206 protein-coding genes, 1 tRNA gene and 1 riboswitch are annotated in these 217,834 nt (G+C 71.9%); of the genes, 112 read left to right on the forward strand and 95 right to left on the reverse strand.

Annotated features, from left to right (window positions below; translation table 11 throughout):
* The coding region (locus AC07F3_RS32510; RefSeq protein ID WP_479118078.1) for a transposase at window positions 1-338 on the forward strand (338 nt) is incomplete at its 5' end.
* A gap of 19 nt (window positions 339-357) precedes the next feature.
* On the opposite strand, the gene AC07F3_RS32515 is transcribed toward AC07F3_RS32510, so the two are convergent.
* The 3 genes from AC07F3_RS32515 to AC07F3_RS32525 all read right to left on the reverse strand — a co-directional run bounded on the left by AC07F3_RS32515 (window position 358) and on the right by AC07F3_RS32525 (window position 3,712).
* Window positions 358-1,053, reverse strand: a complete 696-nt coding sequence (locus tag AC07F3_RS32515) for an RloB family protein (RefSeq protein ID WP_479118079.1) — start codon at window positions 1,051-1,053, stop codon at window positions 358-360.
* Window positions 1,054-1,121: 68 nt separating this feature from the next.
* The gene (locus AC07F3_RS32520) at window positions 1,122-2,381 is read right to left on the reverse strand and encodes an AAA family ATPase (protein ID WP_479118080.1); all 1,260 of its coding nucleotides are present in this window, start codon (window positions 2,379-2,381) and stop codon (window positions 1,122-1,124) included.
* Between the two features lie 68 nt (window positions 2,382-2,449).
* Window positions 2,450-3,712, reverse strand: a complete 1,263-nt coding sequence (locus tag AC07F3_RS32525) for an MDR family MFS transporter (protein WP_479118081.1) — start codon at window positions 3,710-3,712, stop codon at window positions 2,450-2,452.
* Window positions 3,713-3,885: 173 nt separating this feature from the next.
* Here AC07F3_RS32525 and AC07F3_RS32530 point away from each other — a divergent pair, with 173 nt between their 5' ends.
* Together AC07F3_RS32530 and AC07F3_RS32535 are read left to right on the forward strand one after the other, a co-directional pair.
* Window positions 3,886-4,647 carry a phosphoglyceromutase gene (locus AC07F3_RS32530; protein ID WP_114039046.1) on the forward strand — a complete coding sequence of 254 codons (762 nt, stop codon included), beginning with the start codon at window positions 3,886-3,888 and terminating at the stop codon, window positions 4,645-4,647.
* A gap of 230 nt (window positions 4,648-4,877) precedes the next feature.
* Window positions 4,878-5,297 (forward strand): hypothetical protein, encoded by a 420-nt coding sequence (locus AC07F3_RS32535; protein ID WP_479118083.1) that lies wholly within the window; start codon window positions 4,878-4,880, stop codon window positions 5,295-5,297.
* A gap of 89 nt (window positions 5,298-5,386) precedes the next feature.
* Here the strand turns inward: AC07F3_RS32535 and AC07F3_RS32540 are convergent, their stop codons facing one another.
* Together AC07F3_RS32540 and phoU are read right to left on the reverse strand one after the other, a co-directional pair.
* Entirely contained in the window at window positions 5,387-5,536 is a 150-nt protein-coding gene (locus AC07F3_RS32540) for a hypothetical protein (protein ID WP_479118085.1), read from the reverse strand.
* A 155-nt stretch (window positions 5,537-5,691) separates the two neighbouring features.
* Complete coding sequence (gene phoU / locus AC07F3_RS32545; protein ID WP_479118087.1) at window positions 5,692-6,369, reverse strand: phosphate signaling complex protein PhoU; 678 nt, start codon at window positions 6,367-6,369, stop codon at window positions 5,692-5,694.
* A 198-nt stretch (window positions 6,370-6,567) separates the two neighbouring features.
* Between phoU and phoR the strand changes: the two genes are divergently transcribed.
* Together phoR and phoP are read left to right on the forward strand one after the other, a co-directional pair.
* The gene (gene phoR, locus AC07F3_RS32550; RefSeq protein ID WP_469498318.1) at window positions 6,568-7,848 is read left to right on the forward strand and encodes a two-component system sensor histidine kinase PhoR; all 1,281 of its coding nucleotides are present in this window, start codon (window positions 6,568-6,570) and stop codon (window positions 7,846-7,848) included.
* 5 nt (window positions 7,849-7,853) lie between these two features.
* Entirely contained in the window at window positions 7,854-8,525 is a 672-nt protein-coding gene (gene phoP, locus AC07F3_RS32555) for a two-component system response regulator PhoP (RefSeq protein ID WP_465270246.1), read from the forward strand.
* A 132-nt stretch (window positions 8,526-8,657) separates the two neighbouring features.
* Here the strand turns inward: phoP and AC07F3_RS32560 are convergent, their stop codons facing one another.
* On the reverse strand, window positions 8,658-9,311 hold the full coding sequence (locus AC07F3_RS32560) for a copper chaperone PCu(A)C domain-containing protein (protein ID WP_479118089.1): 654 nt from the start codon (window positions 9,309-9,311) through the stop codon (window positions 8,658-8,660).
* Between the two features lie 612 nt (window positions 9,312-9,923).
* Between AC07F3_RS32560 and AC07F3_RS32565 the strand changes: the two genes are divergently transcribed.
* The 7 genes from AC07F3_RS32565 (at window position 9,924) to AC07F3_RS32595 (ending at window position 16,515) form a co-directional block, all read left to right on the forward strand.
* The gene (locus AC07F3_RS32565) at window positions 9,924-10,406 is read left to right on the forward strand and encodes a CarD family transcriptional regulator (RefSeq protein WP_003953493.1); all 483 of its coding nucleotides are present in this window, start codon (window positions 9,924-9,926) and stop codon (window positions 10,404-10,406) included.
* A gap of 289 nt (window positions 10,407-10,695) precedes the next feature.
* Complete coding sequence (ispD, locus tag AC07F3_RS32570; protein WP_479118091.1) at window positions 10,696-11,433, forward strand: 2-C-methyl-D-erythritol 4-phosphate cytidylyltransferase; 738 nt, start codon at window positions 10,696-10,698, stop codon at window positions 11,431-11,433.
* The gene (ispF, locus tag AC07F3_RS32575) at window positions 11,423-11,950 is read left to right on the forward strand and encodes a 2-C-methyl-D-erythritol 2,4-cyclodiphosphate synthase (protein ID WP_479118092.1); all 528 of its coding nucleotides are present in this window, start codon (window positions 11,423-11,425) and stop codon (window positions 11,948-11,950) included. The genes ispD and ispF overlap by 11 nt, the downstream gene beginning before the upstream one ends.
* A gap of 62 nt (window positions 11,951-12,012) precedes the next feature.
* The gene (locus AC07F3_RS32580; protein WP_479118094.1) at window positions 12,013-12,417 is read left to right on the forward strand and encodes a PPOX class F420-dependent oxidoreductase; all 405 of its coding nucleotides are present in this window, start codon (window positions 12,013-12,015) and stop codon (window positions 12,415-12,417) included.
* 80 nt (window positions 12,418-12,497) lie between these two features.
* Window positions 12,498-13,895 (forward strand): cysteine--tRNA ligase, encoded by a 1,398-nt coding sequence (gene cysS, locus AC07F3_RS32585; protein WP_479118095.1) that lies wholly within the window; start codon window positions 12,498-12,500, stop codon window positions 13,893-13,895.
* A gap of 109 nt (window positions 13,896-14,004) precedes the next feature.
* Entirely contained in the window at window positions 14,005-14,961 is a 957-nt protein-coding gene (gene rlmB / locus AC07F3_RS32590; protein ID WP_479118097.1) for a 23S rRNA (guanosine(2251)-2'-O)-methyltransferase RlmB, read from the forward strand.
* Window positions 14,962-15,036: 75 nt separating this feature from the next.
* A complete protein-coding gene (locus AC07F3_RS32595; protein WP_479118098.1) occupies window positions 15,037-16,515 on the forward strand; it encodes a DoxX family protein in 1,479 nt (492 codons plus the stop codon).
* Between the two features lie 75 nt (window positions 16,516-16,590).
* Here the strand turns inward: AC07F3_RS32595 and AC07F3_RS32600 are convergent, their stop codons facing one another.
* The 3 genes from AC07F3_RS32600 to AC07F3_RS32610 form a co-directional block, all read right to left on the reverse strand.
* Entirely contained in the window at window positions 16,591-17,322 is a 732-nt protein-coding gene (locus AC07F3_RS32600; RefSeq protein WP_479118099.1) for a nucleotidyltransferase family protein, read from the reverse strand.
* Between the two features lie 33 nt (window positions 17,323-17,355).
* On the reverse strand, window positions 17,356-17,766 hold the full coding sequence (locus AC07F3_RS32605) for a hypothetical protein (RefSeq protein WP_114039058.1): 411 nt from the start codon (window positions 17,764-17,766) through the stop codon (window positions 17,356-17,358).
* 210 nt (window positions 17,767-17,976) lie between these two features.
* Window positions 17,977-19,113, reverse strand: a complete 1,137-nt coding sequence (locus tag AC07F3_RS32610; protein ID WP_114039059.1) for an ABC transporter ATP-binding protein — start codon at window positions 19,111-19,113, stop codon at window positions 17,977-17,979.
* Between the two features lie 218 nt (window positions 19,114-19,331).
* Here AC07F3_RS32610 and AC07F3_RS32615 point away from each other — a divergent pair.
* Window positions 19,332-19,405 (forward strand) — tRNA-Thr (locus AC07F3_RS32615).
* A 170-nt stretch (window positions 19,406-19,575) separates the two neighbouring features.
* Window positions 19,576-21,696: a restriction endonuclease gene (locus tag AC07F3_RS32620; protein WP_479118100.1), complete on the forward strand. Its 2,121-nt coding sequence runs from the start codon at window positions 19,576-19,578 to the stop codon at window positions 21,694-21,696.
* Between the two features lie 321 nt (window positions 21,697-22,017).
* Here AC07F3_RS32620 and AC07F3_RS32625 read toward each other — a convergent pair whose 3' ends face one another.
* Window positions 22,018-23,406 (reverse strand): NAD(P)/FAD-dependent oxidoreductase, encoded by a 1,389-nt coding sequence (locus tag AC07F3_RS32625; RefSeq protein WP_479118101.1) that lies wholly within the window; start codon window positions 23,404-23,406, stop codon window positions 22,018-22,020.
* A 192-nt stretch (window positions 23,407-23,598) separates the two neighbouring features.
* Between AC07F3_RS32625 and AC07F3_RS32630 the strand changes: the two genes are divergently transcribed.
* Window positions 23,599-24,324 carry a DsbA family protein gene (locus AC07F3_RS32630; RefSeq protein ID WP_479118103.1) on the forward strand — a complete coding sequence of 242 codons (726 nt, stop codon included), beginning with the start codon at window positions 23,599-23,601 and terminating at the stop codon, window positions 24,322-24,324.
* On the opposite strand, the gene AC07F3_RS32635 is transcribed toward AC07F3_RS32630, so the two are convergent.
* A complete protein-coding gene (locus tag AC07F3_RS32635; protein ID WP_479118105.1) occupies window positions 24,321-25,064 on the reverse strand; it encodes a rhomboid-like protein in 744 nt (247 codons plus the stop codon). The genes AC07F3_RS32630 and AC07F3_RS32635 overlap by 4 nt on opposite strands.
* 584 nt (window positions 25,065-25,648) lie before the next feature.
* Here AC07F3_RS32635 and AC07F3_RS32640 point away from each other — a divergent pair.
* Window positions 25,649-26,128 (forward strand): N-acetyltransferase family protein, encoded by a 480-nt coding sequence (locus AC07F3_RS32640; RefSeq protein WP_479118107.1) that lies wholly within the window; start codon window positions 25,649-25,651, stop codon window positions 26,126-26,128.
* Between the two features lie 14 nt (window positions 26,129-26,142).
* On the opposite strand, the gene AC07F3_RS32645 is transcribed toward AC07F3_RS32640, so the two are convergent.
* The gene (locus AC07F3_RS32645) at window positions 26,143-27,363 is read right to left on the reverse strand and encodes an NAD(P)-binding protein (RefSeq protein ID WP_479118109.1); all 1,221 of its coding nucleotides are present in this window, start codon (window positions 27,361-27,363) and stop codon (window positions 26,143-26,145) included.
* 177 nt (window positions 27,364-27,540) lie between these two features.
* Between AC07F3_RS32645 and AC07F3_RS32650 the strand changes: the two genes are divergently transcribed.
* Entirely contained in the window at window positions 27,541-28,224 is a 684-nt protein-coding gene (locus tag AC07F3_RS32650; RefSeq protein WP_479118110.1) for a pentapeptide repeat-containing protein, read from the forward strand.
* Window positions 28,225-28,249: 25 nt separating this feature from the next.
* On the opposite strand, the gene AC07F3_RS32655 is transcribed toward AC07F3_RS32650, so the two are convergent.
* From AC07F3_RS32655 to AC07F3_RS32665, 3 genes are all read right to left on the reverse strand, one after another.
* Window positions 28,250-28,750: a hypothetical protein gene (locus AC07F3_RS32655; RefSeq protein ID WP_469841300.1), complete on the reverse strand. Its 501-nt coding sequence runs from the start codon at window positions 28,748-28,750 to the stop codon at window positions 28,250-28,252.
* Window positions 28,751-29,227: 477 nt separating this feature from the next.
* The gene (locus AC07F3_RS32660; RefSeq protein ID WP_479118111.1) at window positions 29,228-29,854 is read right to left on the reverse strand and encodes a response regulator; all 627 of its coding nucleotides are present in this window, start codon (window positions 29,852-29,854) and stop codon (window positions 29,228-29,230) included.
* Window positions 29,851-31,257, reverse strand: a complete 1,407-nt coding sequence (locus tag AC07F3_RS32665; RefSeq protein ID WP_479118113.1) for a sensor histidine kinase — start codon at window positions 31,255-31,257, stop codon at window positions 29,851-29,853. The genes AC07F3_RS32660 and AC07F3_RS32665 overlap by 4 nt, the downstream gene beginning before the upstream one ends.
* A gap of 166 nt (window positions 31,258-31,423) precedes the next feature.
* Here AC07F3_RS32665 and AC07F3_RS32670 point away from each other — a divergent pair, with 166 nt between their 5' ends.
* Both AC07F3_RS32670 and AC07F3_RS32675 read left to right on the forward strand, forming a co-directional pair.
* Window positions 31,424-32,032: a GlcG/HbpS family heme-binding protein gene (locus AC07F3_RS32670; RefSeq protein ID WP_479118115.1), complete on the forward strand. Its 609-nt coding sequence runs from the start codon at window positions 31,424-31,426 to the stop codon at window positions 32,030-32,032.
* A 95-nt stretch (window positions 32,033-32,127) separates the two neighbouring features.
* Window positions 32,128-33,570, forward strand: coding sequence for a M1 family metallopeptidase (locus AC07F3_RS32675; RefSeq protein ID WP_479118117.1), 1,443 nt, complete (start codon window positions 32,128-32,130; stop codon window positions 33,568-33,570).
* A 51-nt stretch (window positions 33,571-33,621) separates the two neighbouring features.
* On the opposite strand, the gene AC07F3_RS32680 is transcribed toward AC07F3_RS32675, so the two are convergent.
* Together AC07F3_RS32680 and AC07F3_RS32685 are read right to left on the reverse strand one after the other, a co-directional pair.
* A complete protein-coding gene (locus AC07F3_RS32680) occupies window positions 33,622-35,124 on the reverse strand; it encodes a M4 family metallopeptidase (protein ID WP_479118305.1) in 1,503 nt (500 codons plus the stop codon).
* 275 nt (window positions 35,125-35,399) lie between these two features.
* Entirely contained in the window at window positions 35,400-35,975 is a 576-nt protein-coding gene (locus AC07F3_RS32685) for a TerD family protein (protein WP_479118119.1), read from the reverse strand.
* A gap of 189 nt (window positions 35,976-36,164) precedes the next feature.
* Between AC07F3_RS32685 and arfB the strand changes: the two genes are divergently transcribed.
* Entirely contained in the window at window positions 36,165-36,599 is a 435-nt protein-coding gene (arfB, locus tag AC07F3_RS32690; RefSeq protein WP_479118121.1) for an alternative ribosome rescue aminoacyl-tRNA hydrolase ArfB, read from the forward strand.
* Window positions 36,600-36,696: 97 nt separating this feature from the next.
* Here the strand turns inward: arfB and AC07F3_RS32695 are convergent, their stop codons facing one another.
* Both AC07F3_RS32695 and AC07F3_RS32700 read right to left on the reverse strand, forming a co-directional pair.
* Window positions 36,697-38,358 carry an FG-GAP repeat domain-containing protein gene (locus tag AC07F3_RS32695; RefSeq protein ID WP_479118122.1) on the reverse strand — a complete coding sequence of 554 codons (1,662 nt, stop codon included), beginning with the start codon at window positions 38,356-38,358 and terminating at the stop codon, window positions 36,697-36,699.
* Window positions 38,359-38,683: 325 nt separating this feature from the next.
* Window positions 38,684-39,157: a flavin reductase family protein gene (locus AC07F3_RS32700; protein ID WP_479118306.1), complete on the reverse strand. Its 474-nt coding sequence runs from the start codon at window positions 39,155-39,157 to the stop codon at window positions 38,684-38,686.
* A gap of 423 nt (window positions 39,158-39,580) precedes the next feature.
* Here AC07F3_RS32700 and cdgB point away from each other — a divergent pair, with 423 nt between their 5' ends.
* On the forward strand, window positions 39,581-41,254 hold the full coding sequence (gene cdgB / locus AC07F3_RS32705; RefSeq protein WP_479118123.1) for a diguanylate cyclase CdgB: 1,674 nt from the start codon (window positions 39,581-39,583) through the stop codon (window positions 41,252-41,254).
* Between the two features lie 110 nt (window positions 41,255-41,364).
* Window positions 41,365-42,354, forward strand: a complete 990-nt coding sequence (locus AC07F3_RS32710) for a CBM35 domain-containing protein (protein ID WP_479118125.1) — start codon at window positions 41,365-41,367, stop codon at window positions 42,352-42,354.
* A gap of 10 nt (window positions 42,355-42,364) precedes the next feature.
* Here AC07F3_RS32710 and AC07F3_RS32715 read toward each other — a convergent pair whose 3' ends face one another.
* The 3 genes from AC07F3_RS32715 to AC07F3_RS32725 all read right to left on the reverse strand — a co-directional run bounded on the left by AC07F3_RS32715 (window position 42,365) and on the right by AC07F3_RS32725 (window position 45,546).
* Entirely contained in the window at window positions 42,365-43,285 is a 921-nt protein-coding gene (locus AC07F3_RS32715; protein WP_479118126.1) for a 1-phosphofructokinase family hexose kinase, read from the reverse strand.
* Between the two features lie 90 nt (window positions 43,286-43,375).
* Window positions 43,376-44,521, reverse strand: a complete 1,146-nt coding sequence (gene nagA / locus AC07F3_RS32720) for an N-acetylglucosamine-6-phosphate deacetylase (RefSeq protein ID WP_479118127.1) — start codon at window positions 44,519-44,521, stop codon at window positions 43,376-43,378.
* Window positions 44,521-45,546 carry an ROK family protein gene (locus AC07F3_RS32725; protein ID WP_479118128.1) on the reverse strand — a complete coding sequence of 342 codons (1,026 nt, stop codon included), beginning with the start codon at window positions 45,544-45,546 and terminating at the stop codon, window positions 44,521-44,523. Before AC07F3_RS32725 ends, nagA begins: the two co-directional genes overlap by 1 nt.
* A gap of 282 nt (window positions 45,547-45,828) precedes the next feature.
* On the opposite strand from AC07F3_RS32725, the gene AC07F3_RS32730 reads away from it, so the two are divergent.
* The 3 genes from AC07F3_RS32730 to otsB all read left to right on the forward strand — a co-directional run bounded on the left by AC07F3_RS32730 (window position 45,829) and on the right by otsB (window position 48,847).
* Complete coding sequence (locus tag AC07F3_RS32730) at window positions 45,829-47,046, forward strand: extracellular solute-binding protein (RefSeq protein ID WP_479118129.1); 1,218 nt, start codon at window positions 45,829-45,831, stop codon at window positions 47,044-47,046.
* A gap of 644 nt (window positions 47,047-47,690) precedes the next feature.
* Window positions 47,691-47,921, forward strand: a complete 231-nt coding sequence (locus AC07F3_RS32735; protein WP_114039194.1) for a DUF3263 domain-containing protein — start codon at window positions 47,691-47,693, stop codon at window positions 47,919-47,921.
* 68 nt (window positions 47,922-47,989) lie between these two features.
* A complete protein-coding gene (otsB, locus tag AC07F3_RS32740; protein ID WP_479118130.1) occupies window positions 47,990-48,847 on the forward strand; it encodes a trehalose-phosphatase in 858 nt (285 codons plus the stop codon).
* A gap of 287 nt (window positions 48,848-49,134) precedes the next feature.
* Here the strand turns inward: otsB and AC07F3_RS32745 are convergent, their stop codons facing one another.
* On the reverse strand, window positions 49,135-50,613 hold the full coding sequence (locus AC07F3_RS32745; protein ID WP_479118132.1) for an alpha,alpha-trehalose-phosphate synthase (UDP-forming): 1,479 nt from the start codon (window positions 50,611-50,613) through the stop codon (window positions 49,135-49,137).
* Window positions 50,614-50,696: 83 nt separating this feature from the next.
* Complete coding sequence (locus tag AC07F3_RS32750) at window positions 50,697-51,644, reverse strand: glucosyl-3-phosphoglycerate synthase (RefSeq protein ID WP_479118134.1); 948 nt, start codon at window positions 51,642-51,644, stop codon at window positions 50,697-50,699.
* A 136-nt stretch (window positions 51,645-51,780) separates the two neighbouring features.
* A riboswitch (SAM riboswitch) is annotated at window positions 51,781-51,926 on the forward strand.
* A 17-nt stretch (window positions 51,927-51,943) separates the two neighbouring features.
* Between AC07F3_RS32750 and thrC the strand changes: the two genes are divergently transcribed.
* The 5 genes from thrC (at window position 51,944) to AC07F3_RS32775 (ending at window position 57,928) form a co-directional block, all read left to right on the forward strand.
* Entirely contained in the window at window positions 51,944-53,251 is a 1,308-nt protein-coding gene (thrC, locus tag AC07F3_RS32755) for a threonine synthase (protein WP_479118135.1), read from the forward strand.
* Window positions 53,252-53,282: 31 nt separating this feature from the next.
* A complete protein-coding gene (locus AC07F3_RS32760) occupies window positions 53,283-53,558 on the forward strand; it encodes a MoaD/ThiS family protein (RefSeq protein ID WP_479118136.1) in 276 nt (91 codons plus the stop codon).
* 412 nt (window positions 53,559-53,970) lie between these two features.
* Window positions 53,971-54,174, forward strand: coding sequence for a cold-shock protein (locus AC07F3_RS32765; protein WP_005315736.1), 204 nt, complete (start codon window positions 53,971-53,973; stop codon window positions 54,172-54,174).
* Between the two features lie 1,152 nt (window positions 54,175-55,326).
* Window positions 55,327-56,949, forward strand: coding sequence for a chaperonin GroEL (groL, locus tag AC07F3_RS32770; RefSeq protein WP_114039081.1), 1,623 nt, complete (start codon window positions 55,327-55,329; stop codon window positions 56,947-56,949).
* 232 nt (window positions 56,950-57,181) lie between these two features.
* Window positions 57,182-57,928: a DUF4097 family beta strand repeat-containing protein gene (locus AC07F3_RS32775; RefSeq protein WP_479118138.1), complete on the forward strand. Its 747-nt coding sequence runs from the start codon at window positions 57,182-57,184 to the stop codon at window positions 57,926-57,928.
* 53 nt (window positions 57,929-57,981) lie between these two features.
* Here the strand turns inward: AC07F3_RS32775 and AC07F3_RS32780 are convergent, their stop codons facing one another.
* Together AC07F3_RS32780 and AC07F3_RS32785 are read right to left on the reverse strand one after the other, a co-directional pair.
* Window positions 57,982-58,299: a DUF397 domain-containing protein gene (locus AC07F3_RS32780; RefSeq protein WP_479118139.1), complete on the reverse strand. Its 318-nt coding sequence runs from the start codon at window positions 58,297-58,299 to the stop codon at window positions 57,982-57,984.
* Window positions 58,283-59,122, reverse strand: a complete 840-nt coding sequence (locus AC07F3_RS32785; protein ID WP_479118141.1) for a helix-turn-helix domain-containing protein — start codon at window positions 59,120-59,122, stop codon at window positions 58,283-58,285. The genes AC07F3_RS32780 and AC07F3_RS32785 overlap by 17 nt, the downstream gene beginning before the upstream one ends.
* A gap of 115 nt (window positions 59,123-59,237) precedes the next feature.
* On the opposite strand from AC07F3_RS32785, the gene AC07F3_RS32790 reads away from it, so the two are divergent.
* Window positions 59,238-59,510, forward strand: coding sequence for a hypothetical protein (locus tag AC07F3_RS32790; protein ID WP_479118142.1), 273 nt, complete (start codon window positions 59,238-59,240; stop codon window positions 59,508-59,510).
* Window positions 59,511-59,531: 21 nt separating this feature from the next.
* Here the strand turns inward: AC07F3_RS32790 and AC07F3_RS32795 are convergent, their stop codons facing one another.
* A complete protein-coding gene (locus AC07F3_RS32795) occupies window positions 59,532-61,817 on the reverse strand; it encodes an LPXTG cell wall anchor domain-containing protein (protein ID WP_479118143.1) in 2,286 nt (761 codons plus the stop codon).
* Between the two features lie 202 nt (window positions 61,818-62,019).
* Between AC07F3_RS32795 and AC07F3_RS32800 the strand changes: the two genes are divergently transcribed.
* Complete coding sequence (locus AC07F3_RS32800; RefSeq protein WP_479118144.1) at window positions 62,020-62,505, forward strand: hypothetical protein; 486 nt, start codon at window positions 62,020-62,022, stop codon at window positions 62,503-62,505.
* Window positions 62,506-62,552: 47 nt separating this feature from the next.
* On the opposite strand, the gene AC07F3_RS32805 is transcribed toward AC07F3_RS32800, so the two are convergent.
* From AC07F3_RS32805 to AC07F3_RS32830, 6 genes are all read right to left on the reverse strand, one after another.
* Window positions 62,553-63,167, reverse strand: coding sequence for a hypothetical protein (locus AC07F3_RS32805; protein ID WP_479118145.1), 615 nt, complete (start codon window positions 63,165-63,167; stop codon window positions 62,553-62,555).
* Window positions 63,164-65,029: an alpha/beta hydrolase gene (locus AC07F3_RS32810; RefSeq protein ID WP_479118147.1), complete on the reverse strand. Its 1,866-nt coding sequence runs from the start codon at window positions 65,027-65,029 to the stop codon at window positions 63,164-63,166. The genes AC07F3_RS32805 and AC07F3_RS32810 overlap by 4 nt, the downstream gene beginning before the upstream one ends.
* Window position 65,030: 1 nt before the next feature.
* Complete coding sequence (locus AC07F3_RS32815; RefSeq protein WP_479118148.1) at window positions 65,031-65,459, reverse strand: hypothetical protein; 429 nt, start codon at window positions 65,457-65,459, stop codon at window positions 65,031-65,033.
* A 248-nt stretch (window positions 65,460-65,707) separates the two neighbouring features.
* Window positions 65,708-67,171, reverse strand: coding sequence for a PTS transporter subunit EIIC (locus AC07F3_RS32820; RefSeq protein WP_479118149.1), 1,464 nt, complete (start codon window positions 67,169-67,171; stop codon window positions 65,708-65,710).
* Between the two features lie 36 nt (window positions 67,172-67,207).
* A complete protein-coding gene (murQ, locus tag AC07F3_RS32825) occupies window positions 67,208-68,137 on the reverse strand; it encodes an N-acetylmuramic acid 6-phosphate etherase (protein ID WP_479118150.1) in 930 nt (309 codons plus the stop codon).
* A gap of 45 nt (window positions 68,138-68,182) precedes the next feature.
* Window positions 68,183-69,100 carry a MurR/RpiR family transcriptional regulator gene (locus tag AC07F3_RS32830; RefSeq protein ID WP_479118151.1) on the reverse strand — a complete coding sequence of 306 codons (918 nt, stop codon included), beginning with the start codon at window positions 69,098-69,100 and terminating at the stop codon, window positions 68,183-68,185.
* 116 nt (window positions 69,101-69,216) lie between these two features.
* Here AC07F3_RS32830 and AC07F3_RS32835 point away from each other — a divergent pair, with 116 nt between their 5' ends.
* The 3 genes from AC07F3_RS32835 (at window position 69,217) to AC07F3_RS32845 (ending at window position 70,369) form a co-directional block, all read left to right on the forward strand.
* Window positions 69,217-69,585 carry a hypothetical protein gene (locus AC07F3_RS32835; RefSeq protein ID WP_189389905.1) on the forward strand — a complete coding sequence of 123 codons (369 nt, stop codon included), beginning with the start codon at window positions 69,217-69,219 and terminating at the stop codon, window positions 69,583-69,585.
* The gene (locus tag AC07F3_RS32840) at window positions 69,582-69,848 is read left to right on the forward strand and encodes a DUF4031 domain-containing protein (RefSeq protein ID WP_114039094.1); all 267 of its coding nucleotides are present in this window, start codon (window positions 69,582-69,584) and stop codon (window positions 69,846-69,848) included. The genes AC07F3_RS32835 and AC07F3_RS32840 overlap by 4 nt, the downstream gene beginning before the upstream one ends.
* Window positions 69,849-70,165: 317 nt before the next feature.
* Entirely contained in the window at window positions 70,166-70,369 is a 204-nt protein-coding gene (locus AC07F3_RS32845) for a cold-shock protein (protein WP_053724154.1), read from the forward strand.
* Window positions 70,370-70,434: 65 nt separating this feature from the next.
* Here the strand turns inward: AC07F3_RS32845 and AC07F3_RS32850 are convergent, their stop codons facing one another.
* The 3 genes from AC07F3_RS32850 to AC07F3_RS32860 form a co-directional block, all read right to left on the reverse strand.
* On the reverse strand, window positions 70,435-71,640 hold the full coding sequence (locus AC07F3_RS32850; RefSeq protein WP_479118307.1) for a Cmx/CmrA family chloramphenicol efflux MFS transporter: 1,206 nt from the start codon (window positions 71,638-71,640) through the stop codon (window positions 70,435-70,437).
* Window positions 71,641-71,888: 248 nt separating this feature from the next.
* Window positions 71,889-72,404 (reverse strand): GNAT family N-acetyltransferase, encoded by a 516-nt coding sequence (locus AC07F3_RS32855; protein WP_479118153.1) that lies wholly within the window; start codon window positions 72,402-72,404, stop codon window positions 71,889-71,891.
* 54 nt (window positions 72,405-72,458) lie between these two features.
* Window positions 72,459-73,106: an HD domain-containing protein gene (locus tag AC07F3_RS32860; RefSeq protein WP_479118154.1), complete on the reverse strand. Its 648-nt coding sequence runs from the start codon at window positions 73,104-73,106 to the stop codon at window positions 72,459-72,461.
* Between the two features lie 158 nt (window positions 73,107-73,264).
* Between AC07F3_RS32860 and AC07F3_RS32865 the strand changes: the two genes are divergently transcribed.
* A complete protein-coding gene (locus tag AC07F3_RS32865; protein ID WP_479118155.1) occupies window positions 73,265-74,143 on the forward strand; it encodes a sigma-70 family RNA polymerase sigma factor in 879 nt (292 codons plus the stop codon).
* A 46-nt stretch (window positions 74,144-74,189) separates the two neighbouring features.
* On the opposite strand, the gene AC07F3_RS32870 is transcribed toward AC07F3_RS32865, so the two are convergent.
* Entirely contained in the window at window positions 74,190-76,436 is a 2,247-nt protein-coding gene (locus AC07F3_RS32870) for a heavy metal translocating P-type ATPase (protein ID WP_479118156.1), read from the reverse strand.
* A gap of 71 nt (window positions 76,437-76,507) precedes the next feature.
* Complete coding sequence (locus AC07F3_RS32875; protein ID WP_479118158.1) at window positions 76,508-76,735, reverse strand: cation transporter; 228 nt, start codon at window positions 76,733-76,735, stop codon at window positions 76,508-76,510.
* 238 nt (window positions 76,736-76,973) lie between these two features.
* Here AC07F3_RS32875 and AC07F3_RS32880 point away from each other — a divergent pair, with 238 nt between their 5' ends.
* Window positions 76,974-77,885: a hypothetical protein gene (locus AC07F3_RS32880; RefSeq protein ID WP_479118159.1), complete on the forward strand. Its 912-nt coding sequence runs from the start codon at window positions 76,974-76,976 to the stop codon at window positions 77,883-77,885.
* Between the two features lie 64 nt (window positions 77,886-77,949).
* On the forward strand, window positions 77,950-78,639 hold the full coding sequence (locus AC07F3_RS32885) for a copper homeostasis protein CutC (RefSeq protein WP_479118160.1): 690 nt from the start codon (window positions 77,950-77,952) through the stop codon (window positions 78,637-78,639).
* Between the two features lie 61 nt (window positions 78,640-78,700).
* Here the strand turns inward: AC07F3_RS32885 and AC07F3_RS32890 are convergent, their stop codons facing one another.
* Together AC07F3_RS32890 and AC07F3_RS32895 are read right to left on the reverse strand one after the other, a co-directional pair.
* Window positions 78,701-80,671, reverse strand: a complete 1,971-nt coding sequence (locus AC07F3_RS32890) for a HelD family protein (RefSeq protein ID WP_479118308.1) — start codon at window positions 80,669-80,671, stop codon at window positions 78,701-78,703.
* A 443-nt stretch (window positions 80,672-81,114) separates the two neighbouring features.
* Window positions 81,115-82,014, reverse strand: a complete 900-nt coding sequence (locus AC07F3_RS32895; RefSeq protein WP_479118161.1) for a sigma-70 family RNA polymerase sigma factor — start codon at window positions 82,012-82,014, stop codon at window positions 81,115-81,117.
* A 193-nt stretch (window positions 82,015-82,207) separates the two neighbouring features.
* Here AC07F3_RS32895 and AC07F3_RS32900 point away from each other — a divergent pair, with 193 nt between their 5' ends.
* Both AC07F3_RS32900 and AC07F3_RS32905 read left to right on the forward strand, forming a co-directional pair.
* Entirely contained in the window at window positions 82,208-82,411 is a 204-nt protein-coding gene (locus AC07F3_RS32900) for a hypothetical protein (protein ID WP_479118163.1), read from the forward strand.
* Window positions 82,412-82,487: 76 nt separating this feature from the next.
* Window positions 82,488-83,648, forward strand: coding sequence for a glycosyltransferase 87 family protein (locus AC07F3_RS32905; protein WP_479118165.1), 1,161 nt, complete (start codon window positions 82,488-82,490; stop codon window positions 83,646-83,648).
* On the opposite strand, the gene AC07F3_RS32910 is transcribed toward AC07F3_RS32905, so the two are convergent.
* Window positions 83,606-85,249, reverse strand: coding sequence for a DNA repair helicase XPB (locus AC07F3_RS32910; RefSeq protein WP_114039198.1), 1,644 nt, complete (start codon window positions 85,247-85,249; stop codon window positions 83,606-83,608). The two genes, AC07F3_RS32905 and AC07F3_RS32910, sit on opposite strands and share 43 nt — an antisense overlap.
* 313 nt (window positions 85,250-85,562) lie before the next feature.
* On the opposite strand from AC07F3_RS32910, the gene AC07F3_RS32915 reads away from it, so the two are divergent.
* Together AC07F3_RS32915 and AC07F3_RS32920 are read left to right on the forward strand one after the other, a co-directional pair.
* Entirely contained in the window at window positions 85,563-85,814 is a 252-nt protein-coding gene (locus AC07F3_RS32915) for a hypothetical protein (protein WP_479118167.1), read from the forward strand.
* A gap of 36 nt (window positions 85,815-85,850) precedes the next feature.
* Window positions 85,851-87,041, forward strand: a complete 1,191-nt coding sequence (locus AC07F3_RS32920) for a flotillin family protein (protein ID WP_469841249.1) — start codon at window positions 85,851-85,853, stop codon at window positions 87,039-87,041.
* Between the two features lie 209 nt (window positions 87,042-87,250).
* Here the strand turns inward: AC07F3_RS32920 and AC07F3_RS32925 are convergent, their stop codons facing one another.
* A complete protein-coding gene (locus AC07F3_RS32925) occupies window positions 87,251-89,764 on the reverse strand; it encodes a helicase-associated domain-containing protein (RefSeq protein ID WP_479118168.1) in 2,514 nt (837 codons plus the stop codon).
* A gap of 113 nt (window positions 89,765-89,877) precedes the next feature.
* On the opposite strand from AC07F3_RS32925, the gene AC07F3_RS32930 reads away from it, so the two are divergent.
* On the forward strand, window positions 89,878-90,879 hold the full coding sequence (locus tag AC07F3_RS32930) for a hypothetical protein (protein WP_479118170.1): 1,002 nt from the start codon (window positions 89,878-89,880) through the stop codon (window positions 90,877-90,879).
* A gap of 355 nt (window positions 90,880-91,234) precedes the next feature.
* Here the strand turns inward: AC07F3_RS32930 and AC07F3_RS32935 are convergent, their stop codons facing one another.
* The 4 genes from AC07F3_RS32935 to AC07F3_RS32950 are packed head-to-tail and all read right to left on the reverse strand — an operon-like array spanning window position 91,235 to window position 95,084.
* The gene (locus AC07F3_RS32935; protein ID WP_479118172.1) at window positions 91,235-92,194 is read right to left on the reverse strand and encodes an ABC transporter substrate-binding protein; all 960 of its coding nucleotides are present in this window, start codon (window positions 92,192-92,194) and stop codon (window positions 91,235-91,237) included.
* Entirely contained in the window at window positions 92,191-93,003 is an 813-nt protein-coding gene (locus tag AC07F3_RS32940) for an ABC transporter ATP-binding protein (protein WP_479118174.1), read from the reverse strand. The genes AC07F3_RS32935 and AC07F3_RS32940 overlap by 4 nt, the downstream gene beginning before the upstream one ends.
* The gene (locus tag AC07F3_RS32945) at window positions 93,004-94,080 is read right to left on the reverse strand and encodes a FecCD family ABC transporter permease (protein WP_479118176.1); all 1,077 of its coding nucleotides are present in this window, start codon (window positions 94,078-94,080) and stop codon (window positions 93,004-93,006) included. It lies immediately after the preceding gene.
* Window positions 94,077-95,084: a FecCD family ABC transporter permease gene (locus tag AC07F3_RS32950; protein WP_479118177.1), complete on the reverse strand. Its 1,008-nt coding sequence runs from the start codon at window positions 95,082-95,084 to the stop codon at window positions 94,077-94,079. The genes AC07F3_RS32945 and AC07F3_RS32950 overlap by 4 nt, the downstream gene beginning before the upstream one ends.
* An 88-nt stretch (window positions 95,085-95,172) precedes the next feature.
* On the opposite strand from AC07F3_RS32950, the gene AC07F3_RS32955 reads away from it, so the two are divergent.
* On the forward strand, window positions 95,173-95,805 hold the full coding sequence (locus AC07F3_RS32955; RefSeq protein ID WP_479118179.1) for an HAD family hydrolase: 633 nt from the start codon (window positions 95,173-95,175) through the stop codon (window positions 95,803-95,805).
* A gap of 57 nt (window positions 95,806-95,862) precedes the next feature.
* Here AC07F3_RS32955 and AC07F3_RS32960 read toward each other — a convergent pair whose 3' ends face one another.
* Window positions 95,863-96,117 carry a hypothetical protein gene (locus AC07F3_RS32960; RefSeq protein WP_479118181.1) on the reverse strand — a complete coding sequence of 85 codons (255 nt, stop codon included), beginning with the start codon at window positions 96,115-96,117 and terminating at the stop codon, window positions 95,863-95,865.
* A 169-nt stretch (window positions 96,118-96,286) separates the two neighbouring features.
* On the opposite strand from AC07F3_RS32960, the gene AC07F3_RS32965 reads away from it, so the two are divergent.
* Window positions 96,287-96,670: a cold-shock protein gene (locus AC07F3_RS32965; RefSeq protein ID WP_114039113.1), complete on the forward strand. Its 384-nt coding sequence runs from the start codon at window positions 96,287-96,289 to the stop codon at window positions 96,668-96,670.
* Between the two features lie 112 nt (window positions 96,671-96,782).
* Here AC07F3_RS32965 and AC07F3_RS32970 read toward each other — a convergent pair whose 3' ends face one another.
* From AC07F3_RS32970 to AC07F3_RS32985, 4 genes are all read right to left on the reverse strand, one after another.
* Window positions 96,783-97,751, reverse strand: coding sequence for a 1,4-dihydroxy-6-naphthoate synthase (locus AC07F3_RS32970; protein ID WP_479118182.1), 969 nt, complete (start codon window positions 97,749-97,751; stop codon window positions 96,783-96,785).
* The gene (locus tag AC07F3_RS32975) at window positions 97,738-98,436 is read right to left on the reverse strand and encodes a futalosine hydrolase (protein WP_479118183.1); all 699 of its coding nucleotides are present in this window, start codon (window positions 98,434-98,436) and stop codon (window positions 97,738-97,740) included. Before AC07F3_RS32975 ends, AC07F3_RS32970 begins: the two co-directional genes overlap by 14 nt.
* 17 nt (window positions 98,437-98,453) lie before the next feature.
* Window positions 98,454-98,951, reverse strand: coding sequence for a DUF2771 domain-containing protein (locus AC07F3_RS32980; protein WP_479118185.1), 498 nt, complete (start codon window positions 98,949-98,951; stop codon window positions 98,454-98,456).
* A gap of 68 nt (window positions 98,952-99,019) precedes the next feature.
* Complete coding sequence (locus AC07F3_RS32985) at window positions 99,020-100,375, reverse strand: MFS transporter (protein ID WP_479118186.1); 1,356 nt, start codon at window positions 100,373-100,375, stop codon at window positions 99,020-99,022.
* A 337-nt stretch (window positions 100,376-100,712) separates the two neighbouring features.
* On the opposite strand from AC07F3_RS32985, the gene AC07F3_RS32990 reads away from it, so the two are divergent.
* Together AC07F3_RS32990 and AC07F3_RS32995 are read left to right on the forward strand one after the other, a co-directional pair.
* Window positions 100,713-101,624 carry a DUF3027 domain-containing protein gene (locus tag AC07F3_RS32990; protein ID WP_479118188.1) on the forward strand — a complete coding sequence of 304 codons (912 nt, stop codon included), beginning with the start codon at window positions 100,713-100,715 and terminating at the stop codon, window positions 101,622-101,624.
* 504 nt (window positions 101,625-102,128) lie between these two features.
* Window positions 102,129-105,227: a sacsin N-terminal ATP-binding-like domain-containing protein gene (locus AC07F3_RS32995; protein ID WP_479118309.1), complete on the forward strand. Its 3,099-nt coding sequence runs from the start codon at window positions 102,129-102,131 to the stop codon at window positions 105,225-105,227.
* Window positions 105,228-105,533: 306 nt separating this feature from the next.
* Here AC07F3_RS32995 and AC07F3_RS33000 read toward each other — a convergent pair whose 3' ends face one another.
* Together AC07F3_RS33000 and AC07F3_RS33005 are read right to left on the reverse strand one after the other, a co-directional pair.
* On the reverse strand, window positions 105,534-107,951 hold the full coding sequence (locus AC07F3_RS33000; protein WP_479118189.1) for a cation-translocating P-type ATPase: 2,418 nt from the start codon (window positions 107,949-107,951) through the stop codon (window positions 105,534-105,536).
* Between the two features lie 106 nt (window positions 107,952-108,057).
* Complete coding sequence (locus tag AC07F3_RS33005) at window positions 108,058-108,354, reverse strand: DUF2530 domain-containing protein (RefSeq protein ID WP_479118191.1); 297 nt, start codon at window positions 108,352-108,354, stop codon at window positions 108,058-108,060.
* A gap of 203 nt (window positions 108,355-108,557) precedes the next feature.
* Here AC07F3_RS33005 and AC07F3_RS33010 point away from each other — a divergent pair, with 203 nt between their 5' ends.
* On the forward strand, window positions 108,558-110,012 hold the full coding sequence (locus tag AC07F3_RS33010; RefSeq protein WP_479118192.1) for an NCS2 family permease: 1,455 nt from the start codon (window positions 108,558-108,560) through the stop codon (window positions 110,010-110,012).
* Window positions 110,013-110,069: 57 nt separating this feature from the next.
* Here AC07F3_RS33010 and AC07F3_RS33015 read toward each other — a convergent pair whose 3' ends face one another.
* The gene (locus AC07F3_RS33015; protein ID WP_114039201.1) at window positions 110,070-110,252 is read right to left on the reverse strand and encodes a ribbon-helix-helix protein, CopG family; all 183 of its coding nucleotides are present in this window, start codon (window positions 110,250-110,252) and stop codon (window positions 110,070-110,072) included.
* 157 nt (window positions 110,253-110,409) lie between these two features.
* Between AC07F3_RS33015 and AC07F3_RS33020 the strand changes: the two genes are divergently transcribed.
* Together AC07F3_RS33020 and AC07F3_RS33025 are read left to right on the forward strand one after the other, a co-directional pair.
* On the forward strand, window positions 110,410-110,853 hold the full coding sequence (locus AC07F3_RS33020) for a MarR family winged helix-turn-helix transcriptional regulator (protein WP_114039122.1): 444 nt from the start codon (window positions 110,410-110,412) through the stop codon (window positions 110,851-110,853).
* Between the two features lie 27 nt (window positions 110,854-110,880).
* Window positions 110,881-112,218, forward strand: coding sequence for an MFS transporter (locus tag AC07F3_RS33025; RefSeq protein WP_479118193.1), 1,338 nt, complete (start codon window positions 110,881-110,883; stop codon window positions 112,216-112,218).
* A 75-nt stretch (window positions 112,219-112,293) separates the two neighbouring features.
* Here the strand turns inward: AC07F3_RS33025 and AC07F3_RS33030 are convergent, their stop codons facing one another.
* A complete protein-coding gene (locus AC07F3_RS33030) occupies window positions 112,294-113,496 on the reverse strand; it encodes an FG-GAP repeat domain-containing protein (protein ID WP_479118195.1) in 1,203 nt (400 codons plus the stop codon).
* Between the two features lie 117 nt (window positions 113,497-113,613).
* Between AC07F3_RS33030 and thpR the strand changes: the two genes are divergently transcribed.
* On the forward strand, window positions 113,614-114,183 hold the full coding sequence (gene thpR, locus AC07F3_RS33035; RefSeq protein WP_479118196.1) for an RNA 2',3'-cyclic phosphodiesterase: 570 nt from the start codon (window positions 113,614-113,616) through the stop codon (window positions 114,181-114,183).
* A 156-nt stretch (window positions 114,184-114,339) separates the two neighbouring features.
* On the opposite strand, the gene AC07F3_RS33040 is transcribed toward thpR, so the two are convergent.
* From AC07F3_RS33040 to AC07F3_RS33050, 3 genes are all read right to left on the reverse strand, one after another.
* Window positions 114,340-115,332 carry an aldo/keto reductase gene (locus AC07F3_RS33040; RefSeq protein WP_479118197.1) on the reverse strand — a complete coding sequence of 331 codons (993 nt, stop codon included), beginning with the start codon at window positions 115,330-115,332 and terminating at the stop codon, window positions 114,340-114,342.
* 82 nt (window positions 115,333-115,414) lie between these two features.
* Window positions 115,415-116,422 (reverse strand): aldo/keto reductase, encoded by a 1,008-nt coding sequence (locus AC07F3_RS33045; protein ID WP_479118199.1) that lies wholly within the window; start codon window positions 116,420-116,422, stop codon window positions 115,415-115,417.
* Between the two features lie 46 nt (window positions 116,423-116,468).
* Window positions 116,469-116,963, reverse strand: coding sequence for a MarR family winged helix-turn-helix transcriptional regulator (locus AC07F3_RS33050; protein WP_479118310.1), 495 nt, complete (start codon window positions 116,961-116,963; stop codon window positions 116,469-116,471).
* 173 nt (window positions 116,964-117,136) lie between these two features.
* Between AC07F3_RS33050 and AC07F3_RS33055 the strand changes: the two genes are divergently transcribed.
* Window positions 117,137-117,646 carry a carboxymuconolactone decarboxylase family protein gene (locus tag AC07F3_RS33055; RefSeq protein WP_479118200.1) on the forward strand — a complete coding sequence of 170 codons (510 nt, stop codon included), beginning with the start codon at window positions 117,137-117,139 and terminating at the stop codon, window positions 117,644-117,646.
* Between the two features lie 25 nt (window positions 117,647-117,671).
* On the opposite strand, the gene AC07F3_RS33060 is transcribed toward AC07F3_RS33055, so the two are convergent.
* A complete protein-coding gene (locus AC07F3_RS33060; RefSeq protein ID WP_479118201.1) occupies window positions 117,672-118,337 on the reverse strand; it encodes a DUF4232 domain-containing protein in 666 nt (221 codons plus the stop codon).
* 295 nt (window positions 118,338-118,632) lie between these two features.
* Between AC07F3_RS33060 and AC07F3_RS33065 the strand changes: the two genes are divergently transcribed.
* Both AC07F3_RS33065 and AC07F3_RS33070 read left to right on the forward strand, forming a co-directional pair.
* Window positions 118,633-119,805 carry a DUF2786 domain-containing protein gene (locus AC07F3_RS33065; RefSeq protein ID WP_479118202.1) on the forward strand — a complete coding sequence of 391 codons (1,173 nt, stop codon included), beginning with the start codon at window positions 118,633-118,635 and terminating at the stop codon, window positions 119,803-119,805.
* 496 nt (window positions 119,806-120,301) lie between these two features.
* A complete protein-coding gene (locus tag AC07F3_RS33070) occupies window positions 120,302-122,362 on the forward strand; it encodes an FUSC family protein (RefSeq protein WP_479118203.1) in 2,061 nt (686 codons plus the stop codon).
* Window positions 122,363-122,376: 14 nt separating this feature from the next.
* Here the strand turns inward: AC07F3_RS33070 and AC07F3_RS33075 are convergent, their stop codons facing one another.
* From AC07F3_RS33075 to rpmB, 3 genes are all read right to left on the reverse strand, one after another.
* Window positions 122,377-122,850: a hypothetical protein gene (locus tag AC07F3_RS33075; protein WP_479118204.1), complete on the reverse strand. Its 474-nt coding sequence runs from the start codon at window positions 122,848-122,850 to the stop codon at window positions 122,377-122,379.
* A gap of 67 nt (window positions 122,851-122,917) precedes the next feature.
* Window positions 122,918-123,223, reverse strand: coding sequence for a 30S ribosomal protein S14 (gene rpsN / locus AC07F3_RS33080; protein ID WP_479118206.1), 306 nt, complete (start codon window positions 123,221-123,223; stop codon window positions 122,918-122,920).
* Window positions 123,223-123,459, reverse strand: coding sequence for a 50S ribosomal protein L28 (rpmB, locus tag AC07F3_RS33085; protein ID WP_469841215.1), 237 nt, complete (start codon window positions 123,457-123,459; stop codon window positions 123,223-123,225). The genes rpsN and rpmB overlap by 1 nt, the downstream gene beginning before the upstream one ends.
* A gap of 81 nt (window positions 123,460-123,540) precedes the next feature.
* On the opposite strand from rpmB, the gene rpmG reads away from it, so the two are divergent.
* From rpmG to AC07F3_RS33120, 7 genes are all read left to right on the forward strand, one after another.
* A complete protein-coding gene (rpmG, locus tag AC07F3_RS33090) occupies window positions 123,541-123,705 on the forward strand; it encodes a 50S ribosomal protein L33 (RefSeq protein WP_479118207.1) in 165 nt (54 codons plus the stop codon).
* A 5-nt stretch (window positions 123,706-123,710) separates the two neighbouring features.
* Entirely contained in the window at window positions 123,711-123,962 is a 252-nt protein-coding gene (locus tag AC07F3_RS33095) for a type B 50S ribosomal protein L31 (protein ID WP_479118208.1), read from the forward strand.
* Entirely contained in the window at window positions 123,959-125,101 is a 1,143-nt protein-coding gene (locus AC07F3_RS33100; RefSeq protein ID WP_479118210.1) for a CobW family GTP-binding protein, read from the forward strand. Before AC07F3_RS33095 ends, AC07F3_RS33100 begins: the two co-directional genes overlap by 4 nt.
* Before the next feature lie 118 nt (window positions 125,102-125,219).
* Window positions 125,220-125,594 (forward strand): VOC family protein, encoded by a 375-nt coding sequence (locus AC07F3_RS33105; protein ID WP_479118211.1) that lies wholly within the window; start codon window positions 125,220-125,222, stop codon window positions 125,592-125,594.
* Window positions 125,594-125,944: an ArsR/SmtB family transcription factor gene (locus AC07F3_RS33110; protein ID WP_479118213.1), complete on the forward strand. Its 351-nt coding sequence runs from the start codon at window positions 125,594-125,596 to the stop codon at window positions 125,942-125,944. Before AC07F3_RS33105 ends, AC07F3_RS33110 begins: the two co-directional genes overlap by 1 nt.
* Window positions 125,941-126,438 carry an SRPBCC family protein gene (locus tag AC07F3_RS33115; RefSeq protein WP_479118215.1) on the forward strand — a complete coding sequence of 166 codons (498 nt, stop codon included), beginning with the start codon at window positions 125,941-125,943 and terminating at the stop codon, window positions 126,436-126,438. The genes AC07F3_RS33110 and AC07F3_RS33115 overlap by 4 nt, the downstream gene beginning before the upstream one ends.
* Window positions 126,439-126,554: 116 nt before the next feature.
* Window positions 126,555-126,794 (forward strand): DUF397 domain-containing protein, encoded by a 240-nt coding sequence (locus AC07F3_RS33120; protein WP_114039138.1) that lies wholly within the window; start codon window positions 126,555-126,557, stop codon window positions 126,792-126,794.
* Between the two features lie 227 nt (window positions 126,795-127,021).
* Here AC07F3_RS33120 and AC07F3_RS33125 read toward each other — a convergent pair whose 3' ends face one another.
* Window positions 127,022-127,522, reverse strand: coding sequence for an ATP-binding protein (locus tag AC07F3_RS33125; protein WP_479118217.1), 501 nt, complete (start codon window positions 127,520-127,522; stop codon window positions 127,022-127,024).
* 291 nt (window positions 127,523-127,813) lie between these two features.
* On the opposite strand from AC07F3_RS33125, the gene AC07F3_RS33130 reads away from it, so the two are divergent.
* From AC07F3_RS33130 to AC07F3_RS33155, 6 genes are all read left to right on the forward strand, one after another.
* Window positions 127,814-128,713 (forward strand): helix-turn-helix domain-containing protein, encoded by a 900-nt coding sequence (locus AC07F3_RS33130; RefSeq protein WP_479118311.1) that lies wholly within the window; start codon window positions 127,814-127,816, stop codon window positions 128,711-128,713.
* Window positions 128,714-128,794: 81 nt separating this feature from the next.
* Window positions 128,795-130,252, forward strand: coding sequence for an aldehyde dehydrogenase family protein (locus AC07F3_RS33135; RefSeq protein ID WP_479118219.1), 1,458 nt, complete (start codon window positions 128,795-128,797; stop codon window positions 130,250-130,252).
* 314 nt (window positions 130,253-130,566) lie between these two features.
* Window positions 130,567-131,103 (forward strand): DinB family protein, encoded by a 537-nt coding sequence (locus AC07F3_RS33140; RefSeq protein WP_479118220.1) that lies wholly within the window; start codon window positions 130,567-130,569, stop codon window positions 131,101-131,103.
* Window positions 131,104-131,121: 18 nt separating this feature from the next.
* Entirely contained in the window at window positions 131,122-131,763 is a 642-nt protein-coding gene (locus AC07F3_RS33145; RefSeq protein WP_479118221.1) for a PadR family transcriptional regulator, read from the forward strand.
* Between the two features lie 143 nt (window positions 131,764-131,906).
* A complete protein-coding gene (locus tag AC07F3_RS33150; protein WP_479118223.1) occupies window positions 131,907-132,875 on the forward strand; it encodes an ATP-binding cassette domain-containing protein in 969 nt (322 codons plus the stop codon).
* The gene (locus AC07F3_RS33155; protein ID WP_479118225.1) at window positions 132,872-133,651 is read left to right on the forward strand and encodes an ABC transporter permease; all 780 of its coding nucleotides are present in this window, start codon (window positions 132,872-132,874) and stop codon (window positions 133,649-133,651) included. The genes AC07F3_RS33150 and AC07F3_RS33155 overlap by 4 nt, the downstream gene beginning before the upstream one ends.
* Window positions 133,652-134,038: 387 nt before the next feature.
* Here the strand turns inward: AC07F3_RS33155 and gad are convergent, their stop codons facing one another.
* The gene (gad, locus tag AC07F3_RS33160; RefSeq protein WP_479118226.1) at window positions 134,039-135,469 is read right to left on the reverse strand and encodes a glutamate decarboxylase; all 1,431 of its coding nucleotides are present in this window, start codon (window positions 135,467-135,469) and stop codon (window positions 134,039-134,041) included.
* Between the two features lie 76 nt (window positions 135,470-135,545).
* A complete protein-coding gene (locus AC07F3_RS33165) occupies window positions 135,546-135,911 on the reverse strand; it encodes a YbjQ family protein (protein WP_114039147.1) in 366 nt (121 codons plus the stop codon).
* Window positions 135,912-136,048: 137 nt separating this feature from the next.
* Between AC07F3_RS33165 and AC07F3_RS33170 the strand changes: the two genes are divergently transcribed.
* Window positions 136,049-136,747, forward strand: coding sequence for a DedA family protein (locus AC07F3_RS33170; protein ID WP_479118228.1), 699 nt, complete (start codon window positions 136,049-136,051; stop codon window positions 136,745-136,747).
* An 85-nt stretch (window positions 136,748-136,832) separates the two neighbouring features.
* On the opposite strand, the gene AC07F3_RS33175 is transcribed toward AC07F3_RS33170, so the two are convergent.
* On the reverse strand, window positions 136,833-138,485 hold the full coding sequence (locus AC07F3_RS33175) for a threonine/serine exporter family protein (RefSeq protein ID WP_479118312.1): 1,653 nt from the start codon (window positions 138,483-138,485) through the stop codon (window positions 136,833-136,835).
* A 124-nt stretch (window positions 138,486-138,609) separates the two neighbouring features.
* Window positions 138,610-139,104, reverse strand: coding sequence for an inorganic diphosphatase (locus tag AC07F3_RS33180; protein ID WP_053731216.1), 495 nt, complete (start codon window positions 139,102-139,104; stop codon window positions 138,610-138,612).
* A 133-nt stretch (window positions 139,105-139,237) separates the two neighbouring features.
* Here AC07F3_RS33180 and dacB point away from each other — a divergent pair, with 133 nt between their 5' ends.
* The 6 genes from dacB (at window position 139,238) to folE (ending at window position 146,693) form a co-directional block, all read left to right on the forward strand.
* Window positions 139,238-140,638: a D-alanyl-D-alanine carboxypeptidase/D-alanyl-D-alanine endopeptidase gene (dacB, locus tag AC07F3_RS33185; protein ID WP_479118229.1), complete on the forward strand. Its 1,401-nt coding sequence runs from the start codon at window positions 139,238-139,240 to the stop codon at window positions 140,636-140,638.
* Window positions 140,639-140,687: 49 nt separating this feature from the next.
* Window positions 140,688-141,827, forward strand: coding sequence for a zinc-dependent metalloprotease (locus AC07F3_RS33190; RefSeq protein ID WP_479118231.1), 1,140 nt, complete (start codon window positions 140,688-140,690; stop codon window positions 141,825-141,827).
* A 233-nt stretch (window positions 141,828-142,060) separates the two neighbouring features.
* The gene (gene tilS, locus AC07F3_RS33195) at window positions 142,061-143,131 is read left to right on the forward strand and encodes a tRNA lysidine(34) synthetase TilS (protein WP_479118232.1); all 1,071 of its coding nucleotides are present in this window, start codon (window positions 142,061-142,063) and stop codon (window positions 143,129-143,131) included.
* Between the two features lie 75 nt (window positions 143,132-143,206).
* Window positions 143,207-143,746: a hypoxanthine phosphoribosyltransferase gene (gene hpt, locus AC07F3_RS33200; RefSeq protein ID WP_053731222.1), complete on the forward strand. Its 540-nt coding sequence runs from the start codon at window positions 143,207-143,209 to the stop codon at window positions 143,744-143,746.
* Between the two features lie 202 nt (window positions 143,747-143,948).
* On the forward strand, window positions 143,949-145,973 hold the full coding sequence (gene ftsH / locus AC07F3_RS33205; RefSeq protein WP_114039153.1) for an ATP-dependent zinc metalloprotease FtsH: 2,025 nt from the start codon (window positions 143,949-143,951) through the stop codon (window positions 145,971-145,973).
* Window positions 145,974-146,087: 114 nt separating this feature from the next.
* Window positions 146,088-146,693: a GTP cyclohydrolase I FolE gene (folE, locus tag AC07F3_RS33210; RefSeq protein WP_479118234.1), complete on the forward strand. Its 606-nt coding sequence runs from the start codon at window positions 146,088-146,090 to the stop codon at window positions 146,691-146,693.
* A gap of 118 nt (window positions 146,694-146,811) precedes the next feature.
* Here folE and AC07F3_RS33215 read toward each other — a convergent pair whose 3' ends face one another.
* The 6 genes from AC07F3_RS33215 to AC07F3_RS33240 form a co-directional block, all read right to left on the reverse strand.
* Window positions 146,812-147,291: a DUF3180 domain-containing protein gene (locus AC07F3_RS33215; protein WP_479118236.1), complete on the reverse strand. Its 480-nt coding sequence runs from the start codon at window positions 147,289-147,291 to the stop codon at window positions 146,812-146,814.
* A 94-nt stretch (window positions 147,292-147,385) separates the two neighbouring features.
* Window positions 147,386-147,997, reverse strand: a complete 612-nt coding sequence (folK, locus tag AC07F3_RS33220; protein ID WP_479118238.1) for a 2-amino-4-hydroxy-6-hydroxymethyldihydropteridine diphosphokinase — start codon at window positions 147,995-147,997, stop codon at window positions 147,386-147,388.
* Window positions 147,994-148,353, reverse strand: a complete 360-nt coding sequence (gene folB / locus AC07F3_RS33225; RefSeq protein WP_114039157.1) for a dihydroneopterin aldolase — start codon at window positions 148,351-148,353, stop codon at window positions 147,994-147,996. The genes folK and folB overlap by 4 nt, the downstream gene beginning before the upstream one ends.
* 230 nt (window positions 148,354-148,583) lie before the next feature.
* Window positions 148,584-149,045 (reverse strand): nuclear transport factor 2 family protein, encoded by a 462-nt coding sequence (locus tag AC07F3_RS33230; RefSeq protein WP_479118240.1) that lies wholly within the window; start codon window positions 149,043-149,045, stop codon window positions 148,584-148,586.
* Entirely contained in the window at window positions 149,042-149,902 is an 861-nt protein-coding gene (gene folP / locus AC07F3_RS33235; RefSeq protein WP_469841190.1) for a dihydropteroate synthase, read from the reverse strand. The genes AC07F3_RS33230 and folP overlap by 4 nt, the downstream gene beginning before the upstream one ends.
* Before the next feature lie 16 nt (window positions 149,903-149,918).
* Window positions 149,919-150,380: a MarR family winged helix-turn-helix transcriptional regulator gene (locus tag AC07F3_RS33240; protein ID WP_479118242.1), complete on the reverse strand. Its 462-nt coding sequence runs from the start codon at window positions 150,378-150,380 to the stop codon at window positions 149,919-149,921.
* A 139-nt stretch (window positions 150,381-150,519) separates the two neighbouring features.
* Here AC07F3_RS33240 and AC07F3_RS33245 point away from each other — a divergent pair, with 139 nt between their 5' ends.
* Window positions 150,520-151,995: an MFS transporter gene (locus tag AC07F3_RS33245; RefSeq protein ID WP_479118244.1), complete on the forward strand. Its 1,476-nt coding sequence runs from the start codon at window positions 150,520-150,522 to the stop codon at window positions 151,993-151,995.
* Between the two features lie 711 nt (window positions 151,996-152,706).
* Here AC07F3_RS33245 and AC07F3_RS33250 read toward each other — a convergent pair.
* Window positions 152,707-154,548 (reverse strand): phosphatidylglycerol lysyltransferase domain-containing protein, encoded by a 1,842-nt coding sequence (locus AC07F3_RS33250; RefSeq protein WP_479118245.1) that lies wholly within the window; start codon window positions 154,546-154,548, stop codon window positions 152,707-152,709.
* 150 nt (window positions 154,549-154,698) lie between these two features.
* On the opposite strand from AC07F3_RS33250, the gene AC07F3_RS33255 reads away from it, so the two are divergent.
* Entirely contained in the window at window positions 154,699-155,811 is a 1,113-nt protein-coding gene (locus AC07F3_RS33255) for an alpha/beta hydrolase (protein ID WP_479118247.1), read from the forward strand.
* Here AC07F3_RS33255 and AC07F3_RS33260 read toward each other — a convergent pair.
* Window positions 155,798-156,943, reverse strand: coding sequence for an ABC transporter ATP-binding protein (locus AC07F3_RS33260; RefSeq protein ID WP_479118249.1), 1,146 nt, complete (start codon window positions 156,941-156,943; stop codon window positions 155,798-155,800). The genes AC07F3_RS33255 and AC07F3_RS33260 overlap by 14 nt on opposite strands.
* Before the next feature lie 135 nt (window positions 156,944-157,078).
* Here AC07F3_RS33260 and AC07F3_RS33265 point away from each other — a divergent pair, with 135 nt between their 5' ends.
* The 5 genes from AC07F3_RS33265 to AC07F3_RS33285 all read left to right on the forward strand — a co-directional run bounded on the left by AC07F3_RS33265 (window position 157,079) and on the right by AC07F3_RS33285 (window position 162,362).
* Window positions 157,079-157,759, forward strand: a complete 681-nt coding sequence (locus AC07F3_RS33265) for an ABC transporter permease (RefSeq protein ID WP_479118250.1) — start codon at window positions 157,079-157,081, stop codon at window positions 157,757-157,759.
* Between the two features lie 3 nt (window positions 157,760-157,762).
* Window positions 157,763-158,431, forward strand: a complete 669-nt coding sequence (locus AC07F3_RS33270) for an ABC transporter permease (protein ID WP_479118251.1) — start codon at window positions 157,763-157,765, stop codon at window positions 158,429-158,431.
* A 55-nt stretch (window positions 158,432-158,486) separates the two neighbouring features.
* Window positions 158,487-159,476 (forward strand): ABC transporter substrate-binding protein, encoded by a 990-nt coding sequence (locus tag AC07F3_RS33275; RefSeq protein ID WP_479118252.1) that lies wholly within the window; start codon window positions 158,487-158,489, stop codon window positions 159,474-159,476.
* Window positions 159,477-159,562: 86 nt separating this feature from the next.
* On the forward strand, window positions 159,563-160,582 hold the full coding sequence (locus tag AC07F3_RS33280; RefSeq protein ID WP_479118253.1) for a hypothetical protein: 1,020 nt from the start codon (window positions 159,563-159,565) through the stop codon (window positions 160,580-160,582).
* Between the two features lie 760 nt (window positions 160,583-161,342).
* Window positions 161,343-162,362 carry a PhlD gene (locus AC07F3_RS33285; protein ID WP_479118254.1) on the forward strand — a complete coding sequence of 340 codons (1,020 nt, stop codon included), beginning with the start codon at window positions 161,343-161,345 and terminating at the stop codon, window positions 162,360-162,362.
* 13 nt (window positions 162,363-162,375) lie between these two features.
* On the opposite strand, the gene AC07F3_RS33290 is transcribed toward AC07F3_RS33285, so the two are convergent.
* Window positions 162,376-163,518, reverse strand: coding sequence for an NADH-quinone oxidoreductase subunit D (locus tag AC07F3_RS33290; protein ID WP_479118255.1), 1,143 nt, complete (start codon window positions 163,516-163,518; stop codon window positions 162,376-162,378).
* 418 nt (window positions 163,519-163,936) lie between these two features.
* On the reverse strand, window positions 163,937-165,058 hold the full coding sequence (locus AC07F3_RS33295; RefSeq protein ID WP_479118314.1) for an SAM-dependent methyltransferase: 1,122 nt from the start codon (window positions 165,056-165,058) through the stop codon (window positions 163,937-163,939).
* Between the two features lie 261 nt (window positions 165,059-165,319).
* Here AC07F3_RS33295 and AC07F3_RS33300 point away from each other — a divergent pair, with 261 nt between their 5' ends.
* The 3 genes from AC07F3_RS33300 (at window position 165,320) to AC07F3_RS33310 (ending at window position 168,541) form a co-directional block, all read left to right on the forward strand.
* Window positions 165,320-166,528: a sensor histidine kinase gene (locus AC07F3_RS33300; protein WP_479118256.1), complete on the forward strand. Its 1,209-nt coding sequence runs from the start codon at window positions 165,320-165,322 to the stop codon at window positions 166,526-166,528.
* A gap of 142 nt (window positions 166,529-166,670) precedes the next feature.
* Window positions 166,671-167,345, forward strand: a complete 675-nt coding sequence (locus AC07F3_RS33305) for a response regulator (RefSeq protein WP_479118257.1) — start codon at window positions 166,671-166,673, stop codon at window positions 167,343-167,345.
* Window positions 167,346-167,566: 221 nt separating this feature from the next.
* Window positions 167,567-168,541 carry a quinone oxidoreductase family protein gene (locus tag AC07F3_RS33310; protein ID WP_479118259.1) on the forward strand — a complete coding sequence of 325 codons (975 nt, stop codon included), beginning with the start codon at window positions 167,567-167,569 and terminating at the stop codon, window positions 168,539-168,541.
* A gap of 12 nt (window positions 168,542-168,553) precedes the next feature.
* On the opposite strand, the gene AC07F3_RS33315 is transcribed toward AC07F3_RS33310, so the two are convergent.
* Complete coding sequence (locus tag AC07F3_RS33315; protein ID WP_479118315.1) at window positions 168,554-169,666, reverse strand: DUF5937 family protein; 1,113 nt, start codon at window positions 169,664-169,666, stop codon at window positions 168,554-168,556.
* Window positions 169,667-169,812: 146 nt separating this feature from the next.
* On the opposite strand from AC07F3_RS33315, the gene AC07F3_RS33320 reads away from it, so the two are divergent.
* On the forward strand, window positions 169,813-170,043 hold the full coding sequence (locus tag AC07F3_RS33320; protein WP_479118260.1) for a hypothetical protein: 231 nt from the start codon (window positions 169,813-169,815) through the stop codon (window positions 170,041-170,043).
* Between the two features lie 13 nt (window positions 170,044-170,056).
* On the opposite strand, the gene AC07F3_RS33325 is transcribed toward AC07F3_RS33320, so the two are convergent.
* Window positions 170,057-171,259 (reverse strand): threonine aldolase family protein, encoded by a 1,203-nt coding sequence (locus AC07F3_RS33325; RefSeq protein WP_479118261.1) that lies wholly within the window; start codon window positions 171,257-171,259, stop codon window positions 170,057-170,059.
* A gap of 131 nt (window positions 171,260-171,390) precedes the next feature.
* Here AC07F3_RS33325 and AC07F3_RS33330 point away from each other — a divergent pair, with 131 nt between their 5' ends.
* The 10 genes from AC07F3_RS33330 to AC07F3_RS33375 all read left to right on the forward strand — a co-directional run bounded on the left by AC07F3_RS33330 (window position 171,391) and on the right by AC07F3_RS33375 (window position 179,349).
* On the forward strand, window positions 171,391-172,314 hold the full coding sequence (locus AC07F3_RS33330; protein ID WP_479118262.1) for a Rossmann-like and DUF2520 domain-containing protein: 924 nt from the start codon (window positions 171,391-171,393) through the stop codon (window positions 172,312-172,314).
* Complete coding sequence (gene panC / locus AC07F3_RS33335) at window positions 172,311-173,306, forward strand: pantoate--beta-alanine ligase (RefSeq protein ID WP_479118264.1); 996 nt, start codon at window positions 172,311-172,313, stop codon at window positions 173,304-173,306. The genes AC07F3_RS33330 and panC overlap by 4 nt, the downstream gene beginning before the upstream one ends.
* Entirely contained in the window at window positions 173,303-175,003 is a 1,701-nt protein-coding gene (locus AC07F3_RS33340; RefSeq protein WP_479118265.1) for an L-aspartate oxidase, read from the forward strand. Before panC ends, AC07F3_RS33340 begins: the two co-directional genes overlap by 4 nt.
* A gap of 2 nt (window positions 175,004-175,005) precedes the next feature.
* Complete coding sequence (nadC, locus tag AC07F3_RS33345; RefSeq protein WP_479118266.1) at window positions 175,006-176,031, forward strand: carboxylating nicotinate-nucleotide diphosphorylase; 1,026 nt, start codon at window positions 175,006-175,008, stop codon at window positions 176,029-176,031.
* Window positions 176,031-176,837, forward strand: a complete 807-nt coding sequence (locus AC07F3_RS33350) for a type III pantothenate kinase (protein WP_469841165.1) — start codon at window positions 176,031-176,033, stop codon at window positions 176,835-176,837. Before nadC ends, AC07F3_RS33350 begins: the two co-directional genes overlap by 1 nt.
* Window positions 176,838-176,960: 123 nt before the next feature.
* Complete coding sequence (locus tag AC07F3_RS33355; RefSeq protein ID WP_479118316.1) at window positions 176,961-177,557, forward strand: hypothetical protein; 597 nt, start codon at window positions 176,961-176,963, stop codon at window positions 177,555-177,557.
* 14 nt (window positions 177,558-177,571) lie between these two features.
* Complete coding sequence (locus AC07F3_RS33360; protein ID WP_479118267.1) at window positions 177,572-177,745, forward strand: hypothetical protein; 174 nt, start codon at window positions 177,572-177,574, stop codon at window positions 177,743-177,745.
* A gap of 125 nt (window positions 177,746-177,870) precedes the next feature.
* Window positions 177,871-178,314, forward strand: coding sequence for a BlaI/MecI/CopY family transcriptional regulator (locus AC07F3_RS33365; RefSeq protein WP_479118268.1), 444 nt, complete (start codon window positions 177,871-177,873; stop codon window positions 178,312-178,314).
* Between the two features lie 9 nt (window positions 178,315-178,323).
* A complete protein-coding gene (locus tag AC07F3_RS33370; protein ID WP_479118269.1) occupies window positions 178,324-178,854 on the forward strand; it encodes an amino-acid N-acetyltransferase in 531 nt (176 codons plus the stop codon).
* Between the two features lie 153 nt (window positions 178,855-179,007).
* On the forward strand, window positions 179,008-179,349 hold the full coding sequence (locus tag AC07F3_RS33375) for a histone-like nucleoid-structuring protein Lsr2 (RefSeq protein WP_479118271.1): 342 nt from the start codon (window positions 179,008-179,010) through the stop codon (window positions 179,347-179,349).
* On the opposite strand, the gene AC07F3_RS33380 is transcribed toward AC07F3_RS33375, so the two are convergent.
* Window positions 179,328-179,960: an SCO3374 family protein gene (locus tag AC07F3_RS33380; protein ID WP_479118272.1), complete on the reverse strand. Its 633-nt coding sequence runs from the start codon at window positions 179,958-179,960 to the stop codon at window positions 179,328-179,330. The two genes, AC07F3_RS33375 and AC07F3_RS33380, sit on opposite strands and share 22 nt — an antisense overlap.
* 430 nt (window positions 179,961-180,390) lie before the next feature.
* On the opposite strand from AC07F3_RS33380, the gene AC07F3_RS33385 reads away from it, so the two are divergent.
* On the forward strand, window positions 180,391-182,916 hold the full coding sequence (locus AC07F3_RS33385) for an ATP-dependent Clp protease ATP-binding subunit (RefSeq protein WP_386000083.1): 2,526 nt from the start codon (window positions 180,391-180,393) through the stop codon (window positions 182,914-182,916).
* Window positions 182,917-183,024: 108 nt separating this feature from the next.
* On the opposite strand, the gene AC07F3_RS33390 is transcribed toward AC07F3_RS33385, so the two are convergent.
* Window positions 183,025-186,258, reverse strand: a complete 3,234-nt coding sequence (locus tag AC07F3_RS33390; RefSeq protein WP_479118273.1) for an NACHT domain-containing protein — start codon at window positions 186,256-186,258, stop codon at window positions 183,025-183,027.
* Window positions 186,255-186,596 carry a trypco2 family protein gene (locus AC07F3_RS33395; RefSeq protein ID WP_479118274.1) on the reverse strand — a complete coding sequence of 114 codons (342 nt, stop codon included), beginning with the start codon at window positions 186,594-186,596 and terminating at the stop codon, window positions 186,255-186,257. Before AC07F3_RS33395 ends, AC07F3_RS33390 begins: the two co-directional genes overlap by 4 nt.
* 177 nt (window positions 186,597-186,773) lie before the next feature.
* On the opposite strand from AC07F3_RS33395, the gene AC07F3_RS33400 reads away from it, so the two are divergent.
* Window positions 186,774-187,277, forward strand: coding sequence for an FBP domain-containing protein (locus AC07F3_RS33400; RefSeq protein WP_479118275.1), 504 nt, complete (start codon window positions 186,774-186,776; stop codon window positions 187,275-187,277).
* A gap of 317 nt (window positions 187,278-187,594) precedes the next feature.
* Window positions 187,595-188,260, forward strand: a complete 666-nt coding sequence (locus AC07F3_RS33405) for a M23 family metallopeptidase (RefSeq protein WP_479118276.1) — start codon at window positions 187,595-187,597, stop codon at window positions 188,258-188,260.
* 19 nt (window positions 188,261-188,279) lie between these two features.
* Here the strand turns inward: AC07F3_RS33405 and AC07F3_RS33410 are convergent, their stop codons facing one another.
* Complete coding sequence (locus AC07F3_RS33410) at window positions 188,280-188,846, reverse strand: TetR/AcrR family transcriptional regulator (RefSeq protein ID WP_479118277.1); 567 nt, start codon at window positions 188,844-188,846, stop codon at window positions 188,280-188,282.
* 171 nt (window positions 188,847-189,017) lie between these two features.
* Between AC07F3_RS33410 and AC07F3_RS33415 the strand changes: the two genes are divergently transcribed.
* A complete protein-coding gene (locus tag AC07F3_RS33415) occupies window positions 189,018-190,616 on the forward strand; it encodes an MDR family MFS transporter (RefSeq protein ID WP_479118278.1) in 1,599 nt (532 codons plus the stop codon).
* Between the two features lie 144 nt (window positions 190,617-190,760).
* On the opposite strand, the gene AC07F3_RS33420 is transcribed toward AC07F3_RS33415, so the two are convergent.
* The 7 genes from AC07F3_RS33420 to AC07F3_RS33450 form a co-directional block, all read right to left on the reverse strand.
* The gene (locus AC07F3_RS33420; RefSeq protein WP_479118280.1) at window positions 190,761-191,972 is read right to left on the reverse strand and encodes a low temperature requirement protein A; all 1,212 of its coding nucleotides are present in this window, start codon (window positions 191,970-191,972) and stop codon (window positions 190,761-190,763) included.
* Between the two features lie 57 nt (window positions 191,973-192,029).
* Window positions 192,030-193,361 (reverse strand): two-component system sensor histidine kinase CseC, encoded by a 1,332-nt coding sequence (gene cseC / locus AC07F3_RS33425; protein ID WP_479118281.1) that lies wholly within the window; start codon window positions 193,359-193,361, stop codon window positions 192,030-192,032.
* A 4-nt stretch (window positions 193,362-193,365) separates the two neighbouring features.
* Window positions 193,366-194,070 carry a two-component system response regulator CseB gene (gene cseB, locus AC07F3_RS33430; protein WP_438292416.1) on the reverse strand — a complete coding sequence of 235 codons (705 nt, stop codon included), beginning with the start codon at window positions 194,068-194,070 and terminating at the stop codon, window positions 193,366-193,368.
* A 122-nt stretch (window positions 194,071-194,192) separates the two neighbouring features.
* The gene (locus AC07F3_RS33435) at window positions 194,193-194,855 is read right to left on the reverse strand and encodes a hypothetical protein (protein WP_479118282.1); all 663 of its coding nucleotides are present in this window, start codon (window positions 194,853-194,855) and stop codon (window positions 194,193-194,195) included.
* Complete coding sequence (locus AC07F3_RS33440; protein WP_329463728.1) at window positions 194,843-195,400, reverse strand: SigE family RNA polymerase sigma factor; 558 nt, start codon at window positions 195,398-195,400, stop codon at window positions 194,843-194,845. Before AC07F3_RS33440 ends, AC07F3_RS33435 begins: the two co-directional genes overlap by 13 nt.
* Before the next feature lie 228 nt (window positions 195,401-195,628).
* Complete coding sequence (locus AC07F3_RS33445; protein WP_479118317.1) at window positions 195,629-196,555, reverse strand: HhH-GPD family protein; 927 nt, start codon at window positions 196,553-196,555, stop codon at window positions 195,629-195,631.
* Between the two features lie 94 nt (window positions 196,556-196,649).
* The gene (locus tag AC07F3_RS33450; protein ID WP_479118284.1) at window positions 196,650-197,276 is read right to left on the reverse strand and encodes a phosphatase PAP2 family protein; all 627 of its coding nucleotides are present in this window, start codon (window positions 197,274-197,276) and stop codon (window positions 196,650-196,652) included.
* A 185-nt stretch (window positions 197,277-197,461) separates the two neighbouring features.
* On the opposite strand from AC07F3_RS33450, the gene AC07F3_RS33455 reads away from it, so the two are divergent.
* The gene (locus AC07F3_RS33455) at window positions 197,462-198,295 is read left to right on the forward strand and encodes a hypothetical protein (RefSeq protein ID WP_479118286.1); all 834 of its coding nucleotides are present in this window, start codon (window positions 197,462-197,464) and stop codon (window positions 198,293-198,295) included.
* A gap of 205 nt (window positions 198,296-198,500) precedes the next feature.
* Here the strand turns inward: AC07F3_RS33455 and disA are convergent, their stop codons facing one another.
* Window positions 198,501-199,625 (reverse strand): DNA integrity scanning diadenylate cyclase DisA, encoded by a 1,125-nt coding sequence (gene disA, locus AC07F3_RS33460; RefSeq protein WP_114041367.1) that lies wholly within the window; start codon window positions 199,623-199,625, stop codon window positions 198,501-198,503.
* Between the two features lie 90 nt (window positions 199,626-199,715).
* Window positions 199,716-201,113, reverse strand: coding sequence for a DNA repair protein RadA (radA, locus tag AC07F3_RS33465; protein ID WP_114041366.1), 1,398 nt, complete (start codon window positions 201,111-201,113; stop codon window positions 199,716-199,718).
* A gap of 325 nt (window positions 201,114-201,438) precedes the next feature.
* Between radA and AC07F3_RS33470 the strand changes: the two genes are divergently transcribed.
* Entirely contained in the window at window positions 201,439-203,097 is a 1,659-nt protein-coding gene (locus AC07F3_RS33470) for a BACON domain-containing protein (RefSeq protein ID WP_479118288.1), read from the forward strand.
* 24 nt (window positions 203,098-203,121) lie between these two features.
* On the opposite strand, the gene AC07F3_RS33475 is transcribed toward AC07F3_RS33470, so the two are convergent.
* A complete protein-coding gene (locus AC07F3_RS33475) occupies window positions 203,122-203,958 on the reverse strand; it encodes a DUF3109 family protein (protein WP_479118290.1) in 837 nt (278 codons plus the stop codon).
* A gap of 52 nt (window positions 203,959-204,010) precedes the next feature.
* On the opposite strand from AC07F3_RS33475, the gene AC07F3_RS33480 reads away from it, so the two are divergent.
* The 4 genes from AC07F3_RS33480 (at window position 204,011) to ilvD (ending at window position 208,771) form a co-directional block, all read left to right on the forward strand.
* Complete coding sequence (locus AC07F3_RS33480) at window positions 204,011-204,943, forward strand: Ppx/GppA family phosphatase (RefSeq protein WP_479118291.1); 933 nt, start codon at window positions 204,011-204,013, stop codon at window positions 204,941-204,943.
* Between the two features lie 92 nt (window positions 204,944-205,035).
* Complete coding sequence (locus tag AC07F3_RS33485; protein WP_261714238.1) at window positions 205,036-205,857, forward strand: sugar phosphate isomerase/epimerase family protein; 822 nt, start codon at window positions 205,036-205,038, stop codon at window positions 205,855-205,857.
* Complete coding sequence (locus tag AC07F3_RS33490) at window positions 205,854-206,465, forward strand: TetR/AcrR family transcriptional regulator (protein WP_479118292.1); 612 nt, start codon at window positions 205,854-205,856, stop codon at window positions 206,463-206,465. Before AC07F3_RS33485 ends, AC07F3_RS33490 begins: the two co-directional genes overlap by 4 nt.
* Window positions 206,466-206,920: 455 nt before the next feature.
* Complete coding sequence (ilvD, locus tag AC07F3_RS33495) at window positions 206,921-208,771, forward strand: dihydroxy-acid dehydratase (RefSeq protein ID WP_479118293.1); 1,851 nt, start codon at window positions 206,921-206,923, stop codon at window positions 208,769-208,771.
* A 198-nt stretch (window positions 208,772-208,969) separates the two neighbouring features.
* Here the strand turns inward: ilvD and AC07F3_RS33500 are convergent, their stop codons facing one another.
* Complete coding sequence (locus tag AC07F3_RS33500; protein ID WP_479118294.1) at window positions 208,970-211,210, reverse strand: protein kinase domain-containing protein; 2,241 nt, start codon at window positions 211,208-211,210, stop codon at window positions 208,970-208,972.
* 126 nt (window positions 211,211-211,336) lie between these two features.
* Here AC07F3_RS33500 and AC07F3_RS33505 point away from each other — a divergent pair, with 126 nt between their 5' ends.
* The 7 genes from AC07F3_RS33505 (at window position 211,337) to proC (ending at window position 216,798) form a co-directional block, all read left to right on the forward strand.
* A complete protein-coding gene (locus AC07F3_RS33505; RefSeq protein ID WP_479118295.1) occupies window positions 211,337-211,618 on the forward strand; it encodes a peptidase in 282 nt (93 codons plus the stop codon).
* Window positions 211,619-211,652: 34 nt separating this feature from the next.
* Window positions 211,653-212,222 (forward strand): TetR/AcrR family transcriptional regulator, encoded by a 570-nt coding sequence (locus tag AC07F3_RS33510; RefSeq protein ID WP_479118297.1) that lies wholly within the window; start codon window positions 211,653-211,655, stop codon window positions 212,220-212,222.
* Between the two features lie 33 nt (window positions 212,223-212,255).
* The gene (locus tag AC07F3_RS33515) at window positions 212,256-212,786 is read left to right on the forward strand and encodes a hypothetical protein (RefSeq protein WP_479118299.1); all 531 of its coding nucleotides are present in this window, start codon (window positions 212,256-212,258) and stop codon (window positions 212,784-212,786) included.
* Between the two features lie 136 nt (window positions 212,787-212,922).
* Window positions 212,923-213,720: a class I SAM-dependent methyltransferase gene (locus AC07F3_RS33520; protein ID WP_479118300.1), complete on the forward strand. Its 798-nt coding sequence runs from the start codon at window positions 212,923-212,925 to the stop codon at window positions 213,718-213,720.
* A gap of 306 nt (window positions 213,721-214,026) precedes the next feature.
* Entirely contained in the window at window positions 214,027-214,839 is an 813-nt protein-coding gene (locus AC07F3_RS33525) for an ABC transporter ATP-binding protein (RefSeq protein ID WP_479118301.1), read from the forward strand.
* A gap of 313 nt (window positions 214,840-215,152) precedes the next feature.
* Window positions 215,153-215,890, forward strand: coding sequence for an ABC transporter permease (locus AC07F3_RS33530; RefSeq protein ID WP_479118302.1), 738 nt, complete (start codon window positions 215,153-215,155; stop codon window positions 215,888-215,890).
* 98 nt (window positions 215,891-215,988) lie between these two features.
* On the forward strand, window positions 215,989-216,798 hold the full coding sequence (gene proC, locus AC07F3_RS33535) for a pyrroline-5-carboxylate reductase (RefSeq protein ID WP_479118303.1): 810 nt from the start codon (window positions 215,989-215,991) through the stop codon (window positions 216,796-216,798).
* Between the two features lie 4 nt (window positions 216,799-216,802).
* On the opposite strand, the gene AC07F3_RS33540 is transcribed toward proC, so the two are convergent.
* Complete coding sequence (locus AC07F3_RS33540; RefSeq protein WP_479118304.1) at window positions 216,803-217,297, reverse strand: hypothetical protein; 495 nt, start codon at window positions 217,295-217,297, stop codon at window positions 216,803-216,805.
* Between the last annotated feature and the right edge of the window lie 537 nt (window positions 217,298-217,834).

The following is a 217,834-nucleotide window of genomic DNA, read 5'->3' on the forward strand; positions in this document are numbered from 1 at the left end:
GCCCCCGCACAAAGCCCGGCGCGGTCGCCGGGGACAAGGCCTACTCCTCCCGCGGCAACCGCGCCTACCTGCGCAAACGCGGAATCAAGGCCGTCATCCCGGAGAAGAGGGACCAGGCCGCCAACCGCAGGAAGGAGGGCGCACGAGGCGGGCGGCCCATCAGCCTCGACGCCGACCTCTACAAGGAACGGAACACCGTCGAGCGTCTGATCAACAAGCTGAAAGCCTGGCGAGGCATCGCCACCCGCTACGACAAAACCCCGGACAGCTACCTCGCCGGCCTCCACTTCCATGCCGCCACGATCTGGATCGACGACCTCGTGAAAACCGCCGACTGATCACGACATCACACACGCCCTAGTAGTCGGTGACCTGTAGGCCCTCTTCGACGAAACGCCAGACATCCGTGTACGGGTCCCGCTTGCTGTACAGGTGGTGCTCACCGTACTGCGCGTTGATCTTTTTGGCGCGCGCCTTGGCCTTCGCGAAGCCGTCGGAGCCGTCGGTGCGGCCGGGGCCGCTGCGCTTGAGAACCTGCTCAGGCAGTACGACCTTCGCTTCTTCCTTGGACGTACGCGCGGTGACGAACGGCAGCTTCTTCGTCGCCTCGTCGCAGACACCGCCGAAGGTGCTCGTGTAGTCCTGGTGGTGCAGGAGGCGCCACAGCTCGAAGCACGGGTGGGAATACGCGATGCGCAGCCCCTCGCCGTCCTTCTCCATCTTCTTCGCCACACGCGCGACGTCGTCCACGCCTTCGTGCTGATCACGGTCGAAGAGACACCACACGGTCGTCCAGCGGTCGACGCCCTTGGGGGGGTTCCCCCACTTCTCCCGCCTGGCTTTGCGGTTCTCCTCGCGGAGCTTGGCGAGGGCCTGGTCGAGGAGGTCGAGCGGCTTTCGTGCGTGGGTGGGCCGCTGTGGTCCCTTGGTGCCACCGTTCGTGCGCTCGTCATTGGCGATGTGGACGGCGAGCCGGATGCCCGGGGCGCGCAGGTCCTTGACGATGTCGATGTACTGGGGCTCGGTGAGCGCCCCTTCAGTGAAGATCCACACCGATGGGACCGCCTTCGAGGGGCGCGAAGCCCTGTCCGTCGAGTCCTTCCCCCGCTTCACGCTCCCCATCAGTCCCGCTCCGCCTCCGCTTCCCTGGTACGTGCGGCCAGTATCCGGCGCGCGATCTGCCCCTCCGTGAAGTCAGGCACGGCCCCGAACTTTCCGGCCAGATACGAGGCGCTCAAGTCCTCCCGCTCGCCGGGCTCCGCCGCCGTCAAGGGGTACACCTCGGTCCGTCCCGCCTTGTCCTTCTCCGTCAGCCAGACCTGGCCCGGGTCGAGGAGCCGCCAGCCGCTGGGCGTACTCAGCAAGGACGGATCGTGAGAGGTGAACACCAGTTGTGCACCACGGGTGTTGACCAGCGGGTTATGGAAGATGCGTACCACTTCGGCCGCGAAGCGCGGGTGGAGGCTCGAGTCGAGTTCGTCGACGAGCAGGACCGCGCCCTCGTCGAGGGCGAGCAGCATCGGACCGAGCAGGGCGAACCAGGAACGGGTACCGAACGATTCCTTGTCCCAGTCGAACGCGGCGGCCCTGTCGCTGCCGGCGTGCAGGAGCCGGATGGTCGGCGCCTCGCCGGGATGCCTGCTGACCTCGGTTCCGCCGATTCCCAGATCTGCCACCCGCAGCAGCTCTTCGATGCGGCGCCGTACACCTGGATCCTCCTGAAGGCGGCGGATCGTATACGCCTCGCGTTCCCGCCGCTCGTGTTCCGGAGTGATCAGCCACAGGTTCCGCTCGAACCACTGGTAGATCGGGGTGAGTTGAGGGTGGTTGTCGGTGGCTGCGCGGGAGAGGAAGAGTGCGTTGGGGCGTGTCGTGCGGGCGAGCCGGGCCCGGTCCTGGATCCGGTCTCCGGGGAAGTCGTACTCCTCGTCACGAGAGGCGTCCCTGTCAAGCCACACCTGGCGGCGCCCGCGCGGGTACGCGTGCAGCCACTCGGCCTCCACACGGGTCGCACCGAGCTCGTACCCGTACGTCCAGCGCACCGCGTCGTCCGCGACGAAGTCGACCTCGAAGAAGGAGCTCTCACCGGCGGCCTTTTCGTCCAGGGCGAATTCCTCGCGTGGGACGCCCCTGTACGAGGTCCATTCCGCGTAGGAGCTCAGTACCGCGTCACGCATGTGACTCAAGGCGGTGAGCACGTTGGACTTGCCCGAGGCGTTGGCCCCGAAGATGCCGAGGAGAGGGTAGACGTCTACGTCCTTGCCGCCCGCCAGTTCCACGTGGTGAGCGGGGCCTGGTTCGTGCCCTGGGGGAACCGTGAAGGACAGCTCTTGCTCCTCGTGCAGCGACCGTACGTTCGCCACACGGAATCTCAGCAGCATGCTCATCCTCCTCTCGTCGCGCACAGAGTAGTGCCGTGATCGTGTTGCCGCCTATTGGCTGACCCAGATCAGGCCTCGTGGTCGACCTTGACGGGAGTTTTCCTCACACTCAGCGGGGCTACTGGCGCCTCTACCGGCAACCCCCGCATCAGCAGCCAGTACCCGAGGGCCGCCGCCGTGCCCAGGACCGCGCACGCCGCCCACAGCCACTGAGCGCCGAAGTGGTCGATCACGTACCCCGACATCAGCGGGGCGACCAGCGCCGCCACCGACCACGACATCGTGTAGACGCCCTGGTAGCGGCCCCGGCCGTGGACCGGCGAGAGACGGACCACCAGGCCCGTCTGGGTGGGGGCGTTGACGATCTCGGCCAGGGTCCAGACGCAGATCGTCAGGGCGTACACCGCGACCGAACCCGCGAACGCCGTCAGGCCGAAGCCGTAGCCCGCGAGCAGCGCCGAGACGATCAGCAGGCGGCGCGGGTCGCGGTGCTGGATGTAGCGGGTGATGGGGATCTGCACCGCCACGATGAGGATGCCGTTCACCGCGATCGCCAGGCCGAAGTCGGCGCTGGAGAAGCCGTCCGTGCCCATGGCGACCGGCAGTCCCACGTAACCCTGCTGGAAGATCAGGGAGATGAGGAAGGACAGGCCGATCACGCCCATGAACCGGCCGTCCCTCAGCACCGTACCGATGCCGATCCGCGGTTCGGCCGCCGTCTCCACGGCGGTCCGCTCGGGGCGGGACTCCGGCAGCTTGAGGAACACCACGATCGCGCAGACCAGGGTGAGCGTCGCCTCGCCGAGGAAGCCCGCCAGGTAGCTGTACTGCGCGATGAAGCCGGCCGTCATCGACGAGACGGCGAAACCGAGGTTGATCGCCCAGTAGTTGAGGGAGAACGCGCGCACGCGGTCCTCGGGCCGCACGATGTCCGCCATCATCGCCTGCACCGCGGGCCGCGAGGCGTTGCTCGCCATGCCGACGAGGAAGGCGACCCCCGCGATCGCCACCGGGTCCGTCATGAAGCCGAGCAGCGCGACCGAGAAGGCCGTCGAGGTCTGGGCGATGACGAGGGTGGGGCGGCGGCCGAGCCGGTCGGTCATGATGCCGCCGCCGATCGACGAGACGACCCCGCCGAGCCCGTGCAGGGAGGCCACAAGTCCCGCGTACGAGGCCGAATAGCCCCGGTCCAGGGTGAGGTAGAGCGCCATGAACGTGGCGACGAAGGCCCCGAGCCGGTTGATCAGGGTGCTGGTCCACAGCCACCAGAACTCCCGGGGCAGCCCCGAGACGGATTCTCGTGCGGCGCGCCTCAGACGGTCGACGGACATGCGGTTTCCCCCGGAACTGTGTCACTCGCGTAAGTGGTGCTACTGATGTCCGCACGTTACAAGTGGCCCGCTCCGGGGGGCTACTGAATTGACGGCGTCCGTCAATCGAGACGGGTCGGGACCTGTGTCCCCGGGCGCGCGAGGGCCGCGGAACGTCGATTAGGCTCGGACGCATGGCCGACGCACCGTACAAGCTGATCCTCCTCCGCCACGGCGAGAGCGAGTGGAACGAGAAGAACCTGTTCACCGGGTGGGTGGACGTCAACCTCACCCCGAAGGGCGAGAAGGAGGCGGCGCGCGGCGGTGAGCTGCTCAAGGACGCCGGCCTGCTCCCCGACGTGCTGCACACCTCCCTCCAGAAGCGCGCCATCCGCACCGCCCAGCTCGCGCTGGAGTCCGCGGACCGCCACTGGATCCCGGTCCACCGCAGCTGGCGCCTGAACGAGCGCCACTACGGCGCCCTCCAGGGCAAGGACAAGGCGCAGACGCTCGCCGAGTTCGGCGAGGAGCAGTTCATGCTGTGGCGCCGCTCGTACGACACCCCGCCGCCCGCCCTGGAGGACGGCACGGAGTTCTCGCAGAGCGACGACGCCCGTTACGCGACGATCCCGCCGGAGCTGCGCCCGCGGACCGAGTGCCTCAAGGACGTCGTCACGCGCATGCTGCCGTACTGGTACGACGGCATCGTCCCGGACCTGCTCGACGGCAAGACCGTCCTGATCGCCGCCCACGGCAACTCGCTGCGCGCGCTGGTCAAGCACCTCGACGGCATCTCGGACGCCGACATCGCGGGCCTGAACATCCCGACCGGCATCCCGCTCGTGTACGAGCTCGACGCCGACTTCAAGCCGGTCAAGCCGGGCGGCACCTACCTGGACCCCGACGCGGCCGCCGCCGCGATCGAGGCCGTGAAGAACCAGGGCAAGAAGAAGTAGCGCCCCGGTACGCTCCGTCGTACCCCACGCCCCCCGCCTGCGGATTTCCGCGGTGCGGGGGGTTTTGCGTTACGCGCCGTAGTCGGCCGCACCCTCTCCGGTCGCCGTCTGCGCGCACCGTGGATAGCCTCGAAAGGCGCATTTCGCCCCGCCGTGAGCACCAACCCCTTCCGGCTCCGGGCGGCGAACCGCGCATCACCTGGGGGAGTCCGCCAAGACAGGAGACCAACGTGAAAGCCACCCTGCGCAGCCGTTGTGCCCGGACGTTCGTGGCCGGTGCGCTGTCCGCCGCCCTGCTGACCGCCGGTGCGGCCGGCACCGTCGCCTCGGCCGCCACCAGCGCCAAGCCGAGCCCGTCCGCTTCCGCTTCCAAGTCGACCGCCTCGATCACCGTGAAGGCGACGCCGACGTCGGTGAAGGCCGGCGACAAGGTGACGTTCACCGGCCGCACCAAGGGCATGCCCATAGGCAGCAAGCTGGTGCTCCAGCACAAGAAGGGCAACAAGTGGACGACCCTGCAGGCCAGCACCACGGTCAAGCAGGGCAGCAGCTACTCGCTCGACGCCAAGCTCAACGACAAGGGCAAGCAGGAGCTGCGGATCAAGTACGACGAGGTCACCTCGCCGACGGTCACCGTCACGGTGAAGTGACCCGGTCGAGGCCCTGAGGCCTTGAGGCCATGAGTAAGGGCCCCGCCCATGGCCGGGCGGGGCCCCTCCTCATGCTGGGAACAGCGGGTTCAGCCGCCGCACTGGCAGGGCGCGCCCGACTGGCAGCCGCAGCCGCAGCCCGAGCCGCAGCCGCACGCGCCGATCAGGGGCAGCCGGACCACTTCGACAGGGGTGACGGGTGCTTCCTGCCGCGGTTCGGTCGTGGGCGTATCGGCCATGGGTCCCTCCCGGGGGTAGGCAGACGCAAGGAGCCTTCGCTCATTGCATGCCCACCGAAGCGGGCGCGTCAACGGCGCATCCGCGCAAGCCTGTTGGAGCTCCCGGACGGCCGGGGCGGGCGGGCGCGTTCGGCCGGGCCCGCCGCCCCCCGGGGTCAGGCCCCCTCGACCTGCGAGGTCGCCTGGAGCTCGTCGGCGTGTTCGCCGGTGACCAGGTAGACCACGCGCTTGGCCACGGACACCGCGTGGTCCGCGAAGCGCTCGTAGTAGCGGCCGAGCAGGGTCACGTCCACCGCGGTCTCGATGCCGTGCTTCCAGCGGTCGTCCATCAGGTGCTGGAAGAGGGTGCGGTGCAGCAGGTCCATCTCGTCGTCGTCCTGCTCCAGTTGGAGGGCCAGGTCGACGTCCTTGGTGATGATGACCTCGGCGGCCTTCGCCATCAGGCGCTGGGCGAGCTGGCCCATCTCCAGGATGGTGGCGTGCAGGTCGTGCGGCACGGCGCGCTCCGGATAGCGCAGCCGGGTCAGCTTGGCCACGTGCTGGGCGAGGTCGCCCGAGCGCTCCAGGTCGGCGCTCATGCGCAGGGAGGTCACCACGATGCGGAGATCGGTGGCGACCGGCTGCTGGCGGGCCAGCAGGGCTATGGCCCGGGCCTCCAGGTCGTGCTGGAGATCGTCGACCTTCTGGTCGGCCGCGATCACGCTCTCGGCGAGCTTCAGATCGGCGTCGAGCATGGCCGTGGTGGCGCGCCCGATCGCCGACCCGACAAGGCGGGCCATTTCGACCAGGCCCTCGCCGATCGAGTCAAGTTCCTCGTGGTACGCGTCCCGCATGGGTGTCCCTCTCTACAACGTCTCCGGGGGCCGGGGGTGCCTGTGAACCCCACGCTCCCACGTTCCGTCCGTTACGCGTCCGATTCGGCCATAGGAAGTGAACCGTCCCTATCACCTCGGTGAACTCTGGGCGACGAACGTTCGAGCGGCCACCCATTTGGCTGGGAGAGTGTCGGCGCGGCCGCATAACCTGGGTGCATGGACGTGAACGCGGCGGTCGCCGCATTGGCAGCGATCGCCGGGGTGTGCACCGGCGTGATCGCCATGCTGGCGTTCCGCTGGAGCGAGCGCGACCAGGCGCGGCCCACCCGGACGTCCCTGCACACCGACGCCGTACTGCCCCCGGGCGTGGACACGGTCCTTTCCGTACTGCGCTCCTCCGCGGTCGTCCTCGACGAGAGCGACTCGGTGGTCAAGGCCAGCTCCGCGGCGTACGCGCTCGGCCTGGTGCGGGGCGGCAAGCTGGCCGTCGAGCCCATGCTGCACATGGCCCGCGACACCCGGCGCGACGGAGAGATACGCCAGGTCGAGCTCGACCTGCCCCGGCGCGGTACGGGCCGGGGCGAGGCCCTCGCGGTCTCGGCCCGGGTCGCCCCGCTCGGCTCCCGCCTCGTCCTGCTCCTCGTGGAGGACCTCACCGAGGCCCGCCGCATCGAGGCCGTCCGGCGCGACTTCGTGGCCAACGTCAGCCACGAGCTCAAGACCCCGACCGGGGCGCTCTCGCTGCTCTCCGAGGCCGTCATGGACGCGTCGGACGACCCCGAGGCGGTCACCCGCTTCGCGGGCCGCATGCAGATCGAGGCCACCCGGCTCACCAACCTGGTCCAAGAGCTCATCGACCTCTCCCGGGTCCAGAACGACGACCCGCTGGAGGACGCCGAGCCGGTCCGCGTCGACGAACTCGTCGCCGAGGCCATCGACCGCTCCCGGCACACCGCGTCCACCAAGCAGATCACGATGGCCGCGGGCGGCACCGCCGACCTGTACGTCTGGGGCAACCGCGGCCAGCTCGCCGCCGCGCTCGGCAACCTCGTCGAGAACGCCGTGAACTACTCGCCGGCCAGGACCCGGGTCGGCATCGCCGGGCGCCGCATCGCCGCGCCGGGCGGGGACCTGATCGAGATCGCGGTGACCGACCAGGGCATCGGCATCTCCGAGAAGGACCGCGAGCGCATCTTCGAGCGCTTCTACCGGGTGGACCCGGCCCGCTCCCGTGCCACCGGCGGCACCGGCCTGGGCCTGGCCATCGTCAAGCACGTGGCCGCCTCGCACGGCGGGGAGGTCACGGTGTGGAGCTCCGAGGGACAGGGCTCCACGTTCACCCTGCGGCTGCCGGAAGCCGGCGCCGTCCGCGACCGCGCCTCCGCGGGGCGCGGCCCGGTCACGGTCGATGAGGACGACGACGTCCCGTACGAGACCTTCAGTTCCGCTGTGCCCGAATCACACGCCATAGTTCCTGCCCCGGAGGTCCTTCCGTGACCCGAGTGCTCGTCGTCGAGGATGAGGAATCCTTCAGCGACGCCCTGTCCTACATGCTCCGCAAGGAGGGCTTCGAGGTCGCGGTGGCGGCCACCGGACCCGACGGCCTGGACGAGTTCGAGCGCAACGGCGCCGACCTGGTCCTGCTCGACCTGATGCTGCCCGGCCTGCCCGGCACCGAGGTCTGCCGTCAGCTGCGCGGCCGCTCCAACGTCCCGGTCATCATGGTGACCGCCAAGGACAGCGAGATCGACAAGGTCGTGGGCCTGGAAATAGGAGCCGACGACTACGTCACCAAGCCGTTCTCCTCGCGCGAGCTGGTGGCCCGCATCCGTGCCGTGCTGCGCCGCCGCGGCGAGCCGGAGGAGGTCACCCCGGCCGCCCTGGAGGCGGGCCCGGTCCGCATGGACGTCGACCGGCACGTGGTCACCGTCTCGGGCGGAAAGGTCGACCTCCCGCTGAAGGAGTTCGACCTCCTGGAGATGCTCCTGCGCAACGCGGGCCGCGTGCTGACCCGCATGCAGCTCATCGACCGGGTGTGGGGCGCGGACTACGTGGGCGACACCAAGACCCTCGACGTCCACGTCAAGCGCCTGCGCGCCAAGATCGAGCCGGACCCGGGCGCGCCGCGCTACCTGGTGACGGTCCGCGGCCTGGGCTACAAGTTCGAGCCGTAGACCCGACGGGCCCTGAGGCAGGGGCCCCGATGCACGGGCCGTACGGAGACGGCCGTACGGAATCGGTCGTACCGAAACGACAGGAGGGCGGCCCCGGATCCGGTCCGGGGCCGCCCTCCTCGCGTCCTGGTGTCAGTGACCCGTCGCGCTGTGCGACGCCGAGCCGGAGGCCGCGGGCTTGCCGCTGCTGCCCGGCGTGTTCGGCTTCGTCGAGCTGGACGCCGAGCCCGACGGGGTGCCCGACGGCTCGCCCGCGGGGGTCTCCTTGGGCTTGGGGAGCTCGCTGGGGCCGACGCCCTGGAAGTAGCTGGTGGCCGGGACCACGAAGGCCGACAGGCTCACAGCGCCGGCCTTGCTGAACTGGAAGGTGACCTTCTGCGCGTCGCCGTTCTTGGCGGCCTCGCGGCCGTTGTCGATGACGGCGGAGGCGTTGTCCTTGCCGCCGAGCACGACGGAGCCGTGCGCCGGAACGGTGATCGGACCCGCGCCCTTGGCCGGGGTGAGCTTGACGGCGGCGCTGCCGACCTGGACGGCGTCCAGGGTCTGCGGGTCGGCGCCGTTGTTGAACAGCGTGGCCGCGACGACGGCCGGGCCCTCGGCGTCGGGCTTCGGCTGGGTGACGACCGTCGCGTTCTGGACCTTGATGTCGCCGACGGTGACGTAGGCGTTGTCCGCCTTGACCCCGAGCGTCTGGGCCCCGTTACCGGCGGCGCAGGCGGAGAGGGAAGCGAGCGAGAACGCGATGGCAGAAGCGGCGAGGGCGCCGCGTCGAAGGCTGCGGCTCACGGCGGCGGCAACTCCTTGGACGTACGAGACGGACTGCTTCGGACGGGCTACGGGTCAGCCGGCCGCGTACCTAAGGGCCAGCTAAGGGTGTGTCAGCGGGCCTAGATTACCGAGCCGTCCGACACGCCCCGCACCCGACCCGCCCCTACGGCCGACGGGTCCGCCGAACTCGGGCGGATCACGTGCTGATCTTGGTCTTTCGCGCGCCGTTCACATATGCCGGGTGATCAATTTCCCCGGCCGCCACACATTCCTTACGGAAAATCCCCCGCGGCGGCCCGGCCGGACCGTTCGTTGATCAATTCCGGAAAGAATCCCGACCGGCCGAACGGGTGAACGAGCGCCGAACGGAGTAGAGGAAGTTCACCGTCCGGAACCCGGCAAACCGGGACGTTCGGCCTCTCGGGGCACCGATCGGGGGTGGGTGGCGTACGCGTTTCGCACCCCCTTCGCAGCTGCTCCGACCTGCGAATACCGCCTTCCGGAAGCCCTCCGCAGCACGTTCCTGTTGCTGTTGTCAAGCCCCGAGATATGCCCTGACCTGCGAAAACGCCATTCAGAAGAAGCCGTATCCGTGTTACCCTGGATAGCCACGGAAGGGGTACCTGTCACATGACGTTCAAGGTTGGCGACACCGTGGTCTATCCCCATCACGGGGCCGCGCTGATCGAGGCCATCGAAACTCGCCAGATCAAAGGCGTGGACAAGACCTACTTGGTGCTCAAGGTCGCCCAGGGCGACCTGACTGTGCGCGTGCCCGCGGACAATGCGGAGTTCGTCGGCGTTCGCGATGTAGTGGGTCAGGACGGGCTGGACCGGGTCTTCGAGGTGCTGCGCGCGCCGTACGCGGAGGAGCCCACGAACTGGTCCCGTCGCTACAAGGCAAATCTCGAGAAGCTCGCCTCCGGCGATGTCATCAAGGTCGCCGAAGTAGTGCGTGACCTGTGGCGTCGCGAGCGCGAGCGCGGACTGTCCGCGGGTGAGAAGCGCATGCTCGCCAAGGCACGGCAGATCCTGGTGAGCGAGCTCGCCCTCGCGGAGAACACCAACGAAGACAAGGCCGAGGCCCTTCTCGACGAGGTTCTCGCGTCCTGACGCCGTAGGGCCTGTCCGGACAGGCCCTCTGTTCCGGGGCGCGCTCCGGAATGCCCGGCATTGCCGCGGTGCCCGCTGACCAGCAGTGAACATTGCTGTGTCGCCGGGCGCTGCGGCATGTTCGTATCCCCTCGCCGTCAGCACCCGCACTGTGTGTGCCGGGCCCGGGCGGCTCGCCTGACCGGTCGTCACGGAAGGGCCGGTCAGGGCGTCGCGCCCGGCACTCCCCCAGGCTCCAGGAGCAGGGGGTTCCCCCAGGCCATACCCACGTCGTTTGAGGACACAAACCTTGTCAGACGAATCGCGCCCTTTCCGCACCGCCGCGGTGATTCCAGCGGCCGGACGCGGCGTGCGGCTCGGCCCGGGCGCCCCCAAGGCACTCCGCGCGCTGAACGGCACCCCCATGCTCATCCACGCTGTCCGGGCGATGGCCGCGTCCCGCGCGGTCTCGCTCGTCGTCGTGGTGGCTCCGCCGGACGGCGCCACGGAGGTCCAGAACCTCCTCGTCGAGCACGCCCTGCCGGACCGCACCGACTTCCTGGTGGTGCCCGGCGGCGAGAGCCGCCAGGAGTCCGTGAAGCTCGGCCTGGACGCCCTGCCGCCCGGCTTCGACGCCGTCCTGGTCCATGACGCGGCCCGCCCGCTGGTCCCCGTCGACACCGTGGACGCGGTCATCGAGGCGGTGCGCGACGGGGCGCCCGCCGTCGTGCCCGCGCTCCCGCTCGCCGACACCGTCAAGCAGGTCGAGCCGCGCGCAGACGGCTCGCCCGAGCCGGTCGTGGCCACCCCCGAGCGGGCCCGGCTGCGCGCGGTGCAGACCCCGCAGGGCTTCGACCACGACACGCTCGTACGCGCCCACGAGACGGTCACCGACGACGTCACGGACGACGCCGGCATGATCGAGCGGCTCGGCCTCGACGTCGTGGTGGTGCCCGGCCACGAAGAGGCGTTCAAGGTGACCCGCCCCCTCGACCTCGTACTCGCCGAGGCCGTACTCGCCCGACGGAGGGCCAACGATGGCTTCTGAGGCATCCGGTTCCACGACGGCGGCCGGTGACCGGCCGCTGATCCCGCTGGTCGGCATCGGCACCGACGTCCACGCCTTCGAGCGCGGGCGCGAGCTGTGGTGCGCCGGGCTGCTGTGGGAGGACGGCGACGGATACGGCCTCGCCGGGCACTCCGACGGCGACGTCGCCGCCCACGCCGCCTGCGACGCGATCTTCTCGGCGGCCGGCGTCGGCGACCTCGGCGCCCACTTCGGCACCGACCGCCCCGAGTGGTCCGGCGCCTCCGGCGTCACCCTGCTCGCCGAGGCCGCCCGGATCGTGCGGGCCGAGGGCTACGAGATCGGCAACATCGCGGTGCAGGTCATCGGCGTACGGCCGAAGATCGGCAAGCGGCGTGACGAGGCGCAGAAGGTGCTGTCGGCCGCGGCCGGGGCGCCCGTCTCGGTGTCCGGCACCACCACGGACGGGCTCGGCCTGACCGGCCGTGCCGAGGGGCTCGCGGCCATCGCCACGGCGATGGTGTACCGGTTGCCGTAGAAACGTGGCGGGTTGGGGTAGTAGAGGAGGCGACCATTCCACCTCGCCCGGAAGGACCCGCCGTGTCTGCTGAGCTCAGCGACAAGCTGAAGGAAATGCTCGACGCCCCCAACTTCGTCAACATCGCCACCATCCAGCCCGACGGCAGCCCCCAGGTGTCGCCGGTCTGGGTGAAGCGCGACGGGAACGACGTGCTGGTCTCGACGACCGTGGGGCGGCGCAAGGAGAAGAACATGCGCCGCGACCCGCGCGTCAGCGTGCTCCTCCAGCTCTTCGACTCCCCGTACGAGTACGCCGAGATCCGGGGCACCGCCGACCTCACCACCGAGGGCGGCCAGGAGCTGATCGACGAGCTCTCGATGAAGTACAGCGGCAAGAAGTACCGCGAATTCAATCCGGATTCGGTCAACGACGCCCCCCGGGTGGTCGTCCGGATCACTCCGCGGAAGATCGTCGGGATGCTCTGAGTCCCAACAGACGCCAAATTGTGTGCCCCGAGGCCCGGAAGGGTCGCGGGGCACTGGTATGAGGCCACTACCCTGGTGGGGTGACCATTCGCCTGTACGACACCAGCGCCCGGCAGATCCGTGACTTCGTCCCGCTCGTGCGGGGCTGTGTCTCGATCTACCTGTGTGGTGCCACGGTGCAGGCGGCTCCGCACATCGGGCACATCCGGTCGGGGTTGAACTTCGACATCATGCGGCGGTGGTTCGACTACCGGGGCTATGAGGTGACGTTCATCCGCAATGTCACCGACATCGACGACAAGATCATCAGGAAGGCGGGCGAGCAGGGCCGTCCGTGGTGGTCGATCGGGTACGAGAACGAGCGGGCGTTCAACGACGGTTACCGGGCGCTGGGCTGCCTGCCGCCGACCTATGAGCCGCGGGCGACCGGGCACGTCACCGAGATGGTCGAGATGATGCGGGGTCTCATCGAGCGCGGTCACGCGTATGAGGCGGACGGCAGTGTCTACTTCGACGTGCGGTCCTTCCCGGGTTATCTGGCGCTGTCGAACCAGGACATCGATGATCTGCGTCAGCCCGACGAGGGTGTCTCGGGCAAGCGTGATCCGCGGGACTTCGCGATGTGGAAGGCGTCCAGGCCGGGTGAGCCGGACTGGGAGACGCCGTGGGGGCGGGGCCGTCCGGGCTGGCATCTGGAGTGCTCGGCGATGGCCCACAAGTATCTGGGTGCCGCGTTCGACATCCATGGCGGCGGCCTCGATCTGATCTTCCCGCACCATGAGAACGAGATTGCCCAGGCCAGGGCGTTCGGTGACGCGTTCGCGTCGTACTGGGTGCACAACGCGTGGGTGACGATGTCCGGCGAGAAGATGTCGAAGTCGCTGGGCAACAGTGTGCTGGTGTCGGAGATGGTCAAGCGGTGGCGGCCGATCGTGCTGCGCTACTACCTGGGGACCCCGCACTACCGGTCGATGATCGAGTACAGCCAGGAGGCGCTGCGCGAGGCCGAGTCGGCGTTCGCGCGGATCGAGGGCTTCATCCAGCGGGTGGTGGAGAAGGCGGGCGGTGTCGTGGAGCCCGCGGCCCAGGTGCCGCTCGCGTTCGCCGAGGCGATGGACGACGATCTGGGGGTGCCGCAGGCCCTCGCGGTCATCCACACCACGGTCCGTCAGGGCAACAGTGCGCTGGCCGCCGACGACAAGGAAGCCGCCACCGCCCGTCTGGCCGAGGTCCGTGCCATGCTGGGTGTGCTGGGTCTGGACCCGCTGGACGCGCACTGGGCCGAGGAGAGCGACCGCGGCGAGGACCTCCACGGGGCCGTCGACACGCTCGTGCGTCTGGTCCTGGAACAGCGTGAAGCGGCCCGGGCCCGCAAGGACTGGGCCACCGCGGACGCCATCCGCGACCAGCTCACCCAGTCCGGCCTCGTCATCGAGGACAGCCCCCAAGGCCCCCGCTGGACCCTCGGCCCCCGCTGAACAGCCCCTGATGTGCCGCCCGGGCGATCGGGCGGCACACTTCATATACGTACGTACACGATCTGCATCCGCATGTGGATCGCCGATTCACTGAGGAAACAGGTAGGTCATGGCCGGGAACAGCCAGCGCAGGAACCGCCGCACGTCCAACAAGAAGGGCGCTACGGTCGGCAGCGGTGGCCAGCGGCGCAAGGGCCTGGAAGGCAGGGGCCCCACGCCCAAGGCCGAGGACCGCAAGAAGCACAAGAAGAACCGCATCGCGACCGCCAAGGCCCGGCAGGCGGCGACCCGCCGCCCCGCCCCCCGGCGCGGCGGCGTCAAGGGCACGTCCGAGATGGTCGTGGGCCGCAACCCGGTCTTCGAGGCGCTGCGCGACGGCGTCCCGGCGACCACGCTCTATGTCCAGCAGTACATCGACAACGACGAGCGGGTCCGCGAGGCCCTTCAGCTCGCCGGTGAGCGCGGCAACATCAACCTGATGGAGGCCCCGCGCGTCGAGCTGGACCGGATGACGAACGGCCTCAACCACCAGGGCCTGGTCCTCCAGGTCCCGCCGTACGAGTACGCCGACCCGCAGGACCTCACGGCCTTCGCGTACGACAACGGCGAGGACCCGCTGATCGTCGCGCTCGACGGCGTGACCGACCCGCGCAACCTCGGCGCGATCGTCCGCTCCACCTCCGCCTTCGGCGGCCACGGCGTGGTCGTGCCCGAGCGGCGCGCGGCCGGCATGACGGCGGGCGCCTGGAAGTCGTCGGCGGGCACCGCGGCGCGCACGCCGGTCTCCCGGGTCACCAACCTGACCCGCGCTCTGGAGGCGTACAAGAAGGAAGGCCTCACGATCGTCGGCCTCGCCGCCGACGGCGAGCACACGGTCGAGGAGCTGGAGCAGATCGGCGGCCCCGTCGTCATCGTGATCGGCAGCGAGGGCAAGGGACTTGGCCGGCTCGTCGGCGAGACCTGCGACTACCGCGTGCGGATCTCGATGCCGGGCGGCGCCGAGTCCCTCAACGCCGGTGTGGCGGCGGGCATCGTGCTCTACGAGGCGGCCCGCCGACGCGCCTGACCTGGGTGATCTTGACGGGTCTCGGACAGATTCGGACCCGTCAAGCAGTGTCCTAACCACTCGTCACTCGGTTAGATGAGTGTGGACACAAGAACGCCCCGGCCCGGGTTCGACGACCAGCCTGCCCTGAGCATGGCCAAGGTGGACTGCGACCCCGCGCAGGTCATCGTCAACCACGCGAGTTTCCGGGTGCAGCTTGCGCCCAAGTCGCTGCCGAAGCCCCTGATTTCGGGAACCGCGGTGCGCCGCAGGGCGCCCGTGGTGTGGAGCGGGAAGTCGGCGCCGGGGGCGAGCGGACTCCTCCAGGCGGTCCGCGCCACCTCCGTCGGCGGCGGTGGTGAGGGCTACGACACCGGCGCGACCCAGACCATCCCGCGCGTCTCCGTCGACGACACGATGCCGACGCCGCTGATCCCCGGGCCCGGCGCCGGACCGGAGACCGCGCTGCTCCCGCAGATGCGCACCCCGTACGGCCAACAGCCGTACGGGCGCGACGAGTTCGAGAACGTCGACGAGATCGACGAGTTCGACGGCGAACCGGACGACGGCTCGCCCGCCAAGCGGCGCGGCGCCGACCCCGTCCGGCACGCCTACTACCCGGGCCGCCGGATGAACCTCGGCGTCGTGCTGCTCCCGCTGCGCGTCTTCCTCGGCTTCATCTCGGTGTACGCGGGCATGGGCAAGCTGTGCGACCCCGTGTACTTCGACGGCGGCGAACGCGGCTCGATGGTCAAGTGGCTGAATTCGCTGCACCCTTGGGCGCTCGCCGAGCCCCTGCGCGACTTCGCGCTCCAGCACCCCGTGGGCGCCGGCCTGACCGTCGCCTTCCTCCAGGTCGTCGTCGGCGTACTGACGATGCTCGGCCTGTGGCAGCGGGTGGCGGCCGTGTTCGGCGCGATGCTGTCGGCGGCCCTGCTGGTGACGGTGAGCTGGCAGACCGTACGCGCCTACGACGCCCCGGACATCATCTACCTCGCCGCCTGGTCCCCGCTGATCATCGCCGGAGCCCCGGTCTACTCGCTCGACGCCCGGCTCGCGGGCGAGGCCTGGCGCAAGCTCGGGCCGCGTTCCGAACTCTGGGAGCTGCGGCGCCGGGTGCTGCGGCGCGGCCTGGTCATGACGACCATCGTGATCGGCCTGACCCTGACGGTCGGCGCGCTGCTCGGCGGCGCGGTCCGCTCCACCACCGTGGTGACCGTCCCGGGCCCCAACGACGACCCGACCAACTACCTGCCCGGCACCCCGCTGCCGAGCGAGACCGGGCCCGCGCTCGCGCCCCGTACGGCGCCCAGCAGCGCCAAGCCGTCGGCGGTCCGGGGCAAGACCTCGGCGAGCCCGTCCGCGAAGGCGTCCAAGAAGCCCAGGGTCCACCAGAGCGCCTCGGCGGGCACCACCGGCCAGCCGAGCCACTCGGCGGGCACCGGCGGCCAGGCCCCGTCCCACCACCGCACCGCCCCGCAGGCCCCGCCGTCCACGAGCGCGGGCCCGACGTCCTCGGGCGGCACGGGATCGAGCAGCGGCAACCGCAACCCCATCGGAGGCCTGCTCGGCTGACACGGGCGACCGCATGACGAAGGGGGCCGGAATCTTCCGGCCCCCTTCGTCATGCGGCGAGCGTCCCCGCGGCAGTCAACTCCCGTGCCGGGCAAGCTCCTTGGCGGCCTCGGTGAGGTCCTTGGCGGTGTCGATGGCGCGCCAGTACGCCCCGTGGGGCAGCGGGAACCCGGCGAGGCGGCGCTCGCGGGCGAGCCGGGGGAAGGTGGTGCGCTCGTGGTCGCCGACGTCCGGCAGCATCGCGGTGAAGGCCGCGGAGAAGACGTACACGCCCGCGTTGATGAGGTACGGCGAGGGCGGCGACTCGATGAAGTCGGTGATGTGGCCGAAGGCGTCGGTCTCGACGGCGCCCCACGGGATGCGGGGGCGGGCCAGGGCCAGGGTGGCGATCGCGTCACGCTCACCGTGGAAGGAGGCCATCTCGCGGAGCGAGAAGCGCGTCCAGATGTCGCCGTTGGTGGCGTACCAGGGCTGGTCGGGGTGGGGCAGCGAGGCCGCCGCGTACTTGAGGCCGCCGCCCCGGCCCAGCGGCTCGTCCTCGACGACCGTGGTCACGCGCAGCGGCAGATCGGCCTTGGCCAGCCAGTCCTTGAGGACGTCGGCGAGGTGGCCGCAGGAGATGACGGCGTCAGTGACGCCCTCGGCGGCCAGCCAGGCGAGCTGATGGCCGATGATCGGGACCCCGGTGCCCGGGATCTCGACCATCGGCTTGGGTCGGTCGTCGGTGTACGGCCTCAGCCGTGAGCCCTGGCCGCCCGCCAGGACCACGGCCTGCGTCGGAAAGGTCGCAGTTGTGCTCGCAGTCATGCGGTGAACGATAGGCGTCCCCGCAGCGGGGCGTCACCGCTCCTGGGCCACGCCGGAGGCGAAGGAGGTGTCGCAGACGGGGCGGGAGTACGACTGGGCCTTCGCGGGGCCGTAGTGCTCCACGGCGGCCCTGCCGAGCGCGCGGGCGATCGACATGCAGTGCTGGGCGAGCGAGGGCCGGTGCTCCACCTCGCGCTGGAGGTGGGTCAGCGCGGTGCCGGGGTCCTTCTCCTGGAGTTCGGTCAGGAGGGCGTCGCGCAGCACGTCCTGCGGGGCGCGGGACTTGGCGCGTACGGAGACGTTCTCGGAAGAGGCGGTCAGGATCTGCGATTCGTTGCTGCCTGCCCAGTTGACCCGGGTGACCGCGAGCGTCCCGGAGAGCACGAGGACGACGGGCAGGACAAGGGCGAGGGTTCGGCCGATTCGGCGGGCTGTGTGCGTCACGGAGGCGAGCGTAGCGGGGGGTGATGATTTGGCGACATTTAGTCACCCTGTCGGGGGATGGTTCGACGTCGCTTTTCGAATCACCGGTTGACGAACAGGATTCGAAATGGGCGCTGTGCCGGGGTATTTGTCGACAACCGGCTGCGGCCCCGCGCTCGCGCTCGGGGCCGCCCCAACCGTAGACCCCCTGGTGGCGGCCGCGTACCGGTCTCAGTCCGTGAGGCGCTCGCCCGTGGAGGTGGAGAACACGTGGGTCTCACCCGGACGCGGGACGACGTGGAGCTGAGTGCCCTTGTCCGGGACCGCGCGGCCGTTGACGCGGACCACGAGGTCCTTCACTTCGCCGCCGACCTCGGCGGAACCGTACACATAGCCGTCGGCGCCGAGCTCCTCGACGACGTTGACGGTGACGGCGAGACCGGCCGGGGCGTCCGCGGACTCCTTGGTGAGGGTCTTCGCGGCGCCGCCGTTCTGCTCGACGATGTCGAAGTGCTCGGGGCGGACGCCGACCGTGACGGTGCGGTCGCCCTTGTCGGCGGCCGCGGCCAGCGCCTCGCGGCTGACCGGCACCACGCTGTTGCCGAACTTCACGCCGCCGTCGGTGATCGGGACCTCGACCAGGTTCATGGCGGGCGAGCCGATGAAGCCGGCGACGAACAGGTTGGCCGGGCGGTCGTACATGTTGCGCGGCGAGTCGATCTGCTGGAGCAGACCGTCCTTGAGGACGGCCACGCGGTCGCCCATCGTCATGGCCTCGACCTGGTCGTGCGTGACGTACACGGTGGTGATGCCGAGCCGGCGCTGGAGCGAGGCGATCTGCGTACGGGTGGAGACGCGGAGCTTGGCGTCCAGGTTGGACAGCGGCTCGTCCATGAGGAAGACCTGCGGCTCGCGCACGATGGCACGGCCCATGGCGACGCGCTGGCGCTGGCCGCCGGAGAGGGCCTTGGGCTTGCGGTCGAGGTACTCGGTCAGGTCGAGGATCTTCGCCGCCTCCTCGACCTTCTTGCGGATCTCCGCCTTGTTCACGCCGGCGATCTTGAGGGCGAAGCCCATGTTGTCGGCGACGGTCATGTGCGGGTACAGCGCGTAGTTCTGGAACACCATCGCGATGTCCCGGTCCTTGGGCGGCAGGTGCGTGACGTCACGCTCGCCGATGCGGATCGCTCCGCCGTTGACGTCCTCCAGGCCCGCGAGCATGCGCAGGGAGGTGGACTTTCCGCAGCCGGAGGGTCCGACGAGGACGAGGAACTCGCCGTCCTCGATCTCGATCTCGAGCCCGTCGACCGCGGGCTTGGTGGAGCCCGGGTAGATCCGGGTCGCCTTGTCGAACGTGACAGTGGCCATGACTGATGTGTCCCTTCACCGGCAGGAACGTGCCGGACGATCCGAGTAGAGGGAGAAGTGGTGTAGTCCACCTGGGCGGACTGGGTCAGGACGCTACCCGGGGACGTCCGTCTTGTCAGCAGCCCGGCGAAGGGAAGTTCCCGGAAGCGCCCGCTCCCGCCGGGCCCCACGAAATTTGCGGCCGCGCCCGGGCGAGCGTTGGTTACACTTCACGAGTTGCCTCCTTAGCTCAGCTGGCCAGAGCACCGCTCTTGTAAAGCGGGGGTCGTCGGTTCGAACCCGACAGGGGGCTCTTGGGGAAGGCTCCCGGCCGATCGTGGCCGGGAGCTTTTTCGCGTTCGGGGGTGGGGGCGGGGGTCTGGGTGGGGCTCTTGTGATCATGGTTGCCGTGCCGCCGTGGAGGTGCCGCCGGCCAATGCGATCCTTGACGGGCAGGGGTGAATCGGGGAGGGGTGCGCGAGGATGAGTCGTCGTTCCGGTGGGCTGGTCGGCGTCTGGGCGGAGGCGCAGCGGCAGCAGCAGCGTCAGCGGGAGGCGCAGCAGCGGGCGGTGGTCCAGCAGCAGCGGCAGCAGCGGGCGTACGAGCGTGATCTCGCGCGGGCGCAGCGGGAGCAGCAGGCCGCTTACCGGCAGGCGCGGGACGCGGACGCGCGGCAGCGCACCCAGGAGCTTGAGGACCAAGTCGCGGCGCTGGCCGGGCTGTTGGCGGCCGGATGCGGGGCGGCGCCCTTCCGGGTGGCTTCGCTGACCCGGGAGCAGCGGGTCGCGCCGTTCGAGCCGGGGCAGCTCGGACAGCCGGTGGTGATGCCCGACCCGGCGCACTACCAGGCGCAGGGCGGCTGGTCGGCCGGGCGGCGGGCGCAGGCCCAGCAGGAGGCGCAGGCCAGGTACGAGCACGACTGGCGGGCCGCGCAGGCCGCCGAGGCGCACCGCGTCCAGCAGCTCGCGGCGTACCGGGCGCAGTACGACGCGTGGGCGGCGGAGCAGCTCGCCGAGGTGCGCGCGCACAACGCGGGCCTCGCCCAGCTGGTGGACGCGCTGCGGGCCGGGGACCCGGGCGCCGCGGTCGACTACTTCTCGGCCGCCCTGTACTCCTCCGGCGCCTGGCCCGAGGGCTTCCCCCGCCAGGTGGCGGCCGCGTTCGACCGGGGCGCCCGCCAGCTCGTGCTCGACTGGGAGCTGCCCGGGATCGACATCGTCCCCGAGGCCAAGTCCGTTCGCTACGTGGCCAGTTCGGACCAGGACAAGGAGACGGCCCGGCCGGTCACCCAGCGCCGGGCGCTGTACCGGGACGCGCTCGCGCAGTGCGTACTGCTCGTTCTGCGCGAGGTGTTCGCGGCGGACGAGTTCGGGGTGCTGGAGTCCGTCGTCCTGAACGGCTTCGTCGACGACGTGGACCCCGCCACCGGACGCCGGGCCGAGATCTTCCTGGCGAGCGTGAGCGTGCCGCGCGCCTCCTTCGAGCAGCTGAACCTCGGCCAGGTCAGCGCGGTCGACTGCCTGGTGGACGCGCTGCGCGGGCAGTTGTCCGCCCGCCCCGACCAGCGCACCGCGGTACGCCCCGGGCGGCGGCCCGCCGACGTCGGTACGGGCGTGGTGTCGCACGGGGGCGGCGAGGAGCCCGACCTCTTCACCATGGACCCGATCGAGTTCGAGGGCCTGGTCGCCGAGCTGTTCCGGGCCCGCGGGATGCAGGCGCTCACCACCCAGCGCTCCAACGACGGCGGCGTGGACGTCGAGGCCCTCGATCCCGACCCGATCAGCGGCGGCCGGATCATCGTCCAGGTCAAGCGGTACCGCAACACGGTTCCGCCGACGGCGGTGCGCGATCTGTACGGCACGGTCCAGGGGGCCGGGGCCAACAAGGGCGTCCTGGTGACGACTTCGGGCTTCGGGCCCGGATCGTACGGATTCGCCGAGGGCAAGCCGCTGACCCTGGTCTCGGGGACCGAACTGGTGGACCTGTTGCATCAGCACGGGCTGCGGGGGCGGTTGGGCTCTGTGGGTTCTTCGGCTTCCGCGGGTTCTTCGGGTTCCGCTGAGGGGGGCGCGCCCGTCGTGCCGGCCCAGCGGTCGGCGTCCGAGTCCGAGGAGGCCGAGGACTTCAGCCTGCTGGGCATGACGTGGGCCGGGGCGGTCGCGCTCGACGTGTGCGCGCTGGTGTGCCGGGGGTCGCGGGTGCTGGCCGAGGACCACTTCGTGTTCTTCAACAACCCTGCGAACCCCGGGGGTTCGGTACGGATGGTGCCGGGCACCGGCGGTGACCGGGCGGCGGTGCGGGTCGTCTTCGACGCGCTGCCCGAGGGGGCCGACCGGCTGGTGCTGGTCGCCGCCGTCGACCCCGAGGCCGATCCGGGGGGCGACCTCGCGGGGTTCACCGAGGCGGCGGTGTGCCTGCGGGACCCCGCGGGGCGCGAACTCGACCGGCTTCCCGTGGCGGACGGGCGGGCCGGGGAGACGGCGCTGGTTCTCGGGTCGTTCCGGCGGCGTGGGGGTGGGGACTGGGATTTCGTGGCGGGGGGCAAGGGGTATCGGGGTGGGTTGGGGGAGCTGGTCCGCGAATACGGCATCGCGGTGGCCTGAGCGACCCTGGCCCGCGGGGTGGGGCTCGGCCCCGGGATTCCCCCCACCCCGCCCCTTCCCGAGACCCTCCGGGGGTGAGGAGGGCTGAGGGCGACTCCTGGGGGCTCCGCCCCCAGACCCCCGTTCGCGCCTGAACGGCGCTCGTCCTCAAACGCCGGACGGGCTGAGGTTGCCCATGCGGGCCAGCACCGCACTGCTAAGGGGCGCGGGGAACTGCGCGACGAGCCACGCACGGTGGGCGGATGAAAGGGGGTTTTGGGGGCGCGGGGAACTGCGCAAAGGTTGGGCCGCCCTGGCGAGGGCGGGGTGGGCCGGGGCGGGTCAGCGGGAGGTGATTCGGTTGGCCAGGGTCGCCAGGCGGGACGTCGCGGGGCCGTGGCCGGACAGCTCCCGACGGTCCGCCACGCGATACGCCGCGTACATCCCCCGCACCCCCACCCACCGCAACGGCTCCGGCTCCCACATCCGCACCTTGTGGTTGACCCACGGCAGCGTCGTCAGCTCGGTGGCCCCCGCCTGGCCGGAGTCCTCCTGGATCAGGTCCCGCAGCGTACGCGCCGCGAGGTTCGCCGTGGCCACGCCCGAGCCGACGTAACCGCCCGCCCAGCCGAGCCCCGTCGTGCGGTCCAGGGTGACCGAGGCGCACCAGTCGCGCGGCACGCCGAGCACGCCCGACCAGGCGTGGCTGACGCGGACCCCGGCCAGCTGGGGGAAGAAGCGGACGAGGATCTCCCGCAGCGCCTCGACCGTCGCGGGCTGGGTGCGGCCGTCGTTGTCGGTGCGCGAGCCGAAGCGGTACGGCACGCCCCGCCCGCCCAGCGCGATGCGGTCGTCGGCGGTGCGCTGCGCGTACATGTACGCGTGCGCCATGTCGCCCAGCGTCTCGCGGTCCGCCCAGCCGATCGCCTCCCACACCTCGGGACCGAGCGGCTCCGTGGCGATCATGGACGAGTTCATGGGCAGCCAGGCCCGCCGCTGCCCCTTGACCGAGGCGGTGAACCCCTCGGTGCACCGCAGGACGTACGGCGCGCGGACCGTCCCGTACGGCGTGACCGCGTGCCGGGGGCGGATCTCGGTGACCGGCGTCGACTCGTACACGGTGACGCCCAGCGCCTCGACCGCGCTCGCCAGCCCCTTGAGCAGTTTCACCGGGTGGACGCGCGCGCCGTGCGGGGTCCAGGTCGAGCCGACCGCCCCGCTGACCCGGACCCGCCCGGCGGTCTCGCGCGCCCCGAGCAGCTCGCGGTCCTTCTCGCCGAAGGCGACCTCCGCCGCGTGGAAGGCCTTGAGCCTCCCCAACTGAGCTGGGGTGTAAGCGACTTCGAGCACCCCGCCCTGGTGGATGTCCGCGTCGATCGACTCCTGACCGGCGACCCGCACCACCTCGCCCACGGTGTCGTTCATCGCCCGCTGGAGGCGTACCGCGCTGTCCTGGCCGTGCAGCTTCGCGTACCGGTCACGGCCCGCGATGCCGTTGTACAGCCAGCCGCCGTTGCGGCCGGACGCGCCGTAGCCGCAGAACCGGGACTCCAGGACGGTGATGTTGAGGAAGGGGGCCGCCTTCTTCAGGTAGTACGCCGTCCACAGGCCGGTGTATCCGCCGCCGACGATCACCACGTCGGCGGTGGCGTCGCCGGACAGCGGTTCGCGGGGCACGGGTATGCCGTCGGTCGCGTACCAGAAGGAGATTCCGCCGTTGATCGCGCTCATGGGGCTTGTTCGTACACCCGCTCCGGCGGCCTGTCCAGCTGTGGAATCCGCAGGTGGGCGGGGCCGTTGCGGAATCCGAAGGACCAATGGCGGCGTGGGGCGGGACCTTTGGCGGCCGGGACGGTGCGGCGGGGTGTTTAGTGTCGAAGGTCAGGTTTTTTGCGCGGTTTTGTGCCGGAGGGTTGGTTGTTCATGGGCGTACGCACTTTCCGTCGTGCCGCCGTCGCGGCGGTGGCGGCCACGGCCCTCGGCCTCTCGGCGGCCGCCTGCTCCTCGGGCTCCGGTTCGGGCGCGTCCTCGCAGGCGGAGCTCGTCGCGAAGACCTCGCCGGACGCCGCCACGCTCGCCAAGCTGCCCGCGAAGGTCGAGGGTGCGGAAATCGTCGTGGGCGATCCGGCCGCGCCCCATACCGTGACGGTGTACGAGGACCCGCGCTGCCCCTTCTGCAAGCACTTCGAGGAGGGCGGCGCGACGGCGGTCGCCAAGCTCGCCGCCGAGGGCAAGGTCAAGGTCCGCTACACCATCGCCTCGTTCCTGGACGCCAACTTCGGCGGCGACAGCTCCAAGCGGGCCGTGAACGCGATGCGCGCCTCGGTCGACCGGGGCAAGTTCGCCGAGTTCCACGCGGCCGTGTTCGCCAGCCAGCCCGCGAAGGAGACGGACGACGCCTTCACCGCCGACAACCTCCTCAAGATCGCCGATAAGGTGCCGGGCCTGCGCGGGGCCGCCTTCGACAAGGCGGTGCGCGAGAACACGTACAAGGACTTCGTGAAGGCGGCGGAGGGGGCGTTCGAGGACTCGGGCGTCAACGGCAGCCCCGTGGTCCTGATCGACGGGAAGAAGCCGGCCGGGGACGGGCGGGCGATCTTCGACGCCGACGCGTTCCAGAAGGTGCTGGCCCAGGCGGGCATCTCCTAGCCGGGCCCCTCGCCCGCCGTCCGGGGCGCCCTCGGCCGCCGGAGGGCCGTACGCAGCGTGTCGACCGGGTTCCAGGGCGGGCCGCCCCGGCCACGGGTCAGCGGGTAGCAGGCGAGGCCGATGAGTACGGACGCGAAGTGGCCGAGGTCGGTGAACGTACGGCCGTCGAGGAGCGGGGCCGTGTAGAGGACGAGGACCACGGCGAGGTACAGGTAGCGGTAGGGGCGGGCGATCCGGTACGTGAGCACCGCGACCACCCCGGCCAGCGCGTAACTGACGCCCACGTCAAGGGTGTTGACCGCCGTGTGGGGCGCGTAGTCGTGCCGGATCGCCCACAGCAGCGCGCCCTCGCTGATGAACGTGGCCGCCACGTGCGTACCGAAGGCGACCACCAGCCAGCGCAGGGTGCCGAGCCAGCGCTCGGCCTGGGCGTGGAAGACGCTGTAGAGCACGGCGTACGGGAGCCAGCCTCCGCCGTCGATCCAGAAGGCGCTCGCGATCAGCACCCGGCGGGGGTTGATCGACAGCGCATGGATGTTGGTGGACCGCTGCCGCAGGAAGTCCGCCTCGAACTCCGGGGACATGTGGTGCAGGGCGATCGTCGTGACGAACAGGGCGGTCAGCCAGATGTAGGTGCCGGGGGAGCGGCGGATGTACCGCCGCACTCGGAGGGCCAGGCGGGTGGCGCGCGGCGCGCGTGGCGCGCGTGGCCGGGTGCCCGGTCGCATGCCTGGCCGCATGCCGGGGTGCGTCTCCGTGCGCGTCTCCGTGCGCGGGTCGGTGTGGGCGCCGGGTTGCCCTCCTCGCGCCTCCTCCGGCCGCGCGCCGGGGCCCTCTTCGGGTCCGCCGCCGGGTCGCCCTTCGGGTGGGAATCGCCTCATGGATCGATTCACGCATGGGGGTGGGGTGGGTGGGGGGAGCGACATTCGGACCGGCGGGGGAGAGGGGTCGGGGGTGGGCCGCCCCCTCACCCTTGGCCCCCGGGGCCGTCGTCGGTGTGCGGGCCGTCCGTGGCTGGTCGCGCAGTTCCCCGCGCCCCTGAAACCCGATGTTGGCCTCGTGCCGTCCGTGGCTGGTCGCGCAGTTCCCCGCGCCCCTTCACCCGCCTTCGGCCGCCTGTTGTGCGTGGCTGGTCGCGCAGTTCCTCGCGCCCCTTTACCCGCTTTCGTCCGCCTGTTGTGCGTGGCTGGTCGCGCAGTTCCTCGCGCCCCTTCACCCGCTTTCGTCCGCCCGCTGTGCGTGGCTGGTCGCGCGGTTCCTCGCGCCCCTCAGGGGGTTCCCCTCAGGGGGGTTGGGGGGTGGGGGCGGGATTTAGGCTTTCGGCATGATCCGTAATGCCACAGCTGATGACATCCCCGTGATCCACCAGATGGTTCGCGAGCTCGCCGAGTACGAGAAGTGCCTTGACGAGGCCCGCGCCACCGAGGAGCAGCTTCGTGAGGCGCTCTTCGGTGAGCGCCCGGCCGCCTTCGCGCACATCGCGGAGGACGGGGCGGGCGAACCGGTGGGCTTCTCGATCTGGTTCCTGAACTTCTCCACGTGGCGCGGGGTGCACGGCATCTACCTGGAGGACCTGTACGTACGCCCCGAGGCCCGGGGCGGCGGCCACGGCCGGGCTCTCCTGGCCGAGCTGGCCCGCATCTGCGTGGCCCGGGGGTACGAGCGGCTCGAATGGTCGGTGCTGAACTGGAACACCCCGTCGATCACCTTCTATGAGTCGCTGGGGGCGCGGCCGCAGGACGAGTGGACCGCCTACCGGCTCACGGACGAGGCGCTGGTGGCGCTCGGAGGTGCGAGGGATTAACCGCGTACCGCTCCTCAACCGCCTTGCGCGCTGGCCTCGTTGGCGCGGGACAGCCGCAGGGAACGCAGGGCCAGGGACGCCGCCTCCATCGCGCTGTTGAACGCCACCTCCGAGAGGATGCCGGGGGCCGCCACCTGGTCGCCCGCCAGGTACACGCCGTGGCCCCGGTCGATCGCGGGGCGGTCGCGCCAGGTGGTGCCGGGCGGGTCGACCGCGCCGGTGCGGCCCGTCGCCAGGGCCTCGCGGCGCCAGGTGGTGCGCTCGCGCCACGCCGGGAACCCGGCGTCCAGGAGGCGCTCGGCGTGCGTGATGCCGTCGGCCTTCGACTCGTGCGGGGCGATGGGGAAGTGGCCCTGGAAGAGCTGCTCGCCGGCCGGGGCGAGAGCGGGGTCGTGGCCGGTGAAGCGTTCCAGCCAGCCGGGCCCGTCGAGGTCGGCGACGACGAACGGGTCGCCCCGGCGCGCGGCGAGGGCCAGGTCGAGCAAGGTGGTGCGGCCGCTGGGCCAGCTGAGGGTGGGGTCGCGCAGGAGGCGGCGGGCCGCGTCCAGGGAGGTCGCCACCAGCACCGGGCCTTCGGCGGTGGGGAGTTCGCCGACGCGTGCGTCCGTCTCGATGCGTACGCCGAGGTCCCAGGCGCGCGATGCCATCCGCTCGATGAGCGCGCCCCAGCCGCCGACCGGGTAGTGCGCCTCGGGCGGCAGGGCCGCCGCACGGTGCAGGCGCTCCTGCACGAAGCGGGCGGAGAGGGAGCCGGGATCGTGGTGGAAGAGCGCGACGGCGATGTAGTGCGCGGCCGCGCGGGCACCCCGCGCGCCGATCTGCTGGGTGGCCCAGGTGGCGAAGTCGGCGTCCACCGGGGCGAGTTCGGGTGCCTTGCGGGCCAGGCGCAGCAGGGCGAGCGGCGGGGTGCGGTGCAGGGTTCCGCGCCGGTGGAAGCGGAACCGCAGGGCCTCCGCCGGCCGCACCGCCGAGACCGGGCCGAGCAGTCCGCGCTGTTTGAGCCAGGCCCAGTGCGGGCCGCCGTTGTAGAGGGCGTGCGGTCCCTCGTTGGTCCGGTAGGGGGCGGCGGCGGTGCGGGCCCGCCCGCCGAGGTCGGCGTGCGCCTCGTACAGCGTGACAGCGGCGCCGGACTCCGCGGCGGTGATCGCGGCGGTCAGCCCGGCGAAGCCGCCGCCCACGACCGTGATCCGGCCCGCATGGCGCGGCCCCCTCGTAGTCCCTGTGCCTGTCCCCATCCCCATCCTCATCCCTGTTTCTCCCTTCGCGCGGTGCGGCGGGCGTGCCGTGGTCACGGAAACAGGACGGAGCGGGGCCCGCGAATGTGACATGTACTGAGCGCGAATTTACGGAGTGGGGGCTTCCCAGGCTTCCGAGCAGGGGTGATTGTCAGTGCCATGGTCCAGCATGGGGACATGGCAGCGGCACGGAGTGCGAAGAAGACGGCGGCTACGGCGGGTGCCCGCAGGACGGAGGTGCGACTGCCACCACTGGCGCCGTTCGGCGCGGGTGAGCTGGAGCCGGAGGGTGACTATGACGGGCTTGAGTTCAGGGACCTCGACCTGGCGGGACAGCAGGCGCACAGCGCGCGCTTCCTCGACTGCGGGATCTACGGCTGCGGCCTGGACGATACGCGGCTGACGGGCGCCCGCTTCATCGACTCGGTCCTGTCCGGGGTGCGCGGTGTGGGTACGGACCTGGCGCGGGCGAACCTGCGGGACGTGGAGGTGCGCGACGTCCGGATGGGCGGGGTGCAGCTGCACGGGGCGATGCTGGAGCGGGTGCTGATCAAGGGCGGGAAGATCGACTACCTGAACCTGCGGGAGGCCGAGCTGCGTGACGTCGTCTTCGAGGGGTGTGTGCTGGCCGAGCCCGACTTCGGCGGGGCCACGCTGACGCGGGTCGAGTTCCGGGGCTGCGAGCTGCGCCGGGCCGACTTCGCGGGGGCCCGGATGAAGGACGTCGACCTGCGCGGGGCCACCCTGCTCGACATCGCGCGCGGGGTGGAACGGCTCGCGGGTGCGGTCATCAGCCCGTCCCAACTCCTCGACCTGGCACCGGCGTTCGCCGCGCAGGTGGGGGTGCGCGTGGAGGCGTGAGCCTCTGCCGCCGGTGGGGGGACGGTCAGGGGAGCCGGGGGAACCGGGCCTGGAGGTCCCAGACGATCGGGTTGTCGCCGAGGTCCTCGTGCAGGTCGGTCAGGTCGGCGATCAGGTCGTGCAGGAAGTCCCTTGTCTCGCGGCGGAGTTCGGCGTGCGAGAAGGTGAGGGGCGGCTCGTCGGCGGGCATCCAGTCGGCCTCCACGTCCACCCAGCCGAAGCGGCGCTCGAAGAGCATGCGGTCGCTGGACTCGGTGAAGTCGATCTCGGCGTACTGGGGCCGGGCGGCGCGCGAGCCGAGGGGGTCCTCGTCGAGGCGCTCGACGGTGTCGCACAGGGCCCAGGCGAAGTCGAGCACCGGCACCCATCCCCAGGCTGTGGACACCTCGCGGTCCGCCTTGGTGTCGGCGAGGTAGACGTCTCCGCAGAACAGGTCGTGGCGGAGGGTGTAGACGTCTGCGCGGCTGTAGTCGATCCGGGTGGGGTCGGGGAAGCGGCGGGATAGGGAGTAGCCGATGTCGAGCACGGCTCGATGGTGTCACGCCCGGAGCACTCCCCCCTCCCGGGGCTCCGCCCCGGGCCCCTTGGCGCGGGTGCCCCTGCGGGGCGGGGCCTGTGGGTTCCTTGCGGGCGGGGCCTGCGTGCCGGTTCCTTTGCGGGGGCCTGTCCGTGCTGGTCCCCTGTGAGGTGAGGTCTGTCCGGGGCTGCGCCCCGGGCGGCTTGCGGGTCTGGTGTCTCGTGCGGGCCGTACGTGGCTGGTCGCGCAGTTCCCCGCGCCCCTAGGTGGCCTTCGGTCTGCGGGCCGTGCTTGCTTCTCGCGCAGTTCCCCGCGCCCCTTGGCAGTACGGTGCTGGCCTGCATGGGCATCTTCAGCCCGTCCGGCGTTTGAGGACGAGCGCCCTTTAGGCGCGAACGGGGTCTGGGGCGGAGCCCCAGGAACGCCCTTCACCCCCGGAGGGTCTCGGGAAGGGGCGGGGTGGGGGAATCCAGGGCCCGGCCACCCTCACGCCAGTAGCCGCCGCTCCTTGGCCACGGCCACCGCCCCGGCCCGCGTGTCAACGCCCAGCTTGTCGTAGATACGCCCCAGATGCGTCTTCACCGTGGCCTCGCTGATGAACAGCGCCCGCGCGATGTCCCGGTTGCCGAGCCCGTTGGCCAGCTGAGCCAGGATGTCGAGTTCGCGGGGCGTCAGGGCGGGGCGGGAGGCGCCGCGCAGCTGGTTCATCACACGGCTGGCCACCGGCGCGGACAGCGTGGTGCGGCCCTCGGCGGCCGCCCGGATCGCGGCGAAGAGCTCCTCGGGGCGTTCGGCCTTGAGGAGGTAGCCCGTCGCGCCGGCAGCGATGGCCCGGGTGATGTCGGCATCGGTGTCGTACGTGGTGAGCACGAGGACGTGCACCCCGGTCGCGGAGATGCGGCGGGTGGCCTCGACGCCGTCGATGCCGGGCCCCAGCTGGAGGTCCATGAGCACGACGTCCGGCTTCAGCTTGGCCGCCGCGGCCACGGCCTCCTCGCCGCTGCCCGCCTCCCCGGCCACCTCGATGTCCGGCTCGCTGCCGAGGAGGGCGAGCAGCCCGGCCCGCACCACGGCGTGGTCGTCGCAGAGCAGAATCCGTACGGGGTCGGTCATGGCCGGGGCTCCAGGGGGATCGCGGCGGACAGGACGGTGCCTTCGCCGGGTGCCGACTCGACGGTGAGGCTCCCGCCGAGCTGCCGCACCCGCGCATACATCGCAGGCAGCCCATGCCCCCGCACCCTGGCTGCCTGTGCAGAAGCAGGGTCGGGGCGGGCAGCGCTCCCGGCCCCCTGCGCGGAAGCAGGGCCAGGGTGGGGAGCACTCCCGACCTCCTGTGCGGAAGCAGGGACGGGGTGGGAAGCGCTCCCGGCCCCCTGCGCGGAAGCAGGGCCCGTATGAGCAGCACTCCCAGGCCGCCGCACAGGCGCGGGCCCGCGCCGGGAGGCACCTTCCCCAGGGACGAACCCCCGGCCGTCGTCCGCGATGTCCAGGACCACCTGGTCGCCCAGGTAGGTGAGGGTGAGGGCCGCTGTCGTCGCGGAGGCGTGTTCGCGGACGTTCGCCAGGGCGCCCTGGGCGATGCGCAGCAGGGCGGAGCCCACGCGGTCGGGCAGGGGGGTGGTCGGGGCGCCGTCGATGTGGCAGCGCACCTCGAACGACCCGGACTCCGCCGACTCGCGCGCGGCCAGCGCGCGCAGGGCCGCGTCCAGGCCGCCGCCCTCCGCGAGCTCCGCGGGGGCCAGGTCGTGCACGAACCGGCGGGCCTCGGCGAGGCTGCGTTCGGCGATGGACTCGGCGGTACGGACGTGGCGGCGCGCCGCGTCGGGGTCGGCGGCCCACACCCGGTCCGCCGCCTGGAGCAGCATCTGCTGGCTGGACAGGCCCTGGGCCAGGGTGTCGTGGATCTCCATGGAGAGCCGCTGCCGTTCGGCGAGCGTGCCCTCGCGGCGTTCGGTGGCGGCGAGTTCGCGCCGGGTGCGCAGCAGGTCGTCGATCAACTCCCGCTGCTGGTCGGCCAGTTCGCGCTGGCGGTCGGACTGGCGCTGCATCTGGACGAAGACGGCCGTCGCGATGGCCGCCACGGCGGGCGGGGCGAGGACGAGGTTCGGGTCGAAGCCGTCGTTCGACAGCTCGACCTGGGCCGTCACCACGAACGCGGTCAGCACCCCGACGAGCACCAGCGCCGCGCGAGGACGCAGGGTGCGCAGCCCGGTGTAGAACAGCGGCACCGCGCACCACGCGAAGCTCGGCGCGAGCACGACGAGGACCATCCAGGTGGCCACGACCCCGGCGAGCCAGCCGAGCCGGCGCGGGGTCGGCCGCGAGCCCAGCGCGGGGCCCAGCACGTAGAGCAGGGCCAGCGTGGCCGACAGCGCGATGATCCAGGGGGTGCGGGCCTCCCCGGGGTGGCGGATCAGGAACCGCGCGAGCGAGGCCCCGAGCAGCAGGAAGAACGCCGCGTGCATCACCACGGGCAGCCATCGCTCGGTGCCCGGCGGGTCTGCGCCGTCCTTCATCCGCGTCCTCCCTCAACCCTCTCACCTGCGCGTACGTACTCATCGTGACCCGATGCGGCCACCCCCGCATCAACCGATCGGCTGACGGGAGGGTCGGCCGTACCGCGCGCCGTGAGCAGCCGGTACGCCGACCGGATCGGGGCGCGTCCGCCCGGAGGATCGAAGCATGAACCTCACCACGAAGAACCCGGACCTCGCCACGGACGCCGCGAAGGGCGCGCAGCGCACGAGGAACAGGAAGCTCGCCCTCTCCCTCACCGGCCTCGCGGTCGCCGCCGCCGGAACCTTCGGCGTCGTCTCCGCCAACGCCGCCACCCCGGCCGCCCCCGCCACCCCGGCCGCGAGCGGCGCCGCCGTCGGCGACCGCGACCTGACCACCTCCACCCACCTCACCGTCGGTGCCGCCACCAAGGCCGCCCAGGCGGCGCTCGACGCCGCCGCGAAGGAGAACCAGAAGGTGTCCGTCGCCGTCGTCGACCGCGACGGCAACACCCTCGTCACGCTGCGCGGCGACGGCGCCGGGCCGCAGTCCCCCGAGTCGGCCGTGCGCAAGGCGTACACCGCCGTCTCCTGGAACGCGCCCACCTCGGAGCTGGCCAAGCGCCTCGCCCAGACCCCGAACCTCAAGGACATCCCCGGCACCCTGTTCCTGGCGGGCGGCGCCCCCGTCACGGCGAAGGGCGCCCCGGTCGCGGGAGTCGGCGTGGCCGGTGCCCCGAGCGGCGACCTCGACGAGAAGTTCGCCCGGGCGGGCCTCGCCGCCCTCAACAAGTAGCCCGCGCACCAGCGGTCACGGGGCCCGGCCGTGAAGCGTCGCGAAGAGTGCGGACACAGGTAGCGGGCCCCCGCGCCGCCCGTAGGATCACAAGGGTGGACTCACGAACGGAGAGGCGGGCGGCGCCGCAGGGGCGCGGGGCGCACCGTGCCCGTCTCGTCTCCGTCGCGCTGCTCACCGCCCTCGCCGTCACCTCCTGCGGCGGAGGCGTGACGGGCACCCCGGGCTCCTCCGGCGCGCGCGACCAGCTCTTCCCCAAGCTCGGCAACGACGGCTACGACGTCCAGCACTACAGCCTGGACCTCGACTACGACCCGGCGACCGGGAACCTGGTGGGCGCGGCCACGATCGTGGCGCGGGCGACCAAGGATCTCAGCGCCTTCGACCTCGACTTCGCCGGGATGGACGTGCGGGACGCGACCGTCGACGGCCGTCCCGCCGCCGTCAACCGGGCCGGGGACGAGCTGACCCTGCGCCCCCGTGAGGACCTCGGCAAGGGCGACACGTTCACGGCGCTCGTGCGCTACTCGGGCAGCCCGAAGACCATCACGGACCCCGACGGCTCCCAGGAGGGCTGGCTGAGATCACCCGGCGGGGGCGTGCTCGCGCTGGGGGAGCCGACGGGTTCGATGGCGTGGTTCCCGTCCAACAACCACCCGAGCGACAAGGCCACGTACGACATCAAGGTGACCGTGCCCGACGGTCTCCAGGCGGTCTCCAACGGCGAGTTGGCGTCCAAGGTGAGCAACGGCGGCCGCACCTCGTTCAGTTGGCGGGTCAAGGAGCCGATGGCCACCTATCTCGCGACCGTGGCGATCGGGCCGTACGAGATCGACGACAAGGGGACGACCAAGTCCGGCATCCCGGTCTACAGCGCCGTCGACCCCGGCGTGCGGAAGCAGACCGCGGGCGTCGTGGCGCAGATCCCGGACATCCTGGCGTGGGAGGAGCAGCGGTTCGGGCCGTATCCGTTCTCCTCGGCGGGCGTGATCGTGGCGCCGGAGAAGGCCTCGGGCTACGCCCTGGAGACGCAGAACCGGCCGGTGATGCCGCTGGACCACTTCGACACCAGCACCCTCGTGCACGAGCTGGCCCACCAGTGGTTCGGCGATTCCGTCACCCCGGCGGCGTGGCGCGACATGTGGCTGAACGAGGGGTTCGCGCAGTACTCGGAGTGGCTGTGGAGCGAGGACCACGGCGGCGCGACGGCGCAGCGGCACTTCGACGAGGAGTACGCCAAGGACGAGGGCGACGAGATCTGGGCGTTTCCGCCGGCCGCGCCGCCGACGGCCGCCGACGTGTCGGCCCGGCCGGTGTACGTGCGCGGCGCCATGGTCGTCCACAAGATCCGCGAGACCCTCGGCGACGCGAAGTTCTACGCGCTGCTCCAGGCCTGGACGCGCGCCCACCGGCACGCCAACGCCTCCACCACGGACTTCACCCGCTTCGCCGAGCAGCAGGCCGGCGAAGCGGGTGGGAAGCTCTCGGCGGTGTGGGCCACCTGGCTCTACGGGGACGGGAAGCCCGACTCCCCGTAGAACCAGGCGGGTTGGCCCGCCGGTCGCTCGATCACGTGGCGACGGCGCCGGTCACTTCACGTTGATGGCGGTCCACGCGGCCGCCACCGTCTTGTACTCGGTGCTGGTCGCGCCGTACAGGTCGGCCGCCGCCTTCAGGGTCGTGGTGCGCGCGCCCTTGTAGTTGGTGGTCGAGGTCATGTAGGTGGAGAGCGCCTTGTACCAGATCTTGTACGCCTTGACCCGGCCGATCCCGGTGACCTTGGAGCCGTCGTACGTCGGGGAGTTGTAGTTCACCCCGTTGATCGTCTTCGCGCCGCTGCCCTCGGACAGCAGGTAGAAGAAGTGGTTGGCGGGGCCGGACGAGTAGTGCACGTCCTTGTTGCCGACCGTGCTCGACCAGTAGTCGGCGGAGTTGCCGTCCTTGCTCGGCTTGTCCATGTAGCGCAGCGGCGTGCCGTTGCCGTTGATGTCGATCTTCTCGCCGATGAGGTAGTCGCCCTTGTCGGAGGCGTTGTTGGCGAAGAACTCGACCGACGTGCCGAACATGTCGCTGGTCGCCTCGTTGAGGCCGCCGGACTCCCCGCTGTAGTTCAGCTTGGCGGTGGCGGCGGTCAGGCCGTGGCTCATCTCGTGCCCGGCCACGTCGAGCGCGGTGAGCGGCTTCTTGTTGCCCGCGCCGTCGCCGTACGTCATGCAGAAGCAGCTGTCGTCCCAGAACGCGTTGACGTACGCGTTGCCGTAGTGGACCCGCGAGTAGGCGGCCTTGCCGTTGCCCGCGATGCCGTTGCGGCCGAGCTCGGTCTTGTAGAAGTCCCACGTCTCGGCCGCGCCGTAGTGGGCGTCGACGGCGGCGGTCTCGCGGTTGGACGGCAGGCCGTTGCCCCACGTGTCGGTGGACTTAGTGAAGAGCGTGCCGGTGCCGGAGCTGCCGCCCTTCAGGTCGTACGTCTTGTGACCGCCGCGCGCGGCGTCGGTGAGGCTGTAGGTCGAGCCGCTCTTGGTGGTGCCGAGGGTGACCTGGCCGGAGTACTCGCTGGTGCCGATGCCGGTCTCGATCTCCTCGTGGGAGTAGAGCTCGGCGCCGGTGGCGGCGTCCGTGACGATGTCGCGGCGGCTCGGGGTGCCGTCCGGCTGGGTGCCGGTGACGGTGCGCTCGTAGGCGAGGACGGGCTTGCCGGAGGCGGCCCAGACGACCTTGTGGGAGCCGGTGGGGGCGGCCTTGAGCGAGGTCGTGGTGGCGACGGCTATCTTCGCGTCGGTCGCCTTGTCGACGCCCTTGAGGGTGCCGTTCTTCGCGGTGTGCACGACGAGGTCGCCACCGAGGACGGGCAGGCCGTCGAGGGTGCGCTCGTAGCGGGTGTGGACCGTGCCGTCGGCGTCCTTGATCACATCGCGGACGACGAGCTGTTCGCCGGAGCCGAGCCCGATCTGGCGGGCGGTGGCGGGCGCGGCGGTCTGGGCCGCGCTCAGGGCGGCGGCGCGCTGGGGGGTGCTGAGGTCAAGCGCGGTGGCACCGGCGGCGCGGTCGGTGGCGCCGGCGGTGGAGCCGGCCTGAACGCCGACGACGACCATGGCGGCGGATGCAGCAAGAGCGGCGGCACGCAGAGTGGTTCGCACTCGGTGGTCTCCTTCACTCGTTCTGTGGGGGCGAGTTGGAGACTGCCAGCAGATGACCACTTCTTGACAGTGACCCGACAAATATTTGGCTTGATCGTGTCCGAAACGGGGTCTCTGGTGTCCGCTGACCGACTAATTCAAGCCGCGCGTGGGGGAGTTGATGCCTCGGATACGACTGAGGTGCCCCCGGTGTTCACACCGGGGGCACCTCGACCGCGTCAGCGTCGGCGTCAGACGTTGACGCCGAAGTCCTGCGCGATGCCGACCAGGCCCGAGGCGTACCCCTGGCCCACGGCGCGGAACTTCCACTCGGCGCCGTTGCGGTACAGCTCGCCGAAGACCATCGCGGTCTCGGTCGCGGCGTCCTCGCTCAGGTCGTAGCGGGCGATCTCGGCGCCGCCGGCCTGGTTGACGATGCGGATGTAGGCGTTCCGCACCTGGCCGAAGTTCTGCGAGCGGGCCTCGGCGTCGTAGATGGAGACCGGGAAGACGATCTTGTCGACGTCGGCGGGCAGGCCCGAGAGGTTGACGTTGATCGCCTCGTCGTCGCCCTCGCCCTGGCCGGTGGTGTTGTCACCGGTGTGGACGATGGTCTGGTCCGGCGTCGACTTGTTGTTGAAGAAGACGAAGTGGCCGTCGGAGTACACCTTGCCCGTCGCGTTCACCGCGATGGCCGAGGCGTCGAGGTCGAAGTCGGTGCCGGTGGTGGTGCGGACGTCCCAGCCGAGGCCGACCGTGACGGCGGTCAGGCCCGGGGCCTCCTTGGTGAGCGATACGTTGCCGCCCTTGGACAGGCTTACAGCCATGGGATGTCCCCTTCATCGTGGTGTGCGGGCTCCGAGCCGTCCCGAAGCTGCCGTCACCCCCCATAACGTCGGCGGGGGACCGCGAGGTTCCAATCCGCTTTGCTTTCTTTGCCAAGGGGCCGACAAGAGATCGGCGCGGGCGAAGGTGAGGGGGAAAAGCGGGTGACGCCGTGCCGCGCACCCGTCACCATGGATGTCATGTCCGGGCCCTACCTCATCCGCGGCTCCGTCTCCCTCCCGGAGGCCGAGCTGATCTGGCGTTTCTCCAGGTCGTCAGGGCCCGGCGGCCAGCACGTCAACACCAGCGACTCGCAGGTGGAGCTCCGCTTCGACCTCGCGCGGACCGAGGCGCTGCCGGAGGTCTGGAAGGCCCGCGCCCTGGAGCGGCTCGCGAGCCGGCTGGTGGGCGGCGTCGTCTCCGTACGCGCCTCGGAGCACCGCTCGCAGTGGCGCAACCGCGAGACCGCGGCGGTGCGGCTCGCGTCCCTGCTGGCCGAGGCCACCGCCCCGCCGCCCAAGCCGCGCCGCGCCACGAAGATCCCGCGCGGCATCAACGAGCGGCGCCTGCGCGAGAAGAAGCAGCGCGCCCAGACGAAGAAGGGCCGCTCCGGCCGCGACTGGTGACGTCGCGGCGGGCGCGGCCCGTGTTCCTTCGGGTGCCCGGCCCGGCCGCCCCGGGCAACTCCCGTGGCGGCCGGACCGATTGGAGCCGGGGTGCGGCTCAGAACAGGTCGGTGTAGGCGTTCCAGCCGCCGCCGAGGGAGGCGGCCGGCTTGAACTTGCCGCCGTAGACGCCCTGTCCGTCGTACCGCGAGGCCTGGCCGGACGCGTCGATCGCGATCAGGTCGGTGGTGCCGTTGCCCGTGGCGTCGGCGACGGCCGCGAGCTTGGTGAAGGCGTTCCAGCCGCCGCCGAGGTCCTGACGCGCGCCGAACGGGGCCCGGGGGTCGCCGGTGCCCGGGAAGAGGAAGAGGTGGCCGTTCTTGGCGCGGGCCACCACGTCGGCCTTGCCGTCCCCGTTGATGTCGCCCGAGCCGACGACCTTGTCGAAGACCTCCCAGCCGGAGTCGACCTGGATCCGCTCGGCGAACTTGGTGCCGGAGCCGTCGCCGAGGTACTCCCACAGCACGCCGGTCTTGTCGAGGGCGAGCAGGTCGCCGTGCCCGTCACCGTTCAGGTCGCCGGGGCCGATCAGGGTGGTGTAGGCGTCCCAGCCCTTGCCGAGGCTGGCCGGCTGCTGGCCGGGGCCGTCGATCCAGAGCCGGCCGTCGGCGACCTGGAGCCGGGAGGGCTCGCCCGAGTCGTTCAGCGCGTTGGCGAGGCCCACCGTGAACTGGTCGTTGTTGACCCCGGCCGGCCACGGCGTGGGGATGCCGAACTGTCCGTTGTTCTTCACTTCGCGGTACTCGTTGACCGAGTCGGCGCCCTTCGTGAGGAACTTGTCCTTTCCGACGGCCGCCCGGCCCCCCGCGTTGCCGAGGACGTCGGCGGCCTGCCAGCCCGACCCGGTCCTGACCGGGTCGGCGAAGCGGCCGTTGCCGAGTGCCTTGTAGAGGTAGAGGTCGCCGCTCTCGGTGCGGGCCAGCAGGTCGGAGAGGCCGTCCCCGTCCTGGTCGTCGGCGCTCAGGAGCTGGTTGTAGGAGTGCCAGCCGGCGCCGAGGGCGACGGGCGCCTTGAACGGCTTGGCGGCGTCGCCGGTGCCGCCGATGAAGAGGAGGTCGTCGGTGACGGTACGGACGTAGAGGTCGCCGATGCCGTCGCCGTCCGCGTCGGCCACGCCCACGATCTGGTCGTAGTCGCCCCAGCCGGAGGCGACCTTGACCGCCGGAGCGAAGGGCGCGTTCAGGTTGCCGGTGCCAGCGAACAGGTACGCGTCGCCGGTGCGGGTGACCCCGATGAGGTCGTTCTTGCCGTCGCCGGTCAGGTCACCGACCGACACGACCTTGTCGTACATGTTCCAACCGGAGCTGAGCCGGGTGACGGTCGGCTTGGCCGCGCTGCCCGCGTTCGTCAGGGCGAAGAGGTTGCCCGCCGGGTCCGTCCACAGCACGTCGGGCTTGCCGTCGCCGTCCAGGTCGCCCGGGGTGATCAGGCGGTTGATCTCCGCGTGCGGCTGGTCGGTGAGCAGCGGGGTCGCGACGTAGTTCCCGTTGTCGTTGCGGTAGGTCACGATCCCGGCATCGGTGCGGGCGACGATGTCGCCCTTGCCGTCGCCGTCGAGGTCGAAGCGGGGCTTGGCCTTGGCGGCGGTGGCCGCCTTCGGCGCCGTCGGCCCCTTGGTGTCGGCCAGGGCCGGCGTGGCGAACAGGGCGCCCGCCGCGATGGCGATGGCGGTGCAGGCCGCGATGTTGCGGGCGCGGCCTGACATACGGGTGTTACGCATGGTCCCCCCCCCCAGGACATGGGCGTACGCGGGTGGCGTACGGAATGTGTCCGGGCGGCGAAGTGTGTGTGCCCGGCATGTAAAGGAGCTTATGCAGGGGGAGTCGAGGGAGGAAAGGGGCCTGTGTGACAGCTGTGTCACAGACCGGAACGGATCGGTTCAGTCCGGAAAAGCCGTACTCCGGACCGCTTTTGGCGCAACCGGGCGGCGCCGGCCATCCCGGTTCCGGACGACATCCGGCGACACCGGCCGCCGGTGGCCCCCGTTCCGGGCCGGTGCGGGGGATGCCGGACGCCATCGGCCCGGCGGTACCGGCCGCCGTCGGTCAGCCCAACTGCCGGTACCGGCCCCGGAAGTACGTCAGCGGGCCGCCTTCCGCGCTCGGCAGGTTCGCCGTCAGGACGCGGCCGATGGCCAGCGTGTGGTCACCCGCCTCCACGCGCTGCTCGGTGCGGCACTCCAGCGTGGCCAGCGCGCCGCCGACCAGCGGCGCGCCACTGGCCTCGCCCCTGCTGTACGGGATGTCCTCGAACAGGAGGCGGTCGCTGATCCGGCCCTTCATCGCGAACCGGCCCGCGATGTGCCGCTGGCTCTCGGACAGCACCGAGACCGCCCACAGCGGCTGCTCCGCGAGCAGGTCGTCCATCCGCGAGCCGTTGCGCAGCGAGACCAGGACGAGGGGCGGGTCGAGGGAGACCGACAGGAAGGCCGTCGCGGTCATGCCCACGTCCTCGCCGCGGGGGCCGGCGTCGCTGTCGTGCGCGGTCACCAGGACCACGCCCGCGGCCAGCCGGGACATCGCGGCGCGGAACTCGTCATTGCTCACCCCCACAGGATGAGGGGTTCCGGGGGAGAGTGCGGAAAGGGCGGCGGTAAGGGGTGTCTGCAACACAAACGGAACGCTAGTCTCCTGCCACCGCGGACCGCATCGGGCCCGGGGACCAGCCGGGACCTAGGTCTCGCGGCCCACGCCTGACGGGGCGCCGCGGAACCCCCGTCGTTCCCAGCCCGTTCTCAGTTTGCGTTCAGGAAAGGTAGGGGGCAAAGACGGAAAGAACGGCCAACCCCCCATCATCTGCTGTGACTTGAGTCACAGAAGGCACTATTTGTTGACCCTGTGTACCGGCTAGACAGCTCGCTGTGATTCAGTGGCGGGGACCGTGCAAAAGGAAGGCCGATCTGAAGCCAGGAGTTGCTGTCGAGGTCTCGGGGAGAGCGAGCAATGGAGACCGAGTCGGAGCCCTACGTCCGTCTTGCGACCCTGCGGCAGCTGCACCAGGTGGTCGGGGAACTCAACACCGCCCGCAGCCTCGCGGACACGTTGCAGACCGTCGCGGACGGTGTCATCGCCGGACTCGGCTACGAGCTGGCCTGCGTCAATCTCGTACGCCCCGACGGTGACCTGGTCGTCGCCGCCTTCGCCGGCAACGCCGCGGCCGAAGCCCTGATCACCGGCCGGGTCGGATCCCGCGGCTCCTGGGAGCGCCGCCTCGCGATGGGCGAGGACTGGGACGGGCTGCGCTTCATCCCGCACACCGAGGGCTGGGTGCTCCTGGAGGACGACGTGCCCCAGTGGTACACGGAGGGCCCCGATCCCCGGTTCGAGGACGAGTGGCACCCGCAGGACCGCCTCTACGCCCCGATGTACTCCTCGGGCGGCACCCAGGAACTCCTGGGCGTCATCTCCGTCGACAAGCCCCGCAACGGCCGCAAGCCCGGCGCCTGGGGGCGCGAAGCGCTCCAGATGTATGCATCGCAGGCCGCGATTGCGATCAGCAACGCCCGGCTCCGCGCAAACATGCAGCGCGCACTGGTCCGCCTGGAGCGCGAGCAGCAGGCGCTGCGCGCCAGCGAGGAGAGCTTCCGCCAGGCCTTCGAGTACGCGCCCTCCGGCATGGCCATCGCCGAGATGGGCGGCGACCAGCACGGGCGGCTGCTGCGCACGAACGACGCCCTGTGCCGGCTGCTCGGCCGCCCCGCCTCCGTCATGCGGCGCTACTCCTTCGCGGACCTCGTGCACCCCGAGGACATAGGGACACTCCTGCGGACCTCCGCCGAGGGCGGCCGGGCGGAGCTGCGGCTCGGGCGGCGCGACGGCACCTACGTCTGGGTGTCGCTGCGCAACTCCGTGGTCGCCGACACCGCCGACGGGCCCCGCTTCCTGCTCACCCACGTCGAGGACATCGAGGACCGCAAGCGGCACGAGCTCCAGCTCGCCCACCGTGCCTCCCACGACGCCCTCACGGGCCTGCCCAACAGCGCCGAGCTGCGCGCGAGGCTGTCGGCGCGGCTCTGTCCCCGGCCGCACTCGGTCGGCCCGGCGAGTGCGGTCGAGACCCTCGACGCGGCGTACGGCCGCCCCCCGGGCACGGGGGAGTCCGAGGCGCACGGGCACGCCTTCCGCGCCGACGGCTTCGACTTCGACGCGGTGCCCGGCGGCGGACCGTACGACCACCACGTCCACACCGTGGCCCCCGACAGTGAGATCGACGACGGTACGAAGGGGCTCGCGGTGCTCTTCTGCGACCTCGACGGCTTCAAGTCGATCAACGACAGGTTCGGCCACCACACCGGCGACGCGGTCCTCATCGAGGTCGCGCGCAGGCTCACCACGGGCGTGCGCGACGGCGACACCGTGGCCCGGCTCGGCGGTGACGAGTTCGTCGTCCTCGCGGACGGGCTCGGCGCCGCGGACGCCGCCGACCTGGCGGTTCGGCTGCGCAACGCGATCATTCCGCCGATCCGGGTGGACGGCCGGGCGGTCCGCGTCGGAGCCAGTTTCGGCATCGGCTGGGCCAGCTGCGGGATGTCCGTCGAAGAGGTCCTGCGCTCCGCCGACCAGCGGATGTACATCGAGAAGCGGTCGCGCTCCAAGGTCCACCGCCGCGCGGGCTGAGCGAACCCGGGTCCGGATCACGTGTGGTCAAGGCCAGACCGGGCAGTGGTCCGTTCGGGGTAGGCTCGGCCGGTCGGCGACGGCTGGCGGACAGTGAGGAGTGACCCCGGATGACGACGCCCGGCAACAACGGCGCGAACACCCCCGAGGACGACGATCCGTTCGGCTACCTGTACGAGGACGGGCAGGCGTCAGGCGCCACGCCGCCCCGCACCGGTGGCGGCTACGGCTACCCGGGTCCGACGGTGGGGCACCAGCAGCCCGGAGTCCCCAGGACGTCGTACAACCAGGTGCGCACGGTCGGTGAGCGCAAGTACGGACAGATCCCGCAGCAGCAGTACCAGGGGCCTCCCCAGCAGCAGTACCAGGGCCCCCCGCAGCAGCAGTACGGGCAGCCGACCGCCCAGTACGCGGCGCCCGAGACCTACCCCGGCGGCGCCCCGCCCCGGCAGGGACCGCCCCCGCAGCAGACCGGCGGCGGGGGCCGCGGCCCCAACACCAAGGGGCTCCTGATCGGCGCGGTCGCGGTGGTCGCGGCCGTCGTCATCGGCATCGCCGTGGCGCTGGCCAGCAACAGCGGTGACAAGGACAAGAAGGACGACACCGCGACGCCGGGCAAGACCACGTCCGGCCAGCCCGCGCAGCCGAGCACCGATCCGTCGGCGTCGGCCTCCGCCCCGGCGAGCCTGCCCAAGGACGACGCGGCGACGCTCACGCTCGGCGGCTCCGCGCAGGTCGGCACCAACGTGCCGGGCGCGCAGGGCACCGGCGGCGCGTTCGTCGGCAACTTCAACAGCGTGGGCGCCTCGGTCACCTGGAAGCCGAACGTCCCCAAGGCCGGCTCGTACAAGCTGAACCTGCGCTTCGGCATCCCGGGCACGGACGCGAACGCGACGATAACGGTCAACGGCAAGCCCGAGAGCCGGCCCATGAACATGAAGAACTTCGCCCACTCCCCGGCGGGCGACTGGGCCAAGGGCTGGCAGAGCACCTACTCCCTGGTGCAGCTCGACAAGGGCGTCAACGAGATCAAGCTGTCCTGCGAGCAGGGCAACCAGTGCAACGCCAATCTCGACCAGGTCTGGCTGACCCCCGCCTAGGCCGCCCGGCTCAGTGCGCGTGCTCCGTCACGCGCACCGAGCCGAGCATGTCCTCGTACGCCTTGGGGTCGAACTCGCCCGCCGCGGGCGCCAGTACGGTCGCCGCGGACAGGGCCACCGCGCGCGTCAGGCGCCCAGGCCAGTCGAGCCCCTCGACGAGCCCCGACAGCAGACCGGCCACCGCCGAGTCGCCCGCGCCCGTCGGATTGCCGCGCACCGCGGCCGGCGGGGCCGCCTGCCACAGACCCTCGGGGGCGGCGGCGAGCAGGCCGTCCGCGCCCAGCGAGGCGACCACCGTGTGAGCCCCGCGCCGACGCGCGTCGCGGGTCGCCCGCAGCGGCTCGCGCGCACCCGTCAGCTGGGCCAGCTCGTCGGCGTTGGGCTTGACCAGGTCGGGCCGGGCCGCGATGCCGCGCCGCAGCGCCTCGCCGCTGGTGTCCAGGAGCACGGGCACCTTCGCGCCTCGGGCCTGGCGCACCAGCTGCGCGTACGCCCCGACGGGCAGCCCGGGCGGCAGACTCCCGCACAGCGCCACCGCGTCGGCGCCGTCCAACAGCCGCCCGTACGCGGCCAGGAAGGCGTCCCACTCGGCGGGCGAGACGAGCGGGCCCGGCTCGTTGAGCTGGGTGGTGTCGCCGGTGGCCGCGTCCACGACGGCGATCGTGCGGCGGGTGGCGCCCGCGACGGGGACGAGTTCGTCGACGGGCGCGAGTTCCGCGAGCAGCGCGCGCAGCACCTCGCCGCTCGGGCCGCCCGCGAACCCCGTCACCACGGCCTCGTGCCCGAGCGCCGCAAGCACCCGCGCGACGTTGAGCCCCTTGCCGCCGGGGCGCTCCGTGACCTCTTCGACGCGATGGCTCGCGTGCGGTACGAGGGCGGGGACGCGGTAGGTGATGTCGAGCGCGGTGTTCAGCGTGACGGTCAGAATCACGGGGTGATCATGTCAAACGGACGGCGGCAGGCCCAGACCTCGGACCGGCCACCGTCCGGACAGCGCGACCCGGTGTGCGCGGAGCGGGCTTCAGCCGAGCTTCGGCTCGATGACCCAACTGCCCTTGCGCAGCACGCCCTTGACAGTGAATTCGGCGTCCAGGACCACCAGGTCGGCGTCCTTGCCCGGTTCGAGCGAGCCCACCCGGTCGTCGACGCCGAGCAGGCGCGCCGGATTGGCCGAAAGCGCCCGTACGGTGTCCTCCACCGAGATGCCGTCGATCGTCACCGAGCGCTTGAACGCGCGGTCCAGGGTGAGCGTGGAGCCCGCGATGGAGCCGCCCTCCACGAGCCGCGCCACCCCCTCCTTGACCTCGACCTCCAGCGGGCCCAGGTGGTAGAGCCCGTCGCCGAACCCGGCCGCGTCCATGGCGTCGGTGATGAACGCGACCCGGTCGGCGCCCTTGTGCCGGAAGGCGAGTTCGAGGGCCGCGGGGTGCAGGTGCGTCCCGTCGTTGATGAGCTCGACGGTGACCCGGTCGTCCTCCAGGAGGGCCGCGATCGGGCCCGGCTCGCGGTGCCCGAGCGGGGGCATCGCGTTGAAGAGGTGGGTGGCCACGGTGGCGCCCGCGTCGATCGCCTCCACGGTCTGCTCGTACGAGGCGTCGGTGTGGCCGATCGCCGCGATCACGCCGTGCTCGGCGAGCAGACGCACGGAGTCGAGGCCGCCGGGCAGCTCGGTGGCGAGCGTGAACATCTTCGCGGTGCCGCGCGCGGCGTCCATCAGCTTGCGGACCTCGGCCGGGTCCGGGTGGCGCAGCAGGCCCTCGCTGTGCGCGCCCTTGCGGCACGGCGAGATGAACGGGCCCTCGAAGTGGATGCCGGCCAGGTCGCCCTGCTCGACCAGTTCGGAGAGCAGCCCGGCGCGCTGGGCGAGGGCGTCCATCTCGCCGGTCACCGTGGAGGCGACCAGGGTGGTGGTGCCGTGCAGCCGGTGGGTGTGGACGCCCTTGAGGACGTCCTCGACCGTGCCGTTGGTGAAGGAGGCGCCGCCGCCGCCGTGGTTGTGCAGGTCGACGAAGCCCGGGACGACCCAGTGGCCCGTGAGGTCGAGGGAGGGCGCGTCGGCCGGGGCGGCCCCGGCGATGGCGGTGCCGTCGACGATCACGCGTCCGTTCTCGACGACCCCGGTCGGGAGGACGACGCGGGCGCCGGAGAGAACAAGCGATGCGGCCATCAGGCGGTTACCTCACTGGAGTCGGGGTCGGCGTCGGCACGGAAGTGGTCAGCGGTCTCGGAGGTCCCGGCGTTCTCGGCGACGAGGTCCCACGCGAGCAGGCCCGCCCCGAGGCAGCCGGCGGTGTCGCCGAGGGCCGCGGGGACGATCTCGGGCAGCTTCTGGAACGTCACGCGCTCCTCGACGGCGGCCCGGAGCGGCACGAACAAGGTTTCCCCGGCTTCGGCGAGTCCGCCACCGATGATCAGCGTGCGGGGGTCGAGCAGGGTGAGCGCGGTGACCAGTCCGTCGGCGAGCGCCTCGACCGCGTCGCGCCACACGGCGAGCGCCCGGGGGTCGCCGGACTCGACGGCCTTGGCGCAGTCGGCGGCGTCCGCGTCGGGGTCCCCGCTCGCCTTGGCCCAGGCCAGCGTCACCGCGGAGGCCGAGGCCAGCCGCTCCAGACAGCCCCGCTGACCGCAGGGGCAGGGGATGCCTCCGGGGCGTACGACGATGTGGCCGATCTCCCCGGCGAAGCCGTGCGCGCCCGGCTCGACCCGGCCGTCGATGCCGATGGCGCCCGCGATGCCGGTGCCGAGCGGCACGAACAGGAAGCGGTCGGCGCCCTTGCCCGCGCCGATCCGGCCCTCGGCGAGGCCGCCGGTGCGTACGTCGTGGCCGAGCGCGACCGGCACGCCGTGCAGCCGCTCGCTGAGCAGCCGCCGCAGGGGGACGTCGCGCCAGCCCAGGTTGGCCGCGTAGGCGGCGATGCCGTTCTCGGCGTCCACGATGCCGGGCACGGCGACGCCCGCCGCGACCGCGCTCTCGCCCAGGTGCTCCTCTCCGTACGCCCGCAGGTCCGCGGCGAAGGCGAGGATCGACTCGACGACGGCGTCGGGCCCGCGCTCTCGGCCGGTGGGCCTGCGCGCCTCGTGGAGGAGCGTGGGCGGGCCGGGGGGATTCCCTCCGGACAGCACGGTTCCCGCCCCGACCAGGGCGGCCTTCATCCCGGTGCCGCCCACATCCAGGGCGATGACGTGTCTCACGGGGGACAGTCTCGCGCCAACACCCACTAAAGGTCTAGTCCACTCGCCGGAAGAGGGAGAAAGCGCTTTCCGCGCTGAAAATTCCCCAATGTACTCTTGCACCGGGCGTTGCGGAAGCGATATGCGACTGGTGTAGACCTCATACCCCCGTATGAGGGAAAATCGCAGCTCATTACAGGACGTCACGGGGGACCGACTGGATCCGCCAGGATCACGACGAGGGTGGGATAGCGCGTGCAGCGGCGCTTCTTGGGCTTGACCGCGGCGGTGGCCGCATTCGGCATGACGGCAGTGCTCTCGGGATGCGGCGGGCAGAGCGGCTCCGGCGACGTCACCCTCAAGCTGGTGGCCGCGGACTATGACATATCCGGCGGCGGCAGCACGAAGACGTACTGGCACAACGTTGTCGCGGACTTCGAGAAGAAGAACCCCGGCATCAAGGTCGACGTCCAGATCTTCTCCTGGGACGTCGTCGACGCCAAGGTCGCCGAGATGGTGAAGGCGGGCAACGCCCCCGACATCGCGCAGATCGGCGCGTACTCCGACTACGCGGCGACCGGCAAGCTCTACAGCGTCGACCAGCTGCTCTCCATCCCCGTCGAGGCCAACTTCCTGTCGCCGCTGGCGGACGCGGGCAACGTCAAGCGCGTCCAGTACGGCATGCCGTTCGTGGCCTCCACACGCCTGCTCTTCTACAACCAGACGCTGTTCGACCAGGCCCACATCAAGCCGCCGACCACCTGGAGCGAGCTCGCCTCCGACGCCAAGGCGCTCAAGGCCAAGGGGGTCAAGACCCCCTTCGCGCTGCCGCTCGGCAGTGAGGAGGCGCAGGCCGAGACCATGATGTGGATGCTCAGCGGCAACGGCGGCTACACCAACACCGTCGACGGCTACGACATCGACTCGCCCGAGAACATCCAGACCTTCGACTGGCTGAAGACCAACCTGGTCGAGCCCGAGCTGACCGGCCCGGTCGCGCCCGGCAAGCTCAACCGCCAGGACGCCTTCGACTCGTTCGCCAAGGGCGAGGTCGGCATGCTCAACGGCCACCCCTCGCTGATGGAGCAGGCCAAGAAGAAGGGCATCAAGTTCGGCATGGTCCCGCTGCCCGGACCGAACGGCCCGGCCAAGGCGGCGATGGGCGTCGCCGACTGGATCATGGGCTTCAAGCAGGGCGGGCACCGGGCGCAGATCGGCAAGTTCCTGGACTTCACGTTCTCCGACCAGAACGTGCTGAACTTCGCGGACCAGTACGACCTGCTGCCGTCCACGGTGTCGGCCTCCTCGGCGATGGCCGTGGACGCCAAGCACAAGGACCTCAAGCCCTTCCTGAGCGCCCTGCCCACCTCCGAGCTGCCCCCGGTCGGCAAGACGTCGTGGCCGAAGGTGAGCGAGACGGTGAAGAAGAAGATCGGCTCCGCGGTGACCCCGGGGGGCTCCCCGAAGGCGGTCCTCCAGGACATCGCGAAGGTGGCGACGGACGCGGAGAACGCGGAGTAACCCACGGGGGCGGGCCCCCGCAGGGCCTCGCCCCCCGACCCCGCCTGCGCCCGTCCCGGCCCGGGACCCCGGTGTTGCCGGGGGCTCGTCCCCCTGACCCCGGTTCTTTCCGGGGCGAGCCCCGGACCCCGTATTTCGTCCGCGGACCGTGGACGGCTGGTCGCGCAGTTCCCCGCGCCCCTTAGCGGCATGGTGCTGGTCGGCATCAGCATCTTCAGCCCGTCCGGCGTTTGAGGACGAGCGCCCTTTAGGCGCGATGCGGGGTTTGGGGCGGAGCCCCGGGGGGCTTCTGCGGACCGTGCGTGGCTGGTCGCGCAGTTCCCCGCGCCCCTTAGCAGCATGGTGCTGGGCTGCATGGGCATCTTTAGCCCGTCCGGCGTTTGAGGACGAGCGCCGTTCAGGCGCGATGCGGGGTTTGGGGCGGAGCCCCGGGGGGCTTCTGCGGATCGTGCGTGGCTGGTCGCGCAGTTCCTCGCGCCCCTTAGCGGCATGGTGCTGGTCGGCATGGGCATCTTCAGCCCGTCCGGCGTTTGAGGACGAGCGCTGTTCAGGCGCGATGCGGGGTTTGGGGCGGAGCCCCGGGAACGCCCTTTGCCCCCGGAGGGTCTCGGGGAGGGGCGGGGTGGGGAGGCTACCGTGGGGCCATGACAGAGGAGCTGGACGACCGCGCGAAGGCCGTGCTACGCATGGAGGGGCGATCCTGGCCCGCCCCGGGGGCCAAGGAGCGAGCCGTCCGGGAGGAGCTCGGAATGTCCCCCACGCGCTACTACCAACTCCTCAACGCCCTCCTCGACGACACCCGCGCCCTCGCCCACGACCCCGTCACGGTCAACCGCCTGCGCCGGGTCAGGGACGAACAGCGTGACCGCCGCTGAGGGACGCGCGCCGTTGCGCCATACGTGCACCCGCCCCGCCGGGCCCGCTCCCCGATAAGGTCGACCGCATGGGCAGCCAACCGCACCCCTTGCCGACCCCCGTCACCCAGCTCGGCCGTGAGGGACTCGCCGCGATCCTGGAACGGCCGGAGCGCACCGTCGTGGCGATCGACTTCGACGGCACGCTCGCCGAGATCGTCCCGGACCCCGAACAGGCCCGGGCCCACCCCGACGCCGTACCCGCGCTGGCCGCACTCGCCCCGTACGTGGCCTCCGTCGCCGTGATCACCGGCCGCCCGGCGGGCGTCGCGGTCCGCTACGGGGGCTTCGCGGGCGTACCGGGCCTGGAGCACCTCGTGGTGCTCGGCCATTACGGTGCCGAGCGCTGGGACGCGGTGACGGGCACGGTCAGCACCCCCGAACCCCACCCCGGCGTGGCCGCGGCCCGGGCGGACCTGCCCGGGTTCCTCGAAGCGCATGGCGCCTGGCGCGGTACGTGGGTGGAGGAGAAGGGGCAGGCCGTGGCGGTGCACACGCGCCGGGCCCGGGACCCGCAGGCCGCGTTCGAGGCCCTGCGCGGCCCCCTCGCGGAGCTGGCCACGCAGCACGGCCTGGTACTCGAACCGGGCCGCCTGGTACTGGAGTTGAGGCCCCCCGGCATGGACAAGGGGGTGGCGCTTGCGGCGTACATACGCGAGGTGGGCGCGGAGTCGGTCCTGTACGCGGGCGACGACCTGGGCGACCTCCCCGCGTTCGCGGCGGTGGAGAAACTCCGCTCGGACGGGATGCCGGGGCTGCTGGTGGCGGCGGACACGGTGATCCCGGAGCTGGCGGAGAGGGCGGACCTGCGGATGTCCGGCCCGGAGTCGACGGCCCACTTCCTGACCACCCTGGCCACGCACCTGGAACGAACCCGCGCGAAGTAGCCCCGCCGGGCCGTGCGCGGCCCCGCGCCCCTTGGCAGGGACGCCTTTGCCAGGGTGCCCATGCGGGCCCGGCCCCTCGTCGGCCCGCGGACCGTGCGCGGCCGTTCGCGCAGTTCCCCGCGCCCCTAACAGCACGGGTGCTGGTCGGCACGAGCATCTTCAGCCCGTCCGGCGATTGAGGACGAGCGCCCTTTAGGCGCGAACGGGGTCTGGGGCGGAGCCCCAGGAGTCGCCCTCAGCCCTCCTCACCCCCGGAGGGTCTCGGGAAGGGGCGGGGTGGGGAAAGGTCACCCACCCAGCGCCTCAAGCTGGCCCAAGAACCACCGCCGGGGCGAAAGCGCCGTCCCCGCGGCAGCGAGCCGCTTCGTCCGCTCCCCCCGCTCCTCCACCCCCATGGCCAGCCCCGCGTGCAACGCGTCAGCCGTCCCCGTCACGTCGTACGGGTTCACGACGAGCGCGTCCTCCCCGAGCTCCTCGTACGCCCCCGCCTCCCGCGACAGCACGAGCACGCACCCCGCGTCGGACACCACGGGCACCTCCTTGGCGACGAGGTTCATGCCGTCCCGCACGGGGTTGACGAGGGCGACGTCCGCGAGGCGGTAGGCGGCGAGGGAGCGGGCGAAGTCGTCCTGGACGTGGAGCACGACCGGGGTCCAACCATCCGTCCCGTACGCCGAGTTGATGTCGGCGGCGATGCGCGCGACCTCCGCCGTGTAGTCCCGGTACACCGCGAGGTCCTGCCGCGAGGGGTACGCGAAGGCGACGTGCACGACCCGTTCGCGCCACTCGGGGCGCGTGTCGAGCAGGTGCCGGTAGGCGAGCAGGCCGCGCACGATGTTCTTCGACAGCTCGGTGCGGTCGACCCGCACGATCGTCTTGCGGCCGGCCCCGATCTGCTCGCGCAGGGAGACCATCCGCTCCTCGACGTCGGCCTCGTGCGCACGCCGGCGCAGGAAGTCGCCGTCCGCGCCGAGCGGATGGACGGCGATGTCCGTCTCGCGCGAGGGTGCCCCCGCCGAGCCGCGCCCGTGGCGGAAGAACCGTCGCCCGTCGCTCCCGGCGCCGGGACGGGACAGCTCGCCCTCGTCCGGCCCCAGCACGCCCGCGACGGAGTCCATGAACGCCGAGGCCCACCGTGAGGTGAGGAACCCGAGCCGGTCCGCCCCGAGCATCCCCCGCAGCAGCTGCCGCGCGATGTCGTCGGGCAGCATCCGGAAGTAGTCGACCGGCGCCCAAGGCGTGTGCGAGAAGTGGCCGATCCGCAGGTCGGGGCGGAGCTCGCGGAGCAGGCCCGGCACCAGCGCGAGGTGGTAGTCCTGCACCAGCACGCGCGCCCCGTCCGCCGCCTCGGCCGCGAGCGCCTCCGCGAAGGCCCGGTTGTACGCCTCGTACGAGGCCCACTGCCGCCGGAACTCCGCGTCGAAGACCGGCTCCAGCGGCGTCTGGTACAGCATGTGCTGGACGAACCACAGCACCGAGTTCGCGATGCCGTTGTACGCGTCGGCGAAGACGGACGCCTCGATGTCCAGCATCCGGACACCCGTCTCGCCCACGCCGCGCCGCACCGCCTCGCGGTCCCCGTCGCCGAGGGCCGCGCACACCCACAGCGACTCCACGTCGGAGCCGATCGCGCTGAGCCCGGACACGAGCCCGCCCCCGCCCCGCTTGGGTTCGAGCGAGCCGTCCTCCTTCAGGGCGTAGGAGACGGGGCCGCGGTTGGACGCGACGAGTACCTGGGCTCGGGGGGCTGCGTGCGCGGTGACCATGTGGCGAACCTAGCCCGCCCCGGGGACCCTCAAACACGCGTGCGCCCGCCCCCGGGGACCGGATCCGGCCACCCGCCGCCCGGCTATGCCGCCCGGTGGACCTGGTACTCCTCGACGTCCCGCATGGGCGGCCGCTCCTCGGTGTCCACGGCGTACGTACGTGGCACGAAGCCGTGCTCGCCGCGCTCGAACTGGGTCAGCTCCGGGCGTACGAGATGGCCCCGGGACAGCCGCAGCTGCGCGGTGCGGTAGATCGCGGCGGCCATCCGGCCGAGCGCCTGCCCGTCCTGGTGGCGGTGCTTGCGCACGCCCACGTCGACCTGTGCGAGCGCGTCCAGGCCCACCGTGTGCAGCGCGTCGACGAGGAGCGCGATCTCCACTCCGTACCCGACGGGGAAGGGCAGCCGCTCGAGGAGTGAGCGCCGGGCCGCGTACTCGCCGCCCAACGGCTGTACCACACCGGCCAGTTGGGGCCAGTGCAGGTTGAGCAGCGGGCGCGCCACCAGCTCGGTGACCCGGCCGCCCTGGCCCGCGGTCGCGCCGAAGGGGCGGTCGTACATCGCCTTGACGAAGTCGACGTCCGGGTCGGTCAGGAGCGGCCCGACGATCCCGGAGACGAACCCCGCGTCGAAGTCCTTGAGGTCGGCGTCGATGAAGCACACGACGTCGCCGCCGGTCACCAGGAGCGAGCGCCACAGCACCTCACCCTTGCCGGGCAGCGCGGGGACGCGCGGCAGGATCGCGTCCCGGTGCACGACCCGCGCGCCCGCCTTCTCGGCGACCTCGGCCGTACGGTCGGTGGAGCCGGAGTCGACGACCACGAGCTCGTCGACCAGGGGCACGGAAGCGGTCATCAGCTCGCGCCGGATCGCGGCCACGATGTCACCGACCGTGGCCTCCTCGTCGAGCGCGGGCAACACGACGCTCACCGTCGTGCCCGTCCGCTGTTTCGCGGCCAGGATCGTGTCGATCGGCCGCTGGGCCGCGGACCAGGAACGCCTGCTCAGCCAGCGTTCCACCTCTTCCAGCACGTTTCCCGGCCTCCTCGTGTGATCCATCTCGCGGTTCGGACGACTATCTCAACCGTCCAGTGCTTCGGTTACAGTCTTGAACAACGCGGATGACCGTCGCATGTCGGGGGTCGTCGTCACGCTGACAATCGAATACCGCTCATCCAGAGGGGCAGAGGGAAACGGCCCGTTGAAGCCCCGGCAACCCTCCAGTCGGTTCTCGTCGATCAAGACACGGGGCCACCGGCTAGGGAAGGTGCCAAATCCGTCTCATGGCGAAGTTCGCCCTGAGGAAGATGAGGAGAAAGGGCCTCCCCTCCATGTCTGCACAGACTGTTGACACCGCCTCTGTCGAGACCGCTTCCGGCACCCCCGTCGATCTCGGTCCCGCGTCCGGGCTTTCCTGCCGCGAGTGCGGCCAGCGTTTCGAACTCGGCCCGATCTTCGCCTGCGAACTGTGTTTCGGACCGCTCGAAGTGGCTTATGACCTGCCGCTCGGCGACCCCGAGGCGCTGCGCAAGCGGATCGAGGCGGGCCCCGAGAACATCTGGCGGTACGCGCCGCTGCTGCCCGTCCCCGCCGACGTGGCCGACAAGCCGAACCTGAACCCGGGCTTCACCAAGCTCGTCAAGGCCGAGAACCTGGCGCGCGAGCTGGGCGTCGAGCCCGGCAAGCTGTTCGTCAAGGACGACTCCGGCAACCCGACGCACTCCTTCAAGGACCGCGTCGTCGCCCAGGCCCTGGAGGCCGCCCGCGCCTTCGGCTTCACCACGCTCTCCTGCTCCTCCACCGGAAACCTCGCGGGCGCGGTCGGCGCCGCCGCCGCGCGGGCCGGCTTCCGCTCCTGCGTGTTCATCCCGCACGACCTGGAGCAGGGCAAGGTCGTCATGGCCGCGGTGTACGGCGGCGAGCTCGTCGGCATCGAGGGCAACTACGACGACGTGAACCGCTTCTGCTCCGAGCTCATCGGCGACCCGCTCGGCGAGGGCTGGGGCTTCGTCAACGTCAACCTGCGGCCGTACTACGGCGAGGGTTCCAAGACGCTGGCGTACGAGATCTGCGAGCAGCTCGGCTGGCGGCTGCCCGACCAGCTGGTCATCCCGATCGCCTCGGGCTCCCAGCTCACCAAGATCGACAAGGGGCTCCAGGAGCTGATCAAGCTCGGCCTGGTCGAGGACAGGCCGTACAAGATCTTCGGCGCGCAGGCCGAGGGCTGCTCCCCGGTCTCCACCGCCTTCAAGGCCGGGCACGATGTCGTACGCCCGCAGAAGCCGGACACCATCGCCAAGTCGCTGGCCATCGGCAACCCGGCGGACGGGCCGTACGTCCTGGACATCGCGCGCCGCACGGGCGGCGCGGTGGAGGACGTCGACGACGAGCAGATCGTCGACGCCATCAAGCTGCTCGCCCGGACCGAGGGCATCTTCGCGGAGACCGCGGGCGGCGTGACGGTGGGCGTCACCAAGAAGCTCATCGAGGCCGGTCTCCTCGACCCGTCGCTCACCACGGTCGTGCTCAACACCGGTGACGGGCTCAAGACCCTGGACGCGGTGGCCGCCACGTCCCAGGCGACCGCGACCATCCGCCCGAGCCTGGACGCCTTCCGCGACGCGGGCCTCGCCCACTGAGCCTCTGCTGATCGACTAGGAGTACCGAACCATGAGCGTGAACGTCCGCATCCCCACCATCCTGCGCACCTACACCGGCGGCCTGGCCGAGGTCGCCGCCGAGGGCGCGACGCTGGCCGAGGTCATCGCCGACCTGGAGAAGAACCACGCCGGGATCGCCGCGCGCGTCCTGGACGACCAGGGCAAGCTGCGCCGCTTCGTCAACGTGTACGTCAACGACGACGACGTGCGCTTCGAGCAGGGCCTCCAGACGGCCACGCCCGAGGGCGCCGGCGTCTCGATCATTCCGGCGGTCGCGGGCGGCTGAACCGCCGCGCCGTTTAACGCCGTCTGTACGCAGAGTTGCCCCCTCCGCACGAGAAGCGGAGGGGGCAATTCAGCATGGTTGAGCGGGGTACAGTTGGGGAAGCGCCTTCGCTTCCCGTGCCAAGTGCATATGAGAACGCGACAACATGAGGTCAAAGTGTGTGTGTCCTTTGTGCCTTAAGTGCGCTTTGCCCGGCCCGACTTGCCCCGGAATGCTGAATTCATGGCATTCCGTTCACTGCGTGTGCCCGGAATTCTCGTCCGATTGACCTGTTGCAGAGGGCAGTTGGGCAGATACATTCAGCCGCGGTCGACGCGTTCCGGCGCACACCCTCTCCTGTCGGAGGGTGGAGGTCTGACCCGGGTCCGCGAAGTGTGGTCCCGTGCAAGGGCCAGTAATAGGGGAGTTAGGCATGGCTCAGGGCACCGTCAAGTGGTTCAACGCGGAGAAGGGGTACGGCTTCATCGCGGTCGACGGTGGTGCGGATGTTTTCGTCCACTACAGCGCGATCCAGATGGACGGTTACCGCACCCTTGAAGAAGGTCAGCGAGTCGAGTTCGAGATCTCGCAGGGCCAGAAGGGTCCGCAGGCGGACATGGTCAAGCTCGCCGTCTGATCTCGGCGCGATCGGCCACCGACGCACGCACGCATGAAGGGGGCCACCCCAAGGGTGGCCCCCTTCACGCACCCCTGGGGCTCCGCCCAGGCCCGGGGGGCTTGCCCTGTGCGGGGTTGGATGGTTCCGCACCCTGGGGCTGCGCCCCAAACCCCGGGGGCGCTTGCCCACCCGCCCGCCCGTTGCGCAGGGGTTGGATGTGCTGAGCCCTGGGGCTGCGCCCCAGACCCCCTTGAGGGGCTCCGCCCCTCGACCCCCGGCGGGGGCTCCGCCCCCACACCCCCGCTCGCGCCTGAACGGCGCTCGTCCTCAAACGCCGGACAGGCTAAAGATGCCAGCACCGGCCCGCCCCCCAGTACCGCCAGGGGCGCGAGGAACTGCGCGAGAAGCGACCACGGTCCGCAGGCGAAGGGGGTTGAGGGGCGCGGGGAACTGCGCGAGTCACCATGCACGACGCGAGGCCGAGATCGGGTCAAGGGGCGCGGGGAACGGCGCGAGAAGCGGGCACGGTCCGCAGATCGAAGGGGGTTCAAGGGGCGCGGGGAACTGCGCGAACAACCACGCACGACGCGAGGCCGACATCGGGTTAAGGGGCGCGGGGAACTGCGCGAGCAACCACGCACGGTGGTCAGGCGCGGGACGGCCTGATAGGGGCGCGGGGAACTGCGCGAGCAACCGCGCACGGTGGTCAGGCGCGGGACGGCCTGATAGGGGCGCGGGGAACTGCGCGAGCAACCGCGCATGGTGGTCAGGCGCGGGACGGCCTGATAGGGGCGCGGGGAACGGCGCGAGCAGCCACGCACGGTGGTCGGGCGAAGAACGGCCTGAAAGGGGCGCGAGCAACGCCGCGCGGCCCGCCGACGAAAGACCGGCTTCGTCAGGAGCCGGGGCGCGGGGGCGGAGCCCCCGCCGACACCGGGCGGCACCGCCAAGCCAAAGCCCCCCGGTTCAAGAGACTCGCTTGCACTCGCAGGTGCCGAGTGCTAATCATTGGGCTTAGCACTCTCCGAGTGAGAGTGACAGAACTTGGATCGGGTCAGTGAGGCCCGCAGACCGGGTGGGGCAAGGAACCACAAGGGCTGCAGGCCGTCCGTCGCGGGCACCGGCGCGATCCACGAAGAACGCCACCCCTGTCCGGGAGGACCACTTCACATGGCCAAGATCATCGCGTTCGACGAGGAGGCACGGCGCGGTCTCGAGCGCGGGATGAACCAGCTCGCCGACGCCGTCAAGGTCACCCTCGGCCCCAAGGGCCGCAACGTCGTCCTCGAGAAGAAGTGGGGCGCCCCCACGATCACCAACGATGGTGTTTCCATCGCCAAGGAGATCGAGCTCGAGGACCCGTACGAGAAGATCGGCGCCGAGCTGGTCAAGGAAGTCGCCAAGAAGACGGACGACGTCGCCGGTGACGGTACGACCACCGCGACCGTTCTCGCCCAGGCCCTGGTGCGCGAGGGTCTGCGCAACGTCGCCGCCGGCGCCAACCCGATGGCCCTGAAGCGCGGCATCGAGAAGGCCGTCGAGGCCGTCTCCGCCGCCCTCCTGGAGCAGGCCAAGGACGTGGAGACCAAGGAGCAGATCGCTTCGACGGCCTCCATCTCCGCCGCCGACACCCAGATCGGCGAGCTCATCGCCGAGGCGATGGACAAGGTCGGCAAGGAAGGCGTCATCACCGTCGAGGAGTCGCAGACCTTCGGGCTCGAGCTTGAGCTCACCGAGGGCATGCGCTTCGACAAGGGCTACATCTCGGCGTACTTCGCCACCGACATGGAGCGTATGGAGGCGTCGCTCGACGACCCGTACATCCTGATCGTCAACTCGAAGATCAGCTCGGTCAAGGACCTGCTGCCGCTCCTCGAGAAGGTCATGCAGTCCGGCAAGCCGCTGCTGATCATCGCCGAGGACGTCGAGGGCGAGGCCCTGTCGACCCTGGTCGTCAACAAGATCCGTGGCACCTTCAAGTCCGTCGCCGTCAAGGCCCCGGGCTTCGGTGACCGCCGCAAGGCCATGCTCGGTGACATCGCCATCCTCACGGGCGGCACGGTCATCTCCGAGGAGGTCGGCCTCAAGCTGGAGAACGCCGGTCTCGACCTGCTCGGTCGCGCCCGCAAGGTCGTCATCACCAAGGACGAGACGACGATCGTCGACGGTGCCGGTGACAGCGACCAGGTCCAGGGTCGCGTCAACCAGATCCGCGCCGAGATCGAGAACAGCGACTCGGACTACGACCGCGAGAAGCTCCAGGAGCGCCTCGCCAAGCTCGCCGGCGGCGTGGCCGTCATCAAGGCGGGCGCGGCCACCGAGGTCGAGCTCAAGGAGCGCAAGCACCGCATCGAGGACGCCGTTCGCAACGCGAAGGCGGCCGTCGAGGAGGGCATCGTCGCCGGTGGTGGCGTGGCCCTGCTCCAGGCCTCCGCGGTGTTCGAGAAGCTTGAGCTCGACGGTGACGAGGCGACCGGCGCCAACGCCGTGAAGCTCGCCCTGGAGGCCCCGCTCAAGCAGATCGCCGTCAACGGTGGTCTCGAGGGTGGCGTCGTCGTGGAGAAGGTGCGCAACCTGGCCGTCGGCCACGGTCTGAACGCCGCCACGGGTGAGTACGTCGACATGATCGCCGAGGGCATCATCGACCCGGCGAAGGTCACCCGCTCCGCGCTGCAGAACGCCGCCTCCATCGCGGCGCTCTTCCTCACCACCGAGGCCGTCATCGCCGACAAGCCGGAGAAGGCCGCCGCGGCCGCTCCGGGCGGCATGCCGGGCGGTGACATGGACTTCTGAGCCCCGGCTCGGTAGATCCTGGTTGTACGCCGAGGGCGGCACCCCCATTGCGGGGGTGCCGCCCTCGGGCGTTTCCGGGGCCCGGAACTTCGGGGTTCCGAACCGTGGGGTACGGAAACGCGAAGGTCGATACGGGTGCTGGCTCCATGGTGCGAGGCCTGGTGGCGGGGCTAATTTGGTGTCCGGAGGGGGGCGAGAGCGGCCCCAACTGGCACACCTTCGGGGGACTTTCATGAGCACCACACGACTGCGGACCCGCACCCTCGCGGCCGTGACCCTGACCGCGCTGGCGGTCGGCGCCCTGGGCGCGTGCGGCCCGCTGGACGACAAGACGTTCAAGGACGACGCCACGGTCAAGGAAAAGATCACCGCGGTGCGCCTCGACGGAAAATCGGACGGCTTCCGGGTGCGCGGCAAGAAGGGCCTCGACAAGGTGTCGGTGCACCGCGAGGTCAACTACCGGGAAAAGACGAAGCCGGAGGGCACGACGTACCACGTCGAGAACGGCGTGCTGGTGCTCGAAGGCTGCTCGGGCCACTGCTCGGTGGACTACACGGTCGACGTCCCGGCCGGAATCCCGGTGACCGGGTCGAGCACCGAGGGCACGTTGAGCCTGTCCTCGGTCGGTGAGGTCAAGGTCTCCACGAAGGACGGCGACGTGAAGGTGTCCGGGGCGACGGGCCCGGTCGACATAGGCACCACCAACGGCTCGATCAGCGGCACCGGCCTGAAGGGCACGGGCGTCACGGCCCGCACGTCGAACGGCTCGATCTCCCTGACACCCGACACCGTGCAGGACGTCACGGCGCAGACCTCCAACGGCAGCATCACCGTGACCGCGCCGTCCGCCCCGTACCACGTCACGGCCCGGACCAGCAGCGGCAGCACGAAGCTCGCGATACCCGACGCCCCGACCGCCACCCACCAGCTGAACCTGGCCACCAGCAACGGCGACATAACCGTGAAGGCGTCCAAGTAGCGGGCAGGGCCCGGGACTTGAGTGCCTCGGGCCCCGCCGCTACACCGGTTGACTCAGGCGCGTACGTCGTCGATGAACGCGGACCAGGCGGCGGCCGGGAACACGAGGACGGGCCCGTCGGGGTTCTTCGAGTCGCGAACAGGCACGAACTCGCTGTGCCCGTCGGCCACTTCAAGGCAGTTGCCGCCGCTGGCATCGCTGTACGTGGACTTGCGCCAGTGGCCGACCTCAAGGCAGTTGCCGCCCTCGCCGCCGCTGTAGCTGGACTTCTGCCAGCGGGCGACCTCAAGGCAGTCGCCCCCGCTTGCACCGCTGTAACTCGACTTGTGCCAAGTGGCCTTGCTCAGGTCGTACTCAGGGCTGATCCTCATGGGCGTAATCCTCCGCCACCGATTCGATCAGGGCCAGGGATTGTTGTGGTGAGAGTGCGCTGGCCCCAACCAAATCGTAGGTCAGTTCGTAATGGGTGACCCTGGCTGGGTCGTCCAGCAGCTGGCCGGTTCCCAGGCCTTCGATGTATGCCAGGGGAGGTGCGTCCATGAAGGCCATGAGCTTGAGGCCGCCTCCCAAGGCCATGTGAGCACCCGCGGCGAACGGCAGAACCTGGAGGATGACGCGGTGACGGGCTCCCAGTGCGGCCACATGTGCCAACGCCTCCGCCATCACGGCCGACCCGCCTACCTTCCTCCGCAGCACGGCCTCGTCAAGCACGGCCCACATCAGGGGCTTTGTTGGATCGGTCAGAAGCTCGGCGCGTGCCAATCGAGCGGCCACGAGCTCGTCGATGAACTCCTCAGGCGCTGTGAGATGACCCGCGCGGAACATAGCCCGCGCGTAGGCCTCCGTTTGAAGCAAGCCCGGAATCAGTGATGGCGCGTACTCGCGAATGGTGGTGGCGATGGCCTCCGCCTCGGCCGCTTCGGCGAAGTGATCGGGGTACTTGGACTTGGCGGCGGCGACGCAGTTGCGGGTGAAGAAGCCGTTGGTGCCGAGGATCTTGTCGATCTGGCGGGCGTATTCGAGGTGCATGCGGCGGGTGCCCGCTTCGAGCTGGCCAATGAAGGAGCCGGAGACGAAGAGGGGCTGACCGAGTTCGTCCTGGGTGAGCCCGGCCTTCTCGCGGGCGAAGCGGAGTTCGGCGCCGAGGAGGGCGCGAGGAGAGGAGGAGGGGTCGAGGTTCTTCGGTCCTGGCATGCGCAACTCCCTGGACACGCGGGGTTGTTGGATCGCCGACAGTAGTCAGGCTAGCCCGCATCGGACACGCTGGGTGAGGTAATCGACACACTCGGTGGAGCGGAAGGCAAGGGACATGGCGCTGACGGCGGAGGAGAGGGTGCGGGCGACGGAGGACGCCGTCGAGCAGTTGCGGGAGGTGCTGACGCGGTCCGGGGTGGTGCTGCCGTCCCTCAGGATCGACCCGCTGACGTGTGCGGGCCACGTGCTGTATCCGCTGGTGGACCTGGGTCGCTGCAACCTGGACATGGCGCTGCGGCTGGTGTCCGTACTGGCGGGCACGTACAGCGCGGAAGGGGCACCGCCGGTGGGCGGCACCCCTTCCGTGAGGTCGACGACAGGGCACTGACGGGACGTCAGCTGCCGGGTGCTATCCCAGGCTGTTCCTGCGGCGTCGCAGCCAGACGAGTCCGGCTCCGGCGGCTAGGAGGGCGAGGGCGGCGGCCGCGATCGTGGCGATCTGGGTGCCGGTGTTGGCGAGACCGCCGCCGGCGTGCGGGTCGCCCGGCTGGTTCCGCCCGCCCTGGCCGGTGGGCCCGGGGTTGGGGCTGGGGGAGGCCGGGGGAGTGGAGGGCTGACCGGAGTGGGTCGGCGTGGGCGTGGGCGTCGGGGTGGGCCCGCCGCCGGTGCCGGTGTGGGCGGCGGTGTTGCCGCCGAGGGCGAGGAGGGCCTTGTTCTCCGCGTCGTCGGTCATCGCCTTGACGGAGATGTCGGTCGTGCGGGGGAGGTTCTTGTGCTCGGCGGTGAACTTGGCCTGGGTGACGTTCTGCTTGGGCGACTTGGAGAAGTCGACGCCGCCCATGACGCAGGTGCCGGGTTGGCCCGCCTTCTCGCAGGGGTAGCTGTAGTCGCCCTGGGTGAAGGACTTCACGTAGTCCCGGTAGGTCTGCTCCGGCGTCCAGGAGGCGTTCTGGCCGCGCAGCGGCCAGTCGGCGACCCGGTTGCTGTTGATGACGGCGTGGTAGTCCGTGGGGGACTGGGTGTCCTGCTGGCGGATCCACTCGGCGGCGACGCGGGCGTTGTAGACGGCGCGCAGGTCGGCGTACCGGGGGTCGGTGTTCACCTTCTTCTCGATGTCCGGCACGATCAGCGCGTCCATGAGCTCGGTGACGCGCTGGTGCTGGGCGTCGGTGAGGTCGCACTTGCCGTTGGGGCTGGGGGTCTTGACCTCCTGGGGTACGGAGTTGACCTTGAGCGGGGCGTCGAGGATGTAGAGGCCGCCGTTCTGCTCGCGGACCTCGGCGGGCTTGGGGACGATCCAGTTGCGCACGCCGTGGGTGCAGGGGATGTGCTCGGCGCTGAGCTTGTCCCAGAGCTGCTTGCCGACGCCGGTGCGGGGGTCCATGTCCTTGGCGTAGTCGTGCTTCATCTCCAGGTCGGCCTGGAGCAGGACGCGTCCGGCGTCGGTCTTGCCGAACGTCGGGTCCATGATCTTGTCGGGCTGGTCCGGGTTGAGGTTGACCCAGAACTTTTCGGGGGTCAGGGCGAGCCAGGTGAAGAAGGAGTCGGAGATGAGCTCGGCCTTCTGCTGCCCGCCGTAGCCGAGGCCGGAGGACTCGTCGACCTTGTTGGCGGAGAAGGAGTAGTTCAGGCCCTGGCCCTTGACGGGCTTGCCGACGTAGCGGAGCTCCAGGGTGGAGAAGTCGACGCCGCCGGGCCCGCGCACCCGCATGCCCTCGGGGTCGGCGGCGCGGATGCGGTCCATCTGCCGCTTCATGTCGGCCGGGGTCGCGGGCGACTGCCGGATGACGTCGGAGCCGCGCCCGATGCTGTTCCTGGTGTCCTGGGCGGTGTACTTGCCGGGCTGGAACTCCGTCTCCGGGGTGGAGACGTGCTCGTACGTGGTGACCCGGCCCTGGCCGCCGAGCTGCTTGAGCCCGTTGGTGTACTTGAGGGTGTCCTCGGACTGCGGCTGCCCGAAGGTGTACCGCAGCTTGTAGTCCTTGTACTTGGGGTCCTTCAGGAAGGCGCGGTCCTTCGGTGCCTGCGAACTGTCGTGGTTTCCACCGGACTTGACCTCAAGCACCTCCTTGGTCTTGTGATTGACCGCGTCGAAGCGCCGCTGGTAGGTCTTGCCGGTGTCCGGGTCGGTGACCGAGACGGTCTCCTCGCAGATCCAGTCCGGCCCGAGCAGCCCGAGGTCCTTGACGACCTTGCCGTGGAAGGCCTCGCCGCGCGGGTTGCGTCCGTAGACCTCGATGTAGGCCTCGTTGAGCCAGTTGCCGAAGCCGCCGTACTTGGTGTCGGCGTTGCCGTTGCGCGAGAGGTAGTCCTTGTACGTCGCGTAGACGCGCTCGGGGGTGCCTTCCGCATACTTCTTGTAGGGCAGGGTGAGCTTGTCGAGGATCTTGTCCCGCTCGACGGGGTCGTCGGGCAGGGTGAGGCCGTCCATGGCCTGGCGCTGGTTGGGGAATCCGTAGGAGTCCCAGTCGGTCTCGGGCCGGACCGCGTCGCCCTTGGCCCACGGAAGGCTGCCCGGATCGGTGGGCTTCCCCTTGAGCTTGAACATCTGCTCGCAGGGCATTGCCTTGGTCGCCGCGTCGGCCGTGCCCTGGAGCTGTGGCAGGCCGCCGGCGGAGAGGATGCCGACGGTGGCGAGAGCGACCGCGGCGCGCGCCCACAGGTGGTGCCGGCGCGTGGATATCGGATGGTTCACGCGAACGTGTCTTTCCCCGGGAGCCCAAAGAAGTGGGCGTGGAGCGTGCCGCGACACCAGGGGCCCCCGTGCTCAATGGCGTCGCGCAGCACCACACGCTAGCCCTCCCGAGCCACAGGCGCCCCACAGTTTTCCCGCTCCCCAAACTCCCAACTCGCCATCTCCACAAGCCCCTTACACCCCTCCCGTACGCTCGCTGCTCATGAGCGAACAGGAGTGGACGAGCCATCCCCGGCTGACGGCGTGGCTGGCGGAGCAGGAGGCGGCGTTCGGGGAGTGGGCCGCGTCGCACCCGGGGAGCTGGGACTTCTCGGCGGAGTCGGTCGACGCGCTGGAGCGGGCGGTGCGGGAGGACTTCGCGGCGTCGCGGTGGGAGGACGTGAGGGCCGCCCAGCACACCCCGAGACTGACCGCCCCCGCGTGGTACCTCGGCGAGGTCTGCGTCCGCGCGGGCGCGGTGTGGAAACTGAACCCGGCGGCCCCCATCGACCCCGCGACGTGGGAGGGCCCCTTCGTGGGCGTCCCCGGCGACCCGATGGAGAACCCCGACCACGAGGACCTGTACGAGGACGACGACTACTACCCCGCAGCGGTCCCGGTCGCCGAACTGCGCGGCATGTTCCTGAAGCCCCCACCGTGGCGCCTGCGGAACGTGGTGGAGGAGTTCGAGGAGTGGGAACGCCCGTGAACCCGCCCGCACGGGCCTGACGCGGGTCGCCGCCCGCGCGCGGGGAGCTAGGAGGCGGGCGTGGTGGCGGACCAGAAGTCGTCGTGGAGGTACGGGCGGGGAAGCGGCTTGCCGCCCTCGTACGCGGGGGTATTGGTGTCGACGTTGGACGGCGTGGTGGGGTTCCCCACCGGGGACTTGGGTGCGCAGGGGCTGGTGACGCCGAAGCGGAACTGGCCTTCGCCCCCTACCGCCGCCTCCAAGCGGAAGCCATCCGGAGTCGACGCGAAAATCGCGGGGAACTCGGCGTCCGCCCGCACGTTCGTCACGGTGAAACCGCGACCCTTCCAGCCGCGCTCGACCATGCCGAGGAGGCTGCCGCGGCGTGCGGGGGAGACGACCGTCATCACCATGAGGCCACGGCTGACGTAGCCGCCCCCGGCGTCGGCGTTCTTCCAGTCCGTGCAGGTGTTCTGGCCGGGCGCCTCATGCACCCAGCGCAACGCCGGAGTGACCCCGGCGACGGTTTCCTGAAGAAGGGCGTCGGCCTTGTCGGCGGCCTGCTGCATGTTCATGTTCGTCGACTCTCCTTTCTGCTCGCTGGTGGAAGCGGATGGGATGAGGCCACACCCGGCGACGGCCAGCATCACGAGCAGGCCGCACGCGCGGCGGAATTGCTTCATCGGGGCTCCTGAGAGGTGACCAGGCGGGGCCGCCCCGCGACGATGGCGGCGATGTTGGCCGCCGACACCGGATCATCGTCGAAGTAGTTCGAGTGAGCGGGCACGGGTCCCTCACCGTCGATGAACGGTCGAGGACCGTCCCCGACCTGGAATCGGTGGGCGCCGAAGGTGTGGTTCGCGGGGTCCGTGCCGAAGTAGATCTGACTGGGATCGGTGGCTGCGTTCCCGACGGCGTAGCCGTCCAGAGCGCCCGCCGCAGCACCCAGGAGAGCCCCTCCGGGGACGGGAGAGACGAACCCCTCGAAGGCCCCGACGGCCCCTCCGCCCACGATGCCCAGCGCTTCCCTCTTGTTCGGCAGCATCGTCACTGGATCGTTCTCGGCAGCGCCCACATAGACATGATCGCGGCCCACCCCGAGGGCGTCGGCGGTTTTCGCCCCTGTTCCCGGGCTGCCGACGAGGATGATGTCGTCGGCGCCGGGAATGCCGCCCGGCTGCTGGGCGGCCAGGCCGACGGTGAGCGAACCGTAGGAATGGCCGATGGCGGTGATGTGCGGGTCGGTGTTCTGGTTCGTCACGCGGATGCCGTCCATGAAGTGGTTGTACGACGTCGCGCCCACCTCCGCGTCGTGGGTCCCCATGACGGCCACGTCGTCGACGACTTGATCAGCTGGAAGCTGAGGAGCGTCGTAGCCGAGCCAGACGATGGAGGCGCTGGAGTGGTCCAGGAAGGCTGCGGATTTGGCGGTCGAGCGGGCGCGCTCGATGTCGTTCGTCGCGAAGTGCTCGCTGAGTTTGGTGGCGAGCCCCGGGACGTATGCGGACACGTTGTGCGCGGTGTCGGGGTCGCCGAAGGAGACGATCGCACGGCCGTTGCCCTGATCGCCGATGCCGAGAAGGTACATCGAGGGCACCCCGGGTTCCGGGGCGGCCCGCAGCTGCTTGTCGATGGACAGCAGTCCGGCCAGCTGCGTCTGCGAGCGCTCGTCAGTCGCTCCCGCCAACTTTCCGATCAACACCTGCAGGTTGTCGCGGTTGGCCTCGTCACGGACCGCGCTCGGGATGCCGTCCAGGTTTCCGATGATGTCCGGGTACGCCGCGAGGTACTCCTCGCGTTCCTTCTCCGTGAGGTAGGACCACCAGGCCTTGCGTTCGGCCGGAGACTTGTCCGTGGGGATGTCGTTCTTCAGATAGTGGTCGGCGACCTCCCGTACCGCGGCTGCGTCGGCGGCCATGTCCTCCCAGGTCGCGGTGGCCACGCTCAGGCCGGGTTCGGCCTTGAGCCTGGTGAGGGTCGTGCTGAAGCGCTCGTCGATGCGGCGGGCTTCCTGGAGCGCGTCGTGGATCCGGTCCGCGATGGCCTGGGCCTTCGCGTGGTTCGGGTTGGTGTCGGTGAAGCCCGGCGGGGTCTGGGCGAGCGAGGGCGGGCGGGAGAAGAGGGGAGAGCCCCCGGTCACGCTGCCGCCGGGAAGCGGCTGCTTCGACATCAGGTTCTCACCGCCGGGGGGATAGCTCACGGAGCCGTCCCCGGCCACGGTGAACTTCAACGCCGCCGCGTCGTCCAGTGCGTCCCTCAACTTGCGTTGCGGACCGGCCAGTTCGTAGGCAAGCGAGTCTAGGGAGGTGCGGACAAGACCGCATTCGATGTGGACGTAGTCGTAGTTGCGGTCCAGGCCCCTCAACCGGACCGCCGCGTTGTCGGCGGCGTTGCTGGTCTGGGACTTCTCGATCGCGCCCAGCATCTCGTTGCTGAGCCGGTCCCGGGCCGCGTCGGCGTGGCGGCTGACGGTGCCCCAGCCGTCGGCCGCGCTCTGGAGGCCGGTCAGTTTGAGGTCGCGAAGTTGCTGCCAGGTGAGCACCACGTCACCGGCCCTTCGGGCCGGCCGGGGCCGGGTCGGCGTATCCGGTGATGGAGGACTTCACGCCGTGGTCGGTGCTGCCCATCGTGCGGGCGACCTCACGCAACTTGGGTTCCAGGGCGGCGCATTCGTCGCGCACCGCGGCGAGCCGTTCCTCCCAGGACGTCAGCACGGTCTTGAGCGCGGCGACACTCAACAGCCCTTCGGTTCCCGTGTCGATGCCCGCGTGGGCGCTGGTGAGGGCGCCCTTCGCCGTGTCGGTGTCGGTGAGTAGTGAGTGGGCCGCTCCGGCGGCGTCGTTCCATGGCTTGGGGGTGTGGTGCAGGTCGCCGGACCCGGCGGGGGTGGCCGATGCCAGTGTCATGGCGGGGCTGGGCGGCCCGGCCAGGTCGAGCATCCGCTGCCAGCTCTCCGGATGTGCCGCAGTACTCATGTCCCCCGCGCCCCTTGCTCCCCGTGCGGCCCCTCCGCCGCCCCGTATGACGTTAGGCCGACGGAGGTGGGGCTGTGCAAGCGCGAACAGGGCGTTGGCCGAAAAAAGTGCGGCGTCGCGTAGCAGGCCCTGAGCCGTCCGCGCAAGAGTGATCCGCCTCAGGCCGTGCGGAGGCGGTCACCCAGATGCGGAGCCGTGCCGGTTCTGTGAGGCGCGTGGGCGCGAACTCCGCCCGGACGCCCGCGTGGTCAGGCCTGGGCGGGTTCACGGGGTTGGGCGGGGGCCGGTTCGGCCGGGGGTGTGTTCAGGCCGGTCAGGGATTGGCGGGTGAAGCCGAAGTAGTACGTGGCCAGGAAGCCCACCGCGTAGCCGGTCAGCAGGCCGCCCGCGTAGATCGCGATCGTCGTGCCGAGGCCGTGGTTGCCCTGGAGCAGGGGGAACAGGGCCCAGCCCGAGGGGCCGATCGCGGTCGAGCCCACCTTGTCGCCCAGCATGGAGAACAGGCCGACGAACGCGCCGCCCGCGGCCCCGCCCGCGCACGCCGTGACGAACGGGCGGCCGAGGGGGAGCGAGACTCCGTAGATCAGCGGTTCGCCGACGCCCAGGAAGCCCGCCGGGAGCGCGGACTTGATGGTGGCGCGCAGGGAGTCGTTCCGCTTCGCGCGCAGGTAGACCGCCACCGCGCAGCCCACCTGGCCCGCGCCCGCCATCGCTAGGATCGGCAGCAGGACGGTGTAGCCCTGCTGCTCGATCAGGGTGGTGTGGATCGGGATCAGCGCCTGGTGCAGGCCCAGCATGACCAGCGGGAGGAACAGGCCGCCCAGGACCAGGCCCGCGAAGGCGCCGGTGTGGTCCAGGAGCCAGTTCGCCCCGTGGCCGATGCCCGTCGAGACCTCGCCCGCCAGGAACATCAGGCCGTACAGCGTGACCAGGCCGGAGATCAGCACCGTCAGGGTCGGCGTCACCAGGACGTCCAGGGCCTCCGGCACCCAGCGCCTGCACCACCGCTCGACGTACACCGCGAGCAGCGCCGCTCCCAGTGCGCCGAGCACCCCGCCCTGGCCCGGGGCCAGGGTCTGGCCGAAGACCGTGATCTTCGCGACGCCCGCGAAGACGATGATGGAGGCCACCGCGCCGCCGAGGACGGGCGTCCCCCCGAACTCCTTCGCCGTGTTGAAGCCGACGAACACCGCGATCAGCGCCATGAAGCCGGAGGCGATGGCGGCGAGGGCGGGGGTCACGCCGGAGAGCCAACCCAGGTTCACCAGAAGGCCGTTGAGGCCCGCGATGATGCCGCAGCCGATCAGGGCCGGGATCAGGGGAACGAAGATGTTCGCGATCCTGCGGAGGAAGAGTTTGAACGGCGTCGCGTTCTTCGCCTTGCGGGCCGCCTTCAGCTCCTCGCCCCTGCTCGCCAACTCCTCTGCGGTGACTGGCTGTTGCGCGTCCTTCCCCGCCGACACCAGGGCCTCGAACTCCGGGGCCACCCGCGCCACCGTGCCCGGGCCGAGCACGATCTGGTACGTGTCGTCCTCGACCACGCCCATGACCGCGGGCAGCGCCTTCAGCGCGTCGTCCTGGACCAGCGCGCGGTCCTTCAGGCCGAGCCGGAGGCGGGTCATGCAGTGGGCGACGGAGTCGATGTTCCGGGCACCGCCGACGAGCGGGAGGATCGCGGCGGCGGTGGCGCGGTTCTTGTTCTCTGGTGCCATGGTGCTGGTGCCTTGCTGTGCGGGGCCGGGAGGGGGTCAGGGGGCGGCGTGCAGCGCCGCGCGCAGGTGGCCCCGGCTCTCGGTCAGGAGGCGGGCCGCCGTGGGGCCCTCCACGCCGCCGAGGATGACGAGGATGGCGTTCTTCACCTCGCCGTCGGTCGCGGCGAGCGCGGCCTCGATCTCGGCGTCGTCCGCGCCGGTCGCCAGCGCCACGATGCGGCGCGAGCGGGCGCGCAGCTTCTCGTTGGAGGCGCGCACGTCGACCATGAGGTTCCCGTACGTCTTGCCGAGCCGGATCATGGTGATCGTCGAGATCATGTTGAGGACCAGCTTCTGGGCCGTGCCCGACTTCAACCGCGTGGAGCCCGTGAGCAGTTCGGGCCCGACCACCACCTCGATGCCGTGCTCGGCGGCCGCCGCGAGCGCGCTGCCCGCGTTGCAGGACAGGCCGATGGTGAGCGCGCCCACGCGGCGGGCGTGCTCGACCGCGCCGATGGCGTACGGGGTGCGGCCCGAGGCCGAGATGCCGACGACCGTGTCCCGGTCGGTCAGGCGCAGCCCGTCGAGGTCCTCGGCCGCCAGCTGCTTGGAGTCCTCGGCCCCTTCGACCGCCTTGACCATCGCGGAGGGGCCGCCCGCGATCAGTCCGATGACCTCGGACGGATCGGTGTTGAACGTCGGCGGGCACTCGCTGGCGTCCAGGACGCCGAGCCGCCCGGCCGTGCCGGCGCCCGCGTAGACCAGCCGCCCGCCCTCGGCCATCCGCGCGGCCGTGGCGTCGATCGCGGCCGCGATGTCCGGGAGCCGCTCGGCCACGGCGGCGGGGACGGTGGCGTCCTCGCTGTTCATGATCCGCGCGATCTCGGCGGTCGGCAGCCGGTCGATCTCCGCGAGGTCGGGCCGGAACGCCTCGGTGGTGAGGGTGGCCAGCTGGGCGCGGAGCTCGGCGTAGTCCTGGGTGGTCATGTGACGGCTGCTCTTTCTCTGCGTACGGCTCTGGCGGGCGCGGGACTAGCGGGTGCGTGGGGTGTGGCGGTGGGCGAGCGCCTCGTACGAGGCGGACAGGGCCGGGGCCGCCGTCTCGTAGGTGCGCTGGGCGATGCCGACGAACAGGCAGTCCACGACGAGGAGTTGGCTCGTGCGGGACGACATGGCGGCCGGGCGCAGCTCGCTCTCGCGGGCCGTGGAGGTGGTGAGGACGTGGTCGGCGTACTGCGAGATCGGGCCGTCGGGGCGGCCGGTGATCGCGATGGTGGTGGCGCCGTGGTCGAAGGCGACCCGCAGCGGCTCGATGACGTCGCCGGTGGAGCCGGAGTGGGTGATCGCCACCGCCGCGTCGCCGGAGCGCAGCTGCACGGCGTTGGTGACCGCCAGGTGCGGGTCGGTGTGGGCGTGCGCGATGAGCCCGATGCGCAGCAGTTTCTGCGCGAGGTCCTGGCCGACCAGCGAGGAGGCGCCGGCGCCGTAGATGTCGATCCGCCGGGCGCCCGCCAACGCGCCGACGGCGGCGCCGAGTTGGACGGTGTCGAGGGCGGCCGCGGTGTCGGCGAGGGTCTGCTGCTCGTCGTAGGCGAGCTTGGCGACGACGTCCGCGATCGGGTCGTCGACGGCTATGTCGGCGGTGACGGCGGGGGCGCGGCCGGACTGCTGCTGGGCGGCGAGCCCGGCCAGCGCGAGGCGCAGGTCGCGGTAGCCGGGGTAGCCGAGGAGGCGGGCGGTGCGCACCACGGTCGCCTCGCTGGTGCCGGTGAGCTCGGCGAGGCCGGTGACCGTGAGGGCCGCGCAGCCGGCCGGGTCGCTGGCGACGGCCTCGGCGACCCGCTGCATGGAGCGGGTCATGGACGGTGCGAGCGTGCGCACCTTGGCCGCGAGGGCGGCCGGTGCGGGCGGGGCGCCGCCGCTGAAACTTTCCTTCAGGTCATTGGTCACTCTTGAAAGATATTTTCGGCGCTGTCCGCGGTCAACCCCCTTTGGTCCCGTCGCGGCCCGGGCCCTTGGTCCCGCGCCCCGGGGGCCGTGGTGCGGGTGGGGTGACAATGGAGGACATGGACGACGCACAGCCCATCCGGCCGCTGGAACAAGCACTGCACGCCGCCCGCGCCCTGGTCCTGGCCGACCTCGCGGCGCGCGACGTGGCGCACGCGGACGTCGTCTCGCTGGTCGAGGACGCGGTCACCCACCGGCGCTGGTGGGTGGAGCAGTGGCCCGAGGGCACGGAGTACGTCGCGGGCCTCGTCGCCCAGGACGTACAGGACGCGCTCCTTGAGCGGTACGGCCGCTGGCCGCTGTGCCCGGTGTGCGACGCGGGCGATCCGCACGCGCTGGACGTGGAGCCCGAGCTCGGCCCCGACCCGCACTGGGTGTGCGCCAAGGCGGGCGTCGTGGTGGCCCGGGTCGGCGGGCTCGGCGGATGACCCTGTACATCGACCCGCCCACCTGGCCGGGCCACGGCCGCATGTGGTCGCACCTGGTCAGCGACGTCTCGTACGAGGAACTGCACGCGTTCGCCGCGTCCATCGGCTGCCCGCCGCGAGCCTTCGAACGTGATCACTACGACGTGCCCTCGCACCGGTACGACGACGCGGTGCGGGCGGGCGCGGTGGAGATCGGCTCGAAGGAGCTCGTACGCCGTCTCACGGAGGCGGGACTGCGCCGTCCCAAGGGGCGTCCGGCCTGAGGCGCCGCGGCCGGGGGCCCGGGTTCAGGGCCCGTCGGACCGCCGGTCCGGCCGCCGGGAAGGGCCGCCTGAGCCGCCCCCGACCCGCCCCCGAGCCGCCCGCACGGCCGGAACTTGTCGCCGGTTCGGCTGCGGCCCGTAGCCAGACGACTGCGGATCGGCTAACTTCCTTGCCAGTAGTCGTGGTTCCGAAGTCTCAACGCCCGCGGTTTACGCCGTGGGCGTTTGCTGTGCAGCAATGTCCGAGGACCAGGGCGATCACCTCACCCAGGGGTACTGACAAGCCAGTACCCCGCGATCCTCGACAGGGGAAACACATGGCAACCGGCACCGTGAAGTGGTTCAACGCCGAAAAGGGCTTCGGTTTCATCGCGCAGGACGGCGGCGGCCCGGACGTCTTCGTCCACTACTCCGCGATCAACTCCACCGGCTTCCGTGAGCTGCAGGAGAACCAGCAGGTCAACTTCGACGTGACCCAGGGCCCGAAGGGCCCGCAGGCGGAGAACGTCACCCCCGCCTAAGCGCCGTACCGAAGCGCCCCGCACCCGTGCACCGGGTGCGGGGCGCTTCGCCGTTTCGGGGCGGGTCAGACGCGGGCGCGCGCCGGGGCGGGGGCCGCCTGTGCCGAGCGGGCCACCACGCGGGAGCGCGACCGGTGCAGGCGCAGCGAGGCCGTGACGAGCGCCAGGGCGAGGACGGTCATCGCGGCGCCCGCCCAGGCGGTGGCCGCGAAGCCCAGGTTCGCGCTGATCACGACGCCGCCGAGCCAGGGGCCCGCGGTGTTGCCCAGGTTGAACGAGGACGTCGTCGTCGCGCCGGCCAGCGTGGGGGCGGCGCCGCCCACGTTGAACATGCGGGCGTTGAGCGCCGGGGCCGTGTAGAACGCCGACAGGCCGATCAGGAACGACAGGGTGATCGCGACCGCGGGCGTCGAGGCGAACAGCGCCAGCGCGACCAGGAACGCCGTCGAGGCGGTGATGCCGCTGAGCAGCACGCCGAAGAGGTGCGCGTCGGCGACCCGGCCGCCGATCGTCGTGCCGATCAGCGCGCCCACCCCGAACAGGCCGAGGACGGCCGGGACCCAGCCCGCGTCCACGTGCGCGACATCGGTGAGCAGCGGCTTGAGGTAGCTGAACGCGCAGAACACGCCGCCCGCGGCGAGCGCGGTGATCGCGACCGACAGGAGCACCTGCGGGTCGCGGTAGATCCGCAGCTCGCGGCTGAGCCGGGGCTTCTCCTCGGGGAGCGGGATGCGGGGGATGCGGGTCACGATGCCGACGAGCGCGATCGCGGAGGCCGCGCCGACCGCCCAGAACGCCGCGCGCCAGCCCAGATTGTCGCCGAGCAGCGCGCCGAGCGGCACGCCCAGGACGTTCGCGATCGACAGGGCGCCGATCATGACGGCCATCGCGCGGGCCCTCGCGTTGACCGGGACCATCGCGATGGCGACCGCCGCGCCGACCGCCCAGAACCCGGCGCAGGCCAGTGCGGAGACGATCCGCGAGGCGAACAGCAGCGCGTAGTTCGGGGCCAGCGCGCCCGCGACCTGCCCCAGGCCGAACGTCGTGATCAGCGCGATCAGGGTGGTGCGGCGCGGCAGGCGCAGCGTCGCCACCGCGAGCAGGGGCGCGCCCACCACCATGCCGATCGCGAAGGCCGAGATCAGCAGGCCCGCCTGCGGAATGGACACGCTCATGTCGTCGGCGATGGCCGGGAGCAGCCCGGTGAGCATGAACTCACTGGTCCCGAGCGCGAAGACGGACAGGCCCAGGATGTAGACGGCGAGCGGCATGCGGTCGCCGGAAGGCGCGGCGGATCCGGCGGGAGAAGCGGGGGTGGGTGCGGGCACGGGCGTGGGTATGGGCTCGGCGGGCATATCGGGTGCCAACACCGGATGGCCGGATCCGTATTCCCGGACCCGGTCCCCCGGCCAGTCCCGAACGCGATCCCCGGCCCCCCGGCGGCCTCGCTCGAAGCGGCCGCCGCCGTGCTCGGAGAGGCTCGCCGTCGGTCCCGAGCCCCCGCTCGAAGGGCCCGCCGTCAGTTCCTGGTCTGCTCGAAGAGGTGCTGGGCCGTTCTGCCGCCGATGGGGCGCGGAGTGTCGCCGATGCGGCGGAAGCCCGCGCGTTCCAGGACGCGCTGCGAGGCGGTGTTGTCCTCGTCCGTCGTGGCGTACACCGTCTCGACGTCGGACTGGGCCAGCGCCCACGCGGTCAGCGCCCTGAGGGACTCGGTGGCGTATCCCCGGCCGCGTACGGATTCGGCCAGGTCGTAGCCGATCTCGACGCGGCCGTCCTCGGGCGGGCCGTGGAAGCCGATGCCGCCGATGGCCCGGCCGTCCTCGGTGCGGACGATGACGTACGCGCCCCAGCCCGTGCGGTGCCGGCCCGTCTCCATGCCCGCCAGCATCTTCGCGGCGGCGAAACGGCTGCCCTCGTGCGGGCCGCCGGGGGCCCACCGCCAGCCGCCGGAGCCGCCTTCCTGGAGCTCGGCGGCCGACGCGCGGGTCAGCTCGTGGAGGGCGATGCGTTCGGCCTGGACCGTCACGGGGAGCACGCCGGGACACCTGCTTTCCGTCAGGGAGCGGAGCGAGCCGTGGGCTCAGGCCGATTATGTGGTGAGCAGGGTCAGTTCCGCCTCCAGGTTCTCGCGGGCCGCCGCCTCCCACTCGCGGGCGCCGTACGGGGTGCGGAACAGCCGTGGCAGCCCGAGCAGTTGGGTCAGCACCTCGGCGCGGCCCGCCCGGAACGCCTCGGCGGGTACGAAGGCGTACTCCTCGCGTACGGCCGCGGCGTAGGCGGCGTACGCCTCCGGGGCGGCGGCCAGGATCGCGAGGTCGGCGTCGCACAGGACCTCGCCGTCGGTGTCGCCGTCCTCGGGCGCGTGGGTCACGGTCAGGCGCACCAGACGGGCCACCTCGGCGGTGTCCTCGGCCCTCAACCCGGCCTCGGCCAGCGCGCGTTCGGCGAGCCGGGCCGAACGCTCCTCGTTCTCCGAGCGGTCGGGGAGGTACACGGCGTCGTGGAACCAGGCGGCGAGGCGTACGAGGTCGGGGTGGTCGGCGTACCGCTCCAGTACGTCGATGTGGTCCAGGACCGCGGTGAGGTGGGCGGTGCCGTGGTAGCGGCGGTGGGGTTCCGCCCAGCGGGCCAGCAGGGCGTCGCCGTACGGCGCGGGGTCGACGGCGTCGTCCTGGGCGGGGCGCACCGCCGTGAGCGCGGCCCGCCAGCGGGCGCGGAGGGGGTCGTTGTCCGGCATGCGGCCGAGCGTAGCGGGCCCGGTTCTCGCGCCCGCCCCTGTTCCGCCGCTGGACCCCGGCCTCCCGCCCCCGGCCGCCGGGCGCGCTGTCACATTCGGCCGGGCCCGTGCGTCATCGCGGTGACGGTCCTGGTGGCGATGGTGAGGAGAGGTGGGCCATGGGCGGGCACGAGTACCTGGCGGAGCGGTTCGAGGGGCACCGGGGGCAGCTGCGGGCGGTGGCCTACCGGATGCTCGGGTCGCTGCACGAGGCCGACGACGCCGTGCAGGAGGCCTGGCTGCGGCTCAGCCGCTCCGACACCGGCGCGGTGGAGAACCTCGGGGGCTGGCTGACCACGGTCGTCGGGCGGGTCTGCCTCGACATGCTGCGCGCCCGGGTCTCCCGCCGTGAGGAGCCGCTCGGGCCGCGCGTGCCGGACCCGATCATCAGCGGCGCGAACGGCACCGGGCCGGAGGACGACGTGCTGCTCGCCGACTCGGTGGGGCTGGCCCTGCTCGTGGTCCTGGAGACGCTGAGTCCGGCGGAGCGGCTCGCCTTCGTGCTGCACGACCTGTTCGCCGTGCCGTTCGACGAGATCGCCCCCGTGATCGGCCGCACCCCGGCCGCCGCCCGCCAGCTCGCCTCCCGGGCCCGCCGCCGGGTCCAGGGCGGCGCCCCGGCCGCGGACACGGACCTCGCGGGCCGTCGCAGGGTGGTCGAGGCGTTCATGGCGGCGGCCCGCGGCGGCGACTTCGAGGCTCTGGTCGAGGTGCTCGACCCGGACGTGGTGGCCCGGTCCGACGGCGGCGAGCTGCGGCCCGGCGGCGTTCTGCGCGGCGCCGAGGCGGTGGCGGGCGGGGCGGTGTTCGGGGCGCGGCTCGCCGAGTTCACCGTCCTCGTACTGGTCAACGGCAGCCCGGGGCTCGTCTCGCTGAGCGAGGGGCGGCCGCTGTCGGTGATGGCGTTCACGATGACCGGCGGTCGGATCGCCACCATCGACATCCTGGCCGACCCCGAGCGCCTCGGCAGGCTCGACCTCACGGTCCTGACAGCCTGAACTCCCCTTCGGTGAAGGGGAGTTCATGGTCCGGTGCGACGCCGGTTCAGGAGGCCTTGAAGCTCCGCAGGCGCAGGGAGTTGCCCACCACGAAGACCGACGAGAAGGCCATGGAGGCGCCCGCGATCATCGGGTTCAGCAGGCCCGCCGCCGCGAGCGGCAGGGCGGCCACGTTGTAGGCGAAGGCCCAGAACAGGTTGGACTTGATGGTGCCGAGCGTCTTGCGGGAGAGCCGGATCGCGTCCGCCGCGGCCCGCAGGTCGCCGCGGACCAGGGTCAGGTCGCCGGCCTCGATGGCGGCGTCCGTGCCCGTGCCCATCGCGAGGCCGAGGTCGGCCTGGGCGAGCGCGGCCGCGTCGTTGACGCCGTCGCCGACCATGGCGACCGAACGCCCTTCTGTCTGGAGGGACTTGACGACGTCGACCTTGTCCTGGGGCATGACCTCCGCGTACACCTTCTCGATGCCGACCTCGGCGGCGACCGCCTCCGCGACCGCCCGGTTGTCGCCGGTCAGCAGGATCGGGGTGAGGCCGAGGGCGCGCAGCCGCCGGATCGCCTCGGGGCTGGTCTCCTTGATCGCGTCGGCGACCTCGATGACCGCGCGGGCCTCGCCGTCCCAGGCGACCGCGATGGCGGTGCGCCCGGCCGCCTCGGCCGTCTCCTTGGCCGCCTTCAGGCTGGGGGTGAGCTCCATCGCCCACTCCGCGAGCAGCTGCTCGCGGCCGACCAGGACCGCGTGTCCCTCGACGACGCCCTGGACGCCGAGACCCGCGATGGTGGCGAAGTCCTCGGGGGTGGGCAGGGTGCCGGTGCGGGCGGTGGCGCCGTCGGCGACCGCGCGGGCGATGGGGTGCTCGGAGGAGTGCTCCAAGGCGCCCGCGAGCCGCAGGACTTCGGCCTCGGTGGTGGTGTCGGCGACGTGCACGGCGAGCAGGGTCATGCGGCCGGTGGTCACGGTGCCGGTCTTGTCCAGGACGATCGTGTCGACCTTGCGGGTGGTCTCCAGGACCTCCGGGCCCTTGATCAGGATGCCGAGCTGGGCGCCCCGGCCGGTGCCGACCATGAGCGCGGTCGGCGTGGCCAGGCCCAGGGCGCAGGGGCAGGCGATGATCAGTACGGCCACGGCGGCCGTGAACGCGGCGGTCAGGCCGGAGCCGTTGCCGAGCCAGAAGCCGAGGGTGGCGAGCGCGAGGCCGATGACGACCGGCACGAAGACCGCCGAGATCCGGTCGGCGAGGCGCTGGGCGGCGGCCTTGCCGTTCTGGGCGTCCTCGACGAGCCGGGCCATGCGCGCCAGCTGGGTGTCCGCGCCGACCCGGGACGCCTCGACAACGAGGCGGCCGCCCGCGTTGAGGGTGGCGCCCGTGACGGTGTCGCCGGGGGCGACCTCGACCGGTACGGACTCGCCGGTGAGCATGGACGCGTCCACGGCGGAGGAGCCCTCGACGACCGTGCCGTCGGTGGCGATCTTCTCGCCGGGGCGGACCAGGAAGCGGTCGCCGACCTTCAACTCGGCGGTGGGAACGGTCTGTTCGGTGCCGTCGGCGCGCAGCACGGTCACGTCCTTGGCGCCGAGTTCGAGCAGCGCCTTCAGGGCGGCGCCCGCCTTGCGCTTGGAGCGGGCCTCGAAGTAGCGCCCGGCGAGGATGAAGGCGGTGACTCCGGCGGCTGCTTCCAGGTAGATGTTGCCCGCGCCGTCCGAGCGGCCGATCGTCAGCTCGAAGGGGTGGGTCATGCCCGGGGTTCCGGCCGTGCCGAAGAACAGGGCCCACAGGGACCAGAGGAACGCGGCCGAGGTGCCGACCGAGATCAGCGTGTCCATGGTCGCCGCGCCGTGCCGCGCGTTGGTCCAGGCGGCGCGGTGGAAGGGCCAGGCGGCGTACGTCACGACGGGCGCGGTCAGGGTGAGGGAGAGCCACTGCCAGTAGTCGAACTGGAGGGCCGGGACCATCGACATCGCGATGACCGGGAGCGCGAGGGCGACCGCGGTGAACAGCCGCTGGCGCAGCGGCCGCAGTGCGTCGTCCGGCTCCGGGCCGCCGTCCTGGTCCTCGGTCCGCGCCGGCGCGGGCTCCTCGGCGGTGTAGCCGGTGGCCTCGACGGTGGCGATGAGGTCGGCGACGGAGACGTCCTCGCGGAAGGTGACCTTGGCCTTCTCGGTGGCGTAGTTGACGGTGGCCTCGACCCCGTCCATGCGGTTGAGCTTCTTCTCGATGCGGGCCGCGCACGAGGCGCAGGTCATGCCGCCGATGGCGAGTTCGACGTCGGCGGCGCCGGGTGTGGTGGTGGTCATGGCTGCGGCTCCTCGTACGTGGGGCGGTGCGGGCGGAGACGGGATCGGGTCCCCGTCCGGTCCGGGGTCGGTCAGGCGCGGCCGGTGAAGGTGTAGCCCGCGTCGTCGACGGTGTCGGCGATCAGCTGGTCGTCGGGGGCGCCGGTGGTCGTGACCGTCGTGCGGCCGGTGCCGATCTCGACGTCGACGGCGATCACGTGGTCGAGCTCGCCGATGGCCCGGGCGACGATGCTCTGGCAGTGCGCGCTGCCCACGCCCTCGACCGTGTAGGTGGCGGTGGTGGTGGCTGCGTTCTGCATGACGTCCTCCGTGTGATGCGCGGGTCCCGCGGCCCTTGCGGCTCCACGGTACCCCCTGGGGGTATTGCGATGGGGTCATGTATACCCCCCGGGTGTATCGATCCGCAAGGGGTTCCCGGGGCTTGACTTGATACCCCCTGGGGGTATGTTGGGGGCGTCGGTCACCGGAACGGGTGGCTGGTCGGCGGGGTTCTGCCGGAGCGCAAGGGAACGTGGGGAGTTCGTCATGAAGGTCGTCATGAACACAGGGCTGAAGATCACCGCCTTCGCCGCCGCGCTGGCCGCGACGTTCGGAACGGCGTACGGCGTGGGCAAGGCGGTCGACCCGGTGGTGGCGAAGCAGGCGCCGCACGCCGGGCACGGGGAGGGTTCGGGCGAGAGCGCCGGATCGGGGCATGCGGGGCACGCGGGGCACGGGGAGGGCGCTTCGGTGCCGGGCGGGCTCCAGATCGCCGACGGCGGCTACCGCCTCGACCTCAAGACGCCGCGGGTCGCGGCGGGCGGAGCCGCCGAGATCCGCTTCGCGGTGACCGGGCACGACGGGCGACCGGTCACCGCCTTCCGGAGCGAGCACGGCAAGGAACTGCACCTCATCGTCGCGTCGACCGACCTCGGCGTGTACCGCCACCTGCACCCCGTGCGGGCCGCCGACGGCACCTGGTCGGTCGCCGCCCAGCTCCCCGACGCCGGGGGCTACCGGGTCCTCGCCGACTTCACGCCCGCCGACGTGAAGGACGCCAAGGGGCTCGTCCTGGGCGCCGACCTCGCGGTCTCCGGGGCGTACGCACCGAAGGAACTGCCCGCTCCGGCGGCCACGGCGCAGGCCGGTGACGGGTACGAGGTCGCCCTGGAGGGCTCGCTGCTCCCCGGCCAAACGACCGAGCTGAAGCTCTCGGTGTCCAAGGACGGCAAGCCCGTGACCGACCTGGAGCCCTACCTCGGGGCGTACGGACACCTCGTCGCGCTGCGCTCCGGTGACCTCGCCTATCTGCACGTCCACCCGAACGAGGGCGGCCCCGGGCCGGTCGTCTCCTTCGGCGCGACCCCGCCCAGCGCCGGTGCGTACCGGCTCTTCCTGGACTTCCAGCACGGCGGAAAGGTCCGTACGGCCGCGTTTACCGTCCACGTGGGTGGGCATTTCGCGGCGTAGGCTAGTCAATGGACTAGACCTATTTGGGCCGAGCCGGGCCCGGGTTACGGAGGAATGGGGTCAGATGAGCAACCGTGCACTGCTTGAGGTGATCGCGCTCGACGCGGAGGACGCCGTCGCGGCCCAGGCCGGCGGGGCGGACCGCCTGGAGCTGGTCACCGACATGGCGGCCGACGGGCTGACCCCGCCCCTGGAGACCTTCGCGGCGATCCGCGCCGCCGTCGACATCCCGCTGCGCGTGATGCTGCGCTCGGCCGACGGGTTCGCGGCGGGCGACGTCGACGCGCTCGTACGCGATGCCCAGGCGCTGCGGGCCGAGGGCGCGGACGAGTTCGTGCTCGGCTTCCTCGACGAGACCGGAGCCCCCGACATGGCGGCCGTGCGCGCCCTCGCAGCCACCCTGACCGGGTGCCGGTGGACCTTCCACCGGGCCATCGACCGGGCCGCCTCCCGCGACGCCCTGCGCAAGGAGCTCTCCGACCTGCCGGGACTCGACACGTACCTCACCGCCGGGTCCTCGCTGGGCGTCGACGACGGCCTGCCGGTGCTCCTCGCGGAGGCCGCGCGGTCCGGCGAGCCGGGCTACGAACCCCGCATCCTGGTCGGCGGCGGGCTGCGCCTCTCCCATCTGCCGGTGCTGCGGGCCGCGGGCATCGACGCGGTCCACATCGGCGGCGCGTCCCGGCCCGGCGGCTGGTCCGCCCCGGTCTCCGCGGCCGCGGTCGCCGAGTGGCGCTCGGCGCTGGACGCGTAGGGGGCGCGGCCGGGCCCCGGATCGCCGTCGCGTACGCCGATCCGCCCCGGCCCCGGTCGGATCAGGCGAGCTGGGCCGGGAGCGGGGCCGTGTGCACGACCGTGAGGCCGGAGACCGCACGGGTCAGCGCCACGTACAGGCGGCGCAGGCCGGTGCGCTCGTCGGGCTCGCCGCTTACCACCGCGGCGGGCTCGTCCAGGACCACGTAGTCGTACTCCAGGCCCTTGGCGAGCGAGGCCGGGACCAGCGTGAGGCGGGACTCGGCCGTCGTCTCCTCGCCCGGCGCCAGATGGGCGAGGCCCGCGGCCTCAAGTGCCGCCGCCAGTACGGGAATGCGGGCATCGGCGGCGATCAGCCCGATCGAGCCCTCGTGCGCGAGGGACTCCCGGCAGGCCGCGACCACGTCCGCGTCCAGCTCCGCCGACGCGCGCACGTCCAGCGAGCCCGGCGTCTCACGCACCGACTCCACCGCCGCCAGGCCGGGGGAGATCGACGGCAGCAGCTTCGAGGCGTACGCGATGACCTCGCGCGGCACGCGGAAACCGGCCGTCAACTCCTCGACCACCGCGTCCCCCTTGCCCAGATGGCGCAGCGCCTCCGCCCAACTCGCCGTCGCCCAGGGCGTGGTGCCCTGCGCCAGGTCGCCGAGCACCGTCGCCGAACCCGTCGTGCAGCGCCGCCCCACCGCGCGGTACTGCATGGGGGAGAGGTCCTGCGCCTCGTCGAGCACCACATGGCCGAGCGAGTGGGTGCGGGCCACCAGGTCGTTCGCCTCGTCGATGAGGACGGCGTCCGCGGCCGTCCACCGCGCCGACTTCACGCTGCGGGCGGGTTTGGGCGCGAGGACCGCCTTCTGCTCCTCGTCGGTGAGGACGCCCTCGGCGTGCTCGGCCAGGAAGTCCGGGTCGTTGAGCAGCCGCAGCACCAGCTTCGCCGGGTCGACCGGGGGCCAGATCTCCTTGACGGCCGCCTTCACCGCCGCGTTGCGGGCCACCGCGTCCTGCACCCGGTCGTCGGGGGCCTCGCCCGCCTGCTCCATCCGCACCAGCACCGTGTGCGCGATGCGCTGCGGCAGCGCCTCGCGCGCGGCCCCGTAACGGATGTCCCGGTCCCTCAACTCCTCGACGATCTCCGCCAGTTCGTACGCGGGGACCCGCCAGCGGCGCGAACCGCGCACCACCACGAGCGGCTCGGCGGGAGGGGTGACGTGCGACCACACCGCGCGGCGCAGCACCTCGGCCATGCGGGCGTCGCCCTTGACGACGGCCGACTCGGCGGGGTCGGTGGCGCGCACCTCGATGCCCCGCGCGACGAGGTCGTCCACGGTCGCCTGCTGCACCTCCAGCTCGCCGAGCGCGGGCAGGACCTGCTCGATGTAGTGCAGGAAGGACCGGTTCGGCCCGATGACCAGGGTGCCGGTACGGGCCAGGCGCTCGCGGTGGGCGTACAGGAGGTACGCCACCCGGTGCAGGCCGACGGCGGTCTTTCCGGTGCCGGGGCCTCCCTGCACACACACGCTGCCGTTGAGGCCGGACCGTACGATCTCGTCCTGCTCGGGCTGGATCGTCGCGACGATGTCGCGCATCGGGCCCACGCGGGGGCGCTCGATCTCCGCCTGGAGCAGCTTGCTGGTCCGCGCGCTCTCCGTGGGGTCCGTGAGGTGCTCGTCCTCGTACGCCGTGAGGTCGCCGCCCGTGTAGCCGAAGCGGCGGCGCAGCCCGATGTCCATCGGGTCCTTCTTCGAGGCGCGGTAGAACGGCTGCGAGACCGGGGCGCGCCAGTCGATGACCATCGGGTCGCCGTCCGCGTCGTGGACGTGCCGGCGGCCGATGTAGAACCGCTCCCCCTCGGCTCCCTCGGCGAGGGCCGCGCCGGGGGCGTGCAGGTAGTCGAGGCGGCCGAAGAAGAGGGGGGTGTGGGAGAGGTCCGCGAGGGCCTTGATGCGGTCGTCGATCTGGCGCTGGAGGACGGCGGCGTTGACCCAGTTCGCGGTGACGTCCTTGATGTCGAGGGCCTCGACGTCCTCGCGCATGGCGCGCAGGGCCGCGCGGGAGTGGGCGAGGTGGGTGCGTTCGCGGAGCAGGGGGTCGAGGGCTTCGGGGTCGTGCCTCTGCACGGGGTGCCTCCGGCGGTTTGGGGGAGGGGGGATTTTAGGCGCGCCCGGGCTCGGGGGGCCAATGCTTTTCCCCCACCCCGCCCCTTCCCGAGACCCTCCGGGGGTTGAAGGACCCTGGGGCTCCGCCCCAGACCCCGTTCGCGCCTGAACGGCGCTCGTCCTCAAACGCCGGACTGGCTAAAGATGCCCATGCCGACCAGCACCGTACTGCTGAGGGGCGCGGGGAACTGCGCGAGAAGCGAGCACGGCCCGCAGATGGAAGAGGGTTTGAGGGGCGCGGGGAACTGCGCGACCGGCCGTGCACGGTCCGCGGGTGGAAGGGGGTTGAAGGGGCGCGGGGAACTGCGTGGTGCGTGGGGTCAGGCGGGGAGGAAGGTGATGTCCAGGGTGGGCAGTCGCCGCGGGTCCGCCAGGATGTTGAGCTCGGTGATCCGCCCGTCCACCCCCAGCGTGAAGGCCAGCACCGAGAACACCCGCCCGTCGGCCGCCGCCACGATGCCCGGCATGCCGTTGACCAGGACCAGCCGGTTGAACGCCGCCAACTTGCGGAAGGAGTAGGCCTGTTCGGCCACCACCCGCGCACCCCGCACCAGCTTCGTCGCCGGCAGACCCCCCGCGTCCGCGCGCAGCACGACGTCCGGGTCGAGCAGGGCGAGCAGCGCCTCGAAGTCGCCCCCGCGCGCGGCCGAGATGAACGCGTCGACCACCTCGCGCTGCCGCGCCCGGTCGGCCGACGACGAGGGCGCCCGGCCCTGCACCCGCCTGCGCGCCCGGCTCGCCAGCTGCCGCGTCGCCGCGGGCGTCTTGTCGACGATCGGCGCGATGTCCTCGAACGGCACCGCGAACATGTCGTGCAGGACGAAGGACAGCCGCTCCGCGGGGGCCAGGGTCTCCAGGACCACCATCAGGGCCAGGCCCACCGAGTCGGCGAGCAGCACCTCCTGCTCGGGGTCCACCGCGTCCACCGGCCCGAGCACCGGATCCGGCACATGGACGTACTCGTACTCCTCGACGTCGAGGGCCGCCTCGCGCCGGGTCCCGCGCGCACGCAGCATGTTGAGGCAGATCCGCGCGACGATCGTGGTCAGCCAGCCGCCCATGTTGTCCACCGCGCCGCTGTCCGCGCGGCTGGCCCGCAGCCAGCCCTCCTGGACGGCGTCCTCGGCCTCGCTGAGCGAGCCGAGCATCCGGTACGCCACCGCGCGCAGGTGACCGCGGTGCTCCTCGAAGCGCTGCGCGAGGTGTTCCTCGGCGTCCATCTCTGGTGTTCCTCCGTCGCGTTGCGTGGTGGCACTGCTCTGACACGGGAAAGGCGGCCGATGTGACAGGGGCGTAGGGGGCGATCGCTCCTACCCGTAGGGGACGGCGTGGGACCAGAGGACTACGTGGCGGGCGATGAGGTTCAGCCCGGGGAGCGATGTGACGGGGATGTCCGAAATCCATCATGGATACATGAGTGCAGCGACCTTCACCCCAGTCCCCTCCGCCCGCCCCGGCGCCCCCAAGGGCGCCACCGCCTCGGGCGCCGCCCCTCACCGTACCCACAAGATCGGCAACGCGGTCCGGGCCGCGCGGGTTCTCGCCGGTGCCGCGTTCAGCGTCGTCGTCATGGGCGAGTTCGCCGAGGAGGCCGGGGTCCGCCGCCGTCAGCACTGACCGGCCGGACGACTTCCGCGTGCACGCGGGCGCGCGGCCCCGCCGCTGATCACCCGCGCCGCTAGGGTCACTTCGTGTGACCGAACGCTCACCGCACGCCGTCGCCCGGGGCCTTCTCGGGCTCTCGCTCGCCGCGCTCACCGCGCTCTGCCTCGCCCTGCGGATCCCCATGGCGGACGCCCTGGTCTACCGGGCGGAGGGAGCGGCCGTCGCGCACGGCACCTCCCTGTACGGGTTCACCGTCACCGCCTGGCAGCTGCCCGCCACCTACCCGCCGTTCGCCGCCCTGCTCTTCGTGCCGGCCGCCTACGTGCCCCTCGCCGTGCTCAAGGCGGCCTTCTGCGTCGGCAACGTCCTGCTGTGCGCGCTGCTGGTCCACCTCTCCTGCCGGTTCGCGGGACTCGCGCCGGGCCGCGCCCTCGTGCTGGGCGCCACCGCCCTCGGCCTGTGGCTGGAGCCCGTCTTCCAGACCCTGCTCTTCGGACAGGTCAACCTCGCGCTCGCCTGCCTCGTGCTCTGGGACCTCTCCCGGCCCGCGGGCGCCCCGGGCAAGGGGTTCGCGGTCGGCGTCGCCGCCGGAATCAAGATCACGCCGCTGCTCTTCGTGCCGCACCTGCTGGTGCGCGGACGCCACCGCGAGGCCCTCACCGCGCTCGCCGGGTTCGGCTCGACCGTGCTGCTCGGGGCGCTCGTACTCCCCGACGCCACCGTCGAGTTCTTCACCCGGCGGCTGTTCGAGACCGGGAGGGTCGGCAAGGCGTGGATCGTCGACAACCAGTCCTTGCAGGGGCTGCTCGCGCGCCTGCTGCACACCTCCGCCCCCGGCCCGGTGTGGGCCTTCGCGGCGGCCGCCGTCGGCGCCGTGGGGCTGTGGGCCGCCCGCCGCGCCGACGAGCGCCGGGCCCTGCTCGCGACCGCCTTCACCGCGCTGCTGATCTCCCCCATCAGCTGGTCGCACCACTGGGTGTGGTGCGTCCCGCTGATCGCCGTGCTGGTCGCCGAGGGCCATCCGCGTACGGCCGCCGCGACCGCCGTCGTCTTCACCGCCCGCAGCCTCTGGCTCGTACCGCACGCGGGCGACCTCGACCTCCGGCTTCCGCTCTGGCAGCAGCCGCTGGCCGCGCCCTATCCGCTGGTCGGGCTCGCCGTGGTGGGGTGGGCGGCGTGGCGGGCCCGCCCGGTCGGGGTCAACTCTCAGCTGTCCGCGAGCAGTTCGTCCGCGTCCATGATCCGGTAGGCGTAGCCCTGTTCGGCCAGGAAGCGCTGGCGGTGGGCCGCGAAGTCCTGGTCGATGGTGTCGCGGGCGACCACCGAGTAGAAGTGCGCCTGGTGGCCGTCCGCCTTCGGACGCAGGACGCGGCCGAGGCGCTGGGCCTCCTCCTGGCGGGAGCCGAACGTGCCGGACACCTGGATCGCGACGGTCGCCTCCGGCAGGTCGATCGAGAAGTTCGCCACCTTGGACACCACCAGGACGCTGATCTCACCCTCCCGGAACGCGCCGAACAGCTTCTCGCGCTGCGCGTTGCTCGTCTCGCCCTTGATGACCGGCGCGTCCAAGTGCTCGCCCAGCTCGTCGAGTTGGTCGATGTACTGGCCGATGACGAGGATCTGCTGGCCCTTGAACTTCCGTACCAGCGCCTCCGTGACCTTCCGCTTGGTCGCGGTCGTGGCACAGAAGCGGTACTTCTCCTCGGTCTCCGCGGTCGCGTACGCGAGGCGCTCGGAGTCGGTCAGATTGACCCGGACCTCCACGCAGTCGGCGGGCGCGATGTAGCCCTGCGCCTCGATCTCCTTCCACGGGGCGTCGAACCGCTTGGGCCCGATGAGCGAGAACACGTCCGACTCGCGGCCGTCCTCGCGCACCAGCGTCGCGGTCAGGCCCAGGCGGCGGCGGGCCTGGAGGTCGGCGGTGAACTTGAAGACCGGCGCGGGCAGCAGGTGCACCTCGTCGTAGACGATCAGCCCCCAGTCGCGCGAGTCGAACAGCTCCAGGTGCGCGTAGACGCCCTTGCGGCGGGTGGTGAGCACCTGGTACGTGGCGATGGTGACCGGGCGGATCTCCTTCTTCGTGCCGCTGTACTCGCCGATCTCGTCCTCGGTCAGACTCGTCCGCTTCACCAGCTCGTGCTTCCACTGGCGGGCCGAGACGGTGTTGGTGACCAGGATGAGCGTGGTCGCCTTCGCCTCGGCCATCGCCCCGGCCCCGACCAGCGTCTTGCCCGCGCCGCAGGGCAGCACGACGACACCGCTGCCGCCGTGCCAGAACCCCTCGACGGCCTGCTTCTGGTACGGGCGCAGCGCCCAGCCGTCCTCGGCGAGCTCGATGGGGTGCGCCTCGCCGTCGACGTACCCGGCGAGGTCCTCGGCCGGCCAGCCCAGCTTCAGCAACGTCTGCTTGATCTGGCCGCGCTCGGAGGGGTGCACGGCGACCGTGTCCGCGTCGATGCGGGCGCCCACCAGCGGGGTGACCTTCTTCGAGCGCAGGATCTCCTCCAAGACCGGCCGGTCGGTGGAGGTGAGCACCAGGCCGTGGACGGGGTGCTTGCTCAGGGTGAGGCGGCCGTAGCGGGCCATCGTCTCGGCGACGTCGACGAGCAGGGCGTGCGGCACGGGGTAGCGCGAGTACTCGACCAGCGCGTCGACGACCTGCTCCGCGTCGTGCCCGGCGGCCCGCGCGTTCCACAGGCCCAGCGGGGTCACCCGGTAGGTGTGGATGTGCTCGGGGGCCCGCTCCAGCTCCGCGAAGGGCGCGATGGCGCGACGGCAGGCGTCGGCCTGCTCGTGGTCGACCTCCAGGAGCAGGGTCTTGTCGCTCTGGACGATGAGTGGTCCGGTCACCTGGGGCATGTCCCTTCCGACGGATGGCCCACCGGGCGGGGCGGGCAAACTTCCAGTCTGCCGCATCGGAGGCCCTGGTGGGGCGGCGAGGCGTACGGGTGTGGACGGACCGGGGCTTTGGCGAGGGGGCGAGGCGTGCGGACCTGGGCGGCGCGATGGGCGCCGGGGCTCCCGGACGGGACCGGCCGAGCATGCGGGCGGTGGTGGGGTGGCGGGCCCGGGGACAACACAGGGTGGCCCGAGGATAGGCGGCTGATCCCGGCAGGTCTAAGGTCTGGAATCCAGGACCAGAACGATGGGGGGCGCCAGGCTCGTGGATCAGGACGATGACGTCGTCGGCCGCCCCGGAGTGCTGCTCGTCGCCACCCGTGGAGCCGCCGGACCGGGCGAGGTCCTGGTGAGCGTCAGAGGCGGCACGGAGGCCTTCCTCGCCTGGTCGGAGGAGCCTCTGCCCAGGGGGACGACCGTGCTCGTGATCGGGTCCCGTGGCACGCGCCAGGTGGACGTCATCGAGTGGGCCGATCCGCTGGACGCGTTGGGCGGTTTCCCCGCCGACGCCGGCTGAGACGCCGTTTCCACCCCGTTCCTAAGGAGACAAAGGATGTTCGGTTACCGGGTGCCCGCCCCCGACGAGGCGATGCTGATCTCGGGTGGCAGGCGCGGTCTCGGGGGCGCCCCGTTCCGCGTAGTGACCGGCCACGGCAAGTTCGTCCTGCCGATTTTCCGCAAGACCCGCTTCCTCACCCTGTCGATGTGCGAGGCCGAGGTCACCGAGACCTGTGTGACCAAGCAGGGCATCGCGCTGCACGTGCGCGCGGTGATCGCGTTCAAGGTCGGCAACGACACCGAGTCCATCGTGAACGCGGGCCAGCGCTTCCTGTCCGACCAGGACCAGATGTCGGTCCTGACCGGCCGGATCTTCGCCGGTCACCTGCGGTCCATCATCGGCTCGATGACCGTCGAGGAGATCGTCACCGAGCGGCAGAAGCTCGCCGCGGAGGTCCTGGAGACCTCGAAGACCGAGATGGCGAAGATCGGTCTCATCGTGGACTCGCTCCAGATCCAGTCGATCGACGACGGCGACACGGGCTACATCGACGCGATGTCCGCGCCGCACAAGGCCGCCATCCAGCGGGCCGCGCAGATCGCCCAGGCGCAGGCCACCCAGGCCTCCGTCGAGGCCGAGCAGGTGGCGGCGCGCAACCAGGCCGAGTACGCCCGGCAGACCGCGGTCGTCAAGGCCGAGTACTCCGCGGAGGTCGACCGGGCCCAGGCGCACGCCGCCCAGGCCGGTCCGCTGGCCCAGGCGCACGCCCAGCAGGAGGTGCTCGCCGCGCAGACCGAGCTGGCCCAGCGGGCCGCCGAGCTCCGCCAGCAGCAGCTGGTCGCCGAGATCGTCAAGCCCGCGCAGGCCGAGGCCGAGCGGATCAAGGTCCTCGCGATCGCCGAGGCCGAGCGGATGAAGATCCAGGCCGAGGCGGCGGCGTCGTACGACCGGGTCGCGCTCGACCGGATGCTGATCGACCAGCTGCCGCAGATCGTGAAGGAGGCGGCGGGCGGGCTCGCGGGGGCGAACGTGAACGTGCTGAACGGCGCGGACGGGCTTGGCGAGATCGCGGCCGGTCTGGTGGGCCAGGGTCTGACGATCCTGGACTCGGTCCGGCAGAACCTCAGCGGTTCGGGCGAGCGTCCGGACAGCAAGAGCGGGGCTCAGCTCTCCCTGCCGGGGCTGCTCTCCGGCAAGCCGGAGTCCCGCGAGGGCAAGGGCGACGGGCCGGTCGACCTCGACTAGGCGGTGCCCTGAGCGAGGTTCTTTCCGCGGCTCCCCCACGTGGCCTCCGGGGGACGACGATGCGGCTGCGGACCGTGCCCGCTTCTCGCGCAGTTCCCCGCGCCCCTAACAGCACCGTGCTGGCCAGCATGGGCATCCTTAACGGGGTCTGGGGGCGGAGCCCCCAGGGTCCTTCAACCCCAGCGGGTTTAGGGAAGGGGCGGGGTGGGTCAGGCCGGGTCTTCGGCCAGTTCCGCGACGCCTGTGATGCGGTGGAGGGGGTACGTGCGGACCTCGTCCGCCGTGTGGTCGTACGCGGTGACGAACCCGCCCTCCACCCGCACCGGCGCGATGACCCGCTGACTGGCCGTGCCCTCCGCGTTGACGTAGCCGATCCACAGCGCGGACCCGGTCATGGCCGCCGCCTGCACCGTGGCCAGCGTCTCCGCGGACGAGGTGCGCGGCAGCGAGCCGTCCGCGCGGGCGGCCTCCGGCTCCTTGCGCACGACGGTGGCCGCCGTGTCGCCCGCGCGGATCGCCCGCACCGCCGCGTCGAGCAGCGTCTCGTCGGGCAGCGGCGGTCCGTCCGGGACCGGGACCGGCGCCGTGCGGCGCGGGGTGCGGCGGGAGTCGGCGCGCGTGATGAGGACGTCGCCCTCGGCGGACTCGGCGGCCGGGGCGTACCCCATCGACCTCAACCCGTCGAGCAGCGCGGCCGGTTCGGCCGTGGTCGCGAGCACCGTGGGGGCGAGCCGGCGCAGCCGCAGCGGCTGGCTGCGCCTGTCGGCGAGGATCTCGCCCAGCATCGCCTCGTCGTCGCAGCGTACGTACGCCGAAGCGGCGCCCACCCTGAGGTGGCCGTGTCTGCGGGCCACGTCGTCGATCAGATAGCTGAGCGGCTGCGGCACCGGCGTACGGCTGTGGTCGGTCAGGAAGGCCTGGAGGTCGGCGGCGGTCTGCCCGGCGTCGAGCGCGCGGCGCACGGAGCCCGCCGTGAAGCGGTAGACGGTGGCGCCGCCCTTGGACTCGATGTCGGCCAGCACCCCGAGCATCGCCGCGAGCGGCCGCCGCAGCGGGCCGGGCGCGACCGCCGTGAGGTCCGCCTGGAGCAGTACGTGGTCGACGGGCTCGGGCAGGTGCGGGGCCAGCGCGGTGGCGGCGCGCAGCCCGAGCAACTCGCGTTCGGCGGCGCCGGAGGCCGGGTCGAGCAGGGCGCGGCCATGGGTGGTCAGCGCGCCCCGGCCGGTGACCCCCAGCAACTCGGCCTCGGACAGCGTCCATTGGGCGAGCCGGGAGCGCAGGTCTTCGGGGCCGCTGCGGGCCGGGCGCTCCCAGCGGAGCCGGGCGAGCAGCGACTCGGGCTCCGGGGAGGCGGCCTCGGGCAGGGTGGTGAGCAGGGTCAGGACGCGGTGGCGGACCTCGGGCGCGGGGGAGCGGTCGAGGTCGGGGCCGAGCGCCGCGAGGGTGCGGCCCTTGGCGTCCTGCTCGCCGACGAGACCGGCGGTGCGGGTGGCGCTCAGCCAGGCCACGGCGAGCCGGGCCCACCGTTCGGCGGGCGGCAGCTCCAGCCAGTCGTCGTACTCGGGGGTCGGCGCGTAGCGCTCGTCCGCCTCGCCGTCCGACGCCAACAACCCTGCCGCGTAAGCGAGTTCGAGCCAGAGCGCGGCGACCTGCTCGGTGGTGTCGAGGGCGGTCGCGGTGCGCTTGAGGTCGCGTACGGAGAGGCCGCCCGCGCGCAGCACGGCGGGGCCGCCCTCGTTCCACTCGGCGAGCAGGTCCTCGACGGTGGTCAGCGCGGTGAACGCCTGGCCCGCGGCGGTCGCGTCCACCACCTGGGGACGGTACTCGCGCAGCGGCGCGACGGCGGGCGGCACCGGCTCGGTGGTGCGGTGCGCGCGCCCGGCGCGCAGATGCAGGGCGACCTCGCGCGGCAGCACCAGGGTGCGCGCGGACGCCGGGAGCAGCAGGCCGTGGTCGCGCAGCCAGCGCACCGGCGGCGGCGGATCGGCCGACACCTCGCCGTACGGCGGGCCCCACACCAGCCGGTCGAGGACCGTCAACGCCTCGGTCGGGGCCGTGTCGAGGAGCTCGGCCATGCGCGCGCGGTCGGTGAACAGGGCGGTCAGCGCCGCGACCGCGGACACCGGGTCGTGGGTGGCCGGGAGCCCGGCGGCCTGGAGGATCTCCTGGACGCGGCCGGGCGACATGCCCGCGGTCGCCTCGGCGACGGTGGGGCCGAGACCGGTCGGCGAGGGGTGGGTGGGGGAGGGCGCGAGCAGTTCGCGGGCGGTGCGCACCAGGCGGAGCCGGTCATCGCCGCCCCAGACGAGGGCTTGCTCGCGCAAGGTGGCGAGCGCGCCGGGCAGCGCGTCCACCACGGCCGCGTCGCCGTCGTCCCCGGCGAGCAGAGCGCGTACGGCGTCGTACGGTGCCGGGTCCGGCGCCACGGCCAGGGCCTGGGCGGTCTGCAGGGCGAACCTGTCCAGCCGCTCCAGGGCCCGTACGACCGAGGCCCGGGTGCCGGCCCGGGTGGCCAGCTGGGTCAGGTCGCCGGGCACGGGGCTGAGCAGATCGGGGCGGGCCCGCAGCAGCGCGGCGAGGGACTCGTCGGGGCGGGTGCGCAGGGCCTCGGCGAGGGTACGGGGTGCCGAGGCCGCGGCGCGGGGCGCCGCGGCAGCCCCGCTCGTCTCGCCGGTCGTTCCTTCGGGCACGTGCGCCTCCTGATTGCGCTCGCCGGTCCCCATCCGCCCCACGGTAGCCCGTGCGCGCTACCGTCAGGACCCGGAGCCGGTGTCCGAAACGCGGCCGGACCGGTGAACGGCTCGGGGCGGGTGGAGCCCGCGGAGGGGAAACGCGCGTGGGGATCGAGAGCGACCAGCTGGTCTACGACTACCTGAGCCGGGTCGGGGACCTGGCCCAGCAGCGGCAGCTGCCCTCCGGGGACCGGATGCGCCTCGTGTCGTCGCTGCGCAACGAGATCGACAAGCAGCGGGCGAAGTACGGGAGCGAGACGCCCGCGACGGTACGGCGTGTTCTCGGGCGGTTCGGGACGCCGGAGGAGGTGGTGGAGGCGGCCGCGTCCGGTTCCGGACCGGACTTCGGCTCCGGTTCGGGGTCGTACGCGGCGGAGCCCGCCGCCGAACCGGCGGTGCCGGTCCAGCGCGACCGGCTGTTCCCGGGCCGCGCCAAACGCGTCCCGCGCCCGCGCCCGCGCGAGGCGGAGGAGGCGCCCCGGCCCACGCTGCCCGCCCCGCCGCACCTTGCGGGCATGGACGAACTCGGCACGCAGGGCGTCGAACCCGACTGGTGGCGGATCGAGCCGGGCGGGTCCCTCGGGGGGTTCGTGGGCGGGGTCGAGATCCCCGAAATACTGGAACCTCCCGGCGACGAGGAGGCGGAGGGGACCGGCGCCGACGAGGACGCCACACCGGACGCCGAGACCGAGGACGTGGTCGAGGCCGCCCCGGTGCGCCGCAGGCGCCTCGGCCTGGGCCCGCGCCGCTCCGCCGAGGGCCGCGGCCTCTCCAATCCCCTGCTCCTCCTCGCGGCGGCGCTGCTCGTGGCGGGCGCGCTGTTCGGCCTGTGGCTGGCCCTGGGCGCGGGCTGGCTCCTGGCGTACGCGTCCCGTCGGCTGACCCGGGCGGAGTCGAAGTGGGCGGTCCTTGGCATGCCGGGTCTCACCCTCGTTGGCGGCCTGACCTGGCTGTGGGGCCGCCAGGACGGCCGCTGGGGGGCGCCGATCGCCGAGGGCGGGATGGGGGCGGCGCTGACGGGGATGTGGCCGTGGTTGATCAGGGTGGCGGCGGTGTCGTCGGCGGCGTTCCTGGTCTGGCGCTCCCAACGCCACCCGCGTCCCTAGGGCCCCTCCGCCCCCACCCCGCCGGGGCCAGAACCCTGCGCCCCGACAGACCCCCTACTCGCGCAGTTCCCCGCGCCCCTCGACCCGCCTTCGATCTGCGGACCGTGCTCGCTTCTCGCGCAGTTCCCCGCGCCCCTTGAAACCCGCTTTCGTCCGCGGGCCGTGCTCGCTTCTCGCGCAGTTCCTCGCGCCCCTGGCGGTACTGGTGCGGGCCGGTGCTGGCATCTTTAGCCCGTCCGGCGTTTGAGGACGAGCGCCGTTCAGGCGCGAACGGGGGTGTGGGGGCGGAGCCCCCGCCGGGGTCCGAGGGGCGGAGCCCCTCGGGGGGTCTGGGGCGGAGCCCCAGGGGTGGGGCTCAGTGGGGGAGCAGGTCGCTCAGGTCGGTCAGGACCCGCCCCGCGGCCCCGTACCCGCTGCCCTGGATCCACAGCTCGTCGTCCACCGCGTGCACCCGCCCCGCCCGCACCGCGGACAACCCCTTCCACAGTGCACTGGACAACGTCCGGGTCCGCTTCGACTTCGCCGGATCCCCGTACGTCGCGTAGAAGATGACGTCCGCGTCCGCGAGATCGATCCGCTCGGGGCTCACGTCGTACGAGAACCCCTCCTTGGCCCGGTCGACGACGGGCGGCCGCCCGAGGCCGACGTCGTCGAGCACCGTCGCGATGTAGTTCCGGCGGCCGTAGATGCGGATGTCCGCGCCCTCGACGAAGCGCACGACGTTGACCTTCAGCGCCGCCGCCCTGGCGGGCCCGCCGAGCCGGGCGGTCAACTCCCGTACCCGCGCCCCGTACGCGTCGGTGACCTGCCGCGCCTCGGCCACCTTGCCCAGCGCGAGAGCGTGCAGCTGGAAGTTCTGCTTCCAGGGGTAGCCCGTGGACTCCGTCATCACCGTCGGCGCGATCTCCTTCAGCTGCGCGTACCGGTCGCCGTGCCGCACCTTGCTGGTCAGGATCAGGTCGGGCCGCAGCGCCGCGACGGACTCCAGGTTCGGGCTCGTCATCGCGCCGACGTCCTTGATGCCCGCCAGCCGGTCCTTGGGCAGGTAGTCGAGGAACCCGGAGGCGACGTCGGCGTGCGTCGCGCCGACCGGCCGCACGCCGAGCGTGATCGCCGAGTCGAGTTCCGCCGTGTCCAGGACGACGACCCGCTGCGGGTGCTCCTTGAGCCGTACGTCCCCCATCGCCGTCTTGACGAGATGGGAACTTCCGCGGGCGGAAGGGGAGTTGGCGCCCGACGGCGAGCACGCGGTCGCGGCGGGCGCGGCCGTCAGGGTCAGTGCGCCTGCCAGCAGGGTGCGGCGCGGAAGGGTCATCCGGGAATCCTCTCGACGGGCGGCGAGTAGGGGGCGCCGGGCACCACCAGCGGGGAGCCCGTCACCGGGTCCGGGACCACCACCGAGTCCAGGCCGAACACCTCGCGTACGAGATCCGACGTCACCACGTCCTCGGGGCGCCCCTCGGCGACGATCCGCCCCGCCTTCATCGCCACGAGGTGGTCGGCGTACCGCGCGGCCTGGTTGAGATCGTGCAGCACCATCACCACCGTACGGCCCCGCTCGTGGTTCAACTGCCTTACCAGGTCCATGACTTCGACCTGATGCGCGATGTCCAGATAGGTCGTCGGCTCGTCGAGGAGGAGGACGTCGGTCTCCTGGGCGAGCGCCATCGCGATCCACACCCGCTGGCGCTGGCCGCCCGACAGCTCGTCGACCGGGCGGTCGGCGAGCGCCGTCACGTCCGTACGCTCCATCGCGTCCGTCACCGCCCGCTCGTCCGCCTCCGACCACTGTTGCCACCAGTGCTGGTGCGGCTGGCGGCCGCGCGAGACCAGGTCGGCGACCGTGATCGCCTCGGGCGCCACGGGCGACTGCGGAAGCAGGCCGATCGACTGGGCGATCCGCTTCGTGGGAATCCGCGCCAGCTCCGTGCCGTCGAGCAGCACCGCGCCGCCGCGCGGCTTCAGGAGGCGGCCGAGCGCACGCAACGTGGTCGACTTTCCACAGGCGTTGGGGCCGACGATCACCGTCACTCGTCCGTCGGGCACCGCGAGGTCGAGACCGTGCACGACCGTACGGTCTTCGTAGGCGAGGGTCAGCTCGCGGGCCGTCAGCCGGCTGGTCATCTACTTTCCTCCCGTGGTGCGGCTGCGCACGATCAGCCAGATCAGGTACGGCGCGCCGATCACCGCGGTGAGCACGCCCACCGGCAGCTCGGTCGGCGAGAACAGCTTGCGGGCCAGGAGATCGGCCAGGACCACGATGACCGCGCCCGTCAACGCCGAGCAGAACAAGGGTATTTGGGCCGTCCGCGTCATCCGGCGGGCGATCTGCGGGGCGAGCAGCGCGACGAAGTCGACGGGCCCCGCGGCGCCCGTCGCCACCGAGGCGAGCACCACCCCGATGACGACCAGGCCGAGCCGCACCCGGCCGAGCCGTACGCCGAGCGCGGTCGCGGTGTCGTCGTCGAGGGTGACCGTGCGCTGGGCGCGGGCCGCCCACAGCACGGCGGGCACCAGCGCGAGCAGCACCCAGCCGAGCGGCGCCGCCTCGTCCCAGCCGCGCCCGTTGAGCGAGCCGGTCATCCAGATCTGCGCCTGCTGGGCGACCAAGTAGTCGCCCTTGGTCATGAACAGCGTCGTGAGGGAGCGCAGCGCGATGGCGAAGCCGATGCCGATCAGGACGAAGCGCGTCGCGTGCAGCCCGCCGCGCCACGCGAACACGTACACCAGGGCGGCCGCCAGGACACCGCCGACGACGGACAGGTAGGGCAGCACGGTGTACGAGGTGACGCCGAACGTCATCGCGCCGACCGTCAGCGCCGAGGCGCCCTGGCTGATGCCGATGATGTCGGGGCTGGCGAGCGGGTTGCGCGCGACGGTCTGGATGAGCCCGCCCGCGATGCCGAACGCGGCGCCGACCATCAGGCCCACCACCATGCGGGGCAACCGCAGCGTGCCGACGACGAGTTCGGCGTACGAGTCCTGCCCGGTCAGCACCTTCAGCACGTCGCCGGGCGCGACGAAGCTCTCGCCGACGCAGAGGTAGGCGACGCACAGCGCGGCCAGGACGACGAGGAGGGACGCGCCCACCGCCGCCGCCCTGCGGTGCAGCAGGAAGGCCGCGCGCCCGGCGCGTACGACCGTGTAACCGGCGGGCCGCACCGGGCCGGGCGCGGTCACGGTCGCGGACGGGCCGCTCATGCCGGGACCGCCTTCCTGCGGACCAGCGTGACCAGGAACGGCACGCCGATCAGGGCGGTCATCACGCCCGCCGGGATCTCGCCCGGCGGGAAGACGATCCGGCCGAGCGTGTCGGCGACCAGGAGCATCACCGGGCCCACCAGCGCCGCCATCGGCAGCACCCAGCGGTGGTCGCTGCCCACGATCGCGCGGGCGATGTGGGGGATCGCGAGACCGATGAAGGCGATCGGCCCGGCCGCCGCCACCCCGACGCCGGTCAGCACCGTGGCGCCGATGCCGCCCAGGACGCGTACGGTCGCTACGTTCTGGCCGAGGCCCTTCGCCACGTCCTCGCCGAGCGCCAGCGCGTCGAGGCCGCGCGCGACCCAGGCCACGAGGACGACGCCGGCCAGCAGGAACGGCCAGATCTGGTGGGCGACTTGGGCATCCCGCCCGGCCAGCGAACCGACCTGCCAGAAGCGGAACTCGTCGAGCGCGGCCGCCCTGGTGGTGAGCACGCCCATCGTCACGGAGACGAGCAGCGCGTTGATCGCGGCGCCGCTGAGCGCGAGCTTCACCGGGGTCGCACCGCCGCGCCCGCTGGACGCGATCGCGTACACCACGACGGAGGCGATCGCCGCGCCCGTGAACGCGAACCACACGTACCCCGTCAGCGTGTGCACCCCGAGGAACGCGATGGCCAGGACCACGCCGACCGAGGCGCCCTGGCTGATGCCGAGGATGCCGGGGTCGGCGATGGGGTTGCGGGTGATGCCCTGGAGCACCGTGCCCGCCACCGCGAGGGCGGCGCCGACCATCAGGCCGATCAGGGTGCGCGGTACCCGCAGTTCGCGGACGACCTCGGCATCGGGGGTGTGCGCGCCGCCGAACAGGGCGTCCAGGACCTGGGACGGCGGGATCGGGCGCGCCCCGACGGCGAGCGAGAGCAGGACCGCGACCAGGAGCGCCGCGACGGCCGCCGCCGTCGCGAGCACGCGTCTGGTCCGGCGGGGTGCGGCTGACATAGGGCCCATCACAGGTCGGCGTTTGGTAAGGCTTGGCTAACTATGGCGGTCAGTCTAAGGGCCGGGACGCGCCGCCCACCTGGGCACAATGGCCCTCATGCCCCTCGACGCGCCCACGGTCGGCTTCGACCTCGACATGACCCTGATCGACTCCCGGCCCGGCATCCACGCCGTCTACCAGGAGCTCTCCGCCGCCACCGGCACGTACATAGACGCCGACCAGGCCGTCAGCAGGCTCGGGCCGCCGCTCGACTGGGAGCTGCGGCACTGGTTCCCCGAGGAGCTCATCGCCGAGATGGTGCTCAAATACCGTGAGATCTACCCCACACGCGCGATCCTGCCCACCCCGGCGATGCCCGGCGCGGCCGACGCGGTGCGCGCGGTGCGGGAGCTCGGCGGCCGCGCCGTCGTCGTCACCGCCAAGAACGCCCCGCAGGCCAGGCTGCACCTCGACCACCTCGGCATCACCCCGGACGAGGTCGTCGGCGGGCTGTGGGCCGAGGGCAAGGCGACCGCGCTGCGCGAACACGGCGCCGCGGTCTACGTCGGCGACCACCTCGGCGACGTACTCGGAGCGCGCGCCGCGGGCGCCCTGTCCGTGGCGGTGCCGACCGGTCCGATCGGCGCGGCCGAACTGCGCGAGGCGGGCGCGGACGTCGTCCTCGACGATCTCACGTCATTTCCGGCCTGGTTGAAGGTTTACGCCGCCGAACGCGCTTGACAGCGCGGCCTCGTACTTGCGTACGGGACCGGCCGGTTCAGGTGGGGGACGACCTCGTCAGGCGCGGGCCTGGCGGCGCTGCTCCGCGACGGTGAGCAGCACGCCCGCCCCCGCGATCAGGAAGCCGACGCCCATCAGCATGCAGACGAGATAGGCGAACGACGGGAACGGCGCCGTGTGCAGGAACAGCGGGGCCACCGTGACGAGCGTGGCGAGCGCGCCCACGAAGAACACGACGACGCCGACGCGAACCAGCCGATCACCGGTGGTGAGGGCGTCGCGGTCGGTCTTGGCCTGGGTTTCGGTACTCACCCAGCCAGGGTAGTTCCCTGGTCGTAAGGACGGGCCGGGACGTCTTGTCAGTAGCTCCTGGACCATTAGCCTTGGTGTCGGCGGGTCGGAAGGCGACCCGCTGTAGTGCTATCCAGAGCCGTTTTTCGGCGCCCCGCACACAACGACGAGTACGAGGACGAGGACAGACGTGCCTACCGGCAAGGTCAAGTGGTTCAACAGCGAGAAGGGCTTCGGCTTTCTCTCCCGGGACGACGGCGGCGACGTCTTCGTCCACTCCTCCGTGCTCCCCGCTGGAGTCGACGCACTCAAGCCCGGTCAGCGCGTCGAGTTCGGCGTCGTCGCCGGGCAGCGCGGTGACCAGGCCCTCTCCGTCACGGTCCTCGACCCGGCTCCCTCGGTGGCCGCGGCCCAGCGCCGCAAGCCCGACGAACTGGCCTCCATCGTGCAGGACCTGACGACGCTCCTGGAGAACATCACGCCCATGCTGGAGAAGGGGCGCTACCCCGACAAGGCGGCGGGCAAGAAGATCGCGGGCCTGCTGCGGGCGGTGGCCGACCAGCTCGACGTCTGACCCGGCCACCGCCTCGCACCGCCGCGCGGACGGCGAGCGGCCATCCTGATCCAGGAGACCTGGCGGAGCTGGGAGATCCAGGAGATCCAGGAGATCCAGGGGATCAGGAGATCTAGGGGATCCGGGGGAACGACAGTGCATCGCGGCCGAGGGGCGGGACGAGCCCCTCGGCCGCGGCGCGTGTCAGCAGCCCGCGCACCGCGGCGTAGCCGTCCTCGCCGAGGTCGGCGGTGAACTCGTTGACGTAGAGCCCGATGTGCCGGTCGGCCACGGACGGGTCCATCTCCTGGGCGTGCTCAAGGACGTAGGGCCGGGACGCCTCGGGGTCGTCCCAGGCGAGCCGCACGGAGGCGCGGGCCGACTCCGCGAGCAGCCGCAGCGTGGCCTCGCCGAGGGAGCGCTTGGCGATGATCGCGCCGAGCGGGATGGGCAGGCCGGTCGTCGCCTCCCAGTGCTCGCCCATGTCGGCGAGCGAGTGCAGCCCGTACTGCTGGTAGGTGAAGCGCGCCTCGTGGATGACGAGTCCGGCGTCCACCTTGCCGTCGCGCACGGCGGGCATGATCTCGTGGAACGGCATGACGACGACCTCGCCGACCCCGCCGGGCACGACGTCCGCGGCCCACAGCCGGAACAGCAGGTACGCCGTCGACTTCTCGCTCGGCACGGCGACCGTCTTGCCGGTCAGGTCCCCGTCGCCGGCCTCCCGGGTGAGGACCAGCGGACCGCAGCCGCGGCCCAGCGCGCCGCCGCAGGGCAGCAGGGCGTACTCGTCCAGGACCCAGGGCAGCACCGCGTACGACACCTTGAGCACGTCGAACTCGCCGCGCTCGGCCATGCCGTTGGTGATGTCGATGTCCGCGAACGTCACGTCGAGGGCGGGCGCGCCGGGCACCCGGCCGTGCGCCCAGGCGTCGAAGACGAAGGTGTCGTTCGGGCAGGGGGAGTAGGCGATCTTCAACGGCCCGGACGCCGGCTCGGCGGCCTTCCGCGGCTCGGTCTTCAGCGGCTCGGACGGCTGCGGGCCGGTCTTCGGCGGCTCGGACGTTCGGGGGGCGGTGTTCTGCGGCTCAGTGGGGCTCATGGGGTGTCCAACTCTCCAGTACGGTCGGGAGCTTCCCGAACGCGTCGGCGAGCGCGGCGAGCGCGTCGCCGATCCGCCAGGCCGAACGGTCGCGCGGGCCCACCGCGTTGGAGACCGCCCGGATTTCGAGGAGCGGGACGCCGAGCCGGTCGGCGGCCTCGGCGACGCCGAAGCCCTCCATCGCCTCGGCGGCGGCGGACGGGTGGCGGGCCAGGAGTTCGGCCGTGCGCTCGGCGGTGCCGGTGGCGGTGGTCACGGTGAGGACCGGGGCCTCCAGGGCGCCGAGTGCCCGGGCGACGTCCCGGCGCAGCGCTGGCGGGGAGGCCAGCCGGTCGCGGCCGAAGCCGAGTTCGGTCAGTGGCAGGAAGCCGTCGGGGGACCCGGCGCCGAGGTCGGCCGCGACGAGGTCCGAGGCGACGACGAGGGAGCCCAGCGGCGCGACACCGGGGAAGCCGCCGCCGATCCCGGCCGAGACGACCAGGTCGTACGGGGTGCGGGCGAGAGCGACGGCGGTGCCGGCCGCGGCGGCCGCGGGGCCCGCGCCCACGGGCAGCACGTCGATCGTGTGGCCCTCGCGGCGGAAGCCGGTCGGCTCCTCGGCCCGCGCCGTGTATCCGGCGCGGCCGAGGCCGGCGGCGACGGAGTCCGCCTCCGCCGCCACCGCGGTCACGACCAGCACACGCATCAGGCGGGGCCCGCTCGTCAGGAGTTGGTGCGCTTGAGCGTGAAGCTCCAGACCGACTCGGGCTTGTTGTCCTTGTTGACCTGCACGATGCTGACCTTCTTCTCCTTCGGCGCGGCGCCCTGCCCGCCGGTGGAGAAGACGTCGGCGCCGGGGAAGCTCCGGTAGGTCTGGGCGGACGCCTCGGTGATCGGGCTGCCGTCGAGCAGCGCGATCCACTTGCTGCCGTCCTCGACGACCTTCGGGTCGACGCCGAGGCGCAGGGTCGCGCCGGGTGCGTAGTCGATCGACTTGGCGTCCTTGACGCCGCTGAGGCAGCTGGTGAGCTTGTCCTCGGCGAGCGGCTTGCCGTCGTCGCCGCGGCAGGAAGCCTCGGTGTTGACGGAGTTCGTGCCGACCGTCACGGTCGCGAGAGGCGTCGGCTTGTCGCAGGCGGAGAGGACGAGGAGTCCGGCGGAGGCGGCGGCGAGTGCGACGCCGGCCCGGCGGGTCCTGCCGGAAGTGAACGCAACGGTCATGGAGCGAAGGCTATCGGTCGCCCCGAGCCAAGCCGCGCGGGGGTGTGGCGTGCCGTGTCGTGAGTCGCTCAGGCGACCCGGGGACGCGGGGTTCCGCGCCGCGCCGCGCCGAGCAGGCCCCGCACGGAGACGGCCGCCCCCAGGGCCAGCAGGGCCGCGGCCACCGACATGCCCAGGATGCCGTTGAGCGGCAGCGCGATGCCGATCGCGCCGCCGAGCACCCAGGCCACCTGGAGCAGCGTCTCCGAGCGGGCGAACGCGGAGGTGCGGACCTCCTCCGGCACGTCGCGCTGGATCATCGCGTCCAGGGACAGCTTGGCCAGCGCCTGGGTGAGCCCGGCCGTGGCGCCCAGCACGGCCACCATCAGACCGCCGAAGAACGCGGCGCACAGCATCGCCGTGCCCAGCGCGATGGTCAGCATCGTCACGATCAGGACCTCGGGTCCGCGCGCCCGCAGCAGCGAGCCGACCGCCGTGCCCAGCGCGTTGCCGACCCCCGCCGACACGCCGACGATGCCGAGCGAGACGGCCGCGCTCTGCCCGGACAGGGGATGCTCGCGCAGCAGGAACGCCAGGAAGAAGATCAGGAACCCGGAGAGGGCGCGCAGCGCCGCATTGGCGTACAGGCCGTTCACGACGGACACGCCGACCGTACGCAGACTGGGCTTGCGGCCGCTGCGGTCCGAGAGCCGCGCCCGGGCCTCGCCCTTCGACGAGTCGACCTTGTGCGGCAGCGTGAACGCCAGGAACGTACCCCCGGCGAAGACGCAGAACGCCCCGTAGAGCGGCCACTCGGGCCCGATGCGGGAGAGCCCGGCGCCGATCGGGGCGGCGATGCCGGTGGCGAGCAGACCGGCGAGGGTGACCCGCGAGTTCGCCTTCACCAGGGAGAAGCGGGGTGGCAGCAGCCGCGGCACCACGGCGCTCCTGACCACGCCGTACGCCTTCGACGCGACCAGCACGCCGAGCGCCGCCGGGTAGAGCTCCAGGCCGCCGGTGGCGACCGCGCCGGACATCGTGAGGGCGAGCAGGGCGCGGGCCAGCATCGCGCCGGCCATCGCGGCGCGCCGGCCGTGCGGCATCCGGTCGAGCAGCGGGCCGATGACGGGCGCCAGGAGAGTGAACGGCGCCATCGTGATGGCCAGGTAGAGGGCGACCCGGCCGCGCGCCTGGTCGGTCGGCACGGAGAAGAACACGGTCGAGGCGAGCGCCACGGTGATCATGACGTCACCGGCGCCGTTCACCGCATGCAGTTCGATCAGTTTGCCGAGCCCCGACTCACCGGCGCCGTGCGCGTGGGTCGCTTTTCTGATCGACCGGGCCGTCCCCGTGATCGGCAGGTGCAGGGCGCGACCGACCGCCCGGCCTGCCCTGAGGAGGCGGCCGGACCCGTCCGTGGACCCTGACGACCTTGCGGTTGTCACCCCGCCATAGTGCCCCAACCCCGTCCGACCCGAACCAGGATTCGGACGTGCAGGTGGGCCGGGGGCCACGAAGGGGGTAGCGTGACAGGCGCGCCGCCCGCGGCTGCCCAAGGCCGCGCGCCTCTCCGCGATCCCGCAGAATGGATCGCAGAAGGTGCGCCTCCACGCTCGTACGGAGCAGGGGGGACCCCCTTGGTCAGTGAACTGGACAGCCGCTGGGCAGTTGATCGCCCGGGCGCGGACGTTGACGCGGCCCCCTGGTCCGCTCCGCCCGCCGCTCGTTCGCATTCGGCTCCCCGGCGCACCCGTGAGACGGCGTAGGAGAGAAGCGAGACCTGTGAGTGCTGCGACGACGCGAAGCCGTACCCCTGACCGCCTGTGCGCCGAGGCGGTCGACCTAGCCCGCGAGGCGGCGGAGGAAGCCGCCGCGCCGGGCGTGGTCGGCGAGCATGTGGCCCTGGTGTCGGAGGGCGACCGGGTCGTCACGCACTTCTTCGAGTGCAAGGAGCCGGGCTACCGCGGCTGGCGCTGGGCGGTGACCGTCGCCCGCGCCTCCCGCGCCAAGCTGGTCACCCTCGACGAGACGGTGCTGCTGCCGGGCCCGGACGCGCTCCAGGCCCCGGAGTGGGTGCCGTGGAGCGAACGGCTGCGCCCCGGCGACATGGGCCCCGGCGATCTGCTGCCCACCGAGGCCGACGACCTGCGTCTGGAGCCCGGGTACTCCGGTGAGGACGCGCCGCCGCCGAACTCCGCGGTCTCCGAGGAGATGGCCGAGCGGGTCGAGGCGGAGGACGCGGAGTTCGCCGAGCGGGACACTCCGGCCGCCACCACGCGCGGCTCCATCGCGGCCGTCGCCGAGGAACTCGGCATGCGCCGGGCGCGGGTCCTTTCGCGGTACGGGCTGCACGCGGCGGCCGACCGCTGGGAGGAGTCCTTCGGCGGCAAGACCGCGATGGCTCAGGCGGCGCCGGCCTCGTGCGTGTCCTGCGCGTTCCTGGTGCCCATCGCCGGATCGCTCTCCCAGGCGTTCGGGATCTGCGCCAACGAATTCGGTCCCGCGGACGGGCGTGTCGTGGCGCTCGACTACGGCTGCGGGGGGCACTCCGAGGCGGCGGTCATGCCCAAGCCGCCCCGCCCGGCGCCGCCCGTCCTGGACACGGTCGCCCCCGACCCGCTGGCCCTGCGCCCCCCTCGCGACGGCTCCGTCCCGGAGACACCGGACCCAACGGAAGACCTGGGCCACTCCTAACCCGGGCCCCCTGGGGGCTCCGCCCCCAGCCCCCCGGCGGGGACTGCGTCCCCTGCACCCCTCCCGGGGCTCCGCCCCGGACCCCGTTCGCGCCTGAACGGCGCTCGCCCTCAATCGCCGGACGGGCTGAGGTTGCCCATGCAGGCCAGCACCCACTGCTGAGGGGCGCGGGGAACTGCGCGAGCAACCACGCATGGTCTGTGGATGAAAGCGGGTCCAAGGGGCGCGGGGAACTGCGCGGTCGGTCCCGCCACCCGCAGACCGGCAACGTCCCCGATTCGGGCTAACGATCAGGCAATCCACCCCCGGGGGAGCCCGAGGGGCGAAGCCCCCGGGGATCTCGTCGTGCCCGCCCCGGGGAAACCCACCCGATTCCCCCGGAGGGTCTGGGGAAGGGGCGGGGTGGGGGAAATTGAAGCCCCGCCCCCCACGCGCGGTACCTTCGGGCCGCAGTCCCGGAACGCGGGGCAGGACAGAGCGGAGTACGGCGTGATCGTCAAGGCGATGGCGGCCGAAGGGGCCGACCCCTTCGGCACGGCACGGCTGCGCCGCGGGGTGCTGAACGCCTGGGGCGCGGGCCCGGCCAGGTTCCGCGAGGACGCCAACGCCGAGGAGGACCTCGCCCTGGGCGGCTACCGCGACCGCCTCGTCGTGGAGCTCGCCCAGAACGCCGCCGACGCGGCCGCCCGGGCGAACACCACGGGCCGCCTCAGGCTGACCCTGCACCCCGCGACCCAGGACACCCCCGCCGTGCTGGCCGCGGCCAACACCGGCGCCCCGCTGGACGCGATCGGCGTCGAGTCGCTGTCCACCCTGCGCGCCAGCGCCAAGCGGGCCGACACCGAGGTGGCCGTGGGCCGCTTCGGCGTCGGGTTCGCCGCGGTGCTGGCCGTCAGCGACGAGCCCGCCGTGGTGGGCCGGACCGGCGGCGTGCGCTGGTCGCTCGCCGAGGCCCGCGAGCTGGCCGCCGAGGCCGCCGCCGCCAGCCCCGGCCTGGGCGACGAGCTGCGCCGCAGGGACGGACACGTACCGCTGCTCAGGCTGCCGCTGCCCGCCGAGGGCGCCGCCCCCGAGGGGTACGACACCGTCGTGGTGCTGCCGCTGCGGGACGGCACGGCGGAGGATCTCGTACGCCGCCTCCTCGACGGCATCGACGACGCGCTGCTGCTCACGCTGCCCGGCTTGACCGAGATCGTCGTCGAAACCCCGGGCGCGACACGGGTGTTGAGGCGCTCGGTGCACGACGCGTACGTGCACATCGACGACAGCCGGGACGAGACGATCCACCGCTGGCGGACCGTCAGCCACCACGGTCCGATCGGCAAGGAGCTGCTCGCCGACCGTCCCGTCGAGGAGCGGCTGCGTCCGCACTGGACGGTGACCTGGGCGGTCCCGGTGGACGAGGACGGCGCGCCCGAGCGGCCCCGTACCGCCGCCGTCGTGCACGCGCCGACCCCCACCGACGAGCCGCTCGGCGTACCCGCGCTGCTCATCGCGTCGTTCCCGCTCGACACCGCGCGCCGCCACCCCGCGCCCGGCCCGCTCACCGACTTCCTGGTGCGGCGCGCGGCCGACGCGTACGCCGAACTCCTGGGCGGCTGGCGGCCGGTGACCGCTGCCACCGTCGACCTGGTGCCGGGCCCGCTCGGCCGGGGCGAGCTGGACGGCGCCCTGCGCGCGGCCGTCCTGGAGCGGCTGCCGCGCGTCGCGTTCCTGGCGCCCGCCGCGCCCACCGAGGAACTGGTGGCGCTGCGCCCGTTCGAGGCGGAGGTCGTCGAGGGCGCGGGCGCCGACACCGTACGCGTCCTCGCCGAGGTGCTGCCCACCCTGCTGCCCGCCGGTCTCGAACGCCGCCCCGAGCTGCGCACGTTGGAGGTCGGGCGGCTGCCGCTCGGCGACGCCATCGAGCGGATCGCCGGGGCGGAGCGGGCCCCCGAGTGGTGGCACCGGCTCTACGACACGCTCGCCGGAGTCGACCCCGACCGGCTGTCCGGCCTCCCGGTCCCGCTCGCGGGCGGCCGCACCGCCATCGGGCCCCGCCAGATCCTGCTGCCGCTCCCCGACACCCCGGCCGACCTCGGCCGCCTCGGCCTGAAGGTCGCCCACCCGGACGCGGCCCACCCGCTGCTCGAAAAGCTCGGCGCGCTGCCCGCCACCCCGCGTGCCGTTCTGACGACGCCTCAGGTGCGCGCCGCCGTGGCCGCGTCGCTCGACAGCGGCGAGATCTGGGACGAGGACGGCAGTGGCCTGGACGCCGACGAACTCGCCGAGACCGTCCTGGCGCTGGCGCGCGAGGCGAACCTCGCGCCCGGTGACGAACCCTGGCTCGGCGCGCTCGCGCTGCCCGACGAGGACGGCGAACTCGCCCCCGCCGGCGAACTCGTCCTGCCCGGCTCTCCCTTCGCCTCCGTCATCCGCGAGGGCGAACTAGCCGAGGTGGACCGGGAGTTGGCCGAGCGCTGGGGCGAGCAGCCGCTCACCGCCTGCGGGGTGCTGGCCACCTTCGCGCTGGTGCGCGCCACCGACGTGGTCCTGGACCCGGACGAACTGGAGCCGCGCGACGGCGACTTCGCCGAGCCGGACGACGCGGGGCTGCTCGACGCGGTCGACGTGTGGTGCGAGGACGTCCTCGACCGCCTGCCCGACTCCCCGGTCCCGCCGGTCGCCACCGAGATCGTCGCGGTCCGCGACCTCGACCTGGTCGACGACGACGCCTGGCCCCAGGCGCTCGCCCTGCTCGCGAAGCCGCCGCTGCGCGACGCGCTGATCCAGCCAGTCCGCGTCCTGCTGCCGGACGGCACGACCGAGTCCGTACGCCCCTACACCGCCTGGTGGCTGCGCGACCACCCGGTGCTCGACGGGCGCCGCCCGGCCGGTCTGCGCGCGGCGGGCTCCGACCCCCTCCTGTCCGGCCTGTACGAGTCCGTGGACGCGACCGGCTTCGACGACGCGCAGGTCCTGCGGGCGCTGGGGGTGCGCACCTCGGTGCCCGCGCTGCTCGACGAGCCGGGCGGCGCGGCGGAGCTCCTCGGACGCCTGGCCGACGAGGACCGGCCGGTGTCGGGCTCCCAACTCCACGCGCTGTACACGGCGTTGGCGGACCTCGACCCCGAGCAGGTCACGCTGCCGGACGAGCTGCGGGCGGTGGTGGACGGGGAGGTTCGCGTCGTCGACGCCTCGGACGCGGTGGTGGCCGACGCCCCCGACCTGCTGCCGCTCGCGGGCGGCACGGCCCTGCTCCCGGTCGCCCCGGCCCGCGCGGCCGAGCTCGCCGAGCTGCTCCAGGTGGGGCGGCTGAGCGAGGCGGCGTCGGCGGAGGTGACGTCGACGGGGGTCGAGCACGCGGTGCCGGACGCGGTACGGGTCCTGCTCGGCCCCGCCGCCCCGGCGACGTACTTCGAGCACGAGGAGCTGCTCGCGGGCGGCGTGGAGCTGGACTGGCGCCGCCCGGCCGACGGTACGGTCCACGCGGCGACGCTGGAGGGCGTGGCGGCGGGCCTCGCCTGGGCGGCGGGCCAGTGGCCCCGCCGGTTCGAGGTGGCGGCGCTGCTCGAGGATCCGTCGAGGACGAGTGAACTGGCGAGAGACCGCTGGTTCGACTAGCCCCACCCCGCCCCTTCCCGAGACCCTCCGGAGGATCGGGCGGGTGCCGCCCGGGGCCCGCGCGGAACCACCTTCGGGTGCGGACCGTGCGCGCCTTGTCGCGCAGTTCCCCGCGCCCCTTGAACCCGTTCACGTCTGCGGACCGTGCTCGCTTCTCGCGCCGTTCCCCGCGCCCCTTCAACCCGTTCACGCCTGCGGGCCGTGCCTGCTCTCGTGCAGTTCCCCGCGCCCCTGGCCGGGTCGTGCTGGCGGGCGTGGGCGCGAACGGGGTCCGGGGCGGAGCCCCGGGTGGGGGGCCGGGGGTGGTTAGTCCGGCCACCTTCGGACGACCCAGCGCCAGGTCAGCTCCAGCACGGCCGCCCCCACCACCGCGATGCCGACGGCGGTCCACGGCATTACCGCCCCCACCAGCTTCAGCGCGAAGAAGTGCTGGAGCCACGGCACCGCGAGGACCAGCAGGAAGGCGACGGCCATCGCCACGACCAGGGCGACGCGCCACCACGTGTACGGGCGGGCGATGATCGCGAGGACCCACATCGACACGAGGAACAGGGTGAGGGTCGTGACGCTGGTCTCCGCGTCCAGCTCGCCCGGTCCGGAGTAGTACGCCCGCGCGATCATGTACGTCACGAACGTGGCCACCGCCGCGATGACCCCGCTGGGGATCGAGTACCGCATCACCCTCCGCACGAAGTGCGGTTTGGCGCGCTCCTTGTTGGGGGCGAGGGCGAGGAAGAACGCCGGGATGCCGATGGTGAAGGTGGAAAGCAGCGTCAGGTGCCGGGGCAGGAAGGGGTATTCGACCTGGAAGCAGACCACCAGGACGGCGAGCAGGACCGAGTACACCGTCTTGGTGAGGAACAGCGTGGCGACCCGGGTGATGTTGCCGATCACCCGGCGCCCCTCCGCCACCACCGAAGGCAGCGTGGCGAAGCTGTTGTTGAGCAGGACGATCTGGGCGACCGCGCGGGTCGCCTCGGAGCCGGAGCCCATGCTCACGCCGATGTCCGCGTCCTTGAGGGCGAGGACGTCGTTGACGCCGTCGCCGGTCATCGCCACGGTGTGGCCGCGCGACTGGAGCGCCGCCACCATGTCGCGCTTCTGCTGCGGGGTGACCCGGCCGAAGACGGAGTTGGAGTCGAGGACCTCGGCCATCTCGGCCTGGTCGGTGGGGAGTTGACGGGCGTCGACGGTGTCGGCGGCGCCGGGCAGGCCGAGCTTTCCGGCGACCGCGCCGACGGACACCGCGTTGTCGCCGGAGATGACCTTGGCCTTGACGTTCTGCTCCTCGAAGTAGCGCAGGGTGTCGGCCGCGTCGGGCCGCAGGCGCTGTTCGAGGACGACCAGGGCGGTGGGCCGGGCGTCGGAGGAGACCTGGGGGTCGTCGAGTTCGCGGGAGGCGCGCGCGAGCAGCAGCACGCGCAGGCCCTGCTCGTTGAGCGCGTCGATCTCGGCGAGCGCCGGGTCGCCGGACTTGAGCAGCACGTCGGGCGCGCCGAGCAGCCAGGTGCTGTTCTCGCCGTCGCCCTCGCTGAACGCGGCGCCGCTGTACTTGCGGGCCGAGGAGAAGGGCAGGGACTCGGTGCAGCGCCACGCCTCGCTGTCCGGGTAGGCGTCGATGATCGCCTGGAGGGAGGCGTTGGGCCGGGGGTCGGACTCGCCGAGCGCGCCGAGCACCTTGCGTATGTACGTCTCGTCGGAGCCGTTCAGGGGGCGCAGCTCGGTGACGTCCATGCCGCCCTCGGTGAGCGTGCCCGTCTTGTCGAGGCACACCACGTCGACGCGGGCCAGGCCCTCGATGGCGGGGAGTTCCTGCACCAGGCACTGCTTGCGGCCGAGCCGGATGACGCCGATCGCGAAGGCGACCGAGGTCAGCAGGACGAGCCCTTCGGGGATCATCGGGACGATGCCGCCGACGGTGCGGGCGATGGCGTCCTTGATGTTGTCGTCCTTGACCACGAGCTGGCTGATGACCAGGCCGAGGGCGGTGGGGACCATCATCCACGTGACGTACTTGAGGATGGTGGAGATGCCGCTGCGCAGCTCGGAGTGGACGAGGGTGAACCGGCTGGCCTCCTCGGCCAGTTGGGCCGCGTACGCCTCACGGCCGACCCGGGTCGCGGTGAACGCGCCGCCGCCCGCGACGACGAAGGCGCCCGACATCATCTTGTCGCCGGGCTTCTTGAGGACCGGGTCGGCCTCGCCGGTCAGGAGGGACTCGTCGACTTCTAGACCGTCCGCCTCGACCGCCTCGCCGTCCACCACGATCTTGTCGCCGGGCCCGAGCTCGATGACGTCGCCGAGCACGATCTCGGAGGTGGAGATCTCGGCGGCCCGCCCGTCGCGCCGCACGGTGGGCTTGGCCTCGCCGATGACCGCGAGGCCGTCCAGGGTCTTCTTGGCGCGCATCTCCTGGATGATGCCGATGCCGGTGTTGGCGATGATCACGAAGCCGAAGAGGCTGTCCTGGATCGGCGCGACCACGAGCATGACCGCCCAGAGCACGCCGATGATCGCGTTGAACCGGGTGAACACGTTGCCGCGGACGATCTCCGCGGTGGAGCGACTGCTGCGGACGGGAACGTCGTTGACCTCGCCGCGCGCCACCCGCTCGGCGACCTCGGCCGTCGTCAGGCCCCCCGCGCGCCCCGCCGGCGCGGGCGGCTTCATGGGATGGACGGGGTCGAGCTCCGCCCCGGCGTCGATGTTGGCGCGCTGCGTCATGCTGTCGACGGTACGGCGGGAACGGGCGCTTCACCTGCTGGGACGGCCGAACATCCGACCTGCGGAGGAGACGAATGGTCCTCTGGCGGTACGCAGGTCCGAAGGGCTACTGACTTTCGGCCCTTGCGCTCTGCCCGGCGGCCTCCTGTTCGGCCGCGTGCCGCTTGAGTGCCGCGTCGCGCCCCCGGACGTACCAGATCCCGATGAGGCCGAGCCCGCCACCGGCCAGGCACGTCCACACCCACCACAGGTGACCGTGGTCGTCGAACCAGCCGTAGAACGGGAGCTGGACGAGGAAGAGGACGAACCAGATGATCGTCCCGCCGGTGATGGTGGCGACCACGGGGCCCTCAAGGGGCTCCGGCGCCTCGTGCTGGGGTGCTCCCGTGGAAAAGGCAGGCATGCGTTCAGTGTAGGGCGCGCCTTTTCCGCGCCGCCGCTGTCGGCCGGGCGCAGTGCTCCCATGGATCTACGCGCGGAGATGGTGATCTTCGACTTATGTATTCATACTGAAACGGCTTACGGCTGACTCATTCTGTTCGTTAAAACGTCCAAAGAAGTTCGGGTACGTGCCGTTTCCCCGCCCCTTCACGACTGAGGTTCCGAATGCCCTCCTCGGCCCCCGACACGGTCGACGCCGCAGCTCAGCCGCCGGCACCCGCCACGCCGACCAACGCCCTGGACCGCTACTTCAAGATCTCCGAGCGGGGCTCCACCCTCGCCCGTGAGATCCGCGGCGGATTCGCGACCTTCTTCGCGATGGCCTACATCATCGTGCTGAACCCGATCATCCTCGGCAGCGCGAAGGACATGTACGGCCACCAGCTCAACAGCGGGCAGCTGGTCACCGCGACCGTGCTCACCGCCGCCTTCACCACGCTGCTCATGGGCGTCATCGGCAACGTGCCGATCGCGCTCGCGGCGGGGCTCGGCGTCAACACCGTCGTCGCCCTCCAGCTCGCGCCCCGCATGAGCTGGCCCGACGCGATGGGCATGGTCGTCCTCGCGGGCTTCGTGGTGATGCTCCTGGTCGCCACCGGGCTGCGCGAGCGCGTCATGAACGCGGTGCCGCTCGGCCTGCGCAAGGGCATCGCGATCGGCATCGGCCTGTTCATCATGCTGATCGGCCTGGTCGACTCGGGCTTCGTCTCGCGCATCCCGGACGCCGCGCACACCACCGTGCCCCTCCAGCTCGGCGGCAACGGGCACCTGCTCGGCTGGCCGGTCCTGATCTTCGTCCTCGGCGTCCTGCTCACGCTCGCGCTGATGGTGCGCAAGGTGCCCGGCGCGATCCTGATCTCCATCGTCACGATGACGGTCCTCGCGATGATCATCAACGCCGTGGCCACCGTGCCGTCCTGGGGCCTGACCACCCCGAAGTGGCCGGGCAACCCGGTCGACACCCCGGACTTCGGGCTCGTCGGCCAGGTCAGCCTCTTCGGCGGGTTCTCCAAGGTCGGCGTCCTGACCGGCGTCCTCTTCGTCTTCACCGTGCTGCTCTCGTGCTTCTTCGACGCGATGGGCACGATCATGGGCATCAGCGACGAGGCGGGTCTGACCGACGCCCAGGGCTACATGCCCGGCATGAACAAGGTCCTGTTCGTCGACGGCATCGCGGTCGCGGCGGGCGGCGCCTCGTCCGCCTCCGCCACCACCTGCTTCGTGGAGTCCACGGCGGGCGTCGGCGAGGGAGCGCGCACCGGCTTCGCGAACGTGGTCACGGGCGGGCTGTTCACCGTCGCCCTCTTCCTGACGCCGCTCGCCACGATGGTGCCCTCCCAGGCGGCCACCCCGGCGCTGCTCGCGGTCGGCTTCCTGATCCTCTCCGGCTCGATCCGCGAGATCGACTGGGCGGACTGGACGATCGCCATCCCGGCCTTCGTGACGATGCTGATGATGCCGTTCACGTACTCGATCACCAACGGCATCGGCATGGGCTTCGTCACCTTCACGGTGCTGCGCCTGGTGGCCGGCCGGGCCCGCGAGATCCCGGTCGCGATGTACATCGTCTCGGCGGTCTTCGGCTTCTACTACCTGATGCCGGCGCTCGGCCTGACCTGATCCCCGCCCATCGGGCACCGACGCGGCTGGACCGCGGGCTCCCCGTCCCGCGGAGCGTCACGCCGCCCCGTAGAACTTCTCCGTCTCGTCGACCGCCGCCTTGAAGCGCTCGTCGAAGTCGTCGCGTATGAGCGTCCGGACCACATAGTCCTGGACGCTCATTCCGCGTTTCGCGGCATGGTGCCTGAGCCGTTCGAGCAGCTCACCGTCTATTCGCAGGCTGAGCACGCTGGTCCCCATGGACCGAGGGTCGCCGCCCGCCAGGGCCCCGCGCGTCACTTTCCGGAGACGACTCACTCGTTCGGGTGATATGTGGCGCGAAGGTGCCGGTGTGGCGCTGGACACCTGGGCTTAACCAGGTGGTATTTAGCCAGAGTAATGAGTTACGCTAACAAACATGTCTGACCTGTCCCACGGCAGTGGCGAGGACGCCGCCGCCGTGAACTCCCTGCGCTCGGCCGTCATGCGGCTGGGCCGGCGCCTCAAGCACCAGCGCGTCGACGAATCGCTCAGCCCGACCGAGATGTCGGTGCTCGGCACCCTGGCCCGATGCGGCTCGGCGACCCCCGGTGAGCTGGCCCGCAAAGAGCACGTACAGCCGCCGTCGATGACCCGCATCGTCGCGCTCCTTGAGGCGAAGGGCCTGGTCAGGCTGGAGCCGCATCCCGACGACCGCCGGCAGAAGGTGGTCAGCCAGACCGAAGAGGCCGAGGCGATGCTCGAAGAGAGCCGCCGCAAGCGCAACGTCTGGCTGGCTTCCCTTGTCGAAGGCCTGGACGAGGACGAGTGGGCGAAGCTTCGCGCGGCCGCCCCGGTCCTGGAGAAACTCGCACACCTGTAAGGCGCATCGCTAGGAGGCGAACACTTTTTGAGTACGGGACCCGGATCACCATCCGCCCCCGCACCTACCCCTACCTACAACAAGCGCGGCGGGGGGACGTTCTCCTCGCTCGCGGTCCGCAACTACCGGCTGTTCTTCTCCGGTGCCATCGTGTCCAACATCGGCACCTGGATGGCCCGGATCACCCAGGACTGGCTGGTCCTGACGATCACCGGCTCGTCGGTGGCGGTGGGCATCACCACCGCCATGCAGTTCCTGCCGATGCTCCTGTTCGGCCTGTACGGCGGCGTCATCGCCGACCGGTTCGCCAAGCGGAACATCCTGTTCGTGACGCAGGCGGCGATGGGTCTCGGCGGGCTGTTCCTCGCCGTGATGACCCTCTCCGGGCACGTCCAGGTCTGGCACGTCTACCTGACGGCCTTCTTCACGGGCCTGGTCACCGTCGTCGACAACCCGACCCGGCAGTCCTTCGTCTCCGAGATGGTCGGGCCCGACCGGGTGCGCAACGCGGTCAGCCTGAACTCGGCGAACTTCCAGTCCGCCCGGCTCGTCGGCCCCGCCGTCGCGGGGGCGGTCATGGCGGCCGTCGGACCCGGCTGGGCGTTCCTCGCCAACGGCCTGTCCTTCACCGCTCCGCTGATCATGCTGACGCTGATGCGCACCAAGGACCTCCAGCCGACCAGGCTTGCCCCGCGCGGCAAGGGCCAGCTGAAGGAGGGGCTCGCGTACGTGTCGGAGCGGCCCGAGCTGATCTGGCCGATCGTTTTGGTGGGCTTCGTCGGCACCTTCGGGTTCAACTTCCCGATCTGGCTGAGCGCGTTCGCCTCCGACGTCTTCCACGGCGACTCCGGGCTGTACGGCCTGTTCAACAGCCTGATGGCGATCGGCTCGCTGATCGGCGCCCTGCTCGCCGCGCGGCGCGCCACCACGCGCCTGCGGATGCTGGCGCTCGCGGCGCTGGTGTTCGCGGTGCTCGAACTCGCCGCGTCGGCCGCCCCCGGCCTCGGCGTGTTCATGGCGCTGCTCATCCCCGTCGGCATCCTCGGCCTCACGGTCAACGTGACCGCCAACGCCTCGGTGCAGATGGCCACCGACCCCGAGATGCGGGGCCGCGTGATGAGCCTGTTCATGATGGTCTTCACCGGCGGCACGCCGCTGGGCGGCCCGCTCTTCGGCTGGCTGACCGACGTCTACGGCGTCCGCGTCAGCCTCGCGCTCGGCGGTCTCATCTGCGGTGCGGCGGCGATCGGCGTCGGTCTGATGCTGGCCCGCGCGGCCAACCTGCGCCTCAAGGTCGACGTACGTCCGGGTCACCGGCACCTCGAGTTCGTCCCGAGGGACCGGGCCCTGGTCGCGGCCGCCTGACGCAGTCCGGATGACGGCGAACGGCCCGGCTCCCGTCGAGGGGGCCGGGCCGTCGTGCGCGTACGGGCGGGCGGCTCAGAAGATGTCGCTCATCGCCCAGTTCCAGTCGTGGTGGGGCTCGCCGAGGGTGCCCTTGCCGGTGCCCGGGTAGGTCGTGAGCTCGCGGTCCGACTTGGCGAGCAGGTCGGGCGCGTTCCAGGCCAGGTCGTCCAGGACGTCGCCCACGCACAGCAGCGTCCGGTACTTGTCCCAGCCCGCGCCGCCGATCAGGACCCGGGGGCGGAACCCGCCGTGCCCGTCGCCGGGGTAGCGCCACAGGCGGCCCGAGGTGTCGTTGGCGACGACGTCGTCGTGCCCGTCGCCGTCGAGGTCGCCCGTGCCGGTGAACGTCAGGGTCGTGCTCCAGCCCGCGCCCAGGCTCTTGCGGTGGCCGAAGCCGCCGTGGCCGTTGCCCGGGTACAGCCAGGCGTGCCCGGCGCCGTCGAGGGCCATGAGGTCGTTGTGGCCGTCGCCGTCGAGGTCGCCCACCGGGGCGAAGTGGCGCATGCCGGCCCAGCCCGCCCCCACGCGCAGGCGCTTGCCGAGACGCCCGTCGCCCTGGCCGGGATACAGCCACAGCACTCCGGCCCGGTCCCGGGCGAGCAGGTCCTCCTTGCCGTCGCCGGTGAGGTCGCCGTGCCGGGCCAGGGTCATGCCGTTCCAGCCGCGCCCGAGGAAGGTGCCGTTGCCGTCGCCGTCCAGGAAGTAGAGGCTGCCGTTCCAGTTGCGCTGGAGCAGATCGGCCTGGCCGTCGCCGTTGAGGTCGCCGAAGGGCTGGGCGCGTACGTCGTCACCGCCGCCGGAGTTCCAGTCGGAGTACTCCTTGCCCGACTGGCACTCGCGCAGCGTCCGGCCCCAGCGGAACGAACTGTTGTCGTCCTTGCGGGGCTTCGCGCCGTGCGGGGCGGGCTTGGGCGGGGTGCCTATGCCCGTGCCCTTGAGGTACATGTCGCGCCCCGGGTCCAGGTACTGGAACTCCGCCGGGCTCCACATGCAGGAGAACTCGCCGCCGGAGCGGTTGTAGACCGCCGGGGTCTCGTCGTCCCACGGCTCGGCCGAGGCCTGCGGTCCGGCGTAGGCGTCCATCGGGGCCTGGTTGTCGGCCCGGTCGAAGACGCAGAACTTGCCCACCGGGCAGTGGTCGAAGCCGACGGAGGCGTGGGCGGGGGTGAGCGCCGTGACGGTGAACCCCACGACGGCGGCAGCCGTCGACAGAACAGTGCGGATGGTCGGCCGCATGGATGATTTTCCCCCCAGGGAAGCCGGGGCGCGGGCCCCGCAGAATCGAGCGACGGGATCCTACGGCAGCCCTCGCGGCGGCTCGGCACAGGGGGCCGATCTTGGTTGACTGTTCCCATGCGCCTCTTCGCCGCCGTACTCCCCCCGGCCCCGGCCGTCGATGAACTGGGCCGCGCGGTGCGGGAGTTGGCGGCGCTGCCCGGTGCGCGGGCGCTGCGCTGGACCGGGCGCGAGGGCTGGCACCTCACCCTGGCGTTCATGGGCGACACCGACGAGGCGGTCCTGGCCGAGCTGCACGAACGGTTGCGCCGGGCGGCCCGCCGCACCGAGCCCTTCACGCTGCGGCTGCACGGCGGCGGACGCTTCGACGGGCGCGCCCTGTGGGCCGGCGTCGCGGGCGGCCTCGACGACCTGCGCCTGCTCGCCGAACGCGCGGACGCCGCCGCCCGCCGCTCCGGCATCCCGATGGACCAGCACCGCCGCTATGTGCCGCACCTCACCCTGGCGCGCACGCGCACGCCGATGGACCTGAAGCCGTACGCCGACGCGCTCGCCGCGTTCGAGGGCAGCCCGTGGCGGGTCGGTGAGTTGGCCCTGGTCCGCAGCGAGCTGCCGCGCGGCGGCACCCCCGGGGAGCGGCCCCGCTACGGGACGGTCGCGCGCTGGCCGCTCGGCGGGGCCGGTTAGGCTCAAGGGGTGGACCCGAAGACCAGGAACCGGATCATGGCCGGTGTGCTCGTGCTGATGTTCATCGTCGTGGCGGTGGCGGCCGCAGTCGGCTGACCGCGACCGCCACCCGCGCGGGGCCGGTCGGCCCCGCGTCCCCGTTCCGGCGCGTACGCCCTACCAGGCGAAGGCCTCCGGCGACGGCCCGGGGCCGGGGAAGATGTCGTCCAGCGCGGTCAGGAACTCCTGCGGCAGATCGAGTTCGACCGCCCGCAGCGGCGCGTCCAGCTGGTCCGCCGTGCGCGGCCCGACGATCGGGCCCGCCACTCCGGGCCGGGTGAGCAGCCAGGCGAGCGCCACCTGGGCCGGATCGAGCTCGTGCTTGGCGACCAGGTCCTCGTACGCCTGGACCTGCCCGCGCACCCCCGGGTTCGCCAGGGTCTGGGCCGCGAGGCCGCCCTTGGAGCGCGAGCCGGAGCCCTCGCGCTCCTTGCGCAGGATGCCGCCGAGCATGCCGCCGTGCAGCGGCGACCAGGGGATGACGCCGAGCCCGTACTCGACCGCGGCCGGGACGATCTCCATCTCGGCGCGGCGTTCGGCGAGGTTGTAGAGGCACTGCTCGCTGACCAGGCCGACCCGGCCGGTGCGGGCGGCGGTCTCGTTGGCCTGGGCGATCTTGTAGCCGGGGAAGTTGGACGATCCGGCGTACAGGATCTTGCCCTGGGTGATCAGGACGTCGACGGCCTGCCAGATCTCCTCGAAGGGCGTCAGGCGGTCGATGTGGTGGAACTGGTAGACGTCGATGTAGTCGGTGCCCAGGCGCCGGAGCGAGGCCTCGACGGAGCGGCGGATGTTGACCGCCGACAGCTTGTGGTGGTTGGGCCAGGCCTCGCCGTCGCCCATGTTGCCGTACATCTTGGTGGCGAGGACGGTCTTGTCGCGCCGGTCCCCGCCCTGGGCGAACCAGCTGCCGATGATCTCCTCGGTACGGCCCTTGTTCTCGCCCCAGCCGTACACATTGGCGGTGTCGAAGAAGTTGATGCCCGCGCCGAGCGCGGCATCCATGATCGCGTGGCTTGCGGCCTCGTCGGTCTGCGGTCCGAAGTTCATCGTCCCGAGGACGATCCTGCTCACCTGGAGACCCGTGCGTCCGAGCTGCGTGTACTTCATGGAAGACCAGCCAACGTCTTCGAGCGCGCTCAAGGCAAGGGGCCGGGCCGGGACTTCCCCGGCCCGGCCCCCTGCCCGCGTCCTACCAGGCGAAGGCCTCGGGCGAGGGGCCCGGGCCGGGGAAGATCTCGTCGAGGCCGGCGAGCAGTTCCTCGCCGAGCTCCAACTCCAGGGCGCGCAGCGCCGATTCGAGGTGGGCGGGGGTGCGCGGGCCGACGATGGGGCCGGTCACGCCGGGCCGGGTGAGCAGCCAAGCCAGCGCCACCTCGCCGGGCTCCAGCTCGTGCTTGGCGACCAGGTCCTCGTACGCCTGGATCCGGGCCCGTACGGCCGGGTCGGCCAGACCCGCGGCGGAGCGGCCGATCTTGGTGCGCGCGCCCGTGCCCTCGCGCTCCTTGCGCAGCGCGCCGCCGAGCAGCCCCTGGTGGAGCGGTGACCAGGGGATGACGCCGAGCCCGTACTCCTGGGCGGCCGGGACGACCTCCATCTCGGCGCGGCGTTCGGCGAGGTTGTAGAGGCACTGCTCGCTGACCAGCCCCAGCCGGCCGGTGCGGGCGGCGATCTCGTTGGCCTGGGCGATCTTGTAGCCGGGGAAGTTGGAGGTGCCCGCGTACAGGATCTTGCCCTGGGTGATCAGGACGTCGACGGCCTGCCAGATCTCCTCGAACGGGGTGGCCCGGTCGACGTGGTGGAACTGGTACACGTCGATGTGGTCGGTGCCGAGCCGCTGGAGCGAAGCCTCCACGGAGCGGCGGATGTTGACGGCCGACAGCTTGTTGTGGTTCGGCCACGCCTCGGTGCTCCAGGGCTTGCCCGGGGTCATGTCGCCGTACATCTTGGTGGCGAGGACGACCTTGTCGCGCCGGCCGCCGCCCCGGGCGAACCAGGAGCCGAGGATCTTCTCGGTGAGGCCCTTGTCCTCGTCCACGCCGTAGATGTTGGCGGTGTCGAAGAAGTTGATGCCCGCGTCCAGGGCGGTGTCCATCAGGGCGTGGCTGACGGCCTCGTCCGCCTCGCCGCCGAAGTTCATCGTGCCGAGGACGAGACGGCTGACCTGGAGTCCGGTGCGTCCGAGCTGTGTGTACTTCATGGCCCCATCAAAGCCTGTTGGTGTGCGCTCGAAGCAAGGGCCGCGTTCAACTGCCCAGCCAGCTGGCGGTGTCGAGCCGGAAGGCCTCCGGCGGCACGGCGGCGCGCAGACCCGCTTCGAGTTCGCGCAGCCGGTCGCCGCCCAGGGTGGCGGCCCAACTGGCCCGCAGTTCGTCGAAGATGGCGGCCGACCGGGCCAGCGCGTCCAGTCCGCGGGGGGTGAGCCGGACCAGTTTGCGGCGGGCGTCGGCGGGGTCGTCGGCGCGTTCGGCGTAGCCCAGCGCGATGAGGCGGTCCACCGTCTTGCCGGCCGCCTGCTTGGAGACGCCGAGCCGCCGCCCGATCTCGCTGGCCGTCGACCCGGGCAGGCCGATGGCCTGGAGCGCGAAGCCGTGCGCGGGCCGCAGGTCCCGGTGGCCCTGGCGCGCGAGCTCGGCGTGCAGCCGGTCGATGAGCGAGCGGAACCCGGCGAGGAGGAGCAGGGGGAGCTCGTACCCGGGCGCGTCGCGCGGCGGCACGGCGGCCGGGGGCCCGGCGGGCATCGGCGGCACGGCGGCCCCCGCGTCGGGGCGCACCCCCGCTCCCGGCCCCGCGGCGGAGCCGTTGCGCGAATCGACAACCTGGTTTACCTTTTTTTCGTCAACCACGTTGTCCATTCTAGATCCCGGGTCCCCGCGCGCTCCGGACCCGGGCCGTACGGAAGAAGGGCTTCACGATGTTCACCGAGCACACCCTGGAATCGGCCCCGCCCGCCTCGCGCAAGGCGATGGAGACGACCATCCGCCACCTGGGCCGCCTCGCCCCGCCCGTCGCCCGCCTCGCCACCTCTCCGCATCTCCTGGACGGCTTCCTCAAGCTGAACGCCCTCTTCGAGCAGACCACCCTGGAGCCGGTGGCGCGCGAGGTCCTCGTCATGACGGTGGCCGTCCGCAACGAGTGCCACGTGTGCGTCGCCATGCACACCGGCAGGCTGCGCGAGCTGGGCGCCGACGAGGACCTGGTGGCCGCCCTGCGCGAGCGGCGCCCGCTCGCCGACCCGAAGCTGGACGCCGTACGCCGCTTCACGCTCGCGGTCCTGGCGAAGGCGGGCGGCGTCGAGGACGAGACCCTCAAGGACTTCCTGTCGTACGGCCACACCGAGCAGAACGCCCTCGAAGTGGTCCTCGGCATCGGCACCTACACCCTGTCGACCTTCGCCAACCGCCTCACGGGAGCGGGCCTGTGAGGCGCCGACTCCCTTTGTCCGTCCGCTACTTGGAGCCGACCGGGCTGACGTAGGTGCCGGGATGCGTCGCCCCGTCCTGGAGCAGGACCGAGGAGAAGTCCCAGGGCAGGGTGTGGGAGTGGGTCTCGTTCGGCGGGGTGACCACGATGCTCTTCGGCTGGAACTCCTGGCCGTCGCCCTTGTTGAACGGCAGGTAGAAGATGTTGAAGGTGGTCGTCGCGCCCGGCCGTACGGTGACCGCCGAGGGGGACTCGGCGGTGTAGCGCGTCAGCGACCACCTGGTGGAGCCGCCCACCAGGTCCACGCCCGGATAGCCCTTCATCACGCAGGACTTGGCGCCCTTGTTGGTGAGCGTGATGGTGACGGCGCCCTGCGAACCCTTCGACCGAGCCCCGCTGCCGGGGGCGACGGCGAAGCCGAGCTGGGAGGTCAGGCAGTGATCGCCGCCCGCTCCGGCGCCGCTGCCCGTGCCCGCGTTCGTGTCGCCGCCGACGCTGCCGCCGGAGGGGGCCATGGTCCGGCCGCCGTTCCCGCCGGGGGAGCTCGTGCCGGTCCCGGTGCCGGTGGCGGTGTTGCTCGGGGTGTCGGTGGCGACCTTGCCGGAGCCGCCGCTGTCGTTGCCGCAGGCCGTCAGGGACAGGCCGGCGGTGAGGAGGACGATCGCTGCCATGGGGGCGGTACGCAGGCGCAACACGGCGATCCTTTCGTTTCCTTGTCCGTTCGGATGCCCGGCGGCCCCGGTCTCAAGCGGAGCGCACACGGAACGCGGGCCCCGGTCTGACCCCTTGAGCACACCGGGTACCTCCTGGACGTTCCGCACCGCCGGACGGTTTCATCGTGGCGCGTGGGCGCGGGATCGGCGCGCCGGAATTCCGTCCACAGCCTGTGGGCGGCCGGTTCTGGGCGGCGCCCGCCGTTTCGTGGTTCCGTTCGATTGCTGGGACCATCGTGGTCGGCGGCGCAGGAATCGGCACGGAGGCACGTTCATGGCAGGCGGAACACAGGGCGCTGGGGTGGAGGCCGTCGACCGCGCGTTCGCCGCGGCGCTGTACATCGAGGGCGACGCCGCCCTCGACACCGGCGCCTCCCTGCTCGCCGCCGCACCGGACGCCGACGCCGAACTCGCCCTACGCGGGCGGGAGTTCGTGCGGCGCGCCTGGGACCGGGGCTGGCAGCCCGCCGACGTCGCCCGGATCGTACGGCGCGACCTGGACGAGCCGCACCTGCGCGTCCTGAGCGGCCTGATCCGCGACGAGCTCGCCCGCTACGACCGGCTGCCCCCGCGCTGGCCGGGCCAGCTGGCCGACCTGCCGGAGGAGCCCTGGCGCGCGGACCGCTTCTCGTACGCGACCGTCCTCCTGGAGCTGTACCGGCTGCTGCTCGCCCTGCCCGCGATCGAGCCCGCCGGGCCGGTGCCGGGGGCCTCGCCGCTCGGGCCGCCGGTGCACGGTGAACCCAAGACGCTGGCCCGGATCCGGGCGCTGCTCGCGAAGGCCGAGGCGACCGGGTTCCCCGAGGAGGCGGAGGCGCTCAGCGCCAAGGCGCAGGAGCTGATGGCGCGGCACAGCGTGGACGAGGCGCTGCTCGCGGGGCGCGGGCCCGGCGGGGAGGTGCCGGGAGCCTGCCGGATCGGGGTGGACGCGCCGTACGAGACGGCCAAGGCGATCCTGCTCGACGCGGTCGCCTCCGCGAACCACTGCCGGGCGGTGTGGAACGCGGACCTCGGCTTCTCGACGGTGATCGGCTTCGAGGGCGACCTGGAGGTGGTCGAGCTCCTCCACACCTCCCTCCTCGTGCAGGGCACGGCCGCGATGACGCGGGCGGAGGCGGCGCAGCGGGCGGGCGGGCGCAAGCGGACCAAGACGTTCCGGCAGTCCTTCCTGCTCGCTTACGCGGGGCGGCTGGGGGATCTGCTCGCGGCCACGGCGCGGGATGTGGAGGCGTCGTACGGGGGTGAGCTGCTGCCCGTCCTCGCGACGCGGGCGGTGGCGGTCGCCGGGCGGGCGGAGGAGATGTTTCCCCGTACGGTGTCGACGCGGGTTCGGGGGGCGTCGGACGAGTCGGGCTGGCGGGACGGGCGCGCCGCGGCGGACCAGGCCCACCGCACCCCCCGCCCCGGCCTAACCCCCTCCGAGGGTGAAGGCGCCCCCCGGGGCTGAGCCCCAGCCCCCGGAGCCCCCCACCCCGCCCCTTCCCGAGACCCTCCGGGGGTGTGTAGGGCTGAGGGCGACTCCTGGGGCTCCGCCCCAGACCCCGTGTCGCGCCTGAACGGCGCTCGTCCTCAATCGCCGGACGGGCTAAAGATGCCCATGCAGGCCAGCACCGTACTGCCAAGGGGCGCGGGGAACTGCGCGAGCAAGCGGGCACGGCCCGCAGCGGAAGGGGCGCTTGGGGGCGCGGGGAACGGCGCGAGAAGCGGGCACGGTCCGCAGCCGAAAGCGGGTTTAGGGGGCGCGGGGAACTGCGCGAGATGCGAGCACGGCCCGCAGCCGAAAGCGGGTTCAAGGGGCGCGGGGAACTGCGCAAAAGCCCCCGCGGGGCATGCGGGCGCCCACCCCCGCGGGGCATGGGGGCGGCCACCCCCGCGCGGCATGGAGGCGGCCACCCCCGCGCGCGGGCGGACGGATGGCCGGGCTCCCCGTTACCCTCGGGATCATGAGCTGGCTCCGGGCGCTGAAGGAGACCGCCCGCTCGGGGCTCAAGGTCGAGCGACGGCGGCTGGAACCCCTCGTCGCCCTGCGCGGCGCGGCAGGCCTCGCCCTCGTGGTCGGCATCAGCCTCACCCTGTTCGGCCCCTCCGTCGCCGCGAGCTCCGCGTTCGGCGCGTTCCAGGGCGCCATCGCCACGTACCAGCGCAGTTGGCGCCCGCGGCCCGTGCTGGCCCTCGCCTCCGGGCTCTCGCTGGCGATCTCCACCTTCCTCGGCTACCTCGTCGGCACGCACTCCCCGTTCTTCCTGCTGCTGCTCGCCCTGTGGACGTTCCTGGCGGGCCTGGCGTGGGCGGTCGGCCCGACCGTCGGCGTGATCGCCTCCTCGAACGTGGCGATCATGCTCGTCACCGTCACCCTGCCCAGCTCCCTCGTCGAGGCCGCGGGCCACGCCGGGATGATCGCGTTCGGCGGGGTCGTCCAGGCTGCCCTGGTGGTCCTGTTCCCCATCCGCAGATGGGGCGCGCAGCGCGACGCGCTCGCCGACGCGCTGGCCGCCGTCGCCGACTACGCGCGGCGGCTGCGGCACGACCCGGTCGCGCCGTTCGACCCCGAGCCCCTCATGACCGCCCGGCTCGCCGCCGCGGTCACCCCGCGCGAGGCCCGCCGCCGGCCGGCCGAACTGCACGGCGCCCGCGGCGTCGCCGAGCGGATCCGGCCGGTGCTCGCCTCGCTCGCCGACCCGGCGCTCGGCGTGCCCCTGGAGGGCGTCGAACGCGACCGGGTCAGGGAATTGCTCGCCGCGGCGGCCACGGTGCTCGACGGCGCCGCGCGTGCGGTCCGGCACGGCGAGACCCCCGCCATCCCGCCCGCCGCGGCGGCCGCGCTCGCCACCCCCGACACCGGAGCCATCCTCACCGGCCCGGCCCGCCGCGCCGCCGCCCGGCTCATCGCGCTGCTCGCGGACGTCGTCGAAACGGCCCGCGGCAGCGGCACCGGCGCAGGCGCGGAGCCGCTGCTCAGGCCCACCCTGCCCCGGCTCGTCCCGCTCGCGCTGCGCACCATGCGCGACGAGCTGGGCCGCCGCCGCTCCCCGGTGTTCCGGCACGCGGTACGGGTCTGTGCGGTGGCGACCGTGGGCTATCTACTCGGCCACGTCCTGCCGTTCGGCCACGGCTACTGGGCGCCGATGGCCTCCGTGATGGTGATGCGCCCGGACTTCTCCCTCACCTACGCCCGCGCCGTCGCCCGCTTCGGCGGCACCCTCGTCGGCGTCGCGCTCGCCACCGGCATCGTCCAGCTCACCCATCCGGACACGGGCCTGTCCGCCGTCATCGCGGTGGCCTGCGCGTTCCTGGCGTACCTGCTGATGCGCACGGGCTACGCGGTGCTGAGCGGCTGCGTCTCCGCGTACGTCGTGTTCCTGCTCGGCATGGGCGGGCTCCAGTGGACCCAGACCGTGCCCGACCGGGTGTTCCTGACGCTGATCGGGGGCGCGCTCGCGATGGTCTCGTACGCCGTCTACCCGGCCTGGGAGACCCCGAGGCTGCGCACCCGGCTCGCCGACTGGCTGGCCGCGAACGGCCGTTACTCCGCCGCCGTCATCGCCCACTACGCCGACCCGGCCCGCGGCTCCGGCGAGATCCGCCAGGCGCTGCTCGACACCCGCGAGGCCCGTATCGCCTGGCAGGAGGCGCTCGACAAGGCCACCCACGAACCGGTGCGCCACCGGGGCCTTTCGCGTACGGCGGCCGAGGAATCCGCCCACGCGCTCGGCCAGTTGGGGCGTACGGCCATGCTGATGGAGGCGCATCTGCCGGACCGGGACGCGGTGCCCGTCCCCGCCGCCGCGAAACTCGCCGACGCTCTGCGCGACGCCACCGAGCAGGGGGCGAAGGCGGTGCGCGAGCGGCGGGTTCCGCGCTGGGACGAGGTCGAGCGGGCGCTGGACGCCTGGGACGGCGAGGGCGTCCCCGACCGCGTGGTGCGCCGGGGCGCCGGTCTCGTCCTGCACTGCCTGGACGATCTCACCGACGCCCTCACCGTCAGCAACTCCCCTGATCCTTAGGGGGATTGAGGGGGCTAGGGGGTCGGCAGGCCGGTGGGGAGGCCGGTCGGGAGCGAGCCCGTCTTGCCCCGGGTGAAGGAGTCGGTCTTGCCGCCCTCCCACTTCACTTCCAGGCTGCCGCCCTTGAGCGTGGCCATGCCCTGGGTGCGCTCGGTGTTCCCGTCCGCGCACTTGAGGGTGAGCATGGTCATGCCCGCGCCCTCGGCGACGGTGCCGGAGCAGACGTGCGGGGAGAGCAGACCCACGCCCTTGTCCGCGATGGCCATGGCGACGGTCTTGCCACCGGTCGTCGCGGTCCAACTGCCTTGCAGGTCACTGCCCTTGGCCGGGCTGCCGTCGCCGCCCGGCGCCGGGGAGGCGCTGTCGGAGCCGGACGGCGACTTGGCGGCCGGCTTGTCGTCGCTCTTGCTGCTGCCGCAGCCGGTGAGGACGAGTGCGACCGAGAGTCCGGCCGCGGCGAACCCGGCGGTACGTATGTGCCTGTGCACGGCTTGTCTTCCCCCTGTTGGACGGTGTTTCGGGACCGCGACAAGCTACCAGCCGGGCCGACGCGCCCTACCAGGAGGATTTGCGCACGCCGGGCAGGAATCCGGCGTGAGCCTCCTCCCGCAGCCGCACCCGCGAGAGCCCGAACTTGCGGACGTGTCCGCGCGGCCGCCCGTCCACCGCGTCGCGGTTGCGCACGCGGGTGGCGCTCGCGTCCCGCGGCTGACGGCTCAACTCGCCACGCGCTGCGGCTCGTTCCTCCTCGCTCGCGGACGTACTGCGGATGACCGCGGTCAGCACGGCCCGCCGGGCGGCGTACCGGGCCACGATCAGTTTGCGCTTCTCGTTCTTAGCGATCTTGCTCTTCTTCGCCATCAGACCTTCACCCCGCGGGCACGGATCCGGGCCACGGCGGCCTCGATGCCGATGGTGTCGACGGTCTTGATCGCCTTCGCGCTGAGCACGAGCCGCACATGGCGGCCCTCGCTCGCCAGCCAGTACCGCTTGCGCTGGACGTTCGGGTCGAAGCGCCGGGACGTGCGCCGGTGGGAGTGCGAGATGCGGTTGCCGAACCCGGGCTCGGCACCGGTCAGCTGACAACGGGCAGACATGGTCATTCCTCTCTGGCGGCTGATGACGGGCTCACCCTAGGCCCTCTTGCAAATGAAAACCATTTCCATATACTGGCTGCCATGACGCGCAACGAACTCCGTCCGGTCATCAAGCTCCGCTCCACGGCAGGCACCGGATACGCCTACGTCACCCGCAAGAACCGCCGGAACGACCCGGACCGCATGACCATCCGCAAGTACGACCCGGTCGTCGGCCGCCACGTCGACTTCCGAGAGGAGCGCTGACAGCGATGAAGCCCTCGATCCACCCCGCGTACGGACCCGTCGTCTTCCGCGACAAGGCGGCGGGCCACGCGTTCCTGACCCGTTCCACGCTGGCGTCGAGCGCGGCCAGGCGCATCGAGTGGGAGGACGGTGACGTCTACCCGGTCGTCGACGTCGAGATCTCCGCCCTGAGCCACCCCTTCTACACGGGCAACGCCCGCGTGATGGACACGGCGGGCCGCGTCGAGCGCTTCGAGCGGCGGTACGGAGCGGCATGACCGAGCGGAAGCTGCCCGTCGCCATCGTCGGCGGGCTGCACGCCGACGCCCGCCGGGCCGTGGTGGAGCGGCTGCTGCACACCGTGCCCGGCAGCGTCGCCCTCCACCACGACCTGTCGTCCGCCCCGCACGGCACGGTCCGCCGTACGGTCCGCGACACCCTGGGCGTACGGGAGGAGGGCGAGGCGCCGCTGGTCGACGACTGCGCGTGCTGCGCCCTGCGCGAGGACCTGGTCCCCGAGCTGCTGCGCCTCGCGGACGGCGGCACCACCCGGCTCGCGATCGTCGAACTGTGGGACTCGGTCGAGCCCAGGGCTCTGGCCGAGGTCGTCGCGGCGCGGGCCGGGGCGCTGGCGGTCACCTCGGTCATCACCGCCGTCGACCCCGCCCTGCTGCTGCCCTGCCTGGGCAACGGCGACGACCTCGCCACGGCGGGCCTCGCGGCCGCGGCCTCCGACCGGCGCACGGTCGCCGACACCTGGGCGCGCCAGCTGGAGTACGCCCCGGTCCTCGCGATTGTCGACGCGAACGAGGCCGACGACGAGGACCGGGCCCTCTTGGCCCAGTTGCACCCGACCGCGCGCCAAATCCCTCACCAATCAACGGAGTTGGCGGAGGTCGCGCTCGCCGGGTTCGACATCGAGGCGGCCGCCGCCCGCCAGCACCCGGCGTGCGCGTTGCTGCCGCAGGACGCCGACGAGGCCGGGGTCGGCACTTACGTCTGGCACCGCACCCGCCCCTTCCACCCGGGGCGGCTGTACGAGGCGCTGGAGGACCTGTGCTGTGCGGCCGCCCGCAGCCGGGGCCGTTTCTGGCTGGCCGACCGGCCCGACACCCTGCTCGCCTGGGACGCGGCGGGCGGCGCGCTCTGCGTGGAGAGCGCGGGCCCCTGGCTCGCCTCGCTGCCCGACGCCGCCTGGGAGATGGTCCCGCCCGTACGCCGGGCGGCGGCCGCCCTCGACTGGCACCCCGAGCACGGCGACTGCTGCCAGCACCTCGTCTTCACCTCGCCGGGCCTCGACCGCGAGGCCCTGGCCGAGCTGCTCGACTCCTGCCTGCTCACCGACGCGGAGTACGCCGAGGGCCGGGCGTCGTGGAAACGCCTGCCTCCCGCTTTCGACGCGTTCCTGGGGGCGTGAGGCCCGGGGTGGACGGCCGGGGGCGTCGGTTCGCCCCTCCCGCCGCGAGACATCGGCCGACAGGTAGGGGATTCCCTACGTTTGACGCGTAGGGAATCCCCTACCTATCGTGGTGCTCATGAACATCACCCACGCCTCCTTCCTCACCCTCCCCGTCGCCGACCAGGACCGGGCGCTGGCCTTCTACCGGGACGTCCTCGGTTTCGAGGTCCGGGCGAACCGCCAGGTCGGACCCGTGCGCTGGCTCCAGGTCGCCCCGCCCGGAGCGCAGACCGTCTTCACGCTCTCCGGCCCCGGGATGGGAGACTTCGTACCCGGCTCCGCGCGCGGAATCATGTTGGTCACGGCCGACGTCGACGCCGACCGCGCGAAGCTCACCGCCGCAGGAGTCGAGGTGAGCGGTCCGGAGGACGCCCCCTGGGGACGGATGGCCGGGTTCCGCGACCCCGACGGCAACGGCTTCATGCTGCTGATGGAGAACGAAGGGTTCTGATGGTCACCACGGGCGCGGCCGGAGGTCGCACCGCCGACGTGTTCGCCGCGCTCGCGAACGACACCCGGCGCGAGGTCCTGCGACTCCTTCGCGAGCGCGGCCCGCAGCCCGTGCAGGCCCTCGCCGACCACTTCGACATGCGCAGGCCCAGCCTCTCGGAGCACCTCAAGGTGTTGCGGGAGGCCGGCCTCGTGTCGGAGGAGCGGTCCGGCCGCCAGCGGATCTACCGCCTGGAGGCCGCGCCGCTGGCCGACGTGCAGGACTGGCTCCATCCGTACGAGCGGTTCTGGCGCGACAGGCTCAAGGACCTCGGCGCGGTCCTCGACCGCATGCCCGACGATGAGGCATGAATTCCAGTTGTGAAGACCCGGCCGGTGGCTCCGACGATCCGACGACGGTCCGGGTCGACCAGTTCTTCGCCCACCCTCCCGCCAAGGTGTGGCGCGCCCTCACCGATCCCGAGCTCGTCGCCGAGTGGCTGATGACCGGGGACTTCCGCCTGGAGGTCGGCCACCGCTACACGATGACGACCGTCCCGCGCCCCAACACCGGCTTCTCCGGAACCATCGCGGCCGAGGTCCTCGCGTACGAGCCGGAGCGGATGCTCAGCGTCCGATGGGCCGACGCGCTCGCCGGGGGAGGGGGCGCGAGCCCAGCCGGGAGCCCAGCCGACTGGACGATCACGTGGACGCTTGAACCAGAGGGCCGCGGAACGCGTCTGTTCCTCGTACACGAGGGATTCGATCCGGACGACCCGGCACAGATGATGGCGCGCAAGATCATGGGCGGGGGTTGGCGCTCGTACGTCATGGACGCGCTGCGGGGTGTGGTGGAGCGGCTGTAACCGCCCGGGCACCCCGCGTGCACGTGCATCTTCCCATGCAGGCGCACATGAACACAGCTATGATCCGGGGCAGTTGACCATTCACAGTTGCACGTCTGCACATCCCGGGAGCGACCTTGCACCACGCGTACAACGGCATGGCGGCAGCGGAGCTTCAGGGTGTCGCGTGGCAGAAGAGCCGGCACAGCAACTCGCAGGGATCCTGCGTCGAATTCGCCAAGCTGCCCGGCGGTGGGGTGGCGGTACGCAACTCACGCCACCCGGACGGTCCGGCGCTGGTCTACACCAGGGCCGAGATAGAGGCGATGCTGCTCGGCATCAAGGATGGCGAGTTCGACCATCTGATAGCCGACTGACGGCCGACGGATAGCGGCCACCCAGGTATCGGATGACAGGTGACGGACATCAGGTGACGGCTGACAGGTGACGGCTGACGGCCACCAGGTAACGGCTGACAGATGACGGCCACCAGGTAACGGCCGACAGATGACCGACAACAGGTAGCCGACAGCAGGTAACGGACAACAGGTGACGGGCGCCGATGTCCGACGGCCGAGAGCGGTGGGGGAGGGCGGTTGCCCGCTCAGTCCGTCGGCTGAAGCCGGAACAGCGCCCAGACCACCTTGCCGCTGATCGCTTCCGACAGCGGGTGCCAGCCCCAGCTGTCGGCGAACGACTCGACCAGGAACAGGCCCCGGCCGGACTCCGCGCCGAAGTCGTCGCTCGCGCGCTCGACCGGGCTCTCGTTGCTGGGGTCGCGCACGGCGCACACCAACCGGCTGGTCCAGCGCATGAGATGGAGCCGCACCGGCACCTCGGTCTCACGCGGGGTGTCGGCGGGAAGAGCGTGGCGCAGCGCGTTGGTGACGAGCTCCGAGACGACGAGGGCGACATCGTCGAAACGCTCGCCGAGCTCCCACTGCGTCAGCGTCGACCTGGTGAACTTCCGTGCCCCGCGCACCGCTTCGTAGCGCGCGGGCAGCGCACAGGACGCGGAACCCGCCACGGTCGAGGGGTCAAGGGGAGGAAGCGCCTGCCTTAAGGGCTCATAAGGCTCCAGCATGGTCGATCCATTCGTCCCCATGCGAGGCACTCCCGGGTTCGCGGCCGTGGCGGTACAGGACGCAAGCGACTAGACGCAGTTGAGCACGCAGGTGCGCGAGGACCATGGTTCCGAATGCGTCGGCCCGATGCAAGGGCAGATGCACGTGCACGCGACCGACCTGTCCCCGCCCGTGCCGTTTCTTGCTCATTTCTTCCTCAGAAGTTCCCCAGGCCGATTTCACTCCTTGACCATTTCCGTAATCACGCGGGTACGGGGTGAAGCGTTTTGATGGCAGACTGCCCACCACCATTGGATGGGGAGGACGGCGAAGTGACCGCAGGGGAGGCATGGGGATCCCCCCGGCCGAGCGCAGTCGAGGCCGGCGGAGGTTCGGTGGTCCGGCGCATTCTGCTGGGCTCTCAACTGAGGCGCCTGCGCGAGTCGCGCGGCATCACGCGGGAAGCAGCCGGCTATTCGATCCGGGCGTCCGAGTCCAAGATCAGTCGTATGGAGTTGGGGCGGGTGAGCTTCAAGGCCAGGGATGTCGAGGACCTGCTCACGCTCTACGGCGTCGGCGACGAGTCGGAGCGCACCGCGCTGCTCAGCCTCGCCAAGGAAGCCAACATCGCGGGCTGGTGGCACAGTTTCGGCGATGTGCTGCCGGGCTGGTTCCAGACATACATCGGTCTGGAGGGCGCGGCCTCGCTGATCCGCATCTACGAAGTCCAGTTCGTGCACGGCCTGTTGCAGACCGAGGCGTACGCACACGCCGTCGTGTCGCGGGGCATGCACGGAGCGCCCAGCGCCGAGATCGACAAGCGCGTCGCGCTTCGTCTCGAACGGCAGAAGGCGCTGGTGTCGGAGCGCGCCCCCCAGTTCCACGCGGTGCTCGACGAGGCTGCGCTGCGCCGTCCGTACGGCGAACGGGACGTGATGCGCGGCCAGTTGAGGCACCTGATCGAGATGTCGGAGCAGCCCAACATCAACCTCCAGGTGATGCCGTTCAGCTTCGGCGGGCATGCGGGGGAGAGCGGTGCCTTCACGATGCTGCGGTTCCCCGAGTCGGACCTGTCGGACATCGTCTATCTCGAACAGCTCACCTCCGCACTGTATTTGGACAAGGCGGAAGAGGTCGCGCAGTACGAGCGGGCGATGGCGCGCCTGCAACAGGACAGCCCCGGCCCGGAGGAAAGCCGCGATCTTCTGCGCGGACTCCTCCAACTCAGCTGACTCATCAGTAGGATGACGTCACATCAGGCCAGTAACGCGGTTGACCGCGCGGAGCCGGCGGACACAGCAGTAGGGGATGGCATGTCCTTCTTCACCGACCTCGCCCACCAGTTCATAGACGGCCAATGGCGCACCGGCAGCGGGTCGTGGGACATCATCGACTTCGATCCCTACAACGGGGAGAAGCTCGCCACCATCACCGTCGCCACCGTCGAGGAGGTCGACGAGGCCTACCGTGCGGCCGAGCGCGCCCAGCGGGAGTGGGCCGAGACCAATCCTTACACCCGCAGACTCGTCTTCGAGCGCGCCCTGCGCATCACCGAGGAGCGCGAGCCCGAGATCGTCGAGGCGATCATCAGCGAGCTCGGGGGCACCCGGCTCAAGGCTGTGTACGAGGTCCACCTCGCCAAGGAGTTCCTGCGCGAGGCGATCCAGCTGGCGCTGCGCCCCGAGGGCCGCATCCTGCCGTCGCCGGTCGACGGCAAGGAGAACCGCGTCTACCGGCTCCCGGTCGGCGTGATCGGGGTGATCAGCCCGTTCAACTTCCCGTTCCTGGTCACCATCAAGTCGATCGCTCCCGCGCTGGCGCTGGGCAACGCGGTCGTCATCAAGCCGAACCAGAACGCGCCGGTCGTCGGTGGCGGCCTCATAGCGAAGATATTCAAGGACGCGGGGCTGCCCGCCGGGCTCCTGAACGTCCTGGTCACCGACATCGCCGAGATAGGCGACGCGCTGATAGAGCACCCCGTCCCCAAGGTCATCTCGTTCGCGGGCTCCGACCGTACCGGCCGCCACGTCGCCTCGGTCGCCGGCAGCCACTTCAAGCGCGTCATCCTGGAACTGAGCGGCAACAGCGCCCTGGTCGTCCTCGACGACGCGGACCTCGACTACGCGGTGGACGCGGCGGTTTTCAGCCGCTTCGTCTACCAGGGCCAGGTCTGCATGGCCGCCAACCGCATCCTCGTCGACCAGTCGATCCTCGACGAGTTCACCGGAAAGTTCCTCGCGAAGGTGACCTCGCTCAGAACCGGCGACCCAGCCGACCCGGCCACCGACATCGGCCCCGTCATCAACAACTTCCAGGCGGAGGCGCTGACTTCACTGGTCGACCAGGCCCTCGCCGAGGGCGCCAGGGCGCTCGTACGGGGCCGCACGCGCGGCAACCTGGTGGAGCCCACCGTGCTCACGGGCCTGCCCGCCGACTCCTCCGTACTGCGCCAGGAGATCTTCGGCCCGGTGGCGCTGCTCATCCCCTTCGACGGGGAGGAGGAGGCCGTACGCATGGCGAACGACAGCCCGTACGGACTCAGCGGCGCCGTGCACACGGCCAACGTTGAACGCGGAGTGCGGTTCGCCAAGCGGATCGACACCGGGATGATGCACGTCAACGACTCGACGATCCAGGACGAGCCGCTGGTCGCCTTCGGCGGCGAGAAGTACTCGGGGCTCGGGCGGCTGAACGGCGACTCGACGGTCGAGGCCTTCACCACCCAGAAGTGGATCTCGGTCCAGCACGAGCGCAGCCCGTTCCCGTTCTGAGGTGTGCGGGCCCCGACCGGCGCGAGGGTCCGGCCGCCCAGGGAGGCTGCGGTCGGCTGACGGCTGACGGGTGGCAGATGACAGATGCCGTCTGCCGTCTAGCGGCCGACAGATGGCAGATGACGCCTGACAGATGGCGCCTGACAGACGACGGCTGACAGATGACAGATGACAGCCGTCAAAGCGTGGTTGGCCGCAGTCCGCAGTCCGCAGTCCGCTGACGAATGAGCCGTTGACAGAGGACAGGATCTGACCTCTTTCCTCTCTAACGTGTTTCTTGTCAGCAGGCAGCACCGAACGAAGGCGGTTGGATCATGGTTACTCACGTTCCCGCAGAGGCCCACGGCGACGAGCGCGGCGCTCTTCTCCGCTTCGTCGAGGCCCAGCGCGGTGCGCTGCGCCGAGCCCTCATCGGGCTCACCGACGAGCAGGCCGCCACCCGTCCCAGCGCCAGCGAGCTGTCGCTCTCGGGGCTGGTCAAGCACGTCGCCGAGTGCGAACTGAACTGGCTGCGGATGGCCCAGCAGCAGCCCAACGAGAAGCAGCGCGACCAGTCGAACTGGCACGAGAGCTTCCAGCTCATGGGCGACGAGAGCGTCGAGGGCATGCTCGCGTTCTGGGACGAAGTGGCCGCCCAGACCGAGGAGTTCATCGGCAAGGTGCCCTCCCTCGACGACACCTTCCCGCTGCCCGACGCGCCGTGGTTCCCCAAGGAGGGCCGGGTCTCCATGCGCTGGCTGCTGCTCCACCTCGTCGAGGAGACCGCCCGGCACGCCGGGCACGCCGACATCATCCGCGAGTCGCTCGACGGAAAGACGGCCTTCGAGCTGGTTGCCCTCGCGAACAGCTGAGGTCATACGCTTGCGGCCATGTCAACGATCCGTCTCCTGGTTCTCGGCGCGGTACGTCAGCACGGCCGGGCGCACGGCTACCAGGTGCGCAACGACCTGGAGTACTGGGGCGCGCACGAGTGGTCGAACGCCAAGCCGGGTTCGATCTACCACGCGCTCAAGCAGATGGCGAAGCAGGGCGTGCTCCTCGCCCATGAGGTGGCGCCCAGCACGGTCGGCGGTCCGCCGCGCACCGAGTACGAGCTGACCGAGGCGGGCCGGGAGGAGTACTTCCGGCTGCTGCGCGAGGCGCTGGCCTCCTTCGACCAGAAGATGGACGTGCTCTCGGCCGCGCTCGGCTTCATGGTGGACCTGCCGCGCGCCGAGGCGGTCGCCCTGCTGGGCGACCGCCTGGAGAAACTGGCGGCGTGGCGGCGTTCGGCGACGGAGTACTACACGCCGTCCGAGGGGCCCGCCCAGTTCGGTCACATCGGCGAAATCATGAACATGTGGGTCCACTCGGCGGACGCCGAAGCCGAGTGGACCCGTGGCCTGATCGCCCGGATCGAGGGCGGGGCGTACGTCTTCGCGGGCGAGGGCGAGCCGTTCGTGGGCGTACTGGGTGAGGACGAGGAGAACCCGTACGCCACGGGGAAGCACGATCCGGGGGATCTCCTCTAATCAAGTTTGACGAGTGGGGCTCCGGCGGTTACTTTTGGGCGAGTAGTCAATCTTGACTACCGTGGATGAGTGGCCTGAGGGCTCCTCGCGATCGGGGCGGGTGGTCGGTGACGCCTCGATCGACGTGACCGGAGGGGGAGAGGGTGCCTGACACGGGCAGGGACGCGAACGCGATCCTCGTGGAGGACGTGGGCAAGCGGTACGGGACGAAGTGGGTGCTCGACGGGCTCGACCTGGCCGTGCGGCGCGGCACGGTGCACGCGGTGCTCGGCCCCAACGGCGCGGGCAAGACCACGGCCGTACGGATCATGACCACACTGCTGCGCCCGGACGCGGGCCGCGTGCTGGTCGCGGGGCATGACGTACGGCGCGAGGCGGGTGCGGTGCGGCGGCGCATCGGGCTGCTCGGGCAGCACGCCGCGGTGGACGAGGAGCTGGGCGGGCGGCAGAACCTGGAGATGTTCGGTCGCCTCCACCATCTCGGGGCGCGCAGGGCGGGTGCCCGGGCGGACGAACTCCTCGCCCGCTTCGGCCTGGCGGACACCGGTCGCAAGGCGGTCGGGCAGTACAGCGGGGGCATGCGCAGGCGCCTCGACCTGGCGGCGTCGCTCATCACCGACCCGGAGGTGCTGTTCCTGGACGAGCCGACCACCGGGCTCGATCCGCGGGGCCGGGCGGAGGTGTGGGAGGCGGTCCGGTCGCTGGTGGGCGGCGGTACGACGGTGCTGCTGACCACGCAGTACCTGGAGGAGGCCGACCAGTTGGCGGACCGGATCTCGCTGATCGACGGCGGCAAGGTGGCCGCCGAGGGCACGGCGGACGAGCTGAAGGCGACGGTCGGCTCGGACCGTATCGAGGTGGTCGTACGGGACGCTGCTCAACTGGGCTCTGCTGTACGGGTGTTGGGGTTGGGCGAGGTGTCGGTCGACCGGGACCGGCGGTTGCTGAGCGCCCCGGTCGCGGACCGGATGACGGCGCTCGCGGGTGTCGTCCGGGCGCTGGCGGCGGCGGACATCGAGGCGGAGGACATCGCGGTGCGCAGGCCGACGCTCGACGAGGTGTTCCTGTCCCTGACCGCACGCGGGCGGGACGAGCGGGAGGTGGCGGCATGAGCGCGGTCGGCTGGGCGGTGACGGACTCCTGGACGATGACCCGGCGCGAACTCGCGCACTGGGCACGGCAGCCCGTGCAGGTGGTGGTGGGTCTGGTCTTCCCCGTGATGCTGTTGCTGGTGTTCGGCTACCTGGTCGGTGGCGGGCGGGGCGTGTCCGGCCCGTACGTCGACTTCCTGGTGCCGGGCATGCTGGCGCTGACCATGGCGTTCGGCCTCGAAGGCACGATGCTGGCGGTGACGCGGGACCTCGACAAGGGCGTGGTCGACCGGTTCCGCTCGATGCCGATGGTGTCGGGGACGGTGCTGGTGGGGCGGGCCGTTGCGGACATGCTGCAGTCGGCGGCGGGGCTCGTCGTGATGATCGGCGTGGGGTACGCGATCGGATGGCGGCCGGACGTGGGCGCGGGGTTCCCGGCGGCGCTGGGGCTGTTGCTGCTGCTCCGCTTCGCGATGCTGTGGGTCGGCATCCATCTGGCGATGGTCGCGGGGCGGCCGGAGCTGGTGCAGGCGGTGCAGATCCTGATCTGGCCGGTCGGCTTCCTGTCCAACGCGTTCGCCGTGCCGGCGTCGATGCCGGGGTGGTTGGGGATGGCCGTGGAATGGAACCCGCTGTCCGCGACGGCTACGGCGGTGCGGGGGTTGTTCGGGGCGGGGGAGGGCGGTTCGTCCTGGGCGGGCGGGCATGCGGGGATGTTGGCGGTGGGGTGGTCGGTGGTGCTGGTGGGGGTGTTCCTCCCGCTTGCCGTCCGGCGGTTCGGGCGGTTGGGCGGGTAAGGGGCGGCGGCTTGGTTCGGGGTGCGGCTGGGTCGACCCCGGCCGGGTCGGGGTGCTCCTTGGCCCGGCGTGCGCTGGGGCTCTGCCCCAGACCCCGGGAGGCCCCTTCCCTGAACTCGCCGGGGGTGTCGTTCGGCTGCGGGCCGCGTGTGGCTGGCCGCGCAGTTCCCCGCGCCCCCAACAGCATGGTGCTGGCCGGCATGGGCATCCTCAGCCCGTCCTGCGGTAGGTGTGAACGGGGTCTGGGGCGGAGCTCCAGGGCGCCTGCGGATCGCGCTCGCTTCTCGCGCAGTTCCCCGCCCCCTTGGCGGCATGGTGCCGGCCAGTAGGAGCATCCTCAGCCCGTCCGGCGATTGAGGACGAGCGCCCTCACGGCGCGAACGGGGTCTAGTGGTGGAAGGCTGTTGCCACCGACTCGTCCCGGCCCAGAGGGCCGGATTGGCGGCGGAGTTCCGGGAGCAGTCGGCTCAGGTCCTCGACGAGCAGCGCCGCCAGGTCGGAGGAGAAGCCGTTGCGGCAGACCACCCTGAGCACCGACAGGTCCTCCCGGTTCGCCGGGAAGGTGTACGCGGGCACCAGCCAGCCCCGCTCGCGCAGGCGGCGCGAGACGTCGAACACGTCGTACCGTTTGATCTCCGGCGCCGTGGTGAAGGCGAACACCGGCAACTCATTCCCCCGGGTGAGGAGTTGGAAGTCGCCGAACGCCTCCACCCGCTCCGCGAGCCCCCGCGCGACGTCCCGGGTGGTCTGCTGGACGGCCCGGTAGCCCTCCCGGCCCAGCCGCAGGAACGTGTAGTACTGCGCCACCACCTGCGCCCCAGGCCGCGAGAAGTTCAGCGCGAAGGTCGGCATGTCGCCGCCGAGGTAGTTCACCCGGAAGACCAGTTCCTCGGGGAGTTCGTCCGCCGTGCGCCACAGCGCCCAGCCCACCCCGGGGTAGACGAGGCCGTACTTGTGCCCCGAGGTGTTGATGGAGGACACCCTCGGGAGCCGGAAGTCCCACACCAGGTCCTCGTCGACGAAGGGCGCGACCATCGCCCCGGAGGCCCCGTCGACATGGACCGGGACGTCCAGACCCGTACGCTCCTGCAAATCGTCGAGTGCCGCGCACAGTGCCGCGATGGGTTCGTAGGAGCCGTCGAAGGTGGAGCCGAGCACCCCGACGACGCCGATCGTGTTCTCGTCGCAGAGCGCGGCGGCGGCCTCCGGGTCGAGGTGGAAGCGGTCGCCCTCCATGGGCACCTGGCGCGCCTCGACCTCCCAGAAGTTGCAGAACTTCTCCCAGCACACCTGCACGTTCACGCCCATGACGAGGTTCGGGCGGGCTTCGCGGGAGGGGTAGCGGTCCGCGTTGCGCAGCGCCCAGCGCCGCTTGAGGGCCAGGCCCGCCAGCATGCACGCCTCGCTGGAGCCGGTCGTCGAACAGCCGACCGCGGTGTTCGGGTCCGGCGCGTGCCACAGGTCGGCGAGCATGGCCACGCAGCGCCGCTCCAGCTCGGCGGTGCGCGGGTACTCGTCCTTGTCGATCATGTTCTTGTCCCGGCACTCCGCCATCAGCACCCCGGCCTGCGGCTCCATCCACGTGGTGACGAACGTGGCCAGGTTGAGCCGGGAGTTGCCGTCGAGCATCAGCTCGTCGTGGACCAGCTGGTACGCGGTCATCGGCGCGAGCGGCCGGTCGGGCAGCCGGTGGCGCGGCGGCGCCGAGGTCATCGAACCGACCGGGTCGGCCTCCCCGTAGAAGGGGTTGAGCGCGAGCCGCGCGTACTCCTTCTCGTCGGCGTGCTCCTTCTCGCTGCCGCCACGATGCAGTGCCATGCGGGTCAACCACCTTTCGGGGAGGGGGAGGGGCGCCACCGGGCCGACGTCTGCCGTCGGCCCGGCCGAGTCGCCGTCAGGTGCGGGCCAGGACCACCGCGGTCCCGTACGCGCACACCTCCGTGCCCACGTCCGCCGCCTCCGTCACGTCGAACCGCATCATCAGGACCGCGTTGGCGCCCCGGGCCTTCGCCTGCGCGACCAGCCGTTCCATCGCCTGGTTGCGGGTCTCGACGAGCGTCTTGGTCAGGCCCTTCAGCTCGCCGCCGATCATGGACTTGAGGCCGGCGCCGATCTGGCTGCCCAGGTGCCGGGAGCGCACGGTGAGCCCGAAGACCTCTCCGATGACCTGTTGCACCGTGTAGCCGGGTACGTCGTTGGTGGTCACCACCAGGACGTCCGCCTGCGGGCCCTGTCCGCCGCCGTACTCCTCGATGCCCATGTGGTTCCCCTTCCGGTAGCCCTTGTCGGCCCTACCCAGCCTGCCCCTGGAACCAGGCTTTCGCGCGTTACGTTGATAACTTTGGCTGCCGACGGCAGACAGCCCGCCCGACAACCACACCCAGGAGCCCGGTACCCGTGACTACCCTTGCCCTCGGACCGAGCTGGCTGGACCCCGACTATCTGCTCCAGACCTTCGGCCTGGCCGGTCTGCTGATCATCGTGTTCGCCGAGTCGGGCCTGCTCATCGGCTTCTTCCTGCCGGGCGACTCGCTCCTGTTCACCACCGGTCTGCTGGTGACCACCGGCAAGCTGGACACCCCGCTGTGGCTGGTGTGCGTGCTGGTCGTCCTCGCCGCGGTCCTCGGTGACCAGGTGGGCTATCTGTTCGGCAAGAAGGTGGGCCCGGCCCTCTTCAGTCGGCCCGACTCCAGGCTCTTCAAGCAGGAGAACGTGGAGAAGGCCCACGACTTCTTCGAGAAGTACGGTCCGAAGTCGCTGGTCCTGGCCCGCTTCGTGCCGATCGTGCGCACCTTCACGCCGATCATCGCGGGCGTCAGCGGCATGAACTACCGCTCGTTCGTCATCTTCAACGTCATCGGCGGCAGCCTGTGGGGCGCGGGCGTCACACTGCTCGGCGCGGCGCTGGGCAACGTGGCCTTCGTCCACCAGCACATCGAGCTGATCCTTGTCGGCATCGTGCTGATCTCGGTCGTGCCGATCGCCATCGAGTTCCTGCGGGCCCGCTCGAAGGCGAAGAAGAACCCGGCGGTGGCCCAGGGTCCCGGCGGCCCCGGTCAGGCGCCGCAGCGCGGCGGCCGCCACGCCAAGCGGTAGCGCTCCGCGGGAACGGGCCCGCTTCGTCCGCGGGCCGGTGGTCGCGCGGTTCGCCGCGCTCCGGGGAGCGCCCCGCCGCTCCCCGCTAGAACCCGCGGGTCCGCTTCGCCGCTGCGCGGCCCGCGCCCGGCGACCTGAGGAAGAGCCGGGCGATCTCGTTGCCGAGGTTCACGCCGATCGCGATGGCGAGCGCGAGCGCCGACGCCTTGGCCAGCGAGGCGATGCCCTGGTCCATGTGGTTCTTGGCGATCGAGAGGACCCCGAAGTACGTGGCGCTACCCGGCAGCAGGGGGCCGATCGCGGCGGTGACGTACAGCAGCGCCGAGGTGTTCCAGTACCGCGCGAGCAGCTGCCCGAACAGGCCGACCAGGCAGGCCGCGATCGCCGTCGCCATGATCGGCGAGCCCTTCGCGGTGATCGCGACGGCCGCGTAGACCACCCAGGCGACCCCGCCGTTCGCGGCCACGATCAGCACGGTGGAACGATCCTGCTGGAGCAGGACGGCGAAGGTCAGGCACAGCACGAACGACGCCAGGATCTGGACGACCGGGCGGTCGATGGGCTGGAACGTGCCCTCCGGGTTGAGCTCGGCGTGGAACTGGAGCCCGCCGTACAGGACGGTCAGGACGCCGACCACGATCGCGACGAAGAAGTACCCGACTTCGAGAAGCCTCGCCGAGGCGGTGACGTAGAAGCCGGTCAGGCCGTCATGGACGGCCGCCACCAGGGCCCGCCCGGGGATCAGCGCGAACAGGCCACCGGTGATCACCGCGGTGGGACTGAGGTTCCAGGAGAGCAGGCTGAGCGCGACGCCCATCGCGGCGGGCGGCATCGCGGCCACCGCGAACTGGTAGAACTCCGGAAGCCCGCGGGCCGCGCACAGCCAGGCGAGCCGGTCGCCGAGGACCGCGCCGACCGCCGCCACCAGGAACACCGCGACGCCGCCGCCGAGCAGCACGGACGCCGCTCCCGCGAGCAGCCCGCAGGCGGTGGTCAGGACCCAGCCGGGGTAGGGGTGGCGGTTGCGGCGGATCTCCGCGAGCCGCCGGTAGGCCTCTTCGAGGGAGACCTCGTGGTCCTCGGTGGTCATGTCCGTGACGAGCCGGTGCACGGCTGCCAGGCGGGTGTAGTCGGTGCCGCGCCGGCGCACCGTGCGGTTGGCCGTCACCGGGTCGTCCACCAGGGACGGCTGGTGGGTGATGGCGAGCATGGTGAAGGTGACCGTGGGCTCGCAGCGGTCCAGGCCGTAGCTGCGGCAGATCGCGAACATGGCGGCCTCGACGTCCTCGGCGCCCTCGCCGCCCGCGAGCAGCAGCTCGCCGATACGCAGCGTCAGGTCGAGCACGCGGGGCACGGCGGGGCCGGTGTCGTCGTGCTTCTGGATCGGCTCGGCCACCGGCCGCTCGCCCACCGGCATCCGCAGCATGGTGCGCATGCGGTCCTGCCAGGGCGCGTCCTTGGAGAGCCGCACCAGCGGCAGGCCCGCGGTGGTGATCAGCGCGTTCGGCGTGTCCCGGGCGCTGTAGGTGCTCGGCGTGGCGAACGCGGAGGCGGGCTGGTCGGCGGGCGTCTCGACGACGGGGGTGGCGAGCCCGGCGGGCAGCGCGAACTCGGAGGTCGGCGAGTCCTCCTCAAGCGCTTGCGGCTGCTCCACGCCCTCGGGGGGTGTGAAAGCGCTGCGTGCCTCGTCGGACTGCGGCTTACGGTCCTCGACCACGTCGTGCTGCTCGGCCACCACTGGTCCCATGCCTCCCTCCGGCCGCTTGCGTGCGTGTGCCCAGTATGTGGGCCGTCATGAGCTGGTACGACAGCGGGCGGCGCACCCCGAGGGTGCGCCGCCCGCTGTCACGGAAGAACGTGCGTCAGTGCGCGCCGCCCTGCGCCTCCAGGCGCTTGTACGAGGCCTCGACCTCGGCCTCGGCCTCGACGCGGCCGACCCAGTTGGCGCCCTCGACGGACTTGCCGGGCTCCAGGTCCTTGTAGACCTCGAAGAAGTGCTGGATCTCCAGGCGGTCGAACTCGGAGACGTGGTGGATGTCGCGCAGGTGCTCCACGCGCGGGTCGGACGCCGGGACGCACAGCAGCTTGTCGTCGCCGCCGGCCTCGTCGGTCATCCGGAACATGCCGATCGCGCGGCACTTGATGACGCAGCCGGGGAACGTCGGCTCGTCCAGCAGGACCAGGGCGTCCAGCGGGTCGCCGTCCTCGCCGAGGGTGTCCTCGACGAAGCCGTAGTCGGCCGGGTAGCTGGTCGAGGTGAAGAGTCGACGGTCCAGGCGGATCCGGCCGGTCTCGTGGTCGACCTCGTACTTGTTCCGCGACCCCTTCGGGATCTCGATGGTGACGTCGAACTCCACGGGTGGCTCTCCTCCATGATCAGCACATGCATCGGACGGGTGCTGCGGCGATGCCGTGTTCACGGCAGGACGCAGTTCTGGTGATTAAGTGTCCCTCACGCAGGTGTGTGATCGCGAAAGGGGCTGGTCCTCGGTGCCGGGACCCAAGACATGGCAGCTCACGGCGGGTGCGGCGGCGGTCGGCCTGGCACTGGCGACCGGGGCGGTGGCCGTGGCCGGACCGTGGGACTCAGGCCAGCGTACGGCCGAGCGTGAGCGGGCCGCATCGTGGGACGCCAGGGGTGGCGCACATCACCAGCGGCCCACGGATGCGGAGGGCCCGGCTCCGGCGCCGAGCGCGCCCAGCGTGCTCACCGCGCTCGGCGCCCCGGCCAAGGCCCCCGTCCCAGCCGCCCTTCCCGCGGACCTCGCCCCGCTCCTCGACGACCCGGCGCTCGGCCCGCACCCGGCGGCCTCGGTCCTGGACACGGCCACCGGCCAGGAGCTGTACGCCGCCCGCGCGGACGCGGCCATGACACCGGCCTCCACCGTCAAGATCGCGACGGCGGCCGCGGTCCTCACCGCGCTCCCGCCCGACCACCGCTTCGCCACCACCGTGCTCGCCCCGGCCGAGGGCACGGCGCTCACCCTCGTCGGCGGCGGCGACCCCACCCTGGACAGAACGCGCCTGGCCGCTCTCGCCGACGACACCGCCCGCTCCCTGGGCGCGCGTCCGGCGGCCCCCGTACAACTGGCGTACGACACCTCGTTGTTCAGCGGGCCCGCGGTGCATCCGATCGGGCCCAACGAGAACCTCGCGCCGGTCGTCTCCCTCATGACGGACGAGGGGCGCGCGGACACCTCGGACAGCGGGCCCGCGACGCGCACCGGCGATCCGGCGGGCGACACCGCGCGGGCCTTCGCCGAGCTGCTGCGCGGGCACGGGCTGCGGGTGGCCGCGCCGGTGGCGGGCACCGCGCCCGCCGGGGCCAAGGAGCTGGCCCGCACGCTGTCCGCGCCGCTGCCCGAGATCGTCGAGCGGATGCTGACCAACAGCGACAACGACATCGCCGAGGCCCTCAACCGCCAGACCGCCCTCGCCACCGGGCGCCCCGCGAGCTTCGACGGGGGCGCCGCGGCCGTGCCCGCCCAGCTCGCCAAGCTCCAACTCCCCCTGGACGGCGCGGTGTTCACGGACGGCAGCGGTCTCAACCGGGCCGACCGGGTCAGCGCGTCCCTGCTCACCCGGCTGCTCGCCAAGGCCGCCGACCCGGCCCGCCCCGAACTGCGCCCGATCCTCACCGGCCTGCCGGTGGCCGGATTCACCGGCACCCTCAGCGGCCGCTACGGCACGGCGTCCGCGGCGACCGGCCTGGTCCGCGCGAAGACCGGCACCCTGGGCGGGGCCGGGGTCAACACCCTGGCCGGGACGGTCGTCGACGCGAGCGGGCACCTCCTCGCGTTCGCGTTCCTTTCGGCGGGGCCTCCCGGGGTCGACCCGGGCCCCGTCCAGGGGGCCCTCGACCGGATCGCCACCCGGCTCACGGCGCACTGAGCGCCGCCAACCGGGTTCCCTTCAGGGGCCGACAACGTACGGTTGACGCATGACTGGCATCGGCGGTGCAGGTACCTCTGGGATGGTCGACTGGAACCTCGCGGTCGCGACCGCGACCCGACTGGTGCGGCCGGGCCCCGACGTGAGCCGCGACGAGGCACGTGAGATCGTCGCCGAGCTCCGTCGGCACGCCAAGGCCGCCGAAGAGCACGTGCGCACGTTCACCCGGATGATCCCGGAGGGCGTCGAACCGGAGGACACCCCGGTCCTGGTCGTCGACCGGGCGGGCTGGGTGCGGGCGAACGTCGCGGGCTTCCGCGAGGTGCTGAAGCCCTTGCTCGACAAGATGCAGGAGCGCCGCGGGAGCAGCCCCGGCGGGGCCGTGCTCGGCGCGGTCGGCGGAAAGGTCACCGGCGTCGAGCTGGGCATGCTGCTCAGCTTCCTGTCCTCGCGGGTGCTCGGCCAGTACGAGACCTTCGCGCCCCCGGGCCGGGACCTTCCGACGGCGCCCGGCGGCGGGGGCCGCCTGCTGCTCGTGGCGCCCAACATCGTGCACGTCGAGCGCGAACTCGACGTCGCGCCGCACGACTTCAGGCTCTGGGTGTGCCTCCACGAGGAGACCCACCGCACCCAGTTCACCGCGGTGCCCTGGCTCCGCGACCACCTGGAGGGTGAGATCCAGTCATTCCTCGGCGAGACCGAGGTCGACCCGATGACCGTCCTGGAGCGGCTGCGCGAGGCCGCCCAGTCGCTGGCCGGGGGCCGGCCCGAGGGCGAGGAGGGCGAGGGCGGGCGCTCCCTGGTCGAGCTCGTGCAGACCCCGGCCCAGCGCGAGATCCTGGGCCGGCTCACCGCCGTGATGTCCCTCCTCGAAGGGCACGCGGACTACGTGATGGACGGGGTCGGGCCGCAGGTCGTGCCCTCGGTGAGCGAGATCCGCGAGAAGTTCAAGGAGCGCCGGGCCAAGGGGGCCTCCCGGCTGGACATGGCGCTGCGCAAGCTGCTCGGCCTGGACGCCAAGCTGCGCCAGTACCGCGACGGCGAGCGCTTCGTGCGGGCCGTGGTGGACGAGGTCGGCATGGACGGCTTCAATCGGGTGTGGACGTCGCCGAACACGCTCCCCACGAAGGCCGAGATCGCCCAGCCGGCGGACTGGGTCGCGCGGGTGCACCGCAGGGCGGAGTCCTGAGCGAAAAGCCGCCGGTCGGCGGGTGTCAACGCGGGAATCACCCATCCGAGGGACCGTGGGGCATGGGTAGGCGTGCAATGCTCGGGTAACGGCTCTGTTCTGTCACCATCTACGCACTCTGTGTGACTGAACATCTCTCCTGTTCCCTCTGCTCCCCCTGCTCCCTCTGAGATCTCCCCCCGCTTCCTCTCCGCGCCAGAGGCACCCCCCAACTTCACCGAAGGGCACCGGACATGGGTCCCCATCCTGCGGTCGCAGCGATACGCCTGGCGGTTCGCCGCGTACTCCACGACGTACTGAACGAACACTCCCGCGACCACGAGCGGGCCGCCGTCGGCGCGACCGCGGGGGCTCCCGCCGGTCCCGGGTCCGGCCTGAGCACCGCGCCGCCCGAGCCCCTGGTGCTCGTGGCCTGCTCCGGTGGCGCCGACTCCATGGCGCTCGCCTCCGCCCTCGCCTTCGAATCCCGCAAGCTCTCGCTGCGCGCCGGCGGCATCACCGTCGACCACGGCCTCCAGCACGGCTCTGACCTGCGGGCCGCCGAGGTCGTCTCGCGCATGACCGGCCTGGGGCTCGACCCCGCCGAGGCCATCGCCGTCCACGTCGGCCGCGAGGGAGGCCCCGAGGCCGCCGCGCGGGACGCCCGCTACGCCGCCCTCGACGCCGCCGCCGAGCGGCACGGCGCCGCCGCGATCCTGCTCGGCCACACCCGCGACGACCAGGCCGAGACGGTGCTCCTCGGCCTCGCCCGCGGCTCCGGCACCCGCTCGCTGTCCGGCATGGCCGCCGTCTCGGGGGCGGCGGGCCGCTACCGGCGCCCCTTCCTCGAACTCGACCGGCAGACCGCCCGCAAGGCCTGCATGGTCCAGGCGCTGCCCGTCTGGGACGACCCGCACAACGCCGACCCCGCCTACACCCGCTCCCGGCTGCGCCAGGAGGGCCTGCCCGCCCTGGAGAAGGCGCTCGGCAAGGGCGTCGTCGAGGCCCTCGCCCGCACCGCCCAGCTCTCCCGCGACGACGCCGACGCCCTGGACGCCTGGGCCCTCCAGGCGGACGCGTCCGTACGGGACGACGCCGGGCTCCTGGACTGCGCGAAGCTGTTCGCGCTGCCGCCCGCCGTGCGCCGCCGCATCGTGCGCCGGGAGGTCATCGAGGCCGGTTCACCCGCCGGTTCGCTCTTCGCCCGCCACGTGGAAGAGGTCGACAAGCTGATCACCGGCTGGCGCGGCCAGCGGGCCATCAATCTCCCGGGCCGCGTCGTGGCACGTCGGCAGGGTGGCAGACTGGTCATTCGGCAGGGCTGAGACCGCGTACGTCACTCGGCTCGCGCCACGGACAACAGAACCCCCAAGAAAGCGGCCCGGGTGAACGAGAAGGACATGGGCACCGACCTCCAGTCGGTGCTCATCACCAAGGAAGAGATCGACGCGAAGCTGGCGGAGCTGGCCGGGAAGATCGACGCGGAGTACGCGGGCAAGGACCTGCTCATCGTCGGCGTCCTCAAGGGCGCCGTGATGGTCATGGCGGATCTGGCCCGCGCGCTGTCCACCCCGGTGACCATGGACTGGATGGCCGTCTCCTCGTACGGCGCCGGCACCCAGTCCTCCGGCGTCGTGCGGATCCTCAAGGACCTCGACACCGACATCAAGGGCAAGCACGTCCTGATCGTCGAGGACATCATCGACTCGGGCCTGACCCTTTCGTGGCTGCTCTCCAACCTCGGATCGCGCGAGCCCGCCTCTCTCGAGGTGTGCACGCTGCTCCGTAAGCCGGATGCCGCAAAGGTCGCGATCGACGTGAAGTGGATCGGCTTCGACATTCCCAATGAATTCGTCGTGGGTTACGGGCTCGACTATGCCGAGAAGTACCGCAACCTCCCCTTTGTCGGGACTCTCGCGCCGCACGTGTACGGCGGCTGACGCAACCCGGTCCGTTCGGGGAACCACAGCCCGTCTCCCGCCGTTGGAGCATGGGAAGGGCCCTTTGTCAGCCGTACCGTGCGACCACGGGTGACAATGCTGGGGTACCGTCCGAAGAACAGTCTTTACACACAGTCTTAGTCACACTCACAGCAGCATTTACCTACGGGCAGGAGGGACGGGGCGTTCTCGCTCCGTATGGATGGACGTGAAGCGATACTTCCGTGGGCCGGTCATGTGGATCGTGCTGGCCGTCCTCGCCGTGGTCGTGTTGATGCAGGTCGTCGGCTCGTCGGGCGGCTACAAGACGGTCGACACATCCGATGTCGTTCAGGCGATCAACAACAAGCAGGTCGAACAGGCCAAGATCACCACTGGTGACAGCCAGGTCATCAAGATCGACCTGAAGGACGGCCAGAAGGTCAAGGGCAGCAGCAAGGTTCAGGCCAACTACATCGGCGACGCCCAGGCGACCGACATGGCCAACTCGCTGCAGACCGGAGTGAAGGGCGGTGACATCCCCAAGGGGTACACCGTCTCGCCCGACAAGCAGAACCCGTTCCTCGGGATCCTGCTGTCCCTGCTCCCCTTCGTCCTCATCGTCGTGGTCTTCCTGTTCCTGATGAACCAGATGCAGGGCGGCGGCTCCCGAGTCATGAACTTCGGGAAGTCCAAGGCCAAGCTCATCACCAAGGACACCCCGAAGACGACCTTCGCCGACGTGGCGGGGTCCGACGAGGCCGTCGAGGAGCTCCACGAGATCAAGGAGTTCCTCCAGGAGCCGGCGAAGTTCCAGGCCGTCGGCGCCAAGATCCCCAAGGGCGTGCTGCTGTACGGCCCGCCCGGTACGGGCAAGACGCTGCTCGCCCGCGCCGTCGCGGGTGAGGCCGGGGTTCCCTTCTACTCGATCTCCGGCTCCGACTTCGTCGAGATGTTCGTCGGCGTCGGCGCCTCGCGTGTGCGTGACCTCTTCGAGCAGGCCAAGGCGAACGCCCCGGCGATCGTCTTCGTCGACGAGATCGACGCGGTCGGCCGCCACCGCGGCGCCGGCCTCGGCGGCGGACACGACGAGCGCGAGCAGACCCTCAACCAGCTGCTCGTCGAGATGGACGGCTTCGACGTGAAGGGCGGCGTCATCCTGATCGCCGCCACCAACCGGCCCGACATCCTCGACCCGGCGCTGCTGCGCCCCGGCCGTTTCGACCGCCAGATCGCGGTCGACCGCCCGGACATGCAGGGCCGTCTGGAGATCCTCAAGGTCCACCAGAAGGGCAAGCCGGTCGCCCCGGACGTCGACCTGTCGGCCGTCGCCCGCCGCACCCCCGGCTTCACCGGCGCCGACCTGGCGAACGTGCTGAACGAAGCGGCGCTCCTGACGGCGCGCAGCGACAAGAAGCTGATCGACAACTCGATGCTGGACGAGGCGATCGACCGCGTCGTGGCGGGTCCGCAGAAGCGGACGCGGATCATGTCCGAGAAGGAAAAGAAGATCACCGCGTACCACGAGGGCGGTCACGCCCTGGTCGCCGCGGCTTCCCCCAACTCGGACCCGGTCCACAAGATCACGATCCTGTCGCGCGGCCGGGCCCTGGGCTACACCATGGTCCTGCCGGACGAGGACAAGTACTCGACCACGCGCAACGAGATGCTCGACCAGCTGGCGTACATGCTGGGCGGGCGCGCGGCCGAGGAGCTCGTCTTCCACGACCCGACGACGGGCGCGGCCAACGACATCGAGAAGGCCACGGCCACCGCCCGCGCGATGGTCACGCAGTACGGCATGACCGAGCGTCTTGGCGCGATCAAGTTCGGTGGCGACAACACCGAGCCGTTCCTGGGCCGTGAGATGGCGCACCAGCGCGACTACTCGGAAGAGGTCGCGGCGCTCGTCGACGAAGAGGTCAAGAAGCTCATCGAGACGGCGCACAACGAGGCCTGGGAGATCCTGGTCGAGAACCGCGACATCCTCGACAACCTGGTCCTCCAGCTCCTGGAGAAGGAGACCCTGGGCAAGGAGCAGATCGCCGAGGTCTTCTCGGGCATCGTCAAGCGGCCGGCCCGCCCGGCCTGGACCGGCTCCTCGCGGCGTACGCCGTCGACGCGGCCGCCGGTGCTCTCGCCCAAGGAGCTGGCGCTCACCAACGGCGCCACCACCGCCAACGGCTCCGCGCCGCTGGACACCCCCACGGAGGCCGTCCCGGCCCCCGAGGACCGTCCGGAGAGCTGAGCCCGGGGGCCGCACAGGCCCCGGAATGCATACCGCGCCCCCCAGGTTTTAGCCTGTGGGGGCGCGGGTGTTTCCGGCCACGCGCATGGATGACAGTCGAGGAACGAGGCACAGATGACCGACCCGGTGACGCTGGACGGCGAGGCCAAGATCGGCGAGTTCGACGAGAAGCGGGCCGAGAACGCCGTGCGCGAGCTCCTCATAGCCGTCGGTGAGGACCCGGACCGGGAGGGCCTCCGGGAGACCCCGGCGCGGGTGGCGCGGGCGTACAAGGAGATTCTGGCGGGTCTGCGGCAGGAGCCCGAGGAGGTCCTGACCACGACGTTCGACCTGGGGCACGACGAGATGGTCCTGGTGAAGGACATCGAGATCGTGTCGCTCTGCGAACACCACCTGCTGCCGTTCCACGGCGTGGCCCACGTCGGCTACATCCCGGCCGAGTCCGGCAAGATCACCGGCCTGTCGAAGCTGGCCCGCCTGGTGGACGTGTTCGCCCGCAGGCCCCAGGTGCAGGAGCGCCTCACCACCCAGGTCGCGGACTCCCTGATGCGCATCCTCGACGCGCGCGGGGCGATCGTGGTGATCGAGGCCGAGCACATGTGCATGTCGGTACGCGGCATACGCAAGCCGGGTGCGAAGACGACGACGTCGGCGGTGCGCGGCCAGCTCCGCGACCCCGCGACGCGCAGCGAGGCGATGAGCCTCATCATGGCCCGCTGACCCGGCCGGGCGCGGAAGCCCAACTTCCTCGCCCTGCCCGCCCGTTGGCGCACGGAACGGCCCCGGTCACCTGACGGACAGGTGGCCGGGGCCGTTTCGGCTTCGGGGTGACGAGGCGTCAGGTGACCGGGGCCGTGGTGTCGTCCTCGTCCTCGGGGAGCTTGCAGACCCGCTCCAGGAAGAGGGCTGCCGCGACGACCGCGATTCCGGCCACCACCGAGAACCCGGCGTAGATCGCCTGGTCGCGGCGGGCCGGCACGTCGAGGTAGCTCAGCAGATAGATCCCGGTGCCGCCGTACATCCCGCACACCAGGGCCGCGACCAGCGCGCTGGCCTGGCCGAAGACCACCGCGCGGGCGGCCATCAGGGGCTCGACGCCCTTGGCCCCCGGGCGGCGCTCGCGCTGGGCGCGCAGCCGGGCCCGGATGGACAGGGCGGTGGCGAGCAGGATGACCGCGATCACCCCGAGCACGATGGGCGCCGCGAGGGGCACGCTCGGCAGGGTCGAGACCGAGTCCCACAGCCGGGCGCCCGCCCAGGAGAGCACCCCTGCGATGACGAACAGTCCGGCCAGTACGCCAAGCCGCAGTTGCTTCACGGAGTAGTGCCCTTCGCGTCTGTGAGTGTCTTGTCGAAGCCGGGTGCGCCACGGCGGGCGGAGCGCCTGGTGGTCGGCCTCAGAAGCGTAACGACTACTCGGGCAGACGGAGTTCCAGATCGGCGCGGGGCAGGACGCCGTCGCGCCCGACGCCGCTCAGCAGGTCGGCGATCGGGCCGTGGCCGGGCAGCTGGGCCTCGGGCTCCACGTCGTGCCACGGCGCGAGCACGAAGGCCCGCTGGTGGGCGCGGGGGTGGGGCAGGGTGAGGACCGGGTCGTCGGAGACGACATCGGCGTAGGCAACGATGTCCACGTCGATGGTGCGGGGGCCCCAGCGCTCGTCGCGCACCCGGTCGAAGGCCTCCTCGATCGCGTGCCCGCGCTCCAGGAGCGAGGCCGGCGGCAGGGTGGTCTTCACCACGACGACCGCGTTGAAGTACGACGGCTGGGAGCCCGCCTCGACGCCCCACGGCTCGGTCTCGTACACCGGCGAGACGGCTTTGACGCGCAGGCCCGGGGTGTCCTCCAGGGCGTCGATGGCGCCCTGGAGCGTTTCCAGCCGGTTGCCCAGGTTGGAGCCGAGGGCGATGACCGCCCGGCGCGGGTTGGAGAGCGTCACGTCCGCCGCGTCCACCTGCTCGACCACGGCGGCCGGCACCGGCTGTACGGTCGGGTCGCTCTGGGTGCCCTGCGGATACACGCTCATACTCGGCTCCGGGTGATCGTGATGGTCACGTCGTCGAACGGGACGGTGATCGGCGCGTCCGGCTTGTGGACGACGACCTCCACCTCCTTGACGCCTTCGTGCTTGAGGCACTGCTGGGCGATCCGCTCGGCGAGCGTCTCGATCAGGTCGACGGGCTCGCCCTGGACGACGTCCACGACTTCTTCGGCCACCACGCCGTAGTGCACGGTCTTCGCCAGGTCGTCGTCCGCCGCCGCGGGGCGGGTGTCGAGGCCGAGCACCAGGTCCACGATGAAGGTCTGGCCCTCCTCGCGTTCCCGGGGGAAGACGCCATGGTGCCCACGGGCCTTGAGGCCGCGCAGCGCGACACGATCCACGCGAATCACTCCTGCTGTCGTTGGTCAGACGGACATGCGGCCGCGTGCGGGCGGCACGGTGCCCACAATCGAATCTACCTGCGGGCACTGACAGTGCTCGCCCACGGGGGCTATGGACAGATCCTGACAGGCCTGGTAGCCGCCCCTACCCGATGGCTCCGGATTCAATCCTCCCGAGCCCGCAATCGTGCCCGGATTCAGTCCTCCCGGGCCCCCAATCGTCCCCGGATTCAGTCCTCTTCCGGCTCTTCGTCGCCCGATTCGGCGAGCACGGGGGAGCCGTGGTGGGACCAGAGCCGCCAGCCCTCGGATGTGCGGCGGAACACATTGGTGGCCACCACGAGCTGGCCGACGAGCGGGCCGAGCTCGCCGCTCTCCTCGGCGGGCCCGCCGCTGAGGATGTTCTCGGTGCAGGTCACCAGGGCGGTGTCGCCCAGGATGACGACCTTCACATCGGTCAGGAAGAACTGGATGTACTCCGTGTTCGCCATGATCAAGGCGTACGAGCGCAGCACCTCGCCGCGCCCGGAGAGCACCGGCCAGCCCGGGTGGACGCAGGAGATCCCGGTGTCGCCGGCCTCGGTGGCGTCCAGCCAGAGCGCGGAGAGCTCGTCGAAGTCGCCCTGCTCCAGGGTCTCGTAGAACGCGGTGTTGGCGCGTTCGACCGCCTCGATGTCCGTCCGCGGGCTCACCGGGCGCCCTCGACGGCGCGCGCCACGCGGACGGCGTCGGCGGTGGCCCGCACCTCGTGGACGCGGACCGCCCAGGCGCCCTCGTGCGCGGCGATGGCGGAGACGGCGGCGGTGGCCGCATCGCGCTCGCGGGCGGGCGGCGGCGCGCCCTCGTCCCCGGCCAGGACGTGGCCGAGGAACCGCTTGCGGGAGGCGGCGACCAGCACGGGGCGGCCGAGCGCGCGCAGTTCGGCGAGGTGGGCGACCAGCGTGAGGTCGTGGGCGGCCTGCTTGGCGAAGCCGAGGCCGGGGTCGATCACGAGGCGCTCGGGGGCGATGCCGCCCTCGATGACGGCCTCCATCCGCAGGCGGAGTTCGGCGACGACGTCGGCCACCACGTCCCCGTACACCGCGCGGCTGTTCATGTCCTGGCTGAAGCCGCGCCAGTGCATCACCACGAAGGGCGCGCCGGTGGCGGCGACGGCGGGGACCATCGCGGGGTCGGCGAGTCCGCCGCTGACGTCGTTGACCAGGACGGCGCCCGCGGCGATCGCCTGCTCGGCGACGCGGGCACGCATGGTGTCGACGGAGACGGTGACGCCCTCGGCGGCCAGGCCCCGCACGACCGGGACGACGCGGCGCAGTTCCTCGGCCTCGTCGACGCGGGAGGCGCCGGGGCGGGTCGACTCGCCGCCGACGTCGACCAGGTCGGCGCCCTCGGCGACGAGGTCGAGGCCGTGCTTGACGGCGGTCGAGGTGTCGAACCACCGGCCACCGTCGGAGAAGGAGTCGGGCGTCACGTTGACCACGCCCATGACCGCGCAGCGGTCCCATTCGGGCAGGCCTTCGACGGACCCCCGCCCGTTCAACGTACTCATACGTCAAGCGTAGGCGTCAGGCGGAGGTCCCCGGACCACTCGCGGGGGTGGCGAAAAGCCGCTGGAGCAGTTCGTGCAGGGCGACGCGGTCGGCGTCGGGCAGCGCGTCCAGGGCGGAGTGGGTGGCGAGCATGCCGGTGCGGACGGTCTCCACGGCCTGGACGCCCTCGTCGGTCAGGACGACGTTCTTGACGCGGCGGTCGGTCGGGCTCGCCTCGCGGCGCACCAGGGCGCGGGCCTCCAGGCGGTCGACGATCCCGGTGACGTTCGAGGCGTCGCAGTGCAGCGTGGTGGCGAGCGAGCGCATGGAGGCGGGGCCGCGGCGCAGCACGGTCAGGGTCTTGGCCTGGCTGGAGGTGAGGCCCTCGTCGGCGGCGGCCGACGTGAAGTCGCCGTAGAAGCCCGCCAGGGAGTCCCAGATGGCATCCATGAGCACGGCGTTGTCGACGGCGGTCGGGCGGCTGGTTCCAGGAGGCATGCCGCCCACTGTACCCGCGGTTCGAGTGAAACTTGACTACCTCAACCTTTGATGTTTACCTTTATTAAGTTGCTTGAGGTAATCAAGCTTCCATCGACTCAAGTACCTCAGTACCTCGACCTGCCCTACGGAAGAAGAAGTGACCACTAACCAACGCCCCAGCGGCGGTACCGGCCTCGTCCTGGTGCTCGGCCTCGCCGCCATGGTCGTCTCGATGATGCAGACCCTGGTCGTGCCGATCCTCGGGATCATCCAGAACGATCTCGGCACCACCACCTCGGGCGTCAGCTGGGTCACCACCGCGACCCTGCTCTCCGCGGCCGTCTTCACCCCGCTGCTCGGGCGCTTCGGCGACATGCACGGAAAGAAGCCGACCCTGATCGGTGTGCTCGTGGTCATGGTCGCGGGCTCCGTGCTCGCCGCCACCACCAGCTCGCTCCCTCTGCTGATCATCGGCCGGGTGCTCCAGGGCGCGGCCACCGCGATCTTCCCGCTGGCCCTGTCCGTACTGCGCGAGGAGATCCCGCCGCAGAAGCTGCACGGCGCGATGGCGCTGGTCAGCGGCACCCTGGCGTTCGGCAGCGGTCTCGCCCTCGTCGGCGCGGGCCTGCTCACGCAGGGCTCGCACCCCGACTACCACCGGGTGTTCTGGCTCGCCGTGATCCTCGCGGTCCTCGCCCTGATCGCGGTCGTCGTGGTCGTGCCCGCCTCCCGCACGAAGACGGGCGGACGCACCGACTGGCTCGGCGCCGCCACCCTGGCCGCCTTCCTGGTGCTGCTCCTCCTGCCGATCTCGCAGGGCCACGAGTGGGGCTGGGGCTCCGCCCGTACGGTCGGGCTGTTCGTCGCCGCCGTGGTCATGGCCGGGATCTGGGTCCTGGTCGAGCGCAAGGTGAAGGCGCCCATGGTGGACATGCGGATGTTCGCGCACCGGCCGGTGCTCTTCACCAACCTGGCCGGGCTGCTCCTCGGCTTCGCGATGTTCTCGCAGTTCATCGGCGTCTCGTACTTGGTGCAGATGCCGGACAGGCTGACGGGCTACGGCTTCTCGGCGTCCGTCCTGCGCGCCTCGGTCGAGTACCTGCTGCCGACCACGCTCGTCTCGCTCGTCGCCGCCCCGCTCGGCGGCCAGCTCGTCGGCCGGATCGGCGCGCGCTTCACGCTCGCGGCGGGTGCCGCCTTCGGCGTCCTGGGCTTCGCCTGGCTGACCGGTGCGCACGACTCGACGGCGTCCGTGATCCTCGCGGGCATGCTGATCGGTGCCGCCATCAGCTTCGGGTACGCCGCGATGCCGGCGCTCATCGTGGCGAGCGTCCCGCACCACCAGACGGGCATCGCCAACGGCATCAACTCCATCTCGCGCTCGGTGGGCTCCGCGATCGCCAGTGCCGTGATCACCTCGCTGCTCGCCTCCAAGGTGATCTCCGGGCTGCCGAAGGGTGTTCCTCCGCTGCCTGCCGAGAGCCAGTTCACGCTGTCCTTCGCGCTGGCGGGGATCGCGTTCGTGCTGGTCGTGGGGGTGGCGTTGGTGGGTCTGTCCTCCGACCGGTCCCGTGTGCGGCGGGTCACCGCGGCCTCGTCGGAGCCGGCCGAACCCGAACTGGAACGCGCCTGACCCCTCGGGGGTGGGCCCTTGAACCCCCTGGGGTTCGCCCACCCCCGGAGGGCCCCACCCCGCCCCTTCCCTAAACCCTCCGGGGGGGGGTGAAGGACCCTGGGGGCTGCGCCCCCAGCCCCCCGGCGGGGACTGCGTCCCCTGCACCCCTGCCCGGGGCTCCGCCCCGGACCCCGTTCGCGCCTGAACGGCGCTCGTCCTCAAACGCCGGACGGGCTGAGGTTGCTCATGCGGGCCAGCACCAGTACCGCCAGGGGCGCGGGGAACTGCGCGACCAGCCACCCAGGGCTCGCACCCAAACGAAGGCCCCCTCCCTGCCCACACACCCCCGGCGGGTTTAGGGAAGGGGCGGGGAGGGGCCTCCCGGGGTCTGGGGCGAAGCCCCAGCGCACCCCCTCCGGGCCCGTGGGGCCAACACCGACTCCAGCCCCCTACGGGCCGTGGGGCCAGCCCCAACCCCAGCCCCCTCCGGGCCCGGGGTCGAGGCCGCATCCCCAGGGGCCGGGCCAACCCAAGGCCCGCCCCCAGAGCCGGGCCGCAGCCCAGGGGCACCCATCCGCCCCCTCCGGGCCCGGGGCCGGGGCCGCGCCCCCGGGGCCAGGCCAACCCAAGGCCAGCCCCCCGCCCCCAGCCCCACCCCCGCCAGGAAACGCCGAACCCCGGCCCCAAGGCCCCCGCAAGGGGGACCCGGAGCCGGGGTTCGGGGGTGGGCTACGCCGCGCTTACCTCTCGTTCCGCGGGGGCCGCGTGCGCGCAGGCGCGGTCTCCGCGAGCCGCCCGGGTGAGCCGCGCGAGCGGGCCCGGCAGGCCCAGGTTCACGAAGCCCTCGGCCTGCATCACGGCGAAGCCGATGCGGGGCAGGTCGGCGTGGGCCCGGTAGACCATGAAGCGCGGCTCCCAACGCGGCTGGAACTTCGCGTTGAACTTGTACAGCGACTCGATCTGGAACCAGCGGGACAGGAAAACCAGCAGACCGCGCCACATCCGAAGGACCGGCCCGGCGCCGATCTTCTCGCCGCGCGCGAGCGCCGAGCGGAACATCGCGAAGTTCAGCGAGACCTGGCGTACGCCGATCTTCTCGCAGGCCTGGAGCGAGGCCACGATCAGGAGCTCGTTCATGCCGGGGTCGGCCGAGCGGTCGCGGCGCATCATCTCGAGCGACATTCCGTCCTTGCCCCAGGGGACGAAGTGCAGGATGGCCTTCAGGTCGCCGTAGGGGGAGGGGACCTCGCCCTCCTCGTCGGCCTTGTGGGCCGTCGCGATCACGCAGTCGCCGTCGTTGGGGTCGCCGATGCGGCCGAGCGCCATCGAGAAGCCGCGCTCGGTGTCGGTGCCGCGCCAGTCCTCGGCGGCCCGGCGGATGCGTTCGAGCTCGCCGTCGGAGAGGTCACGAACGCGCCGCACGCGGGTTTCGTAGCCATTGCGCTCGATGCGCTTGACCATCTGGCGTACGTTCCGCATCGCGCGTCCGGCGAGGGAGAAATCCGCGACGTCCACCACCGCCTCGTCACCCAGCTCCAGGGCGTCGAGGCCGGTCTCGCGGGTCCAGACCTCGCCGCCGGTCTCCGAGCAGCCGACGACCGCCGGGGTCCAGGAGTGGGCCTTGGCCTCGTCCATGAAGCGCTCGATGGCGCCGGGCCAGGCCTCGACGTCGCCGATGGGGTCGCCCGAGGCGAGCATCACACCGGAGACCACGCGGTAGGTGACGGCCGCCTTGCCGCTGGGCGAGAAGACGACGGCCTTGTCGCGGCGCAGCGCGAAGTGGCCGAGCGAGTCGCGGGCGCCGTGCTTGGCGAGCAGGTCGCGCAGCTTGTGCTCGTCGTCCTGGGTGAGGCGGGCCGCCGGGTGCTCGGGCCGGAAGGCCAGGTAGATCGTGGTGACCGCGGTGAGCAGGCCGAGCGCGCCGAGCGAGTAGCCGACGGTCCAGCTCGTCCTGCCCTGGTACTCGACCGGGCCCTCGAAGCCGAAGAGGCCGAACATCACGTGCTGGATGCGGTCCACGATGCTCGGATTGCCGACCGTGCGGTCGGGGTGCACGCTCACGATCACCAGGCCCAGGCCCAGCGAGCCGGCGCCCATCAGGAAGAAGTTCGCCACCGCCTTCCAGCGGCTGCGCGGGTCGGGCAGCGCGGTGAACTCGCTCCGGTGGCGGACCAGCAGCGTGAGAAGTACCAATGAGATCAGCACCCCGACGACGGAGTGCCGGTACCAGAACTGGGCCACCGCGCCGATCGGCAGCAGCACCACGGCGGCCCGCCAGGCCCGCCGCTTGCGGCGCTTGAGGCCGTGCGCGAGGAGCAGCAGGAGAATGCCGGCGCAGAGCGCCACGGCCGCCGCGAAGGGGCCGAAGGTCCCCGGCAGCACCTCGCTCACGGTGTGGAACCGACTGTGCCGGACGCGATCGAAGACTCCGGCCGCTACGTCCAGGAGGCCCACGACAGAGCAGGCCGTACCGACCACCTTGGGAACCGACTCGGGGCGCGGCCCGCGGAGGACCTTTCGTACACGAGTCGGAACCGATCCGTTTTTGTCCCCATCTATCCTGACAGACATCGCTTCCCGTGACTCCGCGAGAGATTCAGTTGGCCGGGGGACGGCGTCCACACCGTCCAGCCGGACAATTTGCGCCCTCTAGGACGGCGCTTGTGGGGAGCGGGTTCCCTCGGTCTCAGGAAAATCTCAGCCAGAAAGTTTCATCGCCTCATGGGTCTCACGAGCAACAAGGTTCTGGCACTCGCCGTGTTCCTGGCGGTGGTGCTGTTCGCGGTCACGATCTGGTTGTGGCCGCGCCTGGCGCGGCGCAGCTGGAAGGCCGTGGCGGGCCGCGTCGGGCTGCTCCTCGCGACCCAGCTGGCGATCTTCGCGTCGGTCGGTCTGGCCGCCAACAACTCGTTCCTGTTCTACGGATCCTGGGCGGACCTGTTCGGGCAGGAACAGGACATGGGCAAGGTCGTCGACCACTCGGCGGGCGGCAAGAACATCCAGGTCGTCGGCAAGCAGAAGCCGGACACCCCGGGCGCGGGCAAGCCGCAGCTGGGCGGCGAGATCCAGAAGATCGTGCTGGCGGGAGAGAAGTCGAAGATCACCAGCCCGGCCTATGTGTACCTGCCTCCCGAGTACTTCCAGAAGGCGTACGAGAACAAGACCTTCCCCGCCTCGATCGTGCTGACCGGCTACCCCGGCACCGCCGAGAACCTGCTCAAGGGCCTGCGGTACCCGAAGACCGCGTGGGCGCAGGCCAAGCAGAAGAAGATGCAGCCGATGATCCTGATCATGATGCGCCCGACGGTGGCGGGCCAGCGGGACACCGAGTGCGTGGACATACCGAACGGCCCGCAGACCGAGACGTTCTTCGCCAAGGACGTGCCGGGCGCGATCTCCGCGAACTACCGGGTCGGCACCAAGCCGCAGAACTGGGGCTTCATCGGCAACTCGACCGGCGGCTACTGCGCCCTGAAGATCGGCATGCACCACCCCGAGCAGTTCGCGGCGAGCGCCGGGCTTTCCGCGTACTACAAGGCGGCCGACGACCCGACGACCGGTGACCTCTTCCACGGCAACAAGAAGGAGGAGAACCGGGCCAACCTGCTGTGGAGCCTGGACCACCTGAGGCCCGGCAAGTCGTCCTTCCTGGTCACCAGCTCGCTGACCGGCGAGGACAACTTCAAGCCCACCCAGTCCTTCATAGCGAAGGTGAAGGCGCCCGGGCGCGTCTCCTCCATCACCCTCGACAGCGGCGGCCACAACTTCAACACCTGGCGCCGCGAGATCCCGCCGGCCCTGGAGTGGATCAGCGGGCGGCTCAGCGCGAGCTGACCGACTCGACCGTCACCTCGGTCCGGGGCACCGCCTGCGCGTCCGCGTCGATGGAGCGGCGCAGCGCCTCGTGGAGCCGGGCCGGGGTCAGCACGCCGAGGAAGCGGCCCCGCTCCTCGCGGTCGATCACCGCGATCCAGCCCGCGTCGTGCTGGAGCATGGTGGCGAAGGCCTGCTTGAGCGAGGCGCCCACCGGCAGCCAGGCCTCCATGCGCCGGGCGTGCTCGCGGACCGTGCCCGTGCCGTGCCGGGCCTGCTCGGCGGAGATCCAGCCGTGCAGGTTGTCCTCGCCGTCCAGGACGACCGCCCAGCGCGCGATGTCGGCGGGCAGCGGGTCGTCGAGGTGGACCACGGGCGGCTGCTCCAGGTCGCTCTCCTCGATGGGGGTCACCGAGAGGCGCTTGAGGCCCCGGTCGGCGCCGACGAAGTCCGCGACGTAGGGCGTGGCGGGCGCGCCGAGCACGGCGGCGGGGGCGTCGAACTGCTCGATGGCACCCTGCCCGTAGACGGCGATGCGGTCGCCGAGGCGGACCGCCTCCTCGATGTCGTGGGTGACGAACAGGACCGTCTTGCGCACCTGCGACTGGAGCCTGAGGAACTCGTTCTGCAACCGCTCGCGCACCACCGGGTCGACCGCGCCGAACGGCTCGTCCATCAGCAGCACGGGCGGGTCGGCCGCCAACGCCCGTGCCACGCCCACCCGCTGGCGCTGGCCGCCGGAGAGCTGCTCCGGGTAGCGCGAGCCGTACGTCTTCGGGTCAAGCCCCACCAGGTCGAGCAGCTCGGCCGCGCGCGCACGGGCGGCGGCCTTCTTGACCCCGAGCAGGTGCGGCACGGTCGCGGTGTTCTCCAGGACCGTCTTGTGCGGGAACAGCCCGACCTGTTGGATCACGTAGCCGATGCGGCGCCGCAGTTGGACGGGGTCGACGGTCGATATGTCCTCGCCGTCCAGGAATATCCGCCCGCTGGTCGGCTCGATGAGCCGGTTGACCATCTTCATCGTGGTGGTCTTGCCGCACCCCGACGGGCCGACCAGGGTGACCAGTTCACCCTCGGCCACCTCGAAGGACAGATCGTCCACGGCGGTGGTGCCGTCGTCGTACCGCTTGGTGACGTGCTCGAACCGGATCATGGTTCCCCATTGTGAAGGCTGGCTGGCGCGCTTGTGTGAAGCCCATGTTGCTGTACTGCGAAGGCCCGAGGCGATTGTCAGTGGTCGGGGATAGGGTCCTGAGGTACGGATCGAACACCAGGGGGAGGTGGGGGAGTGGCGCAGAACTGTCTGGCGGCGAACGACTGGATCTGCTGGGAGTACGTCAGCTCCCGGAGCCAGGAGTTGACCGACGCCACGGTCCAGCACGTCTGGATCACCGCGGTCTCGGTGCTGATCGGCCTGCTCATCGCCTTCCCCCTCGCGCTGCTCGCGCGCGGGCGCAAGGGAGTGGCGGCCACGGTCCTGGGGCTGACGACCGTGCTCTACACGGTCCCCTCGCTCGCGATGTTCGCCCTGCTGCTCCCGGTCTTCGGCCTCTCCGCGGGCCTGGTGATCACGGGCCTGGTGCTGTACTCGCTGACGATCCTCGTGCGGAACATCCTGGCCGGGCTCGAATCGGTGCCCTCCGACGCGCTGGAGGCGGCCCGCGGCATGGGGTACGGGCGCATACGGCTGCTGTTCGAGGTCGAGCTGCCGCTCGCGCTGCCCGCGCTGATGGCCGGGCTCAGGATCGCCACGGTGGCCACGGTCGCGCTGACCACGATCGGCTCGCTCGTCGACCACGGCGGCCTCGGCAACCTCATCGAGCAGGGCCTGCCCACCTTCTTCAAGGCGCAGATCCTCACCGCATCCGTGCTGTGCGTGGCGCTCGCCGTCGCCGCCGACCTGCTGCTCCTCGGGATCCAGTGGCTGCTCACGCCGTGGACCCGGATCCGTACGGCGAAGGCGGGCTGAGCGATGGGAGTCTTCACACAGGCCTGGACGTGGCTGACCACCGGCGCCAACTGGTCCGGGGAGGACGGCGCCTGGCACCGGCTCGGTGAGCACGTGTACGTGAGCGCGCTCGCCCTCGCCGTGTCCTGCCTGGTCGCCCTGCCGCTCGCGCTGTGGCTCGGCCACATCGGCAGGGGCGGCGCGCTCGCCGTCAACATCTCCAACGTCGGCCGGGCCGTCCCCGTCTTCGCGGTGCTCGCCCTGTTCATGGTGACCCCGCTGCGCAACGCGGGCTATCTGCCCACCGTGATCGCCCTGGTCCTTTTCGCGGTGCCGCCGCTGCTGACCAACGCCTACGTCGGCATGCGCGAGGTGGACCGGGCGGCGGTGGAGGCGGCCCGCGGCATGGGCATGTCGGGACGTCAGCTCTTCCTCCAGGTCGAACTGCCGCTGGCCTACCCGCTGATCATGACCGGGCTCCGCTCGGCGGCGGTGCAGATCATCGCCACCGCGACGATCGCCGCGATGGCCGGTCTCGGCGGGCTCGGCCGCATCGTCACCGAGGGATTCGCGGTGTACAACACCCCGCAGGTGGTGGCGGGGGCGATGCTCGTGGCGGCGCTCGCCCTGCTGGTGGAGGGCGCCCTGGTCGCGGTGGACCGCCTCTTCAGCCCCCTGCGCAAGCGTTCGTGACCCGTGAGTCGGCAACACCTGTGATCCCGCAACGTCTTCTGGATGGTGGACCTTCATGAGCAAGACCCTGCGTACGGCCGGTGCGGTGCTCGGCACGCTGGCGCTGGCGGGCTCGCTCGCCGCGTGCGGCGGCGACAGCCTGGAGAAGAGCAAGGACAAGAGCGGTTCGAGCGCCTCGGGCGGCTCCAGCAGTACAGGCGGGGGGAAGAAGGGGTCCCTGGTGATCGGCGCGGCCGGCTTCACCGAGTCCGCGGTCCTCGCCGAGCTGTACGCCCAGGTCCTGGCCGACGCGGGGTACTCGACGTCGGTCACCACGGTGAAGAACCGCGAACTGTACGAACCTGCCCTGGAGAAGGGCGAGATCGACGTGGTGCCGGAATACGCGGCCACGCTCACCGAATTCCTCAATGCCAAGGTGAACGGCGCCAACGCGAAGCCCCTCGCCTCGGGCGACGTCGCCGCGACCGTGACCGAACTGACCAAGCTCGCCGGTCCGCGCGGACTGAAGGTTCTGCCGTCCGGCGAGGCGGTGGATCAGAACGCGTTCGCGGTGACCAAGGAATTCGCCGCCAAGTACCACCTCAAGTCCCTTTCGGATCTGGGTACGTCGAAGGCCAAGGTGAAGATCGCCGCCGGTGACGAGTGCAAGATCCGGCCATTCTGCGCGCCGGGTCTGACCTCCAAGTACGGCATCGACGTCACGGGCATCGACCCCAAGGGCGTCGGCACCCCGCAGGCCAAGCAGGCCGTCAAGGACGGGGTGGACCAGCTGGTGCTGACCACCACGACCGACGCGACCCTGGACACCTACGGGCTCGTCCTGCTCCAGGACGACAAGAAGCTTCAGAACGCGGACAACGTGCTGCCGGTCGTCAATGCGAAGGACGCGGGCGGACCCGGGATAGCCGACGCGCTCGGCAAGCTCACCAAGGCTCTGACGACGGCCGATCTGGTCGATCTCAACCGCAAGGTCGATGCCGAGCGGGCCAAGCCGGCCGATGTCGCGAAGGCCTATCTCCAGTCGAAGGGGCTGATCAAGAAGTAGCCGAATTTGGCGATCGGAGTAACTACAGGGGAACAGATTGGCGGGCGGGGGTCCATGTGACGTCTACGCACGGTAAATTTCAGGCCATGCCACGTGGACGCCACCGTCATTCCCCTCCGCTGCACCGGCTCCTCCAGCCGTCGGCCGTCGCCGGCGTCTCGGTCATCTGCGCCGGTGGCGCCTGGCTCTTCGATCAGCCAACGGTGCTGCGGGCGTTGGCCGCCGCGGCCGCGGCGGCCTGCGTCACCGGCTCGGTGCTCATGCGCGCCTGGGACCGGGCCGCGGGCCGGCGCGTCGCCGAGCTGACCCGCTCGCGCGCCGCCGACCAGTGGCGCACCGAGGAGCGGATCGCCGAGCTGGAGACCGAGTTGGAGGAGTCGCGCGAGCTGCGCGGCCGCCTCGACGCCAAGCTGCGCACCAAGCGCATGGAGCTGGCCGGGCTGCGCGGCGAGCACGCGGCCCTGCTGCGGCGCTACGCCAACGCGGAGACCGAGCGGGCCAGCGCCCTCGAAGGCCGGCGCCGCCTCGCCCTGGAGTCCACCGGCCCCAAGGCCCTTTCGCCGTCGGCCGGTCCGCCGACCTCCGACTCCTATCGCGCGGCCGCCCGCGCCCTGGAGCGCCTCTCGCTCAGCGCCGAACGCCAGGCGAAGGCGCGGGCCGAGGCCGACGCGGCGCGGATGCGCGCCGAGTCCCGGGAGGCGGAGGAGCCGCAGGGGAAGCCCGCGGCGGCCCTCGGCAGCGGGGAGCACACCCGCCCGGCGGCCGCCCTCACCGCCAAGCCCCGCCAGGCCGAACTGCCCGCGGCGCCCGCGCCGGTGGCGGCCGCCGTGGTCCCCTACCTCGCCCGCCGGGCGGTCCGCCCCGAAGGCAGCTTCGACTTCTTCGGCACGGGCGCCGCGCAGAGCGCCCCGGCCGCCGGGCAGACGGCGGCCGCCGCGATCGAGGCCGTCCAGGACGAGGACCTCGCCGACGTGGTGGGCGAGGAGGTCCTGGCGGACCGGGCGCAGCAGGGCCCCGCGAAGGTCGTCGGCGAGGTCATCGACCTGACCGCGCACGACGAGACGGAACAGCTGGACGTGGCGGAGCTGCGTACGGCGATCTCGTAGGCGGCTGTACGGCGATCTCGTGGGCGGCTCGCGGGCGAAGGCCTCCAGCCGCCGCGCCGGGGGCCGGACGCCCCCACCGAGTGGAGTCGGGGTCGAAGCGGGCCCGGAACGAGGTCTGCGGCCGGTACCGAGGCCGCTGCATCGTGGCGAGTGTCGGTACCGGCCGCAGAGCCCGGACGCGCGGGGCAGCCGGCGTCCGGGCGGGCCCCTCCCCCGAGTCGGCCCGCGGAGCCATTGTGGTCGGGAGCCCCGTCGCCTTTCCAGGGGGCACGGGTGCAGATAATTGATCCACCGCCGCCAACGCGCCCCTCGACCGCCCCCCACGACCGCCCCCACGACGGAAGGCGCTCCCCGTGCCCCTCCCCGCTGCCGACCGCGCCGCCCCGCGGGCGCCGCGCGTCCCCGGGTCCGGCCAGGAGCGGCGGGGGCCTTTCGATGCCCCGGCCAATCCCTGGGGCCCTGTGGCTAGAACTCCAACCACGCGCTGTGCGGCCCCAGTTGGCTGACGCCGTATGGTGCCGAGCCGGTTACATCTCCGGGCGCTCGGGTCATGCTGTTGCTCTGCACGCCGGGCGACTCCCTCGCGAGCCATAGCCCGGGTGATCAAGCTCCGCCGATGAGTTGACCAAGTTTTGGGATTCGTAGGGTTGATTCAGGCCAGCTGCCGTACGGTGATGATCCGCCCGTTTTCGATTCGTGAGGGAGATCGTCCGTGCCCGCTCACATAGCCCCTCCCTCTGTCGTGCTGCCGGGGAACGTTGTGACGACAGACGAGATCTGCAGCGACATCCGCCGGGTTCACGGCGATCTCCCGCACCTGGAGGCCATGTTGCGGGTGGCCCGGGCGACCACGGTGCGCACCCGGCACTTCACCCGGCCGCTGACCGCGCCGACCGTGGCCGGAAACGCATTGGTCGAGGAGCGCAACAAGGCCGCCTACGAGGACGCGTTGGGCCTCGCGGCCGAGGCGGCGCGGGGGGCCCTGGCGGCGGCGCGGCTGCGGCCCGGCGACATCGACGCGATCGTCACCAGCCACACCACGTCCTGGACGGTGCCCTCCCTCGACGTGCACCTGGTCGCCGAGCTGGGCCTGCGGTCCGACGTGCGGCGCCACCCCATGGGCACGGTCGGCTGCGCGGGCGGCGCCCAGGGACTGGTCCGCGCCCACCAGGACCTCGTCGCCCACCCGGGGGCCAACGTCCTGGTCGTCGCCTCGGAGTGCCTGTCGGCGGCGACGTACAACCACGAGGACACCAGCCTCGAATCGATGGTCTACAAGGTCCTGTTCGGGGACGGGGCCGCCGCCACCGTGGTCACCGCGCGACCCGCCTGGGCGGGGCCGAGCTTCGTCGTCGAGGACACCTTCGAGTACGTGCTGCCCGACAGCGCCGACCGCTACCGGGGGCGGCTGAGCGGCGCGGGGCTGCACTTCGATTCGACCCGTGCGGCGACCGCGGCCTTCAACGACTGCCTGCCCGCGCTCAGGGAGTGGCTCGCGCCCGACGCCCGGCCGCTCGACTTCGCGGTGGTCCACCCCGGCGGCCCGCGCATACTCGACGACACGGCGGCGGGCCTCAAGCTGGACGGCGAGCGCGCGGGCGGCGCCCTGCGGCACGCCTGGGACAGCCTCGCCCGCAACGGGAACCTGGGCGGCTCCGCGGTCCTGGACGTGCTGTCGCGCACGTTCGCCCGGCCGCCCGCGGTCGACGCCACGGGCCTGATCATGGCCTTCGGGCCGGGTTTCGTCCTGGCGGCGGCGCGCGGTCACTGGTCCGACTGACCGCGCCCCGGGGCTACTTGTCGATGTCGCCCACGACGAAGAACAGCGACCCCAGGATCGCCACCATGTCGGCGACCAGCGTCCCCGGCAGCAGCACGGCGAGCGCCTGGATGTTGTTGTACGAGGCCGAACGCAGCTTCAGCCGGTACGGCGTCTTGTCGCCCTTGCTGACGAGGTAGTAGCCGTTGATGCCGAGCGGGTTCTCGGTCCAGGCGTACGTGTGGCCCTCGGGCGCCTTGAGGACCTTGGGCAGGCGCTGGTTGATCGGCCCGGGCGGCAGCTCGGCCATCCGGTCCAGGCAGGCGTCGGCGAGGTCGAGGGCGTTGTGGGTCTGCTCCAGGAGGCACTCGAAGCGGGCCAGGCAGTCGCCCTCGGTGCGGGTGACGACCTTCAGGGTGTCCTGAAGGTCGCCGTACGCGAGGTACGGCTCGTCCCGGCGCAGGTCGAAGTCGACGCCGGAGGCGCGGGCGATGGGGCCGCTGACGCCGTACGCGTGCACGGCCTCGGCGGACAGCACGCCGACGCCCCTGGTGCGGGCCCGGAAGATTTCGTTGCCGAGCACCAGGCGGTCGTACACGTCCATGCGCGAACGCACCGAGGCGACGGCGTGCCGGACCCGGCCGAGCCAGCCGAGCGGCAGGTCCTCCTTCAGACCGCCGACCCGGTTGAACATGTAGTGCATCCGGCCGCCGGAGACCTCCTCCATCACCGCCTGGAGCTCCTCGCGCTCGCGGAACGCGTGGAAGACCGGGGTGATGCCGCCGAGCTCCAGCGGGTACGAGCCGAGGAACATCAGGTGGTTGAGGACCCGGTTCAGCTCGGCCAGCAGGGTGCGGGTCCACACGGCGCGCTCGGGGACCTCCATGCCGAGCATGCGCTCCACGGACATGACGACGCCGAGCTCGTTGGAGAACGCGGAGAGCCAGTCGTGGCGGTTGGCCAGCATCACGATCTGGCGGTAGTCGCGCGCCTCGAAGAGTTTCTCGGCGCCGCGGTGCATGTAGCCGATGACCGGCTCGGCGTGCTGGATGCGTTCGCCGTCCAGTACGAGCTTGAGGCGTAGCACTCCGTGGGTGGAGGGGTGCTGGGGGCCGATGTTGAGCACCATGTCGGTGCTCTCTGCCCCGCCTCCGATGCCGACCGTCGTCTCCGTCATGGGGGCCAGTATCCCCCGGGGCCCCGGGCCCGGCGCCCCAACCCCCACCCCCCTCTCCCCGGGGCTCCGCCCCGCCCCTCGAACACGGGCCCTCACGCGGGCCCCCGCCCCGAACCCTTCGCGGACTTCCCCGCGCCCCCTGCCCCTTTCGGCCTGCGAGCCGTGCCCGCTCCTCGCGCCCCTTGGGCCGTCCTTCGGCTGCGGGCCGTGCTCGCTTCTCGCGCAGTTCCCCGCGCCCCTTGGGCCGTCCTTCGGCTGCGGGCCGTGCTGGGTTGCTCGCGCAGTTCCCCGCGCCCCTTGGCAGGGCGGTGCTGGCCAGCATCGGCAACCTCAGCCCGTCCGGCGATTGAGGACGAGCGCCGTTCAGGCGCGATACGGGGTCTGGGGCGGAGCCCCAGGGGTCTTTCAACCCCCGGGGTCACACCCGCTGCCGCAGCCAGCCGAAGTCGCCCAGCCCGCCCCGCGAGGTCAGCTCCGCCGCCTCCCCCGCCGCGGCAAGCCCCCGCACGTATGCCGCGGGGTCGGACGACGCGAGGGACAGCGGGGGCCGCGCCCCCGAGACGCCGAGGCGGGACAGCGCCTCGCGCTGGGTGAGCAGCTCCGCCCCCGGCAGCGCGCACGCGTCCAGCGCGACATGCGCCGTGATGTCGCAGGACCCGTCCGGCACGGGCGGCACCTCCCGCCCGCCCCGGAACCCGCTCAGCGTCCCGAACGGCGGCCGCGCCCCCTTCGTATGGGCGTAGTCGACCGCCACGGCCAGCCCTGCGTCGAGCGAGGAGACCGCCCCCTCCCAGGCCTCGTCGCGCGGTCGGCCGATCTCGGCCCGGGTGCCCGGCTCGGTCAGCGGCCACCAGCGGGCCAGCCACTCGGCGTCCTTGCCCGCGACCGGCGCACCCAGGGTCTCGGTGCCGTCGGGCCGTACGAGGACCAGCCGTGCCACCCCCTCGGGGTCGACCTCGGCCACCTCCACCGGCACGTTGTCGAGCCATTCGTTGGCGAAGAGCAGCCCCCGGACGCCCGAGGGGATCGCGTCGCACCAGTCGATCCGCCGGTCGAGCCCGGCCGGGCGGGCCGCGCGTTCGACGGCGTACGCGCGGACGGGGAACCCGGCGGGCAGCGCGGCCAGTACCCCCGTGAGCAGCTCGCCCCGCCCGGCGCCGACGTCGACCAGATCGACCGGGCCGGGGCCGAGCGGGGCCGCGACCTCCATGAGGAGGCGGGCTACGGCGCCCGCGAAGAGCGGCGAGGCGTGGACGGACGTACGGAAGTGCCCGGCGGGCCCCTCGGGCCGCAGATAGAAGCCGCCGTCCCCGTAGAGCGCCCGCTCGGTCGCCGCCCGCCACCCGAGCGGAACGCCCCCGCCGTCCGCCGCACCGGGTGCGTGGCTGCCTCCGCGGTCGGCCGCTTTGGGTGCGAGGCCGCTCCCGCTGTCCGCCGTACCGGGTGCATGGCTGCTCGCGCGGTCGGCCGCTCTGGGTGCGTGGCTGCCCTCGCCGTGCGTGGCTCCGGGGGCGTGGCCGCTCCCGCTGTCGGCCGCAATGAGTGCAAGGCCGCTCGCGCCGTCCGCCGCACCGAGTGCGAGGCCGACCTCGGCGGGGTCCTGGGAGGGGCCCTCCGGGAGGTGTTCGGTGGTGGGTCCCGCGGGCGGGGGGCCCGGGCGCGGGGCGCTCGTATCGGGGGAGTGCTGACACGTCTCATCCGTCACGGGGCCAAGTCTCCACCTTGCGGAGTACGCCGCCGGGATCAGGATCGCCCCGGCGGTTGACCCCTGCACCTATCTGCTTTCCCTACGCTGGGTTACGTGCAGCGCCTCTATGACTTCATCCGCAGACACCCGACCGGGGTCGACACCTTCTGGGCCGTCATCCTGTTCGGGTTCTCCTGCCTGCAAGTCGTGGCCGCGGCGCACGATCCGCGCCAGCCGGGCTGGCCCGTCCAGCTCCTGGTCGCGCTCGGGATGAGCACGGTCGTCGCGCTGCGCCGCAGGGTGCCCGAGAAGATGCTGCTGCTCGCGATCGTCCTGGGCCTGGCCCAGCTCGCGCTCGACGTGCAGCCCCAGATCCAGGACTTCGCGATGCTGGTCATCGTGTACACGGTGGCCTCCGCCGGGGAGCGCTGGGCCTCGCGGGTCGCGCTGGTCGGCGGGTTGTGCGCGGCGCCGCTCGCGCATTTCCGGTGGATGGACACCGGCGGCATCAACACCGCGACGGAGAAGGTCTTCTTCGTCATCATCATGACCGTCCCGTTCGTCCTCGCCTGGGTGCTCGGCGACTCGATGCGCACCCGAAAGGCGTACTTCGCGCAGCTGGAGGAGCGGGCCTCGCGGCTGGAGCGGGAGCGCGAGGCGCAGGCGAAGGTGGCGGTCGCGGCCGAGCGGGCCAGGATCGCCCGCGAGCTGCACGACGTGGTCGCGCACAACGTGTCGGTGATGGTCGTGCAGGCCGACGGCGCGGCGTACGTGATGGACACCTCGCCGGACCAGGCGAAGACCGCCCTGGAGACCATCTCGATGACCGGGCGCCAGGCGCTCGCCGAGATGCGCCGGCTGCTCGGCGTGCTGCGCACGGGCGAGCACCAGGAGGCGGGGGAGTACGTGCCGCAGCCCGACGTGCAGCAGATCGAGGACCTGGTCGAGACGGTCCGCGGGGCCGGGCTCACCGTCGACTTCAAGATCGAGGGCACCCCGCGCCCGCTGCCCAGCGGCGTGGAGCTCACCGCGTACCGCATCGTGCAGGAGGCGCTCACCAACACCCGCAAGCACGGCGGTCCGGACGCGGGGGCCAGCGTGCGGCTCGTGTACTTCGACGACGGGCTCGGTCTCCTCGTCGAGGACGACGGCCGGGGCGCGGCCCACGAGATGTACGAGGACGGCGGCGCGGACGGCCAGGGACACGGCCTGATCGGGATGCGCGAGCGGATCGGCATGGTGGGAGGCACCCTGGACGCGGGGCCGCGCCCCGGCGGCGGCTTCCGCATCAGCGCCCTGCTACCCCTCAAACCGGCCCACTGATGTCCCGGCCCACGGATGTCGCGGTCCCTGACGTCCGAGTCCCTGACGTCCCGGCCCCTGATGTCCCGGACCTGATTTCCTGTACATGGACCTGATTTCCTGTACGTGCTCGACCGCCGCAAGGCCCGATGGAGAGGGAACGATGACGATCCGCGTGATGCTCGTCGACGACCAGGTGCTGCTGCGCACCGGGTTCCGGATGGTGCTCGCCGCCCAGCCGGACATGGAGGTCGTCGCGGAGGCGGGCGACGGCGCGGAGGCGATCGACATCCTGCGCGCGACCGCCGTCGACGTGGTCCTGATGGACGTGCGCATGCCGAGGCTGGACGGGGTGGAGGCCACCCGGCGCATCTGCGAGGCGCCCAACCCGCCCAAGGTCTTGATCCTGACCACCTTCGACCTCGACGAGTACGCCTTCTCCGGCCTGAAGGCGGGTGCGAGCGGCTTCATGCTGAAGGACGTGCCGCCCGCCGAACTGCTCGGCGCGATCCGCTCGGTGCACAGCGGCGACGCGGTGGTCGCGCCGTCCACGACCCGTCGCCTGCTCGACCGGTTCGCGCCGATGCTCCCGACCGCGGGCAAGGAGCCGGAGCACAAGCAGCTGGAGAAGCTGACCGAGCGCGAGCGCGAGGTCATGCTGCTGGTCGCCCAGGGCCTGTCCAACGGCGAGATCGCCGCCCGTCTGGTCCTGTCGGAGGCCACGGTCAAGACCCATGTGGGCCGCATCCTGACCAAGCTGGGCCTGCGCGACCGCGTCCAGGTCGTGGTCCTGGCCTACGAGACGGGCCTGGTCCGGGCGGGCGGCGGCGCGGGGTGAGCGAACCCCGCGTTCGCCGGGCGCCATCACCCCGGGCAGTTGCCTGACGAGGTGTCAGCTTGCCGACCGGGCAACCCTGTTGGGCCGGATCGTCGGTTCGGCCTGCCTGCGTCGGAGGGCTCCGGTGGAGTTCCAGGGCGGGGGTTCCTTTAGTTCGACGACCGTCGTACTATCGGCTCGTCCGGTCCTTCGGTGCGAGGCGAGTACGGGGAAGTGGCGTCATGCGTGCGATCAGGTTCGACGAGTTCGGTGGTCCCGAGGTGCTCCGGCTGGTGGAGGTGGAGGCGCCGCTGCCGGGGCCCGGCGAGGTGAGCATCGACGTCGCGTACACCGGCATCAACTTCGCTGATCTGAAGGCGCGTTCGGTGGGGTACCGGGTGGCGGCGCTCCCCTTCGTTCCGGGGCTCGAACTGTCCGGCCGCATCCGCGCCGTGGGCGAAGGGGTCGAAGGGTTCGAGGTCGGCCAGGAGGTCGCCGCGATGACCGAGGGCGGGGCCTACGCGGACGTGGCCCTCGCCCCGGCCGTCACCGTCTTCCCGGTGCCCGAGGGCGTGAGCCTGCGCACCGCGGCCACGCTGCCCACCGTGCTGCCGACCGCGCACGCCCTGATCCACGAGGTGGGCCGGCTCACCCCCGGCGAGAGCGTCCTGGTGCAGGGCGCGGCGGGCGGGGTCGGCACCGTCGTCGGGCAGGTCGCCAAGCTGGCCGGGGCGGGCGCGGTGTACGGCGTGGTCTCCAGCGAGGGCAAGGCCGACTACGCCCGCAAGCACGGTTACGACGACGCCTTCCTGACCGGCACCTTCGACGAGGACGTCCGGCGGGCCACCGGCGGCCGGGGCGTGGACCTGGTGCTCGATCCGGTCGGCGGGGAGACCCTGCGCCGCGGTCTGGAGTCGCTCGCCCTGTTCGGCCGCCTCGTGTCGTACGGCAACGCGAGCGGCGAGGAGGCGTGGCAGGCCGGGCAGGCCGAGCTGTACCCGCGCGGCCTGAGCGTCTCCGGCTTCTCCGTCCTCGGCCTCGCGGCGGTCGACCCCCGGGCGCTGCGGGAGATCGCGGACCGGGCGCTGCTGCTCGCCACCACCGGTCAGGTGGAGCTGCCCGTCACCGCCGAGTTCTCCCTCGAAGAGGCGGCCGCCGCCCATGAGTTGATGGAGGGCCGCACCTCGACGGGCAAGCTCCTGCTGCGGGTGTCCTGAGCTTCAGGGGTCTCAGCGCAGCACCCCTTCCAGGAAGTCGCTGCCGAGCCGGGCCACCACCGTCAGGTCCAGCTGGTGCAGTACGTACCGGCCGCGGCGCCTGGTGGTGAGGAGCCCGGCCTTCTTCAGGACGGCCAGATGGCGGGAGACCTCCGGCGCGGTGATCCCGTGCGCGTCGGCGAGCTCGCTCGTCGTGTAGGGGGAGCGGGCCAGGTTGCGGCACAGCCGCATCCGCATCGGGTGGGCCAGCGCCTCCATGCGCAGCTTGAGGATCTCGACCGAGGCGGGCGAGGGCAGTTCGGGCCCGTGCACCGGATAGTGGATCACCGGCCGCCAGCCCGGCGCGTGCAGCACCATCAGGTGCGGCCAGCCGAACGAGGTCGGCACGAAGGTGAGCCCCGACCCGGCCTCCGGGTCGGTGGCGGTGGTGCGGCCCTCGGTCAGCTTGTCCACGCTGATCCGCGTCCCGCCCTCGTCCAGGCTGAGGGCGGCCGACACCGCGCGGACGGCCTCGCCGAGCCCCTTGCGGCGCAGCACCTCCGCCTTGTGCCGGGCGTCGGCGGCCAGTTGGACCCGCACCCGCTGCCAGGTGTCCGCGAAGAAGGCCTGCTCGCAGTCCTCCAGGAGACGCCGCAGCCAGGCCCGCACCGATGCCGGGTCGCTCAACAGGCGCTGGGTGAACTCCACTTGGCGCGGTCCCCGGATCGCCGCCATGTCCAGGGCGCGCGCCCGCATCCGTGCGTCGTGCAGCGGGGACGGCGTCTTGACCCCGTACAGGCTGGAGCAGGTGAACTCCAGGACGACGGAGGCGAAGCGCTCGTCGGAGAGCCGGTCGAGCAGGTCGAGCTCCTCGGCGAGCGTCGCGCCCGGGCCGCCGCTCCCGCCGGGTATGCCCGCGAACGGCATGAACACGTCGGAGAACGTGTTGCGCCACAGGAACTCCGCCTCGTGCAGCCGGTCCGCGAGGTCGGGCTTGAGGGCGGCGGCCGTGGCCGTCGCCCAGCCGTGCAGACCCGGGTGGTGGCCGGGTTCGGAGAGCGCGTGCAGGGCCAGGCCCAGCTCGGCCAGCGGCGAGATCGCGAAGCCGATGCGCTCGGGCGGCAGGCCCGTGATGTCGATGGTCACGCTCATGCGCCCATGGTGCACCCCGGCACTGACGACGCGGCCGTCGATTGACGGTCCCGGTCAATCGACGGCGCTGGTCAGGGCGTCATTTGACGCGGCTCGTCAATCGGCGCGACGTACGCCGCGAACGGGCTCACCGTGGAGTCATGGACGCGATGCAGCAGCACATGATCGACAGCTACCGGGCCGCCCGGCTCGGCACGCCCGCGCCGCCGGTGCCGGGCACCCACGACGTGACCGCCCTGCGGGAGCTGCGGGACTACCGCCGCTTCGAGGCGGTCCTGGCGGGCCGGCTCGCCACCGGCAGGCTCCGGGCGGCCCTGGCCCACCTGTTCACCCCGCCGCACCCGCGCAGGCACCCGCCCGCCTGCCGCTGACCGCGTCCGTCCGCTACGGCAGCCGCCGGACGAAGTCGGCCACCGCCACCCGTACGTCCTCGGCGGTCCAGGCCAGGCCCGGGGCGTTGACGGTGACCTCGGTGACGGCGAGGCCGGCCGGGCCCGAGGGGCTCGGGAACCAGCGCCGGAACAGGCAGACCCCGCTCTCCTCGGCCTGGCTCAGGGCCGCGGCGCTGAGCACCTCGGCGTCGTAGGGCAGCCACACCTGGAACTGGTGGGTGTGCGGCGGCTCGGGGTGCACCCGGAACCACGGCACGCCCGCCTCGGCGAGACCCTCGGCGACGGCCCCGGCCACGACCTTGGCGTGGGCGACGTACGACGGCAGCTCGGGCAGTTCCTGACGCAGGCCGAGCAGGCCCGCGAGGGCGGCCGGGAACTGCTGGAAGAGCTGGCCGCCGTAGCGGTGGCGCCAGGTGCGGGCCTCGGCCACCAGCGACTCGGAGCCCGCCAGGACGGCGCCCGAAAGGCCGCCCAGCGTCTTGTAGAAGGACACGTACACGCTGTCGGCGAGGCCCGCGATCTCGCGCAGCGGGCGGCCGAAGTGGGCGGTGGTCTCCCAGAGCCTGGCGCCGTCGAAGTGGACCACGGCGTCCCGCTCGCGGGCCGCCTCGACCACCGCGACCAGCTCGTCCCAGCTCGGCAGCACGAAACCCGCGTCCCGCAGCGGAAGCTCCAGCATCAGCGTGCCGAACGGTTCCTCGAAGTCGCGCACCTCGGCCGCGTTCGGCAGCCTCGGCTCGTCGGTCGGGTGGACCGTGCGCAAGCCGCTGACCTGGCTGAACGCCTGACGCTCATGGACCTCGGGGTGCGCGAGGGGGTGCAGCGCGACGGTCGGGTTCCCGGTGCGCGCCGCCCAGCAGCGCAGCGCGACCTGCTGGGCCATCGTGCCGGTGGGGAAGAAGGCGGCGGCCGGGAAGCCGAGCTCCTGCGCGGTGCGGCGCTCCAGCTCGGCCACCGCGCCGTTGCCGTAGATGTCGGTGAACTCGTCCAGGTCGTACACCTCGGCGCCGTCCGCCAGGAGGGCCGTCAGGCGCTCCGCCAGCGTGTGGTCGACCGAGTGGTGCGCCAGCGTGCGCTTGGCGCCGCGGAAGACCGCCAGGCGGTGCTGGAGGGCCTGATCCGGGGCTTCCTCCGGTGCCCCGCCCGGGGTGTCGGCGGGGGATTCGGGGCGGGAGTTCCGTTCGCTTTCGGGCATGCGCCGATGATCGCCCACACCCTGTGGACAACCAAAGGGGTTTCCGTGCCCTGGGCGTAGCATGACGGGGCCGTTTGATTTTGGTTTGGCGTCCGGTACCCCTCGCGGACTGGAACGGAAGGCCCCCACGCGTGAACGCACCACCAGAGCACCGCCACGAGCACAGCCCGGCGGACCGTCCCGCCCGCCTCACCGTGGGCGTCGTCGGCGCGGGCCGGGTCGGCCCCGCGCTCGCCGCGTCCCTCCAGCTGGCCGGGCACCGCCCGGTCGCGGTGTCGGGCGTCTCCGACGCATCGGTGCGCCGGGCCGCGGCCCTGCTGCCCGACGTGCCCCTGGTCCCGCCCGCCGAGGTCCTCCGGCGCGCCGACCTCGTCCTGCTCACCGTCCCCGACGACGCGCTGCCGGGCCTGGTCGAGGGCCTCGCCGGGACCGGCGCGATCCGCCCGGGCCAGCTCCTCGTACACACCTCGGGGCGGTACGGCACGGCCGTCCTCGACCCCGCCCGGCGGGCCGGCGCGCTGCCGCTGGCCCTGCACCCGGCGATGACCTTCACCGGCACGGCCGTGGACGTCCAGCGCCTGGCGGGCTGCTCGTTCGGCGTGACCGCGCCGGAGGAGCTGCGGCTCGCCGCCGAGGCGCTGGTCATCGAGATGGGCGGCGAGCCCGAGTGGATCGAGGAGGCGGCCCGCCCGCTCTACCACGCGGCCCTCGCGCTCGGCGCGAACCACCTGGTCACGCTGGTCGCCCAGGCCATGGAGCTGCTGGGCCAGGCCGGTGTGGCCGCCCCCGACCGGATGCTCGGCCCGCTGCTCGGCGCGGCCCTCGACAACGCGCTGCGCTCGGGCGACGCGGCCCTGACGGGGCCGGTCGCGCGCGGCGACGCCGGCACGGTCGCCGCCCACGTGGCCGAGCTGCGCAGGCACGCCCCGGGCACGGTCGCCGGATACCTGGTGATGGCCCGCACCACCGCCGACCGGGCGCTCGCCCACGGACTGCTGAAGCCCGAGCTCGCCCAGGATCTGCTCGGGGTGCTCGCCGAAGGAGAGACCCGATGAACGCGCAGACCGCCCTCGTGCGTACGGCCTCGGAGCTCGCGGCTCTGGAGCGGACCGGCCGCCGCGCCGTGGTCATGACCATGGGCGCGCTCCACGAGGGCCACGCCACGCTGATCCGCACCGCGCGCCGGCTGGCCGGAGCCGACGGGCAGGTGGTGGTCACGGTGTTCGTCAACCCGCTGCAGTTCGGCGCGGGCGAGGACCTGGACCGCTACCCGCGCACCCTGGACGCGGACCGCGCCATCGCCGAACGCGAGGGCGCCGACGCCGTGTTCGCGCCCTCCGTGGACGAGGTCTACCCCGGCGGCGAGCCGCAGGTGCGCGTCACGGCGGGCCCGATGGGCGAGCTCCTCGAAGGCGCCGTGCGGCCCGGCCACTTCGACGGCATGCTGACCGTCGTCGCCAAGCTGCTCCACCTGAGCGCCCCCGACGTCGCGCTGTACGGGCAGAAGGACGCCCAGCAGCTGGCGCTGATCCGGCGCATGGTGCGCGATCTGAACTTCCCGGTCGAGATCGTCGGCGTACCGACGGTGCGCGAGGACGACGGCCTCGCCCTGTCCAGCCGCAACCGCTACCTCGACCCCGCCGAGCGGACCGCGGCCCGTGCCCTGTCCCGCGCGCTCTTCGCGGCCCGCGACCGGCTCGCCGCCGAACACGCCCTGCACGCGCGGGCCACCGCGGGCGGCGCCGTCTCGGGCCGGGCCGACGCGCTCACCGCGATCGGCGAGGCCCGGGCCGCCGCCGACGCCCACGCGGTCGCCGCGGCGGCGCCGTCCCCCGCGTCCATCAAGGCCGTGGCCCAGGGGGTGCTCGACGAGGCGGCCAAGGCCGAACCCCCGGTTGTGGTCGACTACTTGGCGCTCGTCGACCCGGCCACGTTCACGGAGGTCCCCGAGGGGTTCGGCGGCGAGGCGATCCTCGCGGTCGCCGCCCGCGTCGGCACCACGCGCCTCATCGACAACATCCCGCTCACGTTCGGAGCACCGGCATGACAAGCACCGGAATACGGCTCGACGCCCCCGCCCCCGGCTGGGCCATCGACGCGGACGTCGTCGTCGTCGGCTCCGGCGTCGCGGGCCTGACGGCCGCCCTGCGCTGCACCGCGGCGGGCCTGGCCACGGTGGTCGTCACCAAGGCCCGGCTCGACGACGGATCGACGCGCTGGGCGCAGGGCGGGATAGCGGCGGCCCTCGGCGAGGGGGACACCCCCGAGCAGCACCTGGACGACACCCTGGTGGCCGGGGCCGGGCTCTGTGACGAGAACGCGGTACGCCTCCTGGTCACCGAAGGCCCCGACGCGGTACGGCGGTTGATCGCCACCGGCGCCCACTTCGACACCGACGACTCGGGCGCGATCTCGCTGACCCGCGAGGGCGGCCACCACCGCCGCCGCATCGCGCACGCGGGCGGCGACGCGACCGGCGCCGAGATCTCCCGCGCGCTCGTCGAGGCCGTGCGCACCCAGGCCGTGCGCACCATCGAGAACGCCCTGGTCCTCGACCTCCTCAAGGACGGACACGGGCGCACCGCGGGCATCACCCTGCACGTCATGGGCGAGGGTCAGCACGACGGCGTGGGCGCGGTCCGCGCGCCCGCCGTGGTGCTCGCGACCGGCGGCATGGGCCAGGTGTTCTCGGCGACGACCAACCCGTCGGTGTCGACCGGCGACGGCGTGGCGCTCGCGCTGCGCGCGGGCGCCGAGATCTCCGACCTGGAGTTCGTCCAGTTCCACCCCACGGTCCTCTTCCTCGGCGCCGACTCCGAGGGCCAGCAGCCGCTGGTCTCCGAGGCCGTGCGCGGCGAGGGCGCCCACCTCGTCGACGCCGCCGGGACGCGCTTCATGCTGGGGCAGCACGAACTCGCCGAGCTCGCCCCGCGCGACATCGTCGCCAAGGCCATCACCCGCCAGATGCAGGCCCAGGGCGCCGAGCACATGTACCTGGACGCACGGCACTTCGGCGCCGAGATGTGGGAACAGCGCTTCCCGACGATCCTGGCCGCCTGCCGCTCGCACGGCATCGACCCGGTCACCGAGCCGATCCCGGTCGCCCCCGCCGCCCACTACGCGTCCGGCGGCATCCGCACCGACCTGCGCGGCCGCACCACCGTGCCCGGCCTGTACGCGTGCGGCGAGGCCGCCTGCACCGGCGTCCACGGCGCCAACCGGCTCGCCTCCAACTCCCTCCTGGAGGGCCTGGTCTTCGCGGAGAACATCGCCGCGGACATCGCGCAGGGACCGACCGGTGCCGCCCCGACTCCCGTACCGGACAAGGCCGTTGACGCCGAGCCGCACGGCGGGCCCGTGCCGCTGCTCGACCCGGCCGCCCGCATCCGGATCCAGCGGATCATGACCAACGGCGCCGGGGTGCTGCGCTCCGCCGAGAGCCTCGCCGGGGCGGCCGAGAGCCTGGAGGCGATCCGCGCCGACGAGCACAAGGCCGCCGTGCCGGGCGTCGAGGCGTGGGAGACCACCAACCTGCTGCTCGTCGCCCGCGTCCTGGTCGCCGCGGCCGCCGCCCGCGAGGAGACCCGCGGCTGCCACTGGCGCGAGGACCACCCGGACCGCGACGACGCGGCCTGGCAGCGCCACCTCGTCGTCCGCGTCACCCCCGAGCGGACCCTGGACATCCGCCCCACCGCAAGCGCCACCTTCCCCCCGACCGTCGCCGCCACCCCCCTGGAGCCGTAACCGTGAGCACGCCCGAGGAACTCCGTCCCCAGCCGGTGGACGTCCCCCTGATCCAGATCGGTGCGCCCGCGCAGGGCGGCGGCTGCGGCGACGACTGCGGCTGCGGAGGCGAGGAGGTGTACGAGTGCGGGCTCGACCCCGCGCTCGCCGCGCTGCTCGCCGAGTCCGGTCTGGACCCGGTCCAGGTCGAGGACATCGCCCACCTCGCCATCGAGGAGGACCTGGACGGCGGCATCGACGTGACGTCGGCCGCCACCGTCCCCCAGGACGCCGTCGCCACCGGCGACTTCACCGCCCGCGAGGCCGGTACGGTCGCGGGCCTGCGGGTCGCCGAGGCGATCCTGTCGATCGTCTGCACCGAGGAGTTCGAGGTCGAGCGGCACGTCGCGGACGGCGACCGCGTGGCGGCCGGGCAGAAGCTCCTCAGCGTCACGACCCGCACCCGCGACCTGCTGACCGGCGAGCGCAGCGCGCTCAACCTGCTGTGCCGCCTGTCCGGCATCGCGACCGCCACCCGCGCCTGGGCCGACGCCCTGGAAGGCACCGGCGCCAAGGTCCGCGACACCCGCAAGACCACCCCGGGCCTGCGCGCCCTGGAGAAGTACGCGGTCCGCTGCGGCGGCGGCGTCAACCACCGCATGTCCCTGTCGGACGCGGCGCTGGTCAAGGACAACCACGTGGTCGCCGCGGGCGGCGTCGCCGAGGCCTTCAAGGCCGTACGCGACCGCTTCCCGGACCTGCCCATCGAGGTCGAGGTCGACACCCTGGCGCAGGTCACCGAGGTGCTGGACGCCGGGGCCGACCTGATCCTGCTCGACAACTTCACCCCGGCCCAGACCGCCGAGGCGGTCGCCCTGGTCGCGGGCCGCGCGATGCTGGAGTCCTCGGGCCGCCTGACCCTGGCCAACGCCGCCGAGTACGCCGCCACGGGCGTCGACTACCTGGCGGTGGGCGCCCTCACCCACTCCTCGCCGATCCTGGACATCGGCCTGGACCTGCGCGAGGCCGGGCGAGAGGGCGCGGCCTGATGCTGCTCACCATCGACGTCGGCAACACCCACACCGTCCTCGGCCTGTTCGACGGCGAGGAGGTCGTCGAGCACTGGCGGATCTCCACCGACGCCCGCCGCACCGCGGACGAGCTGGCCGTGCTGCTCAACGGCCTGATGGGCACCCACCCGATGCTCGGCGCGGAGCTCGGCGACGGCATCGAGGGCATCGCGATCTGCGCGACCGTCCCGTCCGTGCTGCACGAACTGCGCGAGGTGACCCGCCGCTACTACGGCGACGTCCCCGCGATCCTGGTGGAGCCCGGCATCAAGACGGGCGTGCCGGTCCTGACCGACAACCCGAAGGAGGTCGGCGCCGACCGGATCGTCAACTCGATCGCCGCGGTCGAGCTCTACGGCGGCCCGGCGATCGTCGTCGACTTCGGCACCGGCACCACCTTCGACGCGGTCAGCGCGCGCGGCGAGTACGTGGGCGGCGTGATCGCCCCCGGCATCGAGATCTCCGTGGACGCGCTCGGCATCAAGGGCGCCCAGCTCCGCAAGATCGAGGTGGCCCGGCCCCGCTCGGTGATCGGCAAGAACACCGTCGAGGCCATGCAGGCGGGCATCGTGTACGGATTCGCCGGGCAGGTCGACGGCGTCGTCAAGCGCATGAAGCGCGAACTGGTCGGCCCCGACGGCGATCCGGACGACGTCACGGTCATCGCCACCGGCGGCCTCGCCCCGATGGTGCTCGGCGAGGCCGAGGAGATCGACGAGCACGAGCCGTGGCTGACCCTGATCGGCCTGCGCCTCGTGTACGAGCGCAACGTCTCGCGCTCCTGAGGAGGCGGCCGGGCGCCGCGGGCTCACCCCCACAACGCGCCCGGCACGCCCCCATTAACCCGATTTTGTCCATTTAGGACGTATCGTCACCGCATGCCCACGCCATACGGATCCCGAGGCGGCATGGCGTTCGGCGCGGACGAGCTGCGTGTGCTCCGACGCGCCCTCGCCATCGCCCTGCACCCCACCGCCGCCCAGGACGAGGACATCCGGGACTGCCTGCGACTGGCCGACTCCGTGGACGAGGCCGTCCGCGAGGCGGACCGGCTGCGCGCCTTCCTCCTCGCCGACCTCGCCCGTTACCGTGACGCGCTCCCCGGCTCGCTGCCCGGCTACACCGAGCTGCTCCAGGACGCCCTGGCGGCCGGCTACGACCCGGGCCCCGACGACCTGGCCGCCCTGCGCGCACTGCGCTCGGACCCGGTCTGCGAGGCCCTCCTGGAGCGCTGCCGCCGGATCGCGGAGCGATCGGTGCGGGCCCGCCTGGCCGGCCGCGCCGCCACCGCCCCGGGGCAGCGCACCCGGCTCCTCACGCTGGTCGGCGGGGGCGCGGGTGCGAACAAGGACAAGGACGACGACGGCAAGGCGGCCGAGAAGGACAAGGGGGCCCGCCCGGCGCCCGTCCGGCCCGCGCCCGAGCGCCCCGTACCGAAGCCCTCCGAGGTCTTCCCGCCACGCCGCCGACCGGTGCCCCCGCCCGAGCAACGGCGAGCGGGCTAGCTACTCTGTCGGGTATGGACTACGTTTCCGCGCTTCTGCCCCCCGTGGTGATGGCCATCTTCTTCATCGCGCTCGTCGTGACGATCGTGAAGAGCCAGGGTGGTCCCAACAAGGGCAAGGAGGACGCGGCCGTGGACAGCGCGCTCGCCCGCGCCGAGGCCGCCCAGCAGAAGCAGGCCGCCTCCTGACCGCACGGTCCGGACGGCACACTCGCAGCGGGGGCGCACGGGGTATTTCCCCACGTGCGCCCTTTTTGCTGCGCGCTAACTGCAAATAACCAGCCATTCGCGACATCTCCCACTATGGTGCAGATGTGCCCCGTCAATTGGGAGAGCTGGAAGACGCCGTCATGACCCGGGTCTGGCAGTGGAACCGTCCGGTGACCGTCCGGGAAGTCCTCGAAGACCTTCAGCAGGAACGGTCCATCGCATACACCACGGTCATGACCGTAATGGACAATCTCCATCAGAAGGGCTGGGTCCGCCGGGAAGTCGACGGCCGGGCCTATCGATATACGGCGGTCTCCACGCGGGCCGCGTACGCCGCCGCCCTGATGAACGAAGCCTGGTCCCGGAGCGACAACCGGGCGGCCGCTCTCGTCGCCTTCTTCGGCATGATGTCCCCCGAGGAGCGCGAAGCCCTGCGCGACGCCGTGCGCATGGTGCAGGAGCCGGAACCCGAACGGGAGCGGGAAGCCGAACAGGGATCCGAAGAGTCGCCAGAGGCCGATGCGTCCGGGGACGGGGCGGGGCGATAGCGTCCAGGCATGTCTTATCCCGCCGCAAATGCGGTCACCGTCCGCCGGGCCAGGACCGGCGATGTACGGTCCGTGCGAAGCCTTCTCGACGCGTACGTCGGTGACGGGATCCTGCTCGACAAAGCAACGGTCACCCTTTACGAGTCCATCCAGGAGTTCTGGGTCGCGGAACGCGACTCCGACGCCCGGGTGGTCGGCTGCGGGGCGCTGCACGTCATGTGGGAAGACCTCGCCGAAGTGCGCACTCTCGCCGTGGACCCCGAGTTCCACGGAGGCGGCATCGGGCATCTGGTGCTCGGCAAGCTGCTCCAGACCGCCCGCTGGCTCGGAGTGCGCCGGGTTTTCTGCCTCACCTTCGAAGTCGCCTTCTTCGCGAAGCACGGGTTCACGGAGATCGGCGAGACTCCGGTCGATACGGTCGACACAGATGTCTACAGCGAGCTGCTGCGCTCCTATGACGAGGGCGTCGCGGAGTTCCTCGGTCTCGAACGAGTGAAGCCGAACACCTTGGGCAACACCCGGATGCTTCTGCACCTGTGATCGGGGAACCGGCAGGAAGCTGTCGGAACCCTATGTCCGAATCGCGTACGTTTCCCGCGGAGCAAGGATCCTGAACCTCTCCAGGGGGTTTGTGTTTTCCAGTCAAAAGCGGTTTCCTTTCCGCGTACTGCATTTTCGATGAAAGGAAATCCGGTGGCACAGAAGGTTCAGGTCCTTCTTGTCGATGACCTCGACGGTGGCGAGGCTGACGAGACCGTGACGTTCGCTCTTGACGGGAAGAGCTTCGAGATCGACCTCACCACCGCCAACGCGGACAAGCTCCGCGGTCTCCTGGAGCCGTACGTGAAGAGCGGCCGACGCACCGGTGGCCGCTCGGCGGGCGGTCGGGGCAAGGCCCGCGGCGCCCTGCTCGGCACCGGCAACCAGAACACGGCCGAGATCCGCAAGTGGGCCAAGGAGCAGGGTTACAACGTGAACGACCGCGGACGCGTCCCGGCCGAAATCCGTGAGGCCTACGAGAAGCAGAACGGCTGAGTTCCCGCGTTCCCCGCACCACCTGGGGATTTCGCGTGAAACAACCGGGCCCGGTGGCATTCCGTCGCCGCCGCGGCCACCAGCCTCACGAGGCTGAGGCCCGCGGCGCGACCGCCCGGCAGGCCCTCGGGCCCCCCGGAAGGCCCCTTTCCACCGGCACCGCCGCACTGGGTGAATCCGGTGAACGAGGGCAGCCGCGCTTCCACCTCGCACCCGGGCTCGGGGGGTCGCAGCCACACGGCGGCCCCCCGCGAGCCGTCCCACCCCGGCGGGACCGGGGCGGTGATCCGGCCTCCGGCGCCGACGGCCGTCAGATCGAGGCCGACGCCGCCCCACTCCAGCCAGTCGAGCAGCCCGGGCAGCTCGTCCGCGCTCCCGGCCGCGACGAGCAGCCGCATCCGGCTCCCCGCGAGGGCGACCGGGCCGGTGTGCTCGTACCGCCTCAGAAGGGCGGACCCGGCGGCCGCGGGGAGCTCCAGGACGTCGAAGCGCAGCCCGGTGAGCAACTGGACCGGAGGGCCCGCCGAAACGGCCCAGCCGAGCTCGCGCTCGTACCACTGCGCGAGCGAGCCATCCAGGGGGACGCGGGGTGCCGGCACGGTGAAGGCCATGTCCGGAGCAACTGGAGAAACGGCCCGGGGTTACGCAGAGCTTCCGGACGACTGCACTCCGTTGTGGAAAGCGGGGCGCGTGGGGGTGTGAGCGGGGGCAAGGGTGTTCGCCCGTAGCTTACGGAACCGGGGTCTGCCGCATGGAGTGTCAGTCCCGACGGGTAAGACATTCCTAGTGGGGAGGGGCGACACGCTCGTCAGGCGGTCTCACGTTCGCCATCGGCGTAGTGGAGACAGGGGTATCTGTCTGGCCTGCGGGAACATCGTCTCGCACCATCGGGTTGGAGCAGTTGTCGGCTGTTCGGGCCGGGAGGCAATGAACGGGTGTCGGCAGTTGGAATGAGCTGTCCCGCCCTGCGGGACTAGCATGCGGAAGGACAGGGAGGGGACCCCCCCCTTACTGCCCGACCGCTCTGAGGAGCGATTAACGATGTTCGAGAGGTTCACCGACCGCGCGCGGCGGGTTGTCGTCCTGGCTCAGGAAGAAGCCCGGATGCTCAACCACAACTACATCGGCACCGAGCACATCCTCCTGGGCCTGATCCACGAGGGTGAGGGTGTCGCCGCTAAGGCCCTGGAGAGCCTCGGGATTTCGCTCGAGGCGGTCCGCCAGCAGGTGGAGGAGATCATCGGCCAGGGCCAGCAGGCCCCGTCCGGGCACATCCCCTTCACGCCCCGTGCCAAGAAGGTCCTGGAGCTTTCGCTCCGCGAGGCCCTCCAGCTCGGCCACAACTACATCGGCACCGAGCACATCCTGCTCGGCCTGATCCGCGAGGGCGAGGGCGTCGCCGCCCAGGTCCTCGTGAAGCTGGGCGCCGATCTCAACCGGGTGCGGCAGCAGGTCATCCAGCTGCTCTCCGGCTACCAGGGCAAGGAAGCCGCCACCGCCGGCGGCCCTGCGGAGGGCACCCCCTCCACGTCCCTGGTGCTCGACCAGTTCGGCCGCAACCTGACGCAGGCCGCTCGTGAGTCCAAGCTCGACCCGGTCATCGGGCGCGAGAAGGAGATCGAGCGCGTCATGCAGGTCCTGTCGCGCCGTACCAAGAACAACCCGGTCCTCATCGGCGAGCCCGGCGTCGGCAAGACCGCCGTCGTCGAGGGCCTGGCCCAGGCGATCGTCAAGGGCGAGGTGCCCGAGACGCTCAAGGACAAGCACCTGTACACGCTGGACCTCGGCGCCCTCGTCGCCGGTTCCCGCTACCGCGGTGACTTCGAGGAGCGCCTGAAGAAGGTCCTCAAGGAGATCCGCACCCGCGGCGACATCATCCTGTTCATCGACGAGCTCCACACCCTGGTGGGTGCGGGTGCCGCCGAGGGCGCGATCGACGCGGCGAGCATCCTCAAGCCGATGCTGGCCCGTGGTGAGCTCCAGACCATCGGCGCCACCACGCTCGACGAGTACCGCAAGCACCTGGAGAAGGACGCGGCCCTTGAGCGCCGCTTCCAGCCCATCCAGGTCGCCGAGCCGTCGCTGCCGCACACCATCGAGATCCTCAAGGGTCTGCGCGACCGCTACGAGGCCCACCACCGCGTCTCGATCACGGACGAGGCCCTCGTCCAGGCCGCGACGCTGGCCGACCGGTACATCTCGGACCGCTTCCTGCCGGACAAGGCGATCGACCTGATCGACGAGGCCGGTTCCCGGATGCGCATCCGCCGGATGACCGCGCCGCCGGACCTCCGCGAGTTCGACGAGAAGATCGCGGGCGTGCGCCGCGACAAGGAGTCGGCCATCGACTCCCAGGACTTCGAGAAGGCGGCCTCTCTCCGCGACAAGGAGAAGCAGCTGCTCGCCGCGAAGGCCAAGCGCGAGAAGGAGTGGAAGGCCGGCGACATGGACGTCGTCGCCGAGGTCGACGGCGAGCTGATCGCCGAAGTCCTCGCCACGGCCACGGGCATCCCGGTCTTCAAGCTCACCGAGGAGGAGTCCTCGCGGCTGCTGCGCATGGAGGACGAGCTCCACAAGCGCGTCATCGGCCAGAAGGACGCCATCAAGGCGCTCTCGCAGGCCATCCGTCGTACGCGTGCCGGTCTGAAGGACCCGAAGCGCCCCGGTGGTTCGTTCATCTTCGCCGGCCCGTCCGGTGTGGGTAAGACCGAGCTGTCCAAGACGCTGGCGGAATTCCTCTTCGGCGACGAGGACGCGCTGATCTCCCTCGACATGTCGGAGTTCAGCGAGAAGCACACGGTTTCCCGCCTCTTCGGTTCGCCCCCCGGTTACGTGGGTTACGAAGAGGGCGGCCAGCTCACCGAGAAGGTGCGCCGCAAGCCGTTCTCCGTCGTCCTCTTCGACGAGGTCGAGAAGGCCCACCCCGATATCTTCAATTCCCTGCTCCAGATTCTGGAAGACGGTCGTCTGACCGACTCCCAGGGCCGGGTCGTGGACTTCAAGAACACGGTCATCATCATGACGACCAACCTCGGGACCCGGGACATCTCCAAGGGCTTCAACCTGGGCTTCGCCGCCCAGGGTGACGTCAAGACCGGCTACGAGCGCATGAAGGCCAAGGTCAACGAGGAGCTGAAGCAGCACTTCCGCCCCGAGTTCCTCAACCGTGTCGACGACACGGTGGTCTTCCACCAGCTCACCGAGGAAGACATCATCGAGATCGTCGACCTCATGATCGCCAAGGTGGACGAGCGCCTCAAGGACCGCGACATGGGCATCGAGCTCAATGCCGAGGCCAAGTCGCTGCTCGCCAAGAAGGGCTACGACCCGATCATGGGCGCCCGGCCGCTGCGCCGGACGATCCAGCGGGAGATCGAGGACATTCTCTCCGAGAAGATCCTCTTCGGTGAGCTGCGCCCCGGTCACATCGTGGTCATCGGCACCGAGGGCGAGGGTGAGGACAAGAAGTTCACCTTCCGCGGCGAGGAGAAGTCGGCCCTGCCCGACGTCCCGCCGATCGAGGACGCGGCCGCCGGTGGCGGTCCGAACCTGAGCAAGGAGGCGTAGTCCTCTTCGGAGGCCTTGCCTGAAGGGGCTGCCCCGGCTCGTACCCACCGTACGAGCCGGGGCAGCCCCTTTTCCGCGTTCGGCGGATCACCTCGATCCCCGGTCCCCTCAAGGGAGTTCGGGCGGCGGTGGTCCGCCGTTGACGGTGACGGTGAGGCCGGGGCGGCGCAGCAGGGCGGCCGGGTTCCACGCACCCGCCTGGACGGTGCCCACCGCGAGGTCCACCGTCGTCAGGGCGGGGAACACCGCGAGGACCGCGCCGAGGTCGCCGTCGGAGTTGGCGAGCCACAGGTCGAGATGGCGGACGGTGGGCAGCGGCGCCACCCCGGCCAGCGCGGCCACCGAGCTGAGCGCCACGCCGAGCCGGCTGATCCGGGGCCGCCCGCGCACGTACGCGAGGAGGCGGCGGGTGGTGGCCGAGGAGGAGGGGGCGAGCTCCAGAGAGGTGAGGGCGGGCCAGCGGCTCAGGGCGTCGAAGCCGACGACCTGGTCGGCGTCCAGATGCAGGGTGGTGACGCCCTTCAGGACGGGCAGCTGGGCCAGGTGGAGGTCGGTGCTGCTGCCGAACAGCAGGGTGCGCAGGGCCGGGATCTCGCCGAGCGGGCCGAGGTCGACCTCCTGCGCGGACATGCTGAGCAGCCCGAGCGAGGTCAGCCGGGGCAGCCGGGCGAGCTGGCCGAGGTCGCGCAGGGCCGGGCCCCGCAGCACCTCCAGCTCTTCGAGGTGCTCCGCGCTGTCCCGCAGGAAGGCGAGGTCGGTGAGGCGCTCGGTGCCGTTGAGGCGCAGCGCCGCCACCGTCCGGCCGCGCAGCGCGCTGTGCAGCTCGTCGGCGGTGAGGTCGGGCGGGACGGTGATCCACAGCCGGCGGGCGTCGGGAAGGTGCGGGAGCTGGGCGAGCTGCCAGCGGGTCTCCACGTGCAGTTCGGTCTCGCGCAGATCGAGGTGGGCGAGCACTTCACGGGCGTACCGCTCGGCCGGGTAGCGCGACCACTCCGCGGTGAACAGGTCGACGGCGTCCGGGTGGGCGGCGGACCAGGCGCGGGCGTGGTCGACGGACTCGGCGTTGCCGACCCGGTTGATGAGCCCGACGACGTGGGCGAGCGCCTCGGGGGGCGTCTCGCGCGGCGACGGCAGGTGGTTCAGGACGGACGGGCCGAGGCGGGCCAGGAGCGTGATCGTCTCCAGGTCGCGGGGCGGGAGCAGCGCCTTGATGTGCTCGCGGACCCGGCGGGCCGTCGTCTCGTCGAGGTAGGCGGCGTGCTGGGCGCAGCGCGCCGCGAGGACGTGGATCTTCGCCTTGTCCTGGTGGGCGGGCTGCCGGGAGCCCGCGTCGAGGAGGCCGTTGACCAGGACGGGCCGGTCGCGGCGGCCGCAGTGCCCGGCGGCGAGCAGGATGACGTCCTGCCACTGCTGCTCCTCCGAGGCGTGCCGCAGGAGCTCGCCGAGGTGGCCGTCCTCCACGAACTCCTTGGCGGCGAGGAAGTCCTGGAAGGTGCGGTGGGTGAACTGGAAGACGTCGTCGGCGCGTTCCTGGAGCAGTCCGCTGCGGTTGAGCAGATGGCGCAGGACGTCTTCCGGGGTGCCCTGGCCGCGGACGTTCTCCATGCCCGACAGGGCCCGCTTGAGCTGGCGCAGCGCCTGGTCGCGGGAGAACTCCGACTGTCCCTCGCGCACCAGCCACACCGCGATCCGCTGGAGCAGTTCGGTGCACTCCTCGGCGCTGATCTCGATGCCCTCGGGCGCCTCGACCTTGCGCTGCTGGTCCCGGTTGCCGAGCAGCATCCGTAAGGCCGCCTCGTACAGCTTCCAGCGGGTGTCCGGCAGGAAGCCCTGGCGCAGCCGGTGCAGGGCGCAGATGACGGCGCACAGCAAAGGGGTCCGGGCGAGGTCGCGCAGGGCGCTGTTCTGCTTGAACTGCTCGGACAGGTCGCGCTCCAGCTCGTCCAGGTCCTCGTGCGGGCCGCTGTCGAGCCGGGCGGCGCGGTGCCAGGCGGCGATGAACGCGGTGATGTCCTCGTCGTTCATCGGGAGCAGCCTGAGCTCCTCGAAGCCCGCGTACTTCAGCCAGTCCGGCTCGACCGCCATCGGCCGCACCGTCACCACGCAGCGGGTGCGCGGATAGCGGTCCAGGAGCGCGGCGAGCCAGCGGTTGGCCTCCTCGCGGTCCTCCCGCGGTACCTCGTCGAGGCCGTCCACCAGGAGCAGCGCCTGCCCGGTCTTCAGGACGCGCCCGGCCCAGCCGTCCGGCGCCGCGTCCACCACGAGCCGTGCGGCGGTGGGGAGTTGGGCGGGCAGCGGGAAGGTGGCGCCCTGGGCGCGCAGGCTGCGCAGCGGCACCACGAACGGGACGAGCGCGTTGAGGTCCGCGAGGCCCGGGCCGAGCCGGCCGGCCGCCGCGTGCGCCGCGAGCCACCACACCAGGGTGGTCTTGCCGGCGCCCGCCTCGCCCCGGATCAGGACCCGGGGCCGGGAGGCGAGCAGGGCGTCGATGCGCTGCGGGGCGCTGTCCATCAGGGCGCGGCCCGCCTGCGGGGGCTCGGTGGCCTTGGGTCTCGCCTCCAGGCTGAGGTAGGCGGTGTCCAGGTCCCATTCGGAGTCCCGCTTGTTCAGCTCGTCCAGACCGAAGATCTTCGTCTTGCGGTAGGACGCGCCGATCGCCTCGGCGTAGTCGTGCTCGTAGCGCTGGTCCTCCGGGGGTACGCCGGTGACGAGTTCGAGGCTGGTCACGGCGGCCAGGGTGGCGAACGCGGCGCGGAAGCCCTCCGAGGCGAAGACCGAGCGCAGCGGTACGCACACCACCCTGCGGTGGCCGCGCCCGCGCGGGATCTCCTTGACCAGGCCGAGCAGGGTCGCCGCGGCGAAGAGCGGCGCGCCGGAGAGGCCCGCGAGCGGCGAGCTGCCGTCGGCGCGTTCGGCGGCCGGGGGACGGTGCAGTTCGCAGACCAGGTCGTCGCGCAGGCTGCCCGCGACCGGCAGGACGGTGCCGATGAACTGGTCGTAGTCGAGGTGGCGGTCGGCGCCGTAGCGCTGGATGTCGGGGAAGCCGATGATCTCGCAGCCGGGCAGCGACTGCGCGGTGTCGACGGTGCCGAGCCGCAGCAGCCCGGGCAGCAGCTCCTCGTCGCTGTAGATCAGCGCGGCGTCCAACTCCGCGTCCTGCCACAGGACTTGGCCGGTCATCTCGCCGATGGAGGGGTGGGCGAGCCGGACCGGCGGGGTGCCCACCAGGTTGTGCGCACAGGTCAGCACCAGCCAGGGGGACACGATGACCCCGCTGCCCTGGCGTCCGTCGGAGAGCACGGCCACGACCCGGTCGGCGGTCGTGGGCAGCGAGGTGCTCATCGTGGCCCGGTCCCGAACCGTCCGCCGGGTCGGTCGTTGCCGACTTTCCAGCCGGCTCCGTCGACCGCGGCGTGCGGCTTCAAGGTGAAGGACACCTTGTGCGTACGCCCCGTGGCGCGCCCGGCGTCGGCGCCCGCGTCCACCACCCAGGCCCGGACCTTGAGGCCGCCCTTCAGCTCCTTGCGGAGTTCGAGCGTGAACTCCATCTGGATGTCGCCGAGTTCGAAGACCAGCGGCTGTCCGGTGGCCCGGGTGGCGGCCGCGGTGAGCTGGTCGCGTACGGACTCGATGGCGTCGGCCAGTTCGATCCCGTCGAACGCGTGCGTGTCGTCGGTCATGGTGGGCCCCCTCGCCTAGGCCCCAATTCTTGCTCCGCGCACGGCAGTTGGGACAGGGTCGGGAAGGCGTCGCGGTCGGCGAAGGCCGAAGCCCGCCGTACGGGATCGACGAGCGGGCAGGTATTCCTGGGATTATTAGGTTGCTGCCTAATATCCCTAGCATTAGCGTCCTGGACCATGAAGGCAGTGACCGAGCGGGAGATCCGCGCATCGTTCATCAATTGCTCCAAGGGCGAGGCCGCGCGGCTGGCCGTGCCGCGCGAGCTGGACTCGCTTCCCTGGGACGACCTCGACTTCCTGGGCTGGCGCGAGCCGTCCGCGCCGGACCGGGCCAACCTCGTCACCGAGCACGGCGGCCGCCTCACGGCCGTCGCCCTGCGCTCCGCCTCCCGTCAGCGGGGTCTGCTCCAGCGCAGCATGTGCTCGGTGTGCCTGACGACGCACTCGGGCAGCGGGGTCTCCCTCATGACGGCGCGCCTCGCGGGCAGGGCGGGCCGCGAGGGCAACTCGGTGGGCATCTACCTGTGCACCGACCTCGCGTGCTCGCTCTATCTGCGCGGCAAGAAGGTGCCCGAGGGGCTCGGCGGACGGTTCGAGGAGTCGCTCACGCTGGAGGAGCAGGTGGAGCGGGCCCGGAGGAACCTGGCCGGGTTCCTGGAGAAGGTCGGCCTGCCGGGGTGAGACCTGCGACCCGTCCACGCCGTGACGGTTGCGGGCCCTCGGTCCCGAAAGGGAAGGCCCTTGGACCCGGTCGCGGTGACAAGGCGCACAGGCGGTGGGGGGCCTACTAGGCGTCTTAGGGGCCATTGACGGGGGATCGGCGCTATTCCCGTGCTGATCGTTACGGCTTTCGGTAGTAGATGGGCGTTTTGGGCTGAGATGGGGCCTCGGGTTACCAAGGTGGGGCCGACCCGGTGCGCCGCTGCGCGTGCCGGGTCCTCGCATGCCGCCGGACCCGCCGGTGGCCGCCCCTGTCGCCGCACGGAGAGAGCCCCCGCATGCCCCAGCGCACCCCGTCCACGTCCGCCCGCCCGTCCGCGCTCCGGCTGCGCGCCGCGTCCGTCGCCGCGCTCGCCGCCGCCCTGGGCGGCGGGACGCTCCTGGGCACGGGTGTCGCGGCCGCCGACGAGGTGGGCTCCGCGCCGCTCGCCACCGCCGCCACCACCACGACCGCCGTCGCCGACCAGGCCAAGGCGCAGACCAAGGCCGCCGCCGCGGTGCGCAAGGCCGCGGCCGCCAAGGCCGCCTCCTGGGTGGACCCGGTCGAGCGCTACACCCTGAGCGCGAGCTTCGGCCTGGGCGGTTCGATGTGGTCGAGCAAGCACTCCGGGCAGGACTTCGCGGTGCCCAGCGGTACGCCCGTGGCGGCCGTGCACGGCGGAACCGTCGTGAAGGCGGGCCCGGTCGGCGCCGGTGACGGTCCGGCGTACGGCAACGCGATCGTGATCCGGCACGCGGACCGCACGTACTCGCAGTACGCCCACCTCTCGCAGATCGGCGTACGCGTCGGCCAGAGCGTGGGGACCGGCGACCGGATCGCGCTGTCCGGCAACACCGGCAACTCCAGCGGCCCGCACCTGCACTTCGAGATCCGTACGACGCCGAACTACGGCTCGGCCGTCGACCCGGTCGCGTTCCTGCGGACGGTGGGCGTCACCGTCTGAGCGCGGTGCGCGTGACGGCCTAGCGGCCGCGCGTGTGGTGGTGGGCCTGGACGACCAGGTCGTTGGCGACTTCGAGGATGCTGGTCCGCTTCTCCTCGGGGTCGCCCTCCATGTCCTTGAGGACGAACATCCCGGCGTGCATCGAGAACAGCGCCGTGAAGCAGCGGATGCGGTCGGCCATCGCGGAGTCCGGGTCCTTCAGCAGATCGACCATCGCGTGCATCCGCTCCTTGAACATCTCGCCGATGCTCAGCTCGCGCATGGTCGCCTGGTTCTCCTGCATGAAGCGGAAGAGCGGCTCGGCGCCGATGAGCGCCTCGCTGTAGCGCCCCAGGATCTCCAGCTTGACGTCCAGTGTCTTCGGCTGCGTGCGGCCCCACTCGATCACCTCGTCCATGGGCCTGGTGAGGTCCTGGAAGAGGCTGATGATGATGTCTTCCTTGGTCTTGAAGTGGTAGTAGAGCGCGGCCTTCGTCACCTCGAGCCGCTCGGCGATCTCCCGCAGCGAGGTCTTCTCGTACCCCTGCTCACCGAAGAGCTCCAGGGCCACGTCCTGGATCCGCTGGCGGGTGTTTCCTCTGGCCATGCCGCTCTCCCGAATACGTACGGCCGCCGTCCCCCGGCGGCCGTGCCGTTTGCCATCAACTTACTTGACGCCCGGCAAGTTGGGGTCTACCTTCCCCAGTGTAGTGGTAACTAGCCGGGCGACAAGTAAGTGCCTCGCCCGGTGGACAGCAGGCTCAGGGAGTTGGGGACGATGGCGACGGGGATACCGGACGAGGCGGCCGTGGAGGCGGGGGTGAGCGACGGCCCACAGCCCCGCAGTGTGCGGGTCGTGCTGCTCGCGCTCATGATCGCGATGCTGCTGGCGATGCTGGACAACATGATCGTGAACACGGCTATGCCGACGATCGTGGGCGAGCTCGGCGGCCTTGCACACCTGTCGTGGGTGGTCACCGCCTACACCCTGGCCACCGCGGCCTCCACGCCGATCTGGGGCAAGCTCGGCGACATGTACGGGCGCAAGGGCGCCTTCCTCACCTCCATCGCGATCTTCCTGCTCGGCTCCGCGCTCAGCGGCATGGCGCAGGACATGAGCCAGCTCATCGGGTTCCGCGCGATCCAGGGCCTCGGCGCGGGCGGCCTGATGGTCGGCGTCATGGCGATCATCGGCGACCTGATCCCGCCCCGGGACCGCGGCAAGTACCAGGGCATGATGGCCGGCGTCATGGCGCTCGCGATGATCGGCGGCCCGCTGGTCGGCGGCGCCATCACCGACCACCTCGGCTGGCGCTGGACGTTCTACATCAACCTCCCGCTCGGCGCGGTCGCGCTCGCGATGGTCACCGCCGTGCTGCACCTGCCCAAGAAGCGGGCCCGCGGCCGGATCGACTACCTCGGCACGATCCTGCTGACCGTCGGCATCACCTCGATCGTCCTGGTCACCACGTGGGGCGGCTCGCAGTACGCCTGGGGCTCCGCGATCATCATGGAGCTCATCGCCCTCGGCGTCGCCTCCATCGTCGGCTTCCTCTTCGTCGAGACGAAGGCCGCCGAGCCGATCGTGCCGCTGCACATCTTCCGCAACCGCAACTTCTCGCTCATGTCCGGGATCGGCTTCCTCACCGGCTTCGTGATGTTCGGCGCGATGCTCTTCCTGCCGCTGTACCAGCAGTCCGTGCAGGGCGCCTCCGCCACCAACTCCGGCCTGCTGCTCCTGCCGATGCTGCTCTCGATGATGGTCGTCTCGCTGATCGCGGGCCGGGTCACCACGAACAGCGGCAAGTACAAGATCTTCCCGATCCTGGGCGGCGCGCTCGTCGTGGTGGGCCTGTTCCTGCTCTCCACGATGGACACCACCACGACCCGCCTCATGTCGGGTGTCTACATGGCGGTGCTCGGCGCGGGCATGGGCTTCCTGATGCAGATCACGATGCTGGTCGCGCAGAACAGCGTCGAGATGAAGGACATGGGCGTCGCCTCGTCCTCCACGACCCTCTTCCGTACGCTCGGCTCGTCCTTCGGCGTCTCGATCATGGGCGCGATCTTCACGAACCGGGTCGGCGACGAGATGACGCGCCGGCTCGGCGCGGCGGCCTCGTCGGGCGCGGGCAAGCTGGCCAACGCGCAGCTGGACCAGGCGAGCCTGGCGAAGCTCCCGGCTCCGGTCCGTGAGGCGTACCAGTACGCGGTGTCCTCCGGTACGCACGGGACGTTCCTGGTCGGTTCGATCATCGCGGTGGCCATGTTCGTGGCGGCCCTGTTCGTCAAGGAAGTCCCCCTGCGCGGCTCCGCCCCCGCCCCCACCCCGGACGAGCCCGCGACGCCGGAGCCGGTGTCCGAGCGGGTGTCGTAGCAGGAGCCCGCGTTCTCCCTCCCGGGGGCTCCGGGGCCGCCGCCTTGCGCGGGCCCTGGGGTCCCTGGGGGGTTTGCCCACCCACGCTCCCGTGCGGGGGTGGGCAGGGCGCCCGGGGTCTGGGGCGGCGCCCCAGGCCCGGCGTCAAGCCGAGGCCGTGGCTTCCACGCGGCGGCGGTGGCTGGGGGCTTCGGCTGTCACGGACAGGGCCAGCAGCAGGGCCGGGGCCGCCAGCATCACGGGGACGGGGGCCCGGCCCGCCGCGGGCACCAGGGCCGCGATGAGCAGGGCCGTCGCCAGGCGGAGGCGTACCACCGGGTCGCGCGCACCGGTGAAGGCCGCTCGTACCGCCGCCGTGGACAGCAGGAACAGCGCCACCCCGCCCAGAATGCACAGGGCCAGCGCGGTGGTCAGATGGCGGGCCGAGCCGAGGACCGCCGTGCCCACCGCACCCCCCGTCACGGCGAGCCCGAGCTGCACGGGCAGGTGGCCGAGGACGTAGGTGTGCAACAGCCGCGGGTCACTGGCGAGTTCGGCGTGCGCGCCGGGCCGGGTGCCGCTGGCGCTGAAGTACGACCACCACAAACAGGCGCACAGCGCGAACGCCGCGGCGCCCGTCACCATCGCCGACCCGGCGGTCCGCGCCTGGACCAACCCGTTGGTGAACCCCAGCACCGACTCCCCGAGCACGATGATCGTGAACAGCCCGAAGCGCTCCCGCAGATGCTCGGTGTGGTGCGGGGCGCGGGCGATCCGGCGGCCGGAGAGCAGCGGGATGGCCAGGTCGACCGCCATCCCGCCCGCCCAGATCCCGTACCGTACGGGCCCCGCGGGGGCGAGCAGCGCGCCCGTCCACAGGAGTGCCGAGACGGTCGAGCCGACCGCGAAGGACCGGAGCAGGGGGACCAGGCGCCGGTCCCGGCGGGCCTCCAGGGCGTACAGCGCCGCGACGCCCAGCCGCGCCCCCAGGTACGACAGGGCGAAGCCGGTGTCCGCGCTGTCGGAGGTGCCCACGCTGCCCACGAAGACGGCGAGCCCGCACACCGCCACCAGACCGGCCATGGTGAGCAGCCGGTGCGAAGTGACGTCGCGGTCCGCCCGGTTGGCCCGGACCGCGTACAGCACCCACGTCCACCACAGCGGCACGAACAGCGCGGCCGCCGCCGCCACCGAGCCGAGCGTGGGGTGGGCGCTGATGCGGCGGGTGATCTGGCCGACGGCGGCGACGAACACGAGGTCGCAGAACAGCTCGAACCAGGTGGCCCGGCGCTCGGCCTCCGCGGGGGCGGAGTCGGCCTGCGGCAGGTCTCGTACGGGTACGGGATCGGACGGCGATGTGTAAGGGCCCTCATGCATGGTCAACAGTGTTGCCACTGTTGGCCGTTGACGCCCGGCGTTCGCCCACCGAGCCCGCTACACCTGGCGGGAGTCCTTCGCCGGAGGCTGGACCGGGAAACTGCCCGTGTTCGTCGGCGCGTGCTCGGGGAGCCAGAGCACGGCGATCGCGCCGCCCGTGCCCGGCGCGTTGGGCGCCCCCTCGGGAGCGGCGTTGCGGAAGGTGAGCCGGGCGCCGAGCACCTTGGCCTGGCCCGCGGCGATCGTCAGCCCCAGCCCGTGCCCGTTGCCCGCCCGGTCGCTCGACCCGGTACGGAACCGGCTCGGCCCCTCCCGCAGCAGCGCCTCGGGGAACCCGGACCCGTGGTCGCGGACCCGTACGACCCGGCCCTCGACGGTGACCTCCACCGGCCCCCCGCCGTGCTTGGCGGCGTTGCCGAGCAGGTTGCCCAGGATGCGTTCCAGGCGGCGCGGGTCGGTGGAGACCCACGACTCGTGGACGACCCGCACCTTCACCTCGGGGTCGAACGCGGCGACCCGCCGGCTCACGAACTCGCCGAGCGCGATGTCCTGCAACTCCGCCCGCTCGGACGCGCTGTCGAGCCGGGCGACCTCCAGGACGTCCTCGACCAGCGTCCGCATGGCCTGCGCCCGGTTGCGCACCAGCTCGGTGGGGCGGCCCGGCGGCAGGAGTTCGGCGGCGGTGAGCAGCCCGGTGACCGGGGTGCGCAGCTCGTGCGCGATGTCCGCGGTGACCCGGCGCTCGGCCTCGATGCGTTCCTGGAGCGCGTCGGTCAGCGCGTCCACGGCACGGGCGAGTTCGTCGGTCTCGTCGCGTACGACACCGCCGATGGCGTCCCGCACCCGTACCTCCGTGTTGCCCTCGGCGACCTTGCCCGCCGCGTCGGCCGCCTTGCGGAGCCTGCGCGAGATCTGGCCGCCGATGAGGATGCCGAGCGCGCAGCCGCCGAAGACGACCGCGACCGAGCCGATGACCAGGGCGCGGTCGAGGTCGGCCATCACGTTGGAGCTGCGGTCGGTGAAGGTGGAGTGCAGTGACAGGACGTCGCCGTTGCCCACGGGCACGGCGGCCCAGATGTCGGGCGGGCCGCTGCCGCGCTCCTGCACCGAGGAGACCTTGCGGCCCTGGAGGGCCTTCTCCTTCAGGGTGGGCGGCAGCGCGGGATCGTTGAGCTTGGTGCCGAAGCGGACCCGCTTGTTGCTGGTCTCGTAGTAGTTCTGCGCGAAGTTGAGCCGCTCCATCTGCACTTCGCGGGCGTTGTCGAGCATCGAGACGCGGGCCGCGTTGTGCACGACGAGGCTCAGCGCCACCACGGTGAGCGCGCCCACCGCCGTGATGGCGATACTGATCTTCCACCGGACGCCGGTGCGCAGGGCGGGACGCCTCACTCCCTCACGCCTTCAACTTGTAGCCGAAGCCACGGACGGTCTCGATCCGGTCCTGCCCGATCTTGGTGCGCAGGCGCTGGACGTGGACGTCCACGACGCGGGTGTCGCCGCCCCAGCCGTAGTCCCAGACCCGCTCGAGGAGCTTGTCGCGGGAGAGCACGGTGCCGGGCGCCGAGGAGAACTCCAGCAGCAGCCGCATCTCGGTCGGGGTCAGCGCGACCGGCTCGCCGCCCTTGCGGACCTCCATGCCCTCGGTGTCGATCTCGATGTCGCCGAAGGCGAGCACCCCGCGCTCGGGCGCCTCCTCGGGCGTCTCGGTGGCGGCGCCGGGCCCGCCCGCGTGTCCGAAGCGGCGCAGCACGGCACGGATCCGGGCGACCAGGACGGCGCCGTCGAAGGGTTTGGTGACGTAGTCGTCCGCGCCCGCCTCCAGGCCGAGGACGACGTCGATGGAGTCGGCGCGCGCGGACAGCATGATGACCGGCACGGTGGACTCGTCGCGGATCCGGCGGCACAGGCTGACGCCGTCGAGCCCCGGCAGCATCACGTCGAGCAGGGCGATGTCCGGCCGGTCGGCGCGGAACGCCTCCAGGCCGGAGAGCCCGTCGGGCATGGCGGTCACGGTGAAGCCGTCCCGCTCAAGGGCGAGCTGGGTGGCTTCACGGATGACGTCGTCGTCCTCGACGAACAGAACATGGGTTTCGGCCATCGCGCTGCTCTCTCAGTTCTCCGGCGGTCTCTTCCGGCGCCCGGCGGTGGTGCGGTGGGTCCGGGCGCAGTACCCAGTCTGCGGCATGCCCGCGCCGCCGGTTGCCGGTCCGGTTCGCCGGATCAGGGGGTGGCGGGCACCGGAGCGGCGGTCTCGTTGCCGCCGACCGACTTGCTGTAGTCGTTCTCCACCTGGTCCTGCTGCGCGAACCTACCGCCCGCACCGCCCGACCACCGGTAGGTCGTCACGACCTCGCTGGACGCGAAGGCGGGCTTGTCGCCCGCCGCGTACATCTGCCGGGTCACCACCAGGTCGCCCCGGTCGATCTCGGCGTACACGGGCGTCTCCTCGGCGGTGAAGACGTTGTCGTACGAGGTGCCGGAGGCCCGGTACACATACGCGCCGAGGCCCACCGCGTCCGCGCAGTTCATGACGTTCACGACCACGTCCTGGCCGGTCGCGCCGGTCAGGTGCCCGTACGTCACGTCAATGGGGTACTCGTCCTTGGTGCAGGGCTTGAGCTGGGACTTGACCCGGGCGCTGACCTTCGGGTCGGCCTTGAGCAGCTTCACCGGGTCGACCTTCGTGAAGGGAGCCGAGGAGGAGGCGCTGGGGGACGGGGTGGCGTGGGCGACCTTGTCGGAGCGCGGGGCCTCGCCCTCGTCGCGGGTGCCGGTGCCGCCGGTGGAGCAGCCCGCCATGAGCAGCCCGAGGGCGGAGAGCCCGGCCAGTGCCGTGGTCCCCGCCGTCAGCGCGCCCCTGCTGTGCCTGCTCAGGCCGCGCACCGCTCCCGCCCCTTTACCTCGCGTACGGTGCCGTGCTCCAGGGCCCGGAAGTCCAGCTCGCGGCTCTCCAGCTCCTGGCGGAGCCGGGCCAGCGCGCGGTGCAGCGTGCTCTTGACCGTGCCGGCGGACATGCCGAGGGCCGCGGCCGTCTCCTCGGTGCTCATCTGCTCCCAGTGTCGCAGCACGACGACGCTGCGCTGCTTGGGGGCGAGCACCTTGAGGACGTCCATCAGCAGGGCGCGGTCGGCGCGCTGCTCGGAGCCGTCCTCGACGCGGGCGTCGGGCAGCTGCTCGGTGGGAACCTCTTCGAGCTTGCGCGCCCGCCACCACTCGGTCCGAGTGTTGATCATGACCCGGCGCAGGTAGGCGTCGGCGAGGGTCTTGTCGGCGATGCCGTCCCAGCGGCCGTAGGTGCGGGCCAGCGCGGTCTGCAGCAGGTCCTGCGCGTCGACCGGGTCCGGAACGAGTCGCCGGGCACTCCGAAGAAGCGCGTCCTGCCGGGTGCGTACGTACTCCTCGAACTCAAGCACCTCGCCCTGCGCCATACCCAACCGCCTCCGTCGTCCCCGTGAGCTGGTCCCGCTCGTCCTGCTGGTCGCTTACCGGAATGAACCTACGGAGGACTTGTCACGGGCCTGTGCGGAGGAGACGTCGGCCGACGCACGGAGAGCCATCGGTTGTGTAACAGCCGAGGTTTACCGCCGTTTTCCAGGGGTAACGCCGCTCTTTCGGACGTTACGGACACAGCCGGGCACGCGGGGAGGGGCGGTGGATCAGGACTGCGGCAGCCGGTAGAAACCGTCGTCGAGCGGCTCCACGAGACCGTCCGCGACCAGGCCGTCGAGCGCCCTGGCCCGCTGCACCGGCTCGCGCCACACCGCGTCCAGCGCCGACCGCGGCACGGCGCCGGTGGCCTCGCGCAGCACCGCGAGGAGCCTGCCGCGCACCTGGCGGTCGGTGCCCGCGTACGTCTGGCCGCGCCGGGGCGGGCCCTGGTGCGCGGGCTTCCCGGACAGCCGCCACGCGCACTGCGCGGCGATCGGGCAGCTCAGACAGGTCTCGTTCTTCGCCGTGCAGACCAGCGCCCCGAGCTCCATGGAGGCGGCCGCCCAGCGGGCCGCTGTGGCCTCGTCCTCGGGCAGGAGCGCCCGGGCCAGGCGCCGCTCGGCGGCGGTGGTGGCGGTCGGCGGGTACTGCACCCCGGTGACGGCCCGCGCGAAGACCCGGCGGACGTTGGTGTCCAGGACCGCGTGGCGCTGCCCGTACGCGAACGAGGCGACCGCGGCCGCCGTGTACTCGCCGATGCCGGGCAGCGCGAGCAGCTGGCCGTGGTCGGCGGGCACGTCGCCGCCGTGCCGTTCCGTTATGGCGAGCGCGGCGCCATGCAGCCGCAGCGCCCGGCGCGGGTAGCCGAGCCGGCCCCAGGCGCGCACCGCCTCGCCGGGGGCCTCGGCGGCCAGGTCGGCCGGGCGCGGCCAGCGCGCCAGCCACTGCTCGTAGACCGGGAGCACCCGGCTGACCGGGGTCTGCTGGAGCATGAACTCGCTGACCATCACGCCCCAGGCGCCCGCCTCGGGGCGGCGCCAGGGCAGATCGCGGGCGTTCTCGCGGAACCATCCGATGACGGATTCGTGGAGGACCGCGTTCTCGGTGGGCCGGGTGGGCCGGGTGGACTGGGCGGGCTGAGTGGTCGCGTTCATCTCGTCCATGGGCACGGTGGGCATCGTCGGCAGAGTGTTCATCGCAGTGCCGATCCTGGCACGTTCGGCCCCCGAGGGGGGCGCGCAGAGGCGCTCAGCGGCGTGCGTGCTGCCGGGCGTGCAGGCGTGCGCCGGGTCCGGCGAACCAGGCGACGGCCGAGATGTCGCTCGTCCGCATCGACTCCGACAGCGCCCGTACCGGCCGGGTGCCCACCTTGACGACCAGGAACGCGGCCACGGTGCCGAGCACCAGGCCGACCGCCACGTCGTGCGGGTAGTGCACCCCGACGAAGACCCGCGAGAAGGCCATCGCCAGCGCCATCGGCACGGTGAGCAGCCAGATCCGCGACCAGGCGAGCGCCAGCGCGACGGCCGCCGCGCCCGCGATGGTGGCGTGGTTCGACGGGAACGACCAGTCGCCGTTGGCCGGGCAGGCGATCAGCGAGGTCGCCGCGCCCGCCACCGCCCGGCAGGGCCGCTCCTCGTCGACCAGCGACTTGATCACCTCGCTGCACAGGTAGGCGACCGCGGTCGCGAGGGGCGCGAGCAGGGCGAGGGCGAACGACGTGGTGTCCCGGCGGCGGGCCCGCCACCAGGCGCAGACGAACAGCACGCCGAACAGGAGCAGGCCGAGCTCCGTCCAGACCTCGACGAAGCTCTGCACCCAGGACGGCATGTCGTGGGCGAAGTCGGTGATGTTGCGGTAGAGCTCACTATCCATGGTGACGGACAGTATGGATCATCCGCGGGGGGCGACCACGAGCGCCCGGTGGCGGGTGAGGGCGGGCGATCGGTGGGTGGGGCCGCCCCGGAGGGTCCGGCTCCGGGATGATGATCTGGAAAACTTGGGGACAGTGGCGGCGGGTGGGGCGGGAGTTGGCCCCGATCTCTCGTAAGGTTCGGTGCGTGGGATCTCTGCGCAATCCGGTCGGGCCGCTTCCCTCCTCCATCTACTGGCGACGGAGGGCAGTCGCGCTGTCCTTGATCGCGCTGCTCGCGCTCCTCGTCCTATGGGTCGTCACCTCCGGCGGTGGCAGCGGGAACAAGAGCGGCAGCAACGACAAGGGCCCCACGCCCACCCAGTCGATCACCCCGGGCCCCTCGGGCTCGGGCCCGGCCGTGAGCACCGCGCCGGGTGGCCGCGACGAGACGGGCGGCTCCGGCGGGTCCGGAGGCATCGGCGGCTCCGGGGGTTCGGGCGGTTCCGGTGGCGCCAACTCCGGTTCCGGCGGTACGAGTACGGGCTCGGGCGGCTCCGGGGGTGCCAACTCCGGTTCGGGCGGCGGGAGTTCTGGCGGCGGGGGCAGTGCGGGCAGCCAAGTGCCGGCCGGGTCCAGTCTGCCGACCTGTGCGCCGGGCGCGCTGACCCTGACCCTGCGCAGCACCAAGACGACGTACGCCGTGGGGGAGAAGCCCCGCATCGAAATCGTCCTCAAGAACAACGCGGCGTCCACGTGCAAGGCGGACCTCGGGCCCAAGGGGGCGGTCGTGACGGTGACCTCCACCGGGAACGACCGGGTGTGGTCCACGGACGACTGTCCGGTGGGTGACGCGAGCGTGTTCTTCCAGGTGCCGGGGGGTTCCACGATCACGCACACCGTGGAGTGGGACCGGGGTAAGTCCGCGCCGGGGTGTGCGACGCCCGGCGCGGGGGCGGTGCCTTCCGGCACGTACCTGGTGGAGGCCCACTTCCCCGGGCTCCCCGTGGCCCGAGCCTCCTTCGCCCTCTCCCAGGACTAGCTTGCGCTGGGGTTCCGCCCCGGACCCCGGTCGGCCCCACCCCGCCCCTTCCCTCAACCCGCCGGGGGATTCGGTCGGCTGCGGACCGTGCTCGCTTCTCGCGCAGTTCCCCGCGCCCCTAACAGGGTCATGCTGGCCCGCATGGACGTCTTCAGCCCGTCCGGCGCCCCCAGGGAGTCGAGGGGGGGGCGCCCCCCTCGGTCAGCTATACGTATCGCTCCAGGATGGACGACTCGGCCAGCCTCGACAGGCCCTCCCGGACGCTGCGGGCCCGGGCCTCGCCGACGCCGTCGACGGTCTGGAGGTCGTCCACCGAGGCGGCCAGGAGCTTCTGGAGGCCGCCGAAGTGCTCCACCAGGCGCTCGATGATCGCCCCGGGCAGCCGCGGCACCTTGGCCAAGAGGCGGTAGCCCCGCGGGGACACCGCGGAGTCCAGCGTCTCGGGGGAGCCGCTGTAGCCCAACGCCCTTGCCACTATGGGCAGTTCGAGCAGCTCCGCATGGGTGAGGTCGTTGAGCTCGCGCAGCGCCTCGTCGACGGTGCGGGAGCGCTTGGCGGTGGGCTCGGGAACGTAGTCCCGGACCACGAGCTCGCGCTCGGGCTCGACCCCCGCGATCAACTCGTCCAGCTGGAGCGAGAGCAGGCGCCCGTCCGTGCCCAACTCCACCACGTACTCGGCGATCTCGGTGGCGATGCGGCGCACCATCTCCAGGCGCTGGGCGACCGCCGTGACGTCCCGGACCGTCACCAGGTCCTCGATCTCCAGGGCGGACAGGGTGCCGGCGACCTCGTCCAGGCGCAGCTTGTAGCGCTCGAGCGTCGCTAGCGCCTGGTTGGCGCGGGACAGGATCGCCGCCGACTCCTCCAGGACCCGGCGCTCACCGTTCACGTACAGCGCGATCAGGCGCATCGACTGGGAGACCGAGACGACCGGGAAGTTGCACTGCTTGGAGACGCGGTCCGCCGTGCGGTGGCGGGTGCCGGTCTCCTCGGTGGGGATGTCCGCGTCCGGCACCAGCTGGACACCGGCGCGGTGGATCTTGGTGATGTCCTTGTCGAGCACGAGCGCGCCGTCGAGCTTGCACAGCTCGCGCAGCCGCGTCGCGGCGAACTCGACGTCCAGGACGAAGCCGCCCGTGCACATCGAGTCGACGGTCTTGTCGAGGCCGAGCACGATCAGCCCGCCCGTGTTGCCCCGCAGGATGCGCTCCAGGCCGTCGCGGAGCGCGGTGCCGGGCGCTACGGCGCTCAGGGCGGCGCGCATCAGCGCTTCGTTACCGGAGCCTGTGCCGGACTTTCCGGGTGCTGATGCCCGGTCGTTGGCTGCCACTGCACTCCTCCGGTGTTGCTCATACGGCGCGTACTGCTGGCGTACTGCTCGTACGGACGGGCGAGACCAGGGCAAAGTCTACCGGCGCGGCTACTCCTCCCGTGGGGCCTGTGCACGACGCCCGCGCGGGAGCACCCGCAGCGCGTCCCCCATGTCGGCGACTTCCGTGACCTTCATACCGGCCGGGACCTTGCCCGGGTCGGTCGGGACGAGGGCGTGGGTGAAGCCCAGGCGGTGGGCCTCGGCGAGCCTGCGCTGCACCCCGGTGACCCTTCTGACCTCGCCCGCCAGGCCCACCTCGCCGATCGCGACGAGGTTCTTGGGCAGCGGGGTGTCGCTCGCCGCCGAGGCCAGGGCGAGGGCGATCGCGAGGTCGGCCGCGGGCTCGGACAGCTTCACCCCGCCCACGGTCGCGCTGTAGATGTCGCGCTTGCCGAGCGCGGTGATCCGGCCCCGCTGTTCGAGCACCGCGAGCATCATCGAGACCCGGGAGGTCTCCAGGCCGGAGGTGGTGCGGCGCGGGGAGGGGATCTGCGAGTCGACGGTGAGCGCCTGGACCTCGGCGACCAGGGGGCGGCGGCCCTCCAGGGTGACGGTCAGACAGGTGCCGGGCACCGCCACGTCGCGCCGGGTGAGGAACAGGCCGCTGGGGTCGGCGAGTCCGGTGATGCCCTCGTCGTGCAGCTCGAAGCAGCCGACCTCGTCCGTTGCCCCGTACCGGTTCTTGACGCCCCGTACGAGACGCAGGCGCGCGTGCCGGTCGCCCTCGAAGGAGAGCACCACGTCCACCAGGTGCTCCAGGAGGCGGGGGCCGGCGATCGCGCCGTCCTTGGTGACGTGGCCGACCAGGAGCGTGGACATGCCGCGCTCCTTGGAGGCGCGGATCAGCGCGCCCGCGACCTCGCGGACCTGGGCCATGCCGCCGGGGGCGCCGTCGATCTCGGGGGAGGCGACGGTCTGCACGGAGTCGAGGACGAGCAGGGACGGCTTGACCGCGTCGAGGTGGCCGAGGACGGCGGACAGGTCGGTCTCGGCCGCCAGGTACAGATGGTCGTTGAGCGCCCGGATGCGGTCGGCGCGCAGCCGCACCTGGCTCGCCGACTCCTCGCCCGTGATGTAGAGCGTGCGGTGGTCGTCGCTCGCCGCCTTGGCCGCGACGTCCAGGAGCAGCGTGGACTTGCCGACGCCGGGCTCGCCCGCGAGCAGCACCACCGCGCCCGGCACGAGCCCGCCGCCCAGGACGCGGTCCAGCTCGTCGACCCCGGTCGTGCGCGCCGTGGCCTGGCGGCCGTCCACCTGGCCGATGGGCAGCGCGGCCGTGGAGACCCGGCCCGCCGCCGTGGTGCGCACCGCGGGCGCGCCGTACTCCTCGACCGTCCCCCAGGCCTGGCACTCGGGGCAACGGCCGAGCCACTTGGCGGTCGTCCAGCCGCATTCGGTGCAGCGGTAGGACGGCCGGTCCTTCGCGGATTTCGTACGGGCAGCCATGGCGTCACCGTATAGGGGGCCACTGACAACCCCGCACGGACGGTTGAAGCGACCCGGGGGAGACCCGCCGCACGGCCCGGCGGGCCGGACGCGCGGCTCCGGGCGCGAACCCCCGGTTTTCCGCGCCCCGCCGTTCGGGTGGATGCCGCCGCCACCGCGTCGCCCCGATCGGTTGCGTCCGTTTGCACAGTGCGTAGCTGGTCTGCCATGGAATGCCATGGAATTCCCGATTCCTGTCCCCTTTTGAGGGATACGTTCACCCGTAAGGATTAAATGTGCTCAACCGGTACGAAGAAGCCCTCATGCTGCGCCTACGGTCGCACGCGTGACGAGCAGCAGACTGGATCAGCCAGCGCACAACACCGGCGCACACCGGGCGCAGCGCCGTGCGCCCCGGACGTTGGCCCAGCGGCCGCCCGCGCGTTACGAGGCGTACCTGGACGGCCTGTTCACGTACTGCCTGTCCGTCCTGTGCGACCACGACGAGGCGACCGCCGCCCTCGGCGACATACTCGCCGTCTCCGAGCGCCAGTACGCGCGCTGCCCCGCGGCCGAGCCCGAGCGCAAGGCATGGCTGTACGCCCTCGCCCGCTGGGCCTGTCTGCGCAAGCTGGCCGAGCGCAGACGCGGCCGGCCCGGCGCCCACACCGGGCGCCCCGCCGAGGAGGCCCCCGCGGTCGAGGTGTCCGAGGAGGAGCGGGAGCGCCGCCGGGGCGAACTGGCCCTGCTCGCCTGGCCCGAGGCCGCCGGCACCACCCCCGAGCAGCGCGAGGCCCTGGAGCTGGCGGTCCGCCACCAGCTCGGCGCCCGCGAGGTCGCCTCGGTGCTCGGCATGAACTACCCGGCCGCGCGCGAGCTGCTCGCCGCGGGCGCCTGCGAGGTCGAGCGGACCCGCGCCGCGCTCGCCGTCGTCGAGATGGGCGGCTGTCCCACGGTCGCCCAACTCACCGGCGACCACCAGGTGTTGCTCTCCGCGGCGCTCCGCCGCGAGCTGGTCCGGCACGTCGACGACTGCCCCCGCTGCCGCCGCGCCGCCGAGCGCACGGGTGCGGCCGGGCCCTGGCCCGGGTCGACCGTCACCCCGGCCGCGCTGCCGCTGGCCGAGGCGCCGCGGGCCGCCGCGCAGGCCGCCATGCTGCACGTGCCGCGGGCGCGCGGCGGGGCCCCGCGCTTCGACCGCACCGGGTTCCCGATGGACCCCAAGGACCGGGCCGCCCGGCGCGACCGGCTGCGGGCCAGGGCCGTGACCACCACCGTCGTCGCGACCGTGGTGGCGGCCCCCGTCTTCGCGCTGTGGGCCGCCTACCGCGGCGCCCCCGCGACCGGCGAGCCGGAGGGCGGCGCCAAGGTCACCGCCAGCGAGGCCGACAACCCCGGCGGCCTCAACGGCCATCCCTCCGACCGCTACGAGAACGCGGGCAATGCCCGCAGCGAGCCCGACACCCGCTTCACCGCGGGCAGCCGCGCGCCCGACGTGTCGGTGGAGGTCATCAGCCCCTCGACGGCCCCGGCGGGCCCCGCCCAGCTCTCGGTCGCGGCGAGTTCGGCGGGCGACACGACCGTGCTCACGCTGACCTCGACCGGCGGCGCGCCCGTCGACTGGTCGCTGCGCAGTCACGCCCGCTGGCTCACCTTCAGCCAGAGCGCGGGGCGGCTGGCGCCGGGCCAGAGCGTCACCGTGTACATCCGGGTCGACCACGCCCACGAGCCGCACCATGCCTGGGCGGCCCGGGTCGAGGTGGCGCCTTCGGGGGCCGCGGTACGCATCGCGGGCGACGGCACGCCCATCGCCACGCCGTCCTCGCCCGACCCCGGGGACCCGGGCCATCCCGGCCCGCCGGGATCGAGCGCGCCGCCGACGCCGCCCACCCAGAGCCCCGGCAGCCCGACCCCCACGCCGACGCCGCCGAGCCAGAGCCCCACCCCGCCGACGGCGCCGCCCACGCCCACCCAGACGCCGCCCTCACCGACCAAGAGCGGCTGACGACTCCCGTACCGCGTAAGGCGGTTACCGCTTCGGGTCGGCCGGGTGCGGGGCGACCAGGGGCAGCTGCGAGGCGAGCCGCGCCTCGCACAGCCCGACGAGCACGCCGTACGCCTCCTCGCCCATCAGCTCGGTCAGCTCGGGCTTGTACGTCACGAAGACGGGCTCGCCCGCGCCGTGGGCGGAGGTCGCCGAGGTGCACCACCAGTGCAGGTCGTGGCCGCCGGGGCCCCAGCCGCGGCGGTCGTACTCGCCGATCGAGATCTGGAGCACCTTGGTGTCGTCGGGCCGCTCGATCCAGTCGTACGTGCGGCGCACCGGCAGCTGCCAGCAGACGTCCGGCTTGGTCTCCAGCGGCTCCTTGCCCTCCTTGAGGGCGAGGATGTGCAGCGAGCAGCCGGCGCCGCCCGCGAAGCCCGGCCGGTTCTGGAAGATGCAGGAGCCGTTCCAGCGGCGGGTCTGGCGGTCGCCGTCCTCGTCGGTCTGGATCCAGCCCGACTCGGTGCCGACGTCGTGGAACTGCCACAGCTCCGGGGTGAGCCGCGCCACGTGCCCGGCCACCCGCTTCTCGTCGTCCTTGTCGGAGAAGTGGGCGCCGAGCGTGCAGCAGCCGTCGTCGGCCCGGCCCGCCTCGATGCCCTGGCAGCCGCTGCCGAAGATGCAGGTCCACCGCGAGGTGAGCCAGGTCAGGTCGCAGCGGAAGACCTGCTCGTCGTCGGCCGGGTCGGGGAATTCGACCCAGGCGCGCGGGAAGTCGATCCCCTGCTCGTCCTGAGCCCTCTTCTGCTCGCCCCGTGACTGGTTCTCGGGGTTCTTCGGGGCTTTGGCTTTGCCCGGCTTCGCCTTTTTCGTCTTTGGCACACCTCAAGCGTATGTCCGAGGCCCTGTCCGGACGCGCAGTAGCGTTCAGTCCATGAGACTCGGAGTCCTCGATGTGGGGTCGAACACGGTTCATCTGCTGGTGGTGGACGCGCACGCCGGCGCGGCGCCGCTGCCCGCGCACTCGCACAAGGCCGAGCTGCGGCTCGCCGAACTCCTCGACGGGGACGGTGCGATCGGACCGGAAGGCGTCGACCGCCTCGTCGCCACGATCAGCGGAGCGCTGCTCTCGGCCGAGGACAAGGGTGTCCAGGAACTGCTCCCCTTCGCGACCTCCGCGGTGCGCGAGGCCAGCAACGTGGACGAGGTGATCGCCCGGGTCCGCGCCGAGACCGGGGCGGATCTGGCGGTGCTCTCCGGCGAGGAGGAGGCCCGTCTCACCTTTCTCGCGGCGCGCCGCTGGTACGGCTGGTCGGCCGGGAAGCTGCTCCTGCTCGACATCGGCGGGGGCTCGCTCGAAGTCGCGTACGGCATCGACGAGGAGCCGGACGCGGCGGTCTCGCTGCCGCTCGGCGCCGGGCGGCTGACCGCGGGCTGGCTGCCGGGCGACCCGCCGGACCCGTCCGACGTGCGGGCCCTGCGCCGTCATGTGCGGGCCCAAATCGCGGGCACGGTGGGGGAGTTCACCCGCTCGGGGCGGCCCGACCACGTGGTCGCCACGTCGAAGACGTTCAAGCAGCTTGCGCGGATCGCGGGGGCCGCACGGTCGAGCGAGGGCGCCTACGTCCAGCGCACTCTGAGTCGTAAATCACTGGAGGAGTGGGTCCCCAAGCTCGCCGCCATGACGACCGAGCAGCGCACCTCGCTGCCCGGAGTGTCCGTCGGGCGGGCCCCGCAGCTGCTCGCCGGGGCGCTCGTGGCGGAGGGGGCGATGGACCTGTTCGCGGTCGATGAGCTGGAGGTCTGCCCCTGGGCGCTGCGCGAGGGCGTGATCCTGCGCCACCTCGACCACCTGCCCGTGGGCTGACGCGCGGGCGAGCGGCCACCGGCGAGTGTGACGTTCGTCGGGCTCACCGGACCGCCTCCCCCCTCGGCGGTGGCGGCCCGTACCCTGTCTCCGTGGCAGAACCAGTGGTGCGCATCCCGGATGCGAAGGTCGCCCTGTCCACGGCCTCGGTCTACCCGGAGTCGACGGCGACGGCCTTCGAGATCGCCGCGCGCCTGGGCTACGACGGCGTCGAGGTCATGGTCTGGACCGACCCCGTGAGCCAGGACATCGAAGCCCTGCGGCGGCTCTCCGACTATCACCAGGTGCCGATCCTGGCCGTCCACGCCCCGTGTCTGCTGATCACGCAGCGGGTCTGGTCCACCGATCCCTGGGTGAAGCTGCAGCGCGCGCGGGCGGCGGCGGAGAAGCTCGGCGCGTCCGCGGTGGTGGTCCACCCGCCCTTCCGCTGGCAGCGTCAGTACTCCCGCGACTTCGTCAGCGGGATCTGGCGGATGGCCGACGAGACGGACGTCAGATTCGCCGTCGAGAACATGTACCCGTGGCGCTACCGCGACCGCGAGATGCTGGCCTACGCCCCCGACTGGGACGTCACGAAGGACGACTACCGCCACTTCACGGTGGACCTGTCGCACGCCGCGACCTCGCGTACGGACGCGATGGCCATGGTCGACCGGATGGGCGACCGGCTCGCCCACGTGCACCTCGCGGACGGGCGCGGCTCGGCGAAGGACGAACACCTGGTGCCGGGCCGCGGCACCCAGCCCTGTGCGGAACTCCTGGAGCGCCTCGCGCTCACCGGCTTCGACGGCCACGTCGTCATCGAGGTCAACACCCGGCGGGCCATGTCCGCCGCCGAACGCGAGGCCGACCTCGCCGAGGCCCTCGCCTTCACCCGGCTGCACCTGGCGTCCGCGCCGGCCCGCCGCGCATGACGGACGCCGCACCGCGCCGACGGGGCCGCCCCCCTCGGGCCGCCGCCGAAGCGGGCCCGGGCACCCGCGAACGCATCCTGTCCGCCGCCCGTACGGAGTTCTCCGACCGGGGCTACGACAAGACGTCCATGCGGGGCATCGCCAAGGCGGCGGGGGTGGACGCGGCGCTCGTCCATCACTACTTCGGCACCAAGGACGAGGTGTTCGCGGCGGCCATCGAGGTCCACTTCGAACCGGCGCTGACGCTGCCCGCGGTGCTCGGCGACGACCTGGACGGCGTGGGCGAGCGGCTCGCCCGCTACTTCCTCTCCATCTGGGAGAACCCGGCGACCCGCACCCCGCTGATCGCCGTGATCCGCTCGGCCCTCACGCACGAGGCGGCGGCGAAGGTCCTGCGCGGGTTCGTCCTGCGGCGCCTGCTGGAGCGGGTGGCGGCCGATCTGAAGGTCCCCGACCCCCGCTTCCGCGCGGAGCTCGCGGCGTCGCACATGATGGGGATCGTGATCATGCGGTACGTGTTGGAGGTGGAGCCGCTCGCCTCCGTGCCGACGGAGGAGATCGTGACCATGGTCGCCCCAACCCTCCAGCGCTACCTGACCGAACCCTGACCGCAAAGGGCGCCAGTCCCCAGCCGCCGACCGGCCTGAGCACGCCCACGCCGACCAGCACGACCCTGCTAGGAGCGCGGGGAACGACCCGCGGACGAAGACGGGTTCAGGGGCGCGGGGAACGGCGCGAGAAGCGAGCACGGCCCGCGGACGAAGACGGGTTCAGGGGCGCGGGGAACTGCGCGAGAAGCGAGCACGGCGCGAGGCCGACATCGGGTTTAGGGGCGCGGGGAACGGCGCGAGCAAGCGGGCACGGTCCGCAGACGGAAGCGGGTTCAAGGGGCGCGGGGAACTGCGCGAAAGGCAAACGCACGGCCCCGAGGGGGTCACATCGCGAACCCCGGATCCCGCCATCCGGACACCCTGTCCAGATGGCGGAGTCGCGGCGTAGGCTCACACGCAGGCACACCCCCACGCCAAGAGGAGCAGGGGGTCCGACGAGGAGACGAGCGACGATGCCCGAGCTGAGGTCCCGCACAGTCACCCACGGCCGCAACATGGCGGGCGCCCGCGCCCTTATGCGGGCCTCCGGTGTAGCGAGCGAGGACATCGGCAAGCCGATCATCGCCGTGGCGAACAGCTTCACCGAGTTCGTTCCGGGCCACACCCACCTCGCCCCGGTCGGCCGCATCGTCAGCGAGGCGATCCTGGCCGCCGGAGCCGTCCCCCGCGAGTTCAACACGATCGCCGTGGACGACGGCATCGCGATGGGCCACGGCGGCATGCTCTACAGCCTGCCCTCCCGCGACCTCATCGCGGACAGCGTGGAGTACATGGTCGAGGCGCACTGCGCGGACGCCCTGATCTGCATCTCCAACTGCGACAAGATCACCCCCGGCATGCTGATGGCGGCGCTGCGCCTCAACATCCCGACCGTCTTCGTCTCCGGCGGCCCGATGGAGTCCGGCAAGGCGACTCTGGTCGACGGCACGGTCCGCACCCTCGACCTCGTCGACGCGATCTCGGACGCCGTCAACGACAAGATCTCCGACGCGGACATCCTCCGCATCGAGGAGAACGCCTGCCCCACCTGCGGCTCCTGTTCCGGCATGTTCACGGCCAACTCCATGAACTGCCTCACCGAGGCGATCGGCCTGAGCCTGCCCGGCAACGGCTCGGTCCTGGCGACCCACACCGCCCGCCGCGCCCTGTACGAGAACGCGGCCCGCACGGTCGTCGACATCACCAAGCGGTACTACGAGGAGGACGACGCCTCCGTCCTGCCCCGCTCCATCGCGACCCGCGCCGCGTTCGAGAACGCCATGGCGCTCGACATCGCGATGGGCGGCTCCACCAACACGATCCTGCACCTGCTCGCCGCCGCCCAGGAGGCCGAGCTCGACTACGGCCTCAGCGACATGGACGCCATCAGCCGCCGCGTCCCCTGCCTGGCCAAGGTCGCCCCGAACGTCGCCAAGAACCGTACGTACTACATGGAGGACGTGCACCGCGCCGGCGGCATCCCGGCGATCCTCGGCGAGCTGTACCGCGCGGGCCTGCTCAACGAGGACGTGCACACCGTCCACTCCCGCTCCATCAAGGAGTGGCTGGGCACCTGGGACGTGCGCGGAGGATCTCCCTCCGACGAATCGGTCGAGCTGTGGCACGCGGCCCCCGGCTGCGTCCGCTCGGCGACCGCGTTCTCGCAGTCCGAGCGCTGGGACACCCTCGACACGGACGCCGCCGAGGGCTGCATCCGCGACGCGGCGCACGCGTACAGCAAGGACGGCGGCCTCGCGGTCCTGCACGGCAACCTCGCCGAGGACGGCTGCGTCGTGAAGACGGCGGGCGTGGACGAGTCGATCTGGACCTTCGAGGGCCCGGCCGTGGTCTGCGAGTCGCAGGAAGAGGCCGTCGACAAGATCCTGCGCAAGGAGATCACGCACGGCGACGTCGTCGTGATCCGCTACGAGGGCCCCAAGGGCGGCCCCGGCATGCAGGAGATGCTGTACCCGACGTCCTTCCTCAAGGGCCGCGGTCTCGGCAAGACCTGCGCGCTGATCACCGACGGCCGCTTCTCCGGCGGCACGTCGGGCCTGTCCATCGGCCACGCCTCGCCCGAGGCGGCGTCCGGCGGCACCATCGCCCTGGTCGAGGACGGCGACCGCATCCGCATCGACATCCCCCACCGATCGATCGAACTCCTCGTCCCCGAGGCCGAGTTGGCGACCCGGCGCGAGGCGCTGGGCGGGGTCTACGCCCCGAGGAACCGCGAGCGCAAGGTCTCGGCCGCGCTGCGCGCCTACGCGGCGATGGCCACCAGCGCCGACCGCGGCGCGGTCCGCGACGTCTCGAAGCTGGGCTGACGCGGAGCGTCCCGGAAGAGGTGGCGGCGGCCGGTCCTCAAGCGGCCGTACGCCACCCACACGGCGAGGCGCGTCCTCAAGTGCCGGTGGCCGTCCGCACGGCGATGCGCATCCTCAACGCCGCTGGCCATCCGCACGGTGAGGTGACGGCGGTGCGTCCTCGACGGGCGCGGTACGTCACCGTCGCCGAGCGGACCCTCACCAGCTGGCGACGTCCGCCGGGTCCACCGCGAAGACCGACCCGTCGGGCGAGGCGGCGTACACCCGGCCCCCGGCGGCGAGCGGCGCCGGGAGCGCGGGCGTGAAGGTGTAACGCCCGTTGTTCATACGGGGGTTGGTCTGCCCGGTGAGTACGCCCCTGCGCGCGTCGAAGGCGAGCAGTCGGCCGTCGGCTCCGGTGAGGTACACCTGGCCGCCCGAGGCGACGGGCCGCGAGCCGCGGGCCACCCCCGTGTCCAGGCGCCACTTCTCACCGCCCTGCGCCGAGTCGACAGCGACCAGCGCCCCGCCCGCCCCGAAGAGGTAGACGCTGTCCCCGTCGATCCCGGCCTGCGCCTGGTCGAGCGGGGCGGTCAGGGTGGTCCGGCGGGCGGTGCGGGTCGCGGCGTCGAGCCGTACCACCGCCGAGGTGAACCCGGCGGCGTCGGTCGCGATCAGGAACACGGCCCCGGCACCGGCCGCGACCGGCCGCAGCCGCCCGTCGGCGCGGACCTGCCACCGCACGGCCCCGGTGCCCGGATCGACGGCGGACACGGAGGTCGAGCCGCCGTCGGCGGAGGGAGTGGCGACGTAGACCGGCCCCGCGCCGGTCGCCGATCCCTTGCCCTGGCCGGGCGCCGCCTCCCTGCCTTCGCCGGGCGCCGAACTCGTCCCCTCCGCGCGACCCGCCCCCTCCGCACCGGCCGGTACGACGCCGGACGGCACGACCCACTGAGACCGGGGCCCCCCGAGCGGCTTGCGCCAACTCTCCTTGCCAGTAGCGGAGTTGAGCCCCGTGACGTGCCCGTCCGCCGTGGTGAGCAGCACGACGGCGCCTGCGGGATGCACCCCGGAGTACGCCGATACGTCGGCGGACCACACCGGCTTCCCGGTGTCCGCGTCGTACGCCCGCAACGGCCCGCCCGGGGCCCGCACCAGGACCCGGTCGCCCGCCGTGACGGGGGCGAGGTCGTCCGAGAGCAGCTCCCCGCTCGCCCCGGGAACCGACCACACGGCCTTCCCGCCGGAGGGGTCGAGCCGGGCGACGGCGATCCCGGGCGCGGAGCAGTACAGCGCGCCGCCCGCATCGCCGAGCGAGCAGAACGCCGTACGGTTCCCGTCGCCCTTGGCCGCCAACTGGACGTTCCAGGGCCGGAATTGGGGCTCCGCGCGGTGTTCGGGGGCGGTGGCCACGGTCCCGGTGCCGTCGGGCAGCGCCTGGACGGCGGCCACCCCCGCGCCGACCACGCCCACCAGCGCGAGCGCCGCGACGACCCAGCGGACCCGGCGCCGCGCGGGCCTGCCCGCGCAGGCGGCACGGGAGGCGTCCTCCCCGACCCGCGCGCCCTCCTCGCGGGCGGGCGGGACGGGGTTGCGGAACCGCTGGGTGGGGGTGTGCGCCTCGGAGCCGTACGCCGCCGAGCGCAGCGCCGACATCAGCTCGTCCGGGGTGGGCCGGTCCCCGGGGTCCTTGGCGAGGCAGCGGCTCAGGACCGGCACCAGATCCTCCGGGATCCCGGTCAGGTCCGGCTCGTTGTGGACCACCTGGTAGGCGACGACGTAGGGCGAGTTCGAGTCGAAGGGCCCGCTGCCCGTCGCCGCGTGCACGAGCACCGCGCCCATCGCGAACACGTCCGCCGCGGGCCCGACCTCGCGCGGCCGCTGGAACTGCTCGGGCGCCATGAAGGGCGGCGTGCCGATCAGCTTGCCCGTCTCGGTCCGCAGATCGCTGTCGTACGGACGGGAGATCCCGAAGTCGATGACCTTGGGCCCGTCGGCGGCGAGCAGCACATTGCTCGGCTTGAGGTCGCGGTGCACCACCCCGGCCCGGTGGATGTCGCGCAGCGCCTCGGCGAGCCCGGCGCCGAGCCGGCGCACCTCAACGGCGGCCAACGGCCCGTCCCGCTTGACCCGTTCGGCGAGGGTGGGGCCGGGGATGTGCACGGTGGCCATCCAGGGCCGGTCGGCGTCCGGGTCGGCGTCGACGACGGAGGCGGTGAAGGCGCCGCTGACCCGCCGGGCCGCCGACACCTCCTGCCGGAATCGCGCCCGGAACTCCGGGTCGGCGGCATGCTCGGCGTGCACGACCTTCACGGCGAGCCGCATCCCCGAGGGGGACGTGGCCAGGTGCACCACACCCATGCCGCCCGAGCCCAGCACGGATTCGAGCCGGTACGCCCCGACGGATTCCGGATCCTCGGCGCCCTCCGCCCCGAATCCGATACTGCGCGGCGACGCCATGGCCCACCCCCGAGTGTCCGTTGTACGCGCGCGTCCGACGGAGCCTAGTCGATGGCACCTGCGGGTCCGATGGGGCTTGCTAGCCTGCGTGTTGCACGCAGAGTGAAGCCGACGGGGGAGATCGCCATGACAGCGTCCGCAGAGTCCGTGTCCGCGGGGACCCAGCGCTACCCGGTGGCACCCGGCTGCGAACTGAACGTCCGCAGCGGCCCCGGCACGGGCTACTCGATCGTCGACGTCCTGCCCGTGGGCGCGACGGTCCCGGTGAACTGCCAGACGCCGGGTACCCGCGTCTCGGGCCCCTACGGCACCTCGAACATCTGGGACAACATAGGCAACGGCCGCTTCGTGTCCGACGCGTATGTGAAGACGGGCAGCGACGGCTACGTGGCGCCGCGCTGCGGATAGCCGCACAACGTTCAGAGCTGAGGTGGGGCACGGCATGGGCGCAGCGCGTACACCGCCCGAGAAGTGGGTCGAGCAGGGCCTGCGGGCGCTGGCCGAGGGCGGGGTGGACGCCGTGCGCGTCGAGGCCCTGGCCAAGGCGCTCGGCGTGACCAAGGGCGGGTTCTACGGCTACTTCGCCGACCGCGACGCCCTGCTGGAGCGGATGCTGGAGACCTGGGAACGCGAGAGCGTGGACGACGTCCTCGACCGCGTCGAGCGCGAGGGCGGCGACGAGCGGACGAAGATCCGCCTGGCGGGCCAACTCACCCTGTCCGAGCGCCTGTTGCCCATCGACCTCGCGATCCGCGACTGGGCGCGCCGCGACGAGGCGGTCGCGGCCCGGCTGCGCCGCGTCGACAACCGGCGCATGGAGCTGCTCCGCGAGATGATCGGCTCCTTCTGCCCCGACCCGGACGAGGTCGAGGCCCGCGCCCTGCTCGCCTTCTGCGCGGCCATCGGCCACCACTTCCTGGCCGCCGACCACCGCGGCCGCCCCCGCACCGAGGTCCTGGCCCGCGCCGGGGACCTCCTGCTCGACATCCCCCACGCCGAGCCCGGCAGCTGACCCGGCCCGGCGCCGCCGGGGATAATCGAGCCCATGAGCGAGAACAAGGGCGAAAGCGCCGACGACGGCATCGGCGACGCCAAGGCGTCCGCCCCCGGCCCCCGGCCCGAGCCCATCCGTTTCTTCGGCACCACCTGGGTGGACCACGACCACGGGTACGGGCTGCGCCGGGCCGGTGCGGCGATCGGCTCGCTGGCCGCGGCGGTCGCGGGCTGCCTCGTCCTGCGCTTCGCGTACGAGGGCCTCCAGCTCTCGAACACCGGCACCTTCGTGAATGTGCTGGTCGTGGTGATGTTCGCGATCTGTAGCGCGCTGGCCTTCCGCAAGACCTGGGACGGCTTCTCGGCCCGCCCGGCCGACCCCGACGCGGACCGCTCGCTCCAGGGCCTCAAGGCCATCGGCTTCATCGGCTCGCTGCTCGCCTACTTCTTCCGTACGTTCACGGAGGCCCCCGGCGAAGCCCTGCACCGCAAGGAGTACGAGACCGCCCGCACCCAGTACGAACGCCGCCGGGGCACCCGCACGGGAAACCCCGCGGCGAAGAAGCGGCCGAAGCGGAAGTAGGCCGCGGGGGCGACCGGGGAGCGGGGCCGGAGCGGAAGTAGGCGGGGAGCGGGGCGGAGCGGAGGGCCGGGCGCGGAGCCTCCGGGAAACCACGGAAATCACTTCGGGCCCGCGTCCACCCGGGCAGACTCGGCCCATGGCACTCGACCTCTCCGCCCGGGCCCTGTCCTTCAACGCCGCCGCAGCCCAGTACGCGGCGAACCGCCCCTCGTACCCGCCGCTCCTCCTCGACACGGTGGAGGAACTCGCCGGTCGCCCGCTGAAGGACGCCCGGGTCGTGGACGTCGGGGCGGGCACCGGCATAGCGAGCAGGCTCCTGCACGCGCGCGGCGCGCGGGTCACCGCGGTGGAGCCGGGTGACGGCATGGCCGAGGAGTTCCGCAGGACCAACCCCGCCATCATGCTGGTGCGCGGCGACGGCAACCGCCTCCCGCTGGCCACCGCGTCGGCGGACTTCATCACGTACGCGCAGGCCTGGCACTGGACCGACCAGGCGAGGTCAGGCCCGGAGGCCCGCCGGGTCCTGCGCCACGGCGGCACGCTCGCCCTGTGGTGGAACTTCTCGGACCGCTCGGTCGCGTGGGTGGCCGCCCAGGACGCGCGGCTGTGGGAGTTCTTCCGGCCCGAGACCCGGGCGGCCGACCGCGAGGACGCTCTGCGGGGCGGCCACCCGCGCGCCGACGTCCCCGGCCTGGAGTTCACCGACCACCGCATCCCGCACACCCGTACCGTCCCCCTCGCCATGCACCTGGCGAACCTCGCGAGCCACTCCGCGTTCCTGGTCCTGGGCGAGGAGAAGTCGCGGGAGTTCCTGGCGAGGGAGCGCGACGTACTGAGCGAACTGTTCCCGGACGGCCAGGTGGAGGAGCGCTACGTGGTCCACCTGAAACTGGCGGTCAACGAACGGGGAACGGCCGAGACCCCGGCCACCTGAACCGCCCCGCCTTCCCCACCACGGCCCTGAGACGAGGGCCCGCCACAACCCGTCCCCGAGGGCGGCGAGGAACGACTCGGAGATGCCGCTCCTCGGCCTTGGTGACCACGTGATTCCGTGTGCTGCCGGGGTTCCAGGAACTCCGGGAATCCCGGGAGCCCGGCCCTGCGCCGAACCCCACGAAGCTTTCGACCGATTCCTCATGCCTCCGAGGTCCTGCGCCGCACCCGGGCGGGCCTTGGGGGACGACCCTGACGGCCCCCCGATCCTTGACGCCCGAACCACGACGGGCGCACTATTCATCACATGGTGAATTACGACCCGAACCCTCCGGGCACCCCCGCCTCCCCGGGGCGCGACACCGACACCCCCGCCGTGGCGGCCCGGGCCCTCACCGTCGTGCGGGGCGACCGCCGGGTCCTGAAGGGCCTGGACTTCACCGTCCCGCGCGGCCGCATCACCGGCCTCCTCGGACCCTCCGGCTGCGGAAAGTCGACCCTGATGCGCGCGATCGTGGGCACGCAGGCGAAGGTCATCGGCACCCTCGACGTCCTGGGCGCCCCCGCGGGCGCCCCGGCCCTGCGCGAACGCATCGGCTACGTCACCCAAGCACCGTCGGTCTACCAAGACTTGACGGTACGTCAGAATCTGGACTACTTCGCGGCCGTACTGCACCCGGGCCGCGCCCACCGCGCGGCCCGCGCCGAAGCGGTCGCCCGGGCCATCGGCGACGTCGACCTCACCCGCCACGCCGACGACCTGGCGGGCCGGCTCTCCGGCGGCCAGCTCAGCCGCGTCTCACTCGCGGTCGCCCTGCTCGGCACCCCGGAACTGCTGGTCCTGGACGAGCCGACCGTGGGCCTCGACCCCGTGCTCCGCCGCGACCTGTGGAACCTCTTCCACACCATCGCCACCGCCCGGGGAACCACCCTCCTGGTCTCCTCGCACGTCATGGACGAGGCCGAGCGCTGCCACCGCCTGCTCCTCCTGCGCGACGGCGAACTCCTGGCCGAGGACACCCCGGACGCCCTGCGCGCCCGTACCGGCACCAACACCGTCGAGGAGGCCTTCCTGCACCTGGTCGACGAGGCCACGTCCCGCCCCGAGCCGTCCCGATGACCCCGACCGCACCTGGCATCCCTGCGACGACCCAGTGCGGGAGGCCCGCTGATGAAGGCGTCCCTCCCGCACCTGAGCCGTCCCGATGACCGCGACCGCACCCGGCAGCCCTGTGACGGCCCCGCCCCTGGAGGCCCGCTGATGAAGGCGTCCCGCACCCGAGCCGTCCCGATGACCGCGACCGCCACTTGGCAGCCCTGTGACGGCCCCGCCCCTGGAGGCCCGCTGATGAAGGCGTTCCGCCCCGAGCCATCCCGATGACCCCGACCGCACCCGGCATCCCCGTGACAGCCCCCCACCCAGAGGCCCGCTCATGAACGCGTCCCGCACCCTCGCGACCGCCGCCCGCGTCCTGCGCCAGTTGCGCCACGACCCGCGCACCATCGCGCTGCTCCTGATCATCCCGTCGCTGATGATCATCCTGCTCCGGTACGTGTTCGACGGCAGCCCCGCCGTCTTCAACAGCATCGGCGCCTCGCTGCTCGGCATCTTCCCGCTGATCACGATGTTCCTGGTGTCCTCCATCGCCACCCTGCGTGAACGCACCTCCGGCACGCTGGAACGCCTGCTCGCCATGCCGCTCGGCAAGGGCGATTTGATCGGGGGCTATGCCCTGGCCTTCGGCGCCCTGGCCGTGCTCCAGTCGCTCATCGCGACGGGCATCTCCGTCTGGCTGCTCGACCTGAGCGTGGTCGGCTCCCCGTGGCTGCTCCTCCTGGTGGCCCTGCTCGACGCGCTGCTCGGCACCGCCCTCGGCCTGTTCGTCTCGGCCTTCGCCGCGTCGGAGTTCCAGGCCGTCCAGTTCATGCCCGCGGTGATCTTCCCCCAGCTCCTGCTGTGCGGCCTGTTCACCCCGCGCGACGCGATGCAGCCGGTCCTGCGCTGGATCTCGGACGCCCTGCCCATGTCGTACGCCGTCGACGCCATGACCCAGGTCCTCCACCACCCGCAGGCGACCGCCGCGTTCGCACGGGACACCGCCGTCGTGGCGGCGGTCGCGGTCCTGGTCCTCGCCCTGGGAGCGGCCACCCTGCCCCGCCGAACCCCCTAGCCGACCACCCCGTACCGCCCTTCGGACACCCCCTTCGGCCACCCGCCCCCGATGCGAGGATGACGTCACGAACGCCGCACCACCTGGAGGGTGACCGCATGACCCAGACCGTCGCAGTCCTCGGCACCGGCAAGATCGGCGAGGCCCTCCTCAGCGGAATGATCCGGGCCGGCTGGCACCCGGCCAACCTCCTCGTCACCGCCCGCCGCCCGGAGCGCGCCGCGGAACTGCACGCCCGCTACGGCGTGGACGCGGTCACCAACGCCGAGGCCGCCAAGCGCGCGGACACCCTGATCCTCGCGGTGAAGCCCCAGGACATGGGCAGCCTCCTGGACGAGCTGGCCCCGCACCTCACGAGCGACCGCCTTGTGGTCAGCGCGGCGGCGGGCATCCCCAGCGCCTTCATCGAGGGCCGCCTCGCCGCGGGCACGCCGGTCGTCCGCGTCATGCCGAACACGCCCGTCCTGGTCGACGAGGGCATGTCGGTGATCAGCGCCGGCAGCCACGCGACCCCGGCCCACCTCGCCCATACGGAGGAAATCTTCGGAGGCGTGGGCAAGACCCTGCGCGTACCGGAATCCCAGCAGGACGCGGCGACGGCCCTGTCCGGTTCGGGCCCGGCCTACTTCTACTACCTGGTCGAGGCGATGACCGACGCCGGAATCCTGCTCGGCCTGCCCCGCGCCCAGGCGTACGACCTGATCGTGCAGTCCGCGATCGGTGCCGCCGTGATGCTGCGCGACAGCGGCGAGCACCCGGTGAAGCTGCGCGAGGCGGTGATGTCCCCGGCGGGCACGACCATCAGCGCGATCCGCGAGCTGGAGAACCACGGCGTACGGGCCGCTCTGATCGCAGCGCTCGAAGCAGCCCGCGACCGCAGCCGCGAGCTGGCCTCCGGTAACGGCTGACCCGCTAGTTCTTGGTACGCGGCCGTCGCGTCACGGCGGCGGCCAGGCCCCCGCCAACCAGCGCCAGCGCGCCCCCGCCGACCAGACTCAGCACCCCGATCGGGGTGTGGGGAAGGGCCGTGCGCGCGGCCTGGAGCACGCTCTCGTCGGACGACCGGCCCCCGTCACCTGCCGAAGCCCGGCCCGCCCCGGCGGGGACGGCCGCTGTCGCGGCGCGCGGCCGGACCGCCCGCACGGCCCGCAGGTCCGCCGCGAGCCGGCACCCCTCCCGCAACTTGTGCTCCAGCCGGGCCACCTCGCCGGACGCGTCCGTGCCAAGGCACGCGCGCAGCCGCTCGATCTCGGCTCGGGTCTCCTCGTTCACGGCGTCGACGACCCGCAGCCGTATCCGTGCGACGTGCTCATCGCCGTCCGCCGCTCGGGCGGTACCGGGCGCGATGGCCAGGCCGAGTAGGAGGAGGGTCACGGCGGCGACGGCGATCCGAAGAAGAGACCTCATACCGCCAAGCTAGGACGCATCGCGGCCCGCCAGATCGGCCGTCCCGCCAGGCCTGTCTCGGCCGAAAGCACGAGGTCCGGGGGTGTGCGGGGCCGTCCGACGGGGCCCCGGCCGAGGGTTGACACGGCCATCGCCGGTACGTAGTGTTCTCCGAGTTGTCCGACGTGAGCGCCGACTCCGGTCGGTCCCCGGACAGCCATTCCGCATCAACCACTTCTTATGAACGACACCTCGTCGTCTCGTTTTTCGTGCGCTTTTGCGAAATGAGGAATCCGCGTTCGAGAACGCGCCCCGATTGGCGTCGGGGGCCAGGATTCCGCTAATGTCTCACCCGTCGGAACGGCCCAACAGCCGGGAAGACAAGCCGACTTGGCTCCGGGAGACCGGGAATCAGGTCCGAAAGGATCTGATAGAGTCGGAACCGCCGGAAAGGGAAACCCGAGAGGGAGAACCGGAAAGGCGCCGAGGAAATCGGACACGAAAGAGTCTGATAGAGTCGGAACACGAAATACCGAAGGGAAGCGCCCGGAGGAAAGC

Source organism: Streptomyces sp. NPDC045846 (genome assembly GCF_056431605.1).

Coding starts and splice junctions, on each gene's coding strand:
- AC07F3_RS32760 (WP_479118136.1), top strand. CDS start 53,283: ATGAGCGTGAACGTCCGCATCCCCACCATCCTGCGCACCTACACCGGC.
- AC07F3_RS33070 (WP_479118203.1), top strand. CDS start 120,302: ATGAGCTGGCTCCGGGCGCTGAAGGAGACCGCCCGCTCGGGGCTCAAG.
- AC07F3_RS33500 (WP_479118294.1), bottom strand. CDS start 211,210: ATGGCGTCGCCGCGCAGTATCGGATTCGGGGCGGAGGGCGCCGAGGAT.
- AC07F3_RS32595 (WP_479118098.1), top strand. CDS start 15,037: ATGAGTGTGGACACAAGAACGCCCCGGCCCGGGTTCGACGACCAGCCT.
- AC07F3_RS32935 (WP_479118172.1), bottom strand. CDS start 92,194: ATGACCCTTCCGCGCCGCACCCTGCTGGCAGGCGCACTGACCCTGACG.
- AC07F3_RS33540 (WP_479118304.1), bottom strand. CDS start 217,297: ATGAGGTCTCTTCTTCGGATCGCCGTCGCCGCCGTGACCCTCCTCCTA.
- AC07F3_RS33250 (WP_479118245.1), bottom strand. CDS start 154,548: ATGTCTGTCAGGATAGATGGGGACAAAAACGGATCGGTTCCGACTCGT.
- AC07F3_RS32665 (WP_479118113.1), bottom strand. CDS start 31,257: ATGAAGGACGGCGCAGACCCGCCGGGCACCGAGCGATGGCTGCCCGTG.
- AC07F3_RS33105 (WP_479118211.1), top strand. CDS start 125,220: ATGAACATCACCCACGCCTCCTTCCTCACCCTCCCCGTCGCCGACCAG.
- rpmB (WP_469841215.1), bottom strand. CDS start 123,459: ATGTCTGCCCGTTGTCAGCTGACCGGTGCCGAGCCCGGGTTCGGCAAC.
- AC07F3_RS33055 (WP_479118200.1), top strand. CDS start 117,137: ATGTTCACCGAGCACACCCTGGAATCGGCCCCGCCCGCCTCGCGCAAG.
- AC07F3_RS33515 (WP_479118299.1), top strand. CDS start 212,256: ATGAGCGAGAACAAGGGCGAAAGCGCCGACGACGGCATCGGCGACGCC.
- folE (WP_479118234.1), top strand. CDS start 146,088: ATGACCGACCCGGTGACGCTGGACGGCGAGGCCAAGATCGGCGAGTTC.
- thpR (WP_479118196.1), top strand. CDS start 113,614: ATGCGCCTCTTCGCCGCCGTACTCCCCCCGGCCCCGGCCGTCGATGAA.
- AC07F3_RS33065 (WP_479118202.1), top strand. CDS start 118,633: ATGGCAGGCGGAACACAGGGCGCTGGGGTGGAGGCCGTCGACCGCGCG.
- AC07F3_RS32660 (WP_479118111.1), bottom strand. CDS start 29,854: ATGACCGACCCCGTACGGATTCTGCTCTGCGACGACCACGCCGTGGTG.
- hpt (WP_053731222.1), top strand. CDS start 143,207: ATGGGCACCGACCTCCAGTCGGTGCTCATCACCAAGGAAGAGATCGAC.
- AC07F3_RS33275 (WP_479118252.1), top strand. CDS start 158,487: ATGAGCAAGACCCTGCGTACGGCCGGTGCGGTGCTCGGCACGCTGGCG.
- AC07F3_RS32920 (WP_469841249.1), top strand. CDS start 85,851: ATGTTCGGTTACCGGGTGCCCGCCCCCGACGAGGCGATGCTGATCTCG.
- AC07F3_RS32710 (WP_479118125.1), top strand. CDS start 41,365: ATGACGACGCCCGGCAACAACGGCGCGAACACCCCCGAGGACGACGAT.
- AC07F3_RS33360 (WP_479118267.1), top strand. CDS start 177,572: ATGGACTACGTTTCCGCGCTTCTGCCCCCCGTGGTGATGGCCATCTTC.
- AC07F3_RS33045 (WP_479118199.1), bottom strand. CDS start 116,422: ATGAAGTACACACAGCTCGGACGCACCGGACTCCAGGTCAGCCGTCTC.
- AC07F3_RS33400 (WP_479118275.1), top strand. CDS start 186,774: ATGAAGGCAGTGACCGAGCGGGAGATCCGCGCATCGTTCATCAATTGC.
- AC07F3_RS32925 (WP_479118168.1), bottom strand. CDS start 89,764: ATGGGGACCGGCGAGCGCAATCAGGAGGCGCACGTGCCCGAAGGAACG.
- cdgB (WP_479118123.1), top strand. CDS start 39,581: ATGGAGACCGAGTCGGAGCCCTACGTCCGTCTTGCGACCCTGCGGCAG.
- AC07F3_RS33490 (WP_479118292.1), top strand. CDS start 205,854: ATGACGGACGCCGCACCGCGCCGACGGGGCCGCCCCCCTCGGGCCGCC.
- AC07F3_RS33510 (WP_479118297.1), top strand. CDS start 211,653: ATGGGCGCAGCGCGTACACCGCCCGAGAAGTGGGTCGAGCAGGGCCTG.
- AC07F3_RS32640 (WP_479118107.1), top strand. CDS start 25,649: ATGATCCGTAATGCCACAGCTGATGACATCCCCGTGATCCACCAGATG.
- AC07F3_RS32890 (WP_479118308.1), bottom strand. CDS start 80,671: ATGCGCGAGGACGTCGAGGCCCTCGACATCAAGGACGTCACCGCGAAC.
- AC07F3_RS33280 (WP_479118253.1), top strand. CDS start 159,563: ATGCCACGTGGACGCCACCGTCATTCCCCTCCGCTGCACCGGCTCCTC.
- AC07F3_RS33325 (WP_479118261.1), bottom strand. CDS start 171,259: ATGCCCGAAAGCGAACGGAACTCCCGCCCCGAATCCCCCGCCGACACC.
- murQ (WP_479118150.1), bottom strand. CDS start 68,137: ATGACCACCCAGGACTACGCCGAGCTCCGCGCCCAGCTGGCCACCCTC.
- AC07F3_RS32945 (WP_479118176.1), bottom strand. CDS start 94,080: ATGAGCGGCCCGTCCGCGACCGTGACCGCGCCCGGCCCGGTGCGGCCC.
- AC07F3_RS33260 (WP_479118249.1), bottom strand. CDS start 156,943: ATGATCCGGTTCGAGCACGTCACCAAGCGGTACGACGACGGCACCACC.
- AC07F3_RS32845 (WP_053724154.1), top strand. CDS start 70,166: ATGGCAACCGGCACCGTGAAGTGGTTCAACGCCGAAAAGGGCTTCGGT.
- radA (WP_114041366.1), bottom strand. CDS start 201,113: ATGGCTGCCCGTACGAAATCCGCGAAGGACCGGCCGTCCTACCGCTGC.
- AC07F3_RS32875 (WP_479118158.1), bottom strand. CDS start 76,735: ATGCAGAACGCAGCCACCACCACCGCCACCTACACGGTCGAGGGCGTG.
- AC07F3_RS32840 (WP_114039094.1), top strand. CDS start 69,582: ATGACCCTGTACATCGACCCGCCCACCTGGCCGGGCCACGGCCGCATG.
- arfB (WP_479118121.1), top strand. CDS start 36,165: ATGGATGTCATGTCCGGGCCCTACCTCATCCGCGGCTCCGTCTCCCTC.
- gad (WP_479118226.1), bottom strand. CDS start 135,469: ATGGCACTGCATCGTGGCGGCAGCGAGAAGGAGCACGCCGACGAGAAG.
- AC07F3_RS33270 (WP_479118251.1), top strand. CDS start 157,763: ATGGGAGTCTTCACACAGGCCTGGACGTGGCTGACCACCGGCGCCAAC.
- AC07F3_RS32805 (WP_479118145.1), bottom strand. CDS start 63,167: ATGAAGCAATTCCGCCGCGCGTGCGGCCTGCTCGTGATGCTGGCCGTC.
- panC (WP_479118264.1), top strand. CDS start 172,311: ATGAACGCGCAGACCGCCCTCGTGCGTACGGCCTCGGAGCTCGCGGCT.
- tilS (WP_479118232.1), top strand. CDS start 142,061: ATGGGTCCCCATCCTGCGGTCGCAGCGATACGCCTGGCGGTTCGCCGC.
- AC07F3_RS32745 (WP_479118132.1), bottom strand. CDS start 50,613: ATGGTCACCGCGCACGCAGCCCCCCGAGCCCAGGTACTCGTCGCGTCC.
- AC07F3_RS32790 (WP_479118142.1), top strand. CDS start 59,238: ATGGCGCTGACGGCGGAGGAGAGGGTGCGGGCGACGGAGGACGCCGTC.
- AC07F3_RS32520 (WP_479118080.1), bottom strand. CDS start 2,381: ATGCTGCTGAGATTCCGTGTGGCGAACGTACGGTCGCTGCACGAGGAG.
- AC07F3_RS32980 (WP_479118185.1), bottom strand. CDS start 98,951: ATGACCGTTGCGTTCACTTCCGGCAGGACCCGCCGGGCCGGCGTCGCA.
- AC07F3_RS33190 (WP_479118231.1), top strand. CDS start 140,688: ATGACTGGCATCGGCGGTGCAGGTACCTCTGGGATGGTCGACTGGAAC.
- ftsH (WP_114039153.1), top strand. CDS start 143,949: ATGGACGTGAAGCGATACTTCCGTGGGCCGGTCATGTGGATCGTGCTG.
- AC07F3_RS33440 (WP_329463728.1), bottom strand. CDS start 195,400: ATGGCGCAGGGCGAGGTGCTTGAGTTCGAGGAGTACGTACGCACCCGG.
- AC07F3_RS32735 (WP_114039194.1), top strand. CDS start 47,691: ATGACAGAGGAGCTGGACGACCGCGCGAAGGCCGTGCTACGCATGGAG.
- AC07F3_RS32600 (WP_479118099.1), bottom strand. CDS start 17,322: ATGACTGCGAGCACAACTGCGACCTTTCCGACGCAGGCCGTGGTCCTG.
- AC07F3_RS32780 (WP_479118139.1), bottom strand. CDS start 58,299: ATGAGGATCAGCCCTGAGTACGACCTGAGCAAGGCCACTTGGCACAAG.
- AC07F3_RS32850 (WP_479118307.1), bottom strand. CDS start 71,640: ATGCCGCTCGCCGTCTACATCCTGGGCCTGTCCGTCTTCGCGCTCGGG.
- folK (WP_479118238.1), bottom strand. CDS start 147,997: ATGAGCGTGTATCCGCAGGGCACCCAGAGCGACCCGACCGTACAGCCG.
- AC07F3_RS33110 (WP_479118213.1), top strand. CDS start 125,594: ATGGTCACCACGGGCGCGGCCGGAGGTCGCACCGCCGACGTGTTCGCC.
- AC07F3_RS33355 (WP_479118316.1), top strand. CDS start 176,961: ATGGCGTTCGGCGCGGACGAGCTGCGTGTGCTCCGACGCGCCCTCGCC.
- AC07F3_RS32525 (WP_479118081.1), bottom strand. CDS start 3,712: ATGTCCGTCGACCGTCTGAGGCGCGCCGCACGAGAATCCGTCTCGGGG.
- AC07F3_RS32695 (WP_479118122.1), bottom strand. CDS start 38,358: ATGCGTAACACCCGTATGTCAGGCCGCGCCCGCAACATCGCGGCCTGC.
- thrC (WP_479118135.1), top strand. CDS start 51,944: ATGTCTGCACAGACTGTTGACACCGCCTCTGTCGAGACCGCTTCCGGC.
- AC07F3_RS32700 (WP_479118306.1), bottom strand. CDS start 39,157: ATGTCCCGGCTGGCCGCGGGCGTGGTCCTGGTGACCGCGCACGACAGC.
- rpsN (WP_479118206.1), bottom strand. CDS start 123,223: ATGGCGAAGAAGAGCAAGATCGCTAAGAACGAGAAGCGCAAACTGATC.
- AC07F3_RS32970 (WP_479118182.1), bottom strand. CDS start 97,751: ATGAGCCCCACTGAGCCGCAGAACACCGCCCCCCGAACGTCCGAGCCG.
- AC07F3_RS32815 (WP_479118148.1), bottom strand. CDS start 65,459: ATGAGTACTGCGGCACATCCGGAGAGCTGGCAGCGGATGCTCGACCTG.
- AC07F3_RS33165 (WP_114039147.1), bottom strand. CDS start 135,911: ATGGGCATCGAGGAGTACGGCGGCGGACAGGGCCCGCAGGCGGACGTC.
- proC (WP_479118303.1), top strand. CDS start 215,989: ATGACCCAGACCGTCGCAGTCCTCGGCACCGGCAAGATCGGCGAGGCC.
- AC07F3_RS33095 (WP_479118208.1), top strand. CDS start 123,711: ATGAAGCCCTCGATCCACCCCGCGTACGGACCCGTCGTCTTCCGCGAC.
- AC07F3_RS32565 (WP_003953493.1), top strand. CDS start 9,924: ATGACGTTCAAGGTTGGCGACACCGTGGTCTATCCCCATCACGGGGCC.
- AC07F3_RS32995 (WP_479118309.1), top strand. CDS start 102,129: ATGGCGGCCGAAGGGGCCGACCCCTTCGGCACGGCACGGCTGCGCCGC.
- AC07F3_RS33415 (WP_479118278.1), top strand. CDS start 189,018: ATGGCGACGGGGATACCGGACGAGGCGGCCGTGGAGGCGGGGGTGAGC.
- AC07F3_RS33505 (WP_479118295.1), top strand. CDS start 211,337: ATGACAGCGTCCGCAGAGTCCGTGTCCGCGGGGACCCAGCGCTACCCG.
- AC07F3_RS32900 (WP_479118163.1), top strand. CDS start 82,208: ATGAGTGCAGCGACCTTCACCCCAGTCCCCTCCGCCCGCCCCGGCGCC.
- AC07F3_RS32530 (WP_114039046.1), top strand. CDS start 3,886: ATGGCCGACGCACCGTACAAGCTGATCCTCCTCCGCCACGGCGAGAGC.
- AC07F3_RS32975 (WP_479118183.1), bottom strand. CDS start 98,436: ATGCGTGTGCTGGTCGTGACCGCGGTGGCGGCGGAGGCGGACTCCGTC.
- AC07F3_RS33380 (WP_479118272.1), bottom strand. CDS start 179,960: ATGGCCTTCACCGTGCCGGCACCCCGCGTCCCCCTGGATGGCTCGCTC.
- AC07F3_RS33050 (WP_479118310.1), bottom strand. CDS start 116,963: ATGCCCGCCGGGCCCCCGGCCGCCGTGCCGCCGCGCGACGCGCCCGGG.
- ilvD (WP_479118293.1), top strand. CDS start 206,921: ATGCCCGAGCTGAGGTCCCGCACAGTCACCCACGGCCGCAACATGGCG.
- AC07F3_RS32955 (WP_479118179.1), top strand. CDS start 95,173: ATGGCCCTCATGCCCCTCGACGCGCCCACGGTCGGCTTCGACCTCGAC.
- AC07F3_RS32540 (WP_479118085.1), bottom strand. CDS start 5,536: ATGGCCGATACGCCCACGACCGAACCGCGGCAGGAAGCACCCGTCACC.
- AC07F3_RS33390 (WP_479118273.1), bottom strand. CDS start 186,258: ATGAGCACCTCGCTGCCCACGACCGCCGACCGGGTCGTGGCCGTGCTC.
- rlmB (WP_479118097.1), top strand. CDS start 14,005: ATGGCCGGGAACAGCCAGCGCAGGAACCGCCGCACGTCCAACAAGAAG.
- AC07F3_RS33100 (WP_479118210.1), top strand. CDS start 123,959: ATGACCGAGCGGAAGCTGCCCGTCGCCATCGTCGGCGGGCTGCACGCC.
- AC07F3_RS32820 (WP_479118149.1), bottom strand. CDS start 67,171: ATGGCACCAGAGAACAAGAACCGCGCCACCGCCGCCGCGATCCTCCCG.
- AC07F3_RS33405 (WP_479118276.1), top strand. CDS start 187,595: ATGCCCCAGCGCACCCCGTCCACGTCCGCCCGCCCGTCCGCGCTCCGG.
- AC07F3_RS32670 (WP_479118115.1), top strand. CDS start 31,424: ATGAACCTCACCACGAAGAACCCGGACCTCGCCACGGACGCCGCGAAG.
- AC07F3_RS33350 (WP_469841165.1), top strand. CDS start 176,031: ATGCTGCTCACCATCGACGTCGGCAACACCCACACCGTCCTCGGCCTG.
- AC07F3_RS33530 (WP_479118302.1), top strand. CDS start 215,153: ATGAACGCGTCCCGCACCCTCGCGACCGCCGCCCGCGTCCTGCGCCAG.
- AC07F3_RS32685 (WP_479118119.1), bottom strand. CDS start 35,975: ATGGCTGTAAGCCTGTCCAAGGGCGGCAACGTATCGCTCACCAAGGAG.
- nagA (WP_479118127.1), bottom strand. CDS start 44,521: ATGGCCGCATCGCTTGTTCTCTCCGGCGCCCGCGTCGTCCTCCCGACC.
- AC07F3_RS32950 (WP_479118177.1), bottom strand. CDS start 95,084: ATGTCAGCCGCACCCCGCCGGACCAGACGCGTGCTCGCGACGGCGGCG.
- AC07F3_RS32730 (WP_479118129.1), top strand. CDS start 45,829: ATGACGGCAGTGCTCTCGGGATGCGGCGGGCAGAGCGGCTCCGGCGAC.
- AC07F3_RS32800 (WP_479118144.1), top strand. CDS start 62,020: ATGAGCGAACAGGAGTGGACGAGCCATCCCCGGCTGACGGCGTGGCTG.
- AC07F3_RS32765 (WP_005315736.1), top strand. CDS start 53,971: ATGGCTCAGGGCACCGTCAAGTGGTTCAACGCGGAGAAGGGGTACGGC.
- AC07F3_RS33370 (WP_479118269.1), top strand. CDS start 178,324: ATGTCTTATCCCGCCGCAAATGCGGTCACCGTCCGCCGGGCCAGGACC.
- AC07F3_RS33030 (WP_479118195.1), bottom strand. CDS start 113,496: ATGCGGCCGACCATCCGCACTGTTCTGTCGACGGCTGCCGCCGTCGTG.
- AC07F3_RS33520 (WP_479118300.1), top strand. CDS start 212,923: ATGGCACTCGACCTCTCCGCCCGGGCCCTGTCCTTCAACGCCGCCGCA.
- AC07F3_RS33320 (WP_479118260.1), top strand. CDS start 169,813: ATGGACGCGATGCAGCAGCACATGATCGACAGCTACCGGGCCGCCCGG.
- AC07F3_RS33420 (WP_479118280.1), bottom strand. CDS start 191,972: ATGCATGAGGGCCCTTACACATCGCCGTCCGATCCCGTACCCGTACGA.
- AC07F3_RS33240 (WP_479118242.1), bottom strand. CDS start 150,380: ATGCCTCCTGGAACCAGCCGCCCGACCGCCGTCGACAACGCCGTGCTC.
- AC07F3_RS32870 (WP_479118156.1), bottom strand. CDS start 76,436: ATGACCACCACCACACCCGGCGCCGCCGACGTCGAACTCGCCATCGGC.
- AC07F3_RS32650 (WP_479118110.1), top strand. CDS start 27,541: ATGGCAGCGGCACGGAGTGCGAAGAAGACGGCGGCTACGGCGGGTGCC.
- AC07F3_RS33255 (WP_479118247.1), top strand. CDS start 154,699: ATGGGTCTCACGAGCAACAAGGTTCTGGCACTCGCCGTGTTCCTGGCG.
- AC07F3_RS32775 (WP_479118138.1), top strand. CDS start 57,182: ATGAGCACCACACGACTGCGGACCCGCACCCTCGCGGCCGTGACCCTG.
- AC07F3_RS33010 (WP_479118192.1), top strand. CDS start 108,558: ATGCCCTCCTCGGCCCCCGACACGGTCGACGCCGCAGCTCAGCCGCCG.
- AC07F3_RS33125 (WP_479118217.1), bottom strand. CDS start 127,522: ATGGGGACGAATGGATCGACCATGCTGGAGCCTTATGAGCCCTTAAGG.
- AC07F3_RS33020 (WP_114039122.1), top strand. CDS start 110,410: ATGTCTGACCTGTCCCACGGCAGTGGCGAGGACGCCGCCGCCGTGAAC.
- AC07F3_RS32680 (WP_479118305.1), bottom strand. CDS start 35,124: ATGGTCGTCGTCGGCGTTCAGGCCGGCTCCACCGCCGGCGCCACCGAC.
- AC07F3_RS32940 (WP_479118174.1), bottom strand. CDS start 93,003: ATGACCAGCCGGCTGACGGCCCGCGAGCTGACCCTCGCCTACGAAGAC.
- AC07F3_RS33290 (WP_479118255.1), bottom strand. CDS start 163,518: ATGACGGAGACGACGGTCGGCATCGGAGGCGGGGCAGAGAGCACCGAC.
- phoR (WP_469498318.1), top strand. CDS start 6,568: ATGGACGTGAACGCGGCGGTCGCCGCATTGGCAGCGATCGCCGGGGTG.
- AC07F3_RS32880 (WP_479118159.1), top strand. CDS start 76,974: ATGAACACAGGGCTGAAGATCACCGCCTTCGCCGCCGCGCTGGCCGCG.
- AC07F3_RS33015 (WP_114039201.1), bottom strand. CDS start 110,252: ATGGGGACCAGCGTGCTCAGCCTGCGAATAGACGGTGAGCTGCTCGAA.
- AC07F3_RS32625 (WP_479118101.1), bottom strand. CDS start 23,406: ATGAGCGCGATCAACGGCGGAATCTCCTTCTGGTACGCGACCGACGGC.
- AC07F3_RS33310 (WP_479118259.1), top strand. CDS start 167,567: ATGCGTGCGATCAGGTTCGACGAGTTCGGTGGTCCCGAGGTGCTCCGG.
- AC07F3_RS33445 (WP_479118317.1), bottom strand. CDS start 196,555: ATGAACGCGACCACTCAGCCCGCCCAGTCCACCCGGCCCACCCGGCCC.
- AC07F3_RS33410 (WP_479118277.1), bottom strand. CDS start 188,846: ATGGCCAGAGGAAACACCCGCCAGCGGATCCAGGACGTGGCCCTGGAG.
- cseB (WP_438292416.1), bottom strand. CDS start 194,070: ATGGCCGAAACCCATGTTCTGTTCGTCGAGGACGACGACGTCATCCGT.
- groL (WP_114039081.1), top strand. CDS start 55,327: ATGGCCAAGATCATCGCGTTCGACGAGGAGGCACGGCGCGGTCTCGAG.
- AC07F3_RS33005 (WP_479118191.1), bottom strand. CDS start 108,354: ATGCCTGCCTTTTCCACGGGAGCACCCCAGCACGAGGCGCCGGAGCCC.
- ispF (WP_479118092.1), top strand. CDS start 11,423: ATGGCTTCTGAGGCATCCGGTTCCACGACGGCGGCCGGTGACCGGCCG.
- AC07F3_RS32785 (WP_479118141.1), bottom strand. CDS start 59,122: ATGCCAGGACCGAAGAACCTCGACCCCTCCTCCTCTCCTCGCGCCCTC.
- AC07F3_RS32860 (WP_479118154.1), bottom strand. CDS start 73,106: ATGCCGGACAACGACCCCCTCCGCGCCCGCTGGCGGGCCGCGCTCACG.
- otsB (WP_479118130.1), top strand. CDS start 47,990: ATGGGCAGCCAACCGCACCCCTTGCCGACCCCCGTCACCCAGCTCGGC.
- AC07F3_RS32630 (WP_479118103.1), top strand. CDS start 23,599: ATGGGCGTACGCACTTTCCGTCGTGCCGCCGTCGCGGCGGTGGCGGCC.
- AC07F3_RS33000 (WP_479118189.1), bottom strand. CDS start 107,951: ATGACGCAGCGCGCCAACATCGACGCCGGGGCGGAGCTCGACCCCGTC.
- AC07F3_RS33340 (WP_479118265.1), top strand. CDS start 173,303: ATGACAAGCACCGGAATACGGCTCGACGCCCCCGCCCCCGGCTGGGCC.
- AC07F3_RS32635 (WP_479118105.1), bottom strand. CDS start 25,064: ATGCGGCCAGGCATGCGACCGGGCACCCGGCCACGCGCGCCACGCGCG.
- phoU (WP_479118087.1), bottom strand. CDS start 6,369: ATGCGGGACGCGTACCACGAGGAACTTGACTCGATCGGCGAGGGCCTG.
- AC07F3_RS33305 (WP_479118257.1), top strand. CDS start 166,671: ATGACGATCCGCGTGATGCTCGTCGACGACCAGGTGCTGCTGCGCACC.
- AC07F3_RS32885 (WP_479118160.1), top strand. CDS start 77,950: ATGAGCAACCGTGCACTGCTTGAGGTGATCGCGCTCGACGCGGAGGAC.
- AC07F3_RS33385 (WP_386000083.1), top strand. CDS start 180,391: ATGTTCGAGAGGTTCACCGACCGCGCGCGGCGGGTTGTCGTCCTGGCT.
- AC07F3_RS32610 (WP_114039059.1), bottom strand. CDS start 19,113: ATGGCCACTGTCACGTTCGACAAGGCGACCCGGATCTACCCGGGCTCC.
- AC07F3_RS32835 (WP_189389905.1), top strand. CDS start 69,217: ATGGACGACGCACAGCCCATCCGGCCGCTGGAACAAGCACTGCACGCC.
- AC07F3_RS33145 (WP_479118221.1), top strand. CDS start 131,122: ATGTCAACGATCCGTCTCCTGGTTCTCGGCGCGGTACGTCAGCACGGC.
- AC07F3_RS33450 (WP_479118284.1), bottom strand. CDS start 197,276: ATGGATAGTGAGCTCTACCGCAACATCACCGACTTCGCCCACGACATG.
- AC07F3_RS33395 (WP_479118274.1), bottom strand. CDS start 186,596: ATGACCGACGACACGCACGCGTTCGACGGGATCGAACTGGCCGACGCC.
- AC07F3_RS33140 (WP_479118220.1), top strand. CDS start 130,567: ATGGTTACTCACGTTCCCGCAGAGGCCCACGGCGACGAGCGCGGCGCT.
- AC07F3_RS32645 (WP_479118109.1), bottom strand. CDS start 27,363: ATGGGGACAGGCACAGGGACTACGAGGGGGCCGCGCCATGCGGGCCGG.
- AC07F3_RS33525 (WP_479118301.1), top strand. CDS start 214,027: ATGGTGAATTACGACCCGAACCCTCCGGGCACCCCCGCCTCCCCGGGG.
- AC07F3_RS32865 (WP_479118155.1), top strand. CDS start 73,265: ATGGGCGGGCACGAGTACCTGGCGGAGCGGTTCGAGGGGCACCGGGGG.
- AC07F3_RS32620 (WP_479118100.1), top strand. CDS start 19,576: ATGAGTCGTCGTTCCGGTGGGCTGGTCGGCGTCTGGGCGGAGGCGCAG.
- folP (WP_469841190.1), bottom strand. CDS start 149,902: ATGAGTACGTTGAACGGGCGGGGGTCCGTCGAAGGCCTGCCCGAATGG.
- rpmG (WP_479118207.1), top strand. CDS start 123,541: ATGACGCGCAACGAACTCCGTCCGGTCATCAAGCTCCGCTCCACGGCA.
- AC07F3_RS33135 (WP_479118219.1), top strand. CDS start 128,795: ATGTCCTTCTTCACCGACCTCGCCCACCAGTTCATAGACGGCCAATGG.
- AC07F3_RS32895 (WP_479118161.1), bottom strand. CDS start 82,014: ATGGACGCCGAGGAACACCTCGCGCAGCGCTTCGAGGAGCACCGCGGT.
- AC07F3_RS33115 (WP_479118215.1), top strand. CDS start 125,941: ATGAATTCCAGTTGTGAAGACCCGGCCGGTGGCTCCGACGATCCGACG.
- AC07F3_RS33040 (WP_479118197.1), bottom strand. CDS start 115,332: ATGAAGTACACGCAGCTCGGACGCACGGGTCTCCAGGTGAGCAGGATC.
- AC07F3_RS33480 (WP_479118291.1), top strand. CDS start 204,011: ATGAGACTCGGAGTCCTCGATGTGGGGTCGAACACGGTTCATCTGCTG.
- AC07F3_RS33155 (WP_479118225.1), top strand. CDS start 132,872: ATGAGCGCGGTCGGCTGGGCGGTGACGGACTCCTGGACGATGACCCGG.